We start from the raw sequence: 230,686 nt of genomic DNA, 5'->3' as shown, positions 1-230,686 counted from the left end.
ATCGAGGTCCTTGACGGTATCGAAAAGATTACCGGTATACGTCCTCAATTCGAACATGTGGATCTTACGGACTATGAAGCAACGGAAAAGGTATTCCAGAAGTATCCTAAGATTGAAGGTATCATTCATTTCGCTGCGTCGAAAGCTGTAGGAGAGAGTGTAGAGAAACCATTGATGTACTATCGAAATAATGTTATTTCCTTGGTTAACTTGCTGGAACTGATGCCGAAATACAATGTCAAAGGTATTATCTTCTCCTCCAGTTGTACCGTCTACGGACAACCGTCTGCCGAAAATTTACCCGTATCAGAATCAGCACCTATCCAGAAGGCTTTATCTCCTTATGGAAATACCAAACAGATAAACGAAGAGATTATCCAGGACTATATTCACAGTGGAGCAGCTGTTAAGAGTATTATCTTACGCTATTTCAACCCAATCGGCGCGCATCCGTCTGCCTTGATTGGCGAGCTGCCTAATGGAACGCCCAACAACTTGATTCCTTTTGTAACACAAACTGCTATCGGAGTCAGAAAGGAAATTACCATCTTTGGAAATGATTATTCTACACCCGATGGAACATGTATCCGTGATTACATCTATGTGGTAGATTTGGCAAAAGCTCACGTAAAGGCAATGGAACGTGTGCTGGAAAAAGAAACAGAGCCATTGGAATACTTCAATGTCGGAACTGGCAAAGGTGAGTCTACCTTGGAAATCGTACAAGGATTTGAAAAAGCCACAGGTGTCAAACTGAATTGGAAGTTCGGACCACGCCGCGAAGGAGATATTGAAAAAGTATGGGGAGATGTCCGTAAAGCCAATGAAGTTCTAGGTTGGAAGGCCGACACTCCACTGGAAGACGTACTGGCAAGTGCGTGGAAATGGCAACAAAAGCTACGTGAAGACGGAATAATGTAAAGGGTTTGAGATAACGCACGTGTGTTAATAATAATTAACACCGCATTTCTATTCGGTGCAAAGTAGTTTTTAGAACAGAAAAAGAATTATCTTTGCACCGCTATTACGAGTTGATAGCATAAAATTCAAACCTTATAATAAACAAATTAAATGTCAACAAAAATCAGATTACAGCGCGGCGGTCGTAAAGGTTATGCTTTCTACGGTATTGTTATCGCTGACGCTCGTGCACCACGTGATGGTAAATTTACTGAAAAGATTGGTACTTACAATCCTAACACCAATCCTGCTACTGTAGATTTGAATTTCGAACGTGCCCTCTATTGGGTAGAAACAGGTGCTCAACCAACAGACACCGTACGTACTATTTTGAAGAATGAGGGCGTGTACCTCATGAAGCACCTTCGTGGTGGCGTGAAGAAAGGCGCTTTCGATGAAGCTGCTGCTCAGCAGAAGTTTGAAGCTTGGAAGAACGAAAAGGTTCAAGGTACAGACGCTGCACGTGCTAAGGTTGCAGAAGCTAAGAAGAGTTCAGCAGCTGCTGCATTAGAAGCAGAGAAGAAAGCTAATGAAGCTATCGCAAAGAAAGTCGCTGAAAAGAAAGCTGCTTTGGCAGCAGAGGCACAAGCTGCTGAAGCTACAGCTGAAGAAGCAACAGAGACTGCTGCTGAAGAAGCTGCTCCTGCTGAAGCTTAATTACTGGTTTAGAAGTAATATCAAAAAGAGGGTAGAAGGATATTCTTTCTACTCTCTTTCTTTTTTGTATGTCTTTTCTTATTTTAATAGAGGCAAAATCCTTTTTATACTTTTTTAGTCTCTCTCTTTCGCCACTCTTCTATTATTGTTGTAATTTTGCGTAACATAATATATCAAAATAACACTATGGCAGAATCTATTGATATTCGGGAATTAAACATAAGAATTGAGCAACAAAGCGGGTTTATAACAAACCTAGTACATGGTATGGACCGAGTGATAGTGGGGCAGAAACATCTGGTAGACTGTCTCCTTATCTCCTTACTCAGCGATGGACACATTTTGCTGGAAGGTGTACCGGGACTAGCCAAGACATTGGCCATCAAAACTCTTTCCCAATTAATTGATGCAGATTTCAGCAGAATACAGTTTACTCCAGACTTGCTTCCCGCAGATGTCATCGGAACGATGATCTACTCCCAAAAAGAAGAGAAATTCCAGGTGAAGAAAGGTCCTGTCTTTGCTAACTTTATCCTTGCAGACGAAATTAACCGCGCACCGGCTAAAGTGCAAAGTGCTTTACTGGAAGCCATGCAGGAGCATCAGGTGACCATCGGTGACAACACTTTTAAACTGCCAAATCCATTCTTAGTAATGGCTACGCAGAACCCTATTGAACAAGAAGGTACTTATCAATTGCCGGAAGCACAGGTTGATAGATTTATGCTGAAAGTGGTTATCAACTATCCTACTATAGAAGAAGAGAAGTTAATTATTCGTGACAACCTGTCATCAGAATGGGGAACCGTGTCACCGGTAACTTCACTGGAAGACATTATAAGGGCACGCGCCATCGTCAATCAAGTCTACATCGACGATAAAATCACCCAATATATTGCAGACATTGTATTTGCAACCAGATTTCCAGAAAGATATCAGCTGTCGGAATTGAAAGACTTAATCACATTCGGTGGTAGCCCCAGAGCTAGTATCAACTTGGCAAAGGCTGCACGCGCCTACGCTTTTATCAAGCATCGCGGATATGTCGTTCCAGAAGATGTAAGAGCTGTTGTACATGATGTCATGAGGCATCGCATCGGGCTCAGCTACGAAGCCGAAGCCAACAACATTTCTACAGAGGAAATCGTATCTAAGATTATTAATAAGGTGGAAGTTCCATAAATGAACTTCACCATTATAATCTGGGAGATTTATCAATAATAGAACTCATTTTGGAAACTCGCGATATTCTTAAAAAAGTTAGACGGATTGAGATAAAGACCAAAGGTCTGAGTCAAAACATCTTTGCCGGACAATATCATTCCGCCTTTAAAGGCAGGGGCATGGCATTCTCTGAGGTCAGGGAATACCAGTTCGGAGATGATGTCCGTGACATTGATTGGAACGTCACGGCACGCTTTCATCATCCATATATCAAAGTGTTCGAAGAAGAACGGGAGATGACAGCCATGCTACTAATTGATGTATCCGGCAGTTTGGAGTTTGGAACACAGGTTCAGATGAAGCGAGATTTGGCTACAGAAATTGCTGCGACATTGGCATTTAGCGCTATTCAAAACAATGACAAGATTGGAGCAATATTTTTCTCTGATAAAATAGAAAAATACATTCCGCCCCAAAAAGGCAGGAAACACATTTTATTTATTATCAGAGAAATGTTAGACTTCCATCCACAAAGTCGCAGGACAGATATATCATTTGCGCTTTCCAACTTCTCACGGATGATGAAACATAGAACCACAGCCTTCATGATAAGTGATTTCTATGATAGAAAATCATTTGAGAAAGAATTGCTCATAGCAAGTAGGAGGCATGATGTCGTAGCTATTCAAGTTTATGACCAACGTGCAAAAGTCTTACCCAATATAGGTTTGATAAATGTTGTTGATGCTGAAACAGGACATGAAATGTTGATAGACACCAACTCCAAACTTGTAAGAAATGCTCATACACAATATTGGAATCAAAGACAAGATGGGTTAAAACAACTTTTCGCAAAAGGAAAGGTAGATTGGATTTCTGTAGCAACGGATGAAGATTACGTAAAATCTCTTATGTACCTGTTTAAGCAAAGAAATTGATTATGTACGCTTGGATGAAAAATATCATATTGAGTATAATTTGCATTGTACTTCTCCCGATTTCGGTGTTTGGACAAATACAAGTTGTCCAGAAGATTGACTCCATATCTATCTTAATCGGGGAACAAGCACATTTAACTGTGGACATTACAGCTCCAAAAGGAAGTAAAGTCAACTTTCCAAAGCTTATGTCTGCAAAGCAAATCGTTCCTGGTTTGGAGATAATAGATTCACAGCCGACGATACTCTCTGATATGGATAACAATCAATGCAAGTATTCAAAGACAATAACACTGACAGCCTTTTCAGAAAAGTTGTATGCCATTCCTGCATTGAAGGTTCAAGTAAATGGAAAGAACTTTCAAGGCAATCCGCTTGCACTTAAGGTATTGACTGTTGACGTAGATACCCTTCATCCAAACAAGTTTTATCCACCGAAAGATGTACAGAGCAATCCTTTCATGTGGAGCGAATGGTCTCCTCTGTTTTTCTTGAGCATATTATTGGTATTACTATGTATATCAACTATATACCTATATGTAAGACTCAAGCAGAACAAACCGATTATCACGGAGATAAAGATAATCAAACATATACCTCCACATCAAAAAGCTCTCCATGAAATAGAGAAGATAAAGTCTGACAAGATGGATATCTCAGAAAATGTGAAAGAATATTATACCAAATTGACAGATACTTTGAGATTGTATATCCAAGAACGCTTTGGATTCAATGCAATGGAAATGACGAGCACAGAAATTATTTCCCAACTACGCAATACTGGAGATCAGGTAATGTTGGACGAACTCCACAGCTTGTTCGAAACAGCCGACTTAGTAAAATTCGCTAAATACTCGACACTCATTAATGAGAACGACTTGAACTTAGTCAATGCTGTGAACTTTATAGATAGTACCAAGCAGAATATTGAACCGAAAGAGGAGCGTATTGTACCTCAATTAACGGAAAACGAACTGGAATCTAAGAAACAACGCATCATTATCAAAACAACTATCGGTGTTGTGTCAGGATTTGCCGTGATTCTCTTCGGGTATATTATTTATGCAATTTATCAATTAATAGGCTGATATGGAATTTGCAAGTAAGGAATATTTTGTATTACTGATACTGCTGATACCATATATTTTATGGTATTTCTTATACAGGAAGAATTCTGAACCGACCTTACGAATGAGCGAGACATTCGCTTATCAATATATTCGCAAGAGTTGGAGAATGCGGCTTATACATGCTCCTATGATATTAAGGTGTATAACTTTCACACTAATTGTCTTTGCAATGGCAAGACCACAAACCCATAATTCTTGGAACAACAAATCTGTAGAAGGAATTGATATCATGATGGCCATGGACGTATCAACCTCTATGCTCGCAGAAGACTTGAAGCCCAATCGTATAGAAGCTGCCAAGAATGTCGCTGCAGAATTCATAGCTGACCGTCCCAACGACAATATAGGTTTGACCATCTTTGCAGGAGAAGCATTTACACAATGCCCAATGACTACAGACCATGCTTCTTTAGCCAATCTCTTACATAATGTTAGGACCGATATAGCTGCCAGAGGACTTATTTCCGATGGAACAGCAGTAGGCATGGGCTTGGCAAATGCTGTTTCTCGACTCAAAGATTCAAAAGCTAAAAGCAAGGTGGTTATTTTGTTAACAGACGGTAGTAACAATATGGGTGATTTATCACCTATGACTTCAGCTCAAATTGCAAAAAGTTTGGGAATAAGAGTATATACAATCGGAGTGGGTACAAATAAAGTAGCACCTTATCCCATGAATGTTGCCGGTAGAGTGCAATATGTCAATGTGCCTGTAGAAATTGATACCAAGACTTTGCGGGATATTGCAATGACAACAGACGGCAATTTCTACAGAGCTACCAATAATAACGAGCTAAAGCAAATTTATAAAGATATTGATAAACTGGAAAAGACAAAGATGGATGTCAAACAATTCTCAAAAAGGTATGAGGCATTCCAACCTTTCGTCCTATTTGCATTCATATTCCTATTATTGGAAATGACAACTCGCTATCTGATATTAAGGAAACTTCCTTAAGAATGCTAACTTAAACAGGCTGAATCCAAATGATTAGATTTGAAGACCCTACATATTTATGGCTTTTACTCATAATTCCCGTTTTGCTTTTATGGCAAATCGTTATATGGAAGCAACGTAAAGCCAAGATGAAAAATTTTGGTGACCTAGCACTTATCAAGCAGTTATCGCCAAATTACTCCAAGCTACGCCCACGTGTAAAATTCTGGATATTATGTACATCATTATGTATATTAGTATTGATGTTGGCTCGCCCACTGATGGGTACGAAAATAAGTCACGAAAAGCGCCAGGGAATAGAAACTATCATTGCATTGGATATTAGTAATTCGATGACTGCAGAAGATGTAGCACCTTCACGCTTAGCCAAGAGTAAGTTACTTATAGAGAATTTGGTTGACCATTTCACTAATGACAAAATAGGCTTAGTTGTTTTTGCAGGAGACGCATTTGTACAATTACCCGTTACAAGTGATTATGTTTCTGCCAAGATGTTTCTACAGAACATAGATCCATCACTCATCTCAACACAGGGTACCAATATTGCCGAAGCTATTAAAATAGCTACAAATAGTTTCTCACAACAATCACATGCAGGAAAGGCTATTATAGTGATTACAGATGGCGAGGACCATGAGGGAGGAGCAACAGAGGCTGCAAAAGGTGCTCGGCAAAAAGGTATAAACGTCTTTATTCTTGGCATTGGCGACCCAAAGGGTGCACCTATTCCATTAAAAGACGGTGGTTATCTAAAGGATAATACCGGAAATACAGTCATGACTGCTTTAAATGAAGACATGTGTCGACAGATTGCCGAGGCTGGGAGTGGAACATATATACATGTGGACAATACAAGTGATGCTCAAGAGAAACTCAATTCAGAACTAACTAAGTTGCAGACAGGTGAAACCGACTCTATTATATACAGCCAATATGCCGAACAATTTCAAGCCTTTGGTATCATCCTACTTATCCTGTTAATAGTAGAAGTTTGTATATTCAATGCCAGGAATCGACATATAAGGTCGTTCCATCTGTTTAAAAGAGAACGTAAATGAAAATAAAGAAATTAGCTTTATGCTGCTTGCTATGTATCATCGGAAATAGTTACGTACATGCACAGGCAGATAGAAAAAATATTCGTAAAGGAAATAAGGAATTTCATGCAGAACAATATGTTCAGGCTGAAGTTTCATATAGGAAAGCTATATCTCAAAATCCACGTAATGCACAAGCGATATACAATTTAGGAAATACATTACTAGCACAGCAAAAAGATTCTGCTGCCATCGTGCAATTTGAGAATGCAGGGAAATTAGAGACAAATAAGCTTCGCAAATCTAAATCATATCATAATATCGGTATCATTTGCCAAAAACGTCAAATGTACGCCGAGGCCATTGAAGCATATAAGGAAAGCCTGCGAAATAATCCCTCAGACAATGAAACTAGATATAATTTAGCTCTTTGCCAAAGATTATTAAAAAATCAACCTCCCAAAAATAACCAACAGAATCAAAATAAAAAGAATAGGGACAAAGACAAACAAAATAACAACAATAAACAAGATAAAGATAAACAGGACAAATCTAAAAAAGATAGCCCAAACAATCAGAGTATGAGTAAAAGTAATGCAGAGCAACTTCTAAACGCAGCAATGCAACAAGAAGAAAATACTCAACAACGTTTAAAGAAAGCTATGCAACAACCAAAATCTAAACAATTACAGAAGAATTGGTAAAAGATTTAGCCTTATAAATATATAATAAAGATACTTAATGAGTAAGAGATTTTCTTTTTTTATAAGCTTATTCTACATCATATTGTGGAACACACAAAGTGTTGCACAAACAATTTCTGTTTCAGTTCCACATCAGGTGGCTGTCGGAGAGAATTTCAGACTTTCCTATACTATCCCTACACAAGATGTAGATGACTTTAGAGCAGGCAATATACCGTCTGCACTCGAAGTATTAGCAGGCCCATACACATCTTCTCAATCTAGTTATCAGATTAGTAGCAATGGACGAGCTAGCAGTTCCTCATCCACAACATATACATACACTTTGTATGCTGCTAAAAACGGAACATATACAATCCCCCCAGCAATAGCCATCATCAATGGGAAGAAATATGTTTCACGTGCTGCAAAGGTGGAGGTTTCAGGACATACTAGAAACACAACAACTCCCCAGATGCACGAAGATAACAATTCTCAAATGCGTAGTTCAGGATCTCGTATATCGGGTAATGACCTGTTTATTAAGGTAAGTGCAAATAAGAGAGTGGTCCATGAGCAAGAACCGATATTGCTGACTTACAAGGTATATACCTTACTTGACTTGACACAGTTGGAGGGAAAAATGCCTGACTTGACCGGATTTCATACGCAAGAGATTAAACTACCACAGCAGAAAAACTTTCATGTAGAAAATGTAAACGGTAAAAATTATAGATGCGTTACATGGAGTCAATATGTCATGTATCCCCAGATAACAGGAAAATTAACGATTCCTAGCATTACTTTCAAAGGGATTGTTGTGCAGCAGAACAGAAATGTTGACCCTCTGGAAGCCTTCTTTAATGGTGGTTCTGGATATGTAGAAGTCAAAAGAAATATAGTTGCTCCAAGTATTGGCGTACAAGTGTTGCCACTACCGGCACGCCCTGCAAATTTTTCCGGTGGGGTGGGAACTTTCAAAATTTCGGCCCAACTGAATAAAAACCAAATCAAAACAGGAGAACCTATTCAACTACGTATATCCATTAGCGGAGTGGGCAATTTGAAATTGATTAAGCAACCAGAAATCAAGCTACCAAAAGACTTTGACAAGTATGCTCCGAAGGTTACAGATAAGACCCAACTCACTGCTCAGGGAGTGGAGGGTAGTATGATTTATGATTATATCATCGTACCAAGAAATGTCGGACAATATGATATTCCACCAGTAGAATTTGTTTATTACGACACTCCTTCAAATTCATATAGAACAATTTCAACTCAACCCTTCAAGTTAAATGTAACAAAAGGCAATGGAGCAACTAATACTGTATCCAACTTTAGTGCAAAAGAAAATGACATCAGAGAGATTAAACGTGGAAATGTTGACTCCTACGACATTCATCAATCATTCTTTGAATCTACGACCTATTGGCTATTGATTATATTACCGATTGGAACATTCGGCATATTACTCTTTGCCTTTAGAAAAAGAGCAAAAGAAAATGCAGATGTTATCGGCGCAAAAGGTAAGAAAGCGAACAAGGTTGCTAACAAGAGACTAAAGAAGGCAAAAGGCCTAATGGAGTTGGGCAATCATCACGAATTTTATGATGAGGTCCTGAAAGCCCTTTGGGGGTATGTCGGAGATAAGATGAACATTCCTGTTGAAGAATTGTCTCGCGAGAACATTTCAGAAAAATTGCAAACCTATCATGTCGACCATGCGACAATATCAATGTTCATTTCTGCCATAGATGAATGTGAATATGAACGTTATGCTCCTGGAGACGTAGCAGGCAATATGAATAAAACATTTGATGCAGCCATGACAGCCATCATGGATATTGAAAACGTAATGAATAAAAAGCAGAAACATTATACACCTTTTATTGTATGGGCTATTTTTCTTGGCTCATTGCTACCGACTATGGCAATAGCTGCAAACAAGAATATAGCAGACAAAGCATATCTAGCAGGCGATTACCAGTCAGCTATCAAAGAATACACCCAATTAATAAAGACCCATAAAAATGCAATACTCTATTATAATCTTGGAAATGCCTACTATCGTACCAACGATATTACACACGCCGTATTATTCTATGAGCGAGCCTTGCAATTAGAACCAGGTAATAAGGATATACGCTTTAACCTACAATTTGCACGAAGCAAGACTATTGATAAAATTGGAGATGATAATGAAATGTTCTTTATTACTTGGTACAAGTCCTGTGTCAATTTCACAAGTGTAGACAATTGGGCATATATTTCAATTGTAATGCTAATCTGTTTTTTGACATTCTTCTTATTGTATCTATTCTCAGAAAGAATGATTCTCCGAAAGAGTGGATTCTATGCTTCCCTCTGCTGCTTATGTATCTGTATCATAAGTATTGTTTTTTCTTACCAACAGAAATATAATCTACAGCATTCAACGGGTGCTATAGTAATGACTTCTTCAGCAGCAGTATATAAAACACCTACACAAAATAATGCAGCCCAATTTACCATTCATGAAGGAACCAAAGTTGATTTGCTAGATCAAGGCATGAAGGGATGGGCTAATATCAAATTAGCCGATGGACGTGAGGGTTGGATACTCGCAACGACTATAGAAAAGATATAATACGCCTAGCTCATGGATTTCAGTGCTATCAATCATATTGATATAAATATATTGCATTGCTTAAATGGCAGTGACAATCTATTATTAGATCATTTCATGCAATATTCAACACTAGGCTATACTTGGATTCCATTATACCTAGCCATATTCTTTCTTGTTGTTAAAAACAATGAGACCATGTTGCAAATCGGTATAACAGTATTGGGCATTCTTTTTGGAGTTCTTTTAACCAGCGGAACTGACAACTTACTAGTCAAACCCCTCATAGAACGTATACGCCCTATCAATGATCCTTATGTCAAATATACACTAGACATTTTGAAAGGAGTAAGCGAGAAAGATTATAGCTTTTTCTCTGCACATGCAGCTAACACTTTTGCTATAGCCACCTTTATTTGTTGCTTAACCCGAAGTCTGTCTCTCAGTATCATCATGTTTTCGTGGGCTATTTTGAATTCTATAACGCGTCTATATCTCGGAGTACATTATCCAAGTGATGTTTGCACAGGCATATTGTGGGGAATCCTTGCAGGATTTCTCAGTTATCGCGCATATCACTATATATACTATAAATATTCACCAAAGATTAATTATATATCGTCACAATACACATCTACAGGATACGGTCATGAAGATATTGATGCTGTCATATCAGTTTTCACCATGTCACTAGTCATCCTATTAATCTTATCCGTTATATAAGACTATGCAGACAAAGAATATTCAAATCAGTGATTATACATACAATTTGCCAGATGAGAAAATTGCAAAATTTCCCATCACTCCACGTGACCATAGCAAGTTGCTAGTATATAACCATGGTACTATAAAACAAGACCATTTCTACAATATTTCCCATTGGCTACCCCAAAAAGCTTTGATGGTATACAACAACACTAAAGTGATTCAAGCTCGAATACACTTTCGCAAATCCACTGGAGCATTAATAGAAGTCTTCCTATTAGAACCTGCAAAACCAGCTGACTATGAACAGATGTTTCAGTCTGTAGGTAGATGTTCATGGATTTGCATGGTAGGCAATCTGAAGAAATGGAAAACCGGAACTCTGGAGCGTGAATTTGAAATCCGTGGATGTAAGTTCACTTTGAAGGCTACCCGAAGAGAATTTGATGCAGAACATACCTTACATTCTTCCTTCAAAACTCCTAGTGCAGGCTATTGGATAGATTTCGAGTGGGATAACACTGAAGGTATTAGCTTTTCTGAAATACTACAGGTGGTAGGAGAATTACCGATCCCCCCATATCTGAATCGTGAAACGGAAGAAAGCGACAAAACAACGTATCAGACAGTATATAGCAAGATTATGGGAAGTGTGGCTGCTCCAACAGCAGGTTTACACTTTACGGATCGTGTATTAGAATCTATCAATAAACTTGGAGTTGAGACCGAAGAATTGACATTGCATGTAGGTGCTGGGACGTTTAAACCAGTAAAACAGGCGGAGATTAAAGAACACGAAATGCACACAGAATTTATATGTGTACATAAACAGACACTTGCCAAACTACTAGAACATGACTGCAAAACCATTGCTGTTGGCACGACAAGTGTCAGGACATTGGAAAGTCTCTACTATATGGGAGTCAAACTTGAGAACAACAAAGACTTAACAGAGGAGCAACTACATGTATTTCAATGGGAACCCTATGAGCATGGAGCAGAAGGTGGACTCATCAATCAAATTACCCCTCAAAAAGCCCTTCAAAATATTCTTGACTACCTAGAAGAGAATGAACTGAATGCTCTCCACAGCAGTACACAAATAATCATAGCCCCTGGTTATGAATATAAATATGTCAAAATGCTCATTACCAATTTCCATCAACCACAAAGCACATTGCTTTTACTTGTAAGTGCCTTTGTAAAGGGAGATTGGAAGCCAATCTATGACTATGCTTTATCACATGATTTTCGCTTTTTAAGTTATGGTGATAGCAGTTTATTAATTCCGTAATTCACATAGAATACATCATTTATGAAAATAGGAGATAAAGTTAGATTTCTGAACGATATTAGCGGTGGAACCATTGCCGGATTTCAGGGACATGATATTGTCTTAGTCGAAGACGAAGATGGTTTCCAAATACCAGTATCGAAAGCCGATATCGTGGTCACAAACATGGATGACTACAGTACTGCTAAAGCCATCAAACTAAAAACAAAAGCTTTAGAAAAAAAACAAAAGCAAGAACAGGAGGGCGAGTATGAATATCATAGTATCAAAGCCTTACTTCACGACGAAGAAGATGTTGATACTACTGATGATGACGACTTGGCAGAAGAAAGAGAAATTACCTTTAAGCAACCTATTGAAGAACGGGAAGGTGGGGACTTGCTCAATTTATATTTGGCATTCGTACCCAAAGATAAATTGAGTATAACACAAACCTCTTTCAAAGTCTATTTAGTCAACGATTGTAACTATTATGTACAATGTGCTTATGCTTCCTGCCAAGAGAATAATTACAATCTACGATTTCAAGGCGAAATAGCGCCCAACACCCAAATACTGATTGAAGAGTTAGAACGTGAGACCATCAATGATATATCTCGCATATCACTCCAAGCATTCTTTTTCAAAAGAGATAAAACATATATTGGCAAGCCATCCTTCGACATTCGGCAGAAGATAGATCCTGTTAAATTCTACAAGAGCCATACTTTTATTGAAAATGATTTCTTTGATTCGCCTGCATTATTATATCACTTGATCCATGATGATGAGCCACTTACTATGCCTACGGTAAAGACAACAAACAGCCCGGAAGTTGTAGGAAACAAGGACTCCCATGATACTGCAAGGCAAAACAAACGATTTATCAGTAAGAAAGATGCTGATATTGTTGTCGTAGATTTACATGCCCATGAATTATTAGATACAACGGCAGGAATGAAACCAGAAGATATACGAAATTATCAGATGGAGAAATTCAATGAAATCATGAATCACTACAAGAATCGCCAAGGCCAAAAGATTGTATTCATACATGGGAAGGGAAATGGCGTGTTAAGACAATCAATCCTTCATGAATTAAATTATAAATATAAGAAAGTACAATACCAAGACGCGTCGTTTCTGGAATACGGCTATGGGGCAACGCAAGTTATAATCAAATGAATAGTATCATATCATGAATTACGGTTTTATCAAAGTGGCCACAGCAATACCAAGTGTTCTGGTGGGCGACACAAAATATAATACAGAGCATCTCATCTCAACCATTTTTCAGGCAGAGAACGAAGGTGTTGAAATCATTGTCTTTCCAGAATTGTCGGTAACTGGATATAGCTGCCAAGATTTATTCCGTCAGCAATTATTGCTTGATATGGCAGAAGAAAACATTTCTCAATTACTCTATGCAACAAGCAAGCTCGATATTATCAGCATTATCGGAGCTCCTGTTTGTGTCGGAGACTTGTTACTTAACTGTGCCATTGTGATTCAACAAGGGTATATACTAGGTATCATCCCTAAGACATATCTACCTAATTATAATGAGTTTTATGAGAAACGATGGTTTGCATCTTCACAAGACTTACATGATACAACTATTCAATATGCAGGACAAAGTATACTGGTAACATCGACCCCTCAACTATTTCAAACTACAGACGGCGTAAAATTTGGTGTTGAAATATGTGAAGACGTATGGGCTCCCATCCCGCCTAGTAATCAATTAGCAGTATTTGGAGCCGACGTAATATTCAACCTATCTGCTAGCAACGATCTGCTAGGCAAACATCAATATTTAATGGCGTTACTAAGGCAACAGAGTGCAAGAACTATTTCCGGCTATATATATAGCAGTTGTGGCTATGGTGAAAGTACACAAGACCTAGTGTACGGTGGAAATGCTATCATCTTTGAGAATGGAACTCTATTGACAGAGGCTGACAGATTTTCATTATCTTCCCAGATGATGACCGCGCAGATAGATGTAGAACGTCTACGTGCAGAGCGACGTAATAATTCCACTTTTATAAATGCACAACGACCGGTTATGCACGAAAGTGCACCAATCAAGAGAATCATCCATTGTAGAGAGATTACTCCACAGCCATTCACTTTGACCAGAAAGATAGATCCACAGCCGTTTATTCCACACGAAGAGAATTTAGAAGCTGCTTGCGAAGAAATCCTAAACATACAAGTCATGGGACTAGCCAAGCGCCTACAGCATACCCATAGCCAACGTGTCGTTATCGGTATCAGTGGTGGCCTTGACTCTACGTTAGCACTTCTTGTATGTATCAAGACCTTTGATAAGTTAGGACTAGACAGAAAAGGCATCCTTGGTGTCACCATGCCTGGATTTGGTACAACAGACCGTACCTATAATAATGCACTACATCTGATGCAAGAACTTGGAATTGAAATCCGAGAAATCAATATTGCCAATGCCGTTATACAACATTTCAAAGATATAGGGCATCATATAGAAATACACGACATCACATACGAAAATGCCCAAGCTCGCGAGCGCACTCAAATCCTCATGGATTTAAGTAATCAAGTTGGGGGACTGGTCATTGGTACGGGTGACTTGTCTGAATTGGCATTAGGATGGGCAACCTATAACGGAGACCATATGAGTATGTATGGAGTGAATGCCAGTGTCCCTAAGACAATGATTAAATCTCTGGTAAAATATGTTGCAACAACATTAGAGCAAACTACCCATGACACTCTGTTGGATATCATCAATACGCCCATTAGTCCAGAACTTACACCAGCAGATGAATCCGGTAATATCAAGCAAAAGACTGAAGACTTAGTTGGACCGTATGAGTTACACGATTTCTTTCTGTACTATTTCCTAAGATTCGGATTCTCTCCCAAAAAGATTTATCTATTGGCATGTCAAGCATTCAAGCCGGAACAATACTCTCCTGATACAATAAAACATTGGCTAAGAGTATTCCATCACAGGTTCTTCACACAGCAATTTAAGCGTAGTTGTCTGCCTGACGGTCCGAAAGTTGGAAGTGTGAGTCTCAGTCCAAGAGGAGATTGGCGTATGCCCAGTGATGCCGTAAACAGGCTGTGGTTACAGGAATGTGAAGAATTGTAACTTTAAAGATGATGAGTGCCGATAGACACTCTACATATCTGTTGTATGCGGACGAAACATATCGCGTCCACATACAACAGATATATGTTCAGACAGTTGAACCCTTAAATATTGAATAAGAGGAATTCTTGTATGAAAACACTATCTGGAAAACTTTTGCTTCAACCTTTTCCATCCTTCAACGCCCAATATCGTTAGTCCGCCATATTGGAAAGTCTTTGCCAAACCGAAAAAGATAACCCAAAGTATTCCTTTTAACGAAGCAGAAATAGGAAGAGCCATTTGTGCAAAAGATATAATGTAGCATGGTATGCACATCAGCAATACACATACCCCCGTCTTAAAAGATAACTTCTGAAGCCACAATTTAATACGAATCAGTATAGATTTCATAGACAATATAAAAATAGGAGACAAATGTTATATGTGTTTATCTCCTATATGAATATTATTTTAAATTTAAGCTGTATACAACCATCCGACAAATGCAACGATGATAAGTGCAAGTATCACTAAACATGCAAAAAGCACATTAGCCAACATCTTTCTTCTCATCTTTGCCCTAGTTTCTTCTGTTATTCCATGATGATGACGATGGCTGCCACTATGGTGATGGTGATGGTGTGAATTACTCTTCTGTTCCGAATCTTTATATCTATTTTCCATAATTCTTTAAATCGTTTTATTTCTTTCGTTACTAAAATCTGAAACTAACCTGCACATCTATCATATCATAACCATGCTTTGCTAGCGTTCTATCATTTACCCTGGCATATTCAGCCATAATTTCCAAGTTCTTGGTGAACTCATAATCCGCACCGATTTCATAAAGACTCTTTGCTGATGCCCATTCCCCTGTCTTACGATAAAGATCATAACGAGCCTTTACATGCATCTGCTTTTTGATGATAGGAGCAATAGCAAGAACATAGAAACCATCAGCTTTGTTTCCATTATTACTCAAGTTGCAATCAGTTGCAGTCTTTGAATCCTGATATGCTTTTGTAAAGGCATAGCCCGTTGAATGAATGTACTCAGAACGGAATGTCCAATCGTTAACTACATACTCTCCACTGATAGCATAACGATGCTGGGGAAGGGTTCTTACTGTACCTTTATGTTCTACAGAATTTCCTGCGGCATCTTTTTCTGTCCAATCACCTTTTCTGGCATACGAACCCTCCCAGCCGAATACTCCTAATCTCATCCCGGCTACAGGCATAAACCATATACCGCCAATAATATCCTTGCGCTGATCTACATCTTTCACATTGATGCCTTGGCCATTAAAAACTCCAACTTGATAATGCACAAGATTACGACCATTTCCATCTTTCAAGAAATCGCCTTGCAACTGAAGACCTATATCTCGTCCATTCGAGCTATGTGTTCCGACACGATCATTGAAGCCCGCCAAACTTGTAACACTCTGAGCATATCCCATAAATCCCTGATCGACCGGATGAATAGGGTTTTCAAAAGTGAATGGACGCTTAAATTGACCTAACTTCACTTTAAAATAACCATACTTCTGCCATTCTGCAAACAGGTCAACAATGCGAGGACTACTACCAAGCAAAACAGTATTACCATTCAACTGAACTTGTGTCTTCCATGCAACATCTTTCAGCACACGACCTTCTAGTGAAACCCTGACCAAGCGGATATTAAAGGAGTTTGCCTTCGCACCACTCTGCCCGCTATACTGATATTGCGTAATACCATACCCCGACAACTTGATGCTGTTGAACCATGCTGCTTTGCTTTCTTGTGCAGAGGCACCATAAGATGCGAGTGCAAGTAATGATACTAGAATTTCCTTTTTCATAAGTATATTATTAACGTTTTTCTATTTTCGTTTTAGTCAATTATGCAAAAGTAGCCATATTTTTTAAAAATTGGCTACTTTTTCCAAGGAAATCCTCATTAATTTACACTCCTGAAAAAACTTTCAGCTGCAAAACCTCTTATAATCCCAAGAAAGTTCCTACCTGATATGTCAGAGCAGAAACCACCCACGCCAATCCCGTAGTATAGACAGCCGTAAAGATAGCCCACTTCCAACTTCCAGTCTCACCCTTGATGGCAGCTATCGTTGCAATACATGGGAAATAGAGTAATACAAACAGTAAAAAGCAATAAGCAGATAGGGGTGTAATACCATCAGAAATCATTTGCCTCCTCAGGTGGGTATATTTTATCGTGTCTGAATTATAAGAAGTATCGTCGGCAAAACTGCTATCATCGCTGTAAAGCACCCCCATAGTACTGGCAACAATCTCCTTCGCACCGACACCAGCCAATAAGCCCACATCTAATTTCCAGTCAAATCCCTGAGGACGGAATACAGGTTCGATTGTTTTACCAATGCGGCCGATATAACTCTGTTCCTGTTGCTGACTGGGAGTTAATGCATCATTATGTGGGAAATAGCCTAAGGCCCATACGATAATACTTGCCACCAAGATAATGCCACCCATCTTTTTGAGATATTGCTTGCACTTTTCCCAAGTATGTCGACCTATAGCTTTCCAAGTTGGGAAGCGGTAGGGGGGAAGTTCCATCACAAACGGTGTATCTTCTCCCTTCACAAGCACCTTAGAATACAGTCTACTGATGATAACGGCCATCAGAATACCTATAAAATACAAGGAAATCATCACTGTAGAACGATATTCTGCTGCGAAGAATGTACCAATAATCATGATATAGATAGGCAGTCGGGCCGAACAACTCATCATCGGCAGAACTAGCATTGTTATCAGTCTGGAGCGTCTGCTTTCAATAGTTCTCGTTGCCATGACCGCAGGCACATTACATCCAAATCCCATAATCAGAGGAATAAACGACTTGCCGTGCAACCCCATCTTGTGCATGAGCTTATCCATGATGAATGCTGCTCTGGCCATATAGCCGGAATCTTCCATGTACGAGATAAAGAAATAGAGTATCAATATCTGTGGAAGAAATACGATAACAGCACCTACACCACCGATAATACCATCTGAAATCATTGCCTTTAACGGGCCATCCGGCAGTATTTCGCTGACTGCCCGACCTAGCCAAGCTACGCCGTACTCAATCCAGTCCATCGGGTATTGTCCCAAAGTAAATGTAGCTTCAAACATCAGCCACAAGAACAAGATAAAAATAGGAAAACCTAAATACCGATTCGTTATAATACGATCAAGCAAGTGTGTCGTCTGATAAGTATCCTTCTTATTCCCGGTAGAATAGAGAGCCTCCTTCAAAGCACCGTGAATAAAGCCATATTTGGCATCCATGATAGCAGTCTCGCTGTCCACTCCTGTCTCTTCTCTCACTCTATCTTCCGCCTTCTTCCGCTCTGCAAAAATCTCCTTACTCTCATCCAGAGTTTCAACATAAGATTCTACATCGTTATCATGCTCCAATAGTTTTATAGCTAAATAGCGGGTAGAATATTTCTGACGAAGATCAGTATTGTCTTTCAGATACCGCTGGATATGCGATATACCCGATTCTATCTCATGCCCATGATTAATATGGATATGGCGAAAATGAGGATTATCCCCTTCATTCCCTTCATACATGTCGACGACAGCATCCAAAAGTTCATTGACTCCACGCCCACTTGTAAATGAAGTCGGTATCATCGGAACACCAAAAAGCGTGCCGAGCCTATCTGCATCAACGTGGTCTCCGCGTTTTTCCACTTCATCATACATATTGAGTGCACAAACCATTCGCAGGTGCATGTCTATCAACTGTGTCGTAAGATAGAGATTGCGCTCGAAATTACTGGTGTCAATGACATTGATAATCACGTCGGGGGTCTCTTCTATTATCTGCTTTCTTACGTACAACTCTTCCGGACTATAGGCAGAGAGACTATACGTTCCCGGTAAATCAACAAGATTAAAATAATATCCCCGATGTTCTGTGTGGCCCACTTTGGCATCTACAGTCACCCCACTATAATTGCCGACACGCTCATGCGCCCCCGATGCGAAATTAAACAGGGAAGTCTTACCACAATTCGGGTTACCCACCAAAGCCACATTGATGACCCGTCTTCTAGCTATTGCAGCCAATTTCAATTCATCATCAGAGACATGTAATTCCATTTCTGAGAAGATAGAAGTTGTAGCATCCTTGTCAAGGCTTGCTGATTTGGCTTCTCTCTCGCTCATCACTTCAATCATCGAAGCTTCACTTCTGCGTAATGAAACTTCATATCCCATGACCTTATATTTTACTGGGTCTTGTAAAGGGGCATTAAGCAGTACCTCCACTTTCTTTCCTTTGATAAACCCCATCTCTACAATGCGCTTTCGGAAACCGCCGTGCCCTGTCACCTTTACAATCATTCCATATTCGCCCGTCTTCAGATCTGATAGTTTCATATTCCTATATCTATGACATGCAAAAGTAGTCAATAAACTTTATTTTTGTTTTTCTATCATTTTATTTTTAGCAAAAATACCTATTTATAGGTATAGTTATTTAGCCTTTAATTTGTATGTTTATATGATTGCGCCCTTTATATCGTTTAGGTTTTATGGTATCTTTTACAATCATGGTATCAAAAAAAATGTAAAAGCTATCTGCAATGCAAAATATTTCCATAACTTTGGCTATCATACTCATAGCAATTATTATTTGTAATTCTTTGTATTTGGGCATTATAAGGATGCTGTGATTTTTATTTAAGACGATAATAGTTATCAAACTCATATTAATATAAACAAAAAGCAGCAATATTCGGAAAGAAAAAGTCCTATTTTTCAGACTTCATCCGATATGTCTGCCACATTAAATTTATCAGACTTATGAAAAAAGAAATTTTTAAAATCGCATTATTGCTTACTTGTGCAATATTCTCAAGTTGCACGGCAAAGGGGCTGAATAAAGAAAAAGAAACAAAAGTCATGAAAGGAAAAGCAGAATTATATCTAGCAGGAGGATGTTTTTGGGGTACGGAACACTTCTTGAAACAGATAAACGGAGTTATAGAAACAGAAGCGGGATATGCCAACGGAAACACCAAGAACCCGATATACAAGGATGTATGTACTGACCAAACAGGCTTTGCAGAGGCTGTAAAAGTTGTATATGATCCTTCAGTATTACCTTTGTCAATGTTGTTACAGTTGTATTTTAAGACTATCGACCCAACTTCGATAAATCGTCAGGGCAACGATGTCGGTTCGCAATATCGTACAGGTATATATTATACTGATGGAGCTAATCTGCCTGTGATAACAGCCGAAATAGCAAAATTACGCCAACTATATTCCGAACATATTGCTGTAGAAGTGAAACCTCTGAAGAACTTTTACAATGCTGAAGACTATCATCAAGACTATTTGGACAAAAATCCTAATGGATATTGTCATATACCGAAGTCTATGTTCGATGTTGCGAGAGAGGCGAACAAGCACGATGGGGAAAAGAAAGAATACACAAGACCAGACGATAACGCGCTGAAAAGTAAACTGACGAGACTCCAATATGAGGTAACACAGAATGCAGCGACCGAAGCCCCTTATCAAAACGAATTTTACAATGAATTCAGAGAAGGAATATATGTCGACATAACGACGGGCGAACCGCTATTTCTTTCTACTGATAAATTCGACTCTGGATGTGGATGGCCTGCATTTTCAAAACCTATCGACCAACATCTTATAAGTGAAAAGCATGACTCTTCGCACGGAATGGAACGTACAGAAGTGCGTAGTAAAAATGGAAATGCTCATTTGGGACATGTATTCAATGATGGCCCAAAGGAAAGAGGAGGACTGCGATACTGCATCAACAGCGCATCGCTCAGATTCATTCCGAAAGCCGATATGGAAAAAGAAGGATATGGAAAGTGCATACAACTGATAGTACCGGCAAAGAATATCCATCGTTAAGCCTGTTTTATGAGATATGAAACAACACATATTTTCTTTCATATACAACACATTTAAGTCCAAGCATCTTATCAACCGAAGATGGTATCATCTAATATTCTCTACATTTGCAATAGTATGTCCCACAAAGAATTACGCCAACGACAGCATACCATTCAAGCATTACGGACACATATACCTACCATCTGTCATCAATGATTCCATACCCTGTCAACTGGTCTTCGATACAGGTGGAAGTAATCTTTGCTGTATAGACTCTGTATTTTTCTCACAATCTAAATGGCATCCTGCAAATATGCAAAAAGCCAAGACGGGTGGAGGGGCTGGAAACATAATAGTACCACTCATCTACGATAAAACTTCTATCAATCTGGGCACACACAAGACACAATACCCCTATGCCCCTGTCATCAAGCTAAGAGATATCCTTGACAGGCATGCAGACGGCCTACTAGGCATAAAGGACTTAGACTCCCGTCCGTATAAACTGGACTTCGAACACAACCAACTTATTCTGCTGGATTCATTGCCACACGATTTGTCATCATGGCAATCTGTTCCTATCAGATATGAGAATAGCCGGCTGTATATCAAATTATCAGTCGTTATTGACAATCAGAATATTACAGGATGGTATTTGATAGACACCGGGAGTAGCGGAACTATCGATTTCACGGCGCACACCAGCTCTCTCTATCGCTTGGACTCAATTCCCAGGAAGAAAAGAATTACCGATATTACCAACTTCGGAGTTGGAAATAAAGAGCAGGAATATGTTGTCGATATGAAGTCCGACCAAATAATCCTTGTCCGTGACACCTTACACAATATCACAATCGGCTATATTCCTGAAGGGGTAGGAGCTTTCGGTAAAAGAGAATGGCTAGGTGTCATCGGCAATGGTATCTGGTCTAATTACAATATCATCATAGATACACCACACAAAAACCTTTACCTTAAACGGTTTCAATCTCTAGAAAAAAGTGAAGCCAGTGGATATGATTATGGCTTCAGAAACCGCACCGACATCTGCGACGGATGGATAGTCTCTTCACTAGTAAGAGACGGAGATGCCCTCAAAGCCGGTATCGAGATAGGAGATACCATCATGGCCATCAATCATAAGCCCGTCAAAGACTTCACATGGGACGAAGAGTGGGCAGCAGACGATATGCCTACACAAGAAATAGAACTGAGAGGGAAGAGTGGGCAACTTAAACACATATTCTTGGAAGCCAAAACATATTGGCAAGAAAGAAACACAAAACCGGCCACCTACACAGAAATCAAAATTAAAGAAAATCCACAGCAATCATTTTCCAAGTCTATCCCCGCAGGAGACTATAGCGGAATCAGCTACCTAGGCGACAACAAATATGTCGTCGTCGACGACAAAGCAAGCCCCGACGGCTTCAGTATTTTCTACATAGAGATAGATTCTATCTCGGGAATCATCAGAGAGGTTGAGTTAAAAACCGTCAAAAATAGCGGGCAGCCCAACAGAGATGGGGAGGGGATTACCTATTGTCCAAGCCGCAATACTATCTTTATTTCAGGAGAGAAAGACAACGCTATAAAAGAATACACACTAGATGGTCAACTCACTGGTAACATCGTTTTTATACCAGATTCTATCAATCAAAACTTAAATAGCAATAAAGGACTGGAATCCTTGTCATGGAATGAGCATACACAACGGTTATGGACAGCCACGGAAGATGAAGATTGCAGGCTCTTGGAGTATGACAGCAATCTCAAACTTGTCAATGTGTGGAAGTACAAAGTAGACCCAGCCACATCAAAACAAGACTATGTCAATGGCGTAAGCGAGATATGTGCCTTAGCTGACGGTCGCATACTGGTTTTGGAACGCGAGGTTATGATACCCAAAAAGAAAATCGGAGCATGGGCAGAATGCAAACTTTACGTAGCAAAACCGATAAATGGGCAAATGGAAAAGCAACTACTTACTAAATGGAAAACCAAAATGAATATGACAAACCACTCATTCGCCAACTATGAGGGCATGTGTCTTGGTCCGAAACTATACGGCGGAAGACAAGTCCTTATACTGCTGGCAGACTCCCAACATCGCTACAAAGGAATACTCAAAGATTGGTTCAAAACCTTCATCTTGGATATGTGATATTACTGCAAAGGCTTCGCAATATTGCTGCCGAGCCTCAACAGCATCGCTGCAAAGGCTTAGCAGCATTGCTGTAAATACCTTGCAATAAATCATATAAAAAGCGACAAAATTCAGAATGTTGCAAACTCATGGATCAAGAGCAGGGAACAAGAAACGAATTGCATAATTTTACACATGCGTATGGAATCCGCCCACAATACTAATTTCGTTAATTCTAATTAAAATTCACATGATACAGAAGCAATAGCGAGTTTTCCCGATTTTATTGATTTACTTTGCAACAAAATACCCCTCGATTATCAAAAATAATAGTAAACGTTTTTAATTATTACATATATGAGAAAACCAAACAGGTTAGTAAGAGAGATAGCCAGGCCCCTTTATAGGCCACCATCCATCAAAATATATGTGGTTGAGAATGGAAATCTTCTTAGTGACAGTGAGAATGATATTAATTCGACAGTTAGGCCGGACGATTGGAATCCAGATGTGACAGTTACACCTAATAATGGTGAAGGAGAACTTGACCTCGGAGATTAGCTTTTATAAAAATATTAGATAGATGAAATATATACATATTAGCGCAGTAAAGGGGAGATTTACCCTTATGTTTATGTCATTAGTATTCGTGGCATGTAACAGCGATGAAATACAGAATACACAACCAAAACCCAGCATCGGCAGCATTACTATCACCCAACCGGGTTATACTGATGTCATGCTCCGCACTACCCAATTAAGCAAAGACACCGTCATTACTTTAGGAGATGACTTAGAGGCTGAAGTGCATATCGAACGCGTAAGAGATGTTACAACACGTGCCGGTGAGACACCAACTTCTTCAACCTATACCCTTGCTGCTTATCAAAATGGACAGTTGGTGAAAAAGACAACAGGTACTGTCAACGGAGCTACATTTACACCAGACAATGAATTCAAGCTAGGACCTGGTACATACGATTTTGTTGCCTATAACAATGGTATCACAGCTTCTACCGACGGTTCAGAACTTATTGCCAAGCATGAAAATGCCGCAACAGCTCGTCTGGCTGTTACAAAAAATCAGACGATAATAGCCGGTTCACCTTTCAATTTATCTCTCGATGCGAAACATGTCGGTTCTCGCATTGTTGTGCAATTGAAAGCTTTAATGAATTTCACTCTAACTGACGCGAAACTGAGTAATACTGAAGAAATCCCGATGATTGGCACATATCGTGTAGCCGATAATACCTGGAATTATACAAAAGGAAACCTGCCTACGGAAATTGCACAACATTTCCCGGCAACATCAAAAGGGGACCCTCTTACAGGAAAAGATAATACTGAAGGTACTGGCAGCCTAACCTATACAGATGAAGCTACAGTCTCTAACGCAAGAGACTATCAATATTTTCTACCATCTACTAACGCCAATAGTCTTACCCTGACTTTCAAAAGTGGCGAGATGTATAAGAAATCATTAGCAAATAAAAGCATCAAACTCATTACTCAGGATTTGGCCGCAAATGGTTCATATATTATACAGCTGAAGTTAAATCGGTTATTCAAATATCTTTTCCAAGATGGTACAACCGATTATTTGAAAAACAAAGGAAGCCGTACACCTATTGCATTGGTGATAGATCCTGTTCAGAAAATAGCTGTAGCTCTAGAAGAAGAACCTGTTAATATGAAATGGGCAACCTCAGGCCCTGGAACAGATGCAAAAACTGTTTATGCCAATATTCAAGATGTTGTAGGTGTCTATAATGGTTTTGACGAAACATGGAGTGCTGACAATAGCGCTTCAGGTCAAGTTCGTGGTAATAATACTGCATTCAAAGCAATGTACTCTGCTGCAACATGGTGGGCAAACCAACTACAAGCGAAGGGAATTACTTTAACCAATGGTATGGGCGAAGGGTCTCACCGTTGGTATTTGCCAAGTCTTGGTGAAATAGTTTTATTCTATAATAATATTGGATATTCCAACATAACAGCAGATAATATCACTCAAGCGTATGATCAGGGGCATATACTTCCATGGTATGGCCAAGGATTGCAGCGAGAAGCATTTATCCAAGCAGGGGGAACAGTGCCAACTCAAAGATGGTACTCCTCTACTGCAACAAGCCTAAAAGGAGATAACCACGTATTCCATACATGGACACAATGGAGTACAGCCGTGAATAATGGCACAACGTATAGGAATCAAATAAACTTTAATTCTACGCTATATACTCAGAGTCCTGGAAATCCTTGTACCGCCCGCGCTTTCATCAGATACAAATAGCATGCGCGATTCTATAGAATAACCAGAAGCAATTCATTAAAAGAGGGTATGTCATCATAGAGATATATCCTCTTTTGATTGTACACCATTGTAAATATCCTGCATCTTCCATTTACAGCACTCCCATTAAACTCTATAACAGATATGGCAAAAAGAGATTATATACTAGCCAACAAGAATTGGTTGGCAGCAAAAGCCGAAGAGGCTGACGTAAAGGCATTGCCCAAAGGCATATATTATAAGATATTAACCGAGGGAAATCAGGACAGCCCCAAACCTACAATCAGGAGCATCATTACGGCTCACTATACTGGTTGGACTATTAATGGCAAGAAGTTTGACAGCAGCCGTGGCGGTGCGCCATTGGCTTGTAGGCTCTGCGACCTCATCGAAGGTTGGATAGTCGCCATACAACAGATGCATATCGGCGATAAATGGGAAATCTATATCCCTGCCGAAATGGGATATGGCAAGTTCTCGCAACCTGGAATCCCAGGAGGTTCGACACTCGTTTTTGAAATTGAATTATTAAATATAGCATAATAGATGTAACGCAATCCAATTTATATTTATATTTCTGATATGAACTCAGCAGAGATTATCGGCTACATGGAGTCGCTTGCAGACATGAAGCAACGCCAGATATTGATGCGATTCTTTAAGACTGGTAAAGAGGAATATGGTGAAGGGGACGAGTTCCTTGGTCTGAGAGTTCCGCAGACACGCAGAATAGCCAAAGAGGTAAAAGATTTGCCACTGCATGAAGTGCAGACACTGCTGTGTTGCAAATGGCATGAAGTCAGGCTTTGCGGCTTCCTCATTCTGGTATCAAAGTTTGAAAAGTTTTCGAAAAAGAAGCTGCTATATGACGCCAAAGCTATAGAAGAACGTGACCTGATTGTAAACTTCTATCTTGAACATGCCCATCAAGCTAATAACTGGGATCTTGTCGATTTATCCGCTCCGAAGATTCTGGGCTATTGGCTGCTTCTGCCTACATTACTTGGAAGTACTGATAGAACTGCGGGGCTGAATACAGACTACAAGCTGAGAATACTTGACCAATTGGCAGACAGCAAATGTCTCTGGCTTCAGCGCATCAACATAGTCTGTACATGGATGACCAACCGCCATGGAGAGCCCTCGTATTGCCTTCGATATGCAGAGAGAAACCTACACCACCCACACGACTTAATGCACAAAGCCATAGGCTGGATGCTTCGTGAAATGGGAAAGAACAACAATATAGAATTATTGCGATCGTTTCTGGAACAACACGTACATGAGATGCCACGCACGATGTTGCGCTACGCCATAGAGAAATTACCGGAAACCGAACGCCAAATGTGGCTGAGAAGATAAGATAGCACACAGCAATCTCATATTATCACCTTATCTAGGTCGTCGATTCCCTTTGGTCTTCCAAACTGGCGGCGTATTGCTTCGTTTATAATCATCTGAAGGACGAAAGGATTTGTGCTTCCTACCGGAAGATTTATCGACGGCATGGTTTTCATACCCACTACCAACCGGGCGGTCACTATATCTCACATCCTTTTTAAAAGAGTTCTTTGAAACTGCACTTCCATTGGGATAAAGCCGTTTAATCAATTCCGGACGTCCGATACGCAGCAATTCCTTTTCTATATTTCTCCGCTCTTCAGGTTTATACCAAAAGAAGAACTGGCGTTGCGCCAATTTCTCTTTCGGAGTCTTGGCACTGAAAATAGGTTCGAGCGTATATGGGTCATATCCCGTATACCAAGTTTCAGTAGAAATCGTCATAGGGGTAGGGGTGAAGTCTTGCACTTGCTCTAGATGAAAGTCCAAGTCCTTCGTCTTGATGGCGAGGTCTGCCATATCCTCTTCTTTACATCCCGGATGGCTACTAATAAAATATGGTATAATCTGTTGCCTTAAATTTTCCTCTCGGTTTATGCGGTCAAAGATTCTCTTGAACTCATAGAATTGGGCAAAAGAAGGTTTACGCATTAAGTGAAGTACATTGTCACTCGTATGTTCAGGAGCTACTTTCAATCGACCACTGACATGCTTGGTTATCAGTTCATGTGTATATTCCTTTGTCGTCTCATTGACATGTTCGTCTTTGCTACGATGCAGCAGAAGGTCGTAACGCACACCACTGCCAATAAAACTTTTCTTAATGCCGGGTAACGCATCCACAGCATGATAGATTTCAAGCAACTGACTATGGTCGGTATTCAAATTAGGGCATACCTGAGGATGGATACACGAAGGGCGGACACAATGCTCACAGGCCTTTCTGTTGCGTCCTTTCATTCCGTACATATTGGCCGAAGGCCCTCCTAAATCAGATAAATATCCTTTGAAGTCGGGCATTTGGGTGATATGCTTCACCTCATTGAGAATACTCTCCTTGGACCGGCATACCACGAATTTCCCTTGATGGGCCGATATGGTACAAAAAGAGCAACCACCAAAACACCCCTGGTGCATATTTACCGAAAACTTAATCATCTCATACGCAGGAATCTTCTTGCCTCTGTATTTGGGATGTGGAAGTCGGGTATAGGGCAAATCAAAGGTAGCATCCAGCTCCTCTGTCGTCAATGTAGGATAGGGGGGATTTACAACAACATACTGATGGTCAACCTCTTGCAGCAGCCGTTTGGCATAAATACGATTAGATTCTTCCTCTATGTGTCTGTAATTCTCCGCTTCAGCCTTCTTGTTGCTCAAACACTCTTCATGTGAATGCAATATGATGTCCTCGTCGGTAATACCTTCAGGAATATCTTTTTCCTTGCTTAAATATGCAGTCTGAGGTATCGAATGAATCTGCCGGATAGACAATCCGTTATTCAAGTCGTCGCAAAGCTGTAGAATAGACTTTACACCGGCACCATATAATAATAAGTCTGCACCACTATCACAGAGAATACACTTACGCAATCGGTCCTGCCAGTAATCATAATGGGTCAATCGGCGCATGGATGCTTCGATGCCTCCCAATACGACCGGCACATCAGGATATAGTTGTTTCAATATCTGGGAATAGACTATCGTGGGATATTCCGGTCGGCAATCATGCCGACCATCAGGACTATACTCATCAACAGACCGTAGACGCCTGTTAGCAGTATACTTATTGACCATAGAATCCATACATCCCGGAGAAACTCCAAAGAAAAGCCTTGGACGCCCAAGTTTCTTAAAATCCCGAAAGTCTCCATGCCAATCCGGTTGGGGAACAATTGCTACACGATAGCCGGCAGCCTCTAAAGTGCGACCTATAACTGCTACGCCAAATGAGGGATGGTCTACATAAGCATCGCCGGAAAACAGGATGATGTCCAATTCATCCCATCCTCGCAGAAGACATTCCTTCTTCGTAGTGGGTAGAAAATCCGTTAATTCAGGCATCGTATAGCCTTGTTTGTTATGTATAGTACTCTTTTCAGCCAATTTTTTTCGATTAATCTGTTACGGTCAAGGAATCTATATTGGTTTTAGTCTCACTTTTCTTGTCTTTCCAATCTACATATAATAAGACCAGATTGTGCAGACCAACAGCCTTCATATTGCTATTATAGATAACATCAAGGCACAAGTCGAGCAACTCCTTATCTTGGCCGGTTTCCGTCTCTAAAATAGCTCTCACATTAAATTTAAGTTTATCTAGCACGGTTTCGTCTATAATACCGTTGCTATCTACTAAATTACGAAGAAGCTGATACTTATCGAGCGTAGCCAAATGAGTCTCGCTAATCTCAATACTCCGTGTACCAGATTGGTTTGCTTGGATTTTATACATACTTATTCATTTTAGGTTTTTATCAACAAATTGTAGGAGTCCTTGCATGATAAGTCCCTGTTGTGTTTTAGACTTAATACATTCAAATGGAAATCCCAACGTAATACAATGATAGTCTGGTCCCTTGTATGCAACACTCGCACTCGTCCCATCTCCATATAACATAGCTGAGAATGAAGAGCCTGGTGCAGGCAGCAGTACATCTGTGGACGTAGCCGCATAATGTATCGGATTCATAGTTCTATAAATCTCCATTCGATTATTCAGCCCTGATACAACAGAGTCGCCAGACTCCGTATTGGAACGCTCATACTGAAGTTTTAAAACGCGTGACAAAAACAGACTATCCGTCATCGAACGGCTATCGCTACCAATATAACTACCGCTCACTATCAAGCCTACATGTGGTTTTTGGGTAAATGCAGTTAGTAATTGTTGCCACTTAGGTGAGAATATCTTATAATCTTTCAGAGCATGGGATGTATGTTTCTGAAGTCCATTTACAAGATCGACTATATCATAATCTGAGAGATTTACCATTCCAGATTCTACTGCTGAGGCTGTAGTACTCACGATATTATACCGATGGGCCATTGCTATAGACGCAGCATGGGCAACTACATGATTAAAGTTATTGCCGGCAACGAAATGGCCTGCCAATTCATTACCACCATACCCTAAGCCTCCAGGGCCTTCCTTTCCCATCATTGAGCGGTCAAAATCATGCTGCAATCCATTCCAACCTGCATATAATCCTCTTTGCACACCAGGATCATCTTTTAAGTCGAATCCCTGGCGAATACCATCATCTATCACTGATGGAGCAGACAACCGATCAAAATGATCGACAACCAATATAGTCTTCTTATCCGGACCTGCAATCAATCCGGACAATACAGGAGTGGAGAAGCTCTCACCTCCACTATTAACGGCTGTTACCTTGAAATTATATTGTACACCAGGTACAACCTCTATTACACAAGAATTTGTTTTGACGCTCGTTCCATTGTCAAACCCATGCCCCTCGACAGCTTGATAAACATTAAAGGAGGTTGGGGCAGCAGTAGGCTCTAATGAATCGGTTGCAGGCGACCACGATAAACGGACATGTGTAGCATCCAATATCCGAATATTAAAATGCTGCGGAGCTAATGGCTGTACAATACTCGGACACCCATGATTATCGTTGATAAATCTCAGTATGGTCTTATAGACAGAACGAGCCAATGCGAATTTAAACAGAGGGTCTTGGCCCAATATCATATCAGGAAAACTCTGATGGGACAACATTTCCAATATGGCAGAAGGGACTTCCGGATTTCGTGTTTCCGAATAATTGCGATCCCATAAATATCGGATAGCCCACCGATTGCCAATAGCAGCAGAGAGATCTCTACTCAGTCCATCGAGCAGAGACTTTGCAAAATCCTTGGAAAGGAGTCGACTTACACCTGACGAAAGTTTCCCATCATTAAAATTTGTCGTGCAGATTGCAAGAGAACCGGTAAGAGATTTACCATCGGGTTCGAAGCCTGCATCACTATGTACAGCCAAACTCAACTCAATTGGAACATTCAAGCCTTCTTTCGTAGGAACATAACAAGAGCCTCCTGCCAACCAGTTCGTCATATAGGAACGCACATTAATATCGTCGCTATAATCGTCTTGGCCATTCTTACTACTGTAAATAGAGTAGGGAACACCTGCCCACTGCGCATAATACCTAGCTCCCTCCAAAGCTCTAGGAAGCCCACTTACAGAACTACCTCGGCGTATATTTCCCATACCACCACCGAATCGAACAGCATCGGATGTTACAACACCACGCTTTTCAGACTGATTGGTGAGGACAACCCGATTTTCTTCTGTGCATCCTGCATCAAAATCAAAAGTTCCCAAATACACCCATGTTCCACCTCCCATTGTCTGGTTGACATGAAACACGGTTTTTCTACCCTGATGATACACTGTATATTGAGCATCGGGAATACTATTCGGCAACGTCTTGTAAGATACATATACAGCATACTTACCCGACTCTTGAATATGTGGCTGATATGACAATAGTGAAAAGTGCTTTTTACTCTTAGTTGCCTTGGCCATTTTTGCAGTCCCGGCCACAAATGGATTCTCACCATCGGCATAAAAACCGGTACGCGATGCAAAACCTTTATCTGGAGCAGTCTCCCAATCATGCTTGACATTCACCTCCAGATAGCGAATGCCGGGATTTACATCATCATTATCAACAATGTATTCTCTTGTCTGCCAATCGCGCTCTCTGGGAGTAAACACCACCGCACCGGCATTTTGCAACATAGGAATGAGATAGGGGACCACTATCGTCTGAGTAAATAAATCCTCTGTAGTACCAAATAAATTGGGACGTTGCCATTCCCACTGCTGTTTTTCGTTATTAAAATACCTGCCATGACTGGCCCAAACAGAAATATGTCTGTTATAAAGTCCATGATAGGGTTCACTGGGTTTTGTGACATCTAATACCCACGGAGTACCATCATACGTGATATGTCCCCACATATTTCTAGAATCTTTATCAGAAACTTTACTGCCCTTAGGCAAATACTCTATGGGCATATTGTTGACAAGAATTCTAAGAGTATAATCTTTTAATGTCCGTGGAAGCTCTTTCTTGATGAGTTTATATGTTTTATCTACCTGTTTGGGCGTTACATCCAATTGGGCATATACATTCCTTAGAGTAACTATAAGTGATTTGGTTTGATAATCCACAGATATTGTCGACACATAATTCTTATTATTGTCATAACTGGCAATATCTCCAAAATATCCATATAGCCTATTATTGATAGACATGTTCAATTGGGTTGTTTCTTGGGAATATCCGCTAAAAAACAACATGCAACAAGCTATCAACAAAACTATTTTCTTATTCATCAATAACCAAACTTCTGTGGATATTTTCCAACGAAAGAAGAGAAATACTGTTTAATCTCTATAATATCCTTTTCAAAATCTCCTGTAGGAATAAAGAGCTTAGTACACTCTATTAGTTTCTTCTGGTAATCTACTCCATAAAGCAAGATAGGAATACCAGCTTTCAACGCAATAAAATAGAATCCTTTCTTCCAATCAGGATTATAAGAGCGCGTACCTTCAGGAGTTATACACAATTTAAATTGATCGGAGTCGATAGCAGTCTTTGCTAAATTATCCGTCATACTAGAATGCTTATCACGCCATACCGGGATTCCTCCAAGACTTTTAAACAATCTCCCTAAAGGCCAGAAAAACCATTCTTTTTTCATTAAGAAATTGATTTTAAGACCCTCTGCACGAGAATAAATTTGCCCTAAGAAGAAATCCCAATTACTGGTATGAGGGGCTAAACAGAGAATATACTTGTCTGGATGTTCAACAGTTATATTCTTCTTCCACCCCAAATATGAGTATAGATACCAATTACAAATTTTTCTAAACATTTGGAATATCGTAGAGTAATTTAACCGAGATTATTAATTTGGTCGATTACTTCATCTATTTGCTTATTGAAATCTCTAATCAGAGACTTGAAGTAGGCTTTACTTTTCATTCCAGGCTCTACATGAGAGATTCTTCGAATATAGTCGCTATGAATAACTATAATCGATGACAGCAAAGCATCTAAATTGTCACGATTGACATGATGTCCATTATACAAAGATGCAGCTATGCACTCTGAGAATAAATCACTGCAGATGTAGTTGATTGTACGTTTAAGAACTCGTTTGTTTGCCATAATTTTTCTTGTTAGAAATACGTATCATGTGTTGTTATATGCCAAAGGTAGAAAAAAAAATGGAAACGTCAAGTTATATGGAGCACAAAATGTTTTAATTGCATCATTTGTCGATAAAATCCTTTATCATCTCAATTAAAAGCGTTATTTTTGCAGTGATAAACGATATTCAATATCACTTAAATAAATATTTATTGTTAACTATGGAAATTAGTGCATTGCAGAAAGAAAGAGCTGCGTATCAGCCCAAGTTGCCTAAAGCTCTTCAAGGTGCAGTTAAGATTAAAGAAGGAGAACCTACCCAAAGTGTAGACAATCAGGAAGAAATCAAGAAGTTGTTCCCCAACACCTACGGAATGCCTCTCGTAGAATTTGTTCCCGGTGACGAGAAAAACGCATTAGAAATGAATGTAGGTATCATTCTCAGTGGTGGACAAGCTCCTGGCGGTCACAATGTCATTAGCGGTTTGTTTGACGCTGTAAAGAATCTGAATCCAAATAATCGCCTATACGGTTTCCTCATGGGACCTGGAGGCTTGGTTGACCACAACTATATAGAAATCACTCCTGAGTTCCTTGATGGGTATAGAAACACAGGTGGTTTTGACATGATTGGTTCAGGCCGTACAAAGCTAGAGAAGGAAGAACAATTCGAAAAGGGACTAGAGGTTATTCGCGAATTGAATATTAAGGCAATTGTTATCATTGGCGGTGACGACTCTAATACTAACGCTTGCGTTCTTGCAGAATACTATGCTGCAAAGAAGTATGGTGTTCAGGTAATCGGTTGTCCTAAGACTATCGACGGCGATCTGAAGAATGAACAGATTGAAACTTCATTTGGATTTGACACTGCAACAAAGACTTATAGCGAGCTTATTGGTAACATTGAACGTGACTGCAACTCAGCCCGTAAATACTGGCATTTCATTAAATTGATGGGACGTTCAGCATCTCATATAGCTCTTGAATGTGCTTTGCAGACACAACCTAATATTTGCTTAATTTCAGAAGAAGTTGAAGCAAAAGACCAAACTCTGAACGATATTGTTGAGCAAATAGCCTCAGCAGTAGCTTCCAGAGCTGCTCAAGGCCAGAACTTCGGCGTCGTTCTGATTCCAGAAGGACTGATTGAGTTCATCCCTGCTATTGGCCGTCTGATTCAAGAACTCAACGATCTCTTGGCCGCTCACGGTGATGATTACAAAGACTTGGATAAGGCTGCCCAGAGAGAATATATCCTTTCTCATTTGAGCGATGCTAATAGGGCTACATTCGAAACTCTGCCCGAAGGTGTTGCAAGACAATTAAGCCTGGATCGTGACCCTCATGGAAATGTTCAAGTATCATTGATAGAAACCGAGAAACTTGTTTCTGAGATGGTTAGCGACAAATTGAATCAGTGGAAGAAAGAAGGCAAATACGAGGGTAAATTCTCTCCATTACACCACTTCTTTGGCTACGAGGGTCGTTGTGCTGCTCCTTCCAACTTCGATGCAGACTATTGCTATGCACTCGGTACAAGTGCAGCTTTGCTTATCGCAAATGGCAAGACTGGTTATATGGCAATCGTAAAGAATACTACAGACAAGACAGACAACTGGAAAGCTGGTGGTGTGCCAATTACCATGATGATGAACATGGAAAGACGCAATGGTGAGATGAAGCCTGTAATTCGTAAAGCATTGGTAGAACTGGAAAGTAAACCCTTCAAATTCTTTGCAGCAAAACGCGACGAATGGGCAAAAGAAACTTGCTACATCTATCCAGGACCAATTCAGTATTGGGGACCATCTGAAGTATGTGATCAAACAACTAAGACACTTGTTTTAGAACAAAAATAAAAAATGTATATAAAAATCATTGGGTAGGGAAGTGCGTCTCTACCCAATCTTTTTATGAATAAAAGAACATCTACACAAAGAAAGCCATCTACATACCCGAATCGCAGACAAAATAGGGGGGTAAAACGAAGAAAACAACATTCTTTTTCATTTCTTCGTATATTGCCCAAACGTGCTTATTGGTTTGGGGGAATAGGTATTGTCTTTATATATGTATGGATTTTCTATTATTTTTTTGTAGGACCTACGGGCTTCAGATGGAGAGCTTTATATGGTGACACCCGTTATCCTTCTGGATATGAAATTCATGGGATAGACATATCACACTATCAAGGTAAAATTAATTGGGACAAGCTACAAAATGCAATGATTGAAGGCTGTCCACTCCGATTTATCATAATAAAGTCGACAGAAGGAGCTTCAGAAATTGACGAAAACTTCGAAGAGAACTTCAATCATGCACGTGAATATGGATTTCTGCGAGGGGCATATCATTTCTGGAGCGTCAAATCAACAGCTCGTGAACAAGCTAATTTCTTTCTCAAGAAGGTTAATCTATTAGATGGCGATTTACCACCTGTGCTAGATGTTGAAAAGAAGCCTAAAAATCAGAGCATTGAAGACTTCCAACAAGATATCTTAACTTGGCTGCATATTGTTGAAGACAGATATCATGTGAAACCAATCATATATACATATTATAAGTTCAAGGAAGCTTATCTCAATGCACCCGTATTTGAAGATTATCCATATTGGATTGCTCATTATTATGTAGACAAAGTAGAATATAAAGGTGCATGGAAATTCTGGCAGCATACAGATGCCGGTAGACTCCCCGGAATAAAGGGTTACGTAGACTTCAATATATACAATGGCTCATTCTATGACCTTAAAAAGCTAACTATCGGCAATGATGAGTGGTAGAGTGTAATAGCAATAAGTTTATTTATCATAATGCCGATTATGTTAAAAATTGGCTTTATCAATAAAGGCATAGCATGTTCTATATTAAAATGATAATCACAAATGAATATCTTTATCGTCGCTCAAGCAGCACAACATTCTCTACATGAGGAGTATGCGGAAACATGTCAACAGGCTGAATAGCCTTAACACGATAGTCTATATCCAGTAGAGAAAGATCACGAGCTTGCGTTGCTGGATTACAACTTACATAAACTATCCGTTTAGGTGCAGTATCCAGAATAACCTTAACCACATCCTCGTGCATACCTGCTCTGGGCGGATCAGTGATAATTACATCTGGTTTACCATTTTCATTTACAAAATCTTCCGTCAAGAGATTCTTCATATCCCCTGCATAAAAAACAGTATTATCAATCTGATTAATATTACTATTGTTCTTGGCATCTTCAATAGCCTCAGGAACATATTCGATACCAACAACTTTTTTTGCCTTTCTTGCAACAAAATTAGCTATCGTTCCTGTTCCTGTATACAAATCGTATACAAGTTCATTGCCTGTCAATCCTGCAAAATCACGTGCAACTGAATACAAATGAAACGCTTGCTCCGTATTCGTCTGATAGAAACTCTTAGGTCCTACTTTAAACTTCAGATTTTCCATTTGTTCATAGATATAATCTCTACCACTATACAATGTCAAATCTAAGTCACCAAAAGTATCATTACCTTTCTGGTTATCTACATACAATAAGGAAGTTATTTCAGGAAAACGCTGCTTGATAAATTCCATTAATCCTAATGCTACAGCTTCATCCCCCTCATTGCTGAAGTGGAATTGCACCAGTATCATCCATTCTTGAAGATTAGAATTTCTAATCATAATATCACGTAAGAGCCCTGTTTGCGCCTTGATATCATAAAATGAGATGTGATGTGCTATACTATAAGAATAAATTTCATTCCTTATCGTATTGTGAAAGTCATCCATCAATACGCATTTCTCTATAGGATAAATCTTATCAAAAGCACCATTTACATGAAACCCAATTGCATTCATATTGTCATATACAGTACCGCTGCCAATTTCTTCGCTGGTCAAATAACGCTTATTAGAACAACCGAATTCCAACTTATTGCGATACTCAAAAATTTCAACCGAACCTAATATCTGATTAAATTCAGGCAATTCAACTTTGCCTATACGTGATAATTGATCATACACTTGCTGCTGTTTTGCCTCAAGCTGCTTTTCGTATGGCAGTATTTGCCATTTGCATCCTCCACAAATACCAAAATGAGGACATTTAGGTGAAGTTCTAACCTTACTCAATTCCACGAAACGCTCTACCCTACCTTCGCAGTAATGATGCTTTTTCTTAACAATCTGTATATCCACAATATCACCTGGTACACAGAAAGGAACAAATATAACCAAGTCATCTACGTGAGCTATACATTTTCCTTCTGCTGCAACAGACTCTATTCTTACATTCTCAAACTTAGGAAAGGGTTTTGATTTTCTACTCATAATGATTTTTTGGATAGTTGCAAAGGTACAAAGAAATAGGTAAATTACACGTAAAGAACGCAGTAATTACTCAGTAGCCTGCAAAAAAATAGAGGTTGTCAACTTTCATGACAACCTCCATATATCAACATAGAATTCTATCTAATTATTTCTTAAAGAAGTCTTTAACAGCCTCATTAGGAACCATACGCTCATCAAACATGTAAGCGCCAGTCTTCGGGCTTCTTACCATCTTGATAACTTTTGAATATGCACGACCATCCGTAGAACCTTCGTGGAGGGTAGCGACCGCTTTCTTTGCCATATTATCTTAGCTAATTAATTGTTACTTAATTTCCTTATGAAGAGTAACCTTCTTCATGATAGGATTATACTTCATCAATTCAAGACGCTCTGGGGTGTTCTTGCGATTCTTTGTGGTTACATAACGGCTAGTTCCTGGAAGACCGCTATTTTTCATTTCAGTGCATTCAAGAACGACCTGAACTCTATTGCCTTTAGCTTTCTTTGCCATGATAATTATTCTCCTATAACTTTAATGTCCTTCCAGTCGCAGTATCCTTTAGATACAGCCATTTTCAAAGCAGAGTCCAAACCTACTTTATTAATGAGGCGAAGACCTGCAGCACTGATTTTAAGACTAATCCAACAATCCTCTTCTACATAGTAGAATTTTTTGCTGAAAAGGTTAACGTCAAAGCTTCTCTTTGTACGATGCTTTGAGTGAGACACATTACAACCTAACTGTGCCTTCTTTCCTGTAATCTGACAAATCTTAGACATTGCTATCTTTTAATTTTTGATTTCGTTTTTGATACTTATTCCAAACAGGGTGCAAAATTACAAATATTTTGCGAATATCCAAAGTATTCGAGTAAAGAATCTATCCATTTAAGCTTTTTTATTTAATTTAGCTTTATTGTCATAGTTTCTCAACTCTATTCCCATGTTTTCTTAACCCCTCGCAGACTCTTTTTCAATATGCTCCTTACAATAATCTAAGAAAAGATGCAATGCCTTATTAGTTGCAATGGCCAAATTGATATCCCTACCAAAATCTTCTTCCAGCTTAAAAGTACGTACATCGTCCTTAGCACCATAACCAATCCAAATAGTGCCTACCGGAATCTCCGCTGTACCACCACCTGGTCCGGCAACGCCTGTAGCCGAGATGGCATAATCGCAACTCAAAGCCTCACATGCCCCTTTGACCATCTGAACAGCAACCTCTTCACAAACAGCTGTTTTTTCTTCCAGTATCTGAGCATCTACATGAAGCAAATTGATTTTGACTTCATTGGTATAACTGATAATCCCACCTTTAAAATAATTACTTGCTCCAGGCACAGCAATGATTGCTTCTGCAATCCGACCGCCCGTACAACTCTCTGCCGTACAAAGGGTTTTACCGTTATCATATAAATATTGCTGTATCTCTCTACTCAGCACTTTACTTTCTAATTCCATGAATAAAATTGGATTTAATCTTTGTTTATTTAAATGTGACTTTAGAGAATGCAGGCTTATCAATAGAGCAAAATTCCTTATCCAGATATTTGTAATATCCGGTAATACCTATCATGGCCGCATTATCTGTGGTATAACTGAATTTAGGAATATAAATGGTCCATCCATATTTCTCAGCATGCTCGTGGAATGCGTTCCTCAATCCATTGTTTGCACTCACACCACCTGCAACAGCAACATGGGTAATATGAGTCTCCTTCACAGCCTTTCTGAGTTTCTTCATCAGAATATCCACAATGGTATACTCCAGACTGGCTGCAATATCTTCTTTGTGATTCTCTACAAAGTCCGGTTCTTCTTCTATCCACTTTCTCAGATTATACAAGAACGAGGTTTTCAATCCCGAAAAACTGTAATCCATTCCAGGGATATTTGGTTCTGCAAAATGGTAGGCATGCGGATTTCCCTGCCTAGCCAATCTGTCAATAATCGGACCACCGGGATAACCGAGCCCCATTACCTTAGAACATTTATCTATTGCCTCACCGGCAGCATCATCAATCGTCTGCCCCAATACCTCCATGTCATTATAGCCATTCACCTTCACAATCTGTGAATTTCCACCAGATACCAACAAGCATAGATATGGGAAAGGAGGCTGATGAAAATCATTCTCGTCTTCACGAATAAAATGAGCCAACACATGACCTTGCAAGTGATTCACGTCTACCAACGGAATGTTGAGGGAACGAGCAAATCCCTTTGCAAAACTAACTCCAACGAGCAACGAGCCCATCAGGCCAGGACCTCTGGTAAATGCTATCGCACTGAGCTGCTCCTTTGTGATACCCGCACGCTCTATAGCTTGCTGTATCACAGGCACCACATTTTGCAAATGCGCCCTGGAAGCCAATTCCGGCACTACTCCCCCATACGCCTTATGCACCTCCTGCGATGCCGTCACATTGCTGAGTAGGACATCATTTCGCAAGACCGCGGCCGATGTATCGTCGCAGCTGCTCTCTATACCTAATATATATATATCCTTATCTGTATCCATCTCTTTTACCTTTAGTAAGTTAAGATCTCAACACCATGCTCCGTCATTACAAATGTATGTTCCCATTGTGCCGACGGCAGTTCATCTCCTGTGATGACTTCCCATCCATATTCATCTTCAGCATCAATAAACACTTTCCATGTTCCCATGTTTATCATTGGCTCTATGGTAAACACCATACCGGGTACAAGCAACATTCCAGTCCCCTTATGGCCATAATGTACCACGTCTGGCTGCTCGTGAAACTCCAGCCCTACCCCATGCCCGCAGAGGTCTTTCACCACCCCATAATGATATTTCTCAGCATGTTTTTGGATAGCATGGCCTATATCTCCCACAAAACTATATGGCTTGGCAGCTTCTGCTCCTATTTCCAGACATTCCTTAGCAACTCTTACCAACTGCTCCTTTTCTGGTGTCGTCTTGCCTATGATAAACATTCTGGATGCGTCTGCATAATATCCATCTACGATTGTAGTCATGTCCACATTGATGATGTCGCCTTCTTGCAACACATCAGTTGTCTTTGGTATCCCGTGACACACCACCTCGTTGATACTTGTACACACACTCTTAGGATAGCCTTCATAATTCAGGCATGCAGGAATGGCATTATGCTCCTTACAATATGCCATACATATATCATCAATTTCCTGAGTATTCATTCCGGCATGAATCTGTCTTGCAACTTCATCCAATACCCCAGTGTTGACAACACCGCTCTTGCGAATACCCTCTATCTGTTCCGGAGTCTTTATCAACTCACGAGTTGGCACTTCCTTCCCCTTGTTCTCCCAATACATCACCTGCTTATCCAGTTCTGTAATAGGTTCACCGGGTATGCAATGCCATCTCTTTTTCCTCTTAAGCATCATTACTTCTATAATTAAATCAAAGACAAAGGTAATAAAAAACTGCCAATACCCTTTGATTAGTCTCATTTATTTATTTCATTCGCGGAACTATTGTATCGGTATTATCCCTTTACAATCTCACGTATCTCCATCCTAAAAGCGCTTGATGGCCCTATCCATTTCGCGACGGTCTTCCTTCTCTTTCAAAGTCTGTCGCTTATCAAACTCCTTCTTACCTTTGGCTAAAGCGATATTGACTTTCGCCCTGCCATGCTCATCTATAAACATCAACGTCGGAACAATGGTATATCCTACCTGCTTCGTAGCTTCCGTCAATTTATAAATCTCTCGCTTGTTGAGCAGCAGCTTTCGATCGCGCTTAGCCTCATGATTACTATACGAGCCATAGAAGTAAGTACTGATATTCATCCCTTTTACCCAGATTTCTCCATCATGAATATAGCAGAAAGCATCTACAAGCGATGCCTTTCCCAATCGTATTGACTTTATCTCAGTTCCAGTCAGTACAATACCTGCCGTATAGGTTTCCATGAAGAAATATTCAAAGGAAGCCTTCTTGTTTCGTATTTGTACGGAATTCTTTTTTTTAGAATCCTTATTATCGTTTCCCATCCGTTCTCCTTATTCCTGCACTATTGTGGCAAAATTAGTTATATGGTCATCAATATAGGCTGCCACCATTGCCGTAAACTGTTCCTCGTTTTCTACAAACGCATCGTCGAACTGATCAAATTCATCAAACCGTTCAAACAATGCCATGAATTCATCGTCTGTACAATCCGCCTCTATCTCCTCATGGTGTTTCTGGTAAACTTTATGGCTCTTGTTCAATATCCTGTACAAGTCTACCATTCCCCATTCACGAAAGGCCCTTGCCGTAGGATTATGATACATAAAACTACCATACCCGTTATGAATCAATTGCACAAAGCCGCCATCCATTACCTCATTGTGTAAATAGTGATAGGCCAGCAGTGTTATCTGATCGCTATTCAGCTCACCTATGTTATTTGCAGTCAACTCGCCTCCAATAGCTTCCATAATTGCATTGACAAAAACAGACACAAACGCATCCATTCCTTTTTCGGCAGCTTCACGCAGCTGGCTGTCTTGTATAGTGACCTCTTTCATTTCTATCTAATTGTATGATTTATTTGCAAAGTTAAATAAAACTTCTGGTTTAGCATCCTCAATACGCCTAGATTTTCACAAATAGCAACCTGCATCAATCTTAGTGACATCAATATCAGCCAACTTTTGTTTGTAGATTTCCTTGATTTTCTCTGCTGATAACGAATGCTTCTTGGTGATGAAACGAAATATACTCCGTTTCTACCCACCCTCCATTTTTATTGCGTAATATATAAAATTTAGGAGGATGAGATACTCCACATCAACCATTTTTTTCTCCCGCGGACGCGGCATGCCACGTCCTTACAATGTTGATTGGAATATCTTACAAGTAAGCGTATAGTGGGCAGATGATACATCCCCCTATCGTGACCTACGACAAAATCGGGTAACAGTTTAGTAACAGAACTTCTGCTCACATCCGCACATTCATGCCTTTTACGAACAAAGCTGTTTTTATGCAGATTATCTCATTTTTTGTTCGTTATCAATTAAGTTTGCTCAAACTTCGATTTTTCTTCATTTTCAGGGATTCTTTGCCTGTCCGTTCACTTTCTTTTGAACAGCAGGAAGCCATTTGTCTTGTCCTGCCTGATTACCCTGTATCTGCTGTCAAGGATGTCCTTGATGGCGCATGTTGCATAGTCATACACCAGAATCCACTCCACATCGCCTTCCCTGAAAGTACTACGGACTTTGGGCAACAACGTCTTTCCACAGCTAATAGCCCAATCCTGTACTACGAAGAAACGGTAATAGGGGTGGATACCCAACCACATATAGACATCAGGCTTACAGTTATACCCAACGAATGACACCTTATATGATGGTGGCAGACCAGAAAGAATCTGCATGAAAGGAGCCTTACGATGCAGGACATACCCTCTGTACACTAATGTGTATTTGATAAAACCAATACAGGGAACGATCATTATGGTCAAGAGGCTGACTTTCGTAAATCTATTTATGGAGAACACCCTGCTTGCCCCTACCATGGAAAGGCATGTCAGTGGAATCTCTATTAGTCCGTATTGTGGGAAGCTGTAGCCCTTGTAGAGTATGAATAACGTCCCCGCAGAGATGATAATCAGGGAAATGCTTTGCTTGCGATGAGAGTGAGTGAATAACAGATTCAGCAGTGAGACGCCGAGCAGCAGCCATACTGGGGCATAATGGAACAGGCTGTTGATGAATACTTTGAGGTCAGTAAAGTGTTCGAAGAACGTTCCAGACGCATATTCCAGGTTGTAGGTAAACATGGCATACCACATCTCACCGAAAGCTCCATGGTAGGCAAAGTAAAGTGAGAACGGGACGAAGAGTACGGCAAAGCCTAAAATGAAGCCCAAAGTATTGAGGCCGAGGTTTCTCCAGCGTGCCTGCCTAACCAGCATAACAGCAACAATCAGCATTGCAAGACAGAGCCATACGGCATTGGAGAGGCGTGACAACAGACTTGCCGAAAAGAACAGTCCATAGATGGCAGCATAGTGCCACGGATGGCTCGCATCGTCTGTTTTCTCCCATTCCTCCGTCCAATGATAAAATACAAGGGCTGAAAGTGTGCAGAGGAGCAGCGAGTAATCAGACACCTGGTTGCCGCCTTCGCTCGCCACAACATAGGTGAACAGGGACAGGAAAATTCCCGCTATGGTCCATGCGGCCGATAGTCTTCGACGTAGAAAGACATAGAAACAGGTGAGGCATAGGAACAGGTTGATAACATTTATCCAGAACAAGACACTTTTCCCGCCCATCTTGTAGCCTAGCATATTGAAGAAAAAGATAATTGGTCCCTTGCTGTCCCAAGTGTCAAGATAGGGGATGTAGCCGTTGGCCCATTCCCGTCCTATGGCCTCAAAGAACCCTTGGTCGCAGTCGTAGATAGGTGGAAAGAGACTTGATATGCAGAAGCCATAGACGTATTGTGTCTGTAGGGCAAGCAAGGCAAGTAGTGGGAGAATTTTCAGATTGATATTTGACTTCATTTTTATTCCAATATCTGTTCAATATTGTAGTGCGGCTCACCCTTCACCTCAATGTACATCTTCCTGGTGTACTCGCCGATGAACCAGAGTAACAGGATGATGGAGATCCAGCCTGACTGTACGTACCCGAAGAAACAAGCATGGATGGCGTGTATGTCATCATCCGTTTTTGCGGGGTGAAGACAGTGACGGGAATCATCCCTACCTCATTGTAACATGGTATCACAATGGCAAGGGCCAATGAAATAGTGTTCACATGTGGCTTTATTTTTCGACAAAGATAATACTTTCTTTCTGAAAAGCAAGGGATTTGGCTCCAGCCTTTCTTGTTCATATTATGGAAAGGGCTTGTCTCTAAATAAAGAAAATGTAATTACGGTAATGACCATTACGAAAATGATTGCTTGTGAGGTTTTGATGATATATTTTGCTGCCATCATGATACAGGAACGGAAACACTGGATTGACCTGCTTAGAGCTGCATACTTGGGGAAAAATTAATATAGCGAGAACAACTCATAAACTCAAAAACTTATAAACTTATAAACTCATAAACTCAAAAAACTGCAAAGGCTCAACAGCATCACTGCAAGAGCCAGACAGCATTGCTGCAAAGGCTAGGCAGTATCACTGCCAAGGCCCTGCAGAAAATCAACGTCTGATTTTTGGCATAACATTTGTAATCATAACATAGACAGGATGAGCAGACACTGTACGGAGATGCTTGTCCACAATGATTTCAAAATATAGACTTTAAGGTAAAAGGAGACAATAATATGACTAGTCAGTTTACACCCAGGGTGTCAGAAATACTGGCATTTAGCAGAGAAGAAGCTTCGCGCCTGGCCAGCAGGTCGGTTGGTCCGGAGCATCTATTACTAGGCATGTTGCGCGAGAAGGATAGCCCACTCACCCATATATTCCAACGATTGCAAATCAACACCCAATCTATCAAGACAGATTTGGAGCAGAGAGTGCGTGAAGAAGAGATAGGAACACCTATCGTCACGAGCGAGCTGGTGTTGAATGAAAAGGCCAGCAATATTCTCAAGTTGGCAGTATTAGAGGCACGGCTGCAACATACCCAAAATGTAGACGTACAGCATCTGCTGCTGGCCATCCTACATGACCAGATAAACAACGGCGCCAAAGAGGTACTGGAGTTTTACAATATGAACTATACTGACACACTGACCCTGCTTCAGGCACAAAAGACAGAAACGCCTAACGTAAGGAACGGAATAGGGCTTTCGAGCGACGAAGAGGAAGAAGAGAGCGAACGTATCTTGTCGTCTTCTAGAAAGCAGAACACGTCTACCATGCAACAGAAAGCGCCCGGTACAAAGACTCCTGTCTTGGATAATTTCTCTACCGACCTTACACTAGCCGCAGCCGAAGGAAAGCTAGATCCGGTAGTAGGAAGAGAGACTGAAATACAGCGTGTTACAGAGATTCTGTGCCGTCGAAAAAAGAACAATCCCATCCTCATCGGAGAACCCGGTGTGGGTAAGAGTGCCATTGTAGAGGGGTTGGCCCAGCTCATTACAAATCGGCGTACGAGTCCGATGCTATTTAACCGCCGAGTTGTCAGTCTGGATATGACAGCCATCGTGGCAGGCACAAAATACAGAGGACAATTTGAAGAGCGTATACGTGCATTGCTCAAAGAATTGGAACAGAATCCTGACATCATCGTGTTTATCGATGAGATTCATACCCTCATAGGGGCAGGCAGCACGCCCGGAAGCATGGATGCCGCCAACATCATGAAGCCGGCATTGGCCCGTGGTGTCATTCAGTGTATCGGCGCAACGACGCTGGACGAGTATCGTAACAGCATAGAGAAAGACGGCGCCCTGGAAAGGCGTTTTCAGAAGGTACTGGTAGAACCTACAAATCAGGAGCAGACGTTGCAAATCTTGCAGAACATCAAAGACAGATATGAGCAGCATCACCAGGTAAATTACACGGAAGATGCACTGAAAGCATGTGTCAAATTGACAGAGCGATATATCACAGACAGATTCTTCCCCGACAAAGCCATTGACGCACTTGATGAAGCTGGGGCACGTATCCATTTGCAGCACGCCGTAGTACCTCCGGAGATTACAGCAAAAGAAAAAGAAATTGCACTTGTCAAACAGAAGAAGCAAAATGCTGTCAAGAATCAGAATTTCGAACTGGCAGCCAGTTATCGTGACAAGCAAACAGAACTGGAGGCCGAACTTGACAGACTGAACAACCAATGGGCCAGCGGAGAGAATGCCGACAGGCAGACTGTTACAGAAACAGAGATAGCCGACGTGGTATCGCTGATGACCGGAATACCAGTTCAAAAGATGGCTGAGGCTGAGGGTATCAGGCTCAAAAACATGGCAGAAGAACTGAGAACGGCCGTCGTAGCGCAAGATTCGGCCATAGATAAGATGGTGAAAGCGATTCAGCGAAACCGCGTCGGACTCAAAGAGCCTAACCATCCTATCGGCGTCTTCATGTTCCTAGGACCTACCGGAGTGGGCAAAACTTATCTTGCCAAGAAGTTGGCTGAATATATGTTCGGTTCTACCGATGCACTCATCCGCATCGACATGAGCGAATTTACGGAGAGTTTCAATGTTTCCAGACTCGTGGGTGCACCTCCGGGATACGTAGGATATGAAGAGGGTGGCCAGTTGACAGAACAGGTGCGCCGTCATCCCTACTCCATCGTACTGCTCGACGAGATAGAGAAGGCTCACGGCAATGTGTTCAATCTGTTACTCCAAGTATTAGACGAAGGAAGATTGACCGATGGAAACGGCCGACTGGTAGATTTCCGCAACACGGTCATCATCATGACATCCAATGCAGGAACAAGACAGCTAAAGGAATTTGGACGTGGTGTGGGATTCAATGCGACGGGTACTGGCAACCTGAGCGTAGACGAAAAAGATAAAGAGTATGCACGCTCTATCATCCAAAAGAGTCTGAGCAAGCAGTTCGCACCGGAATTCCTGAACCGGCTGGATGAAATTATCACCTTCGATCAATTAGACCTGGAGGCTATCAAGCAGATTATCAACATCGAACTGAAAGGCTTGTTCGGCAGAATAGAAGCGTTAGGTTATCATCTGCAAATCACCGACAAGGCAAAGGAATTTGTCGCAACAAAAGGTTATGATGTGCAGTTTGGCGCCAGACCTTTGAAGAGGGCAATACAAAACTACATCGAAGATGGTGTATGCGAACGCATACTGAGTGGAGAATTGCAACTGGGCGACACTATCAACGTAGGGAAAAACCCGAACAGGGAGGAACTTACGTTTAAGTAGGTTTTATGAGTTTATGAGTTGACAAGTCGTAGGGGCGAATTACATTCGCCCCTACGACCCATAAGCTAAATATATAGATTTATAGGTTTTCATATTCCTACAAGGATTACACTAAAGGATTTGTAATACTGTAGCCCAGCGAAGGATTTACAACTTACAACACCTTATACTTGGCAAATTTTAATAGCAGTTGCTTCGTACCTGTATTCACGAATTCAACCGTAGCCTTGGTATTTTCACCTTCACCCTCTATCTTCTGAACAACACCGATACCAAATCGCTGATGCTCTATTCTACTTCCCACCCGTAAATCGTATGTTACTGACTGGGTAGGCTCTACAGGCTGTTGCACCACACGGACAGGACGGAAAGAGGGTGTATAAGCAGGGCGCGGCTTCTCTATCGGTTCTATTTGTTTCCGCGGAACTGCCCGGCAAGCTGTCTCGGAACCCCTTCCCCTACCTTCATCTACGACAATAAAGCGCGAATCAATATCATACAGGAATCGGCTGGGAACATACGTTTCCAACTTGCCGTAACGCCATCGGTTCTTGGCACAAGTGAGAATACAACGCTTCTCTGCACGGGTAATGGCCACATACAGCAATCGACGCTCTTCCTCTAATTCCCTCAGACTATTGATCGACATCGGGCTAGGAAAGATATTCTCTTCTAATCCGACAATAAAAACGGTAGGGAACTCCAATCCCTTGGCAGCATGTACCGTCATAAGATTGACTTTACTCTCGTCCTCGGTTTCCTTATCCTGATACAACGCCACTGTTTGCAGGAAGTCAGGCAGATATACTCGTTCTTCAAGTCCCTCTTCCCTATTACCTTCTACAAATTCCTGAAGCCCGTTGAAGAACTCTGTCAGATTCTCTTGCTTGGATAGGTTTTCAGCATCTTTGCTGGCATAAATATCAGCACTGATACCACTCTGCTTGACTATCTCCTCGCCAAGCAACATAGCATCGACCGTAGTCAACTGACAAGTAAACTGTTCTATCATCTGGGCAAAAGCCTCCAACTTCGCGAATACAGAACGGCTCAGTTCCAACCCACACATCGTAGGCTGTGTAATGGCAGTCCACAAACTGACACCTGATTGCTGTGAAGCAGCTACAACTTTCTGCAATGTCGTATTGCCGATACCTCTGGCAGGATAATTGATAATACGCTTAAAGGCCTCTTCGTCATCATGATTGACAATCAACCTGAAATAGGCAATGATATCCTTAATCTCCTTACGCTGATAGAAACTCATACCACCATAGATGCGATACGGGATATTATACTTCAGCAACTCTTCTTCGAAACTACGACTTTGCGAGTTGGTGCGATAAAGGATGGCAAAGTCACTATACGTCCCCCCATCTTGCCGACGAATACGCATTATGTCCTTGCAGACTACAGCAGCCTCTTCTTTATCGCTATACAGCGACTTTAACACCAATTTCTCGCCTGTATCGTTTTCGCTGAATACATCCTTAGGTATCTGACGCTCATTGTGTTTGATTAAGCTATTGGCTGCCTGAACTATCCGTTGCGTCGAACGATAATTCTGTTCCAACTTAAAAAGTTGAGAGTCTGGATATATCTTACTGTATTCCAATATATTATCTATGTTTGCTCCACGAAATCCATAGATGCTTTGGGCATCGTCTCCAACCACACACACTCGCCTGTTGACTTGGGTTAACTGGAAGACGATACACTGCTGGACATAATTGGTATCTTGATACTCATCGACCAAGACATACTGGAAACGTGTTGCATACTTGGTACAGATATCCGGATGTTCGGCAAACAGTTTGTAAGTAACGACCAACAAATCATCGAAATCCATCGCATTAGCCTGTAGACACCGCTGCTCGTAGATACTGAATATACGCCCAATCTCCGGCATGCGTGCATCACGATCACGCTCCATCATTGTTGGATTTGAAGCATATTGCTGTGCCAATATCAATTTGTTTTTTGCCATGCTGATTCTTGCATGTACAGAGTTAGGCTTATATACCTTATCATCTAGTCCTAATTCCTTGATAATGGTTTTTAATAAAGACCGTGAGTCGGTTTCATCATAGATTGTAAAATTGGAATGATAACCGATAACATCTGACTCTACACGCAAGATGCGGGAGAAAACACTATGGAAAGTACCCATATTGAGACGAAAAGCCTGTTCCTTTCCTACGATTCGAGCTATACGATCCTTCATCTCATCGGCCGCCTTATTAGTAAAGGTGAGTGCCAAAATGCTCCAAGGGTGGTAACCTTGGCTGAGCAAGTAGGCTATTTTATAAGTCAATACACGTGTCTTTCCAGACCCTGCACCAGCAATAACAAGTTCAGGACCATCACAATATTCCACAGCAACACGCTGTGAAGGATTCAATGCCGTCAGGAATTCATTTTCTATCATCATATCATCGGGAATACACACCACCAACTACGGTGCGGGGATTATAATCTTTGCCTTCTGAAGGAAACGCCGGAATAAAACGCATGTTAGCTTCTATTTGCCTTTGGCGCTTCTTCATATATGCACTGGGCGACTTACTGCTAAACTTACGGGGATTAGGTAATGTAGCTGCAACCAACGCACATTCTCCTCTACTGAGTTCCAAAGCTGTTTTCCCAAAATGGTATTCGGCCACTGCATCAGCTCCATAAATGCCATTTCCCATCTCAATAGAATTTAAGTATGCCTCCATAATTCGTTGCTTGCTCCACATCAGCTCAATAAGAGCCGTGAAATAGACCTCGAATCCTTTACGAACCCAAGAACGTCCAGGCCACAGGAAAACATTTTTGGCAGTCTGCTGACTAATCGTACTCGCCCCCAACTTACGCTTTCCCCCTTGAAGATTGCGCTTGGCAGCTTTTTCGATTGCATCATAGTCGAAGCCGTGATGCAACAAAAAACGCTGATCTTCACTGGCCATCACAGCAACAGGGAGATGGGGAGAAATCTTATCTAACGAAACCCAATGATGATGTAACTCTATAGATTGCCCACTGTCAATCTGTTGAAAACAACGGATGAACATGAGAGGGGTAAAATATATCGGCAGAAAGCGATAGATAACAACAGCCAATATAGTCGAAGCAAGGAAACCAGCAACTACCCAACGGATGATTTTCCAAATAAAGCTCATTACAAATAGATATTCTAGAACAGATAATTATGCGTTGTCAGCATACGAAAAAGGTTACCACAAATATACATAAGTGGCAACCTTCTCTTTTTATTTTATAATATTTTCTCTTGTCTCAACTCTATCTTAATGTGACAATGTTCCATTATTTGCAGACTGAACCATAGCTTGAGAAGCATACATATAAACTTCTACACGACGATTCTGCTGACGTCCACTTGCAGTAGAGTTATCGGCTACAGGCTCTGAACTACCCTTACCTGTTACATTCTGGAACTGATTGCCAGAGACACCGCAATTCGTCAGATAGGTAACAACACTCTTAGCACGATCGTTACTCAATGGAATGTTAATGCCATCACTACCTGTAGAATCTGTATGACCATAGATGTCAACATAGCAATCGGCATTGTTCTTCAGTACATTAGAGAATTTTGCCAATTCGTTCTTAGACTTTTGATTCAAAACGGCTTTACCAGTAGCAAACAAGATACCACTATCAAATGTTACCTTAACAGCCTTCAAACCATTGGCATCTGTAACTTCTTCGACCTTTGCATTCTCAACTTGAGCTCTTGCCTCAGCTGCCACCTTATCCATATGACGACCGATGATAGCACCAGCACCAGTACCTACTGCACCACCGATGGCTGCACCTACAGCTGTATTACCAGCAATCTTGCCAATAATAGCACCTAACACAGCACCACCACCAGCTCCAATCAGTGAACCTGTTCCTTGTTTTGTTGCACAACTAAATACTGTCAAAAGACACAAGCTAAGTGTCATAACCTTCATTTTCTTCATAATCTCTTATTTTGTAAGTTATTTATATTCTATTTATCACAGTGCAAAGATAGTAGTTTTTCGCACAACCTCATTGTGTTAACCAACTTTTTTCGTACTTTTGCGCTACAAATATAATTAGATATTTACATCAGAAAACAAGGGAAACGCCTATTTGGCCATATAGTTTTCCCTAAAACACTATAAAATAAAGAAACGATGGCGACAGAACTAAAAGATTTAACCAAACGTGCCGACAATTATAGTCAATGGTACAACGACTTGGTAATCAAAGCAGATTTGGCAGAGCAAGCTCCCGTACGTGGTTGCATGATTATCAAACCATACGGATTTGCAATCTGGGAAAAGATGAAAGAGCAACTCGACAAGATGTTTAAAGAAACCGGTGCACAAAACGCTTATTTCCCACTGCTTATCCCCAAATCATTTCTCTCAAAAGAGGCCGAGCATGTAAAAGGCTTTGCCAAGGAATGTGCGGTCGTCACTCATTACCGTTTAAAATCCAGTGAAGACGGCAGCAGTGTCGAAGTAGACCCTTCGGCCAGACTGGATGAAGAATTAATTATTCGTCCTACATCAGAAACAATTATCTGGAATACATACAGGAACTGGATTCACTCTTATCGCGACCTACCATTGATGTGTAACCAGTGGTGCAATGTGATGCGTTGGGAAATGAGAACCCGTCCGTTCCTCCGTACCAGTGAATTCCTCTGGCAAGAAGGACATACCGCTCATGCCACGAAAGAAGAGGCCGAAGAGGAAGCTAAAAAGATGTTGCATGTATATGCTGATTTTGCAGAAAATTGGATGGCAGTTCCTGTCATTCAGGGTGTAAAAAGCGAAACTGAAAGATTTGCCGGAGCATTAGACACATACACTATCGAGGCAATGATGCAAGACGGCAAAGCACTTCAGAGCGGAACAAGCCACTTCCTTGGCCAGAATTTCGCCAAGAGTTTTGATGTCACCTTCTTGAACAAAGAAAACAAACCGGAATATGTATGGGCTACCTCATGGGGAGTTTCAACCCGCTTGATGGGTGCACTCATCATGGTACACTCTGATGACAATGGTCTTGTATTACCTCCAAAGCTAGCTCCTATCCAGGTAGTCATCATTCCTATCTCTAAAAACCAAGAGCAATTGGATGCTATCACAGAGAAATTAAGTCCTGTCATTAGCCAACTCAAAGCCCTGGGTGTTACCGTTAAATTTGACGATGCGGACAACAAGCGTCCTGGATTTAAATTTGCCGATTACGAATTAAAGGGTGTTCCGGTAAGATTAGTCATGGGAGGAAGAGACCTTGAGAACAATACTATTGAGATTATGAGAAGAGATACACTAAAAAAAGAGAATGTATCCTTTGATGGAATTGTTGAACGAGTTACAAACTTACTTGCTGACATTCAGTCTAACCTGCTAAAAAAGGCAAAAAGCTATCGCGATAGTAGAATCACGGAATGTGATGACTATGAAGTCTTCAAAGAAAAAATTAAAGATGGTGGGTTCTTCTTATGCCATTGGGATGGAACTGAAGAGACCGAGGCCAAAATCAAAGAAGAGACACAGGCTACCATACGATGTGTCCCCTTTGCATTTGAACAGACTCCAGGAACCGATATGGTCAGCGGCAAGCCGGCTAAATATCGCGTCATTATCGCTAGAAGTTACTAAACAAAAAGGGGATGTCAAGCTGACATCCCTTTTGCTTTTTATTGTTTTATACACTTACTTAGTTTTGTAACTTTCCCACTCTAGATAGCCACCTCTTAGGTTAACAACCTTAAAACCATCTTTTGCCAGAAGATCGGCAGCCATCAAACTACGCCTACCACTTCTACAATACACATAGCATGTCTTGCTTTTATCTAGTTGTATCTTGGCCTTCTCTGTAAAATCAGACTGAGTTACATCTATATTCAGAGCTTTCCCAATATGCCCATTAGCAAATTCTTCTGAAGTTCTGGCATCTACTATCTGCGCATTTACATCAGATAAAGCCTTCTCAAAGCTGGCAGCATCTACCGAGACAATTGTATTTGCCGGAACATTTTTCTGCACACAAGCGACTCCTGTCAATCCTAGAAGAGCCGTCAACATCTTTATTAATCTACATTTCATATCACTTTTTCTTTTTGATAATGCAAATATAAGAAATAAATATGATACGCACCTTTACATATCACGAATTCTAAAGAGATAATGGAACTATCAGCTTTACACCAAAATTACGTCCCATGTTGAATACCCCTCTTCTTCCAGTCATATTGTTGACAGCAGCATATTTCAAACGGTTCAAATGATTCTGATAAGCACGATCAAACACATTATTCAGTGTGAAGATTAAAGATATAACCTTTTTACCTCTCACTTTAAAATCTGTACCGGCTGACAAATTTACCAAGGTGTACGAAGAAGTTGCCGTCTCCGTATCATCTGCCGCATAAAAATGATTCTGCCGTAGATTGCATTCCATCGTTACTGCTGCGTAAGTATTATCCCACACTTTACCATCATTGACAAAAGTATAACTCAATTCCGAAGTCCATCGGGGAGCAGGTGTATAAGGTAAATACTTCGACTCTTTCGGCTGATGAGCCTGAATGGCATTGACATACGAGAACGTATTCTCAAAATGCAACTTCCTTATAGGATGAAAATCAATACTAATCTCTCCACCTAACAGTCGCGCATTGCCTTGCGTATACTGATAAGTATCGTATCCTTCTGTCTTGACACCATTCAATTTATGATTGAAAATAAAATTATCAATGAAGTTTGCAAACAGACTCAACTGAGTAGATACAATCTTTGATGTATAATCAAACCCTACATCAATCTGCCAACTATATTCCGGCTTGAGTTCTTTGTTTCCAATAACATACTGAATTGTACCTTCGTGAACACCATTCGAAGCAAGTTCACCAACAGTAGGAGTACGGAAACCGCGTGCTATATTCAATTTGACATCAATATCACCTAACGAATAAGTAGCTCCTACACTTCCTGTCAAACCGGAGAAATTACGAGAGATTTTCTCAAAGACATGATCAAGTCCAAAGCTATGCAGATGACGATTATCATATCTTAATCCCGCACTGATATTCCAATGATTAATCTTAAGACCACCTGTTGCAAAAACGCCTATATCAAAAAGCGTATAAGCAGGAATCAGGAATTCCTCACCTTTGTTCAATGAACGCTGATACATTCCATTTGTACCAAAGTTCCAACGCCACCCACCTAAGTGTGGCACTTCATAATGTATATCGTAATTGATGGTATGAAGCATGAAATCAAGTCCTGGATCGGTAGGAGATTCCTCGAACTCTTGCCTCCTGTTGTGCTGGTATCCTAATATAGACTTCAGAGAACCCTGACCGATATATACGGTATTATCAATGACTGCTTTATAATGCTTCACATGCTGGAACGGCGTCTCATCTTCAAATTCTCCGGTAACTTCATCTCGTTCGCCCTCCACAATACTTGGCTTCAGGTAATAATAGTCCAGATTCAAATGTGAATATCCCCAACTACGATTCAATCCCAACATAGCATTTACACCTTTTTCTGTGTATTGAGAGTTCTTCACCTTACCATCATACCTGTTCTTATATTCCCCTGCATACTTATCAGAGAAGCGGAAATTCCAGACAAAATCATTTTGATTACCAGCTATATCGAGCGAATAATTGCGCAAGGAATTGTTTGATTGATATTCACCAGACACATTGGCCTTCATCTCACCTTTTGCCAATGCAGGTGTATCATGAAAGATAAGCACTCCTGCCATCGCATCAGAACCATACATCAAACTAGCAGGACCTTTCAATATCTCCACAGAAGATACCGTCTGTGGGTCTACTTCCACACCATGTTCATCCCCCCACTGTTGTCCTTCTTGTCTGACACCATCATTAACCACCACCACACGATTGAAACCAAGTCCACGAATCACGGGTTTAGATATACCATTTCCAGTCGTAATCTCTGAAATACCGGGATGATGTGCCAAGGCATTGATAATATTAGTAGATTGAGCCATCTGCAATTCACGCTGACTAACCAGTGTAACCGGTGTAGGCATATCTTTTAATAAAGCTTTCCCAGTGATACCCGTTACAACAACCTCATTAATCATTGCATTCGTTTCTTCCATTGAAAAGTTTCTCACACGGGTTGTTGCAAGATTAATCTCCTCAACTATAACCCTATGCCCGATGTAGGTTACTTGCACGGTTAACTTGCGTTGGGGTAGATTATCAAACAGATAATACCCCTTTTCATCAGTCGTTGCGCCTATGTTTAATTCGGGAACTGTTACAACAACACCTATCAACGGACTACCATCAATAGCATCCGTCACTTGACCTGAGAGGGTTGCTTTCCCTACTACAGGTGATGCTACCGTCATCATATACATACAAGACAACAGTAACAATAAAAATATTTTCTTCATAATGTCTTTTTCCTTCTATTTGTAAAACTATGATTTTCGTAGATTACAAGTAGCAGGAGGAGCACGTTTCAAAAAGAAATTGGAATAATTGATAAACCATCTCCTGCATTGTCCACACCGCTTTACCACATAGGCTCTTGTATTGAAGCAACAGAATAAAACGACCGCAGGCGTAAATAAGAAACCATGAAATTGACAAAGTACACAAAAATCCAAGTCTCCTGTTGCAGAATCCAAATGGCTTGCATGCGTTACATGATGAAGACAAGCAACACATACACCGTTCGTAGTCGAATCAGAAGAATGCACATGCAAAGAAGACATGACAAATATTGGTACAAATATCACCAATAACAGCCATGCTTCCAGTATATGTCTTTGCGCCTTATATTTCATCGGACACAAAGATAGAGAAATAATGCTATCTAACAAAAGTTATTCTACACAAAACCAACTCCTAGCCTCGAATCATTGTCAGCAGCATCTTAAATTTCCTGACTGCATAAACTGCATGCCTTGCACCGGATGGAATTATAAACGACTCTCCTTCTCTAACAACAGACCGAACGCCTTCAACCGCCAACTCCATCTCACCTTCCATCACCTGGATAAACGCATCATAGGGGGCAATGTGTTCAGACAATCCTTGTCCTTCGTCAATAGAGAACAGCGTAATACTACCAACATCATTATGAATTAACTCCTTCGAAACAACACCACCCTCTACATATTCCACAAGACTAGTTACAGTGAAAACCTTTCCTTTTTCTATTTTTACCATCATGCTATGATTTAATTTATATTTATAGACATTACTTACAATATCTATACCATGAAGCAAAATTAGAAAAAGTAGTAACAATTGTTACCACAGACACAGACAGACATAAAAAAAGCAGCCGATAAAGCTGCTTAGTAGTCGGTACGAGAATCGAACTCGTATGCCAAGATTGAGAATCTTGTATCCTAACCGTTAGATGAACCGACCAGTTGGCATCAAGAACTTCGCTTGCGGAAGGAGGGGGATTCGAACCCCCGGTACGGTAACCCGTACGTCAGTTTAGCAAACTGGTGGTTTCAGCCACTCACCCATCCTTCCAAGATTGGTCTAAACCGAACTTACCAAGCATTGTTCTTAAATGCGGTGCAAAGGTAATGCAAATATTCAATATTACCAAAATTATTCTATAGTTTTTATCAACTATTTTATTTCATCCCTATCAGTGTACCTACATGTGGGAATAAATACAAACATAATGAGCTCGGTGAATCACCGAGCTCATCATTGTACATATATGATACGATACCTCTATTAGTCAAGCCACTTCACATAGCAGAAGTCCTGACGATGTGGCAGTTGTTCATGCTTAGGATACATGCGGACACAAGTACGGAACGCACCTGCATCACTCGGCTCAACAGTAGCCTCGAAGGTATAAAGATTACCTTCATGGCCAACCATCTTAAACTCATGAACACCATAAATCTCTTGCTCGTCACTATTCTGACTATTCTTCAAGATAACGAGTTCCAATCCTACGGCATCATTAAGTCCCTGCTCGTCGATAACATACTTAATGGTAGTCTCAACTCCAGTCTCTCCACCATTCTCTATAAATTGAGTGTCTTTAGATACAACATGGATTGAATCCCAACGCTCTGCCACTGTTTCTTTCCACGCTGCAATCTCTTTGGCTAGCTGATAACCATTAGCTTGCAACTTTTTTGAGCGGGCAGCTTCTTTCTGATAGAACTTCTCATAATAATCGTCCAGCTGACGTTTCATTGTATAGTGAGGAGCTATCGTTGCAATAGAATTCTTCACGACCTTCAGCCAAACATCGCTATATCCCTTCTTGTTCTTATTATAGTAGAGAGGAATAATCTCATTTTCCAACAGACTGTAGATTGTAGCAGCATCCAATTGGTCCTGATACCCCTGATTCTCATAGGTACGCTTCTGTGGCAAAGCCCATCCTGCACCTTCACGATAGCCTTCAACCCACCAACCATCAAGCACTGACAGGTTTACAACACCATTCATTTCGGCCTTTTCACCAGAAGTTCCCGATGCTTCAAGAGGACGTGTTGGCGTATTCATCCAAATATCAACACCCGAAACTAGGCGACGAGCCAACTGCATATCGTAATCTTCCAAGAAGATAATCTTGCCGAGGAATTCTGGACGCTGGCTAATTTCAAAGATTTTCTTGATTAATCCCTGACCGGCACCATCTGCCGGGTGAGCCTTCCCAGAGAAGAAGAATAACACAGGATGCTCAGGATCGTTTACAATCTTAGCCAGACGGTCTAAATCGGTGAACAACAAGTGAGCACGTTTATAGGTAGCAAAGCGACGACAGAAACCAATCATCAAGGCATTAGGATTAATGCGTTCCAACAGCGATACCACTCTTGAAGGATCACCCTGATTCTTGAGCCAAGATTCTGTAAACTTTTCACGAATATAGTCTACCAGCTTCTTCTTCAAAGTCATGCGGGTGTTCCAAATTTCATCATTAGGAACATCGTTGATAGCGTGCCAGATGCTTTCGTTGCTCTGGTCGCTCATGAATGAAGCATCAAAGTATTTGTCATACACCTCACGCCACTCTGTTGCTGTCCAAGTAGGGAAATGCACACCATTTGTCACATATCCAACGTGATTTTCTTCCGGGAAATAGCCATTCCAGATTGGAGCAAACATCTTCTGACTTACCCATCCATGCAACTTACTTACACCATTAACTTCCTGGCAAGTATTGCATGCAAAGATAGACATACAGAAACGCTCTTCATGATTCTCCGGATTCTCACGCCCCATACCGATGAACTCATCCCAAGAAATACCCAAACGAGCAGGATAACCACCCATATATTTTCCGAAAAGAGTCTCATCGAAGTAATCATGACCAGCAGGTACAGGAGTATGGACGGTATATAGCGAAGAGGCACGAACCAATTCCATAGCCTGATTAAAGCTGAGTCCTTCGTCTACATAGTCACACAAACGCTGCAAGTTGCACAAAGCAGCGTGTCCTTCGTTACAATGATATACATCCTTCTTGATACCAAGTTTCTTTAAGGTAAGTATACCACCGATACCCAAGAGAATTTCCTGTTTCAAACGATTTTCCCAATCACCACCATAAAGTGCATGAGTAATAGGTTTATCGAATTCTGAATTCATCTCGTTATCCGTATCCAAGAGATACAACTTGATACGCCCCACGTTCATACACCAAAGACTTGCGTGAACCTGATAATTCAAGTAAGGAACGTCAACTATCATCGGAGTGCCATCTTCGTTGTAAACACGCTCAATAGGAAGCGAGTTGAAGTTCTGTGCTTCGTACTTGGCAATCTGCTGACCATCCATGCTCAGAGACTGAGTAAAATAGCCATAGCGATACAAGAAGCCCACAGCACACATATCTACATTGCTGTCTGATGCTTCTTTCAGATAGTCACCGGCCAACATACCAAGACCTCCAGAATAGATCTTAACAACCTGGTTAATACCATATTCCATGCTAAAATAAGCTACAGAAGGACGCTTTGCATCCGGCTTTACATCCATGTAAGCACGGAACTTGGCATAGATGTCTTTCACATTCTTCATCGTAGCCTTATCATTCACAATCTGCTCCTTGCGATCATAGCTCAGGCGTTCCAACAGCAATACCGGATTATGCCCCACTTCTTCATAGAGTTTCTCATCAAGACTCTTAAAGAGGTCGCGTGCCTCGTAATTCCATGCCCACCACATGTTGTGAGCGAGTTCATTCAGACACTGTAGTTGTTCCGGAAGTCTTGACTTAATAGTCAGCTCTTTCCATTGTGGAGCATTCGTGTAATCAGCTCTAATTTTCATAAAATATTTATTTATATAAATTTTATACTATTTCTTATTGATTCTTTCGAGATACGGCTTTCGACAAAGCTATGTCATAGGCAACTTTGTAATAAGCAATAAACTTATCCCAAAGGGCCTGCTTGGACAACTTACTGGCATTATCCCGTGCCTTCTTCACGGCTGCATCGTCAAGTGAAGCATAGGCTACTATTGCATTTTTTATTTCATCGGCTACCTCAGAATAGTTATAGTCGGTTCGGTGAACCACCTCTACTCCATCTATCAACTTGCACGATTTTCCTTTTTCGGCATTTGCCCAAAGCCCAAAACCAGCTAAATCCGTCGTAATACAAGGCACTTTAAAGGCTATCGACTCCAATGGCGTATATCCCCAAGGTTCATAGTAAGACGGGAATACAGAGAGGTCATTGCCTGATACGACATCATAATAAGGCATATCGACAATACCATCATCACCATTTAAGTAGCAAGGTATAAATATCAACTTCACCTTGTCTTCTGCCCTATTCTGGAAATCCAGATATCGAGCCATGCCCAACACTCTATCCTCCAGAGGATTATGCAGCCAATGAGTCAGCATCGAATCAGGCAATGGCGTATCATATTTCTTGCCGGAAGCCAGTCGTTCTTGCAAATCCTGACGGGCATCTCCTACCCAACCGGGTACTTCTATGAAAGCAACGACATTCTTCTGAAGCTCCGCATCAAACCGAAGTCTGTTCATAGCTTCAATAAAGACATCTATTCCCTTATTCCTGAATTCATAACGACCGCTCGTAGCCACAATCAGCGTATCATCGCCCAAGTCTGTTCCCAACAAGGAATTGGCGATGTTCAACATCTTGATACGCACCTCTTTGCGCTTCTTTGTAAATGCAGCACCTTTAGGTACAAAGTTATCCTCAAATCCATTGGGCAACACACAATCTACCGGTTTATCCAACAACTCACGGCATTCGGCGGCAGTAATATCGCTCACGGTAGTAAAACAATCCACATTCAAGGCAGCTTGTTTCTCTACAGAGTGTTTGCTCTGCATATTTAATTCAGCAGCCATCTGGTCGCCATGATAAGCCGACAAATATTCGTACAAGGGTTTGTTATTCCCGGCTATACTGCGCCCTATGCTTGTAGCATGAGTTGTAAAGACAGTTCCAACTTGTGGCAAACACTTCTGTACATACAGCAAGCCCAGGCTGGTCATCCATTCATTGCCGTGGTAAATCACCTGTGATTGCTCATTCAGATAGAAGTGGTAGAAACTCTCTACGACTTTAGCCGCGGCATACGAGAACATAGAGGCTTCATCATAATCGCCATACGCATGGAGACTGTCAACCTGAAAATCTTCCCACATCTGGCTATATATCTCATCTTTCTGCTGATAAAATGGGGTAAAATCCACTAAAACGGCTACCGGACGTCCGGGAATATTCCAACGCCCTATACGCACGGAAAGTTTTTCACATTTCGTCTGTGCCAACCAGTCGGCATAGATTGTTTCATCTTCCTCAAAAAATGGACTTTCTGTATTTTTCCAACAATCCGGACCTATAAAGATAAGTTTATCACCAAGTAGCGCCTGTAGCGTTTTAGCACGCGTAGAAAGCACGGCGTATATACCGCCTATTTTGTTACATACCTCCCAACTAGATTCAAAAATATAGTCGGGAAATCTTTGTTCTTTGCTCATAATTAAATAAAATAGCGCTTCAAATTTAATATAAATTATCTAATTTGACAACTTTAAAACCTTATATTTGATTAAACCAGGCCTTTTCTTGATGTAAATAATTATCTTTGCAACAATCAATTAGTTACCCACGATGAAAAGGATATTATCTGCTTGTCTATGTTTCACTTTTTCACTACTGGTTTCAGCGCAAGAAAACAAGGCATTCAAAGGCTACCTATACAACCAAGAGTATCAGGTATATATATACATGAATTTCTACGAAAAAAATATAGTAGTCAAAGACCAGGAAATCCTGGGAGAGCTTCCCGGCTATCTCGGTGCGATAAGAGATACGCGGAAATGGTTGATTATCAGCGCAGATATAATTTCACAGAACAAAGCAAATCTGGAAATATCAAATGACTACGGAAGTGAAGATTTAACGGCCACTTTATCTAAAGAAAAAGACGGAATCTACCTCTTCACCCAAAAAGATGGCAGCAACATCAAGATTGTTGTCAATCGGAAGTGGGTCAAACTCCCTAAATCGCTCATGTTTGTGGTCAAGAAAGACCCACTTGCAGCTCACTAGGTAAACTTCTGTCTACTGCAAAGCCCAGGCAACTTTACTGCCTAGCCTCTTCAGTATAACTGCAAGGCCTTTTCAGCAATGCTGAAAAGGCCTTGCAGTTAATTACCTATCATTCTAAAAGAATCATCACTTACGTTTCTTCAGTTTCAATTCTGGTATTTTCAATTTGTCACCCGCCTGAACTTCCTTTATTCCATTGAGCACTTCTACATAGCACTCCATATCCGGTCCAAGATAAGTGCGACTGATTGACTTCAAAGTCTGGCCCTTCTTTGCTGTCACAACCTCTTTGACACCTATAATATGGTAAGCGCCTGTCCTCACCCGGACATCTTTTTGTTCCATCAAAGCAAACTCACTCTGGGGTTTTGCCGGTTCGGCTTGAGAGACTTGCTTCGTCACGACAGGCTCTACAGGCTTTTTGATAACAGAATCAGACACATCTTTCTTCTTCTGAGTTGTCAATACCTTGGTAGGTTGAGACTCTTGATGCTTCGTTTGCAGCTGGCTAGCCAATTTCTCAATCATTGCATCACGACGCCTCAGTTCCTGCATAAAGAAATAGCCACCAAAGCAACATAACAAGAAGAAGAGACCACTCAATACCGATAGCAAGATAACAGGGAGTTTAGAAGTCCTACCATCCGTACTTTCCTCTTGTTCTTCTTCTAATGCCGGTTGTTCCTCCAAACTGGCACTGTATATTCCTGTCTGTTCTGCAATACTAACAGGTTCTTGCTCTACAGCAACAATATCTTCAGCCTCTTCAATCGGAGCAGGAGCTTCCATCATAGGTTGTTCCGTTGGTTCTTCGCCCGGAATTTCAGTTTGTTCCTCGTGCAATGTAGGAGAAACTTTCACTTCTTCCGGCTCATCGGCATTCCCTTCAGTCTCGACATAAGATAATATTTCCGTATTTACACCATCATTTACTACAACGGTTTCAAATTGAGCGAATGGCCTGTTAACTAATTCTTTTACGCTAGATTCAGGCGAGAAAGACAGCTTATCTCGCCCTTCTATGAGAATACGCTCCCCTGTATTGACATCTACACTTTCGCGAGCACTCACATAGACTGTCTTGAAAGTACCGAGCCCCTTTACTTTTACTTGCTTATCATGACGTATGCCATCGCCCAGTACAATAAACATTTGCTCTACAAATGCCTGCGCCGTCTCCTTGTCAAGATTGAACTTCTGCTCCAGAGACTTACACATTTCAGAAAGAAATACATTGCTATTCATCTTCATTGCCTCCTTCTTTCAATATCTCTTTGATTTGTGCATTGGGCTTAAAATTAAGAACCAACTTGGGAGGAACAAGCATCTTCTGGCCCGTGGAAGGATTTACAACAACTCTTTCTAATCGCTTCTTCACCTCGAACGTACCGAATCCTGCAATAGAGACAGTCTCGTCTTCGACCAGAGTATCTAGCATCCTGTCGATGACTACCTTGACCATTTTCTGCGTATCAGCCTGTGTATAGCCAGTCTTCTGCGCCAATTCTGCAATGTATTCCTTATTATTCATCTATTTCTCCATATAAGTCAAACTCATCACTATCAGTAATGCGGACAAGATAGAAATTCCCTACTCGTAATTTCCGAGCGGCAACAGGAATTAATACTTCCGGGTCTACTTCGGGAGAACTGAATTCTGAACGTCCGATATAGTAGTCGCCTTCCTTACGGTCAATGATAACACGAAGCTTTTTCCCCACCTGCAGAGCTGTCAACTCAGTACTGATTTCTTCCTGTAATTTCATCAAACGGTCCAAACGGTTTTGCTTCACTTCTGCCGGAACATCATCTGTGTAATGAAGAGCACCATAAGTACCTTCTTCTTCTGAATACATGAATGCTCCTAAGCGCTCAAAACGAGCTTGTCTGACAAACTCCAACAATTCCTCAAAATCCTCTTCTGTTTCACCAGGAAAACCAACCAGCAAGGTTGTTCGCAAACAAATACCAGGGACACGCTCCCTAATCTGCCGCACCAATTCCATAGTTTCCTCTTTTGAAACATGGCGATGCATAGCATCAAGTACATGATTGGAAATATGTTGCAAAGCTATATCCAGGTAATTGCAAACATTGTCATATTTGCGAATCACATCCAGCAATTCCAAAGGAAATTGATTGGGATAGGCGTAATGAAGGCGTATCCACTTGACACCCGGTATCTCTGCAATAGCAGAAATCAGTTCTGCAATATGACGTTTGCCATCGACATCGACACCGTAGTAAGTAAGTTCCTGGGCAATAATTTGAAATTCCTTCACACCGGAAGCTACAAGTTCTCTCACTTCCAGAAGTATTTCATCCTGTGGTCGGCTTACGTGCTTGCCAGTCATCAGCGGAATGGCACAATAGGCACAATGCCTGTCACAGCCTTCCGATATTTTCACATAAGCATAGTGATGTGGTGTGGTAAGATGACGTAGACCATTGCAAGAAGGAATCTCAGCTTTACCTAAATCCTGAAGTAACGTTTTATAATTAAACTTTCCGTAGAATTTATCTACCTCTGGCAGTTCTTTCTCCAATTCATCTTTGTAACGCTGGCTCAAACATCCCATGACAAAGAGTTTATTGAGACGTCCCTCTTTCTTTGCCTCTATAAATCCTAAGATAGTGTTGATACTTTCTTCTTTGGCAGCTTCTATGAAACCGCAAGTGTTGATAACTGCTATTTCGCCCTGAGGCCGTTGACTATCGTGGACACAATGGTAACCATTGGCCTCGAACTGTTTCATGAGAAGTTCGCTATCGACGAGGTTTTTAGAACATCCTAGCGTGACTATATCTATCTGATTTTTCTTCATTACAATCTAAATATGAGAATCTACTGTCCTTCCCCAAACAAGGATTCGACAAATTCTGTACGATTAAAGAGTTGAAGATCCTCTATCTTCTCTCCCAAGCCAATATATTTAACAGGAACTTTTAATTGGTCGGAAATACCAATCACCACTCCTCCTTTGGCCGTACCATCTAACTTGGTGATGGCAAGACTCGTAATCTGGGTTACAGAAGAAAACTGCTTAGCTTGTTCAAAGGCATTCTGACCAGTACTTCCATCCAACACCAACAGAACTTCATCTGGTGCTTCGGGCAGGACTTTCTTCATGACTTCCTTGATTTTCTTCAATTCGTTCATGAGACCGACCTTATTATGGAGACGTCCGGCTGTATCTATCAAAACTACATCGGCATTGTTGGCCTTTGCGCTCTGGAGGGTATCAAATGCAACAGAGGCGGGGTCTGCCCCCATTTGCTGTTTAATCACAGGCACTCCTACCCTATCTCCCCATATTTGGATTTGCTCAACAGCAGCAGCTCTAAAGGTATCGGCAGCTCCCAGATAAACATTCTTTCCTGCTTGCTTGAATTGATGAGCCAACTTACCGATAGTTGTTGTTTTTCCAACTCCATTGACCCCAACAACCAAAATCACATAGGGCTTATGGGAAACCGGCAAATCCCAGTCATCACCATCTGTCGTATTATTCTCAGCCAACAAAGAGGCTATCTCACTTTTCAGAATGCCATTCAGTTCAGAGGTAGATACATATTTATCACGTGCCACCCTCTCTTCAATGCGCTCTATAATCTTCAACGTAGTGTCAACACCCACATCGGAGGTAATCAACACTTCTTCCAGATTATCCAAGACGTCATCATCAACCTTAGATTTCCCAGCAACAGCACGCGTCAGTTTGGAGAAAACACTCTGTTTTGTTTTCTCTAACCCCTGCTCTAGCGTATCTTTCTTTTTCTTATTGAATAGACCAAAGATTCCCATACTATATATTTTTCTGCAAAGATACGATTTTTGACTGAATAATAACGGACTAAAATCAAAAAAGGGAACATGCTTATACAGCATATCCCCTTATCTATATGATTGTTACAGAAACATCAGTTGTTCACAGAACCTCCAACAATGTCGAGCAACTCATTGGTAATAGCCTGTTGACGACTCTTGTTATACTGTAAATTCAAGGTTTTGAGCAATTCATCTGCATTATCTGTGGCCGTCTGCATAGCAACCATACGAGCTGCATGTTCACTAGCCAGACTATCCAACAATGCTGTATAAATCATCAGATTCAGCTGCTTGGGAATCAAGACACCCAATACGGTTGCCAAATCCGGCTCTACAATATAATCATCGTTCAACTTGGCTACATCTTCCTGCCTCTTCTTCTCTGTCTCTTTCTTCTTACGCAGATACTCTTGAGCTTTGGCTGTAACAACATTACTCGTCAAATCCCTATCGTTCTCTGCACCTATAGTCTCGGTCGACAAGTCTATCGGCAGGAATACCTTATGCGTGAGAATCTGAGAACCCGCACTCTTGAAATGATGGTAAATCATATCTACCTTATCTATTTCGCCTGCTTGGTAGAGATGAGCAAGGGTCGTAGCAATATCCGCACAACTGCTTGCCGAAGGCTTTTCTGCAAGTTCTGTAAAATCACCGGCAACTTGCAGACCTAGCTTTTGAGCTTTTTCTGCCACTTTGCGACCAATCGGATAAATGACAATATCCGTAATTCCCTGAGCCTTATAATCATTTACCACCTGCTGCATCATCTTAATGATATTGGCATTAAATCCACCACATAGAGAAGTATTGGAACTAAATACCACCAAAGCAACACGCTTGATATGGGCATGCACCTTGTCATATTCACTTTGAGCATCGGGTAAAGAAACCAAGAAAGTCTTCAGAATATGCTCCAGCATCGTTTCGTATGGCAACATATTCTGAATGGCAACCTGCGCATGATGAAGTTTGCTAGATGCAACCATCTTCATAGCACTCGTAATCTTACGGGTGTTATTGACAGAGGCTATTCTGGTTTTTATCTCTTTTAATGAAGGCATAGGCTATTATGCTTTATATTGTCCGGAGATGTCGGCCATTACACTTTCTATAACCGAGGTGTCTTCTTCAGTCAACTGCCCTTTGGCCAACGACTCAATAGTCGTACCATACTGTACACGCAGCTTATCCAAGAAAGCATCTTGGCATTCACGTATATTCTCTACTGGTACATCATGCATCAATCCGTGTACACCGCAATAAAGGATGGCTATCTGCTCTCCTACAGGCATTGGACTATATTGAGGTTGGATAAGAAGTTGGTTGTTCTTACGTCCTCTATCTAGTGTCATAGCCGTCACCGCATCCATATCCGAAGAGAATTTTGAGAAACTCTCCAATTCACGATACTGTGCCTGATCAATCTTCAAAGTACCGGCAACCTTTTTCATACTCTTGATTTGAGCACTACCACCTACACGAGATACCGAGATACCTACATTGATAGCAGGACGGAAACCCTGATTGAAAAGATTAGATTCCAAATAAATCTGACCATCGGTAATAGAGATAACATTCGTAGGAATATAAGCTGACACATCACCCGCCTGGGTCTCAATAATAGGCAAAGCAGTCAACGAGCCTCCACCTCTTACATGCCCCTTCATACTTTCAGGAAGGTCGTTCATCTGTTCAGCAATCTCTTGCTGGTCGTTAATACGGGCAGCACGCTCCAATAAACGCGAGTGCAAATAGAACACATCACCTGGATATGCTTCACGACCAGAGGGACGACGAAGAATCAATGACACCTCACGGTAAGCTACCGCCTGCTTTGACAAATCATCATAAACCACCAATGCTGAGTAGCCCCTATCTCGGAAATACTCACCAATAGCAGCACCTGCAAACGGTGCATAATATTGCATAGCAGCAGGATCTGCGGCCGTCGCACTGACAATGATAGAATAAGGTAAAGCACCATGTTCCTTCAACGTCTGTACCAAATTGGCAACTGTTGAAGCCTTTTGGCCAATAGCAACGTAGATACAATACACAGGATTACCCGCATCGTAAAAACTCTTCTGGTTAATAATTGTATCAACAGCAATAGCAGTCTTACCCGTTTGGCGGTCTCCAATGATAAGTTCACGCTGACCACGACCAATAGGAATCATAGAGTCTACAGCCTTCAATCCTGTTTGCAGAGGCTCTTTCACCGGTTGACGATAAATCACACCTGGAGCTTTACGGTCAAGAGGCATCTCGAAGGAGTCTGTTAAATCAATGTCACCATTGCCATCAATAGCTTCTCCCAATGGATTAATGACACGACCTAACATATTGTCATTCACCCGAATAGATGCAATACGATGTGTACGCTTAACAACCTGACCTTCTTTGATACCTGATGTTGGACCTAAAAGAATACAACCCACATTGTCTTCTTCCAAGTTCATCACAATAGCCATTGTTCCATTCTCAAATTCAAGGAGTTCGTTAGCCTCGGCATTGCGCAGACCATAGATACGGGCTACGCCGTCACTAACGGTAAGAACAGTTCCGACCTCATCAAATTGACCCGTGCTATTGATGTCTTGAAGCTGTTGCAAGAGGACAGCTGACACTTCGCTTGGTTTAATTTTATCTGACATTATTAATATCTTTAATTATAATCTAAGATCAAGCATTATCAAATCTAGATACTTGAATCCTATTGTTTCAACTGCGACAATATCGAACTGAGACGTGTTCTTACACTAGCATCCATACGATAAGTGTCATATTCAAGGATGAATCCTCCTATAATATTGGGATTCACCTCTGTATTGAATTCTACAGTGCCAAGGGTTCTGTTCTCTACCAACTGTCTCATCTTCTGCTCTACGGCAGGAGCTACAACTGTGGCAGTAGACAGTTTTCCATAAGTGATATTCTTTTGTTTCCTATATAAAGTAATATATGAAGCAGCCATGAATTGCAAGGCCTTCTCCCTACCTTCTTTTAAAACAAGCCGGATAAAAGACAGTGTTGCCTCTGATGCGTTCATACCACAGGCCGTTACAAGCAATTGCTCCTTCTTATCCTTAGAAAGCATAGGATTATCTATCGTTGAACGCAGCTCGGCCATCTCAAGATAACAATCATACAGCGACTGCATATCCTGGTAGACAAGAGTCTCAACAGACATATTCGTAGCATGTTTCAACAATGCACGAGCATATCTTACCGATATTACACCTAGTTCCATAAATGCTATTTTTTCTCTTTATTCTCAGAAATATCACCCATCAACTTATCAATCAGCTCCATCTGCTCATCGTCTGTAGCCAGCTTTTCACGTAGAATCTTCTCCGCAATCTTCACAGAGAGTTCTGCAACCTGTGAGCGTATCTCGCGGATTGCATTCTGCTTTTCTGCATCAATTTGCATTTTTGCATCATTCAACAGTCGAGCACTCTCTTCTCTAGCCTTTTCTTGTGCTTTCTCAACGATGGTATCGCGTGTGCTACTAGCTTCCTTTAAGATTACAGCTTGTTTCTCACGCGCTTCTTGCAGAATGGATTCACCTTCCTGCTTGATATTCAATAAGCGTTCCGAAGCTTCATGTGCTTTGCGCAAACTCTCGTCTATATATTCCTTACGGCCATTCACCATCTTAATAATAAGTGGGAAGGCTACAAGGGCCAGCACAATGAAAACTACCAGAAAGGCTAAGAACATCCAAAACAGGAGTCCTATATCAGGAGTTAATATTGATGGTAAATTATCCATTCTTTATTTATTACTTGATAAGGAATGCACAAGCTGCAATAGCAAACAGAGCACATCCCTCAACAAATGCAGCTGTCAAAATCATGCTGGAAGAAATCTTTCCGTTAGCTTCAGGCTGACGGGCAATAGCATCCATAGCACTACCACCAATCTTACCAATTCCCAAACCGGCACCAATTGTAGCAAGTCCTGCACCTAAAGCACAACCCATCTGTGCCAAACCTTCTGCAGCTAATAATGTTGTAATCATCATAATTTTATGTTTTAATTTAATGTTAATATATTCTATTCCAATAATTTCTATCTATTTATTCAGCAGTGTGATGTTCTGGATGAGCCAATCCGATAAACACTGCGCTCAACATTGTAAAGACATATGCCTGGATGAATGCTACTAACACTTCAAGAAGATTCATGAACAGCAGCATGATAGCACTAAAAATATTCAGACCTATGCCATAGCCGACACCCATAGACCATCCTAGGAAGATAACACAGGTGAAACTCAATATCACAGCATGGCCTGCCATCATATTCGCAAAGAGACGAATCATCAAGGCAAATGGCTTTGTAAAGACTCCAAACAGCTCTATCACTGGCATCAAAGGTATCGGTGCTTTGAGGAATATCGGCACATTAGGCCAGAAGATTTCCTTCCAATACTCTCTGTTACCAAACAGATTCACAACCAACATGGTGCAAAGCGCCAAAAAGAGCGTGATGTTTATATTACCAGTAATATTGACTCCACCAGGGAAAATCGGTAACAGACCTATAATATTGCATAAGAATATGAAAAAGAATACCGTCAGCAAATAAGGAGCATACTGTTTGCAATGTGCTTCACCAACTGCCGGCTTAATCACATCATCATGGATATACATCACCAACATCTCCATCAAGCCGATAAAACCTTTCGGAGCATCAGACTTTATATCCGTCTTTTTGTAGTATTGCATACAGGCAAGGAAGATACCCAACAAGAGAAATACTACTATCCAAATCTGAGCAACAACCTTGGTAATACTCAAATCGAGCGGACGTACCGTTTCTCCATTAGGTAACTTTTCATAGATTTTTCCATGATGTGCCTCATCAAAATAAAATGGCTTCGGCAAACTTTCTGCCGTACAGAAAGTCCATTGACCAGTAGCCGAACTTCTGACTATAATCGGCAGATGGAATCCTATATGTTTCCCCTTATATGTAACTATATGCCATTCATACGAATCAGACAAATGTTCCAGCACAATAGTTGGGATATCCAACTTCTCGCCTTTCTGCTCATTGGCAAGAACATTCATTGGCACCAGCATAATAGCCAACAACAAAAGGATACTGTTTATTTGTTTCATTTCTTGTTCCTTAATCTCAAATCTCTTAATGTCTAGTCCTGCATAATCTTTCTGAAGAAGATTGTATGATGTGCCATCAACATAAAATAATAAGCCATGAATACCAGTAGGAAGAGCAATATATTATCTGCATCCGACGTCATATAGTAGATAAATATGAACGCCAAAGCTGCTAACATCCTACAAACGGAGACCCCAAGCAAGAACGTAGGCAAACTATCGGGAGCGCGAAGAGCTACTCGACGCCATATCAAAGCATCAGCGACTTCAATAATAAATGCAAATACCACACTGTAGAGTATAGGGTGCAACAATCCATCTAACATAGACAACTGCATCACAAGCAATCCCAGCAAGGATAATCCTATTATTAGAAATACGCTCTGTCGGATATATTGGCGGCAAAGTCTTTCTACATCCATTACTTACATATTATTATATATGAGACACTTACAATTCTACACAAAGACTCACGATATTCTTTTGCACCTCAACAAATCCTCCACAAATAGAGAATTCTTGCTTTGTCCCATTTGGCAGACGATACATAACAGTACCTTCTTCCAACGATGAGATGATAGGAGCATGTGCCGTCAGTATCTCAAAAGAGCCGAGTGTCCCTGGAACAATGATACTTTCCACATCACCGTCGAACATTATCTTCTCTGGAGAAACTATCTTCAATTTCAACATACACTCTATCAATTTTAAGCCTGAGCAGCTGCCAACAGTTTCTTAGCCTTCTCCTTTGCGTCTTCTATAGTACCAACATTCAGGAATGCCTGCTCCGGCAGGTCATCGACCTCTCCATCAAGGATTGCATTGAATCCTTTTATCGTCTCCTCAATCGGCACCATGACACCTTTCAAACCTGTAAACTGCTCTGCGACAGCAAAAGGTTGAGAGAGGAAACGCTGTACTCTACGCGCACGGTTCACAGTCAACTTATCTTCATCCGACAGCTCATCCATACCCAAGATAGCAATGATATCTTGCAATTCATTGTACCTCTGCAAGAGCTGCTTGACACGTTGCGCACAATCATAATGCTCTTTTCCGACAATAAGAGGGTCCAGAATACGCGATGTACTCCCCAATGGATCTACTGCCGGATAAATACCCAATTCTGCAATCTTACGCGAAAGCTCAGTCGTTGCATCCAAGTGTGTAAACGTTGTAGCAGGAGCTGGGTCTGTCAAGTCATCTGCCGGTACATACACAGCCTGTACAGAAGTGATAGAACCACGTTTAGTAGACGTAATACGCTCCTGCATAGCACCCATCTCCGAAGCCAAGGTAGGCTGATAACCTACGGCCGAAGGCATACGCCCTAACAATGCAGACACTTCAGAGCCAGCCTGTGTGAATCGGAAGATATTATCAATAAAGAACATTATGTCGGCTGCCTCTCCGTCTTTACCACCATGATCGCGGAATTCTTCAGCAACCGTCAGACCAGACAAAGCGACGCTAGCGCGCGCTCCAGGAGGTTCGTTCATCTGCCCATAAACAAGAGTAGCTTGCGACTTGCTCAACTCATCCTTATCAACAAGCGACAAATCCCATTTGCCTTCATCCATTGCTTTCCGGAACTTCTCACCGTATCTGATAACGCCAGATTCCAACATATCGCGAATCAAGTCATTTCCTTCACGGGTACGCTCTCCAACTCCGGCAAACACAGAATATCCGTTATGCCCCTTGGCTATATTGTTGATTAACTCCATGATAAGCACGGTCTTACCAACACCGGCACCACCAAAGAGGCCAATCTTTCCACCCTTCATATAGGGTTCCAACAAGTCGATAACCTTGATACCGGTTGCGAGCATCTCTTTATGAGTAGACAACTCGTCAAAAGTCGGAGCTTCACGGTGAATAGGATAAGCACCTTCCATGTGGAGCTCTTCCATACCATCAATAGGTTTCCCTATCACATTCATCATACGCCCCTTGATTTGCTCGCCCGCAGGCATCACAATTGGTTGCCCGGTAGGCTCAACCACCAAGTCACGCTGCAAGCCATCGGTATTATCCATAGCTACACAGCGAACCGTATCTTCACCTATATGTTGTTGTACCTCAATAACGAGATCACTGCCGTCTGGGCGTTTAACTTTCAAAGCATCGTAAATCTTTGGCAGAACTTGTTCAGCATCCTGACCTTGCGTATCAAAATACACATCAATCACAGGACCGATAATCTGAGATATACGACCATTAATCTGTGGCATAAGTAATATCTTTTAATTTTAATTTTTCTATTTATGATTAGCACAAAAGTAATTAAAAACAGATAAAAACCGTAACATATCACTTAGTTTTAATCTTTTTTTAATACCTTTTAAACACCCTGGCCGATTCCAGGCTTTTTATATGGAAAGTTCATCCAAAACCTTAATCAGTTTTCTATCAAAAGGTTTGTCACTACGAATGGCCTCGCTCAGTGGTACATACACCACTTCATTATTTCTTACACCCACCATTATATTACGCTGCCCCTGCATGATGGCTTCTATCGCCCCCACACCGGTTCTGCTTGCAAGAATTCTATCGCGAGCCGTCGGACGACCACCACGCTGCAAATGCCCTAAGATGGAGACACGAACATCATACTCCGGGAATTCATTACGTACACGATCGGCATAATACAAAGCGCCACATTTAGGGCTTTCCGACACGATGACGATACAGCTCTTCTTGCTTTTACGAATACCGCGCTCCATGAACTGCGCCAACTGGTCAACATCCGTAGAGTCTTCCGGAATAATGGCAGCCTCTGCTCCGCTGGCAATGGCACTGTTCTGGGCCAGGAAGCCGGCATCACGCCCCATGACCTCTACAAAGAAAATACGCTCATGACTCTGTGCGGTGTCTCGTATACGATCCACACAGTCTACAATAGTGTTCATCGTCGTATCGTAACCTATCGTATTATCCGTTCCATACAGGTCGTTGTCTATCGTCCCTGGCAATCCGATACAACATACATCATAGTCTTTAGCAAAATTCATAGCACCTGTCAGAGAACCGTTTCCGCCGATAACAACCAAGGCATCTATTTCCTCTTTCACAAGATTATCATAGGCTTTTTGCCTACCTTCTTCGGTCATAAACTCCGTCGAACGCGCCGTTTTCAGGATTGTTCCGCCAGTACCTATAATTCCACTGACATTTTCTGTAGTAAAAGGCTTTATCAATCCATTAATCAGACCATCGTAACCACGATATATAGCCTTGATATTAAAGCCATTATAAATACCTGCTCTAGAGACTGCCCTTATCGCAGCATTCATTCCCGGAGCATCTCCTCCGGATGTCAAGATACCAATTGTCTTTATCTTTGCCATAATTATGTTTATTTTATCATCTTACATTTGAATCATCAGGACCAACAATCCAATCAGTCCACCCAACAATGCCTTCCATCCGACATGACGGAAGAACCATCCGCCGTGCATGCGTTCCATTTTAAGAAGCACCATTCCACTCATACTGGCTGTTGCCAAGATATTACCACCCGCCATGACTGCATACGCTACCACCTTATAGTATATATCATTGGTAACACCCTCAGGCTTCATGACAACAAAACTCATCGCCGTGGCAAAATTATCTAGCACAGAGCTTACTGCCATAACAAAGAAACCACACAGACTTGTACTTCCAATTACAACATCCAATCGCTCCCACAACCACACAAAAGCACCGGTTTCTTTCACCACACCTACTGCCAACATTATTCCAAGAACATATAGCATCATCTGAATGACACCATACCTCAATATATGCGGCAATCTCCGCTCTGCCATCATATTAGCACTGAAAAGTCGGCGATTGAACACTTCATTTACCACCCACAAGATAGATAAGACGCACAAAGCACCCAAAAACGGGCTTAGCTTTGTAATATTATGAAACGTAGGGATAAACCAAAGCCCACCAATACCGACAAACAGCATAATAAGTCGCTGCCATACTGTCAAGTTCGTATCATCACCCCGATATGGCATCACCACCCATTCTGTCTCAACCCGCTCCGGAAGAGTACGTCCGATAAGCCAAGTTGGGATGCCCCATGCCAACAGACAAGGAACAAAGAGAGACAGAGAGAAATCGGTAGCCGTCACTTTCCCCATATTCCACAAGACCAACCCTTCTGGGTTTCCTATAACTGTCAATGCACCACCGGTATTGGCCGACAACACAATGACACTGCCATAGAGCATACGCAATCGGCGACTTGGAAGCACCTTGTGCATGATGGTCAACATCATCACCGTCGTAGTAATATTATCCAGATTTGCAGAAATCAGGAATGTGACCACGCCCATCGTCCATAGCATACGACGACTGCTCCGCGTCTTGAGCAACTGCGAAACGAAATCAAAGCACCTGTTGTTATCAAGAATTTCGACAATAGTCATTGTCGCCAGCAAGAACAACACGATTTCAGCAGCCTCGCCTACATATTTCAGGAATATATTCTGGGCTATATACTGTTTTACGGCAACACTCGTAGCAACCGCTCCGTCCAGAAAGTTAGCATAGTCACCATGGTGCTGACTCATAACGAAGTCCGTTCCATAGCAGATATAGAGCACCCAGCCTAGAGTGCCTGCGAATATCGCAACGGCAGCCTTATTTACATTCGTAATTGCCTCTGTCGCTATCAATATAAAGCTGATTAACAGTATGCCAACAATAATCAGAGTCATAAAACAGAATTTGCAAGGCAAAGTTAACAATTATTTCTGCACATACAAGTTTTAATCTTGTTTTTTTATCATTTGTCCGTTAACTTGCCAAATTACAAACATCCTGCACCCACATACAAGTTACCAGCACAGCATTTTGAAGTCAAATTACTGCAAAGCCCATTCAGCAAAACTGACTCGGCTTTGCAGCAACACTGCCCCAGCCTTGCAGTAAAACTGCCTAAGCCCTGCAATCAAGCCAAACAAAATTCCATTAGCCAACATCTTTGTGTTAAAAAAAACTAATATCATTTTCTTTCAAATCCCATCCCGCATATTGTAATGATTTAATTATTACCTTTGCACACAATTTTAGTGAAAAGCTTGCAAAAGCTATTACACCATAATTATATTAATAACATAAAGTCCAACTTTATTAATTACAAACAATTATTTTTTATGTCAAACTTACAGAACGTACAACCATTGGACAACTTCAATTGGGAAGAATTTGAGAATGGTTCAAGCGTAAACGTCAACAAGCAAGACCTCGAAAAGGCTTATGACGAAACTCTTAACAAAATTGCAGAACACCAGGTCGTAGAAGGAACAGTTATTTCTGTCGACAAGAAGGAAGTTATCGTTAACATCGGCTACAAGAGCGATGGTATCATTCCTGCATCTGAATTCCGTTACAATCCCGAACTGAAGGTTGGTGATAAGGTTGAGGTTTACGTTGAAAATCAAGAAGACAAGAAAGGCCAGTTGGTTCTTTCTCACAAGAAGGCCCGCTTGAACAAGAGCTGGGATTTGATCAATGCAGCTCTCGAAAACGAAGAAATTATCCAGGGTTATATCAAGTGCCGCACTAAGGGTGGTATGATTGTTGATGTATTCGGTATCGAAGCATTCCTCCCCGGCAGCCAGATTGACGTTCATCCTATACGCGACTACGATGTATTCGTAGGCAAAACAATGGAATTCAAGGTTGTTAAGATCAATCAGGAGTTCCGCAATGTTGTTGTTTCTCACAAGGCTCTTATTGAGGCTGAGTTGGAAGCACAGAAGAAAGAAATTATTTCTAAGCTCGAAAAGGGTCAGGTACTCGAAGGTACTGTTAAGAACATCACCTCTTACGGTGTATTCGTTGACCTTGGCGGTGTAGACGGATTGATTCACATCACAGACCTTTCTTGGGGTCGCGTGAGTGATCCACACGAAGTTGTTACTCTCGACCAGAAGATTAACGTTGTTATCATCGACTTCGATGAAGACAAGAAGCGTATCGCACTTGGTTTGAAGCAGCTCACTCCTCACCCATGGGATGCGTTGGATGCAGACTTGAAGGTTGGCGACCACGTGAAGGGTAAGGTTGTCGTTATCGCAGACTACGGTGCATTTGTTGAAATAGCTCCCGGAGTTGAAGGACTTATCCACGTTAGCGAGATGTCATGGAGCCAGCACTTGCGCTCTGCACAGGAATTCATGCACGTAGGTGATGAAATCGAAGCCGTTATCCTGACTCTTGACCGCGAAGAGCGTAAGATGAGCCTTGGTATCAAGCAACTCAAGGAAGACCCATGGGAAACTATCGAAGTGAAGTATCCTGTAGGTTCTAAGCACAATGCAAAGGTTCGCAATTTCACTAACTTCGGTATCTTCGTTGAACTCGAAGAAGGTGTTGACGGTTTGATTCATATCAGCGACCTTTCATGGACTAAGAAAGTTAAGCATCCTTCAGAGTTCACATCTCAAGGCTCAGACATCGATGTAGTTGTTCTTGAAATTGACAAGGAGAACCGTCGCCTGTCTTTGGGTCACAAGCAGTTGGAAGACAATCCTTGGGATACTTACGAAACTGTATACACTCCTGGTTCTGTTCACGAAGGTAAGATTACCGAAATGATGGACAAGGGTGCTGTCATTACATTGAACGAAGGTGGCGAAGGCTTCGCAACTCCTAAGCATCTTGTAAAAGAAGACGGTACACAAGCTCAGTTGGGCGAAGAACTGTCATTCAAGGTTATCGAGTTTGTGAAAGAGACAAAGCGCATCATCCTTTCACACAGCCGTACTTTCGAAGAGGGCAAGGAAGAAACCAAGCCTGCTTTCAAGCACAATGGTGGCAACGCTAGCCACGCAAACAAGTCAGAGGCAGCTACTATCAACAATGTAAAGGCTGGAACTTCACTGGGTGACCTCGACGTTCTTGCTGACTTGAAGGCTAAAATGGAAAAGGGAGAATAAGTTTACAGTTGGACAACTTGTAAAAATATTCTTTGAAGAATAAGGAAGCTCGCTTGATAAAAGCGAGCTTTTTTTTTGTCGATTCAAGATATTTGTTTACCTTTGCATAGAATTTTAATACGACACACGTTTCATTTTTAGAAACGGTTTCATTTCAATCAAATATTTTCATATACATATATGTATAGTAAAGATGAACTATTGTCTAAAAGCATGAATGAGCTTGAAGACATTGCAAAGGAGGTAGGAGCAGAATATTCCAACCAAGCCGATGCGGAAGACATCATATATGCCATTTTAGACAAGCAAGCAGTCGTAGAGGGCAATAAGAACCCTTTAGGTGCAACAAAGCGTCGTCGCACACGCATTGCTAAAAAGGACACAGACCATGTTTATACCGTCAGTGGAAAAGATGGTGAGAATCTCGATGTCAAGAAAAACAAATCAGCAGCAGAACCACAGCCACTTTTCAAAGAGGAACCGATTGAGAATTCCTCTGTAGAAGAGACGTCCCCTGCTCCGACAGAGACTGCCCCGAAGCGTAAACGCAAGACCAAGAAAGAAAAGGAAGCAGAAGAAGCTGCCAATCAAGCTCAGCTACAATTAGAAGATCCTGAAAACAATGTTGCAACGGGTGAAGAAGAAGTGTCTGCCAACTCCGAAAGTGGCACGCAGGATACCAAAGAAGAGCTGATGCAAGCCCCAACTCCTACTGCCGAGACTGTGGAAAACGAGACCAGTGGAGAGAGTGATTTCGTACCAGAAGCTCAATTTGCTTCAGGCGATACCCAGCAGGAGGAAGAAGGCGATAACAATCTTCTTGCTCAACTCCAGGCAAAAATCAATGACCATAATAAAGAGAATGAAGCAAGTCTCAATCCTATGGCAGATGCCGTATGGGAGGGTGATCCGGCGGATGGAACAGATTTTATTATCAAGATAGATTTGCCGATAGAAGACCAAGGAGCAGTTCCAAACTATGACATGTTTGACAATCCCACCACTCCTATCTTACCAGCTATGCCAGCCTATCAAGCTCCGGTGCCAAGTAATGCACCAGCCTATGACTTCTCAGACATCATCACTGCCAACGGAGTATTAGAGGTAATGCCTGACGGCTATGGATTCCTACGCTCAAGCGATTACAACTATTTGTCATCACCTGACGATGTATACATTGCTACCAATCAGGTAAAACGTTACGGTTTGAAGACCGGAGACGTCATTCAGTGCCGTGTCCGACCACCACACGACGGAGAGAAATATTTCCCGCTCACAAGCATAGATAAAATCAATGGTCGCAATCCTGCTGAAATCAGAGATAGAATTCCATTCGAACATCTTACCCCACTCTTTCCCGAAGAGAAGTTTACACTTTGTGGCGACCCTCAGACAACCAATCTCTCTACACGTGTAGTAGATTTGTTCTCTCCTATCGGAAAAGGACAGCGTGCACTAATTGTTGCGCAACCAAAAACAGGTAAGACCATCCTGATGAAGGATATAGCCAATGCTATTGCCGCAAATCATCCGGAAGCATATCTGATGATGCTTCTCATAGACGAACGCCCAGAGGAAGTAACAGACATGGCACGAACCGTAAATGCAGAAGTTATCGCTTCAACATTCGACGAACCCGCAGAGCGTCACGTCAAAATAGCTGGTATTGTCTTGGAAAAAGCAAAGAGAATGGTAGAATGTGGACACGATGTTGTAATTTTCTTGGATTCTATTACCCGACTTGCCCGTGCTTATAATACAGTAAGTCCTGCATCGGGTAAGGTTCTAACCGGTGGTGTGGATGCCAATGCCTTGCAAAAGCCCAAGCGTTTCTTCGGAGCTGCGCGTAATATTGAGGGTGGAGGTTCGCTCACGATTATCGCCACAGCACTCATAGATACCGGTAGCAAGATGGATGAAGTCATCTTTGAAGAGTTCAAAGGTACAGGTAATATGGAATTACAGCTCGACCGCTCACTGTCTAACAAGCGAATCTTCCCTGCTGTTAATCTGGTTGCTTCGAGTACACGCCGTGACGATTTACTACAAGATAAGACTACCCTCGATCGCATGTGGATTCTTCGTAAGTATATTAGCGACATGAATCCTATAGAGGCAATGAATACGATACATACCAGTATGACGCGTACTCGCAGCAATGAAGAGTTTTTGTTGAGTATGAATTCATAATGGCATGATTCTGCATAAATAAAAATACCGACTATTCTTTTTGAATAGTCGGTATTTTTATTTTCTGCCAATCACGTAAATTGGTATATCTGAATACAGCTATTTATTCATTGGTCAAATCACACATAATCTTCTCATCAATGTCCGTTATATGATTAGCTTCCAAAAGAAGATGGTCGCTTGCAAACGCATCTGATAACGACTGGAACGACTTTGATTTATCCATAAATGCCTTCAGGAGTATCACGGCTTCACTTACTTTGTTCAAAAACCACTTGCAATACCCCCCATTCAAATAATCAGCAGGACCTACACCGGCAGAAAGCAGCAACTCATCGTAAATTTTCTCAGCCTTCTCTACCTTTGTATCGGCCATTAATCCCCATGCCAACGCACGAGATATGTTATGGTCCAAAGGATAGTTATAGTTTAATTTATACAATATATTCAGCCCTTCTTCTATCTTACCTTGATTCATCATGGCAATAGCCTGATTCAACTGATAACGCTTATTATCGGGATGAAGCACACTTAACTTTTCATACAGCGACTCCGCTTCTTCAAAATTTTCATTATGAAAATAGGCTTGTGCCAATCCTCTCATAGCATTTTCATCATCCGAATCCTGCGACAAGATATTCTCGTACAGGCTTTCAGCCATATAGTAATTCTTGAAATACATGGCTACAGCAGCTCTTATACGCAGATAAGCCACATCGTCTATTTCGGGATAACGCTTAAACAGCTCTTGCAAGTAATCATAATGCTTACGCTGTAACAAGAAATGGCAAAGCTCTATCAGCTCAGAAGTAAATAACGCTTGTGGTAATTGACCGTACGCACAAAAGAATCCGGAATGATCAAGTTGGTGATTAGAAAAACTGAAAATATTGAAAAAACCACCCCGTACATCGTTTAAACGGAAGAAACGATAGAGATCTTGCAGATACATGCGACGGATATAAGCTGCACTTTGGCGTTCTTCAGCACTTAATACAGGTCCTACGGACTCATTATGATTGAGCATCTCCCTCATATTGCTTGGAATTGTATCAATAACAGAGGATATTGCCAGTGCAAAAGAATATTTATCAGAATCACAAAAAGGTCCATTAGCAAATAGTACCGATAAGAAATTATTATCTTCCAGTTTTGTTCTTATCGAAGCAAGTGCCGGGTGTGCCTCCGTAAACGGCACAAACCAATTACTCAATGTATGGAAAAATGGAAAACGTTTCATCTGCGAGAATCCGCCAAAATAAATGTCAGAACCAGCTTTCTGCATCTCCAACATACGCTTAAAGCTATTCTCCATTTCTTCCATAGCCTTATCCTGGGCATCAGGATGCAATATATCCTGCATAGGTTCCTCGTCTTTCTCAGAGATTCCAAAACGCGTGATATTAAGGTTGTTGTTTTTAACAAGATTAGGAATTATATCTCTTTGAAGTTCTTCGGTATCTCTTTCTGCATCTTTACAAAAAACCATTTGCTTCTGCAATGAGACTAATTCTTCCCTTACTTGAGAATCAGCAAATAGCCTTGTCAGTATTTCTTCTTGCTCAGGAAAGAGTCCATTAAGTTTTAAATTCATCGACAGCCCCCACCCTACAAATGCCCGTTGCCGCAAACGCTCATCTGCAACTATAGAATAAACGGCCACCAAAGTAGACAATTTATTGACATCGTATATCGTCACACACGACAACATGATTGCACTGACCAGTACTAACGCATCATGAACATCTATTGTCGGACTGGTCAACAAACTTGTCCAAAACTCTGAGTCCTGCTTTGTCCATTGGTCAGAAACTAACACGTACTCAAAAAGTACACTTATATAATGCTGATGCTCTGCCTGTACTGCACGTTCATGCTCTCGCTGCATATCGCCGGATTCCAATGACAACAGGGCTAAATCTTGCACATAAGCTTCTAACTTACCCTGTATACTAGAGCTATCATTATCTAACTGCAAACTATGACTCTTGAAGATACCGTAAATTCCTCCAATAGACATACGATATTCCAGGTCCACACTGCACGTCAACCGAAATAATCTTCGCAATAACGACTGATACACCTCTCCCCGCTTTGCGTCCTGATAACCTCGAAGCATGAATTCCTTCATCAGGCGATAGCTTTCGCAAATCTCATCAAGTGCGGATTCATTGCGAGTAAGATGTGCATTGCGCATAAAGTCAGCCAAATGTCGTGATGCTAGGTATAAATCACCTTTTACAGCAATATCATTGTATGTAAGTTCTAATAAATCTCGTTGAGGAATCATAGTCTAGTATTTATTTACTAATTTACTTGCTACTACAACAGGAGCAATCTTCGTATAAACCAATCGTGGCAAGGCTTTGATGGTTCGGTCATCGGTATCACAATACTTCTTAATTGTAGTAGAATAATGCTGTAGACCATATTTATTAATAGAATCGCACGCCATGTTATAAGCCTTCACAAACGACGTAAGCTGTTTTTTCCGTCGTGAATCCTTATTGACAGAGCCTGCAACCACTATGACACCAAACTTATCCCCACTGCTACGGCTATCTGCCAACAGCTGATTCTTGTTGATACGAGCTGTTGTTGCCTGAGGCTCTGGAAGCCACAAAGCATCCATCTCATTGTTGAGCAACATTTTTAATCGCAGATTTACATGATTTATCTGTATACGGAACACCTGTGCTTTTGTCTTTACTGTGTCAAGAAAGGCATCTGTCAGATAATCGGTCACGGAATAACGAGACATGGCCACCATCTTGTCCCCTAGCTGATTCAACCGCTTAATACGCACGGTGCGATTAGAATATAATTGCCAATACGCGTTGGTCTCTGTCAGATATTGCAATGGAGTTCCTAAGCGAATCATTCGGGAAGCTCTAAGCTTATCTGTGAAAGATAATTCTACTCGCTTACGAATCATAGCTGTATCACAATCCATTTGGGATGAATACAGCTTCAGATGTACATCTACATCTTGGTCTTTAAACAACTCTTCTTCATAAGCAACATAAAGCGGAAGGCAATCTAATGTCGGCATGACAGCAACTTTCAAAGCCAAAGAGTCTAAGCGCAGCTGCTCTCTACGCTCTGCGACACTCTGCCGATTTTGCGATTCACGTGCCTTGCTGCAACTAGCCAGTGCAAGGACAATTAGAAATATAGTGACACACTTGAATATTCTCATAAAACGTTTGTTATAATACTGCCAACAGCGGTATATAGGGGCTTGCAAAATTAACAAAAAGTTTTGTACCACCGAAAAAACTTACTACTTTTGTCTATCACTAACAAAGCGCTTCATGGCAAAAAACAAAATAGCATACGTATGCAGTAATTGCGGACAAGAATCTGCTAAATGGATTGGGAAATGTCCTAACTGTGGGCAATGGAATACTTTCAAGGAAATTAGGATTGCCAACGAAACAGGTAGCTCAGCTGCCAAATCAGCAGCGATGGGAATCAGAAGGGACACAGAAAGCAGTAACCACCCACTCTATCTTCATCAGATTACAGCAAAAGACGAACCACGTATCAATATGCATGACAACGAACTGAATCGCGTATTGGGAGGTGGGCTTGTACCTGGTAGCATGGTATTGTTGGGTGGCGAGCCGGGAATCGGTAAAAGTACATTGACACTACAAACGATTCTTCACATGCCTGAATGCAAAATCTTGTATGTCAGTGGAGAAGAAAGTGCTCATCAATTAAAGATGCGTGCAGAGCGATTAACCAATGCTCAAACCGAGAATGTACTCATATTGTGCGAGACATCACTTGAAAATATCTTTCAGCATATTCAAACTACCATGCCAGAGCTTATCATTATCGACTCTATACAAACCATATCTACAGAAGATGTTGATAGTTCTCCCGGCAGTGTCAGTCAGGTCCGAGAATGCGCCGCAGCACTATTGCGATTTGCAAAAACCAGCAATATTCCCATCATTCTAATAGGACATATCAACAAGGAAGGGACACTTGCCGGTCCGAAAATCCTAGAACATATAGTAGATACTGTCATACAATTCGAAGGAGATCAACACTATATGTATCGCATCTTACGAAGTATCAAAAACAGATTCGGGAGTACATCGGAATTAGGAATATACGAGATGCAGCAAAATGGTCTACGCGAAGTATCGAATCCCTCCGAATTGCTATTGTCGCAAGAGCATGAAGGACTATCTGGTATTGCAATCTCATCTGCCATAGAAGGTGTTCGGCCATTCCTGGTTGAGACCCAGGCATTGGTTTCATCGGCAGCTTATGGTACTCCGCAACGCATCGCTACCGGCTTTGACCAGCGTCGTCTAAATATGCTTCTAGCAGTATTGGAAAAACGAGTCGGTTTTAAACTCATGCAAAAAGACGTCTTCTTGAATATAGCCGGTGGACTTCGTGTCACAGATTTAGCAATGGATTTAAGTGTCATTGCAGCAGTTCTATCCAGCAATGTAGACACAGCCATCGAAACAGGATGGTGCATGGCTGGAGAAGTGGGATTAAGTGGAGAAGTACGTCCCGTAAATCGAATAGAGCAACGAGTTGCAGAAGCCGAGAAATTAGGATTCTCGCATATTATTATTCCGCAATTCAATTTGAAAGGTTTCAATCATTCTAAATACAACATAGAGTTACATCCTGTCAAAAAGGTAGAAGAAGCATTACGCAACCTTTTTGGTTAAACGATTCTAAGATAACGGTTTATGAAAGATTCTGTAATTATTGTCAGCGGTGGTATGGATTCCATCACGCTATTATATGATAAAAAGAACGAGATTGCACTCGGTATCTCATTCGATTATGGAAGCAACCATAATGCGAAGGAAATACCATTTGCAAAGATGCACTGTCAACGTTTGGGCATCAAGCATATTACCATTAAACTTGATTTCATGCACCAATACTTCAAAAGCTCGCTTCTAGAGGGTAGCAATGCTATCCCCGAAGGACATTATGCTGATGACAACATGAAATCAACCGTCGTTCCATTTAGAAATGGAATTATGCTATCTATTGCTATCGGTATTGCCGAAAGTCATCATTTGACTAAAGTATTGATGGCCAATCACGGCGGCGATCATACTATATACCCTGATTGTCGTCCTGAATTCATAGACTCAATCAACTCAGCTGCCAACACCGGAACTTTCATTAATGTGAGTGTTATAGCTCCCTATACAAATATAACAAAAGGTGACATTGCCAATATTGGAAAACAGCTGGGACTTGATTATTCCGAAACGTGGAGTTGCTATAAAGGCGGAGAAACGCACTGTGGCAAATGTGGAACATGTATTGAGCGCCAAGAAGCATTGCGCGAAGCCAACATCACAGATACTACGATATACGAAAATAGATAATACAAGACCCACCATATCCTAATTCTATTATGGTAAAAACACTGCTGTTTTTCATTCTCAATATTCATAATGTGGTGAGAATTAAGGAGTTTCAGAACTAAAAACCAAGTAGAAGAGACAAAAAAGTAGTAATAAATTTCCATATCAACCAAAAAACTAGTATATTTGCAACTCAAAATAAAAGGGTCGTAGAATATTATAACATTTTTCAAATACAAAAAATGACTAAAGCAGATATTATTAACGAAATTGTCATCCAAACTGGAATCGCAAAAAAAGACGTATCAACTGTTGTTGAGAGTTTTATGAGTACGATTAAAAATAGCTTGCTAGATAATAAGGAAAACGTATATTTGCGTGGCTTTGGCAGTTTTGTAATTAAGCATAGAGCAGCTAAGACAGCACGTAATATTTTGAAGAATACAACTATTACGATTGATGCTCACGATTTACCAAGCTTCAAACCTGCTAAAAGTTTCATAGAAAAGATGAAGAGTGAGTAACATTGTTGCGCACCTATTTATTATAAATTGATAATTACATACAATTAAAATATTAAATTTTTGAATTATGCCAAACGGAAAGAAAAAGAAGGGCCACAAAATGGCAACACACAAACGTAAAAAGAGATTACGTAAGAATAGACATAAGAGCAAGTAAGCTTAGGGGCTTACCTACTTAAGTCTTTTGTAAAGAAGGGACATGTCAATGTTTATCAAAAGATACTTAGACATGTCCCTAACTTTTGAATATCCAAGTTAAAAGATTAAAGAAAATGACCAGCGAAGTTGTAATTGACGCACAAGAGAAAGCGATCTCGATTGCCCTGCTGGAAGATAAGAGTCTAGTAGAATATCAGAACGAATCTAGAGAGGCTTCTTTCTCTGTCGGAAACATTTACGTTGCGAAGGTAAAAAAACTCATGCCGGGATTAAACGCATGTTTTGTTGATGTCGGCTATGAGCGGGATGCCTTTCTTCATTACCTTGACTTAGGAAGCCAGTTCAATTCTTATGCCAAATATCTCAAACTGGTACAAAGCGATAGAAAGAAATTATATCCACACGCAAAAGCCCAAAGATTACCCGATTTAAAAAAGGATGGTAGTGTACAGCAAATCCTTACTGTAGGACAAGAAGTTCTCGTACAGATTGTCAAAGAACCTATATCTACCAAAGGACCCCGTCTTACAGGTGAATTATCTTTTGCAGGACGTTTTATCGTATTGATACCTTTTGGAGATAAGGTTTCTGTCTCTTCAAAAATTAAAAGCGGTGAAGAGCGTGCACGCTTAAAACAGCTTATTCAAAGTATCAAACCCAAAAACTGTGGAGTAATCGTTCGCACAGTTGCTGAAGGCAAACGTGTCGCCGAGCTTGATACAGAAATGAAAGTACTTACCAAGCGATGGGAGGATGCTTTGGTGAAAGTACAAAAGACTCAAAAGCGTCCGCAGCTTGTGTATGAGGAAGAAGGTAGAGCTATCGCATTGCTAAGAGATTTATTCAACCCCGACTTCGAGAATATCTATATCAATGATGAGCAGATATTCGAGGAGGTCAAAAACTACATTACGCTGATTGCTCCAGAGAAAAGCAGCATCGTAAAAAAGTATACTGGCAAACTTCCTATCTTCGATAATTTCAATATTACCAAGCAGATTAAATCAGGCTTTGGCAAGACCATCAACTACAAGCATGGTGCCTACTTGATTATTGAACACACCGAAGCACTCCATGTGGTTGATGTAAATAGTGGAAACAGGTCGAGAAATGGTAATGGACAAGAAGAGAATGCACTGGATGTCAATCTTGGAGCAGCCGATGAGTTAGCACGTCAGTTGAGATTACGCGATATGGGAGGCATCATTGTGGTTGACTTCATAGATATGAAGCTGGCCGAAGACCGCCAGATGCTCTATGAGCGCATGTGCAAGAATATGCAGAAAGATAGAGCCAGACACAATATTCTTCCGCTTAGCAAGTTCGGACTGATGCAGATAACCAGGCAGCGTGTACGTCCCGCAATGGACGTTAATGTAGAAGAAAATTGTCCAACGTGTAACGGTACTGGCAAGATTAAGTCTAGTATATTGTTCACTGACCAGCTGGAAGGAAAGATAGACAAACTAGTCAACAAGATTGGTATCAAGAAATTCTACTTACACGTACATCCTTATGTTGCAGCTTTTATCAATCAGGGTGCAGTATCGCTAAAATTAAAGTGGAGAATGAAGTATGGCTTTGGAGTCCACATCATCCCTTCACAGAAACTAGCTTTCCTACAATATGAATTCTATGACAACCAGAAGCAATTCATAGATATGAAAGAAGAAATTGAAATTAAGTAATGATAAAAAGAGCCGGATAGCAAAAACTCATCCGGCTCTTTTTATTTTATTGCACTACCTTGAATCTGATTCGGAACGAATGTTCCATCTCATCCCAATTCGTACCTAGCAATTCGAATCTCCCTATTTGCGATGTAGAACGTACATGTTTGCCTACACACGGACAAACATCAAAATCTCCAATGCGGACAAGCCGAACAACATTGCCTGCCGAATCTGGTAATCTCTCGAGCATCATATCATCCAAGATGTCCCGACGGTCTACCAATTCATAAGTAACTGGCAAATTTTCCGCTATCAATCTGTTCATTTCGCGTTCAATCTCTTTTTCGTCCTGTCGACTGGGCTTCTGCTCCAATTTAAAGGTCATCTTGCTCTTCTTTCGTTCTATATGTGCATTGATAGAACGACCACAATGAAATCTCCTCACCATCACCTGGTTCAGGAGGTGCTCCGCAGAATGAGCCGGCGGAAATTCATCCTTTCCATGCTCATTAAGAATATAATCTTTATCCATATTCACATTAAATTTAAAGACTTTTCCGCCGTATGGAGGCAATGTTACAGGAAACACACCATCACGCCTCAACTCTACATCGACGGTATCGCCAGACAACAAATCTACAGCTGATACCAGTTTCTCCGGCATAGTAAAGAAGTCAAAAGCATGATTAGGTATCACAACATTAGAAACAGCACTATTCTGGGAGAAATTGACTACTACAAGAGCAACTTCGTCATCAGCCTTTCTCAAAAACGCATATTGAGTTCTTGGATCAAAACAATCCGAGGCAGGATTAGCACTCATCAAATCATAGAAAAGACCACTATAGAAAATCTTCTCTCGATTGGCCATCGTAAGAATCTGTCGATAACACTGTGCCAACTCTTTCTCAGCCTGCTGACGAACAGGCAACTCACATTTCTCGACTAAAGAACGTGGTGACCAATAATCAAAGATAGTTGTCCGCCCATCAAGACCACTAAATCCTTCCTTATCCATACCGCACTCTCCAAATTCCTGTCCACTATATACCATGAACGGATTTCTCTGCAACAAGGCACATACAAGAAGGCCCGGAATAGCCTTATAACCATCTCCACAGAAGAAATCGCTTGCTACCCGCTGTTCATCATGATTCTCCAAGAAATAGAGCATATGGCTGAATATATCATCGTTACATTGCCACTGATAAGTAATAGAAGCCGCTGGCCGATGTCCGCATATCACATCTCTGACACAATCATACATCCCTACCTTGTCGTACAGATAGTCAAAGCCACTGCCGACATATTGCCGATATTGGTTCGTATCATACACTTCCCCTATAAAAATAAGATGCTGATATCGTTCTTTCACAATCTTGGTAGCATAAGACCAAAATGCGGAAGGTACCATTTCGGCCATATCACATCTGAAACCATCTACCCCTTTAGAAGCCCAGAACAACAATATATCCGTCATCTTCTGCCAAGTATTGGGTATTGGGTCAAAATGATAACTTCTACCTCCGGCATCACAGTAGTCGATACCGTAATTTAGTTTAATCGTCTCATACCAGTCGCTACTTCCCGGATGAGCATCAAAGCGGTCATTACCAGTTGCTTTGGCCGGATATTCATAATAAGCACACTCCTCCCCCGCCAATAAATCTATCGACGGTTCAAAAGACTGCCCCACACAATAATAGAAATTATTATGCACAGAGAACCCCATACCTGCATCATCGTCTTCTCCAAGGTCTCTTACTCCCTCTGGTTTGCAAACGGAATGATACTGCCTGGCTACATGATTTGGCACGAAGTCCATAATCACTTTCATACCGGCAGCGTGTGTACGGGCTATCAGATTCTCCCATTCATCCATACGGACATCCACATGCTCAGCCAAATCCGGATCTACATCATAATAATCTGTAATAGCATAGGGAGAACCGGCCTTACCCTTGACGATGGCCGGATGCTGCCTGGGAATTCCGTACGAACTATAGTCTGTAGTTGTAGCATGCCTGATGACTCCTGTATACCAAACATGTGTAAATCCCATTGCACGTATCTTGGCTAAAGTCATATCATCGAAAGAAGAGAACTTACCACAACCATTTTCGGCAATCGTGCCGTTCTCTTTACGAGTAACATTACGATTGCCGAATAATCTTGGTAATACTTGATAAATAAAAATCTTTTGATTCATTACTCAGCAATACCGTGCGCAGTCACATTCTTATCTATACGACCTATCATGCCTTGCAATGCCTTACCTGGCCCACATTCCGTAAAGTCTGTAGCTCCGTCCGCAATCATGTTTTGCACAGAAGTTGTCCATCTAACCGGACTAGTCAACTGAGCTATCAAGTTATTCTTAATATCTTCTGCAGATGTATAAGCTTTAGCATCAACATTCTGATATACAGGGCATTTAGGAGATGAGAATGAAGTTTTTTCTATAGCAAGCTGCAACTCTTCCTTGGCCGATTTCATCAGAGGAGAGTGGAAAGCTCCACCCACTTTCAGTGGGAGTGCACGCTTAGCTCCGGCAGCTTTCAATGCTTCGCAGGCACGATCTATTGCGCCCTGATTTCCAGAAATAACGAGCTGCCCCGGACAATTGTAATTCGCAGGAATTACAATATCACCATCCGTACTGACTTCCTTGCAGATTTCTTCTACCTTCCCATCGGCAAGACCGATAATAGCTGCCATAGTACCTGGATTAGCTTCACAAGCTTTTTGCATAGCCAACGCACGTGTATGTACCAAACGCAGACCATCTTCAAAACTCAAAGCACCAGATGCTACCAATGCCGAAAATTCACCGAGCGAATGGCCGGCAACCATTTCCGGCTTAAAATCATCGCCCATGCACAAAGCAGAAATGACACTGTGCAAGAAAACAGCAGGCTGCGTCACCTTGGTTTCCTTCAACTGGTCGTCAGTACCGGCGAACATAATCTCTGTAATCTTGAATCCTAAGATTTCATCTGCTTTATCAAATAATTCCTTAGCTAGAGGGTTGGTATCGTATAGGTCTTTGCCCATACCGACGAACTGGGAACCTTGTCCAGGAAATACGAATGCTTTCATTATCAATTGTTTTTTGTGATACAAATTTTATTTACGCAAAGATACAAAAAAAATCCCAATTGCCTATGACCGACAAAAGGGATTTTATTTAGATTTGCTTTACAGTGCAATCATTCGCGAATCAAAATTATTCTGCGGTTTCTGCTTCAGGAGCTTTAGCTTCCTCCTCTACAGGAGCAGTAGCTTCTTCTACCTGAGGAGCCGGAGCATTTTCTGCTACAACCTTAACAGGAACCTTTACTTCTACTTCCTTATGGAAGTGAACCGTAGCCTCGAAATCGCCAACCTTCTTGATATCGTGCATTGTGATAATCTTACGATCAACCTCAATGCCCTGCTTAGCGAGTTCTTCTGCCACAATAGCTGCATTGACAGAACCATAAGTTACACCAGTAGCAGACACCTTAGCCGAAATAACCAAGACAACATCTTTCAATGCTTCAGCCTTTTTCTCAGCCTCTGCCTTCAAGGCAGCCAATTTGTGAGCCTGCTGCTTCAGGTTTTCAGCAAGAACCTTCTTTGCCGATTCTGAAGCTACAACACCTTTTCCCTGCGGAATCAGATAGTTGCGACCATAACCACTTTTTACATTTACAATATCGTTCTTGTATCCAAGTCCGATAATATCTTCTTTCAGTATAATCTCCATAATTGTATTCCTCCTTAAATTACTTCATCAAATCGGTTACATAAGGAAGTAGTGCAATCTGGCGAGCACGCTTAACAGCTTGAGCTACACGACGCTGATACTTCAATGATGTTCCTGTGATACGGCGAGGAAGAATCTTACCTTGCTCGTTGAGGAACTTCTTGAGGAATTCAGGATCTTTGTAGTCAATATACTTAATACCGCTCTTCTTGAAACGGCAATACTTCTTCTTCTTGGTGTCGATAGAAGGAGCTGTCAAATAACGGATTTCTGATTTCTGTTCTGCCATGATTAAGCCTCCACTTTTTTAGCGTATTTCTGTTTTCTCTTCTCAGCATACTCTGCAGCATACTTGTCGAGCTTAACTGTGATGAAACGGATAACCTTCTCGTCACGGCGATAGCCTGTCTCGAGAGTGTCGATAAGAGTTGGCTCTGCATTGAACTCAAGCAGGCAATAGAAGCCTGTAGATTTCTTTTCAATAGCATAAGCCATCTTCTTCAATCCCCAAGCCTCTTCATTCAGAATCTCTGCACCATTATCGGTAAGAAGTTTCTTGAACTTAGCGACCGTTTCCTTCATCTGTTCATCAGACAAAACGGGAGTCAAAATGAAAACGGTTTCGTATCGATTCATAATACTTTTAATTAATAATTATTTATTATTTTGCAAAATGCGGTGCAAAGATAGTCTTTTTTTTTGACCAAACCAAATATTATTTCTATTTTTGCCTACAAAACTATATATATGACAAAGAATCTGATGGGCAAGGCTGCATTACCGCTGATTTATATCGGTGTCATATTACTTGCAATCCTATTTATTTTCAATTTGACCAGGTATTCGCTGTTGTTATTCGCTGCTTTGGCAATCGAATTGCTCGGTACGGGATGCTATATCTACGGTCTGAAGAAAACCTGCAAGTATTAACCAGCTTATTTTTTCGCTATACTTTTACATACTTTGCATGAAGCAGCCCTTCTCTCAGACGCTTGTCGGCTTTAAACACGATTCTTTTTACTCTTACAGTCGACGGAGTGACATCACTGGCTGAATCTACCGGACTACTGGAACATGATACTGACAAGCGTCCTAACCCATCCATAGAGACTGCATACCCACGTTCCAAGGCTTCTTGAATGGCTGCAACCATACAATTCCACCCATACAATATGTCCGCCCTACGAGTTGTACTGACACCCAATCTGTCCAACAACTGCGCCACATGCAATGTTTCCGGCTCATAAGACATCGCATAATACTTTTTCTTCAAAACTCCATTTTCCTTAAACACTTGCTCTTTCACACGGTACATCCGGTTTCCTACATACTTATCCATCATTCTTTCCACATTCTATTTTTTATATATCTTCATACTACAACATGTTTATCAAGCTCTAACAAAGGCTCTTTCGGCCTATAAGACAAGTCATTTTCAGAGACCAAAACGGCCCTATTTCCTCTCTTACTCCCCGATGTAGCATACAAATAAACCCGAGTCTGAAATATATCCAGACCCGGGTTTCAACGTTATGTTATCCTAAGTGTAGTCATAAGGTGGCTTTGCAGCAATTCAACACTGCAAAATTAGCCATCTAATCCTACACCGACAAGAATGAATGCGATACATTATGCGATACACGCATGAACATTATTCTTCTTCAGGAGTAATCAGCTTATATCCTTTACCGTGAATATTGATGATTTCAATTTGGTCATCATCCTTCAGATGCTTTCTCAGTTTCGTGATGTACACATCCATAGAGCGTGCATTGAAATAGTTGTCATCAATCCAGATTGTCTTGAGAGCAAAGTCTCTCTGCAAGATTTCATTGGCATGAGAACAGAGCAATGCCAACAGTTCATTTTCCTTCGTGGTCAGCTTGGTCTGCTTATCGCCGATAACAAGAAGCTGCTTCTGGGTATCGAATGTAAAGCGACCGATATGGTACAGCGTACTCTCTTTATTTTTCTTGCCACGGACACGGCGCAAGATTGCTTCTACACGGAACACCAACTCTTCCATAGAGAAAGGCTTCGTAATATAATCATCTGCACCAATCTTGAAACCTTCCAAGATGTCATCCTTCAATGTCTTAGCCGTCAAGAAGATTATTGGGATTTCGGCATTTGCCTGACGAATCTCCTGGGCCAACGTAAAGCCATCTTTCTTCGGCATCATGACATCCAGTACACAAATATCAAATTTATTCTTCAGGAATTCCTTATAGCCGGCATCTCCGTCCGGACACAATGTTGCGGCATAACCCTTAGCCTGAAGATATTCACGAAGCAACATTCCTAAATTCTCATCGTCTTCGCAAAGCAGAATTTTCAATTTCTCGTCCATAATCCTATTCTTTTATTGGTTTAATAATATTTATTTCTAATCTTTTATGACAGGTAGTTTGATTGTAAAGGTTGTCCCCACCCCATACTCGCTGTCGACATGGATATCTCCCTTGTGCAAGTCGACTATCTTCTTCACATAGGCAAGCCCTAAGCCAAACCCCTTGACATCGTGGACGTTCCCCGTGTGGACACGATAGAACTTCTCAAAGATTTTCTTCATATTCTCTTTCTTTATACCTAAGCCGGTATCTCTCACCGACAGATACAAATTCTGATCGTCATTCCATGTTTTCAGATACACATTGAGTGGCTGCTCCGGCTTACAATACTTCACTGCATTATCCAGCAGATTGAAGATGACATTCTGAAAGTGCATTTCATCCACATAGATGCTGGAATCTACAGCCTCGATATCGGTATATACTTTTCCTCCGGTATGTTCTACACGCAAGGAGAATGAATTGGCTATATTCTCAACCATCTCATTCAAATCCAACTTTCTCTTCTTGAAGACTGCTTTCTTACGGTCGAACATCGACATCTGAAGTACCTTCTCCACCAAGAATCGTAAGCGTTTGGACTCGTCGTTGACAACGCCTCCCAAATGTTCCATCATTGCCGGACTCTTCGTTACCGACTTATCATTCAGCATCTGTGCCGCAAGGGAAATACTCGCAATGGGCGTCTTGAGTTCATGCGTCATATTGTTGATAAAGTCATTTTTAATTTCCGTATATCGCTTCTGACGGAAAATGATGACTATCGTGAATATAAACGTAATTAGCAATACTAACGTGAAGATGATACTAGGAATCACAAACCGTATTCCGGAAAAGATATAATCGTTCATTTCCGGGAAATGAATCCTCACAACTCCCATCTTCGATTGTGGGTCGTTGCGGAACAAGACCTGCGAGTATGAATATTCCTCCCCTTCTTCCGTAAAGTCCGGACACCGATAAACCTCACGCCCATCTTGGGTTGAAACTGTAAAATGATAGGGTATGTTTATACCATTATTCATCAGTTCAGCCTTCAAATCCTGATCAAGCTGCTTGAAGTTGATACGCTCGTTCAGTGGTTTCTCTGATGCCGAATATAATATAGAATATACAACTTCGTCCAGCAAAGCCTTCTGATACACATATCGATTGCGAATAATCTCCTGAAAGCTCTTAGAAACTTCGGATATAGAATTCTTATCGTTCTTGAGTATCATCGCCTTAGGCATCTTGGCAGGCTGAGTTTCCAAGGTCTTCATAGTGAATGAGGAATAGACCTTGCCATCCTTTCCCGTAACAGAGAATTGTCGGGAATGCTGTATAGTCCCATCGGGATTACCGGAACGTGTTCCCACTGAATCCCGTCTAAACGCATTACGCTCGGTCTCATTGACATCTTTTTCAAGATACCTCTGCGTCTCGTTCAGCTCCAGATTACGCGATGCCTGATACAAAGCTCGATTGACAGACTCGTCAAACTGCTCCTTCTTCATATTAGCCATCTGCTGTATATAGCCCAATTGCAAGAAGAGTAATCCTAAAAAGGAGAACCCCATGATTATTGCAATTGTCCAAATTGTTCTTTTCTTCATGGTAGCAAAGATAAACCTTATATTCTCTTTTAACACCAAATTGTTAATAAAAGGAGCTTATTTTAACAATATTAACCAACATACAGGTATCTACTTAATAATATGCAGATATAAAACAAAAGAAGAAGCATACAAAATATGCTTCCTCTCCATATTAAAAGACTCAATTTAATTAGTCGTTAGCATCAGCAGACACCTCGGCTTCATGCTCTTTAATCAGGTTCTGTTGTATCTCGTTCGGCACTAGTTCGTAACTAGCAAACTTCGTTGTAAACGAGGCACGGCCACCAGTCAACGAGCTTAGCGAAATACTGTAGTTCGCTAATTCCTTCTGTGGTATCTTAGCTTGCAACTTCTGGTATCCGGCTTCGCTGTCCATACCCATAATCATGGCACGCCTTCCTTGCAAGTCACTCATCACATCACCAAGGAAATCAGCCGGTACAAACACCTCTAAGTCGCATATAGGCTCAAGAATCTTAGGGCCGGCAATCTTAAATGCGTCTGAGAAGGCATGGCGTGCAGCCAGCATAAATGAGAGTTCATTAGAGTCAACCGGGTGCATCTTACCGTCAAAGACTACCACACGTACATCTCGCGCATAGCTTCCTGTCAGAGGACCATGCTCCATACAATCCATAATGCCTTTCAAGATGGCAGGCATAAAGCGTGCATCAATAGCACCACCCACAACAGAATTGATGAATACCAACTTGCCACCCCACTCCAAGTCGACTTCTTCCTTGGCTTTAATATTCATCTTGAATTCCTGACCATTAAACTTATAAGTTGTCGGATCGGGCATTCCTTCTGCATAAGGCTCTACGATAAGGTGGACTTCTCCAAACTGTCCAGCACCACCACTCTGCTTCTTATGGCGGTATTCGGCCTTAGCAGACTTGGTAATTGTTTCGCGATAAGGAATCCTAGGCTCACCAAACTGCACCTGAAGCTTCTCATTATTCTCTAATCTCCACTTCAGTGTGCGAAGATGGAACTCACCCTGTCCATGTACAATAGTCTGTCTCAGCTCTTTACTTTGTTCGAGTACCCAGGTAGGATCTTCCTGGTGCATCTTCAAAATTGCAGCCATCAGCTTTTCGGTATCTTGCGCGTTGACTGCCTTTACAGCCCTTGAATACTTAGAGTTAGGATATTTAATAAAGTCATATCTCCATTCGCAATCCTTTCCATTCAACGCATTACCGGTCTTAACGTCCTTCAACTTCACGGTGCATCCTATATCTCCGGCATACATCTGATCTACAGCAATACGGTTTGCCCCTGCACACGCATAGAGTTGTCCTATACGTTCGCGACTACCTCTGTCGGCATTGACCAAGTCATCACCAGCCTTTACAGAACCGCTCATCACCTTGAAATAGCTAACTTCACCAATATGGGGTTCTACACCGGTCTTGAAGAAATACAAACTTGTCGGTCCATTGCTTTCCGGAGCCACTTCTTCACCTCGTGTATTGTGCAGTTTCGGCATTTCATTAACGAAAGGAACTACATTTGCCAAGAACTCCATCAGACGGCGAACGCCCATATCCTTTCCGGCACACACACAGAATACAGGGAACAAACTGCGAGTTACCAATCCTTTGCGAATACCTTCTCTGAGTTCATCTTCAGAGAGTGTCTCCGATTCAAAGAACTTCTCCATCAGGTTTTCATCATTCTCAGCAGCCGCCTCAACTAAGGCTTTATGAAGTTCCATCGCCTTATCCATCTCTTCGGCAGGAATTTCTTCTATCGTAGGCTGACCTCCATCAGGTGCCCACGTATATTTCTTCATCAGAAGGACATCTATCAAGGAGTTAAACCCTGATCCCGTTTGCAAAGGATACTGAATCTGTACACACTTAGAGCCATAGATATCCTTCATAGAAGTCAGAATGGCATCAAAGTCGCATTTATCCGAATCAAGTTGATTAACCAAGAAAATAACTGGTTTCTTCAACTTATCTGTATAGCGGAAGACATTTTGTGTACCTACCTCCGGACCATATTGACCATTAATAAGCATCAAGGCCAAGTCGGTAACATGGAGAGAAGTAATTGCTCCTCCAACAAAGTCATCACTGCCCGGACAGTCTATAATATTCAATTTCTTGTTGTTCCACTCTGTATGAAATACTGTTGGGAACACCGAATAACCGTATTCCAACTCTACAGGGAAATAATCACTGACGGTATTTTTTGCAGCAACACTTCCGCGACGTTTGATAATACCGGCTTCAAATAACATACTTTCGGCAAGAGTTGTCTTGCCACTACCCGCACTGCCAAGCAATGCGATGTTCTTAATTTCGTTTGTCTGATAAACTCTCATATCAAAAGATTTAAAGTGTTAGTAATAATCTATTCCATGGTAGAGGTGACAATTATTTAGTATGTCGACCCTGACTTGGCCCTAAAGTTAGAAATATTTATCCTAACAAACAAAACAAAGAGACTAAAAGGATGCAAGTTTTAAAACATATTAGTATTTTTGCATGGTTTTATGGCAGGACTCTATATACATATTCCCTTTTGTGCAAGTAGATGTATCTATTGTGGTTTCTTCAGTACGACCAACAGCAAGATGATGAACAGATACATCCTTGCAGTTATGGAAGAGATGAAACTGCGCAAATATGAGGGTATTATAGATACTATATATATAGGAGGCGGTACTCCCAGTCAACTACCCACCCAAGACCTAATCCGTCTTTTCCAAGCTATATACAATACTTATAATATAAGAAAAGATGCAGAAGTCACGCTGGAATGCAATCCAGACGATATCACAACAGACTTTGCTGCATCACTGCTCAAACTACCAATCAATAGAATCAGCATGGGAGTACAAAGTTTTTCTGACGACAGACTGGCCTTCCTGCATCGCAGACATACATCCACACAAACTATCGAGGCTGTCAACATACTTAGAAATCATGGCATACAGAATATCAGTATAGACTTGATGTTCGGATTTCCTGAAGAGTCTATCTACGATTGGGAATTTGATATAGACTCAACCTTGTCTCTACATGTAGAGCATATTTCAGCCTATAGCCTGATGTACGAAGAGGGTACACAGCTCTACCAACTCCTAAAACAGGGAACAGTCCATGAAATTAACGAAGAAACAAGCTTGTCCATGTATAACCTATTAATAGACAAGTTAGAAAAATCGGGATATGAACAATACGAAATCAGCAACTTTGCACGAGCTGGTTTCCGAAGTAAACATAACAGCAGCTACTGGCATGAAGTTCCTTATATTGGCCTAGGTGCTTCGGCCCACTCCTACGATGGGACACACAGAATGTGGAATCCTAGCAATCTTACCTCGTATATGCAGACTATTGAAAACGGGAAACTAGCCTACGAGCAAGAAACTTTAGATTTGCAAACACAGTACAACGATTTAATTACCACCGCCCTACGCACAAAAGAGGGTATTAATCTTGTAGACATGAAGCGCAAATACGGCCTTTCTTTGTATCAATATATGATGGATAACGCTAAACAACACCTCCAGAACAAGAACATGCACCTTATCAATGAGCATTTAAGTCTGACTCGAAAAGGACTTTACATCAGTGATGATATTATGAGCGACTTAATCCATATATAATCTAAGGTAGCCGGCCTGTTTCCTGATATTTCTTGAAATAAAACTCCTTAGCATCTTTTTCTATATCCCCGATAGAACGTTTCCCTGTGACATAAGGTTTTATAAACTCGCTTACCACGAGCGCAATCCCACACAAGACACCACCAAGTACGTAGTTCAAGAGTTCATGCTTAATCAAGCCGGAGGACACGAAAGCTACGAATACAATTACAGGAAAAGCCATCAACAACCAATCTCCGGCCGTAGACATCCGCTTGCTTTCATTCCATTCTTCATGAAATGGAGATGCACCCATAAGCCTCTTCTTATGGGTACTCCAATGTATATCAAACTCTTTATTCATCAGCAGTTTCTGTATTTCCCTCTTTTTTATCATTAGGGAGAACCAAATTAAGTATCACACCGACTAATGCCGACAATCCGATACCGCTAATCGCAAAGTTGCCCCACGACAATATAGCACCGCCAATACCCATAGTCAACGTTACAGAGATAATAATAATATTGCGCGTTTTATCCAAATCAACCTTATGTTGAATCAGATTCTGAACACCGACACTGGCAATCGTTCCAAACAGGAGCAACATGATTCCACCCAATACAGCCGCCGGTATACTACGCAAGAGTGCAGCCAGTTTCCCAATCACAGAAAAAACAATAGCCGTAGCTGCCGCTATTCGGATTACTTGCGGACTGGTCACCTTAGTGATACTCATTGCGCCGGTCACTTCGCTATATGTTGTTACAGGAGGACCTCCAAAGAATGCTGCTGCCAAACATGCCAAACCATCACCCAACATCGTACGATGCAATCCCGGATCTACGACAAAGTCCTTACGCGCTACAGCCCCAACAACATAGACATCTCCAATATGTTCGATGACAGGAGCGATTGCAACCGGTATCATAAACAAGAACGGTTCCCATGCAAACTGCGGCATATGGAAATGCGCAATCGAAGGTGGAAGGGCAAACCAAGGGGCTGCAATCACTTCAGAGAAATCTACCACCCCCATCAAGACAGAGACGATATATCCCACTATGATACCACAAACTACAGGAACTAACTTGATCAATCCTCGGCCTAACGACAATACGAGAATAGCAGTAACAAGGGAGACAAAAGCCAATAACCAATTTTCCTTGGCCATATTCACAGCAGAACTAGATAAAGAAAGTCCAATCAGAATGATAACAGGACCAATCACGACCGGCGGAAACAGCCGGTCCAGTAATTTCTTACCTTGCCACTTAATCAATGCACTCATCAGAAAATAGACCAATGACACTCCCGCCAAACCCGCAAGAGTTCCAGCCATTCCCCATTGTTTACTTGCTGCGATGATAGGAGCAATAAAAGCAAAACTACTCCCCAGGAATACCGGCACTTTCCCTTTGGTCACAAAGTGAAAAATGAATGTACCTATTCCGGCTGTCATTAACGCTGTGGATGGGTCTAGCCCGACTAATAAAGGAACTAAGACAGTCGCTCCAAAAGCGACAAAAAGAAATTGTACTCCGACAATGGTTTTTCTCAATGGAGAAAGTTGGTTATTATCCATTCGATTCTATGTATTAAATTATGTGCAAAAATAATACATTTTACTGGGTTACACAGCTTTTATCCCAAGAAAATCGTAATTTTGTACTTCAATTTTTCGATATGCAGAATCAATTCTTACGAACTCAACTCTTATTTGGCAAACCTGCTGTTGACACCCTGTGTGGTTGTCGTGTCGCCGTTTTCGGTATAGGCGGCGTCGGCAGTTATGTTGTTGAGGTGCTGGCACGCAGTGGAGTTGGAGAGCTAGATATTTTCGATAACGACACCGTGTCCATCACGAATGTGAACCGTCAATTATATGCTCTGTTATCAACGGTTGGAAAGCCCAAAGTTGATATAGCCGAAGCCCGTATCCACGACATCAACGAAGAGTGTATCGTACATAAGCATCAGATGTTTTATCTACCTCAAAATGCAGATGAGATAGATTTATCCCAATACGATTATGTCGTTGACTGTATAGACACCGTCGTCGCCAAACTAGAGCTTATCAAACGATGCCATGCGCTGCAAATTCCTCTGATTTCAAGCATGGGAGCTGCCAACAAACTAGATGCAACGGCTTTTAAGGCAGCAGATATCAGCCAAACGAAGATGGATCCACTGGCCAAAGTCATCCGAAAAAAACTGCGCAAGCTGAATATATCTCGTCTAAAAGTGGTCTACAGCGAAGAAGAACCACTGAAGATAATTGAAGACAGCACCATCAACCTCTGCGAAGAAAGTCCAAATGCCCCCACAAAACGCACGATACCAGCCAGCAACGCATTTGTACCGGCATCGGCAGGACTCATCATCGGGGGCGAAGTAATCAAAGACCTTATCCATCAAGCCTGCACGATGAGGATTACACCGGATGCGGCTAAACACAACATACATGCACAAATTGCTGCCGAGAGAGCTGCTGCACATCAACAGAAATACAGAGACACCACTCTCAGGAAATAGGATAATATATGGTGCATCAAACATATCAAAACACCATTGATATTCTAACCTCAATATAAAGGGACACAAATTATTATGGATAAATTCATAGAAGTAAAAGGAGCTAGAGTCAACAATCTCAAAAACATATCATTGAAAATTCCACGTAACAAGTTTATTGTTGTTACCGGAGTTTCCGGTTCGGGCAAATCATCACTAGCTTTTGATACCCTATATGCCGAAGGACAGCGCAGATATGTGGAAAGTCTTTCTGCTTATGCACGTCAATTTCTGGGAAGAATGAACAAACCGGAATGCGATTTCATCAAAGGCATTCCTCCTGCTATTGCCATCGAACAGAAAGTAATAGCCCGCAACCCACGCTCTACAGTCGGTACATCAACCGAAATCTACGAATATTTGCGCCTACTCTTTGCTAGAATCGGGCATACATACTCTCCCATCAGTGGCGCAGAAGTGAAAAGACATTCGGCAGAAGATATCATTCAATGCGTCAAACAATACTCGGAGGGAACTAAATTCATGATTCTTGCCCCACTCCATTTAGTCGAAGGCAGAACGCTGACCAAACAATTGGAAATGAGTGTCCTGGAAGGTTATACACGCCTCTTCATCAATGGCAGCATAGAAAGAATCGACGATATACTCGGCAGGCTCAATCAAGAATCCGACTTAGAGGACAAGCTAGACGTTGCAAAAATAAATCTGGTGATAGACAGGCTCAGTGTTTCGACAGAGAAAGATTCTATCTCCAGACTTATCGACTCCGTAGAAACAGCTTTTTATGAAGGAGACGGCAAATGCAAGTTGGTCTTCCTCCCCTCAAACATTGTCCATGAGTTCTCTACCAAGTTCGAAGCAGACGGCATACGATTCGAAGAACCCAACGACAACATGTTCTCTTTCAATTCTCCCTTAGGTGCATGTCCTACATGCGAAGGGTTTGGAAAGGTCATTGGTATCGACGAGAAATTGGTTATTCCTAATTCTTCCCTTAGCGTCTATGAAGACTGTGTACAATGTTGGCACGGCGACAAGATGAGTGTCTGGAAACAAGAATTTTGCAAACGTGCCCAAAAAGACAATTTCCCCATCTTTGAACCTTATTACAGTCTATCGCAAAAACAGAAGGACATGCTATGGCACGGTCTACCTTCCGAGGCATCACTACCGCTGAACGACCGGGTGTGCATTGACTCTTTCTTCCAAATGGTCAAAGAGAATCAATACAAGATACAATACCGTGTCATGATGAGCAGATACCGCGGAAAGACAACATGTCCAGATTGTCACGGTACAAAATTGAAAAAAGAGGCCACATGGGTCAAAATCTCAGGCATGAGTATTACCGACCTTGTGGAAATGCCTGTCAAGAACCTGAAGTCGTGGTTTGATAATCTCGAACTAGACACTCACGATGCTGAAATAGCAAAACGTCTCCTGACAGAAATCAAAAACAGACTCACGTTCCTGGTAGAAGTCGGCTTAGGCTATCTTACCCTCAATCGTACATCCAACACTTTAAGTGGCGGTGAGAGCCAACGTATCAACTTAACCACCTCGTTAGGAAGCTCTCTGGTCGGTTCGCTCTACATCTTAGACGAGCCAAGTATCGGTCTGCATAGCAGAGACACGGACAGATTGATTCACGTACTGCAAGAGTTACAGTCCCTGAACAATACCGTCATGGTGGTCGAGCATGATGAAGAGATGATGAGGGCCGCCAACTACCTCATAGATATCGGTCCTGACGCCGGTACCAATGGCGGACGCGTGGTATTCGAGGGAGACAGCAGCATTCTCGAAACCGATTCGCACCAACTACTAGAGAAGTATCCAGAATCATACACCATCAAATATCTGACCGGAACAGAGCAAATATCCACACCCGCATCCAGACGCCATTGGAACAGAGCTATAGAAATCAAGGGGGCCAGAATGAATAATCTGAAAGGGCTTGATGTAAAGATTCCATTGAACATCCTGACAGTTGTAACAGGTGTTTCGGGGTCGGGCAAGTCTTCTCTCATCAAGGGAATCCTTTACCCAGCCCTCAAGCGTCATCTAGACGAAGTGGCCGAACTGCCTGGCGAATACACCTCGCTAGAAGGCGACTGGAAGGCTATCAAGCATGTAGAATTCGTTGACCAGAATCCCATCGGCAAAAGTACTCGCAGCAATCCGGCCACCTATGTCAAGGCCTACGATGCCGTCAGACAGCTATTTGCCGACCAACCCTTGTCCAAGCAACTAGGCTTTACACCTCAATATTTCTCTTTCAACACGGATGGAGGAAGATGTGAAGAGTGCAAGGGAGCAGGTGTCATAACCGTAGAGATGCAGTTCATGGCCGATTTGGTACTCGAATGCGAATCTTGTCATGGCCACCGATTCAAGCACGACATACTCGATGTACGCTATCAGGGCAAGAACATTGATGACGTTCTCAACATGACGGTGTCTGAAGCTATTGAATTCTTCGGCAAATACGGACAGACACAAATCGTCAACAAACTTATTCCGCTGGAATCTGTCGGACTGGGTTATATCAAGATGGGCCAAAATTCAAGCACACTATCGGGTGGTGAAAACCAACGTGTCAAGTTAGCTTTCTTCATTGGACAGGAAAAGCAAGACCCAACTTTGTTTATATTTGATGAGCCTACTACCGGTTTACACTTCCACGACATCAACAAATTGCTCAAGTCGTTTAACTCCCTGATAGAACGTGGACACAGCATTGTCGTCATTGAACACAATATGGACGTCATCAAATGTGCCGACCATATCATCGATTTAGGACCAGATGGCGGTGACCATGGAGGCCAACTAGTCTGTGCTGGAACACCCGAAGAGATAGTAAAATGTCAAGATAGTTGGACCGGTAAATTCCTTTCACTGAAACTTTAAATAGAACTGGATTTACTGCAAAGGCCAAACAGCATTCCTGTCTAGGCTTCGCAACAAAACTGCAAGGTACGAACAGTAAAACTGCCCGTACCTTGCAGTAGAATCAAGAAATCTATACTGGTTTTGAATCCCTTTGAGAGCAACTCTCAGGCATGGAGCTTTGAGTCGATAATCATAAGTCCTTTATCGGTGCAAAGCCCCCTGATGAACAAGAGTAGTGCGTTTCTGAAGACACGCCGGGGAGTATATTTCTGATAGAGTTTCTCCTCCATAATACCTTGCACTGCATAATTGGCTATCTCACTGATAATCCCATAATCAGCATCGGCACGGAAATAACCTTCTTTTACACCTTTTTCAAAAAAGCTATCCGACTTGGAATCGCGCTCTCTGCGCTTAGAATCAAGATAACTGATGATTCTAGTGTATTTATGAAGTTCCGAGAAAAACAACGGATTGATTTCAGACAGCTTAGCCATCTGTATGCGGTAGAATTCTATAATCACCTCCATCACACCGTTTTCAGGCGAGCTGCTAAATTCTACCATGTGCTCATCATAGGCTTCTTCTATCTTCTTCAAGCCCTCATATAGCAGTTCTTCTTTATTAGCATAAAGCTCATAAAGCGTGCGTTTCGATATTAAAAGCTTGTTGGCAATATCATCCATCTTAACAGCCTTGATGCCATTCTTCTGGAATTCCTGCATAGATACCTTTAATATCTTCTCTTTCAGTTCTACCCGATATTGAGTTGTGATGTTATTTTTCTGCATAAATACGCACAATTAACCTAAAAACAAATTAATACATTGCAAAGATACAAAAAACAAGAAAAACCGATATACATTTAAACGTTTTTTCGTAACTTTGCTTCCTAGAGAAAGTTACAAAATATTTATAATATACATAGTTATGGTTAAAGTTACGAAGGAGGATGCGCTCCTTTATCACAGCAACATTAGACCGGGTAAGATAGAAGTCAAACCCACAAAACCCTACCATACCCAGACCGACTTAAGTTTAGCCTATTCGCCAGGTGTGGCTTATCCATGTTTGGAAATCCAAAAGAATCCGGACGATGTCTATAAATACACGGACAAAGGTAATCTAGTAGCTGTCATCAGTAACGGCACTGCCGTACTAGGCCTTGGAGACATTGGAGCTATGAGTGGCAAGCCTGTCATGGAGGGAAAAGGACTGTTGTTCAAGATTTACGGTGGCATAGATGTATTCGATATTGAGGTGGACGAAAAGGACCCTGAGAAATTCTGTGACGCCATAGAGAAAATTGCACCTTCGTTTGGTGGTATCAATCTGGAAGACATCAAGGCACCGGAATGTTTCTATATTGAGGAGAGACTGAAAAAGACGCTAGACATTCCTGTAATGCACGACGATCAGCACGGTACAGCCATCATCTCGGCAGCAGGTCTGAAGAATGCTTTGGAAGTAGCTGGCAAGAATATAGGTGACGTTAAAATCGTTGTCAACGGAGCCGGGGCTGCCGCTATCAGCTGTACGAAGCTGTATGTTGCACTAGGTGCAAAGATAGAGAATATCCTCATGCTGGATTCTAAGGGCGTCATTACCGACGACAGAGAGAGACTGACTCCGCAGAAAGCGATGTTTGCTACGAGCAGAAGAGACGTGCATACACTGGAGGAAGCCATCAAGGGTGCAGATGTTTTCGTAGGCTTGTCGAAGGGCAACATCTTGTCTCAGGACATGATTCGCTCTATGGCAGACAAGCCAATCGTGTTTGCTCTGGCCAATCCTGTACCAGAAATCAGCTATGAGGATGCCGTTGCCAGTCGTCCCGATGTACTGATGTCAACAGGTCGCAGCGACTATCCCAACCAGATTAATAATGTCATCGGATTCCCTTATATATTCCGTGGTGCGCTGGATGTACACGCCAAAGCCATCAACGAAGAGATGAAGTTGGCAGCCGTGGAAGCCATTGCCGACTTGGCAAAGCAGGCTGTTCCCGACGTCGTCAACCAAGTATACCACGTAACAGACCTATCATTCGGTCCTAAATACTTCATACCAAAGCCTGTAGACCCACGCTTGATTACTGAAGTAAGTGCTGCCGTTGCCAAGGCTGCCATTGAGAGTGGCGTGGCTCGTAAGACCATCACAGATTGGGATTCTTACAAACAGGGACTGCTACAGTTATTAGGGCAGGAGACGGCCTTGACCAGAAAGCTGCACGAGACAGCCAGGATGCACCCACAAAAGGTAGTATTTGCCGAAGGCGGACACCCGACAATGATGAAAGCAGCCGTACAAGCAAAGCAGGAAGGAATCTGTTTCCCCATCCTATTGGGTAATCCTGATCGCCTCAACCGCTTGGCTCAACGTCTGAAATTAAATCTCGACGGTATCGAAATCATTGATATGCGCGCAGATCAGGAGCAAGGGCGCCGCGCTACGTTTGCAAAACATCTAGCCGAGAAGCGTGCCCGTAATGGATATACCTTTGAAGAAGCCTATGATAAGATGTATGAGCGCAACTACTTTGGTATGTCTCTGGTGGAAGACGGCATTGCCGATGCTTTCATCACAGGCCTGTACACCAAGTATAGCAATACAATCAAAGTGGCAAAAGAGGTGATTGGCATTCGTGAAGGATACAAGACCTTTGGCACGATGCACATTCTTAACACAAAGAAAGGAATATTCTATATCGCCGATACTTTAATTAACCGTCACCCGGACGAGAACGTATTGGCGGACATCGCCAAACTATCTGCCCACACAGTAGAGTTCTTCAACGAAACTCCCGTTATGGCCATGTTAAGCTATTCTAACTTTGGTACAGACGAAGTTGGTAGCCCTGTCAAGGTTCACCTTGCAGTGGAACAGATGCAGAAAGAGTTCCCCGATTTGGCAATAGACGGCGAAATGCAAGTAAACTTTGCACTCAACAAAGATTTAAGAGACGACAAGTTCCCCTTCTCACGCCTGAAAGGTAAGGATGTCAACACATTGGTATTCCCCAATATGAGCAGTGCGAATTGCAGCTACAAGTTGCTACAGGCACTCGATGCCGATACCGAAATCATCGGCCCAATCCAAATGGGACTCAACAAACCTATTCATTTTACCGATTTTGAAAGTTCTGTTAACGACGTTGTCAACATTACTGCTGTCGCTGTAATCGACGCTTACGTGGAGAAACTCAAAAAGAGTAATACTAAGTAAATACAAATCCGGGTATGCACCTTCCGTTAAGGAATGGTGCATACCTCTTATACTTAATAATTTATGACCGACAAATTATTCATAGAGAAATTATCTGGTACGGACATACCTGTAACATCTATCCCCAAACTATTCGAGGAAAATGGTATCAAATACGAACGTTTAACACATTCTAATTGGTTTGAACAATTTCCTTACGAGCCGAAAGTTGAATTCGCTATTGCCCATAGCAGTCAATACATCTTCATCCATTACAAGGTGAAAGAAGAATCTATAAGAGCGCAAGCCCTTACCGACAATGGCCATGTATGGGAAGACTCATGCTGCGAGTTCTTTATTTCGCCAGACGGACAAACCTACTACAATTTTGAATGTAACTGTATAGGCACTCTGTTAATAGGATTCGGACCAGGACGTGAAGCTCGCACCTTGGCCAGTGAAGATATTACAAGTACGGTAGAACGCTGGAGTTCACTGGAACATAACGCGATTGACAACACTGAAATCGGTACATACACATGGGAATTGGCCCTAAAGATACCGACGACTGCACTCTTCAAGCATGACATCAAGTCGTTTGACGGGCTTACAATGCAAGGAAATGTATATAAATGTGGAGACAAATTGCCACATCCACACTTTGTATCATTATTCCCTATCGCACTTCCCAAGCCAGACTTCCATTGCCCAGCATTCTTTAAAGAGATTCAATGCAGAGACAACGCATTGTGATAAGTCTACGACATCTCATATTGTACTTCAGTTGTCTGATATTTCATTTCGCCCATGCACAAAGGAATGAGATTTACTCAGACAACATTGCTTCATTGCAAATCAGTGGAGTAAACGAACTATTACCTATTTATTATATGGATAGTTCTACTCCACTGACCATTGCATTTGATGAACTGTCTCACGATTATCATCATTACGCATACAAGATTGAACATTGTGAATATGATTGGGCGGTTTCTAAAGACTTGTTTGAAAACGATTATATTGATGGATTTGCAGAAGATAATGTCATTCATAATTCCCAGCAATCCATCAATACCAATATTTTATACACCCACTATTCTTTCGAACTGCCCAACAAAGACTGTAAATTCAAGATAGGAGGAAACTACAAGATAACGGTTTATGACCAGAACAACAAGACACAACCGGAGTTTGTGGTTTACATCATGGTATCGGAACAAACCATGGGAATAAACCTGAATGTTATAACCAATACAGACATAGACATTAATCACAGCCACCAACAGGTAGAGATGAAAGTGAATTATGGCAATACAACTGTCATAAATCCACATCAACAAATTAAAACTGTAGTCTTACAAAACGGACGGTGGGAGCAGAAACGTATGAATCCGACACCGGCTTACATAACATCTAGCGGGCTACAATGGAGTCATAATAAAGACTTAATATTCGACGGAGGAAATGAATACCGCAAATTTGAAATATTAGACAACAACCATCCTACAATGGGGATAGAATCTATCAAATGGGACGGAAGTCTATTTCATGCGTATATTCATCTAGACGAACCACGGACAAGTTACGTATATGATGAATCAGCCAATGGAGCTTTCTTCGTTCGCAATAGTGACAACATTGACAATGATATACTATCAGACTATCTACAAGTACATTTTAGACTAAAATCACCTCGATTAGCCAATCCCATCTATATCAACGGAATATGGACAAACGGCATGTCCAACGAGAAAACCATGTTATCGTACAACGAAGAAGAACAATTGTACGAAGCAACCATGCTGCTAAAGCAAGGTTACTACTCTTATCAATATCTGCAATACCATCCTAATCATGGTGCGACATTTGTTCCCAGCGAAGGAAATTTCTTCCAAACAAGAAACAAATATCAAGCACTCATCTATTACAGAGGTTCTGGAGACAGAACGGATAGGCTTCTTGGCATCGGACTATCCAATTTCCAATAACCTATCTTCCTTTATTCCATGTGTGAGCATTCTGTACAAATGCCTTTGTAATAAAGCTGTACATCATCCACTAAATGCCCATGAATAGTCCTTGGCATTTTGAAAGTAGGTACATCTTCATCCATCATATCAACAATTTTTCCACATTTCTTGCAAAAGAAATGTACATGAGGTGTCGTGTTACCATCATAACACACCTGCCGATCATCAATCGTTATCATTTGCGCTGCATTCCTTTCTGAAAGGAGATGCAGCGTATTATAAACGGTAGTTCTACTTAAAGTGGGAATCTGTTCATGCAATCCTTGATAAACATCTTCCACCGTGGGATGGGTAAAATGCGTCATCAAATAATCCATAATGGCCAATCTCTGAGCCGAAGGACGAATGCCGCATTCTACAAGTTTGTTATAAGCACTCTTATTCATGATTACCTGACTGAATGATAGTCTCTATCATTTCTGACTGTGTTACCAATGTTTGCTCACCGGTAGCCATATTCTTGAGAGTAACTTTATTCACAGACAGCTCATTCTCGCCCACAATAGCAACATAAGCTACATTCTTAGCATTGGCATAATTCATCTGTTTCTTCATCTTGACTCCGTCTGGATAAATCTCAGTGCGAACTCCAGCTTCACGTGCAGCCTTTGCCAATTGGAGACTATAAGCAGCCTCTGCCTCTCCCAAATTCAAGAAAAGAAGTTGTGTGCTATTGCTCGTTTCCTTCGGGTACAAATCCAACGTATTGAGGACATCATAAATACGATCTGCCCCAAAACTGATACCCACTCCACTGATACCAGGCAATCCGAAGATACCGGTAAGGTTATCATATCGTCCACCACCCGTAATACTACCGATAGGTGTATCCAATGCCTTCACTTCAAAGATAGCACCAGTATAGTAATTCAATCCACGAGCAAGCGACAGGTCTAGCTCTATCGTATTCTTCAGCTCTGCCTTTTTAAGAGAATCCAGTATAAATTGAATTTCCTCAATACCCTTCAAGCCGATTTCTGAACCTTGCAGAAACTCTCTCATCGTGTTCAGTTTATCATCATTAGAACCGGATAGAGATATAACAGGCTGCAACTTGGCAATGGCTTCCTCGCTAATACCATCATTGCACAATTCTTCATTGACGTTCTCAATGCCAATCTTATCGAGCTTATCTATCGCTACCGTAATATCAACAATCTTATCCGCTTCTCCAATTATCTCGGCTATGCCGGATAATATCTTACGATTATTGATTTTGATTGCAACGCGAATGCCAAATTTAGAAAAGACGGTATCAACTATTTGCATCAACTCTACCTCATTGAACAACGAGTCAGAGCCTACAATATCAGCATCACACTGATAAAATTCACGATAACGCCCCTTTTGAGGTCTATCTGCTCTCCAAACGGGCTGAATCTGATAACGCTTGAACGGTAACTGCAATTCGTCTCTATGCATCGCAACGTATCTTGCAAAAGGAACTGTCAAATCATATCTCAATCCCTTTTCACAAAGTTTACTTGCCAGTTTTACAGAGTTTCTCTCTTCCAGTTCCTGATTATCTATCTTTGCCAAATAGTCACCGGAATTCAACACTTTGAAGAGCAACTTATCTCCTTCTTCTCCGTATTTACCCATAAGACTTTGCAAAGTCTCCAGTGCCGGTGTTTCTATTTGTTGGAAACCATAGAGCGAATAGACTTCTTTTATTGTAGAGAAGATGTAATTTCGCTTGGCCATTTCTATTGGGCCGAAGTCTCTTGTACCCTTAGGTATACTTGGTTTATTTGCCATTATTTATTTTCTAACAATAGTTTGGGCGCGATCAGGCCCTATTGATATAATCTTGATTGGAGTCTTTAACTGAGCTTCCAAAAACTCTACATATTGATTAAACTCCTTAGGAAATTGCGATTCAGAAGTCAGCTGAGTCATATCCGTCTTCCATCCCGGAAGTTCTTCGTATATGGGTTCAACCTCATCTATATCATAAGGGAAATCAGAAGTGACTTCTCCATTCTTCAGCTTATAAGCAGTACATGCCTTAATCGTTTCAAAACCATCGAGGACATCGCTCTTCATCATAATCAATTCAGTAACACCATTCACCATAATAGAATAACGCAACTGTACAAGATCTATCCATCCACAACGACGCTCACGACCAGTCACAGCTCCATACTCATGGCCTATATCCCTGAGTTTCTGCCCCGTTTCATCGAACAATTCTGTCGGGAACGGACCAGCCCCCACTCTTGTACAATATGCTTTCATGATACCAAAAACGTTTCCGACCTTGTTCGGCCCAATACCCAAACCGATACAAGCTCCTGCACAAATCGTATTAGAAGATGTCACAAAAGGATATGAGCCGAAGTCTACGTCCAGCATCGTACCCTGAGCACCCTCACACAATATGCTGGAACCATTCTGTAAATACTGATTTATCTCATGCTCGCTGTCTACGAAATGGAATTGACGCAGGTATTCAACACCTTCCATCCACTTCTTTTCAACTTCCGTAATGTCAAAGTCCGTATAATTCAGGGCTTTCAGCATTTCTATATGGCGTGCCTTATGGGCTGCATACTTTTCCTCAAAATTATCTAGGATATCGCCCACTCTCAATCCAGCCCTGCTCACCTTGTCCGTATAGGTAGGTCCGATACCTTTACCAGTAGTACCAACCTTGTTCTTACCTTTAGCCAACTCTTGCGCAGCATCCAGCAACCTGTGTGTAGGCATAATCAGATGAGCCTTCTTCGAGATATGCAATCTCTCCTTCAAAGGGTGTCCACTCTTCTCCAAATCCTTTGCTTCATCCATGAATAAATCCGGAGCAAGAACAACTCCATTGCCTATGATATTAATCTTTCCGCCTTGGAATATACCTGAGGGGATAGACCTTAAAACATATTTCTGGCCTTCAAATTCCAAAGTATGTCCGGCGTTTGGCCCTCCTTGGAAACGAGCCACAACATCATATTGAGGTGTCAGCACATCGACAACCTTTCCTTTACCCTCATCGCCCCACTGCAATCCGAGCAGGACATCTACTTTACCAGTTGTGTTCATTATTCTATAGATAAATTCGTTTATTTCTATTCTACCTGATTCAACTTGTCACGATTAAACTTTGTCTGACATTTACTGCAAAGTCCATAGACATACAACGAAAAACCATCCTTATAAAACCGTTTATACCTTGCATCGTCAATAGCTTTGGCAATTTCCGGATAATACACCTCCGTCACCTTACCACACATTGTACAAATCTGATGACAATGGTTCTTATTTGCATAACTTATTTCATACTTAGTTCCGTCTAACAATTTATGCCGTACGATAAGGCGTAATTTGAGAAACAGCCGCATCGTATTATACAATGTAGCACGACTAACTCTGAAATTCAGTTGCTCTAGCTTTTTACTTAATTGTTCTAATGAAAAATGTCCTTCAATCTGATAGGCTGTTTCCAAAATAGCATGCCGTTCCGGAGTCTTGCGCCTATTATTGTTTTCCAAATAGCGATCAAGAACGTCACGAGCTGTCTTCAACGCTTCTTCATTCATATTTCACCTGTCATATTGTCCCACAAAGTTATCAAAAAACTTCTAGATATAAAAACATTGTTAGATAAAATCTAAAATATTCCATCCAAGCCTTGTAAAACAGTATCAACTTTCTCTCTGTATGCTTCTCCCAAATCCATCATTCGGTAGAGGCTGTTCGTGGCTGCATGCCTTACTCCAAGATGCTTACACTTCAGGGCGCCGGTTGCATGGACCAAATAATCCTGCAACTCCACTTCTTCCAGCTTGAGACCGTTTGCAAACAGCCTTGCCAGCAATTGATAGGCCACAATCTGCTGCATCTCATTACCAGACTTCATCCATCTACATGCCAACTGGGGAGCATTTGTCCAATATTGCAACAAGTTAAAAGCCAGCAATTCGGCCATCTCTTGCGAATTTATTTGCTCCCCCCATGTTTCCATCAATTCATCGGTAAGCGATTCTACAGGCATCATCAGGCTTGCCAGAATCTTACACTCCCTGATATTCTCCTGCCATAAGGCCAATGCCAAAGAATCATCTTTACCATATTCCGCAGCCATTTTCTTCAAATCAGGCAGAGATACTCCCCAATTTATTTTATAGCTGATACCCTTCTGTCCCATAGATTGGGCTGTAGGACCACTCATATACAGTCTGAACGACCGCTTGATTTCCTTCAGTCTCTCATGCGTTATTTCATCCATTTTATCCTATTTTTCATATTAAAGTTGCATACTCGGTCGAATATCTCATCATCTGCTGCTCATAGTTTTCAGTATAATCCACTACTACATCAGCAACAGCACTCCCATCCGCAGTATATTCCAGTTTCAACCATGGATTCAGGAAACCCTTATAAGGAGCAATATTCAACTTCTTATATCTCTCCAATACTTCATGATGCAAATTTGGATTTATCTTCACTCCATAAGTCTCAACCAATTGGCGAGCAGCTTCCAAATCGCCTTCGCTCTTGATGCGCTGCACTTCTTTCAGTAGAATTCCAAACTCATTTCTAAGTTTTTGATAATCATCGATATACAAGCAAGTCTTCTCGTTAAGCTTTATCAATTTCACATTACCTTTCGAATGTTCCAGAATCCAATTTCCTATCAATGCCCTGTTTCTCATATGGGCTTCTTCCAACTGCTGCCCTTCCTTTATCCTCACATTCTGAGTCAACAGTCCATTCAGCAGATAGGTATAATATTGACTCTTATAAGCCTCCGCAGAGTCCAGCAATCCCAACTCCACCAACTTCGAATCGGCTACATAATAAAGTCCAAACAAGTCTGCCCTCGCTTCTTCTATTGTATTGGCATAAGCTTTCAAAGATTCTGTAGAAATCCCAGGCAACACGCGCCCGCTGCCATGACCAAGACATTCGTGCAAGTCTGTATGAAGATTATCACACCTATCACCATACGTAGCTATCAACTGTCTGATAGCATCATCGCCCACGAATTCCTCCAAAAACCCATTGCCTTTAGCTACTTGGTTATAGGCAGAGGTCAGATTTCCTATCGTCACACTCTTACTACCATATTCCGTTCTGATCCAATCGGCATTAGGCAGATTGATACCTATGGCACTAGCTGGATATTCGTCTCCTCCCAACATCGCTGCATTAATCACATTGGCAGTCACACCTTTGACCACAGGCTTTTTAAAACGGGCATCTACCGGAGAGTTATCTTCAAACCACTGGGCATTAGCACAAATGGTCTGCGTACGTCGGGTAGCCTCCAAATCTTTATATTCAACCAGCCCCTCCCATGTTCCTTTCCGTCCAAGTGGATCGCCATACACTTCTATGAAACCATTGATAAAATCAACTTGCCCGTCGAATTCTTGCAACCACTCTATTGAATAATTATCAAAAACATGTAAATCTCCTGTCTTATAATAAGTTATCAACAGACCTATAATTCTTATTTGCTTTTCATTTTCAGTATATCCTTTCGCCTTCTCCAACCAAAAGACAATAGCCCGCAAGGCATCATCATACATACCATCTACCTTCCAAACCTGCTCTGAAATAGTATCATCGTTCTTCACCAATTTTGAATTAAGTCCCCATGAAACTTTATCTTCCGGATATTTTTGGCGCAACGCTTCATAATACGCCTCCACTTCTCTTTGCGACATCCCCTCATAGAAGTTGCAGGCAGACGTCACCACCAAGTCTTCTCCATCAGTCTGATTGACCCGACGGGCACATACGTCAGGAGTAAAGATTACCTTACACAGTTCGTCCAGCAAATCCTCTACATGCTCACCAGCACTCAGTGGCAAGACAGATTGATTCAGCTGCTCCACTTGGTGGCGGAAATATGCCTCCGAAAAATCAGGTACAAACTTCTCACAACCGTAATGATGATGGATTCCACTAGAAAACCACACTCGCTTTAGATACACGACGAGTGCATCCCAGTTATCCACGTCGCCATGATTTGGGCTATATTTATAAACCGCTTCCAGCACACGCCTAATACGTAAGTTGTACCTGCCGTTTTGATCAAACGTAATATCACGGCCTGCCAGCGTGGCCTGTGACAGGTAATATATATATAGCTTCTGCCGAAGAGACAACTCTTCAAACCCTTCCAATTTGTATCGCAGCATCTGTATATCTGCAAATCGCTCTCCTGAATACTTAAAATTATCTTGCATTTCCTTTTTTATATTTTACATTTACTCACTACCGTTCTGCTTTACTTTCGAAGTTGTCAGCCCCTTGATATACCCTCCATGCGCGAGCCTGTAATCACGCGGAGTACATTGATTGAACTTGTAAAAAGCAGCATAAAAACTCTGCCTGTTGGCAAATCCTACCATATCGGAAATTTCTTCCATATTCAGTTTGCCAAATCGCTTGTCAGATAAAATTCCCATTGCTTCTTCTACACGATACTTATTTACCAGCGAAGTATAGTTCATGTGCAACTTCACGTTCAGCGCTGCAGAGACATATCGAGTGTTTGTACCTAAATCTTCAGCCAGTCTTTTTGCAGAGTAATCTTTATCCTTATAGCGCTTATGCTTAAACAGTATCTCATGAATCTTCACTTTCAGTTCATCCATCAAGTGTGGATTGACCAATGAGCAATACACGGCCTTCTTCTCTTTCTTCTCTGTAATACAATACTTACTCATAGCAAAACACTTTTAACTAGGCAAATATATAGAAAAACAATAACAATACAGGACTTTTATATAAGTTTTTTATATCAGTCATCACCCCCACACGCCACACCTACCGACTACAGGTATTTACCTCTATTTACTGCAAAGGCCTGACAGTGTTGCTGCATAGCCCATTCAGCAACGCTGCAAACACCAAACAGCATTACTGCTAGGCCTTTGCAGTAAAACAAGGTATTTCATGCTCTAATCCATTCGCGATTTATAGTCCTCATAATCATATTCACGGAGGATTGTCAGATTGCCGTGAGCATCAGCCATTCCCAATGCCGGATGAGAGATGCCATTAAAGGTATTGGTTTTGACGGTGGTATAGTGTATCATGTCTTCAAAGATAATATTCTCTCCTATTTGCAGTGGATGGTCGAACTGCCAACTACCCATGAAATCGCCAGACAGACAACTGTTACCTCCTAATCTATATATATACACCTCCTTATTGACATCATTTGCAGCCTCTAAGGGTAAAGTCTTTGCATTTCGCACTGTCGGCTGATACGGCATCTCCAGGCAATCCGGCATGTGACAAGTGAAGCTGACATTCAAGACGGCTGTCTGTATGCCGTGGTCTTCTACGATGTCTACAACCTGCGAAACCAACGGACCGGTCTGCCAGGCAAAAGCACTTCCCGGCTCAAGAATCACATGTAGATGAGGGTATCTTTCATGAAAATCTCGCAAAAGGCTGATGAGCAGCTCTACATCATAATCAGCTCGGGTCATCAGATGGCCACCACCAAAATTTATCCACTTCAGTTGAGAAAACCAAGGAGAGAACTTTTCTTCGATATGCCTAAGCGTACGTTGAAAGACATCAGCCCCACTTTCACAATGACAGTGACAATGAAAACCCTCAATATCAGCAGGAAGCGTAGCTGGCAGTTTGTCTGCTGTAACACCAAACCGCATGCCGGGAGCGCAAGGATTATATAAGTCCGTACCCACTTCGGAATATTCTGGATTCACACGCAATCCTATACTCAAATGAGCATCATTGGCTTTCACTCTTTGGGAGAATCTAGTGTACTGCGAAAGCGAATTGAAAGTAAGGTGACTGGAACATCTTGCTATTTCATCTATCTCATAATCGGTATACGCCGGAGAGAAAGTATGCGCCTTACTGCCAAACTCACAGAGCGCCAGTTTAGCCTCATTTAGAGAGCTGGCCGTCGTTGCCCCAATATATTCTCTAAAAATCGGGAAAGTTTTCCACAGCGCAAACGCTTTAAATGCCAATATGATTTCCACATCAGCAGTTTCGGCCACATGCTTAATCAATTCCAAGTTGCGTCTCAACCTGGTTTCCTCCAAGATATAAATCGGGCGTTGAATCCCGGCAAATGTAGTCAAGTCGACAGTCATTCCTTATAAAGATTAGTGTTTTATAGTGCAAAGATAGTTTTTAATCAGTAATAAATTGGGAGTTTATAAGAAAATTCATAATTTTGCATCTGTAAATATTTACAGACGGATGAAGCTAGTAATAATGACAAAATCTTCTTTCTTTGTCGAAGAAGATAAAATCCTTGTCACACTCTTTGACGAAGGGCTAGACAACCTGCACCTCTACAAGCCGGATTCATCCCCTCTATACGCAGAGCGACTCTTGTCTTTAATCCCAGAGCAGCATTACAAGCGAATAACCATACATGAGCATTTCTACCTTAAAAAGGAATATAACCTGGCAGGCATACATTTAGACTCACCTTCCATAGAATTGCCCAATGGCTACAAAGGGAAAATCAGTCGCACATGCACAGACATCGCCCAACTCAAGGAGATGAAGAAGAAATCCAACTATGTCTTCTTGAAAAATGTATTCGATTGTATAGAGTTCAAAGATGAGAGGTCCAATTTCAGTATGACAGAACTGGAGAATGCCGCTGCCAAAGGACTCATAGATAAAAAGGTCTATGCACTAGGTGGTATGGGACTCGACAACATTGCACTCGCCAAAGAACTGGGATTTGGCGGAGTAGTGATATGTGGCGATATGTGGAAACGCTTCGACATTCATAACCAAGTCGACTTCAAGGATTTGGTAGTTCACTTCGAACAATTAAGAAAAGCTGTTGATAAATAAACTTAAATCAAAATAAAACGCTAATGGAAATGAGTGAAAACAACTCTTTTTTGGTTTTCTCGGGAACAAGCACGAGATACCTTGCAGAAAAAATTTGTGCCAGTCTCGGTTGCCCCCTTGGCAACTTGGTAGTAACAAAATTCTCTGACGGTGAATTTGCAGTGTCTTACGAGGAATCCATTCGCGGCCGTGATGTCTTTCTCGTACAGAGTACCTTCCCAAATTCAGACAATTTAATGGAACTCCTGCTGATGATTGACGCTGCCAAGCGTGCTTCTGCACGTAACGTCATTGCCGTAATTCCCTATTTCGGATGGGCACGCCAGGACCGCAAAGACAAACCTAGAGTTAGTATTGGAGCCAAGTTGGTAGCCGATCTTCTCAGTGTTGCCGGCATCGACAGATTAATTACGATGGATTTACACGCCGACCAAATTCAAGGATTCTTCGATGTTCCTGTAGACCACTTGTACGCATCAGGCGTCATACTGCCCTACTTGCAGAGCCTTCACTTGAAAGATTTAGTCATCGCTTCGCCCGACGTCGGCGGTTCAAAGCGTGCCAATACTTACGCTAAATATCTCGGCTGTCCACTCGTTCTTTGCAACAAGACACGCGCACGCGCCAATGTTGTTGACAGTATGCAGATTATCGGTGATGTTGCCGGTAAGAATGTAGTTATCGTTGATGACATGGTAGACACGGCAGGAACTATTACCAAGGCAGCCGACATTATGAAGGAAGCAGGAGCACTGAGCGTGCGTGCATGCGCATCACACTGTGTCATGAGCGGTCCGGCATCTGAGCGTGTACAAGACTCAGCCTTGGAAGAGATTGTCTTCACCGACTCTATCCCCTATTCTCATCGTTGTGCAAAGGTTAAGCAGCTCTCTGTTGCCGATATGATTGCAGAAACAATCAGACGTGTCGTTCAGAATGAGAGCATATCTTCACAATATTTGGTATAAGCAATATCTCGCTAAGACATATAAAAAACTCGGTTACCAGATTGATAACCGAGTTTTTTATGTCACTAAATATCATTCCAAGATTTCTATACAAAGACAAGTAGTCGTAGATGGCGATACCCTAAACCGGTTATCAGTCCTCTCTCCTACCAACCACACGACTCTCCCTTTGGCATCTTCTACTACTAATTGAGCTTCCTTTTGGAAACGTGTGCGCTTCTTATCAGTCAAGTAGTCACTCACAAGTTTGGTCCCTGTCATGCCAAAAGGTATAAACCGGTCGCCTGTTTTTGTATATCTAATTGTCAACGGGTAATCTATTTGAGCTAGGTCCAGAGTAGCCTTATTGTATTCTCGACTGATGACGAAGTTTTCGTTATACCTACATTCCGTAAATCTGAACTTCTTTTTTTCGTCCCACACATATACTCCACTTTCCGGGACTTTCATGTTGCACCGCAAAGAGGGGGGCATGACAGCGGAGATAATAAGATGCTCGCGGTCTATCAGTAATTCCCAACCACGGGAATTCCATTTCTTACCCACTCCGCTAGATAGGGAACGAGAGATTTCTTCTATCTGAATCGGCGAAAAGAAATATTCTGTCAATAGCTGAAATAAGACAAACTCACTATAGAACAAATCTTGAAGCTTAGCCTTACTGATAAGAACTTCCCTATCATTCCTTGATACAAGTACATTACCGACAGCTTGCCTGACCGTATCATCCAAGATTTTCTCCGCACCATATAAATAGTGCAGACTACGTCCCATGTTCTTCCGAAATGCAGGATTGATATTTTCCATGAGCGGAAGTACCTGATGTCTGATTTTATTTCTCACATACTCACTCTCCAAATTGGAACTGTCAACGACATAAGGCTGACCAATCTCTGTGAGAAAATCTATGATTTCTGCACGCGAGACACATAGCATGGGGCGTAGCACATGACCATTTCGAGGGGCAATACCCGTCAGACCATGAAGCCCAGTACCCCTTAGCAGGTTGATAAAGAATGTTTCTATACTATCGTCCTGATGATGTGCCACGCATATACCCTGACCATCCAAATCTCTCAGTAACTGTTCAAAATAGTTATAGCGTAACTGGCGGGCAGCCATTTCTATACTAATCTTGTATTTCTTGGCATACTCATGGGTATCAAAATGAATGGTATGGAACTCCACTGCAAGTTCCCGACAAAGCTCCAAACAGAAATTCTCATCGCGCATCGACTCTTCTCCACGCAAATGGAAGTTGCAATGAACAGCTTCTACATGGTAACCAAGTTCGCATAGGACACGTAATAAAGCAACACTATCCGGCCCACCGCTTAATCCGACAAGATAAGTTCCATCATGATTCAACAATTGCTCATGCCGGATAAAGTCTCTGATTTTATTAACAAAGAAACCTGATGCTTTACTCATTACTCTACATACAATACCAATCCTTTCAAGTATTCACCTTCAGGATGATAGATATTGATAGGATGGTCGGCCGGCTGGTGGAGTTGGTGAAGAATTCTCACATGACGACCTGCCTGTGCTGCCGCAGTAAAGACAGCATTACGGAAGTTGTCCTTAGTAATAACCTGCGAACAACTAAACGTAAACAATATTCCGCCACGTCTTATTTTTTGCAATCCTTTGACATTCAAACGAGTGTAACCCTTCAATGCGTTGTGTACAGCTGCACGATGTTTAGCAAACGCAGGCGGGTCTAATACCATCAAATCATACGTATCGTCATGCTGATCGAGATACTTGAAAGCATCCTCACAGATAGCTTCATGTCGTGAATCATCCGGGAAATTGAGGTTGATGTTTCTATTTGTCAATTCTATAGCCTTAGCACTGCTATCTACAGAATGAACTAATTTAGCTCCACCTCGCATGGCATAGACAGAGAAACCTCCTGTATAGCAAAACATATTCAACACAGATTTTCCAGAAGCATACTGCTCTAAGAGCATTCTATTCTCCCGCTGGTCGACGAAAAAGCCTGTTTTCTGTCCCCGCAGCCAGTCCACATGGAATTTCAGTCCATTCTCAATGGTCACGTCGTCATCCGTACATCCGTGAATAAATCCGTTTTCTTGTCCCAAATCCGCCTTGAAAGGAAGGGTTGTTTCGCTCTTATAATAGACCGCATCCAGCTGCCCGCCCATCACTTCTAACAGGGCTTCACATATCTGGTAACGACATAAATGGATGCCGACGCTATGTGCCTGCATCACAGCCGTTCTTCCATAGCAATCTATAATAAGTCCCGGCATCAAGTCACCTTCCCCATGTACCAGGCGATAAGTCATGTTCTTACTCCCAACCACACCGATTCTTGTCCTCATTGTCAGCGCATCCGACAATCTTGAAGCCCAGAAAGCATGATTGATTTCGATGTCTCTAAAGGATAAAACCCGCACTGCTATCGAACCGATTTGGAAATGGCCAACAGCTATAAAAGCTTTATCAAAGGTATAGACCCGAACTATTTCACCTTCTTCTATACCTTCATCGGCATGATGAATAGCCCCTGAAAAAATCCAAGGATGAAAGCGTTTGAGCGATTCTTCTTTACCCTTCTTTAAATATATTGACTTATATGACATAACTATGATTTAGTACTTAATTCTGATTGTTTTCTGCCAGCATCCGTTTTCTCTTCCTCTGCTTCTACCAAGTCATACTCCTTGGTCTTCATAAGGCGAGAAATTTCTTCATAAAGATTGACACATGCCCATGCGTCAATGCTCGCATACAACTGCTGCTTGTCATTTAAGACATCAGCATCCCAATTGGTCAGACGCTGACGTTTGCTGATTTTCTCATGAAATATATTTGCATACAGCTTCTGTAAACTCAAATCTTTAATACCTATAAGGCCGACAATATCTTGCAAATCAATGAAAAAACCTGGTACAAAGGCAGTACGCCGATGCAGAGCCAACAAGTCATCATGCCAAGACAGGCCGATTTTGGGGACGGTCGTATCTTCCAATAATCTGATTATCGGCGGACACATCCCTATCCTATTCAACCGAAACAAGAAACATGTATCATGGTTTGCCACCTGCAACAGAGAAACTTTATGCGTCTCTCCCTTATGAAAGGCAGGCCGTGTCTCTGTATCGACTCCTAAAATCTTACTTGTCAGCAGATAGTCTACAGCTTTTTCAGCCTCCTGCTCCGACAAGACTGTGATAATCCGTCCCGAAAATGAGACCGGTGGCAATAGGCTAATGGCTTTCTTATCAAATTTGCTATATATGGTTTTTCTCATAAAGGGAAGTCTAATAGGTTGCAAAATTAGAAAAAAGATATGAATTTATAGGCGGTTATCACTTTTTTACACTATTTTTGCAATTAAATTTTTAAATACGCAAAAAGAGAGAATGGCAAGAAAAAAATCTGAACATAAGCCTAAAAATATAAGCGAAGCAATCGGTTTTAAAAATAATATTGGTAGCGAAAAATCAGACTTTCTATTAGGTATAGTCCTCGTTATAGTGGCAGTATATGTCATTATTGCCATGACATCCTATTTCTCCACCGGACAAGCGGACCAAAGCTTGCTGGAAGATTTAAGACCGGGAGAATGGCTCAATAGCAATCATGAGTTTTCAAATTACTGTGGTTCACTCGGTGCAATCATTGCATACGAGCTGATTACTGTCAACTTCGGTCTCACAGCCTTTTTCATTCCTGCTTTCATTATTTTGGCCGGATTACGTCTGATGCGTGCTTACAGGGTCAATCTATGGAAGTGGTTTCTGTGCATGATGATTATCATGATTTGGGGCTCTGTCACACTTGCCAAGTTCCTCACTCCTTTTATGGGAAGCCAAGTCTTCAATCCCGGTGGGAATCATGGTCTATTCTGCGTTCAACAACTGGAAAATGTAGTTGGCCCTCCAGGACTTACGGCCATCTTGGTGCTTGTAGCATTGGCTTTCCTCACCTACCTAAGTGCCGAAACTATCGAAGTTATCAGAAAGGCGCTCAATCCTGTGAAGTATCTTACTAATAAGGTGAAGTTCAGTGTAACTAACTTCTCACACCACGAAGAGAATACTATCGAACCGGAATCCATAGCCAATACAGCCCCTGCTGAAGCAGAGGAAGAGGACGATACGGAGGAAACGGTTGCTGTCATCCCTCAAGAAGAAAAGGTTTCACCGGTAGTAGACCTGACTAATTTTGCTCCTTTGCAAAAACCGGAAAAGACAGATACCAAAGTTCCTACTGCTCCTATACTCGGTGAAACCGGCGATAATACGCTCAAAGTCGAGATTGCCAAACAAGAAGAAGCTGCCAATGGCAAGAATCTAAACATTGAAGAGATTCTGAAAACTCCCATCAATCCGTTGGAACCGTATACAAAATACAAGTTCCCCACACTGGACTTGCTCAAAAAGTACGATGACAACGGTAGTCCACAAGTGGATATGGAGGAAATCAAAGCCAATAATGCACGCATTGTAGAAGTACTCAATAGCTTCCGTGTCAGCATCAAAGAGATTAAGGCAACGGTAGGCCCGACCATCACCCTATACGAAATCACACCGGCGGAAGGTGTCAGAATCAGCAAAATCAGGAATCTGGAAGATGATATTGCACTTAGCCTTTCGGCCCTAGGTATTCGTATCATCGCTCCCATTCCTGGCAAGGGGACTATCGGTATAGAAGTGCCGAACAAGCATCCGCAGATAGTCTCAATGGAAAGCATCCTCAATTCCAAGAGATTCCAAGAGACCAAGATGGAACTGCCATTGGCAATCGGCAAAACCATTACCAATGAAGTATTCATGGTAGACTTGGCTAAATTGCCCCACTTACTTGTAGCTGGTGCTACGGGACAAGGTAAATCCGTAGGTCTCAATGCCATTATCACCTCCCTCCTCTATAAGAAACATCCGAATGAATTGAAGTTTGTGCTGGTCGACCCCAAGAAAGTCGAGTTCAGCATCTACCATAAAATTGCCTCTCACATGATGGCTTGTCTTCCCGAAAACGATGACGAACCCATCATTACAGACGTTACCAAGGTTGTCAAGACGCTGAAAAGTCTGTGTGCACTCATGGACCATCGCTATGATTTACTAAAGATTGCAGGGGCTAAGAATATCAAAGAATATAATAAGAAATATGTCAATCACGAACTGAACCTGACTAAGGGACATGAATACATGCCCTACATCGTGGTTATTATCGACGAGTTCGGCGATTTGATTATGACAGCCGGCAAGGAAATTGAGTTGCCAATAGCACGTATTGCCCAGTTGGCACGTGCCGTAGGTATCCACATGGTCATTGCTACTCAACGCCCGACGACACATATCATCACCGGTAATATCAAGGCCAACTTCCCTGGCAGAATGGCATTCAGAGTGAGTTCGCAGATTGACTCCAGAACTATCCTCGACCGTTCGGGAGCTAACCAATTGGTAGGCCGCGGCGACTTACTGTTCTTAAACGGCAACGAACCGGTACGTGTACAATGTGCTTTCGTCGACACTCCGGAAATAGAGAATGTCAATCATTACATCTGCAACCAACCTGGACCTGTTGAACCCATGGAATTACCAGAGCCTCCATCCGACGAAGGTGGTAACATTGGAAACGGAGGCAGTGCCGACATACAGAATCTTGACCCCTTCTTCGAAGAAGCTGCACACGCCATCGTCATTTCACAACAAGGCTCTACCAGCATGATTCAGCGACGATTCTCTATCGGCTACAACAGAGCTGGTCGCCTAATGGACCAATTGGAACAAGTAGGTATCGTGGGTGCAGCACAAGGTTCCAAGCCACGCGACGTATTAATCCAAGACGAAAACCAGCTGAACATGCTGCTCGCACAACTTCATGGAGCCTGATATATAGTCGCATTAGGACTGAAAGACAAATTCAAGAGTTCTTAAAGTTAGATAAATACACTAAAAGTCTCATTCATTCACAGTGTATTTATCTAACTTTGCTCATATAAAACCAAACGAAATATGAACAAGAAAATCTTCACATTATTATTTCTGATACTCGTTATCCTCGGCAGTCTGCAAGCCCAGACCTCTGCCCAGACCATGCAAATACTCAACAAGACCGCAGCAACATTGAATGCCAAAGGAGGAGCTAGTGCCAATTTTGCTATCTCAGGGGGAAATATAGGAAAATCAAGCGGCACGATAACTATCAAAAAGAACAAATTTGTAGCTCAATCAGCACAGGCTACTATATGGTATAATGGTAAGACCCAGTGGACTTACATGAAAAGTTCCAACGAAGTCAACGTCACTACTCCCAACGAAGCCAAGCAAGCTGTAATGAATCCCTATGCGTTTGTAAACATCTATAAAACTGGTTACAACATGTCGTCTACCACGCAAGGAAACAGTTATAAGATTCATTTGACAGCACAAAATGCCAAACGACCACTCAAAGAGCTTTATCTACTTATCAACAAGCAGACCTACGTTCCAAGCCAAGTAAAGGTATTACAAGGGAAAAATTGGCTCACCATCAATATCACCAATTTCCAAAAGAAGAAGGTATCAGACAGTACTTTCTCCTTTAACTCCAAGGAATATCCCTCAGCAGAAGTGATTGATTTGCGGTAGGTAGTATCCTTTCCAACCACTACGAGACGGAGATTAATCATCCAGCTATCAACCTCATATTACTGCTACGGCTTTGCATAAATTCTGCAAAGCCGTAGCAGTTTTTCTGTTAAGCCCTTGCAGCAACACTGTTCGGGCCTTGCAGTAATTCCACTGAAAAATATAACTTTCTTTAACCTGTTCAAGTAACATTTGTTACCAATACACCATCCCCCTCCTTCTTACCTTTGCATTATCAATAACCAATTATTATATATAAATATTATGATGGAAAATAAGATGTTCTGTTACCAATGTCAAGAGACTGCAAAGGGAATAGGATGTACTTTGAGAGGTGTATGTGGCAAATTACCCCAGACCAGCAGATACATGGATTTGCTCCTTAGTATCAGCCGTGGTATCGGTACGATTGACCACGAGTTGTACAAAGCAGGCATCAATACAGGCATAGAAGTCGATGACTTTATCGTAGATGCACTATTTACAACCATTACCAACGCCAACTTTGATGATGAAGCATTGCTACAACGTATTGACACTGGAATAGAACTCAAGAAACGACTCATTGCGCAAGCTGTTCAAAACAATATCGCCCTACCCGACTATCAAGAGGTAATCTGGAATGGCGACAGAAACGAATATGATGCCGAAGGTGACAGGCAGGGCATTCTCCGTAATGCCAACGAAGACCTACGCTCGCTCAAAGAACTCACCATCCTAGGTCTAAAGGGAATTGCAGCCTATTATGAACACGCTGCACGCCTTGGTTACCGCGACGAAACCATCACCGACTTCATGAGTACGGCGCTCGCCGGCATTACTAATCCCGATGCAGAAATGAACACACTGCTCAATTTAGTATTGGAAACAGGAAAGCTGGGTGTGGCTGTCATGGCATTGCTCGACAAAGCCAATACCACATCATACGGCAATCCTGAAATCACCAAGGTAAACATCGGCGTCGGCAAGAGACCGGGTATCTTGATTTCCGGACACGACTTGCACGACATCGAAGATCTGCTGAAACAGACAGAGGGTACAGGAATCGATGTATATACACACGGCGAAATGCTTCCTGCACACTATTATCCCCAATTAAAGAAATACAAACATCTTGTAGGAAACTATGGTAATGCGTGGTGGAAACAGAAAGAAGAATTCTCTACATTCAACGGCCCCATTGTATTTACTACCAACTGTATCGTTCCGCCACTGCCAAATGCGAACTACAAAGACCGTGTATTCACCATGAACGCCACCGGCTTTCCCGGCTGGAAGCATATAAAAGCACAACCCAACGGTCATAAAGACTTCTCCGAGGTAATAGCAGTGGCCAAGACATGTGAAGCTCCAACTGAAATAGAACGGGGAGAAATTATCGGTGGATTTGCCCATAACCAAGTCTTTGCCCTTGCCGATAAGATTGTCGAGGCTGTCAAAAGCGGTGCGATTCGTAAATTCGTTGTCATGGGAGGATGCGACGGAAGGTTCAAAGACCGCAACTATTATACAGAGTTTGCACAAAAGTTGCCAAATGACGTCGTCATTCTTACATCAGGATGTGCCAAATATAAATACAACAAACTGAATCTTGGCGACATCAACGGCATACCCCGTGTACTGGATGCAGGTCAATGTAATGACTCTTATACATGGGCAGTTGTTGCTCTGAAGCTAAAGGAAATATTCGGCACAGCCGACATCAACGACCTACCGATAGCATTCAATATTGCATGGTACGAGCAGAAGGCTGTCATTGTGCTATTGGCACTGCTGAGCTTAGGAATCAAGAACATACATATAGGCCCGACATTACCGGCCTTTGTCTCGCCAAACGTACTCAAAGTCCTCATAGACAACTTCGGTCTAGGCGGGATTACGACTGTAGAAGAGGATTTGAAATTGATGATTGGGTAACAGACATTCCCTACCCCATTTGCATTTGCAACGGTTCTTCCTTAACCATTAGGTTGAGAAAGAACCGTTGTTCTTGTATGGTAAGTTTTTTTTTAGTACCTTTGCACCTAATTATTATAATAAGGTATATACAGAAAAATGATAACAGTTTCGAATCTTGCCATCCAGTTTGGAAAAAGAGTTCTTTATAAAGATGTGAATTTGAAGTTCACCCATGGAAACATCTATGGAGTGATTGGAGCTAACGGTGCAGGTAAATCAACCCTGCTGAAAGCAATCAGCGGAGAGCTTGAACCCAACAAGGGGACAGTAGAACTGGGTCCGGGCGAACGTCTCTCTGTGCTGGAACAGGACCACTTCAAGTATGACACCTTCAAGGTTTTGGACACAGTTCTTATGGGGCATCAACCTCTATGGGCTAACATGAAAGAGCGCGAAGCCCTCTATTCCAAACCGGAAATGACAGAAGAAGATGGTAACAAGGCTGCCGAACTTGAAGAGAAATTCGCAGAGATGAATGGTTGGGAAGCCGAGAGCGAGGCTGCACAACTACTCCAAAACCTAGGAATCAAGGAAGACAGGCACGATAAACTGACAGGCGAACTTTCTAATAATGAGAAAGTACGTGTCATGCTGGCCAAGGCTCTCTTCGGTCACCCGGATAACCTGTTGCTCGATGAGCCTACCAACGACCTGGACCTTGACACTGTAGAATGGCTGGAAGAGTATCTAGGCAATGTTGAGCAGACAGTACTGGTTGTCAGCCACGACCGTCACTTTTTGGATGCCGTAAGTACTCAGACGGTAGACATAGACTTCGGCAAGGTGACAGTATTCTCCGGAAACTATAGTTTCTGGTATGAGAGTTCACAGTTGGCACTCCGCCAGGCACAGAATCAGCGCATGAAAGCCGATGAGAAGCGTAAGCAGTTGGAAGAGTTTATCCGTCGTTTCTCTGCCAATGTGGCAAAGAGCCGCCAGACTACCAGCCGCAAGAAAATGCTGGAGAGACTGAATGTTGAAGAGATTCGCCCCAGTAGCCGCAAATATCCCGGTATTATTTTCCAAATGGAGCGTGAAGCAGGAAATCAAATTCTTGAAGTAGAAGGATTAAAAGCTGTCGATACAGACGGAACAATACTTTTCGACAATGTGAACTTCAATATTGAAAAAGGCCAGAAGGTTGTATTCCTAAGCCATAATCCCAAAGCCATGACTGCCCTGTTTGAAATCATCAATGGCAACAGGGAAGCTACGGCCGGAACTTATAAGTGGGGTATTACCATTACAACCGCTTATCTCCCTCTGGACAATACAGAATTCTTCAATAGCGAGATGAACCTTGTCGACTGGCTCGGACAATACGGAACTGGAAACGAAGTCATGATGAAGGGCTATCTCGGCAGGATGTTGTTCAGTGGCGAAGAAGTAGAAAAAAAGGTCAACGTACTTTCCGGTGGAGAAAAAATGCGTTGTATGATTGCACGAATGCAGCTGCAAAATGCAAACTGCTTGATTCTGGACACTCCGACTAACCACTTGGACTTGGAGAGTATTCAAGCTTTTAACAACAATTTGGTTAACTTCAAGGGTAACGTATTGTTCTCTAGCCACGACCACGAATTTATCGAAACCGTAGCCAATCGTATCATCGAATTGACTCCATCCGGAACCATAGATAAGCTGATGAGCTATGACGAATATATTTACGACGAGCAACTAAAGGCTCAGAGAGCAACTATGTATTAAGAAAGTGTCATCTTTTCGAGGAATATAAAGATGGCATAGCATTTGCTTACTAGTCTATAAATTGTATATATGATGTCAGAAGAGAATATAAAAGAAACAGAGCAGAATACTGAGAATACTCAGCAGTCTGAAGAATCTACCGAGAATTCACAAGCCAAGGTGGAAACTCAGGAAACCGAAGCTAGTGTCGAAGAAGCAAAAGAATTAAATCCTTTAACAGATGTACAGCAGAAGTTAGACAGTCTGACCGATCAATATCTTCGCACAGTGGCAGAATTTGAAAACTACAAGAAGCGCACTCGGAAAGAGAAAGCCGAATTGATAGAGAATGGTGGAGAGCGTTCTATTTCCGCTATTCTTCCTATTATCGACGATTTCGAACGCGCACTAGACGATAAGACAGAAGACCCAAAAGCCATCAAAGAAGGCATGGAACTCATATTTAAAAAGTTCATGAAATCTTTGGAAGGACTTGGAGTGAAGAAAATTGAAACAGAAGATGCCGACTTCAATACCGATTTCCACGAAGCTATAGCCATGGTTCCCGGTATGGGAGATGACAAAAAGGGCAAGATTATCGACTGTGTTCTTACAGGATACACACTCAACAACAAGGTGATTCGTCATGCCAAGGTGGCAGTAGGACAATAATATGGCACAGAAAAGAGACTACTATGAAGTGCTGGGGTTGGACAAAAACGCCTCAGAAGACGATATAAAGAAAGCTTATCGAAAGCTGGCTATCAAGTATCATCCGGATAAAAATCCCGGTAACAAGGAAGCTGAGGAGAAATTTAAGGAAGCCGCAGAAGCTTACGATACTCTCCATGATCCACAGAAACGGCAGCAATACGACCAATTCGGATTCAATGCACCTGGTGGAGGATTTGGTGGCGGATTCAGCGGTGGGATGGACATGGACGATATTTTCTCTATGTTTGGAGATATATTCGGTGGCCACTCCGGTTTTAGTGGATTTGGCGGATTCGGCGGTGGCGGTCAACAACAGAAACCGCAATATCGTGGAGCAGACTTAAGACTGAAGGTAAGACTATCTTTGAAAGAAGTGGCAACAGGAGTTGTCAAGAAGTTCAAAGTCAGAAAAGATGTTGAATGCGAACACTGTCATGGTTCTGGTGCAGAAGCAGGAAGCAGCTCTGAAACTTGCCCTACCTGTGGCGGAAGAGGTTTTGTCGTAAAGACAGTCCGTACAATGCTCGGTATGATGCAAACTCAAACGGAATGCCCTACGTGTCATGGAGAAGGAAGCGTCATCAAAAACAAATGCCATGAATGCCATGGCAGCGGTGTTAAGAAAGGCGAGGAAGTTGTAGAAATCAAGATTCCGGCAGGTGTTGCCCAAGGTATGGTTGTCAATGTTCCCGGTAAAGGAAATGCCGGCCAGCATAATGGCATCCCCGGTGACATTCAAGTCTATATTGAGGAAGAAGAAAACGACACCTTCGTAAGAGACGGGCAAGATTTGATTTACAACTTATTGCTGGATTTCCCTACAGCCACTCTGGGTGGTGAAGTTGAGATTCCAACGCTTCAAGATACCAAAGTAAAAATCAAAGTCGAACCTGGAACACAGCCCGGAAAAACCCTCAGACTACGCGGAAAGGGACTTCCTGCTGTCAGTGGGTATGGAAGTGGCATCGGAGACATGGTCGTAAACATCAGTGTATATATTCCCAAGACATTGACAGCCGATGAGAAAAACGTTCTGAAAGAGTGGATGTCGCATGATAACTTCAAGGGAGACAGTGCCACAAAGCGAACGATATTCCAGAAATTTAAAAACTACTTTTCTTGAGAATGAACTATAAAGAAACTGTAGAATACCTATTCAATAGCACCCCTGTTTTCGAACATGTGGGTGCTACTGCATATAAAGAGGGGTTGTCAAATACGCATATACTTGATAAACACTTTGGTTCTCCACATCAAGGATACAAAACGATTCACATAGCAGGAACCAACGGTAAGGGTTCTTGCTCGCATACCCTAGCTTCCATCCTACAGGCAAGCGGGTACAAAGTTGGCTTATATACAAGTCCGCATCTCATCGATTTCAGAGAACGAATCAGGGTAAACGGAGAAAGTATCAGCGAAGAATATGTCGTAGACTTCGTTGCGAAAGAAAAAGAATTCTTTCATCCTCTCCATCCTAGTTTCTTTGAATTAACCACAGCCTTGGCCTTTAAATATTTCAAAGATGCACAGGTAGACATTGCCGTCATTGAAGTGGGACTCGGCGGGCGTCTTGACTGTACAAACATTATTACTCCACTACTTTCTATCATTACGAATATCAGTTTCGACCATACACAATTTCTTGGAAATACAATTACTAAAATTTCCACAGAGAAAGCCGGTATTATCAAGCCTTTCACTCCTGTCGTTATAGGGGAATATACAGAAGAAAGCAAGCCCGTATTCCTACAGAAAGCTACCGAATGTTCCTCTCCTATTATATTTGCAGAAGACTGTAAAGACATTATTGAGGCAAAGGTCTGCCCACAAGGAGGAATAGACTATCAATCCAAACAATTCGGACATATTCACGGAGAGCTTAGCGGGACTTATCAAATCAAAAATACAAATACTGTCTTAGCAGCTATTTCACTTCTCCAACAGAGTTTGCACATCTCTCAAGAAGATATTCGAACAGGTTTTGCCGATGTATGCAAAACTACGGGATTAATGGGAAGATGGATGACTATTCGCGAGGTTCCAAAGGTAATTTGCGATACGGGACATAATGTAGGTGGATGGAAATATATAGCCTCACAACTCAGGAATCAACAATATAAGACTTTACACATGGTCTTTGGAATGGTGGATGATAAAGACATCATGTCTGTAATGGAAATGCTGCCACCTGATGCTACATTCTATTGGACAAGAGCTTACAGCAAACGTGCCATACCAGCAGAGCGGATTCAAACTATAGGAGATTCGCTAGGATACAAAGGCCAACACTTTCCAACCGTAGAAGAAGCATATCTGGAAGCCTTGAAGTATGCCGCCAAAGAAGACCTTATTTTCGTAGGCGGATCTAGCTATATAGTGGCAGATTTGCTCACCTTTTTACGCTCTGCCACCAACCATTAAAGGATGATTCTAAAAAAATGTAGCAGCCTATTTTTTTTCAGTTTTTAATTTGGGTTATTCATTTTTTTTCAGTTACTTTGCAATAGAGAAAAGTAACTAAAAACTTTACGATATTATGAGCACAACAGAAACTGAAAACATTTGTGGTCTGAAGAGAGAGGATTTTCAGACCACTATTGGAGGCAAAGAAACAGACCTCTACATCCTGAAGAATGCAAGCGGAAACGAAGTTGCTATTACAAATTATGGTGGTGCCCTTGTTGCCATTATGGTTCCTGATAAAAACGGCAAGATTGCCAATGTGATTCAGGGACACGATAACATCCAAGACGTTATTAATTCTCCAGAACCTTATCTGTCAACTCTTATCGGACGATACGGTAATAGGATTGCCAAAGGTAAATTCCAACTGAATAGCAAGAAATATGAATTATTCGTTAACAATGGACCAAACAGTCTACATGGCGGAAAAGAAGGTTGGAATGCAAAGGTTTGGGATGCAGTCTTGATGAACCGTCAGGAACTTTCATTGACTTATGTATCGCCCTATGGTGAGGAAGGATATACCGGAGAGGTGAAAGTTCATGTTACATACACATGGACAGATGAAGACGAACTTGTCATTAACTATTTGGCAGAAACCAATAAAAAAACGATTATTAATCTTACAAACCACGGTTTCTTTGCCTTGGCTGGAATTGCCAATCCTACTCCAACCATTGATAATCTGATTTGCGAGATTAATGCAGATTACTATTTGCCCATAGATGAGACATCTGTTCCTACTGGTGAAATCCTCAAGGTTGCAGGCACTCCATTCGATTTCCGTAGTCCTAAGCCCGTTGGACAAGACATAGATGCTGATGACGAGCAAATCAAGAATGGTGCAGGATATGATCATTGCTATGTCCTCAACAAAAAAGAAGAAGGAGAAATGTCATTTGCAGCAAAGATTACAGAGCCTAATAGCGGAAGAACTATGGAGGTGTATACTACCGAACCCGGTGTCCAGCTTTACACTCATAACTGGGCTACAGGCTATCCCGGACAGCATGGTGCAACTTTCGGACGTCGTTCTGCGATTTGTTTTGAATGTCAACACTTCCCTGACACCCCTAACCATCCTTATTTCCCAAGCGTACAACTCTGCCCGGATAGAAAATACAAACAGAAGACTATCTATAAGTTCGGCATAGAAAAATAATACCTTTTTCAATTAGGAAATAAATCATAAATTTTAAATTAATACAATGAGTCAACAAAAAAAACAATGGAGTGCCATTATCATGATGATTGCGCTCTTTGCAATGATTGCATTCGTTACCAACCTCTGCAATCCTATGGCAACAATTCTCAAAAACCAATTTGCGGTTTCCAATGTTCTTGCACAGGTAGGAAACTATGGAAACTATATGGCATACCTATTAATGGGTATCCCTTCTGGTATGCTCATCAGAAAGATTGGCTACAAGAAAACTGCTATGGCAGCCCTCATCATTGGTATCATAGGTCTTCTGTTCCAGTGGTACAGCGGTATGGCTTCTAGCAACAACTTCCTTATTTACTTGATTGGTGCATTTGTTGCCGGCTGTACCATGTGTATGCTCAACACAGTTGTTAATCCTATGCTGAACCTTCTTGGCGGAGGTGGTAACAATGGAAACCAATTGATTCAGATTGGTGGTACATTCAACTCTGCAGCAGCCGTAGCCTGCTATATCGTAATGGGTGCTCTTGTAGGTGATGCAGCAAAAGCTAAAATATCTGATGCTACCCCAGCCCTGATGTTGGCTATCGCAATCTTTGCCGTTGCACTGATTGTTATTGCTTTCACAAAAATCGAAGAGCCCAAGAGCGAGCCTGTGCAGAAGGCCGTTAGCACAGAGAAAGATCCTCACAGTGCATTCTCTTTCCGCCACTTTAACTTAGGTATCCTTGCTATCTTTATGTATATGGGAGTAGAAATCGGTGTACCTAACTATGTCAACCAATATCTGACAACTGCACCCAACGCTGCTACACCAGGTTTGGGAATGGACACACAGATTGCCGGTCTTATCGTTGCTGTATACTTCTTGTTTATGATGATTGGCCGCTTTACCGGTGGTGTCATTGGCTCTAAGGTTTCTGCCAAGATGATGTTGACCATTACATCGGGAGTATCAATTATTCTGACTCTCTTCGGTATGGCTATTTTCCAGGGTCTCCAAGCATTCGTTGCTGACTTTACCGGTTCATTCCTCACCTCTTATTGGGTAGTTGTATTATGTGCAGCTTACATCCTGTTCTATGCCCTCATCGGTTATAAGAATGTCAACACAGATATTCCAGTAGAATAACTTATAATGATTGCTAACACCTAACTAATTTATATTATGAATATCGAACATGTAAGAAGTAGATTCATCAAACACTTTGATGGTCAAACAGGTAATATATATACATCGCCCGGCCGTATCAATCTCATCGGCGAGCATACTGACTATAACGGTGGATTTGTATTCCCTGGCGCTGTAGACAAAGGTATCATGGCAGAAATCAGACCTAACGGAACTGATACTGTCATGTGCTACTCTATCGACTTAAAGGACAGAGTTGAATTTAAGGTAAATGATCCAGAAGGTCCACGTGCAACATGGGCACGCTATATCTATGGTGTCATCCAAGAAATGAAGAAACTCGGTGTAGAGGTCAAAGGATTTAATACAGCTTTCGCCGGTGACGTTCCACTTGGCGCAGGTATGAGTTCCAGTGCTGCATTAGAAAGTTGCTTCGCATACGCTTTGAACGACTTATTCGGTGACAACAAAGTATCTAAGTGGGACTTGGCACTAGCTGGGCAAGCTACAGAGCACAATTATATCGGTGTAAACTGTGGTATCATGGATCAATTTGCGAGTGTATTTGGTCAAGAAGGGAAACTGATGAGACTTGATTGCCGCAGCCGTGAGTTTGAATATTTCCCATTCAATCCCAAAGGATATAAGCTGGTTTTGGTTGATTCCAAAGTAAAACATGAGCTAAAAGGCTCTCCTTACAATGACCGTAGAAACAGTTGCGAGAACGTTGTAAAGCATATTGCAGCAAAATACCCTAACCAGCATTTTGAAACTTTGCGCGACTGCATATGGGAACAACTGGAAGCTGTGCGTGCAGAAGTTGGTGAGGAAGATTACACCCGTGCACATTTCGTTCTTGGGGAGAAAGATCGTGTTCTCGCAGTATGCGATGCCTTGGAAAAAGGAGATTACGAAACTGTCGGTCAAAAGATGTTTGAAACACACTATGGCCTAAGCAAGGAATACGAAGTAAGCTGCGAAGAGCTAGATTTCCTGAACGATCTTGCAAAAGAGTGTGGCGTAACAGGAAGCCGAATCATGGGAGGTGGCTTTGGAGGATGTACCATCAATCTTGTAAAGGACGAGCTTTATGATAGCTTCATCGCTACAGCCAGACAAAAATACACAGAGAAATTCGGTCACGAACCAGGAGTTTACGATGTGATTATCAGTGACGGTAGTAGAAAAGTTTGCTAATACCCACTATCTGAAATAGAGAATCCCCACAAACAGGTTACCATGTTGTGGGGATTTTTATTTCTGTATTCTAGAATCTATCCATTACATTCAGTCAATCCACTAGGAGTATAACCATCGAAAACAAAAGAAATAAGGGTAAGGAATATATGCAATCCCCTACCCTCATCCACAAATATTTACTATACTTATTTTTGTTCTACACGCTCCGTATCACCTGGTAAATGGAACTGATATCTTTGGTCGAACACCTTATTGACTGTGTTAATCTCCAAGAAGGTTGTACCTCCGCCTTCGCCGAAACTACCACTTAAGTAGGCAATCTTATCTTCCAGATTGATATATCCCTTCTGTCTCAACATTCTCAATGCTGCAAAGAACATGTATTGTGAAGAGACATGCTCCTTCTGATAAATAGGAATCACACCATAACTCAAATTCAACCAACGCTGCGTCTTGTCTTTATAGCAGATGGCAAGCACAGGCACCGGACCTCTAAAGGCTGCTAGATTACGAGCAGTCTGACCAGTCTCACTGTCCGTAATAATACCTTGTACACCTAATTGAACAGTAGATTCAATTGCAGCATGAGCCAAGAACTCACGCTGATCACAACCAGTATTAATAGGAATCTCAATATCATTCTCGCGCTGCTTATCTCGCTCTGCTTCTTCTGCAATCCTTGCCATAGTCTGAACGGCCTCGATGGGATATTTTCCGCTAGCAGTCTCACCACTCAACATCAGTGCATCTGTACGATAATAAATAGCATTTGCAATATCCGTCACTTCCGCTCTAGTTGGGCGAGGATTGTTAATCATCGTATGAAGCATTTGGGTTGCAACTATCACAGGTCTCTTCCTTAGAATACACTTTCGGATAATTTGGCGTTGAATACCAGGAATACGCTCAATAGGAACTTCTATTCCTAAATCGCCTCGAGCAACCATAATACCATAAGAAGCATCAATAATCTCGTCGATATTATCAACTCCTTCTTGATTCTCTATCTTTGATATGATTTTAATATCGCTCTTATGTGCATCTAGGATAGATTGTACGGCCTTAATATCTGCGGCATTACGCACAAAAGAGTGAGCGATAAAATCAATATCCAGTTCTATTGCCAAAAGAATATTCTGCTCATCTTTCTCTGTAATGGCAGGCAAGTCAATATGTTCACCAGGCACATTAACGCTCTTTCTTGCGCCAAGCATTCCATCATTCTGCACCTGACCGATTAGCATTGGGCCTACATTCTCTATAATCTTCACATCCAATTCACCATCGTCAAACAGCAAATGATCATTGACTTTTACATCCTTGCAGATGTCAGCATAACTCAGGTTGATAATATCATGAGAAGTATCCATTCCCGGACGGCCAAATATCTTCACTACATCTCCTGTCTTATATGATATAGGAGTCTCTACCGAGGTCGTTCTGATTTCTGGTCCTTTAGTATCAATCATGATACCTATATGTGGAGATACAGCACGGATATTCTTTACAATCGTGCGAATACCATCAGGAGTTGCATGAGCCGTATTAATACGTGCTACATTCATTCCTGCAAAAAAAAGCTTTCTAATAAAATCCTGATCACACCTGCGATCGCTGATTGAAGCTACTATCTTAGTTTGTTTCATGTTGTTAGCGATTTATTATATATTGCAAAGTTACGGAATTCAAAATGAAAATACGAATAGAGAAAATACAAAAATAGTAATTTAGTCAAAATATATCGTCGAATCATACTGAAACGAACAATATCAGTCATGGAAAACAAGAATCCCCACTGTCACCTCATTCGAAGCAACAGTGGGGATTCTAGTATCTTGCACAAACTTTAGAATGGCAAATCACTGTCCTGTTCATCTTCCATGACAGGAGCTGACGGGCCTACGGGTTGCGCAGAAACAGGCGTATTACCAAATGTTCCAACCGGAGCTGCACCAGGAACCATACCAATAGAAGCCGGATCAACAGGTCTTACATCGAAAGCACGAATGTTGTTAAACCAACGTCCATTATACTCATGTGCATCAATATCGAAAGACACTGAAATCTCTTGCCCCACTTGAATGTTAAATCTTTGTAGGCGCTCAGCACCAAATACATCAAAAACCATTTTATGCGGATAAGCCTCATGCGTTTCAATCACAAAACTTTGAGATTTCCATTCACCACGGGCAGAGACACCACTGCGCTCAGGAAGTACTGCTATAACTTTTCCTTGTAACTCCATTATATTTTTATTTAATACTATTGATAACTTTGTAGTTTGCGAAATTACTAAAATAGTTCTAAAAAGAAAACATTTCATACATTTTTTTTGTCGGTGACAATGGTTTTTCGTATTTTTGTGCAACAGAAAATCAGATTAATAATTTTAAACAACATACTAATGAGATTTACGATTTCTAGCAGCTTACTCAGCAACAGACTGCAGTCATTGGCAAAGGTAATCAATAATAAGAACACATTGCCTATCCTAGATAGTTTCCTGTTCGAGGTATCTGGCAACGAATTATTCATCACCGCATCAGATAGTGAGAATGTTATTAAGTCTACGCTCACACTGGATGAATCCGATCAAAATGGAATTTTCGCAATACCGAGTAAAACTTTGTTAGATGCCGTGAAAGAATTGCCTGAGCAACCTCTAACCTTCGAAATAGATACAAATTCATACACTGTGCAGATTATATACCAGAATGGTGTCTACAATTTCACTGCACAGAATGCCAACGAGTACCCCAAAAACAATTCTATCACAGATGACATAACAGTTATCACCATCCCTGCATCTGTATTATTAGAAAATGTATCTCGCTCTATCTTTGCCACCGGCCAAGACGAGCTAAGACCCGTAATGAGTGGTATATATTTTGATTTGACAAGTGGGAATCTGGCCATTGTAGCCAGTGACGGGCACAAGCTTGTGCGCAATCAAATTCTAAATATCAGGAATTCTACTCCTGCATCTTTTATTCTTCCCAAGAAGCCTGCAATGCTATTGAAAGGCATCTTGGCCAAAGATGACACAGAAGTAATTATCAAGTTCAATACAAGAACTGCCGAATTTACAACCAACAATACTGTCCTTACCTGTAGACTGATTGAAGGGAAATACCCAAATTACAATTCTGTTATTCCACAGAACAATCCTAACAAGCTCACCATCGACAGAAAAATTCTGATTGGTGCCCTCCGTCGTGTGCTTCCTTTTGCCAGCGAAAGCAGCCAATTGGTTCGTTTCCATTTGACAAGTGGCAAACTGCAATTGAGTTCAGAGGATGTAGACTTCGCTACCAGTGCTAAGGAAGAAATTATATGCGACTATGATTCTTCTATCATCAGCATCGGCTTCAAGGGTAGTTCTATGCAGGAAATCCTCAACAATATGGAGAGCGAAGAAGTAGATATCTTGTTGGCAGACCCAAGCCGTGCCGGTATCGTTATCCCTACCCAGCAGCCAGAGAACCAAAATATTCTCATGCTGATTATGCCAATGCTTCTGAACGATTAATTTTTTCAAATGAAACTCAACCTAAAAAAGCCCTTGGTAGTCTTCGACTTGGAGTCTACCGGGCTTGATCTCGTTAAAGACCGCATCATTCAAATATCATACATCAAAGTTTTACCTGACGGAAGTGAAATTCGTGGAGACTACAAGGTAAATCCCTGTCAGCCTATTCCACAGGAAGTATCTGCCTTAACGGGTATTACAGACGAGAGTGTAGCAGATGCTCCTTCTTTTAAGGAACTGTCTTCTAAACTCTATGAAGAATTCAAAGGCTGTGACTTCGCAGGTTTCAATTCCAATCGCTTTGATGTTCCCATGCTCTCCGAAGAGTTTCTACGTGCAGGAATCGACTTCGATTTCTCTAAATCCCGTCTCATTGACATACAGACTATCTTTCACAAGATGGAGCGCAGAAATCTTGCAGCAGCCTATGAATTCTATTGCGGCAGGAAGATGGAAGACGATTTCGAAGCCCACCGTGCAGATCAAGATACGGAAGCTACCTATCGGGTTTTACTTGGTGAGCTAGACATGTACTCACCCGACAAGCAGTCCGATCCAGAAAGAATATTACCCAACGATATGGATACATTGGCAGAATTCTCCAAGATGAACGCCAATGTAGACTTTGCAGGGCGTATTATATGGAAACCGATCTTAAATAAGGAAGGTGTTCCGGTAACCGACAAGGATGGCAAAGAGCAACTTATCGAAGTTTTCAATTTTGGTAAATATAAGGGAATACCAGTTGCCGATGTCCTGAAACGTGATCCGGGATATTATAGCTGGATGCTTGCAGGAGACTTTACAAATAACACCAAACAAGTCCTTACACGTATCAGACTAAAAGAGTTCAACAACAGATAGTAGCCGAATCTTTAATTAGTGAATTCCAATGTTAAAAGGCAAACACATTGTTCTGGGCATTACAGGGAGTATCGCAGCCTATAAGGCTTGCACTCTTATCCGCCTGCTTATAAAAGCCGGCGCAGAAGTTCAAGTCGTAATCACCCCTGCCGGCAAGGAGTTTGTTACTCCCCTTACCCTCTCTACTTTAACAAGAAAGCCAACCATCAGCGAATTCTTCTCTCAAAGAGATGGTACATGGAATTCTCATGTCGATCTTGGTTTATGGGCCGACTGTATGCTCATTGCTCCCTGCACAGCCTCTACCATTGGGAAAATGGCTCACGGGGTTGCCGATAACATGCTCATTACTACTTATCTGAGCATGAAGGCAAAAGTTTTTGTGGCTCCGGCTATGGACTTAGACATGTTTGCACATCCTTCTACACAACAAAACCTATCCACCCTTCAAAGCTATGGAAATACCATCATAGAACCTCAATCAGGTTTCCTTGCAAGCGGACTTGAAGGAAAAGGGCGTATGGCTGAGCCTGAAACCATCGTAGACACCATTGAGCAGTATTTCCAGCACCAATCTTCTCTGAAAAAAAGGGTACTCATAACCGCCGGCCCTACATTCGAGAAAATTGACCCGGTCAGATTTATGGGTAACTATTCTTCTGGCAAAATGGGATTTGCCATAGCTGCAGAGTGTGCTGCCAGAGGAGCAGACGTTACTCTCATTGCAGGCCCTGTACATCTCCCTACCCCTCAAAATGTCCATAGAATAGACGTAGAGAGTGCCGAACAAATGTATGAGCAAGCCACCAAGTATTTCCCTGAATCAGATATTACAATATTAAGTGCGGCGGTTGCTGATTTCACCTTTGAACAGAAAAGTGATTCCAAGCTAAAGCGTACACACGATAATCTGGAATTATCTCTCATTCCGACAAAAGACATTGCAGCCTCTCTTGGCAAAAACAAGAAAGCCAATCAAGTCTTAGTTGCATTTGCCCTAGAGACAGATCACGAGCTAGAAAATGCAACAAATAAACTCATAAGGAAGAATGCAGATTTCATTGTGATGAATTCTACACAGATTCCCGGCACGACATTTCAAAGCGACGATAATCAAATCACAATTATCTACCGTAACGGAGAATGCAAAGCTTTCGAGAAAAAAAGCAAGAAAGACGTTGCAAAAGACATTGTCAACGCATTAGAAGACTATAAATAATTTTGTGGTGATGAGGATTTATGCAAAACTCATATTCTTTCTTCTATATCTCATGTTACAGCCTTCTACTGCACATGGGCAGGAGCTATTAGCAAAAGTCACCATCAATCATTCCCAAGTACAAGGTACTGATGAGACTGTATTCAACAGTCTACAGAAGTCGATTGAGCAATTTCTCAATGACAGACAGTGGACATCACTTGTTTTCCAGAAAAACGAAAGAATCAACTGTTCTTTCAATATCACCATTACCAAATACGACAAAGACAATAACCAACTGACCGCAAGAGCTCTCATCCAAGCCAACAGACCTGTATATAATTCTGCCTATACATCTACTATATACAACAACATTGATAACAATTTCAATTTTGATTTTTCTCAATTCGATCAATTAAATTTTACTGAAACCACGATAGATAATCAATTGACAGCCTTACTGGCCTATTACGCTCTACTCATTATCGGAACTAACCAAGATACGTTTGCTCCCATGGGTGGAGAAGAGATTTTGCAACGCTGCTATACATTGGTAAATAACGCACAGAGCCTAAGTTTCACTGGTTGGAAAAGCTTTGAAGATTCCAGAAACAGGTTTGCCATCATCAATGATTATTTAGACGAGGGAATGAAACCTTTCCGCCAACTGCAATACAATTACTATCGTACAGGGCTTGACGAGATGCAGACAAATGCAGCCAGAGGCAGGACTAATATCTCCAAATCACTAGAAAACGACTTGCAGCAGGCGCATACCAACAAACCGCTTAGTATGCTTCCGCAGATATGGACCGATTTCAAGAAAGACGAATTAGTCAACATTTATCATACTCAAGGGACTCAAAAAGAGAAACAAGCCATATATGACTTACTCACCCGAATCAATGCAAGCCAGAATACCGCGTGGGAGAAAATCTTAAAATAAAAGTCTTACAAACATTATGCTGAAACAATTACATATAAAAAACTTCACCATAATCAAGGAATTAAATATTGATTTCTTTCCCGGATTTTCCGTCATAACTGGTGAAACCGGAGCTGGAAAAAGTATCATCCTTGGAGCTATCGGCCTGCTATTAGGTCAGAGGGCAGATAGCAAATCTGTGAAACCCGGTTCAACCAAATGTGTCATCGAAGCCCACTTCGATTTATCTGGCTATTCGCTAGAATCGTTCTTTCAAAAAAACGACATAGACTACGAACCTCAAGACAGTATCATCCGACGAGAGATTAGTGCCACTGGGAAAAGCCGTGCCTTTATCAATGATACTCCAGTTTCTCTCTCTGTTATCAAAGAATTAGGAGAAAATCTGCTTGACATACACAGTCAACATCAGAATCTGCTATTGCAAAAGGAAGATTTCCAGTTGCAGGTAATAGATATTCTGGCAAACAATGCAAAGGAATTAGCTGATTATCAACATTGTTACAAACAGCTAAAAACATTGCAAAACCAACTGAAAGAGCTGGCTGAGAACATTCAGAAGAATAAGGAGAATCAAGACTATCTGCAATTCAGACTTCAAGAGCTTACAGATGCCAACCTCAACGACAGCTCCGAACAAGAGATATTGGAGCAAGAGGTTGCAGCAATAGAACATGCCGAAAGCATCAAAGCTGCTTACTACGAAACTGACAATCTACTGTCTGGAGACGATTATGGAGTTATCCAACATATCAGGAATGCTTCAGAAAGCCTCCATTCCATCGAGAACTATCATGCTGGAGCGAAAGTTTTGGCAGAAAGATTAGACCAATTACATATCGAAGTCAAGGATATTGCACAAGAAGTATCAGGAAATGTCGATTCCATCGAGTATGACCCTCAACTGCAAGACAGACTTAACCAACGTCTAGATGTCATCTATTCGTTACAGCAGAAGTTTCACGTCGAATCTATTCAGGACTTGATGCGTGAACGGGATGTCCTTGCTGCACAGCTCAATGAAATTGGAAACTACGATGACAAATTAGCCGAACTCACCCAAGAGATTACCTTCCTTGAGAAACAATGTAATGACAAAGCCATAAGTCTTTCTAAATCAAGAATTAAAGCATCAAGACTGACCGAGGAAGAAATGCACCGACGGCTTGTTCCAATGGGCATCCCCAATGTTAAATTCGAAGTATCCATCAAACCCAAAGACTTGTCTCCCGACGGTTGCGATAAGGTCTCGTTTCTTTTCAGTGCAAATAAGAATTCCCCCCTCCAGCCCATCAGTCAAGTGGCATCAGGTGGTGAAATAGCCAGAGTGATGTTCTCACTGAAAGCCATGATTAGCGGAGCTATCAAATTACCGACGATTATTTTCGACGAAGTAGATACAGGAATCAGCGGCCGAGTTGCTGAGCAAATGGCCAAAATCATGAATGAAATGGGCATGAACGGCCGACAAGTCATCAGCATCACCCATCTTCCGCAGATTGCCGCATTGGGTACACACCATTACAAGGTGTCAAAAAGCGACACAGAGGAAGGTACAGAGAGCCAGATGCTCTTGCTCTCTACCGAAGACAGAGTGCAAGAGATTGCACAAATGCTTAGTGGAAGCAGTGTGACCAAAGAAGCCATCAACAATGCGAGGGCACTGCTCGACTACGAAACAACCAAATAGAAAACATTAACAATTATGACAAACATACGCTATCACATCACACTATTTGCATTACTATTATTGAGCATGGTTCAGGGATATGCCCAATCAAGCAACGTGAAGAATATTGCGAAATCAGTATTTACCCTGACAACCTTTAACAAAGACGGTTCGATACATGCTTCCTGCAAAGGTTTCTTCGTTGGAAACAAGGGAGAAGCCGTAAGCCTGTTAACTCCATTCAAAGGTGCTGCGAGTGCCGTCGTTGTCGATGGAAACGGCAATAAACACCCTGTCACCGGCATTTGGGGAGCTAATGAACTTTATGACATTTGTAAATTCCATGCCGGCAACATTTCGACTCCAGCTCCACTTGCACAGAATCCTGCCACCGTAGGTTCCAAGACTTTCCTTGTAGACTACTCCATGAAATCGAGTGTCACCACTCCGTTGTCCGTCACAAAGGTTGAGAAGTTCAATCAGACCTTCAATTATTACGTCTTCGACAAGACTATTGCCGAGTCGGCTACCGGTACACCCATCAGCAATGCCAACGGACAAATCGTCGGTATAGCCCAATTATCAGGTGACGGCGGAACGGTACACGCTACGGATGTACGCCTGGTAAATGATTTCAAGACGACAGGATTATCCCTCAGCGACCCTATTCTCAGAACCACCGATATACGTGCTATGCTCCCTGCCGACGAGCAACAAGCACTCCTGATGGTGATGATGTCTGCCCAGCAATGCGACTCACTTACCCATGCCCAATACGTAGATGACTATATCCAAGCCTTTCCCAAATCATCCGAAGGCTATTCCACCAAAGCCCTGTTGCTCGTTGAAGCCAAGAAATACGAGCAAGCAGACAAACTGATGATGCAATCTATCGCCAACAGTACCAAAAAAGATGAAGCCCATTCCAATTATGCAAAGGTGATACTCCGAAAAGAGATATACCATAGTCAGGACGCCTATCCGGCATGGAACATGGACAAAGCACTAGCCGAGGCACAGGAAGCCTACAAAATTACCCCTGCCCCTATCTATCAGCACCAGATTGCACAAATCATCTATGCAAAGGGGCAGTACGAAGAGGCCTACAAGCAATTCATGGATTTGACCAAAACACCGCTCAGAAACGGTGAACTCTTCTACGAGGCTGCGCAATGCAAGCAACAGTTAAAAGCTCCACAAACGGAAATCATGGCATTACTGGATAGTGCTATAGCAGCCTGCCCACGGCCACTCACAAGCGTGGCTGCCCCCTATATCCTGGCCAAGGCATACGCCTATGACGAGAATAAGGAATGGCGTAAGGCGCTTGCCAATTACAATCAATACGACACACTGATGCTCGGACGCGTAGACCATTTCTTCTATTATACCCGCTATAAATGCGAACTGCAAGTCAGACAATATCAGCAGGCACTCACAGACATAGCCAGAGCCTTGATTCTGAATCCTCAAGAACCGACATACTATGCCGAGATGGCTTCATTGCAATTACGTGTCAGACGATTTGACGACGCATACGAAACTTCCAGACGATGTACGATGCTCGCACCGGAATATGCCGACGGCTGGCTGTTGCTCGGATTGGCACAGATGGAACGCAACCAGAAAGAAGAGGCCAAGAAAGCATTAGAGAAGGCCAAGGAGTTGGGAGACACGCGGGCTGACCAATACCTGAAGAAACTATAATAACCATATCATACAGACGAAGAGCCAAGACCGGCTCGGCAGTTCACTACCATCATATCACTGCAAGGGCTTTTCACAGTTTGTGCAAAGCCCTTGCAGTTTTACTGAAAAGCCACAACAGCATCGCTGCCAAGCCCCTGCACTAAAATAATAGTGATAATCACAAGGCGCAAAGACATCCATTCGAAGAAATTTACTATCTTTGCAACAACTTTGAATATCGCAATATGAAGAAAGATTTAAAAAGTAAATACGTCGTTCCGGCCATCGGATGTCTCGTTGTTATCGTAGGTCTCGCCTACTACTATTTCTTCTCATCCTTCTCAACCGGCAATGAGATAAGGTATGTATATATCGATACCGACGATAATATCGACTCCGTATACACGAAACTGTCTCCCATTGCCTCCGAACATGGTATGACCGGATTCCGTACATTGGTCAGACACAGTTCTTACACTGAGCATATCAAAACCGGCCAATATGCTATCAGACCGGGAGAAGGTGCTTTCAAGGTATTCCGCCATATCAAAAACGGACTCCAGACACCGGTAAGCCTGACTATACCTAGCGTGAGAACACTCGGCAGACTATCCGCCGAGATTGGCAAGAAACTCATGCTAGACAGCACTGCTATCATGAATGCGCTGACAGACGAATCGGTATGCCGGAAATATGGATACGATACAGCCACCATTGCCGGAATGTTCATCCCTAACACTTATGATGTGTATTGGGATACCAACATAGACAAATTCCTGTCAAAGATGCAGAAAGAGAGTCAGAGATTCTGGAACAGCGAACGCCAGCAGAAAGCTACTGCCATGAAGCTGTCTGAAAACGAGGTGATAACTTTGGCCAGCATCATAGATGAGGAGACGGCCAATGACGCAGAAAAACCGATGATAGCAGGAATGTATTATAACCGCCTGATGTTCAGGGATGCGGAATATCCACAAGGAATGCCGCTGCAAGCAGACCCAACCATCAAGTTTGCATGGAAGAAATTTGATCTGCACCGCATCTATAACAACCTGCTGCATATCCATAGCCCCTATAATACGTATACAAATACCGGCCTGCCGCCCGGCCCTATCAGAATTCCAAGTATCGCCGGAATCGACGCCGTACTCAACTATGTGCATCATAGATATTTATATATGTGCGCAAAAGAAGATTTCAGCGGTACTCACAACTTTGCCGTGACTTATCAAGAACATTTGCAAAATGCTGCAAAATATACCAAAGCATTGAACGAACGAGGAATTAAATAGGAAGATGGATAAAAAAGATTTACGCATTGTATTCATGGGAACTCCAGAGTTTGCAGTAGAGTCTTTACAGCAACTCGTCGAAGGAGGATACAACGTTGTGGCCGTAGTAACACAGCCCGACAAACCTGTAGGAAGACATCAGGACCAACTGCAAGCTTCGCAAGTGAAGCAATACGCTATAGCGCACAATCTACCTGTATTGCAACCGGAAAAGATGAAAGATTCCGATTTCGTAGAACAGTTGCGCTCTTACCGGGCAGACCTACAAGTGGTAGTAGCCTTCCGCATGCTCCCCGAAGTGGTATGGGATATGCCGCGGTTCGGAACTTTCAATGTGCATGCAGCCCTACTACCTCAATATAGGGGTGCAGCTCCCATTAATTGGGCTGTCATCAATGGCGAAACACAGACAGGTGTAACCACTTTTTTCCTCGACAAGGACATTGACACGGGACGTATCATCATGCAAAAAGAATTTGCAATTCCCGACGATGCCGACGTAGAGTATGTATACGACGGCTTAATGCACTTGGGAGCAGAAGCTGCTATCGAAACCATCAATCTTATATTGGAGTCTGATGGCAAGCTGACCACAACCGACCAAGACAGTTTCGCAGAAAGAGCAGGCATCAAAGAACTCAAATCTGCCCCGAAGATATTTAAGGAGACGTGCGAAATCAACTGGAATCGACCCGCCAAGAATGTGTACGACTTCATCAGAGGACTTAGTCCATACCCTGGCACATGGACAGAGATAGACCTGCCGGGAAAAGGCAAGAGCACACTCAAGGTTTTTAAAAGCCGGAAAACCGGTTTGAATACAGAGGCAACTCCCGGCGAATTATGGGCAGCAGACAGCAAGCATCTCTATATTGCTTGCCAAGGTGAATGGCTCGAAATCCTAGAGCTGCAACTAGCAGGAAAAAAACGTATGAAATCATCCGACTTTATCAATGGGATGAGATTATAGCGGTTTTACAGAAAACTTCTTGGATTTTTCTCAATTTTATACTATCTTCGCAATTCAATAAATTTAAATGTAGATGTACACAGGCATCTAGATATAAAACGAACATGACACAAGCAGAAGACATCAAAAATGCTATCGAATGCCTCAAGGCAGGCGGAGTCATCCTATATCCTACTGATACCGTATGGGGAATCGGCTGCGATGCCACCAATGCCGAGGCTGTAGCTAGGGTATATCAAATCAAGCAACGCGACGATTCCAAGGCTCTCATCTGTCTGGTTGACTCCGATGCAAGATTACAGAGATACGTAAGAAATGTGCCAAACGTGGCTTGGGATTTGCTCGATTTAGCTACTAAGCCCACCACTGTAATCCTGGACGACGCCGTGAACCTCGCTCCCAACCTGATTGCAGAGGACGGCAGTATCGCACTGCGCATTACCAAAGAACCCTTTTCGCGCGAACTATGCTTCAGATTCCAGAAGCCGTTAGTAAGCACCAGTGCCAATATCAGTGGTGAACCTGCGGCTGCTAATTACGGTGACATCAGCCAGGAACTCTTGGATGCCGTAGATTATGTATGCTCAACAAGAAGACAAGAACACAAACCGCATACTCCCAGTTCTATTATCAAGCTCACCAAAGACGGTGAAGTGACTATCATCAGGAAATAGGATGTAACATGGAAGCGGCTCAAGACACTCAACAGAACACATTGATTGACAGACTTACCAACTGGCGGTTATCTCATATAGACAACCGCAAGATGGTGCTTATCCTGTCTTTCGCCATAGGTTTCTTCGCTTCTGTGGCAGGCTACATTCTCCACTTTATCATCAGACAGATTCAGCAGTTGCTGACATCGGGCTTTGCCCAAAACACTTACAACTGGCTCTATCTGTTATTTCCTGTCATCGGTATTTACTTTACCTCCTTATTTGTCCGCCATATCGTAAAAGACAACATATCTCACGGTATTACCCGTGTGCTTTATGCCATCTCTACCAAACGTTCCCGACTGCGCAGCCATAACTGTTGGTCGTCGGTCATCGCCTCCGGTATCACCATCGGATTCGGAGGTTCGGTCGGAGCAGAAGCACCTATCGTTCTCACGGGGTCGGCCATAGGGTCCAATCTGGGCAAATTGTTCAGGATGGACAACCGCACTCTCATGCTATTGGTAGGATGCGGTGCAGCCGGAGCTATTGCCGGTATCTACAAAGCCCCTATTGCCGGACTCGTATTCACGCTCGAAGTGCTCATGGTAGACCTTACCATGGCTTCCCTACTCCCGATATTGATTAGTTGCGTCACAGCCACATGCTTCTCTTATATATTCGTAGGAAGCAAGAGCCTGTTCGACTTCCAACTCGATAATTCATGGGTGATTGAACGTGTCCCAGAATGTATTCTGCTAGGATTGTTCTGTGGTGTCGTCGGGTTATATTTCATGCGAACGATGACTGCCTGCGAGAATGTATTTGCAAAGATGAGTAAACGCCCATATCTGAAACTCATCATGGGTGGTCTGATACTTAGTTCGCTCATCTTCCTATTCCCTTCTCTCTATGGTGAAGGATGGGAAGCCATCAACTATCTTCTGGACGGGCGCACCCAGGCAGACTGGGATCAAGTGATGAACGGTTCGCTCTTCGCCGGACACAGTAATCTGCTCATCGTCTATATTGGACTAGTCTTGCTGACAAAGGTACTTGCCACCTCGGCTACCAATGGTGCCGGGGGATGCGGAGGAACGTTCGCCCCATCCCTGTTTATCGGCGGCTTTGCCGGATTCTTCTTTGCCCGCGTATGGAACTTGTATAATATTGGTATCTACGTACCAGAGAAGAACTTTGCATTAATGGGTATGGCGGGCGTCATGGCAGGCATCATGCAAGCTCCACTTACCGGAATGTTTCTGATTGCAGAGATTACCGGAGGATACAAACTGCTCATGCCACTGATGATTGTGTGTATCAGTGCCTATCTCACCATCAACATCTTTGAACAGCACAGCATCTACGGTATGCGTTTGGCACGTGAAGGTAAACTTATCACCCACCATACAGACAGGGCCGTATTGACCTTAATGAGTTTGGACAGCATCGTTGACAGACAGTTTACATCTGTAGATCCCGACATTCCATTAGGCAAGCTCATCAACTCCATCAGTAAAAGCCATACCAGTTTTCTACCAGTACTCGACAGCGCTGGTACACTCTTAGGAGAGGTCGATATTACCAAGATACGCCATATCATGTTCCGAACAGAACTTTACAACAGATTCACCGTCGGCCAGATTATGACACCCGTACCAATGACTTTAAGCACAGGTGATAAGATGGTAGACGTCATGCAGAAGTTTGAAAAGACCAACAGCAACTTCCTGGCTGTGGTCGACATTTCCGGCAGATTGATAGGTTATGTATCGCGTACACGAATGTACAGTATGTACCGCAAAATGGTTTCCGACTTATCTTCCGAATAGTAATTTGCTAAAATTCACAAAGAAAGTTTGTTTTATTGCATTATTTTAATACCTTTGCTAAAAGAAAAGCTACTAAAAGCATTTATTGAAACCACACCTAAGGTTCAATCTAAAAACGGAATCAACGTAAATACTAACTTTAAATAACAAACAAATGGAATCTCAAGAATTAAAGCCTTATGTTATTGGGCTAGACCTAGGCGGAACTAACTCTGTCTTTGGAATCGTAGACAGCCGTGGTGAAATCAAGGCTACAACTGCTATCAAGACCCAGGGCTATGATAATGTGTATGATTATGTAGACGCATCTGTTGAAGCAGTGCATATCATCATCGAACAGGTGGGCGGCATTGACAAGATAAAGGCTATGGGTATCGGCGCTCCTAATGGAAATTTCTATAAGGGAACTATCGAATTTGCACCAAACCTCTCATGGGGAAAAAGTGGTATAGTACCTCTTGCAGAACTGTTCAGCAAGAAACTGGGCATCCCAGTGGCACTGACCAATGATGCCAATGCAGCTGCCATTGGCGAAATGACTTACGGTGTTGCTCGTGGAATGAAAAACTTCATCGTCATCACACTGGGTACAGGAGTTGGTTCCGGTATCGTAGTCAATGGCCAGTTGGTATATGGTAGCGATGGTTTTGCCGGCGAGTTAGGACACGTTGTAGTCCGTCCTAGCGACGGTCGTTCATGTGGCTGTGGCCGCAATGGCTGCTTAGAGGCTTACTGTTCTGCCACCGGAGTTGCACGTACAGCACGTGAGTTTTTGGTAAACAGCGATGAACCCTCTTTGCTCCGTAATATGAAGCCAGAAGACATTACCAGTCTTGATGTTAGTATTGCCGCGGGCAAAGGCGACAAACTGGCTCTTGATATTTACGAATTCACCGGTAAACTCTTAGGAGAAGCATGTGCAAACTTTACAGCATTCTCTTCACCAGAGGCATTTATCTTCTTCGGTGGTTTGACAAAGGCAGGCGATTTGCTGATGGACCCGCTGGTTAAGAGTTACAACGAACACGTGCTGAAAATCTACAAAGACAAAGCTAAATTCTTGATCAGTGGTCTTGAGGGTAGTTCAGCAGCCGTATTAGGAGCTAGCGCTGTAGGCTGGGATATTACGGATACGAATAAATAAATTGGTTGGAAGAGGTCAGGACACCACGTGTCAGGCTTCTCTCCGACAAAGAATCTAAGGGAGAACTGTTTGTCAGGCAGTTCTCCCTTATCATTTAAGCAGCTTCACACGAGCAAAATAAATCAGGAATTATTTTGCATTTCATCCGATTTACACTAACTTTGCATCAATTATGCCATTTCCATTCCATATAGATATTATTGATTTGGTGCTTAAAGGAATCCTTATTGGAATCTTTGCCTCTGCCCCGATGGGGCCGGTTGGAATCCTATGTGTACAACGCACCTTGAACAAAGGGCGTTGGTATGGATTTGTAACGGGAATCGGTGCTGCTGTAAGCGATATGGTCTATGCCTTGTTTACAGGTCTCGGTATGAGTTTTGTCATGAATCTCATCACCAATCCGCATCATAAATATTGGTTACAGATATCCAGTAGTATCATGCTAATGATATTTGGAATATACTGTTTTCGCAGTAATCCCACTCGCAACATACATAACAGCAGCAAATCAAAAGGCTCATTATGGCATAATGGATTGACCGCATTTTTTGTTACCTTTTCCAATCCCATGATTATATTTATCTTCATGTTCCTGTATGCCTTGCTGACATTTGTCATACCCAACCATCCCTTTGAGATGTGCATAGGTTTCATTAGCATTATGGCAGGAGCTTTATTATGGTGGTTTGGACTCACATGGCTTATTGATAAGATTAGAAATAAGTTTGATAATAACGGCATATTGATTATCAACAAAGTAATAGGATGTGTAGTGATTGTGTTTTCCATTGTTTTCTTGGTGGGAACCATTTTCAATCTATACCATATACCGGGATTATAAATATGTATATAGCTAGAGATTTAAGAAAGAAATCCATTGCCGAATATCTATTGTACATGTGGCAGGTGGAAGACCTGATTCGTGCATATGGAAACAGTCTGAGCAAAATCAGACGCGAGTATATTGATAAGTTCCAATATACAGATGAGCAGAAAGAAGAGATGATTGATTGGTATGGAAACCTTATTCGGATGATGAACGAAGAGGGCAAACGTGAGAAAGGACACCTGAATATCAATTCCATCATACTGCAAGACATGGCCGATTTACATGCTATGCTACTCAAGAGTACCAAATTCCCTTTCTATACTTCAGAATATTATAAGGTACTTCCTTTCATCGTCGAGCTACGAAATAAGGGAGATAAGGAACTCAACGAAATAGAGACATGTATGGATGCACTCTATGGGGTGATGCTACTCAGACTTCAAAAGAAGTCTATCACACCGGAAACAGGCAATGCTATCAAGGAAATTACAACTTTTATAGGTATGCTGAGTGACTATTACATTAAAGACAGAACAGAAGGACTCAAATTTGAGGACGATTAAAAAGCATAAGAATATGAATATTTTGGTAACAGGAAGTAATGGGCAATTAGGAAATGAGATTCAATTGCTAGAATGTAACTATCCCCAACACAGGTTCTTTAACACCGATGTCACAGAACTTGATATTACAGACGCTGAAGCTATTTGTCATTTCGTAGAGACCAACCAGATAGATGGTATTATCAACTGTGCTGCCTATACAGCTGTAGACAAGGCGGAAAACAATGTTGAACCCTGCACATTGCTCAATGAAACCGCTCCCGGATATTTAGCTCAAGCCATAGAAAAACGTGGAGGATGGTTAGTACAAATATCTACCGACTACGTGTTCGATGGCACTCAACACACCCCCTATGTACCAGAAGACCCTACATGTCCGAACAGTATATATGGCCGCACGAAACTGGCGGGTGAGAAAGCTGCTCTCAAAGCATGCAGTAAAACCATGATTATCAGGACAGCATGGCTCTACTCTACTTTCGGTGATAACTTTGTAAAAACAATGATACGACTCGGTCAAGAGAAAACAGAGTTAGGGGTCATCTATGACCAAATCGGGACTCCAACCTATGCACACGATTTAGCTGTAGTCATCATGATTGCCATTGAACAAGGCATTATACCGGGTATCTATCACTTTTCGAATGAAGGAGTTATCAGTTGGTATGATTTTACAAAAGCAATTCAGCGTATTGCAGGTATCACAACATGCCATGTAAAACCATTGCATACGAGTGAATATCCTACACCGGCTAACAGACCACATTACTCTGTACTAGACAAGACAAAACTGAAGGAAACTTACCATATAGAAATTCCCTATTGGGAAGAGAGTCTGTCTGATTGTATTAAAAAGCTTAACGAAAATAAATGAACGAAATAGAAAGAAGACGCACTTTTGCCATTATATCGCACCCTGATGCCGGTAAAACAACACTTACAGAGAAGTTTTTGCTATTCGGTGGACAAATTCAAGTTGCCGGTGCTGTAAAAAGCAATAAGATTCGCAAGACTGCAACATCAGACTGGATGGATATTGAAAAACAACGTGGTATTTCAGTATCTACTTCTGTCATGGAGTTTGATTATAACGACTATAAGGTCAACATTCTTGATACACCTGGTCACCAAGACTTTGCCGAAGATACATTTCGTACTTTAACGGCTGTAGATTCAGCTATCATCGTTGTAGACTCTGCTAAAGGTGTAGAGACCCAAACACGTAAGTTAATGGAGGTTTGCCGTATGAGAAACACTCCGGTCATCGTCTTTATCAATAAGATGGACCGTGAAGGACGAGATACCTTCGACCTCTTAGACGAACTTGAGGAAGAATTACAAATCAAGGTTCGCCCACTTAGCTGGCCTATAGGACAAGGACTCCGTTTCAAAGGCGTCTATAATCTATATGAGCAACAATTAAATCTCTTTACTCCAAACAAGCAACGCGTCACTGAGAAAGTTACGGTTGACGTCAATAGCCAAGAGCTGGACGAACATGTGGGAGAAAGAGAAGCTACACAACTGCGCGAAGACATGGAACTGGTTGATGGTGTTTACCCGGAATTCAATGTCGATGATTACCGCAGTGCAAAAGTAGCACCTGTATTCTTCGGATCGGCCCTAAACAATTTCGGTGTGCAGGAATTATTGGATTGCTTCGTAGAAATAGCCCCAAGTCCTCAACCTACTATGGCAGAGGAACGCGAAGTAAGGCCTGAGGAGAATAAATTCTCTGGTTTTATCTTCAAAATTACAGCCAACATTGACCCAAATCATCGTAGTTGTATAGCATTCTGTAAAGTTTGTAGCGGTAAGTTTGTAAGAAATCAACCCTACCAACATATCCGTTTGGGTAAGACTGTGAGGTTCTCCTCTCCTACCCAATTTATGGCTCAACGCAAGAGTACTATTGACGAAGCTTATCCAGGTGATATTGTCGGACTTCCCGATAACGGAATCTTCAAGATTGGGGACACACTGACTGAAGGTGAACTAATTCATTTTCGTGGTCTGCCCAGCTTCTCTCCAGAGATGTTCAAATATATAGAGAATGCCGACCCAATGAAGAGCAAACAACTCCAGAAAGGTATTGAGCAATTGATGGATGAAGGTGTCGCCCAACTTTTCGTCAATCAGTTTAATAACAGAAAAATCATAGGCACTGTGGGACAACTCCAATTTGAAGTTATCCAATACCGTCTAGAGAATGAGTATAATGCCAAATGTCGTTGGGAACCGGTCCATCTATATAAGGCTTGCTGGATAGAAAGTGATAATGAAGCAGAATTAGAGAACTTCAAAAAGCGCAAATATCAGTATATGGCAAAAGACCGTGAAGGACGCGATGTATTTCTTGCAGACAGCGGATATGTATTGAGTATGGCCCAACAAGACTTCGAACATATCAAATTCCACTTCACTAGTGAGTTTTAAGGAATGTATTAGTTGATGTATCTATCAAAAACAGATACATCAACTAAATCTCAGAACTTGCACAACACCATCTGGATATTTTCAACATGATAGCCATTCCCGGCACTTCCTTCAACAAATAATATTTCTTACTACTACGTACCAACCGACCAGTAAGCCCTTTCATCGGACCATATTTCACAATCACACGTGAGCCAGCTTTTAGGTGTGCCTCTTCCTCACTTATGAATTTACGCATCGTGATTTTTGGATTGCACATCACACGAAATTCGAACATTTGCTTAGCCGGGATTTCATAATATGCTCTATCTGCACGCCCTTTTGTTAATACAGAAAGTTTATAATGGCAGTTGGCTATAATCTCACGCATCACCTTTTCATCCTTAGACTTTTTAAGAAACAGCAGATTTCTGACTACCGGTCGCAGTATATGTTTTATCTTATGATCGTCGGTTTCCACATCAACATATTCTTGCGGAATAAAGGTCTCTAATTCGTGTTGAGCAAAATAATCTGCAATCTCTTGCTGCCTCATGGTATAAAGCTTGATACCATACCAAGGAAAATCATCTTGAATGATTTCACAATTTTCTTGTTCTGGTAACAATTTTTCCTCTAATTGAGTCGTTTGAGTATCTGATAGCATGTGAAGATAAATCTAATTGTAATATACAAAAGTAATATTTTTATTAGAGTTTTCAGATTATAAAGCAAAAAACTTGTTTTATAAAAGCACATTTCGTAACTTTGCTTACATTACTTGATACCATGAAATTAATTATGAGAACATTTATTTCTGTCTTACTCTGCCTCTTTGCTTCACTATCTGTTTTTTCACAAAGCGAAGTAAACTTAACTCCTGTAGCAGAAGGTGAAGGACTTGTCGATGGCGGTCTCTATTTTATGACCTATAAAGATGCGAAAGGATATTGGGCTTCAACAACTTTTCCCTATAAGGATGGTTTTCTCTATTCAGGAAGAGAGAAAGTTAATGGAAGCACCAAAAATCTTTCTTATACATCAGTTTCCAAAGCTTTCCCAAAATCACATATACTACAATTTGTGGAAAAAAGTGGCCGATTGTACTTGAAAGACTTTACAATGAAGAAGTTTGTAAGCCTAAAACAGATTGGTACAGATGTCATATGTCAATATACAGATACAATAAACCCCAACACATATATTCAAGAAACTAAAGACAAATGCTTTTTCCAATTGAATTGGACACAAAGCTCTGATTCCCAAACACTGACATTCAAATTTAATGAGACCTATCATGAGTTTATTCTTTCCACTTCAAAGACAAGAGGAGCACTTCTTTATAAAGTAGAGAACTCTTCATACACTATAGACTCCGACAAACCAGCAGAGCCAATCAATGCAACTGTCAATGTTACATTTAAACGCCAGTTTGGTAATGACAAATACAACACTTTAATGCTACCATTCGATATTGCTGATTACAAAAACATATTTGGAACTAGCACCACAGTATTCAAGGTGGCAAATGCGAATAATAATCAAATTCAATTTATAAGCCTTGAGGATAATGAAGCCATGCACGCCTATCAACCCTATATCATCAAAGGAAACTTTGATAACCAACAACTTTTCACTATTAATGGAGTTACAATAAATGTTACCGGCGAGAAAGAACATACAGAGCCTATCGGCGACTTTGTCTTTCATGGCGTACTTACAACACAAAACATTGGTAAACAGAATGCTCACATCCTTAAGGATGGAGAATTCCTAAATTGCTCAAATACAAATACGATTACAATAAATCCATATCGATGGTATATTACTCACACCGAAGAGAATGCCGCAAGTAAAGCTATGAAAATCACTATATCTGGATTAGACACAGCAACCAATATCAATCATTCACAAATAACCAATGGAGGAAAAGAGCAAATATATAACTTACAAGGTATAAAAATAAATACCCAATGGCAACAACTACCAAAGGGTATCTATATTATAAATGGTAAAACACGAATTAAGTATTGAGCCAATTCTGCATAATTACACAGCCTTGCGGAGTAAGTACAGACTCTGGATGGAATTGAATGCCACGAATGTCATAGTTCGTATGGTGTAATCCCATGATGAGCCCATCATCACTCACAGCAGTAATCTCCAAACAAGCAGGAAGAGTTTCCTTATCAACAACCCAACTATGGTAGCGCCCCATCATGATTCTACTGGGTAATGTAGCAAAAATGGGATCATTACCTAGCTGTGTACCTTCAGTAGAAACTCCATGATATACATTCTGAAGATTAATTAAATTTCCTCCAAATACTTCTCCTATGGCCTGATGCCCTAAACAGACACCTAAAATAGGTTTATGCCCAGCCAAAGTTTTAATAACATCTATCAATAATCCTGCTTCACTTGGAATTCCTGGCCCAGGACTTAATATAATTTTGTCAAAAGGTTCTAATTGTTTCAGAACGAATTGATCATTACGAAAAACAGAGACTTCAGCTCCTAGTTCTTTTACTAAATGAGCTAGATTATAAGTAAAAGAGTCGTAGTTATCTATGATTGCGATTTTCATACTCTACACCTTAAATATTCTCAGCGAACTTAATTGCTTGGACTAAAGCTCTCAACTTATTATTACACTCTTCTAATTCATAGTCATCATCACTCTTAGAGACAACTCCACTGCCAGCTTGAAACCACAATTCACCATTCCTACTGATAAATGTCCTAATGACAATAGCCTGGTTCAAATCACCATGAAGCCCGATAAAACCAATACATCCCCCATATACTCCACGGCTATGTGGTTCTAATTCATTGATAATTTGCATGGCCCTCACTTTGGGTGCACCACTAAGAGTTCCGGCAGGGAAAGTATCTATAAATGCTTTTATATGGTCTGTCCCCTCGTATAAGACTCCGCTAACCCTACTGACAAGATGAATAACATGGCTATAGAATTGCATTTCTTTATAAAAATCTACCTGAACTTGATGACAGTTACGACTTAAATCATTACGAGCCAAATCTACCAGCATCACATGTTCTGCATTCTCTTTCGGATCATTAGCTAAAAATTCAGCATTCTTCTCATCTTGCTCTTGATTGCCAGTTCGTTTAGTTGTTCCTGCAATCGGATCAATAAAAGAGTGGTTATCGATTATCCGATTATGAGTTTCGGGCGAAGAACCGAATATCCTAAATCCGCCAAAATCCATATAAAACAGATAAGGACTAGGATTAATACTTCGCAATACACGGTAAAGCTTAAAGTCATCGCCCTCATATTTTTGCACGAATCGACGCGACACCACAATTTGAAAGACATCACCACGCAGACAGTGTTGTACACATTTCCTGATATTTGCTTTATGCTGTTCATCTGTCAGCGTACTCATCGTATCTCCAATGGGACGGAAATTATATGGCTTAACATTTGTACAGTCAATGGCTTTGACCAATCTATCCAACTCCAATTCACCTTTTTTCTTGCCAGAATCACTTAATACGACTAATTCCAACGTATTATTGAAGTGGTCAAAAACAATAATATCCTGATACAGGATATAGTAAATATCAGGCGCATCATTTTCCTTCACCACATCATCTTCTATCGGAATATTCTCAAAATAGCGAACTGCATTAAAGGCAGTATATCCATATAACCCACATAATTCCTTCCGTTCACCATCTACATGAAATCTCCGAAGAAAATGATTCAACGCATCTGCAACAGCCACTTTACAAGTATCACCTTGCCTTGAATGAGGAGTAGGTAATTGCTCTGTTTCAATGTTACCATCAGGAAAACTACAATTTACGACTCCATGTCCTATCGCAATACTAGCAATGGGATGTATCCCTATAAACGAACGGGAGTTGTCATGTCCATGATAATCAGAGCTTTCCATCAAAGCACTTTGAGGATATTTGTCACGCAACCTCATATAAACTCCCACCGGTGAATAAAGGTCTGCCAATATTTTACGTGTGACTGTAGTATAATTAAAAGTTCCCATACTCTTTTGCCATTACTTTATTTTCTAAATAGGTTTCTACATCTTTGTCACCACGACCTGAAACCGTAAGAACAACCACATCATCAGCTTTCCATTGCTTTTTCTTTAAAACTGCTATGGCATGAGCGCTTTCTATGGCAGGGATAATTCCTTCCATACGAGTCAACTCATATCCGGCATAAATAGCTTCATCATCATTGATGGCCAAGACTTCTTCGCGACCGATTTGAGAAAGGTGGGCATGCATCGGACCAATTCCCGGATAATCCAGTCCGGCACTAATAGTAAAAGCCTCTTCTATCTGACCATCTTCAGTCTGCATCACAAGTGTACGAGCACCATGAATAATCCCTTCCGTACCACGATGAATTGTAGCTGCGGTACAGTCAGTATCCACACCGTGCCCCCCGGCTTCAGCCAACACTATCTTCACCCGCTCGTCTTCAATATAATGAAAAATCGTACCAGCAGCATTAGAACCACCACCTAAACAGGCTACCAGATAATCAGGATAATCACGACCTATCTTTTCTTGCAGTTGCCATTTTATTTCTTTCGAGATGATACTCTGCATTTTAGCTACAATATCTGGATAAGGATGAGGCCCCATTGTAGATCCCACAATATAGAAAGTATCTCGTGGATGACAACACCAATCCCTAATCGCTTCAGAACAAGCATCACTCAATGTCATATTTCCTGTCGTAACAGGATGAACTGTCGCACCAAGCATACGCATACGTTCTACATTCGTATGTTGTCGCTCCACGTCTGTCTTACCCATGAAAATTTCGCATTCCATATCCATCAAAGCACATACCGTAGCCGTAGCCACTCCGTGCTGTCCTGCACCAGTCTCAGCTATAATTCGACTCTTACCCATTTTACGGGCTAACAAAATCTGTCCAATGGTATTATTAATTTTATGAGCACCTGTATGGTTCAGGTCTTCACGCTTCAAATATAGCTTGCACCCATACTTCTCACTCATACGACTTGCATAATACAAAGGCGAAGGACGACCAACATAGTCTCTCAATAACTGCTCATATTCATGTTCAAACTCCTCACTCTCTATAATGGGTTTATATGCTTCCTGTAGTTCATGTACACATCGATAAAGAATTTCTGGTACATAAGCTCCTCCAAAACGACCATAGAATCCCCTCTCATCAACCTTTAATTCATCCATTATTCTACTTCTTTAAATCCTCAAACAATTCATTAATAGCACTTTCTGCATCTTCCGTCTCATTCAATAATGATACGAATTTACTACCAATAATAACACCAGCGGCATTTTCCTGTGCACTCTCCAACGTTTGACGATTACTGATACCAAACCCTATCATACGTGGATTCTGCAAATTCATGTTCTTAATTCTCTCAAAATATTTTAAATTCGTATTCCCGAAATTATTTTGAGTCCCCGTGATACTTGCACTACTAACCATATAGATAAAACCATCCGTATGCTCATCTATCAAACGAATACGCTCTTCACTCGTTTCTGGTGTTATCATCATGATAATACGTAGGTTATAACTGTCAGCAATAGGCTTCATCACCTTCATATAATCACTTAAAGGAAGATCAGGAATAATAACACCCGAAACTCCGCTCTTCGCACACGACTGGCAAAATTTTTCCAATCCATAATTCAAAACGACATTAAGATACCCCATTAATACCAACGGTACCTCTACCTCTTCCTTTATTTCCTCTAACTGCTCGAACAGCTTTGAGAGCGTCATTCCATTCTTTAAGGAAACTGTGCTAGCCGATTGGATTACAGGTCCATCAGCCAATGGATCACTAAAAGGAATACCAACTTCTATCATATCAATTCCACGCCGCTGCAATGTCTTTATTACATTGCCTGTCCCTGCAAACGTAGGACAACCGGCACAGAAATATAGCGACAGGAGTTTTCTTCCGCCTCGTCCCTCAAATAGTTTCTTTATTTTATTCATTTTCTAACTGTTTGAATAAACTCTTGTAATAACTCAACATTTTTCAAACCCGGCTTAATCTCAAATCGGCTATTCAAATCTACTCCTACAAGACCAGGATGATTCAACTGCTTAATAATATCTGCATCTTCCGGTCCAATTCCTCCACTCAAAAGAAAAGGAGTAGTACCGGCATAAGCCTGTAATAAGTCCCAGTTAAAATGCTCTCCACTACCTCCCCCCATATCACAGGACGCATCAAACAGGAACATATCTACGACACCATCATACTCTTTACTTCTCTCAATATCCTCCACTATATTGATATTTAATGCCTTTATAAATTTTAGATTCGGCCTGATATCTGGGTCTATAGTCTTGCGTAGATTTTCTATCATTATTCCACTCTCTTGCCCATGCAGCTGCACATAGTCTAACTGATAATTGTAAACATGGGTAATTATCGTTTGGGGAATAGCATTTACAAAGACTCCCACACGCTTTGGCAAACAACCAGTAATTACAGAATCCGATGGATTCATACGCTCCCGAAACTGGACCTCAGTATAATTGGGTAGAAAACCAGCCAGACTGTCAACCATTGAAACAAAGCGAGGAGATTTCTCATAGAAAACAAATCCTATCATATCAACTCCTAATTTAGCAACAGCATCAATGTTAACGGCATCACGCATGCCACACACTTTCACCATTAATCTTTCTTTTTCCATATCGTTTTATAGTTCTTTTAATTCTCGAATAAATGCTGATAATGCAGCACCAGGTTCTTCACACTTCATAAACTTTTCCCCAACTAAGAAACCACTATAACCTATATTTCTTAATTGACTTACTATCAAAGGATTATTAATTCCACTTTCACTAATCTTGCATATATCACTCGGTAACATCTCTGCCAGTTTAAAACTACGATCTACGTCTGTCGAGAAACTGCCTAAGTTGCGATTATTAACACCTAGCATATCCGGAGCCAATTCTACATATCCCAACTCCCACTCACTATGTATTTCCAACAACACTTCCAAACCTAGCCTATGAGCCATATCTATCAATTGCCGACATACAGGTTTTGATATGGCTGCCGCTATCAACAATACTGCCGACGCTCCACAATATCGGGCTTGGAATAGTTGATACTCATCTATGATGAAATTTTTATAGAGTATTGGCAGTATGACTCCCGACATTCTTGCTTCGCTGATAAATTCATCATAACCACCAAAGTAAGGAGTATCTGTTAAGATGCTCAAAGCAGCTGCCCCATGCTGTTGATAAGACAGAGGTACAACACTCGCCCTACCTTTTTGATTAATCCACCCTCTACTAGGAGAACGACGCTTAAATTCAGCTATAATGCCTGTATCTGAATTTAACAAAGCCTCCCTCATGGAATCACCCAACATCTTCTGATTTTCCTCTATCATCTTCTGCTCCACTAAAGTGTAGAGTCTATCCGGTGATAGAAACTGCTTAAATATCTCTATATCTTCCCGCTTACGGGCGATAATATCTTCTAAAATATCTCTCATCATGAATTAAGGGCTACAAATTTATTGAATGTGGCTAATGCTCTACCACTATCTATACTCTCACGCGCTATCTCTACACACTCGTGAATATCCTTTTTCCCAGACTCCATTACTTGAATACCAAAGGCCGCATTAGCCAATACGATATTCTTTTGAGCCGGTAGGGCACGGTTTTCAAGTACAGCATCAAAGATTGCCGCAGCCTCTTCTTCCGTTGCTCCACCTACAACTTCCTCAGGTTTGGCTATTTCAAAACCTAAATCCGTCGGCTTAAATACTCTCTCATATTCATTGGTTGTCACTTTAAAATCACTCGTCAAACTGATTTCATCATAGCCATCTATAGAGTTTACAATACCAAAATCAATTCCTAATCTTTGGTTTACTTGGCTATACAGACGCATCTGATCAAGTGTTGCAACACCAAGCAACTGGCACGTAGGCTGAGAAGGATTGACTAGTGGCCCCAATAGATTAAACACTGTTGGAAATTGCAGTGCCGAACGAATTGGTCCTACAAATTTCATTGCTTTGGCAAAGAGTTGAGCATGGAGATATACAATACCAGCCTCATTAAGACTACGATTCAGCCTATCCATATCATCTGTAAACACGACACCATGCTGCCGAATCACATTAGAAGCTCCACTCACTGATGTAGCTGCATAATTACCATGTTTGGCAACCTTATATCCTGCTCCTGCAATTACAAAACAAGCTGTCGTTGAAATATTGAATGTATTTTTCCGATCACCGCCCGTACCGACAACATCTATATAACGATCGCTATTCAACAAGGCCGGAATCCCGGTTTCTAATATTCCATCACGAAATCCCAACAGTTCATCCACTGTTACACCACGCATTTGCAGACCAGTGAGTAACGCTGTGACTTGCTCTCGCGGATACTCATTTCTTGTAATACCAAGAATAACGTTCTTTGTTTCTTCACGACTTAAGACTTCGTGATTCAACAGTCTATTCAACACATCTTTCATTCCCATTTTACAATTCTCTCTTTAACAACTTATTCATTCAACGGATGATAAAAAAAGAGGCCTGTCGCAAGAACGACAGGCCTCTGTGATATATTCTGTTTATTTCATCTATCTACACGGCTTCGTAACTCACGACTTTTTAAATCTTGAGAAACGCCACCACCATGCTGTAGACATTGATATATTCATAAGATTGATTTTTTCTTTTTGTTGATTCGGTTGCAAATATACAATATTATCGAGAAACAATAAACAAATTAAAACTTTTTTCGCAAATTTTCATCCAAAAGCCCTCTTTTGTAGTTATACGATTCATTAAAACACTAAGATATATAAAAACGAACGCCCCCCTTTTCTCAAAGGGAGGCATCCAATCTCAATAGGTATTAGCTTTTTTAAGGTAAAAAGATTGTATTCAGGATAACTGACGCAAAGATAACGGTTTTTAATAAGTCACAAAAATATTTTTCTATGTTTATAAACATATTTTTGAAAGTCACATAAGTTGTCACAACAACCGACTGACCGTATTACAACTATCCTATAATAAGGTGTTTGAATAAAAATATTCATACTTGCTACAGTCTATCATCTTTTTATTAACTTTGTAACCAAAAATAAGAAAACAGACACTATGGTAACAAAAGAAGAAAATAATACCGAGATAAAAAAAGGTATTAGCTTTGTTGAACAACTTGTAGAAAAGGACTTAGCTGATGGTAAAAATGGAGGACGCATACAAACCCGTTTCCCTCCAGAACCAAATGGTTACCTGCATATAGGGCACGCAAAGGCCATTTGCATGGACTTTGGCGTTGCAGAAAAATATAATGGGGTATGCAATCTCCGCTTTGACGATACCAATCCCAGCAAAGAAAACAACGAATATGTAGAAAACATTCTACACGATATCAGTTGGCTTGGCTTCAAATGGGGCAACATTTATTATGCCTCCGACTATTTCGATAATTTATGGGAATTTGCCACATGGCTTATCAAGCAAGGCAAAGCCTATGTTGACGAACAGACTTCTGAGCAGATTGCTCAACAAAAAGGAACACCTACGACCCCTGGAATAGACAGTCCATATAGAAATCGACCTGTAGAAGAGAATCTTTCTCTCTTTATGCAGATGAACACCCCCGAAGCCATAGAAGGCAGCATGGTTCTGAGAGCAAAACTTGACATGGCAAACCCAAACATGCACTTCAGGGATCCTATCATCTATCGAATCATTCAGACTCCACATCATAGGACAGGTACTCATTGGCATTGCTACCCCATGTACGACTTTGCACATGGTCAGAGCGATTATTTCGAAGGTGTCACTCACTCCATCTGCACATTGGAATTCGTCCCCCACCGCCCTCTCTACGACTTATTTATTGACTTCCTGAAAGATAAAGACGGCTCAGCTGATGTCTTAAATGACAATCGTCCCAGACAGATTGAGTTCAACCGTCTGAATCTTACCTATACCGTCATGAGCAAGCGAAAGCTCCACACATTAGTCGACGAGAAGCTTGTACAAGGATGGGACGATCCGCGCATGCCTACCCTATGTGGTATGCGCAGAAGAGGATATTCACCGGAAAGCATCCGTATGTTTATAGATTCCATCGGATACACGAAATTCGATGCCCTAAACGACATGGCACTACTGGAAGCTTCCGTCAGAGAGGATTTGAACAAGAGAGCTTGCCGTGTGAGTGCCGTGTTAGACCCTGTGAAACTGGTCATCACCAACTATCCTGATGGACAGCAAGAAGAAATGGAAGCTATCAATAATCCAGAAAATGCAGAAAATGGCACACATACCATTACCTTTACCAAGAATCTATGGATTGAGCGTTCTGACTTCATGGAAGATGCTCCAAAGAAATTCTTCAGAATGACTCTCGGCAACGAAGTCCGCCTCAAAAATGCCTATATTGTCAAATGCACAGGATGCACTAAAGACGAAAATGGAAACATCGTGGAAATCCAAGCAGAGTACGACCCACTGAGCAAGAGCGGACTTGAAGGTGCGAATCGCAAAGTCAAAGGTACACTGCATTGGGTATCAGCCGACCATTGCACTAAGGCCACTATCAGAGAATACGACAGACTTTTCAACATAGAAAATCCCTCTGCAGACGAACGCGATTTCAGAGAATTGCTGAATCCAGAAAGTTTGCACGTCTATGAGAATTGCTACGTAGAAAATTACGCAGCTCAAAAGACCGCAGGCCAGTATCTCCAATTCCAAAGAATAGGATATTTTATGGCAGACATTGAGTCTACACCGGAAAAGCCAGTCTTCAATAAGACCGTCAGTCTGAAAGACACATGGGCTAAACTTAACAAGTAAACCAGAAACATGGCAGACAATTATTTCAATAGCAATGAGTTCAAAGATTTACTCCACAAATACGAAGAAAGCCTACAACAAGGGAAATATCCTTATTTGGAATCTGAGGAATTAACCGATATAGCCGAATATTACCATTCCAAAGGCTGTATCGAGCAGGCTATTGAAGTAATTGACTATGCCATTCAACTATTTCCGGGAGCCACTGCCCCACTCCTTTTCAAAGCTAGATTTGCACTCCTGAGAGAAGGAAATATAGACAAAGCAAAAAAATACGCATCACAAGTACAAGACAAATCAGACCTCGATTACTTCTATATCGAAGCCGAAATACTACTTGTACAGGATAAAATCGAAGATGCAGACAACTATCTACACGGATGTCTGCACAAGTTAGACGAAGAAGATATAGAAGATTTCTATATCGACGTCGCCTCTCTCTATGCCGATTACGACATCGTGAACAAAGCCCAAGAATGGCTGGAAATGGCAGAGGACAAAACTTCTGAAGACTACAAAGAGCTACAAGGCAGAATAGCTATGGGCAATGGACAATACGAGGAATGCGAACGCATCTTCAACGAATTAATCGACGAGAATCCATATTCAAGTCCCTATTGGAATCAATTGGCATCTTCGCAGTTGATGAGAAATGATTTCAAAGACAGTATCAGCAGTAGTGAATTTTCCATTGCCATCAATCCCAATGACGACGAAGCAATCTTGAATAAGGGCAATGGTCTGTTCGCATTAGGAAACTATGAAGAAGCGCTCAAGTATTACCAACGCTTTTCCAACTTATGCCCACACGAGGAACTCGGTGAGATGTTGCAAGGTATCACGCTTTTCAATATGGACCGAACGGATGAAGCTATCACACACTTGATCAAGGCATCCGAACTAGCTCCCCACATATCTCCAAATCTCTCCGAAATATATCAGGAATTGGCCTTTGCACTATCTAAGAAAGGTAACACAGACAAAGCTTTGGAATATGTCGACAGAGCTGCCATACTCCCTCATAGCAGTAAGGACGAGTTGGAGGTCTTACGCGGACATCTGGTCCTGGAACATGGGAATATTGATGATGCACAGAAGTATTTCCAGCGAGCTATCAAACTATCGAACTCCTCTCCACAGATTTTTTTGCGTATTGCCATATCTGTTTTCGACAACGGGTACATACAATTAGCCTATAAAATGTTCAAGGCACTGCTCCAGGCCGTAGACGACAAATGGCCTACAGGATGGGCCTATCTTGCTTACTGCTGTAAATATCTGGGCGACACGACTGGTTATCAACTTGCACTTGAGAAAGCATGCAAATTAAACCCCTACGAGACTAAGTTGATATTAGGACAAGATTTTCCCGAAGACTTAGAACCCGAACAATACATAGATTATATTAATAACAACCCAAATTAAAGAAACAAATTATGAGTTGGCTTTCATCCTTATTAGGAAATCTCAATTACGGAACGATACTATTCTTGATGATGCTCGAAAGTACCGTCATTCCTGTTCCTTCAGAATTAGTTGTAGCGCCTGCTGCATACCATGCCGCCGGTGGCAATCTGAATATCGCACTCGTCATCCTATTCGCTACTATTGGTGCCGATTTAGGTGCAACTATCAATTATATTGCCGGATACTACCTGGGACGTCCCCTCATTTATAAGTTTGCCAACAGCAAACTAGGACACTTATGCCTACTCAATCAGGCTAAAGTAGAACAAAGCGAAAAATATTTCTATAATCATGGCATGGTAGCAACCATCACCGGCCGTCTCCTACCCGGTATCCGCCATTTGATTTCAATACCAGCCGGACTTGCCAAAATGCACTATGGCAAATTCCTGCTCTACACAACTATTGGCGCCGGTGCATGGAATTGCATACTTGCAGGTTTAGGTTGGTATCTGCACAGCATCGTGCCTGTAGAACTTCTTGACGACAAAATCATGGAATATGGCGAATACATTAAGTTTGCCATCATCGGCTTGGTAGTCCTCGCCATCGTCTATTTCGTCATCAAGTACAACCTGAAACGCTTTAAGAAATAAGCAATTCCAGTCTAAGATACACACCATGCCGAATCTACTGTATCAGCATCTAAGAGAATACGCCGAGCTATACGAGACCGAAGCCTTTCTCCAGAATGATCCGGCATGGTTCATGCACCAAGTCGCTGGGGAAAGAAACCAAGAGACACTCGCATTTCTAGCATCATGCCTAAGCTATGGTTCACGCAAACAATTCTTTCCAAAGATTCAATCCTTCCTTGATTTCAGCCACGGACAACCTTTCCTTTGGGTCAAGGACAGACTCTTTGAGTCTGACATACCCGACAATGACGCGTGCTTCTATAGGCTATATAGTAACCACACGATTTACACCTTACTCAGCAAACTAAGCAATCTCATCAACGAGCAAGGCTCTATATATCATTTTATCTCTGCCAATGTAAAGAGCAAAAATGCTTTTCAGGCCATTGAGTTGATAGTCAATTACTTCAACAGAGAGACGGCAGCCATTCCCATGAGTTCAAAATCCAGCTGCAAACGAATATGTATGTACTTACGTTGGATGACTAGAGACCACTCACCCGTAGATTTAGGTATATGGAATCAGATAATTGACAAACGTACTTTAATCATGCCGCTCGACACCCACGTGATACAAGAAGCCAAGCGACTGGGACTCATGCAAATATCATCAACAACCATGAGTGCAGCCAAACAGCTGACAGGCATCATGCAAGAGGTATTCCCTGACGACCCTTTAAAAGGAGATTTTGCCCTGTATGGATACGACATCAATCATTGACATCAGATGATTCCATACGCAGCTTTCGCAACAACTGTTGAACATACGGCCTGTCCCAATCATCTTCATGAAATTTCTTCCCACCATACGACAGCACGTCTATATCCATAGAGATACGCCCCGAAGCCTTTGATTCGCCTGTCCGCCCGCAATCCCTCTCCACTTTCTTCAGCATACAATTCAGCTCTTCTAAAGACATTTCGGTCGTTCCAAGAACAAGACAATTCTGAAAATCAGGCGCATGAATGCCTATCGCCTTAGACCAGATACCATCAGTACACCGTATATCAGACAATACAGCGGACAATATTGTCTTCACTCGCATGATATTTTCCGTAGAATCGACATTAGAGCCTATTCCTAATAATACACGTCGTTGCTTCATACTTGTCACAAATTTACTAATAATTATTAAAGAAAGGCATTTCCTTTCATACATTTTTATTTTTCCGTACTTTTGTTCTATATAACTACAAGACTTATGTCAATATAAGTCGGACAAGCAAGAAACATAATGCGTTTAAGGAATACTCTTATATATATATTCTGTCTCATTTCATTGCAGTCATTTGCCCAGATGAGATGGAATTCTACGTATCAGACATACATCAACCAGTACAAGGACCTTGCCATAGAGCAGATGCTCAAATATAACATTCCGGCCAGCATAACGCTTGCACAGGGACTCTTGGAGAGCGGTGCCGGAACGAGCGAACTAACCTTAAAAGGCAACAACCATTTCGGTATCAAATGCCATAATTGGCAAGGCAGGACCATCTATCACAACGATGATGCAGAGAACGAATGCTTCCGCTCTTATGACAATGCCCTGCAAAGCTACGAAGACCACAGCAAGTTTCTGACCAGACACTCCAGATACAGCAGACTTTTTACCCTGGACAGAACCGACTATAGGGGATGGGCACACGGGCTGAAAGCATGTGGATATGCTACAAATCCAAGATATGCCACCAAACTGATAGAGATTATCCAATTGTATAAGCTCTACGTTTACGACAATGCACAGAGCTTTGACAAGTTCATGGCACGCCATAATGCAGTCGACAAACCTGTGAGTCCAGGCGGAAAACTGCATCCTATCTATCGCTACAACGACAACTACTACCTCAAAGCCCGTCCAGGAGACACCTTCAAGACCATTGGAGAAGAGGTCGGCATCTCATACCGCAAAATAGCCAAATATAACGAAAGAGACAAGAAAGACGCGCTCGTAGCCGGCGAAACCATCTATCTCAAAAAGAAAAAAACAAAGGCCGACAAGCAATATAAGAAGAGACCACATATCATCAAGAACGGTGAGAGCATGTATAGTATCGCCCAATTCTATGGTATCAGACTGAAGAGTCTGTACAAAAAGAATCGTCTCTCTCCCGACTACTCACCCAGAGTAGGTGACAGCCTGAAAGTATATTAAATACGATTATCATGAAGAAATTCGGCCTTATCCATCTATTACTGCTCTTTGCATGTATTTTCTCCAAAGTACATGCACAAGAATTCCGAGACTGTTTCCGAGACAGCACCTTGCGAATCGACTACGCTTTTGCCGGTAATGAGAGTACCCAAAGTATTTCCATCGACCAGCTCAACATGTCTCCCCGCTGGTACGGCAAGAGAAAAAGACTAGCAGAACTTCCTGTAGAAGGCAACGGGCAGATTACCGTCAAAGTTCATCGTACAGGGAAAATCATCTATAAAAACTCTTTTTCCTCCCTGTTTCAGGAGTGGTTAAGCTATGACGAGGCCAAGACCGTCAGCAAATCTTTTGAAAACGTACTACTGATTCCGATGCCGAAGGACACCGTTGACGTTACCATTGATTTACGGAATAACAGGCGACAAATCGTAGCAACACTGACCCACCGGATTGTTCCGTCCGACATTCTCATCAAGCATATCGGATTCAGAGACAAGACACCATACGAAACGCTGTCTGCACCTAAAGATACAAACTGTTGTATTCGTATAGCTTATATTGCCGAAGGGTATCAGGAAAGCGAGATGCCTGCATTTATTGAGGATGCAAAAAAGGCTATGGACATACTGTTCACCTACGAACCATTCAAATCGTACAAAGACCGCTTCCATGTCATTGCAGTAAAAGCTCCTTCACGGGAAAGCGGAACGAGCGAACCTGGAAAAGGAATTTGGAAAAACACAGCCCTCCACTCGCACTTCGACACGTTCTACAGCGACCGCTATCTCACGACACTGCACCTGAAAGAATTACATGATTGGTTAGCCGGTCTGCCCTACGAACATATCATTGTGTTGGTGAATACAGACAAATATGGCGGTGGTGGCATTCTCAATTCATACAACTTGACAGCCGCCCACCATCGGCTGACTCCCCAAGTCGTCGTCCACGAATTCGGACATAGCTTTGCCGGACTTGGCGATGAATATGGGTACGAATTTGAGCAAATACCAATGTATCCGCACGATGTTGAACCTTGGGAGCCTAACCTGACCACACTGGTCGACTTCCAGCACAAGTGGAAAGACATGCTGGGAAAAAACACCTCCATTCCTACCCCTGCAACAGAAAAGAACAAGGACAAGGTGGGTGTCTACGAAGGAGCAGGATATGCGCTCAAAGGTGTATACAGGCCGATGATGGACTGCCGTATGAGAACCAACGAATATCCATACTTCTGCCCTGTATGCGAGAGGGCATTGCGCAGACTCATCCAGTTCTATACCGAGTAGTGAGACTATTTTCCCACTACGATTCGTAACTGAGGAAATTGCAAAGGCTTTGCAGCAATGCTGCAAAGCCTTTGCAATTTTGCTGCCTCATCCCAACAGGAAAACTGCCGAGGCCCTGCACTAAATCACTGTCAAAAATGTGGGTTTATCAGTTGACTGTAATATGGAAACAACCCTGATGAACTTCATATTTAATATAGCATTTATTCGCCTTCCGAATATCATCCAAGACTTCACTCAAAATCCATTTCAGCGTGTCATTCTGCACTTTACGCCTCGCTTCACCCGGACGCTCTACCGTCTTGTACCTATTATAGCATATATCAAATGTCGTACCATACAAATGACAACTGTTCTGAGTGGCATTTCCATTATGGCTACGCAAGCGAGACACATCGTCTTTGCTGCGCATCACACTCGTAACGATAATCTTGTGCAAAGGAATACCTTTCACCTGGAGACTGTCAAAATACGTACGCCCGATATCCTGCAAGAGCACAGCAGCCTTGGGTACTAAATAAGGAATACTGCTGCGGAGACGGTCGACATAGAAATAGGGATTGCTCCCAACATATACCAATTCGGCCTTTCTATGCTCAGCCTCATCACGGTTGCGAACTGGCTGAACACCCCATTTCGTTGCAGCCTTCAACTGCACGTCGTTCATATCGGGGAATGCCTTGCCAAAGTGTGGGACACTATAAATACGATGCGGTTTTTCACCGTCCCTCAAATAGACTCCGCCTTTAGAAACATTCTCTGCCAAAGCCAAACGCCCCGCACCGAGGGTATCTACCCCGATACTATCGGCAACTGCCTGTGCCATATCCACATCGGCCTGTACGGTATCGGCAGCTACGCTTGGGAAAATGCAGCGAATAGCCCCCAACACGACGACGACGATTCCAAATCCCTGTAAATATCTGTTTTTACTGATTTTCATATATCGGAAAGTATGTTGTCATGAAGAGCCAATCTCATCTCAAAGCAGTACACAGACCACACAAATGATTTGAAACTCTTCAGAACGTATTGATGCAAAGTTAATAAAAAGAAAAGAGAGCAAAGAGAGGCCAAAAGTAATTTTTCATTATTTATCATTTCAAAATATATTTTCTTGTCACATTCATTGGAATTTCGTATTTTTGCATCCAAACAAAGTATCAATAACGTTGATAGAGAAGCATATTGTTTTAGAAGATATTGACCCTGTAGTATTATATGGGGTAAATAATAGTCATCTTCAGGTCATAAAATCGCTATTTCCCAAGTTAAGAATTGTCGCCAGAGACAACGTGATTAAAGTTTTGGGCGATGAGGAAGAAATGGCCGCCTTTGAAGAAGACATTGAGCGCATGCGTAAACACGTACTACGCTTCAACGCCATCAACGACGAAGACATCCTCGATATAATCAAAGGGAAACAAACCAAGGAAGAAGCTGTAAAAGGAGTCATCGTATACAGCATCTCCGGACGCCCTGTGAAAAGCCGTTCAGAGAACCAACAAAAACTGATTGATGCTTTCGAGAAAGATGATATGATTTTCGCCGTCGGTCCGGCAGGAACAGGTAAGACCTACCTGAGTATCGCATTGGCCGTCAAAGCCCTGAAAGAAAAATCGGCAAAAAGAATCATCCTGAGTCGGCCGGCAGTAGAGGCCGGCGAGAAACTAGGATTTCTTCCCGGAGACATGAAAGATAAGATAGACCCTTATCTGCAACCGCTATACGATGCACTGGAAGACATGATACCTCCTATCAAGCTGCAAGACATGCTGGAGAAACACATCATACAGATTGCACCTTTGGCCTTCATGAGAGGAAGAACACTGAGCGATGCCGTCGTCATCCTCGATGAAGCACAGAATACCACACCCCAACAAATTCGGATGTTCCTCACCCGCATGGGATGGAATACCAAGATGATTATTACCGGAGACATGACTCAGGTAGACTTACCTAGGGAACAAAAAAGCGGATTGAGGGAAGCACTGTCCATCCTTTCCAACACCGAGGGGATATCGGTTATCAAGATGGATGGGAAAGACATCGTCAGACACAAGCTCGTGACAAGAATTGTTGCAGCGTTTGACGCCTATGACAAGAGCAACAGCATGTCCGACAAGCGGATGAAGCATTCGGACAAGGAGCGAAACAACATTTCTACGGATACAGACAACGGAAATCCTATTAATTACAAAATAAAATGAAAGCATTAACAAAGACCGAGTTCCATTTCGATGGACAGAAGAGTGTTTACCATGGTAAAGTCCGCGATGTATATGACATCAACGACGACGTGATAGTAATGGTTGCTACCGACAGAATCTCTGCTTTTGATGTCGTTTTGCCAAAAGGTATTCCATTCAAGGGCCAAGTGTTAAATCAGATTGCAGCAAAGTTCCTCGATTCTACGCAGGACATCTGCCCCAACTGGAAACTGGCAACTCCCGACCCCATGGTTACTGTAGGTCTGAAATGCGAAGGATTCAGAGTAGAGATGATTATCCGCTCCATTCTTACGGGTAGTGCATGGAGAGCCTACAAAGAAGGATGCAGGGAACTGTGTGGCGTAAAGCTCCCGGAGGGTATGAAAGAAAACCAGAAGTTCCCGGAGCCGATTGTCACTCCGACCACAAAGGCCGACGAAGGACACGACATGAATATCTCTAAAGAAGAGATTATTGCGCAAGGAATCGTCAGTGCAGAAGACTATGCCGTGATAGAAGACTATACGAAGAAACTCTTTGCACGCGGACAAGAAATTGCAGCCAAGCAAGGACTGATACTCGTCGATACAAAATATGAATTCGGAAAGCGTGGTGGCAAAATCTATTTGATTGACGAAATCCACACACCCGACTCCAGCAGATACTTCTATGCAGACGGATACGAGGAGAAGTTTGCCAACGGAGAACCACAGAAGCAGCTCAGCAAGGAGTTCGTTCGCCAATGGCTGATAGAGCATGATTTCATGAATGAGCCTGGCCAGACCATGCCGGAGATTACCGATGAATATGCAGACAGCGTCAGCGAGCGCTACATCGAGCTATACGAACACATTACAGGCGAGACTTTCAACAAAGCAGCCGTAAGCGACGATATAGCTTCACGCATAGAAAAGAACGTGAAGGAGTATTTGGCTTCACGCCAATAAGTAAGCACCATTTAAATCATTCCACAGAGTGTATAAACAAGAAAAAATTATTCCATACAACGGAAACGGGCGTAAAGGCGAGCATGTAGAACAGATGTTTGACAACATTGCTCCTACGTATGACACGCTGAATCACCGGCTCTCATGGGATATTGATAAAGGATGGAGACGGAAAGCCATCAGCCATTTGGCAGCTTACCACCCCCAAACGATACTCGATATTGCCACCGGAACGGGAGATTTTGCCATTCTATCGGCCCAGATGTTGAAACCGGTTTCATTGATAGGAGCAGACATCTCTGAGGGAATGATGGAAATAGGCCGTCAAAAAGTAGAAAAAGCAGAATTGGGGAACATCATTACGTTTCAAAAAGAAGACTGCATGAACCTCAGTTTCCCCAACGATACTTTTGATGCCGTGACAGCAGCCTTTGGCATTCGTAACTTCGAAAATCTGGATCAGGGACTCAAGGAAATGTACAGAGTCCTGAAAACCGGTGGGCATCTGTGTATCATTGAACTGACAGAACCCGTCTCCTTTCCTATGAGAAACCTTTTCAGAATATATTCACACACCATACTTCCCCTCTACGGGAAAATCATCTCCAAAGATGATAGTGCATATAAATACTTGTCTGCAACGATAGAAGCATTTCCACAGGGAGAGACGATGATGAATATATTGAAACAAGCCGGATTTTCCAAGACGAGTTTCAAGAGACTGACATTCGGTATCTGCACACTATATACCGCAGAAAAATAAACAACTGGAGCTAAACACTGTATCTATGGATAAGTACGGACTAATAGGATACCCGCTTGGACATTCTTTTTCTATAGGTTTCTTCAACGAGAAATTTGAAAATGAAAACATCAATGCTGAGTACATCAACTTTGAGATTCCTGACATCGAGAACCTGCCGGAGATTATAACCTCCAATCCTGAACTGAAAGGACTCAACGTTACTATACCTTATAAACAAAAGGTTATGCGCTATCTTGACCATATGAGTCCGGAAGCCAGGGAAATCGGGGCTGTCAATGTCATAAGGGTCGAACACAAAGGCAAGAATACTATCTTAAAAGGATACAACAGCGACGTAATCGGCTTTACCAAGAGTATAGAGCCTCTATTGGAATCTTTTCATAAGAAAGCACTGATTCTCGGTACAGGCGGAGCTTCCAAAGCCATAGAATATGGCCTGAGGTCGCTCAATATAGAAACCCTACTTGTCAGTAGGACGAAGAGACCGGATGCCATACAATATGAGGATATTACACCGGACGTCATCCATGAATACAACGTGGTTGTCAATTGCACCCCATGCGGGATGTATCCCAAAGCAGACGAATGCCCTGACCTACCCTACGAAGCTATGAATACGAAAACCCTTTTATACGATTTGATATACAATCCGGACGAAACACTCTTTATGAAAAGAGGTCTTGAATATGGAGCTACTGTAAAAAACGGCCTAGAGATGTTGCTATTGCAGGCATTCGCAAGTTGGGATTTCTGGAATGAAAACGAATAATATTATGGACAATAGATACATGATGCGCGGTGTGAGTGCCGCCAAAGAAGATGTGCATAACGCCATCAAAAATATAGACAAGGGTATTTATCCCCAAGCTTTTTGCAAGATTATCCCTGATATTCTCGGTGGAGATGCAGAGTATTGTAATATCATGCACGCGGATGGAGCAGGCACAAAGTCCGCACTCGCCTATATGTATTGGAAAGAAACCGGCGATATCGATGTCTGGAAAGGTATTGCCCAAGACGCTATCGTCATGAATACCGACGACTTGCTCTGCGCAGGTGCAGTAGACAACATACTGGTTTCCAGCACCATCGGACGAAACAAGATGCTCATTCCCGGAGAGGTCATATCGGCCATTATCAATGGCACAGACGAACTACTGGCCGAAATGCGGGAGATGGGAATTGGAATCTGGCCGACCGGAGGTGAGACTGCCGATGTAGGCGACCTCGTCAGAACTATCATCGTAGACTCTACCGTTACCTGCCGTATGAAAAGAAGTGATGTCATCGACAATGCCAATATCCGGCCGGGAGATGTCATTGTAGGACTCAGCTCCACAGGACAGGCAACATACGAGAAGACATATAATGGCGGTATGGGAAGCAATGGCCTGACGAGTGCACGCCATGATGTATTTTCAAAGTATCTGGCCCAGAACTATCCTGAAAGCTATGACGCCGCAGTTCCGGAAGAATTAGTATATAGCGGTAAATATAAACTTACGGATGACGTAGAGGGAAGTCCGCTGAACGCAGGCAAGCTAGTGCTCTCTCCCACCCGTACTTACGCCCCAGTAATCAAGAAAATCCTGGACCAGCTACGTGCGGAAATACATGGAATGGTACATTGCACAGGCGGAGCACAGACAAAGGTACTCCATTTTATCAATGATAATTGCAAGGTTATCAAAGACAACATGTTCCCAATTCCCCCATTGTTCAAAGCCATCAAGGAATGTAGCGGCACGGATTGGAGAGAGATGTACCAGGTATTTAATATGGGACATCGCATGGAAATCTATGTAGCTCCTGACGTTGCGGAAAAGATTATCGAAATAAGTAAATCGTTTAATATTGATGCACAGGTTATCGGACGTATAGAAGAAGGCGAAAAATCGCTGACCATCCATTCTGAATACGGCATCTTCAACTATTAATACAACAATTATATTAATACAACAATTATAATAACATTTAAGCAAATACTATATGCCAGAATACAGCAGCTTGCTAGACAAACTAGATGGGCTTGAAAGCAGATATGAAGAGGTCTCAACACTCATTACCGACCCAAATGTCATTTCTGACCAATCCAGATATGTAAAACTGACAAAAGAATATAAGGACTTGGGCGATATCATGGATGCTCGGAAGAGATACATCAATTGCCTGAATGCCATCAAAGAGGCCAAAGACATCATGGCCAACGAGAGCGATCCCGACATGAAGGAAATGGCCAGAGAGGAACTGAATGCAAACGAGACGCTCCAACCGAAGCTGGAAGAAGAAATCAAGATAGCCTTAGTGCCTAAAGATCCGGAAGATACCAAGAATGTACAAATGGAAATAAGAGCCGGTGCAGGAGGTGATGAAGCTTCGCTATTTGCCGGAGACTTGTTCAACATGTACAAGAAGTATTGCGATTCAAAGGGATGGAACTTATCAATAACGGCTGTTTCAGAAGGAGCTGTAGGTGGCTTTAAGGAAATAGATTTTGCTGTCAGTGGCGACGGGGTATATGGTATCTTGAAATACGAAAGCGGTGTACACCGTGTACAGCGTGTTCCTGCAACAGAGACCCAAGGACGTATGCACACAAGTGCAGCAACGGTTGCCGTATTGCCTGAAGCCGACAAATTCGAAGTAAACATCAATGAAGGTGACATCAAATGGGACACCTTCAGAAGTTCCGGTGCAGGTGGTCAGAATGTAAATAAGGTTGAATCGGGCGTGCGTCTGAGGTATCCTTGGAAGAATCCGAATACGGGAGAAACCGAAGAAATACTCATCGAGTGTACTGAAACACGAGACCAGCCTAAGAATAAAGAACGCGCACTCTCCAGATTACGTACTTTTATTTACGACAGAGAACATCAGAAATATGTAGATGATATTGCCAGTCGTAGAAAAAGTCTGGTATCTACTGGAGACCGTTCGGCTAAAATTCGCACATACAACTTTCCACAAGGTCGCGTCACAGACCATAGAATCGGATATACCACACATGATCTACAAGGATTCCTAGGTGGAGATATACAAGCTATGATTGATGCTCTGACCGTAGCAGAGAATACCGAAAAGATGAAAGAAAACGAATTGTAAGAATATGGAACGCAAGCAACTGATAGAACAAATTATTACCAAGGGTTCGTTTCTATGTGTAGGTCTTGACACAGACATCAAGAAAATTCCTACTTGCCTTCTAGGCATGGAAGACCCTATCTTTGAATTCAATAAAGCTATTATCGATCATACAGCGCCTTACTGTGTTGCCTATAAGCCTAATTTGGCCTTCTATGAGAGTCTGGGCATCAAGGGAATGATTGCTTTTGAAAAGACAATAAATTATCTAAAAAGGAATTATCCAGAGCAGCTCATCATAGCCGATGCCAAAAGAGGCGATATTGGGAATACCAGTACTATGTATGCCCGTACATTCTTTGAAGAATATGATGTTGACGCACTAACAGTTGCGCCTTACATGGGGGAAGATAGTATTACTCCATTCTTAGCATACAAGAATAAATGGGTCGTTGTTCTGGCACTTACAAGCAACAAAGGCTCATATGATTTCCAATTGATGCAAGACTCGAACGGACAGCGATTGTTCGAACAAGTACTGAAGAAAACGCAGGAATGGGGTAATATAGACAACATGATGTATGTCGTCGGAGCAACCCAAGGCAGTTTGTTTGCAGATATTCGAAAGATTGTACCAGACCATTTCCTATTAGTTCCAGGGGTTGGAGCACAAGGTGGAAGCCTACAAGAAGTATGCAAATATGGCATCAATAAGGACTGTGGACTGCTCGTCAACTCTTCCAGAGGCATTATCTATGCTAGTTCTGAAGATGATTTCGCCGTTGTTGCCGGTGAGAAAGCCAAAGAATTACAAGAACAAATGAAAACTGAATTAGACAAGCTCTAAAGTGCTGGATGAACGATAGTAAAATTATCAACGATCCAGTCTTTGGGTTTATCAAGATACCAACGGGCCCACTGCTTGATATTGTGAACCATCCTCTTATGCAGAGGTTGACTCGTATCAAGCAATTAGGCTTGGCTTCGGTGGTATACCCAGGGGCTCAACATACTAGATTCCAGCATTCACTGGGTGCTTTTCATCTCATGAGTGAAGCCATCTCTTCATTGCAACAGAAGGGAGTATTCATCTTTGACAGTGAGGCTGAAGCCGTACAGGCTGCCATTCTCATGCACGATATTGGTCATGGTCCTTTCTCTCATGTGCTGGAAAACACCCTGATTCATGGTATTTCGCATGAAGAAATATCATTGATGATGATGGAACAAATCAATAAAGAAATGAATGGCGAACTAAATCTCGCTCTCCAAATCTTTAAAGATGAATATCCCAAACACTTTCTGCATCAACTGATAAGCAGTCAACTCGATATGGATAGACTTGACTACCTTAGGCGAGACAGCTTCTTCACAGGCGTAACAGAAGGAAATATTGGCAGTGCCAGAATCATTAAGATGCTCAACATGGTTAATGATGAGCTGGTCATAGAACAAAAGGGAATTTACTCCATAGAAAACTATCTTACATCAAGACGACTGATGTACTGGCAAGTGTATCTTCACAAGACTGCCGTTGCATACGAAAGAGTTTTAGTCAATCTCTTACTTCGGGTCAAGCATCTGGCTTCTCATGGGGAAGATATTTTTGCATCTCCTCAATTACGCTACTTCCTATATAATGATATAGACGCCTCTTCATTCAAAAAAGACGAGAAAGCACTTCGCTTTTATGAAATGCTGGACGATAATGATATTTGGAGCAGCATCAAAGTATGGACTCAACACTCTGACATTATCCTGTCTACCCTTGCTAATAATCTGATTAAAAGGAATATCTTTAAGGTAGAAATACACGATGAACCATTATCCCAGAAGGAAAAAGACAATTTCTTACATGAATTGGCACAAAAACTTAATATAGACAAGGAGGACGCACACTATCTTTTTAGTGAAGTGGAGATACAAAAAGACATGTACGAACTTGATGAAGACCATATTTCGATACTATACAAAGATAATTCTATCAAGGATATCAGTGAGGCCTCTGACATATTAAAAGTTTCACTACTTTCCCAAAAAAATCGCAAATATTATATTTGTTATCAGAGAATATAAATAATAATTGCTATATTTGCACTATTAATACAACCTGATTGATGAAGATGGAATTTACCGCACAACAAATTGCCCAAGTAGTACAGGGGCGTGTAGAAGGTGACAAAAACGCGACTGTTAACTCTTTTGCCAAAATAGAAGAAGGTACTCCTGGCGCAATTTCCTTTCTGTCAAATCCGAAATATACCCATTATATATATAGCACCGAATCAAGTGTTGTATTAGTAGACGAATCCGTCGTACTAGAAAAACCAGTAAAGGCGACACTGATTCGTGTCAAAAGTGCTTACGAATCTGTAGCAAAACTCCTGCAAGTATACGAAGCTTCAAAGCCCCAAAAGACCGGTATTGACAGTCTTTCTTTTATTTCACCGACAGCCAAAATTGGTAAAGACGTATACATCGGTGCATTTAGCTATATTGGAGAGAATACTTGTATCGGTGATGGATGCCAGATTTATCCGAATACGGTAGTTGGAGATAACGTTACCGTAGGCAATAAATGTCTCCTATACCCACATGTCACTATCTATCAAGGATGCAAGGTTGGTAATCGTGTTACCCTACATGCCGGTGCTGTCATTGGTTCAGACGGCTTCGGCTTCGCACCCAATGCCGACGGATACGACAAGATTCCTCAAATCGGTATCGTCATCATAGACGATGATGTTGAGATTGGAGCAAATACTTGTGTCGACAGATCGACAATGGGAGCTACCAGAATCAAGAAAGGAGTCAAATTAGACAATCTTGTACAAATAGCCCATAACACTGAGATTGGAGAAAACACTGTCATGTCTGCCCAGGTAGGTGTTGCCGGTTCTACAAAAATTGGAGACTGGTGCATGTTTGGAGGACAGGTAGGTATTGCCGGCCATGCTAAGATTGGCAACAAGGTTTTCCTTGGTGCTCAGAGTGGTGTTCCTGGCAATATCAAGGATGATTGTACACTCATCGGGACTCCCCCTATGGAGCCAAAAGCATATTTCAAATCCCAAGCTATCTTCCGTAAACTCCCGGAAATGTACAAGCAACTGAGTACATTACAAAAGGAAATAGAAGAACTAAAAGGAAAACTATAAAGATTAAGATACTATATGTCAAAACAAAGGACACTCAAAGGAAGCTTCTCACTTTATGGTAAAGGACTGCATACCGGCTTAAGCTTAACTGTCACATTTACACCGGCAGCAGAAAACACTGGCTATAGAATTCAAAGAATTGACCTAGACGGTCAGCCCGTTATAGATGCTATTGCAGAGAATGTCATAGATACACAGCGAGGAACGGTATTAGCTAAAGGCGATATCAGAGTCTCAACCGTCGAGCATGGAATGTCGGCCTTGTATGCTATGGGTATAGACAACTGTCTCATCCAAGTGAACGGCCCGGAATTTCCCATTCTTGACGGCTCAGGTGCCATGTATGTACAAAAGATTCTAGAAGTTGGAATCGAAGAACAGAATGCTGAAAAAGACTACTATATCATTCGTCACAAGATAGAAGTAAAAGATGAGAAAACCGGTTCGACCATCACTATACTTCCAGACGACCAGTTTAGCATCACAGCCATGTGTTCTTTCAATTCCAAATTTATCAATAGCCAGTTTGCAACACTTGATAATATTGATAAATTTGCTACAGAAATAGCTCCTGCCAGAACATTCGTTTTTGTCCGTGACATAGTTCCACTATTGGAAGCCAACTTGATTAAAGGTGGCGACTTGGACAATGCTATTGTCATCTACGAGAAAGAAGTATCACAAGAAAAGCTCGACCAACTTGCCGACGTATTGAATGTACCTCACATGGATGCTACTAAAATCGGCTATATCCAGCACAAACCATTGATGTGGGAAAACGAATGTACCCGGCATAAATTGCTCGATATTATCGGTGACATGGCCTTAATAGGCAAACCTATCAAAGGTAGAATCGTCGCAACACGTCCAGGACATACCATCAATAATAAGTTTGCCCGTCTCATGCGCAAAGAGATTCGTAAGCACGAGATTCAAGCACCGATATACGATCCCAATGAAGAACCTCTCATGGATAATATACGCATAAGGGAATTGCTACCCCACCGTTATCCCATGCAGTTGGTCGACAAGATTATATCCATGGGTTCTACCAGTATTGTCGGCGTCAAGAACGTCACAGCCAACGAACCTTTCTTCGTAGGACACTTTCCACAAGAACCTGTCATGCCAGGAGTTTTACAAATTGAAGGTATGGCACAATGTGGAGGAATACTCGTCTTGAGCCAGTTGGAAGAGCCGGAGAGATGGTCTACCTACTTCATGAAGATAGACAATGTCAAATTCAGACAGAAAGTAGTACCTGGAGACACCCTGCTCTTCAAAGTAGAATTACTACATCCTCTACGTCATGGCATCAGTTCCATGAAAGGATATATGTTTGTAGGCGACAAGGTTGTATCAGAAGCAACCTTCACTGCCCAGATTGTTAAGAATAAATAAACTAGCTCCACGAGATATATGAATCAAATAAGTCCATTGGCATTTGTTCATCCAGATGCAAAATTGGGAGACAATAATATTATTGGTCCTTTCTGTTATATAGATGCCAATACAGTGATTGGAGATAATAATAATCTCCAGAACAGTGTCACTATCAATGTCGGTGCACGCATTGGCAACAATAATGAGATTTTCCCAGGAGCCAGTATCAGCACCAAACCACAAGATTTAAAGTTCAAGGGTGAAGAGACTACTTGTGTTGTTGGTAATAACAACAGCATTCGTGAGAATGTAACCATATCTCGTGGAACAGCATCAAAAGGCGTCACTATTGTCGGCAACAATAACCTTTTGATGGAAAACATGCACGTAGCTCATGATTGTGTACTTGGAAACAACCTGATTATCGGCAATTCTACCAAGTTTGCGGGAGAAGTTACGGTCGATGATAACGCTATCATCAGTGCAACAGTGCTATGCCATCAATTCTGCAAGATAGGAAGTTACGTTATGATTCAAGGCGGAAGCAGATTCTCACAAGACATCCCACCATATATTATCGCAGGCAAAGAACCCATTCGCTATGCAGGAATCAACATTGTAGGACTTCGGAGACATGGATTTAACAATGAACTTATCGACCTTATCCATGAAGCTTATCGTTTACTGTATAGCAAAGGAGTTTTAGCAGAAGGAATCCAGGAAATCCAAAACAACTTGCAGATAACTCCGGAAATCCAATATATCATAGACTTTGTGAAAACCTCAAAGCGTGGTATTATTCGATAAATGGACAATACGTTAGTTGTCGTCTTAGGACCGACCGGAGTTGGGAAGACAGAACTTTGTATTGATTTGGCCAAGCATTTCTCTTCCCCCATCGTTAATGCAGATTCTCGCCAAATCTTTGCGGAAATGCCTATTGGCACCGCAGCCCCAACCCTAGAACAGCAGAACATCGTAAAGCACTATTTCGTCGGTAATCACAAGATTACCGACTACTATAGTGCTGCCATGTACGAACAAGATGTTCTGCAACTACTCCCCACCCTTTTTAATACTCATCATTCCAAAATCGTATTGACAGGCGGCAGTATGATGTATATAGATGCCGTGTGCAAAGGAATAGACGATATACCTACCGTCACGCCAGAGATACGAGAACGTGTCATGGAAATCTACCGACAGGAAGGCCTGGAGCATCTTGTCGATATGCTCCGACAGCTAGATCCGGAACATTGGGCTATCGTTGATAAGAAGAATCCCAGAAGAGTCATCCATGCCATCGAAATTTGTATGATGACAGGAAAGACTTACTCATCTTTCAGAACCAATACAAGCAAACAACGTCCTTTCAATATTGTCAAGATAGGATTGAACAGAGAGCGAGACATTCTTTATGAGAGAATCAATGAGCGTGTTCTCCAAATGATGGAGCTTGGACTTTTGGAGGAGGTCAATTCCCTACTTCCATACAAGGATTTAAATTCCTTAAACACAGTAGGATACAAAGAATTATTCAACTATATCGACGGGAATATTCCACTAGAAGAAGCTGTCAGGCAAATACAATCGAACACAAGAAGATACATGCGCAAGCAACTCACTTGGTTCAAAAGAGATTCAGACATAACCTGGTTTTCTCCCGACAACATTAAAGAAATTATAAATTATATCGAAAGCAAGTCATAGATTGTCTCTTAATTCGTACATTTGCAAAGAGTTCCACTACATTCACCATCACGAATAAGGGGCAATAGCTCAATAATCCTATTATGAACAAAATGAAAAGTATTATCAACCGATGTATTGATTACTGCAAAATGTTTTGGGCATGGTACAAGAACCAATACCAAGGACAACCCTGGTATCGAAAAACCATCACAGCATTTTGTTCCGCAATCATAGCTTTTATCCTATACTTAGGGTTAGTAGACATGAACTTCCTCTGGCTGTTTGGTAAAAGCCCTGGCTATTTTTCCGGCATTATGGATCCCCAAACCAGCCAGGCTTCAGAAATCTACAGTGCTGATGGTAAACTCATTGGTAAATACTTCAACGAAAATAGAACTCCGGTCAAATACGACGAAATCAATCCTAGCTTCTTCAAAGCCCTCATTGATACCGAAGACGAACGTTTCTACAAGCATTGGGGAATCGACCCCATCGGCCTTTTCGGTGCAGTCAAAGATGCTATTCTACGACACGATGCCCGCGGTGCATCTACCATCACCCAGCAATTGGCCAAAAACATGTTCAGAGTCAGGACTCAATATTCTACAGGGTTGCTGGGCAAGATACCTGGTATCAAGATGCTCATCATGAAGAGTAAAGAGTGGATTATAGCCCTCAAGCTCGAAACCGTCTACAGTAAAGAAGAGATTCTTACCATGTATGCCAATACGGTAGACTTCGGTTCAAACTCCTACGGAATCAAGACTGCAAGCAAGACCTACTTCAATACCACTCCTAGAGAGATGACTACCGAACAGGCAGCCGTATTAGTGGGTATGCTGAAGGCCACAACCTATTACAACCCCAGAAGCAATCCGAAGAACAGTCTAGCCCGACGAAATACCGTACTCAATAATATGGTGCGTCATGGCGATTTGTCCAGAAGTGTCTGTGATTCGCTAAGTGCCCTCCCTATCAAACTCGATTTCAGGGTAGAAGAAAACTACGACGGCCAAGCCAAATATTTCCGCGAAGCCATCTCTAACTATCTGAAGAGTTGGTGTGAGGAAAGTGGATACGACCTCTATAGCAGCGGTCTCAAAATCTACACGACTATTGATACCCGTATGCAGAAGTATGCTGAAGAAGCTGCTACCAAGCAAATGCGCCAAGTGCAGCAAAACTTCAATAACCATTGGGGCAAGAACGACCCGTGGGTAGACGAAAAAGGAAAGATTATCCCTCATTTCATTGAGGATATAGCACAGAGACAGCCTGTCTATAAATATCTGCTGTCGAAATATCCCAATAATCCTGACTCTATCAACTACTACCTAAACAAGCCCCACACAGTCAAGTTGTTTGATTATACGAAGGGTACGATAGAGAAAGAGATGTCTACCATGGACTCCATCCGCTATATGGTCCACTTCATGCACTGTGGCTTCGTGGCGATGGAACCACAGACCGGAGCTGTCAAAGCATGGGTCGGCGACATTGACTTCATGTCATGGAAATACGATAAGGTTACCGCCATGCGCCAACCGGGTTCTACTTTCAAGCTCTTTGTCTACACCGAAGCAATGAACCAGGGACTTACGCCATGCGACAAACGCCGAGACGAGTATATCTCCATGCAGGTATTCGACAAGAAACAGAATAAAGAAGTGACTTGGACTCCGTCCAACGCAAACGGTTCTTTCAGCGGCGATAGCATGCCCTTGAAGAGTGCTTTTGCCAGAAGTATCAATTCGGTAGCTGTCCGCTTAGGTCAAGAGATGGGTATACGCAGAATCATAGAGACTGCTCACAAGATGGGTATCAAGAGCCCCTTAGACGAAGCCCCCTCCCTGTCTTTAGGTTCCAGTGATGTCAACCTTTTGGAAATGGTCAATGCCTATTGCGTTGCCGCAGCCAATGGAGTGCACCATGAGCCAGTACTCGTTACCAGGATTCTAGACAAAGACGGCCACGAAGTCTATACCGGACCGACAACTTCCGAACAAGCAATCCCCTATCGAAGTGCTTTCCTCGTACAACAACTGCTACAGGCAGGTATGCGTGAACCAGGTGGAACAAGCCAGTCACTATGGGGCTACGTCGGAGATTACCGCGATACCGAGTTCGGCGGAAAGACCGGAACATCCAACAACCACTCCGATGCGTGGTTCATGGCTGTCAGCCCGAAGCTGGTCTGCGGTGCATGGGTAGGCGGTGAGTACCGCAGTATCCATTTCCGAACCGGAGCACTGGGCCAAGGTAGTCGAACTGCATTGCCTATATGCGGCTACTTCTTGAAGTCTGTCTTTGCCGACCCGGCATTCCAGGCCTATCATGGAAAGTTCGACAAGCCTAAGGATGATAATATTACAAGCGACATGTACAACTGTCAGAGCTATTATCAACCGGCTAAGCGAGACACTACCCAACAAGATTCCATTATGTCGACCGATGAAATTATACTCGACGAGAACGGTAATCCTGTTATCAAGACTACTACCGGAGACAAGGGGAAAGCAACTGAGCAACAACCTGAGAAGAAGGAGAAACCACATGAAGAAGAAGTAAACTTCGACAATCTCTAAACCACTTCTCCCCCAGCACTTTCATTCTCCATTTACTGCAGAGTCTTTTCAGCAATACTGTTGAGCCTCTGCAGTAATGCTGCAAAAGCCAAACAGCATCGCTGCTAATGCTTTGCAGTAAACGACCAGGAAACAGGCCCATTGACAAAGTACACCGGACGGGGACAGAACCCCCTCTCCCTTGCCCTGAATTAGATTATTTCAACCCATATAGCCATTTACACTCTGTAGCCCATGCCGGATAGTAAACAAAAGAACATCGATACTTCGCAGATAGATCTCAATAATCCAGAGTTCCAAAATGCGTTGCAGATTGTTCAATATACTCACCAATCGCTCTTTCTTACCGGAAAGGCGGGGACCGGCAAATCTACTTTCCTACGCTACCTGGCAGCCTCTACTCGCAAGAAACACGTCGTCCTTGCCCCCACAGGCATCGCTGCCATCAATGCCGGAGGCTCTACTCTCCACAGTTTCTTCAAACTTCCTTTCCACCCCCTGCTGCCCGACGACGTCAGGTATAATGCACGGAATATCAGGGACACTTTGAAATATAACAAGGAGAAAATCAAACTGATAAGAGAAGTAGAGCTCATCATTATCGACGAAATTTCAATGGTGCGTGCCGACATTATAGATTTCATTGACAAAGTATTGCGCATCTATAGCCGCAACATGCGCGAACCTTTCGGAGGAAAACAACTGCTCTTCGTCGGCGACATCTACCAGCTAGAACCAGTATTGAAGGAGGAAGAACGTCAACTTCTTCAACCTTACTACCCTTCCAAATACTTCTTTGATGCCCGCGTTTTCCGCGAGTTCCAACTGGTTTCCATCGAATTGCAGAAAGTATATCGGCAATCCGACCCTGCATTCATCAACATCCTAGACCACATCAGGACAGCCCAAGTGGGCAATGCTGACCTAAACCTGCTGAACACCAGATACAATCAAGAAGAAATATCTGAACAGTCCAAACTCATCATCACCCTATCCACCCATCGCGATACGGTAGACTACATTAATAAAGAACACTTGGATAAACTTGATGGCACACCATCCATATTCTATGGCATCATCGAAGGAGAGTTCCCCGAGAGCAGTCTTCCTACCCCGATGGAACTGGAACTGAAAGTCGGCGCACAGGTTCTGTTTATCAAGAACGACCGCGAGAAGCAATGGGTCAATGGTACACTGGGTACTGTCATAGGACTCGATGACGCACAAGAAGGACACATCTACATATTGACAGAAGACGGAAATGAGGTAGATGTAGAGCAGGAAATATGGAGTAATGTACGATATACCTTCAACGAGACTGAGAAGAAGATTGAAGAAAACGAAGTTGGAACTTATCGGCAGTTCCCTATCAAACTGGCTTGGGCCATCACAATCCATAAAAGTCAGGGACTCACGTTCTCGCAAGTCAAGATAGATTTATCCGACGGAGTGTTTGCCGGCGGACAAACCTATGTAGCTTTGTCGCGCTGTACATCGCTCAATGGGCTGTATCTCCAGCAACCCATCAAGCGCGAAGATATATTTGTGAGGAATGACGTTGTCAATTTTGCCCGTAATTATAATAACGCACGACAAATCAACAAAGTATTACAGCAGAGCAAAGCCGATAAGGAATATGCAGAAGCTGTGGACTGTTTCAACAAGGGAGATATGCAAGCTGCACTCGACAATTTTTTCCTGGCCATACACAGCAGATATGATATAGAGAAGCCTGCTCCCAGACGTCTCATCAGAAAGAAGCTCAACACCATCAATGTGCTGCAGTCCAAGATAGAAACCATAGAGTCGCGGTTAAAGGAACAGGAACAGATGCTAAAAAAATTAGCCGTAGAATATTTCGTGATGGGAAAAGAATGTGAACACGAACACATGACGGCCGCAGCTATCAAGAATTATGAAAAGGCACTGCAACTATGCCCTGACTACCCGGAAGTAAAAAGAAGGCTGAAGAAACTTCAGCCTAAAGACCAACCTAAGGTTTGATTGCTCCCGAATACGGCAAGCTAAAATCAAACTTTTCGCATAATACCTGATAGATTCTCTGCACCGGAAGCCCCATCACATTATAGTAACTTCCCGACAAAGCAGTCACTCCTATATACCCTATCCATTCCTGAATGCCATAGGCCCCAGCCTTATCCATGGGGTGATATTGCTCTACATAGTAATCTATTTCCTGAGAAGTGAAGGTCTTAAAAGTGACTTCGGAGACGACCTTAAAACTCTCGGAAAGCACCAAGGAGGTCAGAGACACGCCCGTCACCACCAGATGTTTCCTTCCGCTCAAATATCTCAACATCTCTTTGGCAGCTTTTGCATCATGCGGCTTGCCCAAAATTTGATTATCCAAGATGACAACCGTGTCGGCCGTCAGCAACAAATCGTCTGCCGCCAAGTCGCCTATATAGGCAGCAGCTTTCTTCCTTGACAGAAACAACGGTACTTCCTCGGCTGCAATATCCTGAGGATACGACTCGTCGATACCTGACTTGACCATGACTTGGAACGGGATATTCAATCCTGCCAACAACTCCTTACGACGAGGGGAATTACTCGCCAATATCAAATTATATTTCATCTTCTGTATCTATTTACCATCCAAAAGCCCTGTTGTCTTGCATCCATTTACCTTGTACACGCAAGACCTGTTCTATGACATCGCGTCCACATCCCTGTCCACCTGCATATTGGCTAATATAAATGCTGATGTCTTTAATATCCGCACACGCATCTTTCGGACAACAGGGACAGCCCACCCTCCTCATGATTTCGTAGTCGGGAATATCGTCTCCCATATAGAGAATATTCTCATCGGACAAGTTGTATTTCTGTAAAAACTCATCGTAGGTCTTGATTTTCACACTGCAACCCATGTAAACATCTTCCACGCCGAGCCGTTCATAGCGCAGTCTGACAGACTCGGTTGTCCCCCCTGTCAGAATAACTATCCTGAGACCGAGTCGCATAGCCAGCTGTATGGCATATCCATCTTTGATATTGACCGTACGCAGTGGCTCAGCATCAGAAGCCAACGTAATGGTCTGGGCAGATAAGACGCCATCTACATCAAAGACGATAGCCTTTATCTTTTCTAAATCGTAAGGTATCATAAACTTATTTTTCTTGAATATTCGATGACAACATAATACTATGAGACATCTTATCATAAATTTCTTGCATGAGTGTATTACTGCTTAACAAGCCACTCTGCATCTCAATCACTTTCTCATCGTGCCGAGCTGCCGGACCGGTCTGCGCTTCATGCGGCGCTATAGCGTGTACCTTCCTGACGGTCTCGTCTATCAATGGCAACATAACGCTGAAAGGTATACCGTATGGCTGGAGTATCTTGGCAGACAAGTCAAAACAGTGATTCACGAAGTTACAGGCAAAGACAGCTGCCAGATGCAAATACTTCCGGTCGGCAGACGACATGTCATACACATGAGCAGAGACACTCTCAGCAAGCCTTCTCAACACAACAAGCGAACCCGTATCGCTCGCCTCTATGAAACACGAGATGGTATGAAAATCCAAACTGGCATTCTTGGAGAATGTCTGCATGGGATATAACACCCCATATCGCTTGGCCTTGCCATCAAAAATATTCATAGGCAGACTTCCGGCTGTATGCACAAAGAGAGCTTCCTCACGCCCCCGGCACAATGAAGCTATGACATCAGCCACCACATCGTCTTTCAACGATACGATATAGACTTCTGCATCAGTGACAAGATTATCTATCTGATTAGTCGGGACTGATTCTATTCGCTCGGCCAAGAGACGGGCAGATTCGGCCGTACGGCTATATACCTGAACGATGTGATGGCCCGCAGCATACAAAGCACAGCCCAGATGAGTCGCCACATTACCAGCCCCTAACAGTACAATCCTCATCTATACGCTATTTTAGGTACTTTACCTGTTCCCACTTCAGCATCTCCTCGGACTGAGGTTTGCGTACATCCGCAGGATGACCGACAGCCAACACACACAATACATCCTGACTCTGATGCAAATGCAAAAGTCTCTGAATGACGGAGTTAGAACTCGTTCCGTCTTTCTGATGTCGGCCTCGAATCTGTATCCAGCAACTGCCTAGTCCTAAATCTTCTATCTGATATTGCATACTGATGGCAGCAATAGCCCCATCTTCTATCCAACAACTGTTTTGCTCAGCATCTCCTACAACCACAATAGCCATTGGAGCGTCCGCCAAGAAAGCGCTTCCAGCATCCTTAGCCATCGACATTTCCTGCAATACTGCGGCATCCGTAACCACAATAAATTGCCACGAACGCTGATTTTTCGAAGTAGGCGACATCAAGGCTGCTCTGAGAATCAGGCGTAAATCTTCTTCCGAGACATGCTCGTCAGTAAACCTACGATGGCTGCGCCTACAGGCTACTAAGTTTTTAAATTCATCCATCATTCCTAATATATATTTTACAAAGGTAACCAATCTTCATATAAATCGTATTCATAAGTTTGACTTTTACGAAATATTTGTTATTTTTGCGACATGGTCGGAGTAACTGTCAGAATCATATCGAAAAGCGTAGACTTACCGGACATTGAATATCGGAACTTCTTTCATAGCAAGGATTTTTTCAATATCGTGAAACTCTCTCCGGAACAGATACCTTACATGGCAGTGGCAGAAAGAGATGGTGTATGTATAGCCCACCTGCTTGCCACTGTCAGAAGAAGAGGTTCGTTGCTTCCCCCCTATCTATATTCACAAGGAAGAGTGTTTGGAGAAGGTGAATATAAAAATGAGAACGAGAAAGCCGAATTATTTGAATTGCTACTGAAGGCCATCACCAAGAAACTGAGGAGAAGGCTCTGCCTATATATAGAGTTCAGCGATATCAGCCAAAAGATGTTTGGCTACAAGGCTTTCCGACACAACCACTACTTCCCTGTCAGCTGGCAAGAAATCCATAACTCACTTCACAGCAAAACACCAGAGGAAAGACTAACCGCTAAACAATTAAAGAGGGTAAGCAGGATTTATCAATTAGGACTGGAGACTCGTGAGGTAGCAAACAGCAAAGAGTTGAGCCAACTGTATAGATTATTCAGAGGATATTACAGAACACGGCTCCATCGGTTTCTTCCATCAGAACAGCATTTCCACCAACTCTATCAAAGTCCACATGCTAAATGCTTTGTTACGACATATAAAGACAACATCATTGGTGGAGCAGTGTGCGTGTATTCCGACGGAAATGCCTATCTCTGGCATTTCGCTTCCAAAAAGAAGAGATACCCACGCCTTCATCCAAACTTCATGACTGTATGGAATACACTTAAATATGCTCACAGTCACAACTATGCCCACCTCTTCTTTATGGATGCAGGATTACCATTCAAGCGAAATCTCGTCAGAGAGTTTACCCTAAGTTTTGGTGGCAAGCCCGTAGCCAAGTACAGATGGTTCAGATGCTCCATACCGTGGATTAATTCATTTCTGGCATGGATATATAAAGAGTAATACTGATATTGACAATATATACATTATTAATTACTACACATGAACAAAACTTTAAGCATATCATTGCTTGCAGTCGTATTCGCGTATACGGCAGAAGCACAAGATGCAAAGATTACTATTCAAGCTAATCAAGGTACTAACAAAATCAAAAAAGAGATTTACGGACAATTTGCAGAACACCTAGGCTCTTGTATCTATGGTGGATTATGGGTCGGTAAAAATTCACCGATTCCAAATACAGACGGCTATCGCAATGACGTCTTACAGGCTTTGAAAGAGCTGCAAGTGCCTGTATTAAGATGGCCAGGAGGGTGTTTTGCCGATGAATATCATTGGCGAGACGGAATCGGACCAACTGAAGAACGCCCCAAATTACAAAATAATAATTGGGGTGGAACTATTGAAGACAACTCTTTTGGAACTCACGAGTTTCTGAATCTCTGCGAATTGATTGGAGCAGAACCATATATCAGTGGCAACGTGGGTAGCGGGAGTGTGCAGGAATTGGCACAATGGGTGGAATACATGACATCGGATGCCAATACACCAATGGCAAACCTGCGTCGTAAAAACGGGCGTGAAAAGGCTTGGAACGTAAAATATCTTGGTATCGGCAACGAGAGTTGGGGGTGCGGAGGTAATATGACACCGGAATACTACTCTGATTTGTATCGTAGGTATGCCATTTATTGCAGAAACTTCGGCAACAACCAATTATATAAAGTCGCATCCGGTGCCAGTGATTATGATTACACCTGGACAAAGGTCTTGATGAACAAGATAGGCAGCAGAATGAATGGAATCTCACTACACTATTACACCGTGAAGACTTGGGAAGGGAGCAAAGGGAGCGCAACCATCTTTAACGACGACGAATATTATCGGACTCTAGGAAAATGCTTGGAAATTGAAGATGTCATCAATAAACATTGTGCCATCATGGATGAGAAAGATCCTGATAAGAAAGTAGACCTTCTGGTGGACGAATGGGGTACTTGGTGGGACGAGGAACCTGGTACTATAAGGGGGCACTTATACCAACAGAATACGATGCGCGATGCTTTTGTGGCTGCACTCTCTCTAAACATATTCCAAAGGCATACAGATCGTATCAAGATGGCTAACATTGCACAAATCGTCAATGTGTTGCAAAGCATGATATTAACCGATACGAAAGGAAGCGGACACATGGTACTGACACCTACTTATCATATATTTAATATGTATAAACCATTCCAGGAATCTACATACTTACCATTGGAAACCCAGTGTGGCAATATGAAAATATCAGAAACTCTCACTATCCCGACTATCAGTACATCAGCAGCAAAAACTGCCGATGGACAGATTGTTGTGTCGATAGCCAACATCGACCTTCAAAAGCAACAGGAAATAGAAATCAAGACCGAAGGATATAAGGCGAAAAATGTAATTGCCCAGATTCTTACATCTAAGAATATTACGGATTACAATGACTTTTCACATCCGGAAACCATTAAACCTACCACATTTAAAAACATTTCTATACGTAATGGAAATATAAAAATGAAAATTCCGGCAAAATCAATTGTAGTTTTGAGAATTTCGTAGTATATTTGTAATATCAATCCAATCAATACAAAATGAACGACAAAACATTAATGAACCACGCAGCTGATAATATTCGTATTTTAGCGGCATCAATGGTTGAAAAAGCTAATTCCGGTCATCCCGGTGGTGCCATGGGTGGTGCAGATTTCATCAATGTACTTTTCTCAGAATTTTTAGTTTATGATCCGGAAGACCCAACATGGACTGGACGCGACCGCTTCTTCCTTGATCCGGGTCATATGTCACCCATGCTCTATTCCGCTTTGGCTCTCCAAGGGAAATTCACCATTGACGAACTGAAGCAATTCCGGCAGTGGGGTTCTCCTACTCCCGGCCATCCGGAACTTGATGTTAAACGTGGAATTGAAAACTCATCAGGTCCATTGGGACAAGGTCATGCACTTGCTGCGGGAGCTGCCGTAGCTGAGAAATTCCTAGAGGCTCGTCTCGGACATACGATGATGCAACATAAGATTTATGCTTATATATCTGACGGAGGTATAGAAGAAGAGATTAGTCAAGGTGTTGGTAGAATTGCCGGTACTCTGGGACTGAACAATCTCATCATGTTCTATGACGCCAACGAAATACAGCTTTCAACGGAATATGACGAGGTATCGAGCGAAGATACGGAAGCTAAGTATAAGGCATGGAATTGGAATGTCATCAAAATCAATGGAAATGATTCCGATGCTATTAGAGAGGCCTTGACTGCCGCCAATCAAGAAGCAGAAAGACCCACTCTCATTATCGGTAAGACTATCATGGGCAAAGGAGCTTTACAGAATGACGGCTCTAGCTATGAACACAATGTTAAAACCCACGGCGCACCTCTTGGTGGTGATGCTTATCGTAATACTATCCTTAATTTAGGTGGTAATCCAGACGATCCATTCATTGTTTTTGATGATGTTAAGGAGTTGTACGCCAAGCGTAATGAGCAGCTAAAAGAAATCGTAACAGCACGTAGGCAGGCAGAAACGAAATGGGCTGCTGCCAACCCTGACAAATCCGCCATGATGAAGGAGTGGTTTTCGGGCAAAGCTCCACAAGTAGATTGGAGCAAGGTAGAAGAGCCTAAAGCTGGAAGTGCCACACGTGTTGCCTCTGCTGCATGCTTGAAAGTATTGGCACAGCAAGTTCCAAATATGATTTGTGCTTCAGCCGACTTATCTAATTCGGATAAGACAGATGGCTTCTTAAAGGAAACCCACTCCATGAAGAACGGTGATTTCAGCGGAGCATTCTTCCAAGCCGGTGTATCAGAGTTGACAATGGCTGACATGTGTATCGGTATGATGCTCCACGGAGGTGTCATCACGGCAATGGGAACATTCTTTGTATTCTCCGATTATATGAAACCTGCCATTCGCTTGGCAGCTTTGATGGGTACGCCCGTCAAGTTTATATGGTCACACGACGCTTTCCGCGTAGGAGAAGACGGACCTACTCATGAACCAGTTGAGCAAGAAGCGCAGATTCGTTTGATGGAGAAACTGAAGAACCATAGAGGTCTTGACTCTGTCCGTGTATTCCGTCCAGCTGATTCCAAAGAGACAACCGTATGCTGGCAAATGGCCATGGAGAACATGTCTACCCCTACAGCTCTCATCTTCTCACGCCAAGGTGTGGCACAGCTTCCCGAAGGAACAGACTATGAAGCTGCACGTAAGGGAGCCTATATCGTTGCCAATAGCGATGAAGACTTCGACATCATCCTGCTTGCATCAGGTTCTGAAGTAGCTACCTTGGTAGAAGGTAGCAATAAATTAAAGCAAGACGGCATTAAGGTTCGTATTGTCAGTGTACCATCCGAAGGTCTCTTCAGAAATCAGTCTAAAGAATATCAAGAAAGCATCTTGCCTCTAAATGCCAAGAAGTTCGGTTTAACAGCAGGGCTTCCCGTCACATTAGAGGGTTTGGTTGGTGCAAATGGAAAAGTATTTGGATTGGAAAGTTTCGGATTTTCCGCTCCTTACAAGGTGTTAGACGAGAAACTTGGCTACACAGGTGAGAACGTGTACAATCAAGTAAAACAATTATTGGCTGAATAAATTCAGTCATACACATATTATTAACCAATATCAAGGAGAGCTTAAAAAGGCACTAGCTCTTGAGAGTTCTCCTTGAAATCTTAAAAATTCTAGCCTATGGAAGTAAAAAAGATTGGATTAGCTTGCGACCACGCAGGTTTTCCATTGAAGAAATTCATTCTTGGTTATCTTGAAGAAAAAGGGTATCCCGTTCAGGACTTTGGAACCTATAGTGATGAGAGTGTTGATTATCCAGACTTTGCTCATCCCTTGGCAGAAGCCATTGAAAGCGGTGAGGTATATCCTGGAATTGCTGTCTGTGGCAGCGGTGAAGGCATGGCCATCACTTTAAACAAGCACCAAGGAGTACGCGCCGGACTCGCATGGAATAAAGATATAGCTCAATTAATCAGGCAACACAATGACGCCAATGTGCTAGTTCTTCCGGGAAGATTCATCGACAACAAGACTGCTGGAACTATTCTTGACGAATTCTTCAAAGCTACCTTTGAGGGCGGAAGACACGAAAGACGAGTAAACAAAATTTCTTGTAAATAACATGATCTATCAAACTAGATCTTAAAGATACAGGGCAAGGGTCGTATGGCTCTTGCCTTTTGCGAATATAAGCATATAAAAGTATTCAACTTCAAATCAATATAGTATGAGAATTCTATCTCCCACTTACGAGATATGGAATCAGGAAGCTGGTCTAGACGGTCTCTACAAACAAATTGAACGTTGCGGACGTGTATGTTACAAAAGTGAAGGCAATCGAACTGAATCATCGGCCAAGCCTTTTGTCGAACGAATGATTAAGTCAGACCACACTGCAATGCTTGAGCATGGCACCGTATATATGACGATGAACAGCAAACAAGCAGAAAAATATATCCTGAATAAGTTTTCAAAATGCGTTTGCGAAAACGAACAAGCCTTCGTTACAACCAATCTGCGCGTACTGGCAGAGAATAAGTGGATGGACGACTTAACATACATGACCGAGCCTAGTGCCAAGCACGAGAAGAGAGTTACCGTTCATTTCACTACCCAGATTTCTATTACACGCGAATTTAACAGACACCGTGCCAACTCCATGGCCGAACAGTCCACTCGCTACTGCAATTATACAAAAGACAAATTTGGTAGCGAAATCACAGTAAACACGCCACACTGGATAGGACAACTACTTCCAGACAATACTGATACTGTAGTAGAAACCACAGATTTCAAACAGCTTTGCAGCCAGATAGCATCAGGAGAAGCATCTGAAAAATGGACACTTCTAGATAATTGGCTCTTTGCCAATCTAGCCTGTGAGTTTGCTTATATGAACCTCATCCGTTTGGGATGCAAACCGCAAGACGCCAGGGCTATACTACCACTAGATACCAATACAGAGCTTATCCATACTGCTTTCGTGTCCGACTGGAAGCACTTCTTCAATCTCAGAGCAATCGGTACGACCGGTGTACCGCATCCAGACGCACAGAAATTGGCAAAACCACTCTACGAAGAATTTACAAAACTAGGACTTATATAAACCTAATCATACAATAATGGGAAAATTAATTATCAACTCCTACGAGGAGTTTGCAGCTCATTTAGGTGAGCAATTAGGCGTTTCAGAGTGGTTGCAAGTAGACCAATCACGCATCAACATGTTTGCAGATGCTACCCTTGACCATCAATGGATACACGTCGACGAAGCCAAAGCACAGCAAGAGAGTCCTTACAAAAGCACTATCGCTCATGGCTATCTCACACTTTCACTGCTTCCATACCTGTGGGAACAAATCTGTGAGGTCCATAATCTAAAGATGATGGTAAACTACGGAATGGACAAAATGCGTTTTGGAGTTCCTGTAATCACGGGATCTAAAATCCGACTGGTTGCCGATTTGGACAGTATTGACAATCTGAGAGGTATCTGCAAAACCGGAATCAAATTCAAAATTGAAATCGAAGGGCAACGTAAACCTGCCATTGAAGGTATTGCAACCTTCCTATACTATTTCAAGTAGCCTACACCTAGGCTACTTTTTTTATTTCCTATCATTCCATATAAACGAAAAATGCCGCTGGACATCGTCCAACGGCAATCTCTCATTTTTCAATTCGAGCTAACGAATTACATAGCTGAGTCAGCAGCAGCTGTATCAGCAGCAGCAGTGTCAGCAGCAGCTGTATCAACCATTGCTGTGTCAGAATCTGCATTACCAGCAGGAGCTGCAGTCTTGTTACCACATGATGCGAAAGAGATAGCTGCGATAGCTACGAACATTAAAACTAATTTCTTCATTTTCTTTGCTTTTTAAATCTGTAAAACAATCATTTGTTTATTAAAACGATGCAAAGGTAAGTAATTTTTTGATACGCCATCCTCTTTTTCATATATTTTTTATATCCGTTTTGTAACTTTTCCATAACTCATTATATATCAACCGATTACAATTGGTAAAATTATGTTAAAGTTATGCTAACTCATTTCTCCGAGACTCTAACTGCTACATCATACTGGAAGAAGCCAGCAGAATCTTTCGCCCAATATGACTGGAAACAAGCCATCTGAAGGTGGTATATTTCTTCGTATATTTATTATCCGGCAACGGAAACAAGCCATGCCTTCTCAATCTTTCAATAGCTTCTTCCAAATGCCGACTGCTATGCGTAGACTTTATTATCTGATAGAGATAGTCCATTGTCAACTGTGCTACTCGCCTATTAAGGGCTATTCGTTCTGCAACAGGCAAGACAGCAGCCTTGGCCTGCAATTTATACAGTACAGTCTCAGCATCTTCCATCCTTTTAGCCACATGCCACTTATCCTTATTATTCGTAATCGACCCTTCTCTACGACGATAATAATACGCCTTGGCATTAGTCACAAACACCTTGGAACACCTCAACATCAGCAGTGGAGTAAATTCCTCATCTTCCTTCAATGAGCCTGGAGTAAAACGCAGGTCTCCCAAGATGTGCTTCCTAAAAAGATACCCCCACACAGGACTCTTCAGATTATTGTGAGCCATATATTCACTTCCCGACACAGGCCCTTCATAACTAAAAGGCACATCGGCATCTTCCATACGCCCACTCTCAAACAACACCATGTCAGGAGCATGATACCTTGCTATATCCAGACAATGCTCATAGGCTGTCCGCAGTATCTTGTCGTCTCCATCTACAAACTGTATATAGTCACCGGTTGCGATTCTCAGCCCCATATTCCGTGCCACAGACAATCCCCCATTCAACTGTCTCACATAGACAATAGAATCAAGATATTCTTCCAAACCATCCATTACAGGCACATCAGAACCGTCATCCACCACTATCACTTCCCTATCCTCACGGCTCAACGACAATGCCATGATACTCTCCACACATTCCTGCAACAAGGAAGAAGAAAGATTATATGCCGGGATAATGAAACTTACTAAAGGAGTCTTTTGTTCTTGTGTCATGTAATTCTGAGAAAATTGGTTGTTATGCAAAGGTACACAAAAAGATTAAAGTGGCTGAAGCTATTATCATTATATTTTTGTACATTTGCAACCTATGAAGGTCTATAAGCAACAACAGACAAACGATTATACTCATTATATCGTCAACCGGCAAGGCACTTTGTTGGAATGGCTCATCGAGAACATTCCGGGAGAAAGCCGGAACAAAATCAAAGCGACCCTGCAAGGAAGAGGTATCAAGGTCCAAGGAAAGATTGTTACGCAATACAACTATCCTCTCCAACCGGGAATGAAGGTATCCGTCAGCAAAACCAAGAAAAACATAACGTTCAAAAACCGTTATGTCAAAATTGTATATGAAGACAGATACATCATCGTGATTGAGAAAAACATCGGCATCCTGTCTATGGCTGCCGGCCACTCCTCACTCAATGTCAAGACCGTGCTAGACAATTATCTGCAACAGACCCGTCAACACTGTACGGCCCATGTAGTCCACCGGCTCGACAGAGACACCAGCGGACTCATGATTTATGCCAAAGATATACAGACCGAACGATTGCTTGAAGCCGATTGGCACCATATAGTCTACGACCGACGCTATGTCGCTGTAGTCTCCGGCGAGATGATAGACGACGAGGGAACTGTCGAGAGCTGGCTCAAGGACAACCGAGCCTACATCACCTACTCTTCTCCTGTAGACAATGGAGGCAAATACGCCGTAACCCATTATCATGTATTAGACCGGACAACGGCATACAGCCTAGTGGAGTACAAATTGGAAACCGGACGCAAGAATCAAATCAGAGTCCACAGTGCCGATATAGGTTTCCCCGTTTGCGGTGATATTAAATACGGCAATGGCGACAATCCCTGCCAACGCTTGTGCCTACATGCCTATATGCTATGTTTCTACCATCCCGTCACCCACGAGCGTATGGAGTTTGAAACTCCCATCCCTGCAACGTTCCGCCAACTATTCAAATAAATAAATCAGTATGACTTCTACTTTCACCTATTATATATATGTATTGGCAGCCATCATCATTGGCTTTTTCGTCATTAAGAAAATTACCGGCTGCCTCATCAAGGCCATCATCACCATTGCATTGATTGCCATTCTCGCCGCTATCTATTTCCTCTACTACACTTAAAAGTCAAATCGAGCTGTTACATTGATTTGTCGCCCCGTCAGGTAGTTCGGAACGGCATATTGCTGCTGGGTAACGTCTGTTATCCAATAGTAACTGTTTACGTTATTGATTCCCAACACATTCAGGCATTCCACTCCGAGCCAGACATCCTTCAAAAAACTCGAACGCTCTGCTTTCACCCTGTCCCACAGACAGTAGTTCAGCCCTATGTCAGCCCTTCTGTATGCAGACGCCCTGAAAGCATAATGATCCAGCTCCTGGTGCGGAGCAAAGAACGGAAGTCCGTCGGCAAAAGCCAGTCGCAAGCTCATCTTCCACCTGTCACTGCCTGGAAAATAATCGGTAAAAAAGAGGTTTACTGCATAACGGCAATCCGACGGAAGCGGAATACTTTTTCCATTCAGCTTCATACTCGTATTCATCAACGAAACGTTCAACCACGAATCCGTACCCGGAACAAACTCCCCATATACGCCGACATCCAGTCCTGCACTATGTCCGGAAGCCACATTATCGCCGTAGTAGACTACCTTCATGTTGTCTACCGAATACGGTATCAGATGACTTAAAGCCTTGTAATAAGCCTCAGCTGTCAATTTATATCTTCTACTTTTAATCTTGAAGCGATAGTCATAGCCTAGAATGACATGAATGGACCGCTGACTCTTGATGTTCCGATTAAGTGTTGCATAAGTAGTTCCATCTACCGTGTTCGTATCTCTCAGTTCTTTATAGAAGGGGGCTTGATAGTAGATGCCCGCTGCAAACCTCAAGGTGGTGTTCTCACTATATGCCGGGACTATGCCCAGAGACACACGCGGACTCACGATGGTCTCGCGGTTAAAGTTCCAATGACTCATTCGGACGCCATAATTCAGCGTGAACCGAGTATGCTCCCCCGCACTGGTAAACTTGTAAGTATCCTGAAGATACGCCTCTATACGGTTGGCATCCAATACATTATCAGCCTTCAGCGAGTATATCATCCTCAAGTCCTTACCGGTATGGGGCATACTGTAACCTGCCGAGTCTCTCATTTCATATTCGGTAGACAGTTCTTCTATATGTTCCTGCTTCAGTTGCAACCCTGCTTCGAAAGCATGCTTCCGGGTCTTATGAGCCACTTTCAGCAACAGGCTCTTTACATTTGCTTTCAGATAATTTCGCGAATGCTCGAAATAAGTGCCAACGGCCAGATTCTCACTCGTCTCCGTCTGATTCAGCCAGTATTGCCCCTGAATGTCATACTTTTCCTGTTCGTGCGTATAATAGGCCGAACCCAGCAAAGTGACCTTCGTTTTCGCACCAAACATTCTTGAGATACCGACACTACCGAAATAAGTTGTAAACCGGTCTTTCTCCTTACCATCGAAATACACCTTAAACTTCTTCACATTATCAAGCGTGCCGAATGCCGTTTCTCGGTCCTCTGGTTCAAAATTATAATGATTATCTGATATATTGCCAAGGATATTTATTTCCCATGCCTTAGATGGCCGATAGCTCAGATACGTCTGATAGTCCAGATAGCTAGGCCGATACTCTCCTTCGGTTTCCAACGAACCCAAGAGATAACGCGAAGTCTTGTACCGTACACTATTCAGCCACGATATTTTCTTCGTGGCAACCCCCAGATAGGCACTTCCCCCCAGCATACTTGCCGAAACAGTACCCTCCAGCGTACCAGGCGACAACCTCTTATAATTAATATCCAGTACCGATGACATCTTATCTCCATACTTAGCGGTAAATCCGCCGGCCGAAAAGGCTATCTTATCCACCATATACGGATTGATGACCGACAGTCCTTCCTGCTGTCCGCTGCGCACCAGGAAAGGTCGGAATATCTCTATACCTTCTATATAGACACTATTCTCATTGAAGTTCCCACCTCTTACATTATATTGCGAAGAGAGTTCGTCGTGAGACGTAACACCCGCCTGAGTCTGAACCAGATTCTCCACCGCATTGCCACTTGCCGATGGTAGCGTATTCAAATCTTTCGCTTTCAGGTCGCGCACCTGTCCCGTCTCTATCTTCTGACCTTGCACCTGCACTTCGGCCAATGTGTTATCCGAGAACAGAGCCACCTGCAACGTCTGCCTACCTCTAGGGCATCGAAGCACGCGCGTCTTCGTCTTATACCCGACCGAAGAAAACTTGACGACGACAGAATCTTCAGACACCAGGCTCAACTGGAATTCTCCCTGTATGGATGTCATCGTTATTTTCCCTTGTTTCGGCACAGAGACAGTGGCAAAGGGCAATGCTTTCATCTCCCCATCAGTCACTTTCCCTTTCAATATGAAACCTTGGCCCATGCCATAGATAGCATGAAATAGCAGTATAGTCAAAAAGATTACTTTCCGTATCATGTTCTTATAACGCATTTTTAAAACTAATATTACATCAACCCCATCAAACTCATTTTACTGCAAAGGCTTTGCAGCAAAACCGCCTAGGCCAAACAGCAGTGCTGCCAAGCCCGGACAGCAACACTGCCGAGCCTTTGCAGTAAAGCCATGTACGGCAGATACTTTCAGGCTATACAAACTCCAGTAATCAATATTACATACTGATTCCCCTATTACATCCACCCTTTTACTATCAAGCCTGCCAGAAAGAAGTGTTCAGAGTGCTAAATCTATCGTATAGGTTACAAATCAGACAATATAAGTAAGACAAAGGAAAGTTTATGTTAACCTTATTTAATATAATGTTTAAATTTAAATGAGACTTTTTCAAAGAGTATACATTTGTAATGTTTTCAAGAATTGATTTCAAATATTAAACATTATAACTCATTTAAGGACATGACTAAGAAACAGTATCAGACACCCCTTATCAAAGTGTTCTCCATACGGACAGAAACACTACTAACGAATACTTCGCCGTTGGGAGGAGAAATAGGACAATTTGGTGACGCCGACTTAGATGAAGAAAAACCATAACATCTATTTCTATTCACAAAAGAAGAAATTAAACGCAAGAAAGACTTCGCTAAATACTGGAAATATAGCGGACAAATTATATTTGTAATATTATAAACAACATTTCATGAAACAAATAAGAAATATTTACCTACTGCTGTTCCTTGGTATTGCAGCATTGGTCACATCATGCGGCGCTGACACACCGATGGTAGATGGTAAAGAGACAACCGACACTGAGTCGTCGATGATTACAGTGCATGTAGACCTGAATGGAGGATATGCCGAAGACAAGAATACCGGCAATGCCAAACAATCTGCACCGATAAGCAGAACCATCTCTATGTCTATTCTGTCAGAGGCAGAAAACTTCAGACCACAATTCGAGCTATACAACGAAGACGCTACCACCGAAGAAGGCAAGAAAACGGATGCCAAGGTGAAGGCGCTCTGCGTATTCAAACGCGCCGATCCCAGCACCGGTAAACTACAGAACAATACAGAGCTTTACGGCGAAATCACATTCAAGCAGAAAAGCAAAGGCAGCTACGACTTTAGCTACAAAGGAAAATTGGAGCTGGAAAATCCGCATGGTGTTACGATGAATCCCGGCGACCAATGGTATGTCATGGGTATCATCGGCGGTAGATACAACAAAGACAAGCACACTTTTGAGGTCGAGGGCTATAAAGGATTCATGAGAGAGAACGGATTTGTCAGTACAGTTGTCAATCCAGACCGAGGCACCACCATCCCATTCCTGTCAAAATGGACCAAACTGACTAAAGTAGGCACTGACAATGTGGTTGCAACGACCGACAACATGACTTTCAACCCACAAGGAATATTACTGCGCATTCGTTACAACAATAAGACCAAATACAATCTGCTGGAAAAATACATCGGCATCAAGTCGAACGTATTGGCAGACAACATAGCCTACGACCTCACTTCGACCGGCCTGCCTGATATCGAGGGAGCTGAAAAAGACTTTGCCTGGAACTATACCGGAGAACTGGAGAATAAGAAATGGGTCAATATCGACGTAACGCTGGCAACCGAATATGCTGATGCTGCAAGTCAAACGCCCAAATTCACACGCACACTGGCACCAGGTGCTACCAAACTGGTACGTACAGACTCCAACACTAAAGACGAAAACGAAACAGTGCTGATTTGGACGAACGTATTCAGCAAACCTGTAGACCCGGAAAAGCCACGCGTAGGGTTCTTCACTTCTTCAGCGCTTATCGACGAAATCAACGAAAACGGAAGTCTCAATCCGCAGGGGCAGAACCTGTATGTTCGCACCTCCAGCAACTTCTTTGACGACTTCATGAATCAAGATCAGTATTACGCCAAAGTGAACAACTACCGTAACAGCCCAGCCAACTACAAAGCCGGTATCAAAGCCGCACCAGGATTCGATTGGGTGTTGACACGCGTATTGGATCAGGACATGGCCCAATATCTTGGCAAAAGTGTAAAGCTGACACTGTCTATACCCGACCGCGAGCCGCTGCCTATAGAAGAAATGGCCCAGAACAATCTGTATCAGACTTATTATGGTATGCCTTATTTCGAGCCATTCCCATATGATCTCACGCTACCAAGTTGGAAAGAAAGTCATTATGCAGCCAAAGATCCCAGTGTATTGCAAAATTGGTTAAACGAACGCGATAAAGGTATAGACTGTAGTGTAGAAGGCCAAAAGTGGATAGTTCCCGATGCAGACCAATGGGCAAGTATGGTATTCTTTGCTTTCAACCCTTCTAAGAACAAGAGCTTTAACCTTGACAAAGAATCAGAGGCTTGGCAAGAAGGATACAAGGGATACGCAGATCCATGCAAAGAGGTAATAAAATATGGAGACGGCCGAACCAAGACCTATTACTCTATCTATCGCCGCTTGCCGCAGACCTATCCCAACAATAACTACATATACGGTTTGCGATTCTTCAACGATGCCAACAAGGACAATGCTTCCGACGACCTGTGCTTGGTGCGCTATGAATGGACCAATACCAATACTTGGGGTGGAAAAGCTGCACCCATGTTCCATATTCAAGCCATTCATCTGGGTAAACTGTACACCAAACTCTATGGCAATGGACAGGACATTCTTGACCAAATAGCCTTGGCAGATGATGATAAGAACGGTAAGGGTATGTTCTTCAAGAAAGGAAAAGATATTATCAACCGCTGGCTCAACATCACTGCCCCTTCTCAGACTTACGCTTATGATCATCCTTCTAAAAATCAGGATATGGGTGCAGGCTATGTAATCAGCGATAACGGAGCTTTGCATAATTACAATGGTACATCGTTTGTAACAACAGGTGCAGCAAATCAATACAAGGCATTCGTATTTAGAAATAATTATGTAATGACAGACGACACTCAGCCAGGAGGTCATTTAAATTGGTACTATCCGCGAAGTGGTGCGCCCAAAATGTATATACGATTGATGCGCAAGGCACTGAAGTTCGAGAAATAAGAATCAGCAATACAACTACTGGACAATCGGCCGGAGGCATTTGAGCGAAAGCGAAAATTGTCTCCGGCTAAACTTTGGTAACTCTCGGATGGAGAGAGTTAATCGGGAACACTTCCCTTTTTCATTGAAATATTTGGAGGAAAATAAAAAAGATGCTATCTTTGCATAAGACAAAGCTGCACTCGGCTATCTGAAAACAAGTTTTCATTGCACTCGTTGGGGCTGTCTTTGCATATAAGATAAGAAGGAGAACGAATTGGGGGTTGTGTCGATTCGATCGGGATACTCATCAAATAATATCGAAAACCGAGGATGTTCCTTTTGTTGATGGCGGGCCACATAAACTCGTAAGAGGTAAGTCGCAAGACCGGTGGATTACAAAGGCGGAGGACTCTCAATCATTGATGTCTCGGAGTTTCATCACATCATCGGGCAACCCCTTTTCTATTAAAATCAGATGGATATTATATCCTATGTGTAGAGACGATGCGTGCATCGTCTCCTTTTGATTAAGGGGACTCGTCGTCAGACGGAATGCACGCCGCCTTTACGCCAAAACAAATATTTAAGACATGTTTAGTGGTATTGTAGAAGAAATGGCTACACTTGTAGCTATCAATAAAGAACAAGGGAATATAGACTTCACCTTGAAATGTTCGTTCGTAGACGAATTGAAGATAGATCAAAGTATTGCCCACAATGGCGTTTGCCTGACGGTTGTGAGCATCTCTGAAGGGACTTACACGGTTACGGCCATGAAAGAAACGTTGGACAGGTCAAATCTGGGACTGCTCAAAGTCGGGGATAAAGTCAACGTAGAACGCTCCATGGTAATGAATGGCCGACTTGACGGCCACATTGTACAAGGACATGTAGACGAGACTGCCACTTGCGTTAATATGCGAGATGCTGATGGTTCGACCTACTTTACATTCAAGTATGAACAGGATGCTGAGATGACTAAAAGAGGATACTTCACGGTAGACAAGGGAAGCGTCACGGTGAATGGTGTATCGCTGACGGTATGCGAACCAACCGAAGACAGTTTTACGGTAGCAATCATCCCCTATACCAGGGAGTTTACCAACTTCTGTGATATAACGACAGGAACTACCGTCAACATTGAGTTTGACATATTAGGAAAATACATTGCCAGGCTGCAATCATTATCTTGATTGCAGCCTTTTGGCTATGGAAAAGACAAGCAGCATAAGTTGTGTCATTATCAACCTTCAACATGATTTATTGAAAAAGAATGTTAATCTTATAGCAGCAGTGTAAACTTTTCCTCTCGCTCTTACATCTAATGGATAGACTAATATTCACAGATGCTGTAATAAGAATCATCAACCTATTATAAACATGAATAATAAGATTTCCACAAAACTGCTGAGCCTAGCTTTACTCACCATGCCTATTACAAGCGTGGCCAGGGAATGGTCGTTGCAAGACTGCATAAACTATGCTCTACAGAATAATATTTCACTGCGGAAGCAGCAACTGGCCAAACTAGTTGCAAAAGAAGATGTATTGCAATCAAAGGCAGCATTGCTCCCTTCACTGAGTGCGTCTACAAGCCAAAGCGTCGGTTATACTCCCTGGGTGACAAGTGGTATCAGTGGTGACGGATATTCAAAAATGGCTGTAGATAAGACTTATTACAATGGCAGCTATGGAATCAGTGGCAACTGGACGCTATGGAATGGAAACCAGAACAGAAACAATATCAAGCTCAATAAGCTGATAGAAGATAAAGCCGTCATCGACTCGGCAGTCACAGCACATACCATCCAAGAGCAGATAGCTCAGTTATATGTCCAGATATTATATACCACAGAGGCTATCAAAGTGAATAAAGAAAGTCTGGAAACAAGCACAAAGAATGAAGCAAGAGGACAAGAAATGGTAAAGGTCGGGAAAATGAGCAAAGCCGATCTTGCCCAGCTTACTTCCCAACGTGCTCAAGACGAGTACAATGTAGTATCGGCAGAAAGCCAAGTAAAGAATTACAAAAGACAACTAAAAGAATTGCTGCAAATCACAGATGAAGAGGCGTTCGACATCGTAATTCCGGCAACTGCCGACGAACAGGCACTACAGGCTATCCCAGCTATGAATACAATCTACATGGCTGCGTTGGATAACCGACCGGAAATCAAGAGTTATCAAAACACCATTGCCCAAAGCGATTTACAAATAACCATTGCCAAAGCTCAAAAAATGCCGACCATCAGTGCGAATGCCGGTATAAGTACGAGTACCACATCTATGAACAGCAACACATGGGGGAGGCAACTTAAAAACAATGTCATGGCTGGTGCAGGCTTTACAGTAAGTGTGCCTATATTTGATAACAGAGCATCCAAGACGGCTATCAACAAAGCCAAACTCATGAGAGAAAGTAGTATGCTTGACTTAAAAGACAAGCAGACAACCCTCTACTCCACTATCGAAAACTACTGGTTGCAAGCTACTACAAACCAGAATCAATTCAAGGCCGCAAGAATCAGTACAGAGAGTGCACAGGCGAGTTATGAACTCCTGAGTGAGCAATTCCGCTTAGGATTGAAGAATATCGTCGAGTTGATGACGGGCAAAGACAAACTGCTCACTGCACAACAAAACGAATTGCAAAGTAAATACATGTCGATATTATATATTAACATGCTCAAATTCTATCAGGATGGAACGCTGAAACAATAGGAATGCAACTGCATCATCAAGATAATTCCATCAAGATAAAGCGTGCCAAACGTTATAAAAAGGAAATACAAATAATGTATTTCCTTTTTTATTTCACAACAGAATCCTTTAATTCCAGTTGGTCTTGCAGTCGTATTAATTCATCACGATACTGTGTTGCCTGTATGAAATCCAAATTCTTAGCTGCTTGCTGCATCAATTTCTTCGTATGCTCGATACTCTTTTCTAATTCAGGTCGGGTCATGCGCTTGACAATCGGGTCGGCCACAAATCCCATTTCAGCAGGTTCTACATATTCCTGATACCTACCCTTTGCCACATTTCTGTCTTCACCGGAATCTGGTCCAATCGGGAATGTCTTAATATCTTTGACTATCTGCATAGGAGTGATTCCATGCTCTTCATTATATTTAAGCTGCTTGCTACGCCGTCTGGCCGTCTCGTCAATGGTGGCCTGCATACTCTCGGTGATGATATCGGCATACATGATAACTTTTCCATTGACATTTCTAGCTGCCCTACCGGCAGTCTGAGTCAAACTTCGTTTACTGCGAAGGAATCCTTCTTTATCGGCATCAAGAATTGCTACCAAAGAAACTTCGGGAAGGTCAAGTCCCTCCCTTAAAAGATTAACACCTACAAGAACATCATACGCACCGATACGGAGATCGTTCATAATCTTAACACGATCAAGCGTGGCAACATCACTATGGATATAGTTTGCCTTTATATCATGATTCAGTAGATATTCCGTCAGTTCCTCAGCCATACGCTTGGTCAGGGTCGTTACCAGTACACGCTCATGCCTGTGTATTCGCGTCAGAATTTCATCCATCAGATCATCTATCTGATTTTCACTGGGACGAACTTCTATCTCCGGGTCTAGCAGACCTGTTGGACGAATTATCTGCTCGACAACGACGCCTTCTGATTCGCGTAACTCATAATCCGCCGGTGTTGCACTGACATAGATAACTTGATGAATTAACTCGTGGAACTCTTCAAACTTCAAAGGACGATTATCAAAAGCTGCCGGAAGCCTGAAACCATATTCTACCAAATTCTGCTTTCGCGCCCTATCGCCACCATACATCGCATTGATTTGTGGCACACTGACATGGCTCTCATCGATAACAAGCAAGAAATCTTTTGGAAAAAAATCTAAAAGACAATATGGACGTTCACCTGGTTGACGGCCGTCAAAATAACGTGAATAATTCTCTATACCACTACAATGCCCCAACTCTTTAATCATCTCCATATCATACTCAACACGTTCCTTAATTCGCTGAGCCTTAATATTATCCCCTATCTCGTGAAAGTATTCCGTCTGTTTAAGCAAATCGTCTTGAATCATGCGGATAGCAAGTTCTGTCTGCTCCTTGGAAGTGACAAAAAGATTAGCTGGATATATTTGATAATCTTCAAACTCAGCCAAGCGTTGAAACGTCAAGGCATCAACTTCTTGTATGCTGTCTATTTCATCATCCCACCATGTTACTCGCAAAACATGATCACTGTAAGCCATAAAAACATCAACGGTATCCCCTTTCACCCGAAAAGTCCCTCGCTTTAGTTCTATATCATTCCGCACATACAACGCATTCACCAATCGACGTAAAAACTCATTCCTATCTAACCGTTGCCCCCGCGTTATCGAAATAATACTTTCTTGCATGGCAACCGGTCCCCCCATACCATAAATACAGGAAACGGAAGAGACCACAATGACATCTTTTCGTCCTGATAAGAGGGCCGATACTGCTCCGAGTCTCAGCTTGTCGATTTCATCATTGATAGCCAGGTCTTTCTCTATGTAAGTATCTGATGATGGCAGATAAGCTTCCGGCTGATAATAATCATAGTAGGAAACATAATACTCTACTGCATTATCAGGGAAAAAGTCTCTCATCTCCTGATAAAGCTGAGCTGCCAGTGTCTTGTTATGACTAAGGATTAAGGTCGGTTTATTTGCGTTAGCAATCACATTAGCTACCGTAAATGTCTTTCCCGAACCAGTTACTCCAAGTAATACCTGTGCTCCATCTCCATTTTGTATACCTTCGGTCAATTCAGAGATAGCTTGCGGTTGATCACCTGTGGGTTTGTATTTTGATGTCAATTTAAAATTCATCTCTACAAAATTACAAAACCCCTTCGAAATAGCGTTATAAAGATTAATAAAATGCGAAAAAAGATTTCGTTTACTTTGCCAATCATAGAAATATCAGTAACTTTGTGACCTCAAAGCGACGATATGAAAAAAGTATTTCTAATAACAATAAGTACCGTTTTGCTCTTCTCCAGTTGTGCCCAAGAGTTCAACAAAGTATACAAGAGCAATAATTACCCTTATAAATACGAATTCGCTAAAGAATGTTTTGCCAATGGCAAATATACTAAAGCCATCACCCTACTGACCGATCTCATAGCTGTTGAAAAAGGAACAGACAATGCAGAAGAAAGTCTGTACATGCTAGGAATGGCTTCATATTGTAGCAAGGATTATGAAGGCGCTGCACAAACTTTCAAAAGATATTACCAGTCGTACCCTCGTGGACAATTTGCAGAAATGGCACACTACTATGAAGGCCAATCAATCTATGAAAGTACGCCGGAGCCTCGTTTGGACCAATCAATGACGATTACAGCCATCTCTGCTCTCCAAAATTTCCTGGATCTTTACCCAGATTCAAAATTAAAGAAGCCGGCGCAACAACGTCTTTTCGACCTGCAAGATAAATTGGTCACAAAGGAATATGCTTCAGCTAAATTATACTATGATTTAGGATCATATTTCGGCAATTGTACAAGTGGTGGCAATAATTATCAAGCTTGTATCATCACGGCACAAAATGCACTGAAGGATTACCCTTACAGTAATAAGCGCGAAGACTTCTCATTGCTTATCATGAAAAGCAAATTTGAGTTAGCGCAACAGAGTGTCGAAGAGAAGAAGTTTGAACGTTATCAAGATGCAGAAGATGAATGCTATGGCTTTCTCAACGAATATCCAGATTCTAAAGAAAAGGAAACAGCAGAGAAATACATAGAAAAATGTAAGAAATACACGAAAGAGTCAAATATGGTTGAACAACCTGAGACTCCTGTTTCAGAAAAAGAAAACAATTAATTATACATCAATAATAATGGATTATAAAAAGTCTAAAGCTCCCGTTAATACTGTCACTCGTAACATCATGGATCTATGCGATGAGACAGGAAACATCTATGAAAGTGTAGCTATTATTGCAAAGCGTGCAAATCAGATTTCAGTAGAAATCAAGCAAGATTTGAATAAGAAACTGGCAGAATTTGCTTCATACAATGATTCATTAGAAGAAGTGTTTGAAAATCGTGAGCAAATTGAAATATCTCGCTATTATGAAAAGTTGCCCAAACCCACATTGCTGGCAACAGAAGAATTCACAGAGGGCAATGTCTATTGGCGTGACCCTGCAACAGACAGTGACAATCTCAGTCTAGACTAAAGCGGAATATTGAATGTTACAGCGTAAACAAACATTATTCTTACTTGCAACTATAGCAATTGTCTGCTTCTGTCTCTATCTGCCAATAGCACATTATACACCTACAGGCATCGGCGAAGGAGCTGTCCTCTATAACTTGGCCATATATAATCATCTGGAATCCAAGGTGAATTTTGCCAGTTGTCCATTGTTTATTGTACAAACGTTCTCTGGCATTATGGCAATAATAACAATATTCTTATACAAGAATCGGCGACAACAAGTCAGATTCTGCAATGGAGCTATTGTTCTGCAACTTGCATGGTATGCACTGTACGGTTTTTATTTGTACAGTAATAAAGAGCTATTGGGAGTCCCACAGATTAACTTTGCAGCATGTTTACCCCTCATAGCCATCATACTCTTATACCTAGCTAGACATGGTATCATAGCTGACGAGAAATTAGTTAAGAGCATGGATAGAATTAGATGAAAAGAGAAGAAGGTGTGTCACTTTGAAGTGACACCTTCTTCTCTTTTCATCCATAATAAGCAAAATTTAATGAATCGATTGACATTGCGAGTCGTAGCAATCAAGCCCGCCATCGTGCTGATGGCGTAGCTTTCCCCTACCAAATCACATTTTCGGTGATAGTACATGGATTCAACAATAGAAATCAGTTACTCTGGGCCTCTATTACCTGGTTTATTCTCTTGTCCAATTCATATAAGTCAATGAACTGTGATGCGCGATACATCTCTTTACCTTCCATTAATAGTAGGACGGTCGGACCTGAATAAACAAGAAACCGTCCGGCTATCAGTGGAATCTCGGTAATATCCGTGAAGAAAGAAAATACTTCAGGCTTGGTATCTACCAATGCAGAGACTTTATCCAGCATCACATTACAGACTCCACAATCGGGAGTCTTGATATAGAAAAGGCATAGACGATTTTCTGTCAGTGCCTGCTCAATGTCCTGTATAGTTGTCAGATGTTTCATTTTATTCCACATACAATACAAACTTTGTACCATCTTTTCTGTCAATATCATTGTCGGTCAAAAAGGCAAACCGACAATACCGATTCTCGACAAATCCTTCTTATTTTTTCTCATAATTCCCCTTCCTAAAACTCTTTGAAAGATCTTATTCCGGATAAATCATTTTCCGTGTCACACCGCCATCAATCGTGATTGTCTGTCCATTGATAAAGTTATTCTGCTCTTCACAGAGAAACAAGCAAGCACGGGCAATATCTTCTGCTTCACCCACCCTTCCCGATGGATGAAACTCATGATCAAGAGGGCGCAATTCTTCATCCTCCCTGACATGAATCCAACCTGGAGCGATGGCATTCACCGTAATATGATAAGGAGCGAGTGAAATGGCGAGTGCATGAGTTAGACTGTAGATACCTCCCTTTGAAGCCGAATATGCCTCTGTACCAGATTCACTCATCAAGTAGCGTGATGAACTGAGATTAACAATGCGTCCATATGCCGTATTTCCATTAGTCGTGCGATGGCGAGCCAACAAACGGGAAGTAATAAAGGCAGAACGCAGATTGGTGGCTATCACGCTATCGAACTCCTCTACCTCAACTTCTGTAATATCCTTAAAGATGCCGATACCTACATTGTTGACAATTACATCCAAATCACCCCAAGCCTTGAAAAGTGCTACCATACAATCTTCCAATGCGTCCTTATCGGTAACGTCCACTTGAAAAAACTTTGCACCGGTTTCAACGGCAACTTCTTTACCAAGTTCTGTGCCAATATCACAAAAGGCAACCTTGTCACTTGTGTGACAGAAAGCTTCTACCAGAGCCCTCCCTATTCCATGAGCACCACCAGTTATAAATATCCTGCGATTCTCCATTTTACATTAGTCTTATTTAAATTCCATATATTTTTCTGTGCATATTAACAACTCTTTAAGAATCCACTTTACAATACAAACTACATCCTTCATTTTCATTATAAAATCGACTAAGAATGATACTAAGTTCTTTAGGGTATTTTCGTCTAACTCTTACTAAAGTTTCTCTTTCCGTTATCCCCAATGCTCTTAAATCATAATAATCATTTTTAAGCTTGTCACTAAAATATCGCTCAACAATAAGTAATTTATCCCCTTTTCCGATATCACTAGTTTTTTCGATCTCATTGATTTTATATTCTCCTACAACAGGAACATGCGTTTTGATTTCCAAAATTCTTTTAATAAGCCCTGCATCTTGTCTCCAAGCCTTCCCCATAAGAAGATTAATAGTTGTATTGAGGACCTCGGATGCTAGTTTGTACTCATGAAATAAAGTTTTTAAGAATTTTAACACATCAATTTGTCCAAACTTTCCTTTCACCAAATCCCACTCATAGAGTACCGGTTTAACACTACTAAAATCAATATCCCGACAAAGAACTTGTGCTATCATAGGATATGAAGAAGGAATACAAGCAACGATATTATCACTATTACATACTACCATTATTAGGCGTATGCCATCAACATATATTAAAACATCACCTACACCTAATTTTTTATAATTCACATTATTCCAAAGCTTTTCAACAGAGAGATGGTTATAGTGTTCAGGGATAAAATACAAATTCATATCAATCTATAAAGTGTAATAATCTATCTTCTGATGCTCCTAAGAAATACTCTTCTATAAAATTCCATCGTTGATCATTGTTCATATCCGTATTAAAAAAATAGCTGAATATTTTTTCAGAGAACTTATATTTTGCGTAAATATCCATAAGCATACCATTTTTATAATTTCCACTATCTATCAAGTCATGCAAATAAGTAGGGTTATTAATACGTACAAAAACCTGAGGATCAGAACCACCAATACGAACAAATGTTGCTAAACCTAGACAGTTGAGTATTTCAACCATTTTTACCTCAGGAGCAGATGGACGGCAATAGAATACACTCTTGTTATCGTGGATTCTTTGCTCAAAACAAGACATCATCTGGCTACCAATAGCTTCATAGCCATGTGATAAAAGACTTATTTGATTCTCATCCTCATTATCTTTTACTTTCACTTGACAATATGCAGCAATTCCTTCAAGTGGCATTGCATATGTAAGTACAAAAGCATGAAGAAAATCTTCACGCTCTATTGAGCTATAACCAACAAGTAATTTTTTCAACTCACGATATTTGATGTGTCTTGGCTGTCCTGGTAATGCGTTGGCCAGTTTTTCCAATATTCGATGGGAGTCCATAAAGAAATTATACAATTTTTCCTTAGTTATGTTAACAGTCTCATTGTTCAATGTTACCTCTATTTGATTAATCAATATAACGTGATAACCTCTAAACACCTGATTTGACGCTAATTTACTTTTAAACTGTGCAAAACTGATCGAACTCATATGAGCATTCCAATACTTTTCTCCATGCAACAGGAATCGTCCATTTGAACTGTCAATAGTTATAAGATAAGCAGCAAATTTCAAATAAAAGTTCTTTGCTTCTACTAGGGGAACTTCCACATATATATCAACAAACAGATTCTTCGGTCTCACAATTAGAGCAGGGAATGAAAGATGTCTCATCAAATCATGGGATATAAGAAGCAAACAACTCTTAAACTTCTGATCTACATCTTCTGAATTTGGAAAGATATATTCAAAATCAGATGATGAGATCATCATATTACGCTTCTCCCCTCTAACTCTATATATCTCAAGAAGTTTTTTTAATACCAGCTCTAATTGATAAGGCTTTATCGTTGACAAGCCATGAAGTTGCCTTGTATATTTAAAATCCTGCTCATTAAAATCAATCTTAGCAACACCTATCAGACGCTCATCTCTCGCTAAACGACCTATTTCCTGAATATAATCAGAAAGATTTCCTGTAGGAGCATGGTGATATACCTCAGTAATATCAGAAACATCTACCCCCATGCCATAAGCTTTTGATGCACAAATAATAGGACAGTCACCTTTTTTAAAATTTTCAGCATTAGTAGTTTTTTCTACAGATGTAAGTCTAGAATGAAACTCTGTTATTTTAAGACGATAAGACTGTAAATCAGGATAATTTAATATATTTGTGATAGTTCTAACATAAGGAAAATAGACTATCGTCTTTCTTCCTTTATTTAATGCTTCAATAATACTATCCGAAGTTCTGTGAAGTCTTTGTTTCTCATAATCTCTTACCAAAGGCGGGCGACCTATTTCAAACACAATATTATCTCTTCGTACAACTCCAATAAACTTAATACAAGGATCCATATTAAGTGAATTTATTGTTTCAAAAACCATATCATTCTTGTGCGAAGGATCTCTTACTGCAGTAGCCGTTAAGGCTAATATGGGAAATGAATATGATAAATATCTCTTTGAAGAACGGATATAATCACCTAAAAACCAATAATCTACCCGAAAATCTCTTCCCCAAGTTGTAACGGTATGAGCTTCATCTATAACTAAAAGTCCAAGTTGTCTTTCCCCAATTAAAGACTGAAGTGAATATGAAAGAAGCAATTCTGGCGCCACATAAAGAATATTAATAATTCCATTAAGGACTTGTTGTCTTATTTCAGCACTCTCTGCCGCACTTTTATTTCCATTTAATGTAGCTACAGCATTATATTTGGGCTTGAGATTTGACACCTGATCTTCCATAAGAACCACTAAAGGTGATACAACTATTGTCAAAGAATTGTGCTTCTGAGCTAAATAAATAGCAGAAAGTTGGAAAAGCAAAGATTTTCCAGCTCCTGTCGGTGAAGTCAAAATTATATTTCTAAAAGGTTTATTATTAAGCGCTTTCTCAGACTCTCCAATAATAGTTTCGATAATTTCTCCCTGAGAAACATCTGTAATATCTCTATTGAAATCAAGATCTTTATACATTCTCAAAAACCTAAAAGAGTCATATCCCCAAATACTCTTCAATACAGCCTGTAATTCTGGCCTAACAATAACAAACTGCTTAGGATTGGTCAGCCAATAAAACCTTGTTTCAATTCCAAATAGTTTTATCGCAGCGAGAAGTATCCCCTGTAGTTCTGAATATCTCGAATTCTTGGGTAAAGCATATGCACGTCCCAAAGCATAATTACCATAGAATATTTGTTCTAGTATCTTCTGTAACGAGTCATTATCACCAGCCAATACAGGAATGTCCAGTCCCTCTGGTAACTCTTTCATACCACCAACTTTACTGGGGGCAAGAAGTTGAATTCTGGTAACACAACTGTCACCCAATATATTTGGCTCTATATAGTTTACAAACTGTTCTTCCCCATTATGTTCACAATAGGCATAATAAAGGGAATAAATTTGATTTTCAGTTGATTTTTGGAAGTCAAGACTTTCGAAATCAGGTATATTACAATTACTTGGATTCTTATATTTTGTAAGGAAATTATTATCAAGAATCACAAATTTTCTGTTAAAAGCATCTAATGATCTTACCATTGACGTAAGCGATATTATAGATTCCATCATCAGAAAAGATGGTGATTCCGGCGCTTGCATTATCTTTTGAAAAACCTGCATAGCATTAATTTTTGCAAGTTCAATTTTGCCATCGCTGTTAATATACTCCCTATCCATCAAATCAATGCCCAAACTACATAGCAATTCATTGGGGAAACCACGCAAAATATAAATTCTATTTTCAGAACAGCACTCACGAATAAGTTGTAATATCTTCAGAGTATCCATACGCTATCAAACAAAATATTCTGAAATGGAATTATAATCACAGAACACACCACGTTTTTTCATCTCAGCATACGTTCCCTCCGTCTTGCTACAAGAGAGGACTGATTTTTGTAGACCTTCTGCTATAGAATTTAACGTATCCATAATTGTACGTGATAATTTAATTATACATTCAGACAAAACGCCATCTACACTTTGACGATCCCATATCTTTAGAAGATTGAACAATCTTGGACTGCCATTAAGAAGATGCGATAATGTATAAGCAGTTACAGGAGCTCTACAATTACCAACTTTCTTTACTTCTGGAATATTATAGATATAGTTCCAAAGTATTATCAATGCCACCGACTTTTTAAAATATTCTTCATCAGGTATAATACCATTTTCTGTTACATATCTGTTAAATATATCGTAATTAGTCCCTTCACCCTTTACAACATCAAATGGGGTATTTAGCATACATTTCCAAACTTTTGCCAATAATTCTTTTTTGAACAATCGTTCTTTCTTGTCGTACATGCTTTTAAAGAGCTGTTGGTCCTCTGCTTTCCTCTGCTGCTTTAAATCCTGTTCAAACTGCCCTCTTAAGCGTTCATAATACCACTTTTTACCATCATTGGTACGAATATCTCGGGAAAGTTCTTCCATACGAGAATTGAAAGGATTACTAACAGAAAAATCAGCATATTTAACAGGACTTTGAGTATTTGAAGATTTTGTAATATTGGCTGAAACTTCTTTCTTGTCATCTGTATTACTGAGAACTATTATTTTCACTGGAACAAATACACCTTTCAATGATATTGGCGATGATGATTTCTGTTCTTTTGCATAAAAAAGAGAAGCTGTTGTCTGCCCACCATTGACAATCTGAAAATCTTTTATCGCCCTAATAATTCCAGTAGTAACAACTTCATTGGCACTTTCTTCCGGATCCATATCACTACTACCCTCATTACTCTTTATTTCAAGTGATTCTGCCAAGGCTACAATACCATTATTATAGGCAAGGAACATTTGCTTCTGCGAACGTAATGTCTCTTGAATACCAACATTGGCATTTCTCTTAGCACTGCCTTTAAATCCTAGAAAATAGCGTACATTACCTAATAAGAGATCTGTATTATATTGTTCATAAAGTTTCTGTAATAATTTCCCCGGGAATATAGTCATGAAGCATTTATATCCAGTTTGAGGAACTTCCATTTCTATATACGGAAGTTTATAATTATATTCCGAACCAAATTCTATATCTATAACACGATGATCAACATCTGAACCAAAAAGTTGATACAGACGAGATACATCGTAGACTTCGGGTATGAGATTACGTCCCTTTATTCTCTTCTTTTTTATTTCATCATTCCTTATAAAGGAGTTGGAAAAAACCAGAAAGCGCACTGTTACTATTGCATGTGTGGGTGTAGGTGTTAAAGATGGTCTACCTCTTTTTTTCTCAGGACCTTTCTCATGCAAAAGATCTGCTAAAGGATACAAAGGATCATCTTGCTTTAAGATAGAAGACACAGTACCAGAGCAACAATTTTGATAAAAACCTTGCATTCTATTTATGGCAGTCTGATAATCTGCATCATGCAGAGTCTTTATTTCATTTTGAGCATCATCGTTATACAATGAATATATCAAGGTCAAAACCTCGCCATTAGAACTAAGAGCATATCCAAAGATTTCACCCCTCACATTACCGCCCATATCTTTTACTGCGCCATATCCTATCGTATAATTATCCATAGATAAACGCTCTTTCAATGATTCTATGAGACTATGAGCAAAAGCTAAAGGACGTGAGTTGTTATTTTCATCAAAATAAAACATAGATTCTTCATCTATCTCACGAACGAAATTCTTTAAATCAGCCATTTTCTAATCAATATTTATATGTGTTTTTATTTAAAATCAAGGATATTTATGTTTAACTACCTCCTGTATCTGTCCCTCAATAATATCAGCTTAGATAACATTTGGGAGTCTCAAACAATGTTTCTATTACAAAGATATATCTTTTTCTGACAGCCAACAAACTTTTACGAAAACTTATAATTATTACTTTATTCCATAAGTTCCATTAAGAAGTGCAAATAGTCTCTTGTCTTAAAAACCGACTATGAAAAACACTCGGGGAACGCCGTCGGCAAGGGGCTGAATGCCCCGACGAGACAAAAGATTTCAGTAGCAATACAAAAAAAACAGAAAAGGGAGACCGAAATCTCCCCGAGATTAATCAACTTTGCATTGTCATATGAAATATCATCAATTAACCTCGGCACAAAGATACACAATCTTTGTTTTGCTGCAAAAGAAAATGTCGGTAAAGGGCATTGCAGATATGATAAACGTGCACTACAGCACCGTTTACCGCGAGTTGAAACGCAACAAAGGGCGATACCATTATCATTACGGCGTTGCCCGGAAGCAGTGTGACGAACGCAGACGACGGATGCGAAAGCACCGTAAGTTCAGTATTGAGATGCGAAAGGAAATCATTGCGCTCATGGTCAACGAACAGTGGTCACCCGAACAAATCAGGGGTTGGATGCTGCGCAAGGGAAAGACGTGCGTATGTGTAGAAACCATCTACAACTATATCCGCTTCGACCGGCTCTGCGGAGGTGAGCTTTACAAGAGTTGCCGGCACAGGATGAAGCATATCAGAAGAAGCTGCCCTGCTGCCTACACGGCCATCAAGGACAGAGTCATGATAGACGAGCGGGACCCGCAGGCCAACGGAACACGGTTCGGAGACTGGGAAATGGACACCATCATCGGGAAAGACGGCCGGGGAGCCATCGTAACACTCGTAGAAAGAAGCAAGGACTATATGCTGATGAGGAAACTGCCACGGGGAAAGAATGCAAAAGCCCTTGCCAAGACCGTCGTGGCCATGCTGACACCATTCATCGGAAACATCAGGAGCATCACAACGGACAACGGAAGCGAGTTTGCATGCCACAGGATCATAGCACAATGCCTCAAAACAAAGATCTACTTCGCACACCCCTATTCCTCATGGGAGAAAGGAAACATTGAGAACACAAACAAGCTCATCAGGCAATACATTCCAAAAGGAACGACTTTTGAAAGGATTGACGACCGGCAGATAAAACAAATACAGATGAAAATAAATGCAAGACCAAGGAAAAAACTTAATTTCTCAACACCAAAAAAAGAGGTTTACAATCTAATCGTATAAATTTGCACTTGATACTGGAATCTACATTCAGACAAATACTTGGTGGTACTAAATTTACCATCTAAACTGAATTAAAAAGAATATTCAATCAAGACTAGATTCTGCCTTAGCTATATTTTGCAAAGGGATTTTCATTATCCAGCAGTTATTGTTTTGGGGAACTGATAATTTATTTAATAGTGGCATCAAGTATCCTTATAGGGCTATTGATGATTATACACGACCTCTCCCAGCAGCCACTCTCCTATTTTCCTAACACGACATTAGGCTGAGAGAAATAATCGTCCCACCATTCTTTCTTGGGGAAGAACTCACCACACCAGGGCATGATGAAAGTCCAGCGCATGCCGGCCTTCACCATCTCGCTCACCTTGAACTGGCTATTCGTTTCTGTCAAGGCAATAATCTTGGACGAGTAGTGCTGTTTGAGATAATCGTAACAAGCCTTAAGCCGACCAATCTCTTTGAGGTCATAATTCTCTGTGCCTACAATGTCTACGTACTCATCGCCGGGATACCACGACGCATCATCATATGTAGCTCCGTTCTGATAGATGTTGCTGTTCCACGCCCATACGATGTTATGCAACTGCTTCACATCGCAAAAATAGTGAAACAGCGTTTGATAGAGTTGCTTGTAGACGGCCGCCCCACCATTTCCCCACCAGAACCATACTGTCCCGCTGGCATTTCCAGCCCCTTCGTGGAACGGGCGAAAGATAATAGGAATACGCGCATCCTGCAACTTCTTAATGATGTTGGCCACGCTATCCATCGACGCATAGAATTCCCGATGTTCCCTAGTTCCCGGCTTCAAACAGTTGGCTGCCTTAAATTCTCCTTTGTTATAGAAGGCGTAACGATGCACCCCTTCACTCAAAGGTACATTCCAATGCCACATCATAGCTGCTATCTTGCCGTTTTCTGTCCATTCGGTCACCGGCCGAATCGTGCGATACAGCTCTTTCTTGCCCTCAATATTAAAGTGCATGAAGTCAAAACAGTTGATAGCAGGATACTTACCGGTGAGCATCTTCACCGTATCAGAATGCAAATGATTCCAATCGTATTTGGCCATCATCGCGGGCAGACTCCCACCCTTCCGCTGTACTTTTTCCAGCAACTTCAATAATGCTTTGGCATCACGATTGGCCTTTTTATCCGCATTCCGAGCAGACATACCAAAACACAGCAGCAATACAAGTAATGTTACAAAAATCTTTTTCATCGTTTTAAATGAGTAGTTTGTTTATATGTAAATCTTCATGACATGGCGTCGAGCCTCACTTGGCGTAACTGGAATACCATGCACAAAAACGCTGATAAAGGTAATAGCTTTGCCAGATATATACAAATATTTCTACATAAAATCTACATCAAATGACTGCAAAGCCTCTGCAGCAAAACTGCAAGGGCCAAACAGCATTGCTGCAAAGCCCGAACAGCAATGCTGCCGAGGCCTTGCAGTAACTTGAGTATATCTCAGCTATAAAGCAACAATATTAATATTGATTAGTTTTGGAGGGTTCATTATTTTGTTGTAATTTTGCGCATTGAACATTTTATTTAAACCAAACATCGTGGCTGAAACAAAATACATCTTCGTAACCGGCGGAGTGGTATCATCTCTAGGCAAAGGTATCATCTCTGCATCTATTGGCAAACTTCTACAAGCCAGGGGATATAACATCACTATTCAGAAATTCGACCCATACATCAACATTGATCCGGGAACACTGAATCCCTACGAGCATGGCGAATGCTATGTAACCGTGGATGGTATGGAGACCGACTTGGACTTAGGACATTACGAACGTTATACCGGTATCCAAACCACTAAGGCCAATTCTCTTACAACAGGTAGAATCTACAAGGCGGTCATCGACAAAGAGCGTCGTGGAGATTATTTGGGCAAGACCATTCAGGTTGTACCTCATATCACCGACGAAATCAAGCGCAATGTGAAAATGCTTGGGCAGAAATACCATTATGATTTCGTCATCACAGAGATTGGCGGCACTATCGGCGACATCGAGAGTGCTCCATACATGGAGGCCATCAGACAGCTGAAATGGGAACTTGGCAAGAATGCCATCAACGTGCATCTGACGTATGTCCCCTACCTGAAGGCAGCAGGAGAGTTGAAGACCAAGCCCACCCAGCACTCTGTGAAAGAGCTGCAGAGCATTGGTATTCAGCCGGACGTATTGGTTTTGCGAACCGAGAGACACCTCGGAGAAGGTGTATTAAAGAAGGTGGCCAGCTTCTGCAATGTTGATTTCGACTGCGTTATCCAGAGCGAAGACTTGCCAAGCATCTACGAAGTTCCTGTAAACATGCAGAACCAAGGTCTTGACGTGGCCATTCTCCGCAAGATAGGTGAGCCTGTCGGCGAGAAACCTACACTTGGCCCATGGAAAGAATTCCTGGAAAGAAGAAACAAGGCTACCGAAGAAGTACACATCGGACTCATCGGTAAGTACGACTTGCAAGATGCCTATAAGAGCATTCGCGAGAGTCTTTCGCAGGCAGGTACATACAACGACCGCAAGACGGTGCTTACTTTTATCAACTCGGAAAAGATAACCGAAGAGAATATCGGCGAACTACTGGAAGGCCAAGACGGCATCATGATATGTCCGGGATTCGGCCAGCGCGGTACTGAGGGTAAGATTATTGCTGCCCACTACGCACGTATCCACGACATTCCGACGTTCGGTATCTGCCTTGGTATGCAGATGATGGTGATTGAGTTTGGCCGCAACGTATTGGGATATAGCGACGCCAACAGTCGCGAGATGGATGAGAAGACTGAACACAACGTTATCGACATCATGGAAGAGCAGAAGAATATCACCAATATGGGTGGTACGATGCGTCTCGGTGCATACGACTGCAAGCTGAGACAGAACTCGCGCGTCTTCGACATTTACAAACAAGAGCATATCCAGGAGCGCCATCGCCACCGCTATGAATTCAACAACGACTATCTGACCGAGTATGAAAAGGCCGGTATGATGTGTGTCGGAAAGAATCCGGAAAGCGACTTGGTGGAAATTGTAGAGATTCCAGGATTGAAGTGGTACATCGGTACGCAGTTCCATCCAGAATATCAATCGACCGTTTTAAAGCCCCATCCTCTCTTCGTAGACTTCATTAAAACGGCTAGCGAAAGCAAGAAACATTAAACATCTCACACGATAGCCAAGTCCCCATGTTATACAACGAGGCTTGGCTATCATTATCTAACAAACAATAATGGATCGCAACAACGTAATTGGGCTTGTATTAATAGGCCTCGTATTGGTTGGTTTCAGTTGGTGGAGCCAGCCTTCCAAGGGGGAGCAGAGAGCTGCATTTGTACAAGACTCCATCGCAAAAGCAAAACAGGCAGAAGCCAAGAAGGCTGCCGACTTCAAGACTACGGCAAAGAAAAACACTGAAAAGCAGGCATCACTGACTGATACTACAGCACTTTTCCACGAGTCGTTGGCAGGCAGTGCACAGACGATTGTCCTTAAAAACAAGAAACTAGAACTCTCGTTCAGCACCAAGGGAGCTACTGTAACCAAGGCTGTCATCAAGAATTTCTCTGATCGCAATGGTCATCAAGACGTGACTATCTTCGACGGCAAAGACCAAAGTCTGAACTACACTTTCGTTGCCAAGCAGGCCAATATCTCTACACAAGACCTGTATTTCCAGCCAAGTCAGGTAACAGACTCTACGGTTGCATTTACCGCCAACACCAATGGTGGAAAGGCTATTACCATCAATTACGTACTAGGCAAAGACTACCTGCTGCGCATGCAGATGCGTGTGAGTGGCATGGCAGGCCTGTTCGACCCTCACACTTCTACAATGGATGTGACATGGGAAGACATGGCCCGTCAGCAAGAACGAGGGTTCACATTTGAGAATCGCTATGCTACCCTTACCTATCACAAAGTGGATGGCGGCACAGACTACCTGAATGAGACACAGGAAAAGATTGATGAAGCCATTGAGGACAAAATAGACTGGGTGGCATTCAAGAATCAATTCTTCTCGGCAGTGATGATTTCGAAGAACGATTTTGCAGCCAATTCACTGATGACCAGTATCCCTCTGGAGAAAGAGAGCGGATATCTGAAGCAGTACAAGGCCAAGATGAAGACATTCTTCGATCCCAAAGGCAACACACCATCGGAGTTTGAATTCTATTACGGACCTAATGATTTCAGACTGTTGCAGAAGATTGAGAAGGAAAGTAGCTTTGGCAAAGACCTCCAGCTACAGCGTCTGGTCTACTTAGGCTGGCCTCTCTTCCGCATCATCAACCGTTGGTTCACCCTCTATGTATTCGACTTCCTCACCGGACTCAATATCAATATGGGTATCGTGCTGATACTGATAACCCTCTTACTCAAGGTTATCACTTATCCGATGGTCAAGAAGAGCTACATGAGTTCAGCCAAAATGCGCGTATTAAAGCCGAAGTTGGACGAGGCTACCAAGCAATACGACAAACCGGAAGACCAGATGCAGAAGCAGCAAGCCATGATGGCCGAGTATTCAAAGTACGGAGTCAGTCCGCTGTCCGGTTGTCTTCCCATGCTGATACAGATGCCTATCTGGATTGCAATGTTCAACTTTGTACCCAACGCCATCCAACTACGAGGTGAAAGTTTCTTATGGATTAAAGACCTAAGTACCTACGACCCCATTCTGGAATGGAACAACAACCTCTGGATGATAGGCGACCACCTGAGTCTTACCTGTATCCTCTTCTGCGTAGCCAACGTCCTTTACTCATGGATGACGATGCGCCAACAGCGCGACCAGATGGTAGGTCAGCAGGCAGAACAGATGAAGATGATGCAATACATGATGTATCTGATGCCCCTCTTCTTCTTCTTCATGTTCAATGACTACAGTTCCGGCCTGAACTTCTACTACTTCATCAGCCTCTTCTTCAGTGCTGCTATCATGTGGGCATTGAGAAAGACGACCAACGACGAGAAACTCCTTCAACTGCTGGAAGCACGCTATAAGGAGAATCAAGCAAATCCCCAGAAGAAGATGGGAGGTCTCGCTGCCAGACTCCAAGCTCTGCAAGAGATGCAGCAGAAGCAACAGGAAGAGACTAGACGCAAACAAGAAGAGCTCAATAGAAAGAAAAAAGAATTGTAAATAACACTGGAGCCACTAACTTGATTTCTACGAATGAATAAGGTTAGTGGCTCTTTTTAGCATTATAGTAATAAATATGAATAGAATAGTGGGATTAGCAATGGCAACAATGCTCACTGCGTCAACGCAGAGCCAGGCCCAGACACAGCATATCATAGGGCCTCAACATGTTACACTACAATCAGACTTGATGACTCCTGAAGCCCTTTGGGCTATGGGTAGAATCGGCAGTTCGCAGGCTTCTCCTAATGGGAAACAGATTGTATATCAGGTATCTTATTACAGTGTCAAGGAGAATAAAAGTCACACGATACTCTATGTAGCAGACGCAAACGGCCAGAACAAAAAGCAACTTACGCTCGACAACAAGAGCGAGAGCGATGCTGCATGGATAGAAAACGGCCAGAGAATCGCTTTCATACGCGATGGTCAGATATGGAGTAGCAAGGCAGATGGTAGCGACCGGAAGCAATTATCACACTCCGAGATAGATATTGAGGGATTTCGCTTCAGCCCCGATGGCAAGAAGATAGTACTCATCAAGTCGCTTCCCTATTACGGAACTATCAAGAAGAATCCCGAAGATTTGCCTAAGGCCACAGGCAGATTGGTAACCGATATGAACTATCGTCACTGGGATCACTATGTAGAAAGTATCGCCCATCCATTCCTTGCAGAGGTTTCTGAAGCCGGAATCAGCAATGGGACAGACATCATGGAGGGCGAACCCTATGAGAGTCCGGTCGCTCCTTTCGGCGGAATAGAACAGATAGCATGGAGTCCCGACTCCAAGACTATAGCCTATACCTCTCGTAAGAAAGAGGGAATACAGTATGCCATCTCTACCGATACCGACATCTTCCTTTACAATATTGACACAAAGGAAACCAAGAACATCTGTAAACCAGCCGGCTATGTAGAGCCTAAGACTGATGCTACCAAAACGATGAAAAACCAAACGGTGAATCATCAAGGAGCAGATATGAACGTAGGATACGACGTGAATCCTAAATTCTCGCCCAACGGAAAGTATATTGCCTGGCAAAGCATGGAACACGATGGCTACGAGAGCGACCGCAACCGCCTGTGTGTATACGACTTGACAAGCGGGAAGAAGAAATATGTTACCGAGAGTTTCGACTCAAACGTAGACGACTACTGCTGGAACAACGATTCCAAGACGCTTTATTTCCTCGGTATCTGGCACGCTACGGAAATGATATACCAGACCAATCTGGACGGAAAGGTCATACAACTCACTGACGGCTGGTTCGACTATGGAAGCATCCAATTAGCCAATAACGGCAATATGCTCTTGGCCAGCAGACACTCCCATCAGAGTGGCGACGAACTGTTCATGGTGAAACCAGACAAAGAGAAGAAAGCTGTAGTCAGCCAAATCACCTTTGAAAACAAGAACATCTACGACCAGTTAGCACTTGGCAAGACCGAACAGCGATGGGTGAAGACCACCGACGGCAAAGATATGCTCGTCTGGGTGATACTTCCCCCCCACTTCGATGCAACGAAGAAGTACCCCACACTGCTATTCTGCGAAGGCGGTCCACAAAGTCCCGTAAGCCAGTTCTGGAGCTATCGCTGGAATTTCCAAATCATGGCAGCCAGCGGCTACGTCGTTATTGCCCCCAACAGACGCGGACTTCCCGGCTTCGGAAGCAAATGGAACGAAGATATCAGTGGCGACTGGACTGGTCAATGTATGGACGATTACCTGAGTGCAATCGACGATGCAACGACAAATTTGCCTTACGTAGACAAAGACAGATTGGGATGTGTAGGAGCCAGCTTCGGCGGTTTCTCCGTGTTCTATCTGGCCGGACATCACGACAAACGATTCAAAGCCTTCATCGCCCACGACGGTGCTTTCAATCTGGAAAGTATGTATACTGATACCGAGGAGGCATGGTTCTCTAACTGGGAATACGAGAGTGCCCCCTGGAACAAGGATATTACCGCAAACGGCAAGAGGACATACGACAACAGTCCTCACAAGTTTGTCGACAAATGGGATACTCCTATCCTCGTCATCCACGGAGAAAAAGATTACAGAATCAATGCCAATCAGGGCATGGGAGCATTCAACGCTGCCCGTATGCGAGGCATCCCCGCAGAATTACTCATCTTCCCCGACGAGAATCACTGGGTACTGAAACCACAAAACGGTATTCTGTGGCAGCGCACTTTCTTCAGTTGGTTGGATAAATGGTTGAAAAAATAACAATACATATCAATAAAAATGGTCGAAAAAATTCAAAAGAAATTAAGTGACAGTGCTAGTGCCAGATGGACAGCCTTGTTCATTGTAGCCTTCACGATGATGATGGGCTACTTCATCACCGACGTCATGTCACCGCTAGAGGTACTACTTACCAAATCGGCATCGGCCGGTGGACTTGGTTGGAGTTCGGATGATTACGGCTTCTTTGCCGGCTCCTACGGACTTATCAACGTCTTCCTGCTCATGCTGTTCTTCGGAGGTATCATCCTCGACAAAATGGGAATCAGATTTGCCGGAACGTTATCTTGCGTACTGATGGTTGCAGGTGTCTGCATCAAGTACTATGGTATCACGGGAGATTTCGGCGATGCAAGGTTTACACTTGACTTTGCCAACTTCTCACTACCTATGTCAGCCGCTATCGCTTCGCTCGGTTTTGCCATCTTCGGAGTGGGCTGCGAGATTTGCGGTATCACCGTTTCCAAGATTATGACAAAGTGGTTTGCCGGACACGAGTTGGCATTAGCCATGGGACTACAGGTAGCCTTGGCCCGTCTGGGTACTGCTGCTGCCATGATGGGAAGCCTGCCTATAGCCAAGGCATTCGGCAACTCTATCGGCGCGCCTATTCTTCTGGGAGCCGCACTCCTAATCATCGGATTGCTAGCATTCCTGGTTTACAACGTCATGGACAAGAAGCTGGATGCTTCGACAGCTGCCTATAACGCCGAGAATGCAGAAGAAAGCGAAGATGAATCATTCCATTTCAGCGACTTGAAGCTTATCTTTACCAACCCTGGC

At 41.9% G+C, this 230,686-nt stretch carries 196 protein-coding genes, 2 tRNA genes and 1 pseudogene (2 of these 199 running past the window's edge); 104 read left to right on the top strand and 95 right to left on the bottom strand.

Annotation, left to right across the window (positions count from 1 at the left end):
- From galE to ACZ42L_RS02935, 13 genes are all read left to right on the top strand, one after another.
- Window positions 1-921 carry the 3' portion of a UDP-glucose 4-epimerase GalE gene (gene galE / locus ACZ42L_RS02995; RefSeq protein ID WP_464706630.1) on the top strand. The gene continues 117 nt to the left of window position 1, outside the view, so only the last 921 of its 1,038 coding nucleotides appear in the window; the start codon falls outside the window, past its left edge; it ends in the stop codon at window positions 919-921.
- 150 nt (window positions 922-1,071) lie between these two features.
- The gene (locus ACZ42L_RS02990) at window positions 1,072-1,617 is read left to right on the top strand and encodes a 30S ribosomal protein S16 (RefSeq protein ID WP_464716570.1); all 546 of its coding nucleotides are present in this window, start codon (window positions 1,072-1,074) and stop codon (window positions 1,615-1,617) included.
- Between the two features lie 186 nt (window positions 1,618-1,803).
- A complete protein-coding gene (locus ACZ42L_RS02985) occupies window positions 1,804-2,799 on the top strand; it encodes an AAA family ATPase (RefSeq protein ID WP_464700628.1) in 996 nt (331 codons plus the stop codon).
- 50 nt (window positions 2,800-2,849) lie between these two features.
- Window positions 2,850-3,719 carry a DUF58 domain-containing protein gene (locus ACZ42L_RS02980; protein WP_464700626.1) on the top strand — a complete coding sequence of 290 codons (870 nt, stop codon included), beginning with the start codon at window positions 2,850-2,852 and terminating at the stop codon, window positions 3,717-3,719.
- A gap of 14 nt (window positions 3,720-3,733) precedes the next feature.
- Window positions 3,734-4,807, top strand: coding sequence for a BatD family protein (locus ACZ42L_RS02975; RefSeq protein ID WP_464716569.1), 1,074 nt, complete (start codon window positions 3,734-3,736; stop codon window positions 4,805-4,807).
- Between the two features lies 1 nt (window position 4,808).
- Window positions 4,809-5,807, top strand: coding sequence for a vWA domain-containing protein (locus ACZ42L_RS02970; RefSeq protein WP_464716568.1), 999 nt, complete (start codon window positions 4,809-4,811; stop codon window positions 5,805-5,807).
- A 29-nt stretch (window positions 5,808-5,836) separates the two neighbouring features.
- On the top strand, window positions 5,837-6,865 hold the full coding sequence (locus ACZ42L_RS02965) for a VWA domain-containing protein (protein ID WP_464700620.1): 1,029 nt from the start codon (window positions 5,837-5,839) through the stop codon (window positions 6,863-6,865).
- Complete coding sequence (locus ACZ42L_RS02960; RefSeq protein ID WP_464700618.1) at window positions 6,862-7,548, top strand: tetratricopeptide repeat protein; 687 nt, start codon at window positions 6,862-6,864, stop codon at window positions 7,546-7,548. Before ACZ42L_RS02965 ends, ACZ42L_RS02960 begins: the two co-directional genes overlap by 4 nt.
- A gap of 37 nt (window positions 7,549-7,585) precedes the next feature.
- Complete coding sequence (locus ACZ42L_RS02955; RefSeq protein WP_464716567.1) at window positions 7,586-10,156, top strand: BatD family protein; 2,571 nt, start codon at window positions 7,586-7,588, stop codon at window positions 10,154-10,156.
- A gap of 12 nt (window positions 10,157-10,168) precedes the next feature.
- Window positions 10,169-10,858 carry a phosphatase PAP2 family protein gene (locus ACZ42L_RS02950; RefSeq protein ID WP_464703489.1) on the top strand — a complete coding sequence of 230 codons (690 nt, stop codon included), beginning with the start codon at window positions 10,169-10,171 and terminating at the stop codon, window positions 10,856-10,858.
- 4 nt (window positions 10,859-10,862) lie between these two features.
- Window positions 10,863-12,134, top strand: a complete 1,272-nt coding sequence (locus ACZ42L_RS02945) for an S-adenosylmethionine:tRNA ribosyltransferase-isomerase (protein WP_464716566.1) — start codon at window positions 10,863-10,865, stop codon at window positions 12,132-12,134.
- Window positions 12,135-12,155: 21 nt separating this feature from the next.
- Window positions 12,156-13,298, top strand: a complete 1,143-nt coding sequence (locus ACZ42L_RS02940) for a DUF2027 domain-containing protein (RefSeq protein ID WP_464716565.1) — start codon at window positions 12,156-12,158, stop codon at window positions 13,296-13,298.
- A 13-nt stretch (window positions 13,299-13,311) separates the two neighbouring features.
- Window positions 13,312-15,252 (top strand): NAD(+) synthase, encoded by a 1,941-nt coding sequence (locus ACZ42L_RS02935; RefSeq protein ID WP_464716564.1) that lies wholly within the window; start codon window positions 13,312-13,314, stop codon window positions 15,250-15,252.
- A 141-nt stretch (window positions 15,253-15,393) separates the two neighbouring features.
- On the opposite strand, the gene ACZ42L_RS02930 is transcribed toward ACZ42L_RS02935, so the two are convergent.
- The 4 genes from ACZ42L_RS02930 to feoB all read right to left on the bottom strand — a co-directional run bounded on the left by ACZ42L_RS02930 (window position 15,394) and on the right by feoB (window position 19,637).
- On the bottom strand, window positions 15,394-15,645 hold the full coding sequence (locus ACZ42L_RS02930; RefSeq protein WP_464716563.1) for a hypothetical protein: 252 nt from the start codon (window positions 15,643-15,645) through the stop codon (window positions 15,394-15,396).
- Between the two features lie 66 nt (window positions 15,646-15,711).
- Window positions 15,712-15,918 (bottom strand): hypothetical protein, encoded by a 207-nt coding sequence (locus tag ACZ42L_RS02925; RefSeq protein WP_464716562.1) that lies wholly within the window; start codon window positions 15,916-15,918, stop codon window positions 15,712-15,714.
- Between the two features lie 31 nt (window positions 15,919-15,949).
- Complete coding sequence (locus ACZ42L_RS02920; RefSeq protein ID WP_464716561.1) at window positions 15,950-17,080, bottom strand: porin; 1,131 nt, start codon at window positions 17,078-17,080, stop codon at window positions 15,950-15,952.
- A gap of 139 nt (window positions 17,081-17,219) precedes the next feature.
- Entirely contained in the window at window positions 17,220-19,637 is a 2,418-nt protein-coding gene (gene feoB / locus ACZ42L_RS02915) for a ferrous iron transport protein B (protein ID WP_464716560.1), read from the bottom strand.
- Between the two features lie 426 nt (window positions 19,638-20,063).
- On the opposite strand from feoB, the gene msrB reads away from it, so the two are divergent.
- The 6 genes from msrB to ACZ42L_RS02885 all read left to right on the top strand — a co-directional run bounded on the left by msrB (window position 20,064) and on the right by ACZ42L_RS02885 (window position 26,938).
- Entirely contained in the window at window positions 20,064-21,152 is a 1,089-nt protein-coding gene (msrB, locus tag ACZ42L_RS02910) for a peptide-methionine (R)-S-oxide reductase MsrB (protein WP_464716559.1), read from the top strand.
- Between the two features lie 16 nt (window positions 21,153-21,168).
- Entirely contained in the window at window positions 21,169-23,298 is a 2,130-nt protein-coding gene (locus ACZ42L_RS02905; RefSeq protein ID WP_464716558.1) for an esterase-like activity of phytase family protein, read from the top strand.
- Window positions 23,299-23,637: 339 nt separating this feature from the next.
- Window positions 23,638-23,841 (top strand): hypothetical protein, encoded by a 204-nt coding sequence (locus ACZ42L_RS02900; protein WP_464716557.1) that lies wholly within the window; start codon window positions 23,638-23,640, stop codon window positions 23,839-23,841.
- 22 nt (window positions 23,842-23,863) lie between these two features.
- A complete protein-coding gene (locus ACZ42L_RS02895; protein WP_464700596.1) occupies window positions 23,864-25,576 on the top strand; it encodes a hypothetical protein in 1,713 nt (570 codons plus the stop codon).
- 144 nt (window positions 25,577-25,720) lie between these two features.
- A complete protein-coding gene (locus ACZ42L_RS02890) occupies window positions 25,721-26,119 on the top strand; it encodes an FKBP-type peptidyl-prolyl cis-trans isomerase (protein WP_464716556.1) in 399 nt (132 codons plus the stop codon).
- A gap of 39 nt (window positions 26,120-26,158) precedes the next feature.
- Window positions 26,159-26,938: a DNA alkylation repair protein gene (locus ACZ42L_RS02885; protein ID WP_464700592.1), complete on the top strand. Its 780-nt coding sequence runs from the start codon at window positions 26,159-26,161 to the stop codon at window positions 26,936-26,938.
- A gap of 30 nt (window positions 26,939-26,968) precedes the next feature.
- On the opposite strand, the gene ACZ42L_RS02880 is transcribed toward ACZ42L_RS02885, so the two are convergent.
- The 5 genes from ACZ42L_RS02880 to ACZ42L_RS02860 are packed head-to-tail and all read right to left on the bottom strand — an operon-like array spanning window position 26,969 to window position 33,132.
- Entirely contained in the window at window positions 26,969-28,981 is a 2,013-nt protein-coding gene (locus ACZ42L_RS02880; RefSeq protein ID WP_464700591.1) for a YgiQ family radical SAM protein, read from the bottom strand.
- A gap of 52 nt (window positions 28,982-29,033) precedes the next feature.
- Complete coding sequence (locus tag ACZ42L_RS02875) at window positions 29,034-29,372, bottom strand: hypothetical protein (protein ID WP_464700589.1); 339 nt, start codon at window positions 29,370-29,372, stop codon at window positions 29,034-29,036.
- A gap of 6 nt (window positions 29,373-29,378) precedes the next feature.
- On the bottom strand, window positions 29,379-32,291 hold the full coding sequence (locus tag ACZ42L_RS02870; protein WP_464716555.1) for a golvesin C-terminal-like domain-containing protein: 2,913 nt from the start codon (window positions 32,289-32,291) through the stop codon (window positions 29,379-29,381).
- Complete coding sequence (locus ACZ42L_RS02865) at window positions 32,291-32,836, bottom strand: 1-acyl-sn-glycerol-3-phosphate acyltransferase (RefSeq protein ID WP_464716554.1); 546 nt, start codon at window positions 32,834-32,836, stop codon at window positions 32,291-32,293. Before ACZ42L_RS02865 ends, ACZ42L_RS02870 begins: the two co-directional genes overlap by 1 nt.
- Before the next feature lie 20 nt (window positions 32,837-32,856).
- The gene (locus ACZ42L_RS02860; protein ID WP_464716553.1) at window positions 32,857-33,132 is read right to left on the bottom strand and encodes a hypothetical protein; all 276 of its coding nucleotides are present in this window, start codon (window positions 33,130-33,132) and stop codon (window positions 32,857-32,859) included.
- A gap of 203 nt (window positions 33,133-33,335) precedes the next feature.
- On the opposite strand from ACZ42L_RS02860, the gene ACZ42L_RS02855 reads away from it, so the two are divergent.
- Complete coding sequence (locus ACZ42L_RS02855) at window positions 33,336-34,976, top strand: diphosphate--fructose-6-phosphate 1-phosphotransferase (RefSeq protein WP_464716552.1); 1,641 nt, start codon at window positions 33,336-33,338, stop codon at window positions 34,974-34,976.
- Window positions 34,977-35,030: 54 nt separating this feature from the next.
- A complete protein-coding gene (locus ACZ42L_RS02850) occupies window positions 35,031-35,900 on the top strand; it encodes a glycoside hydrolase family 25 protein (RefSeq protein ID WP_464716551.1) in 870 nt (289 codons plus the stop codon).
- Window positions 35,901-36,012: 112 nt separating this feature from the next.
- Here ACZ42L_RS02850 and rlmD read toward each other — a convergent pair whose 3' ends face one another.
- From rlmD to ACZ42L_RS02800, 10 genes are all read right to left on the bottom strand, one after another.
- Entirely contained in the window at window positions 36,013-37,431 is a 1,419-nt protein-coding gene (gene rlmD, locus ACZ42L_RS02845; protein ID WP_464716550.1) for a 23S rRNA (uracil(1939)-C(5))-methyltransferase RlmD, read from the bottom strand.
- A 145-nt stretch (window positions 37,432-37,576) separates the two neighbouring features.
- Window positions 37,577-37,735 (bottom strand): DUF4295 domain-containing protein, encoded by a 159-nt coding sequence (locus ACZ42L_RS02840; protein ID WP_082721645.1) that lies wholly within the window; start codon window positions 37,733-37,735, stop codon window positions 37,577-37,579.
- 21 nt (window positions 37,736-37,756) lie between these two features.
- Window positions 37,757-37,945 (bottom strand): 50S ribosomal protein L33, encoded by a 189-nt coding sequence (gene rpmG / locus ACZ42L_RS02835; protein ID WP_464700576.1) that lies wholly within the window; start codon window positions 37,943-37,945, stop codon window positions 37,757-37,759.
- 5 nt (window positions 37,946-37,950) lie between these two features.
- A complete protein-coding gene (gene rpmB, locus ACZ42L_RS02830; protein ID WP_036897551.1) occupies window positions 37,951-38,214 on the bottom strand; it encodes a 50S ribosomal protein L28 in 264 nt (87 codons plus the stop codon).
- A 171-nt stretch (window positions 38,215-38,385) separates the two neighbouring features.
- On the bottom strand, window positions 38,386-38,898 hold the full coding sequence (locus tag ACZ42L_RS02825) for a CinA family protein (protein ID WP_464716549.1): 513 nt from the start codon (window positions 38,896-38,898) through the stop codon (window positions 38,386-38,388).
- Between the two features lie 25 nt (window positions 38,899-38,923).
- Entirely contained in the window at window positions 38,924-39,958 is a 1,035-nt protein-coding gene (gene tsaD, locus ACZ42L_RS02820; protein ID WP_464700572.1) for a tRNA (adenosine(37)-N6)-threonylcarbamoyltransferase complex transferase subunit TsaD, read from the bottom strand.
- An 11-nt stretch (window positions 39,959-39,969) separates the two neighbouring features.
- Window positions 39,970-40,833, bottom strand: a complete 864-nt coding sequence (gene map / locus ACZ42L_RS02815; RefSeq protein ID WP_464700571.1) for a type I methionyl aminopeptidase — start codon at window positions 40,831-40,833, stop codon at window positions 39,970-39,972.
- Between the two features lie 132 nt (window positions 40,834-40,965).
- Window positions 40,966-41,445 (bottom strand): SsrA-binding protein SmpB, encoded by a 480-nt coding sequence (gene smpB / locus ACZ42L_RS02810; protein WP_464700569.1) that lies wholly within the window; start codon window positions 41,443-41,445, stop codon window positions 40,966-40,968.
- A 9-nt stretch (window positions 41,446-41,454) separates the two neighbouring features.
- Window positions 41,455-41,964: a DMP19 family protein gene (locus ACZ42L_RS02805; RefSeq protein ID WP_464700567.1), complete on the bottom strand. Its 510-nt coding sequence runs from the start codon at window positions 41,962-41,964 to the stop codon at window positions 41,455-41,457.
- Between the two features lie 548 nt (window positions 41,965-42,512).
- Entirely contained in the window at window positions 42,513-43,952 is a 1,440-nt protein-coding gene (locus tag ACZ42L_RS02800; protein WP_464716548.1) for a hypothetical protein, read from the bottom strand.
- Window positions 43,953-44,728: 776 nt separating this feature from the next.
- Between ACZ42L_RS02800 and ACZ42L_RS02795 the strand changes: the two genes are divergently transcribed.
- Window positions 44,729-47,263, top strand: a complete 2,535-nt coding sequence (locus ACZ42L_RS02795) for an ATP-dependent Clp protease ATP-binding subunit (protein ID WP_464716547.1) — start codon at window positions 44,729-44,731, stop codon at window positions 47,261-47,263.
- Window positions 47,264-47,417: 154 nt separating this feature from the next.
- On the opposite strand, the gene ACZ42L_RS02790 is transcribed toward ACZ42L_RS02795, so the two are convergent.
- The 3 genes from ACZ42L_RS02790 to ACZ42L_RS02780 all read right to left on the bottom strand — a co-directional run bounded on the left by ACZ42L_RS02790 (window position 47,418) and on the right by ACZ42L_RS02780 (window position 51,234).
- Entirely contained in the window at window positions 47,418-49,691 is a 2,274-nt protein-coding gene (locus ACZ42L_RS02790) for an ATP-dependent helicase (protein WP_464716970.1), read from the bottom strand.
- 4 nt (window positions 49,692-49,695) lie between these two features.
- Complete coding sequence (gene mtgA / locus ACZ42L_RS02785) at window positions 49,696-50,427, bottom strand: monofunctional biosynthetic peptidoglycan transglycosylase (protein WP_464706606.1); 732 nt, start codon at window positions 50,425-50,427, stop codon at window positions 49,696-49,698.
- A 126-nt stretch (window positions 50,428-50,553) separates the two neighbouring features.
- On the bottom strand, window positions 50,554-51,234 hold the full coding sequence (locus ACZ42L_RS02780; RefSeq protein ID WP_464700557.1) for a YiaD family glycine zipper/OmpA-like lipoprotein: 681 nt from the start codon (window positions 51,232-51,234) through the stop codon (window positions 50,554-50,556).
- Between the two features lie 198 nt (window positions 51,235-51,432).
- On the opposite strand from ACZ42L_RS02780, the gene proS reads away from it, so the two are divergent.
- The gene (gene proS / locus ACZ42L_RS02775) at window positions 51,433-52,914 is read left to right on the top strand and encodes a proline--tRNA ligase (protein ID WP_464716546.1); all 1,482 of its coding nucleotides are present in this window, start codon (window positions 51,433-51,435) and stop codon (window positions 52,912-52,914) included.
- 54 nt (window positions 52,915-52,968) lie between these two features.
- Here the strand turns inward: proS and ACZ42L_RS02770 are convergent, their stop codons facing one another.
- The 7 genes from ACZ42L_RS02770 to ACZ42L_RS02740 form a co-directional block, all read right to left on the bottom strand.
- Window positions 52,969-53,361: a rhodanese-like domain-containing protein gene (locus ACZ42L_RS02770; RefSeq protein ID WP_464716545.1), complete on the bottom strand. Its 393-nt coding sequence runs from the start codon at window positions 53,359-53,361 to the stop codon at window positions 52,969-52,971.
- A gap of 70 nt (window positions 53,362-53,431) precedes the next feature.
- Window positions 53,432-55,702: a TonB-dependent receptor gene (locus ACZ42L_RS02765; RefSeq protein WP_464716544.1), complete on the bottom strand. Its 2,271-nt coding sequence runs from the start codon at window positions 55,700-55,702 to the stop codon at window positions 53,432-53,434.
- Window positions 55,703-56,159: 457 nt separating this feature from the next.
- On the bottom strand, window positions 56,160-56,483 hold the full coding sequence (locus tag ACZ42L_RS02760) for a cupin domain-containing protein (RefSeq protein WP_464701639.1): 324 nt from the start codon (window positions 56,481-56,483) through the stop codon (window positions 56,160-56,162).
- Window positions 56,484-56,618: 135 nt separating this feature from the next.
- Window positions 56,619-56,690 (bottom strand) — tRNA-Glu (locus ACZ42L_RS02755).
- Between the two features lie 24 nt (window positions 56,691-56,714).
- Window positions 56,715-56,801 (bottom strand) — tRNA-Ser (locus tag ACZ42L_RS02750).
- A gap of 213 nt (window positions 56,802-57,014) precedes the next feature.
- Window positions 57,015-59,576 carry an alpha-glucan family phosphorylase gene (gene glgP / locus ACZ42L_RS02745; RefSeq protein WP_464700549.1) on the bottom strand — a complete coding sequence of 854 codons (2,562 nt, stop codon included), beginning with the start codon at window positions 59,574-59,576 and terminating at the stop codon, window positions 57,015-57,017.
- 34 nt (window positions 59,577-59,610) lie between these two features.
- Window positions 59,611-61,272 (bottom strand): glycosyltransferase, encoded by a 1,662-nt coding sequence (locus tag ACZ42L_RS02740; RefSeq protein WP_464716543.1) that lies wholly within the window; start codon window positions 61,270-61,272, stop codon window positions 59,611-59,613.
- Between the two features lie 133 nt (window positions 61,273-61,405).
- Between ACZ42L_RS02740 and ACZ42L_RS02735 the strand changes: the two genes are divergently transcribed.
- Complete coding sequence (locus tag ACZ42L_RS02735) at window positions 61,406-61,846, top strand: hypothetical protein (protein ID WP_464716542.1); 441 nt, start codon at window positions 61,406-61,408, stop codon at window positions 61,844-61,846.
- Between the two features lie 126 nt (window positions 61,847-61,972).
- Here the strand turns inward: ACZ42L_RS02735 and ACZ42L_RS02730 are convergent, their stop codons facing one another.
- From ACZ42L_RS02730 to ACZ42L_RS02660, 15 genes are all read right to left on the bottom strand, one after another.
- Entirely contained in the window at window positions 61,973-63,097 is a 1,125-nt protein-coding gene (locus tag ACZ42L_RS02730; RefSeq protein ID WP_464716541.1) for an HU family DNA-binding protein, read from the bottom strand.
- Window positions 63,084-63,377 (bottom strand): HU family DNA-binding protein, encoded by a 294-nt coding sequence (locus ACZ42L_RS02725; protein WP_464700542.1) that lies wholly within the window; start codon window positions 63,375-63,377, stop codon window positions 63,084-63,086. The genes ACZ42L_RS02730 and ACZ42L_RS02725 overlap by 14 nt, the downstream gene beginning before the upstream one ends.
- Window positions 63,370-64,671, bottom strand: a complete 1,302-nt coding sequence (gene rimO / locus ACZ42L_RS02720; RefSeq protein ID WP_464700540.1) for a 30S ribosomal protein S12 methylthiotransferase RimO — start codon at window positions 64,669-64,671, stop codon at window positions 63,370-63,372. The genes ACZ42L_RS02725 and rimO overlap by 8 nt, the downstream gene beginning before the upstream one ends.
- A gap of 20 nt (window positions 64,672-64,691) precedes the next feature.
- Window positions 64,692-65,651, bottom strand: a complete 960-nt coding sequence (gene ftsY / locus ACZ42L_RS02715; protein ID WP_464700539.1) for a signal recognition particle-docking protein FtsY — start codon at window positions 65,649-65,651, stop codon at window positions 64,692-64,694.
- 116 nt (window positions 65,652-65,767) lie between these two features.
- Window positions 65,768-66,739: a F0F1 ATP synthase subunit gamma gene (locus ACZ42L_RS02710; RefSeq protein WP_464700537.1), complete on the bottom strand. Its 972-nt coding sequence runs from the start codon at window positions 66,737-66,739 to the stop codon at window positions 65,768-65,770.
- 6 nt (window positions 66,740-66,745) lie between these two features.
- Window positions 66,746-68,332 carry a F0F1 ATP synthase subunit alpha gene (gene atpA, locus ACZ42L_RS02705; RefSeq protein WP_464700535.1) on the bottom strand — a complete coding sequence of 529 codons (1,587 nt, stop codon included), beginning with the start codon at window positions 68,330-68,332 and terminating at the stop codon, window positions 66,746-66,748.
- A 59-nt stretch (window positions 68,333-68,391) separates the two neighbouring features.
- Window positions 68,392-68,928: a F0F1 ATP synthase subunit delta gene (locus tag ACZ42L_RS02700; RefSeq protein ID WP_464716540.1), complete on the bottom strand. Its 537-nt coding sequence runs from the start codon at window positions 68,926-68,928 to the stop codon at window positions 68,392-68,394.
- A 5-nt stretch (window positions 68,929-68,933) separates the two neighbouring features.
- Window positions 68,934-69,452 (bottom strand): F0F1 ATP synthase subunit B, encoded by a 519-nt coding sequence (gene atpF, locus ACZ42L_RS02695; RefSeq protein ID WP_464700531.1) that lies wholly within the window; start codon window positions 69,450-69,452, stop codon window positions 68,934-68,936.
- 10 nt (window positions 69,453-69,462) lie between these two features.
- Window positions 69,463-69,705 carry an ATP synthase F0 subunit C gene (atpE, locus tag ACZ42L_RS02690; RefSeq protein WP_464700529.1) on the bottom strand — a complete coding sequence of 81 codons (243 nt, stop codon included), beginning with the start codon at window positions 69,703-69,705 and terminating at the stop codon, window positions 69,463-69,465.
- Between the two features lie 55 nt (window positions 69,706-69,760).
- Window positions 69,761-70,807, bottom strand: a complete 1,047-nt coding sequence (gene atpB, locus ACZ42L_RS02685; protein WP_464716539.1) for a F0F1 ATP synthase subunit A — start codon at window positions 70,805-70,807, stop codon at window positions 69,761-69,763.
- A gap of 32 nt (window positions 70,808-70,839) precedes the next feature.
- Window positions 70,840-71,229 (bottom strand): hypothetical protein, encoded by a 390-nt coding sequence (locus ACZ42L_RS02680; RefSeq protein WP_464700525.1) that lies wholly within the window; start codon window positions 71,227-71,229, stop codon window positions 70,840-70,842.
- Between the two features lie 28 nt (window positions 71,230-71,257).
- Window positions 71,258-71,500, bottom strand: coding sequence for an ATP synthase F1 subunit epsilon (atpC, locus tag ACZ42L_RS02675; protein WP_464700524.1), 243 nt, complete (start codon window positions 71,498-71,500; stop codon window positions 71,258-71,260).
- A gap of 14 nt (window positions 71,501-71,514) precedes the next feature.
- Complete coding sequence (atpD, locus tag ACZ42L_RS02670; protein WP_464700522.1) at window positions 71,515-73,041, bottom strand: F0F1 ATP synthase subunit beta; 1,527 nt, start codon at window positions 73,039-73,041, stop codon at window positions 71,515-71,517.
- A gap of 138 nt (window positions 73,042-73,179) precedes the next feature.
- Window positions 73,180-74,157, bottom strand: a complete 978-nt coding sequence (pfkA, locus tag ACZ42L_RS02665) for a 6-phosphofructokinase (RefSeq protein WP_464700520.1) — start codon at window positions 74,155-74,157, stop codon at window positions 73,180-73,182.
- A gap of 21 nt (window positions 74,158-74,178) precedes the next feature.
- Window positions 74,179-75,525: an SLC13 family permease gene (locus ACZ42L_RS02660; protein WP_464716538.1), complete on the bottom strand. Its 1,347-nt coding sequence runs from the start codon at window positions 75,523-75,525 to the stop codon at window positions 74,179-74,181.
- 438 nt (window positions 75,526-75,963) lie between these two features.
- Here ACZ42L_RS02660 and rpsA point away from each other — a divergent pair, with 438 nt between their 5' ends.
- The gene (gene rpsA / locus ACZ42L_RS02655) at window positions 75,964-77,751 is read left to right on the top strand and encodes a 30S ribosomal protein S1 (RefSeq protein WP_464700516.1); all 1,788 of its coding nucleotides are present in this window, start codon (window positions 75,964-75,966) and stop codon (window positions 77,749-77,751) included.
- A 180-nt stretch (window positions 77,752-77,931) separates the two neighbouring features.
- Window positions 77,932-79,941, top strand: coding sequence for a transcription termination factor Rho (gene rho, locus ACZ42L_RS02650; RefSeq protein WP_464716537.1), 2,010 nt, complete (start codon window positions 77,932-77,934; stop codon window positions 79,939-79,941).
- Window positions 79,942-80,044: 103 nt separating this feature from the next.
- Here the strand turns inward: rho and ACZ42L_RS02645 are convergent, their stop codons facing one another.
- Window positions 80,045-82,231 carry a tetratricopeptide repeat protein gene (locus tag ACZ42L_RS02645; protein WP_464716536.1) on the bottom strand — a complete coding sequence of 729 codons (2,187 nt, stop codon included), beginning with the start codon at window positions 82,229-82,231 and terminating at the stop codon, window positions 80,045-80,047.
- 3 nt (window positions 82,232-82,234) lie between these two features.
- On the bottom strand, window positions 82,235-83,140 hold the full coding sequence (locus ACZ42L_RS02640; protein ID WP_464716535.1) for an ABC transporter substrate-binding protein: 906 nt from the start codon (window positions 83,138-83,140) through the stop codon (window positions 82,235-82,237).
- A 115-nt stretch (window positions 83,141-83,255) separates the two neighbouring features.
- Between ACZ42L_RS02640 and radA the strand changes: the two genes are divergently transcribed.
- From radA to ACZ42L_RS02620, 4 genes are all read left to right on the top strand, one after another.
- Complete coding sequence (radA, locus tag ACZ42L_RS02635) at window positions 83,256-84,644, top strand: DNA repair protein RadA (protein WP_464700508.1); 1,389 nt, start codon at window positions 83,256-83,258, stop codon at window positions 84,642-84,644.
- Window positions 84,645-84,665: 21 nt separating this feature from the next.
- The gene (queC, locus tag ACZ42L_RS02630; protein ID WP_464700507.1) at window positions 84,666-85,322 is read left to right on the top strand and encodes a 7-cyano-7-deazaguanine synthase QueC; all 657 of its coding nucleotides are present in this window, start codon (window positions 84,666-84,668) and stop codon (window positions 85,320-85,322) included.
- A 131-nt stretch (window positions 85,323-85,453) separates the two neighbouring features.
- Complete coding sequence (locus ACZ42L_RS02625; protein ID WP_464701638.1) at window positions 85,454-85,825, top strand: HU family DNA-binding protein; 372 nt, start codon at window positions 85,454-85,456, stop codon at window positions 85,823-85,825.
- Window positions 85,826-86,097: 272 nt separating this feature from the next.
- Complete coding sequence (locus ACZ42L_RS02620) at window positions 86,098-87,672, top strand: Rne/Rng family ribonuclease (RefSeq protein WP_464700505.1); 1,575 nt, start codon at window positions 86,098-86,100, stop codon at window positions 87,670-87,672.
- A gap of 46 nt (window positions 87,673-87,718) precedes the next feature.
- On the opposite strand, the gene ACZ42L_RS02615 is transcribed toward ACZ42L_RS02620, so the two are convergent.
- From ACZ42L_RS02615 to rpsF, 5 genes are all read right to left on the bottom strand, one after another.
- A complete protein-coding gene (locus ACZ42L_RS02615) occupies window positions 87,719-89,866 on the bottom strand; it encodes an alpha-amylase family glycosyl hydrolase (protein WP_464716534.1) in 2,148 nt (715 codons plus the stop codon).
- The gene (gene fabD / locus ACZ42L_RS02610) at window positions 89,866-90,756 is read right to left on the bottom strand and encodes an ACP S-malonyltransferase (RefSeq protein ID WP_464716533.1); all 891 of its coding nucleotides are present in this window, start codon (window positions 90,754-90,756) and stop codon (window positions 89,866-89,868) included. The genes ACZ42L_RS02615 and fabD overlap by 1 nt, the downstream gene beginning before the upstream one ends.
- 127 nt (window positions 90,757-90,883) lie before the next feature.
- The gene (gene rplI / locus ACZ42L_RS02605; protein WP_464716532.1) at window positions 90,884-91,405 is read right to left on the bottom strand and encodes a 50S ribosomal protein L9; all 522 of its coding nucleotides are present in this window, start codon (window positions 91,403-91,405) and stop codon (window positions 90,884-90,886) included.
- A gap of 19 nt (window positions 91,406-91,424) precedes the next feature.
- Window positions 91,425-91,694 (bottom strand): 30S ribosomal protein S18, encoded by a 270-nt coding sequence (gene rpsR / locus ACZ42L_RS02600; RefSeq protein WP_464700497.1) that lies wholly within the window; start codon window positions 91,692-91,694, stop codon window positions 91,425-91,427.
- Window positions 91,695-91,696: 2 nt separating this feature from the next.
- A complete protein-coding gene (rpsF, locus tag ACZ42L_RS02595; RefSeq protein WP_464703451.1) occupies window positions 91,697-92,041 on the bottom strand; it encodes a 30S ribosomal protein S6 in 345 nt (114 codons plus the stop codon).
- A gap of 111 nt (window positions 92,042-92,152) precedes the next feature.
- On the opposite strand from rpsF, the gene ACZ42L_RS02590 reads away from it, so the two are divergent.
- Window positions 92,153-92,335, top strand: coding sequence for a hypothetical protein (locus tag ACZ42L_RS02590; RefSeq protein ID WP_464716531.1), 183 nt, complete (start codon window positions 92,153-92,155; stop codon window positions 92,333-92,335).
- A gap of 16 nt (window positions 92,336-92,351) precedes the next feature.
- Here ACZ42L_RS02590 and ACZ42L_RS02585 read toward each other — a convergent pair whose 3' ends face one another.
- The 4 genes from ACZ42L_RS02585 to ACZ42L_RS02570 all read right to left on the bottom strand — a co-directional run bounded on the left by ACZ42L_RS02585 (window position 92,352) and on the right by ACZ42L_RS02570 (window position 97,689).
- On the bottom strand, window positions 92,352-92,747 hold the full coding sequence (locus tag ACZ42L_RS02585; protein ID WP_464703928.1) for an HU family DNA-binding protein: 396 nt from the start codon (window positions 92,745-92,747) through the stop codon (window positions 92,352-92,354).
- Window positions 92,748-93,056: 309 nt separating this feature from the next.
- Window positions 93,057-93,755 carry a response regulator transcription factor RprY gene (rprY, locus tag ACZ42L_RS02580; RefSeq protein WP_036900095.1) on the bottom strand — a complete coding sequence of 233 codons (699 nt, stop codon included), beginning with the start codon at window positions 93,753-93,755 and terminating at the stop codon, window positions 93,057-93,059.
- A gap of 36 nt (window positions 93,756-93,791) precedes the next feature.
- Window positions 93,792-95,351: a sensor histidine kinase gene (locus ACZ42L_RS02575; protein ID WP_464700491.1), complete on the bottom strand. Its 1,560-nt coding sequence runs from the start codon at window positions 95,349-95,351 to the stop codon at window positions 93,792-93,794.
- Window positions 95,352-95,523: 172 nt separating this feature from the next.
- Window positions 95,524-97,689, bottom strand: a complete 2,166-nt coding sequence (locus tag ACZ42L_RS02570; RefSeq protein ID WP_464703449.1) for an elongation factor G — start codon at window positions 97,687-97,689, stop codon at window positions 95,524-95,526.
- A 171-nt stretch (window positions 97,690-97,860) separates the two neighbouring features.
- On the opposite strand from ACZ42L_RS02570, the gene hemW reads away from it, so the two are divergent.
- The gene (gene hemW, locus ACZ42L_RS02565; protein WP_464716530.1) at window positions 97,861-98,979 is read left to right on the top strand and encodes a radical SAM family heme chaperone HemW; all 1,119 of its coding nucleotides are present in this window, start codon (window positions 97,861-97,863) and stop codon (window positions 98,977-98,979) included.
- A gap of 1 nt (window position 98,980) precedes the next feature.
- Here the strand turns inward: hemW and ACZ42L_RS02560 are convergent, their stop codons facing one another.
- Both ACZ42L_RS02560 and ACZ42L_RS02555 read right to left on the bottom strand, forming a co-directional pair.
- Complete coding sequence (locus ACZ42L_RS02560; protein ID WP_464700487.1) at window positions 98,981-99,322, bottom strand: hypothetical protein; 342 nt, start codon at window positions 99,320-99,322, stop codon at window positions 98,981-98,983.
- Entirely contained in the window at window positions 99,315-100,541 is a 1,227-nt protein-coding gene (locus ACZ42L_RS02555) for a uracil-xanthine permease family protein (RefSeq protein WP_464703447.1), read from the bottom strand. Before ACZ42L_RS02555 ends, ACZ42L_RS02560 begins: the two co-directional genes overlap by 8 nt.
- A gap of 101 nt (window positions 100,542-100,642) precedes the next feature.
- Here ACZ42L_RS02555 and ACZ42L_RS02550 point away from each other — a divergent pair, with 101 nt between their 5' ends.
- Window positions 100,643-101,491, top strand: a complete 849-nt coding sequence (locus tag ACZ42L_RS02550) for a tRNA threonylcarbamoyladenosine dehydratase (RefSeq protein ID WP_464716529.1) — start codon at window positions 100,643-100,645, stop codon at window positions 101,489-101,491.
- A gap of 75 nt (window positions 101,492-101,566) precedes the next feature.
- Window positions 101,567-104,401, top strand: a complete 2,835-nt coding sequence (uvrA, locus tag ACZ42L_RS02545; RefSeq protein ID WP_464716528.1) for an excinuclease ABC subunit UvrA — start codon at window positions 101,567-101,569, stop codon at window positions 104,399-104,401.
- Window positions 104,402-104,547: 146 nt separating this feature from the next.
- Here the strand turns inward: uvrA and ACZ42L_RS02540 are convergent, their stop codons facing one another.
- The gene (locus ACZ42L_RS02540; RefSeq protein WP_464700479.1) at window positions 104,548-105,174 is read right to left on the bottom strand and encodes a TetR/AcrR family transcriptional regulator; all 627 of its coding nucleotides are present in this window, start codon (window positions 105,172-105,174) and stop codon (window positions 104,548-104,550) included.
- Window positions 105,175-105,313: 139 nt separating this feature from the next.
- Here ACZ42L_RS02540 and ACZ42L_RS02535 point away from each other — a divergent pair, with 139 nt between their 5' ends.
- From ACZ42L_RS02535 to ACZ42L_RS02525, 3 genes are all read left to right on the top strand, one after another.
- On the top strand, window positions 105,314-107,608 hold the full coding sequence (locus ACZ42L_RS02535) for an NADP-dependent malic enzyme (protein WP_464700477.1): 2,295 nt from the start codon (window positions 105,314-105,316) through the stop codon (window positions 107,606-107,608).
- Between the two features lie 63 nt (window positions 107,609-107,671).
- Complete coding sequence (locus ACZ42L_RS02530) at window positions 107,672-108,340, top strand: carbohydrate-binding family 9-like protein (RefSeq protein ID WP_464716527.1); 669 nt, start codon at window positions 107,672-107,674, stop codon at window positions 108,338-108,340.
- On the top strand, window positions 108,319-109,575 hold the full coding sequence (locus tag ACZ42L_RS02525; protein ID WP_464716526.1) for a type IX secretion system plug protein: 1,257 nt from the start codon (window positions 108,319-108,321) through the stop codon (window positions 109,573-109,575). Before ACZ42L_RS02530 ends, ACZ42L_RS02525 begins: the two co-directional genes overlap by 22 nt.
- Before the next feature lie 11 nt (window positions 109,576-109,586).
- Here the strand turns inward: ACZ42L_RS02525 and ACZ42L_RS02520 are convergent, their stop codons facing one another.
- The 8 genes from ACZ42L_RS02520 to nspC all read right to left on the bottom strand — a co-directional run bounded on the left by ACZ42L_RS02520 (window position 109,587) and on the right by nspC (window position 117,704).
- Window positions 109,587-110,003 carry a Fur family transcriptional regulator gene (locus ACZ42L_RS02520; RefSeq protein WP_464700471.1) on the bottom strand — a complete coding sequence of 139 codons (417 nt, stop codon included), beginning with the start codon at window positions 110,001-110,003 and terminating at the stop codon, window positions 109,587-109,589.
- On the bottom strand, window positions 109,996-111,375 hold the full coding sequence (hisS, locus tag ACZ42L_RS02515; protein WP_464716525.1) for a histidine--tRNA ligase: 1,380 nt from the start codon (window positions 111,373-111,375) through the stop codon (window positions 109,996-109,998). The genes ACZ42L_RS02520 and hisS overlap by 8 nt, the downstream gene beginning before the upstream one ends.
- A gap of 3 nt (window positions 111,376-111,378) precedes the next feature.
- Window positions 111,379-112,656 (bottom strand): adenylosuccinate synthase, encoded by a 1,278-nt coding sequence (locus ACZ42L_RS02510; protein ID WP_464716524.1) that lies wholly within the window; start codon window positions 112,654-112,656, stop codon window positions 111,379-111,381.
- Between the two features lie 26 nt (window positions 112,657-112,682).
- On the bottom strand, window positions 112,683-113,153 hold the full coding sequence (locus ACZ42L_RS02505) for a Fur family transcriptional regulator (RefSeq protein ID WP_464716523.1): 471 nt from the start codon (window positions 113,151-113,153) through the stop codon (window positions 112,683-112,685).
- 71 nt (window positions 113,154-113,224) lie between these two features.
- A complete protein-coding gene (locus tag ACZ42L_RS02500) occupies window positions 113,225-113,842 on the bottom strand; it encodes a DNA alkylation repair protein (RefSeq protein WP_464703440.1) in 618 nt (205 codons plus the stop codon).
- Between the two features lie 13 nt (window positions 113,843-113,855).
- Window positions 113,856-115,811: a dipeptidyl-peptidase 3 family protein gene (locus ACZ42L_RS02495; protein ID WP_464716522.1), complete on the bottom strand. Its 1,956-nt coding sequence runs from the start codon at window positions 115,809-115,811 to the stop codon at window positions 113,856-113,858.
- A 21-nt stretch (window positions 115,812-115,832) separates the two neighbouring features.
- Window positions 115,833-116,294, bottom strand: coding sequence for a helix-turn-helix domain-containing protein (locus ACZ42L_RS02490; RefSeq protein ID WP_464703438.1), 462 nt, complete (start codon window positions 116,292-116,294; stop codon window positions 115,833-115,835).
- A 234-nt stretch (window positions 116,295-116,528) separates the two neighbouring features.
- Window positions 116,529-117,704: a carboxynorspermidine decarboxylase gene (gene nspC, locus ACZ42L_RS02485; RefSeq protein WP_464716521.1), complete on the bottom strand. Its 1,176-nt coding sequence runs from the start codon at window positions 117,702-117,704 to the stop codon at window positions 116,529-116,531.
- 109 nt (window positions 117,705-117,813) lie between these two features.
- Between nspC and ACZ42L_RS02480 the strand changes: the two genes are divergently transcribed.
- Both ACZ42L_RS02480 and ACZ42L_RS02475 read left to right on the top strand, forming a co-directional pair.
- Window positions 117,814-118,425 (top strand): beta/alpha barrel domain-containing protein, encoded by a 612-nt coding sequence (locus ACZ42L_RS02480; RefSeq protein ID WP_464700456.1) that lies wholly within the window; start codon window positions 117,814-117,816, stop codon window positions 118,423-118,425.
- Window positions 118,426-118,454: 29 nt separating this feature from the next.
- Window positions 118,455-119,393: a ribose-phosphate pyrophosphokinase gene (locus ACZ42L_RS02475; protein WP_464701637.1), complete on the top strand. Its 939-nt coding sequence runs from the start codon at window positions 118,455-118,457 to the stop codon at window positions 119,391-119,393.
- Window positions 119,394-119,465: 72 nt separating this feature from the next.
- Here ACZ42L_RS02475 and tilS read toward each other — a convergent pair whose 3' ends face one another.
- From tilS to ACZ42L_RS02460, 3 genes are read right to left on the bottom strand one after another with little or no spacing between them, the layout of a single operon-like run.
- On the bottom strand, window positions 119,466-120,824 hold the full coding sequence (tilS, locus tag ACZ42L_RS02470) for a tRNA lysidine(34) synthetase TilS (RefSeq protein WP_464716520.1): 1,359 nt from the start codon (window positions 120,822-120,824) through the stop codon (window positions 119,466-119,468).
- A complete protein-coding gene (locus ACZ42L_RS02465; protein WP_464703435.1) occupies window positions 120,824-122,005 on the bottom strand; it encodes a class I SAM-dependent rRNA methyltransferase in 1,182 nt (393 codons plus the stop codon). The genes tilS and ACZ42L_RS02465 overlap by 1 nt, the downstream gene beginning before the upstream one ends.
- 2 nt (window positions 122,006-122,007) lie before the next feature.
- The gene (locus ACZ42L_RS02460) at window positions 122,008-122,676 is read right to left on the bottom strand and encodes a 3'-5' exonuclease (RefSeq protein WP_464716519.1); all 669 of its coding nucleotides are present in this window, start codon (window positions 122,674-122,676) and stop codon (window positions 122,008-122,010) included.
- A 112-nt stretch (window positions 122,677-122,788) separates the two neighbouring features.
- Between ACZ42L_RS02460 and ACZ42L_RS02455 the strand changes: the two genes are divergently transcribed.
- The 10 genes from ACZ42L_RS02455 (at window position 122,789) to galK (ending at window position 136,329) form a co-directional block, all read left to right on the top strand.
- A complete protein-coding gene (locus tag ACZ42L_RS02455; protein WP_464716518.1) occupies window positions 122,789-125,272 on the top strand; it encodes an FtsK/SpoIIIE family DNA translocase in 2,484 nt (827 codons plus the stop codon).
- Between the two features lie 123 nt (window positions 125,273-125,395).
- On the top strand, window positions 125,396-126,010 hold the full coding sequence (lolA1, locus tag ACZ42L_RS02450) for an outer membrane lipoprotein periplasmic chaperone LolA1 (protein ID WP_464716517.1): 615 nt from the start codon (window positions 125,396-125,398) through the stop codon (window positions 126,008-126,010).
- A gap of 264 nt (window positions 126,011-126,274) precedes the next feature.
- Window positions 126,275-127,927 (top strand): hydroxylamine reductase, encoded by a 1,653-nt coding sequence (gene hcp / locus ACZ42L_RS02445; protein ID WP_464700445.1) that lies wholly within the window; start codon window positions 126,275-126,277, stop codon window positions 127,925-127,927.
- Between the two features lie 138 nt (window positions 127,928-128,065).
- Window positions 128,066-129,676: an ABC-F family ATP-binding cassette domain-containing protein gene (locus ACZ42L_RS02440; protein WP_464716516.1), complete on the top strand. Its 1,611-nt coding sequence runs from the start codon at window positions 128,066-128,068 to the stop codon at window positions 129,674-129,676.
- A gap of 69 nt (window positions 129,677-129,745) precedes the next feature.
- Window positions 129,746-130,327 (top strand): nucleotide exchange factor GrpE, encoded by a 582-nt coding sequence (locus ACZ42L_RS02435; RefSeq protein ID WP_464716515.1) that lies wholly within the window; start codon window positions 129,746-129,748, stop codon window positions 130,325-130,327.
- 1 nt (window position 130,328) lies between these two features.
- Window positions 130,329-131,492, top strand: a complete 1,164-nt coding sequence (gene dnaJ / locus ACZ42L_RS02430; RefSeq protein WP_464700440.1) for a molecular chaperone DnaJ — start codon at window positions 130,329-130,331, stop codon at window positions 131,490-131,492.
- Window positions 131,493-131,494: 2 nt separating this feature from the next.
- Window positions 131,495-132,793, top strand: a complete 1,299-nt coding sequence (locus tag ACZ42L_RS02425) for a bifunctional folylpolyglutamate synthase/dihydrofolate synthase (RefSeq protein WP_464716514.1) — start codon at window positions 131,495-131,497, stop codon at window positions 132,791-132,793.
- 112 nt (window positions 132,794-132,905) lie between these two features.
- The gene (locus ACZ42L_RS02420; protein ID WP_464716969.1) at window positions 132,906-133,997 is read left to right on the top strand and encodes an aldose epimerase family protein; all 1,092 of its coding nucleotides are present in this window, start codon (window positions 132,906-132,908) and stop codon (window positions 133,995-133,997) included.
- Window positions 133,998-134,043: 46 nt separating this feature from the next.
- Window positions 134,044-135,132, top strand: coding sequence for an MFS transporter (locus ACZ42L_RS02415; RefSeq protein ID WP_464716513.1), 1,089 nt, complete (start codon window positions 134,044-134,046; stop codon window positions 135,130-135,132).
- Window positions 135,133-135,168: 36 nt separating this feature from the next.
- Window positions 135,169-136,329 carry a galactokinase gene (gene galK / locus ACZ42L_RS02410; RefSeq protein ID WP_464716512.1) on the top strand — a complete coding sequence of 387 codons (1,161 nt, stop codon included), beginning with the start codon at window positions 135,169-135,171 and terminating at the stop codon, window positions 136,327-136,329.
- Window positions 136,330-136,517: 188 nt separating this feature from the next.
- Here galK and pyk read toward each other — a convergent pair whose 3' ends face one another.
- Both pyk and ACZ42L_RS02400 read right to left on the bottom strand, forming a co-directional pair.
- Window positions 136,518-137,978, bottom strand: a complete 1,461-nt coding sequence (pyk, locus tag ACZ42L_RS02405; RefSeq protein ID WP_464716511.1) for a pyruvate kinase — start codon at window positions 137,976-137,978, stop codon at window positions 136,518-136,520.
- 200 nt (window positions 137,979-138,178) lie between these two features.
- Window positions 138,179-138,577 (bottom strand): DUF3127 domain-containing protein, encoded by a 399-nt coding sequence (locus tag ACZ42L_RS02400; protein ID WP_464716968.1) that lies wholly within the window; start codon window positions 138,575-138,577, stop codon window positions 138,179-138,181.
- 159 nt (window positions 138,578-138,736) lie between these two features.
- On the opposite strand from ACZ42L_RS02400, the gene dnaN reads away from it, so the two are divergent.
- The 15 genes from dnaN (at window position 138,737) to ACZ42L_RS02325 (ending at window position 155,952) form a co-directional block, all read left to right on the top strand.
- Window positions 138,737-139,861, top strand: a complete 1,125-nt coding sequence (gene dnaN, locus ACZ42L_RS02395; protein WP_464716510.1) for a DNA polymerase III subunit beta — start codon at window positions 138,737-138,739, stop codon at window positions 139,859-139,861.
- Window positions 139,862-139,870: 9 nt separating this feature from the next.
- Window positions 139,871-140,725 (top strand): exonuclease domain-containing protein, encoded by an 855-nt coding sequence (locus ACZ42L_RS02390; RefSeq protein ID WP_464706563.1) that lies wholly within the window; start codon window positions 139,871-139,873, stop codon window positions 140,723-140,725.
- 28 nt (window positions 140,726-140,753) lie between these two features.
- Complete coding sequence (coaBC, locus tag ACZ42L_RS02385; protein WP_464706562.1) at window positions 140,754-141,944, top strand: bifunctional phosphopantothenoylcysteine decarboxylase/phosphopantothenate--cysteine ligase CoaBC; 1,191 nt, start codon at window positions 140,754-140,756, stop codon at window positions 141,942-141,944.
- A 10-nt stretch (window positions 141,945-141,954) separates the two neighbouring features.
- A complete protein-coding gene (gene porD / locus ACZ42L_RS02380) occupies window positions 141,955-142,869 on the top strand; it encodes a type IX secretion system protein PorD (protein ID WP_464716509.1) in 915 nt (304 codons plus the stop codon).
- Window positions 142,870-142,885: 16 nt separating this feature from the next.
- The gene (gene recN, locus ACZ42L_RS02375; RefSeq protein ID WP_464716508.1) at window positions 142,886-144,559 is read left to right on the top strand and encodes a DNA repair protein RecN; all 1,674 of its coding nucleotides are present in this window, start codon (window positions 142,886-142,888) and stop codon (window positions 144,557-144,559) included.
- Between the two features lie 15 nt (window positions 144,560-144,574).
- A complete protein-coding gene (locus ACZ42L_RS02370) occupies window positions 144,575-146,245 on the top strand; it encodes a tetratricopeptide repeat protein (protein ID WP_464716507.1) in 1,671 nt (556 codons plus the stop codon).
- Between the two features lie 227 nt (window positions 146,246-146,472).
- Entirely contained in the window at window positions 146,473-147,519 is a 1,047-nt protein-coding gene (gene mltG / locus ACZ42L_RS02365) for an endolytic transglycosylase MltG (RefSeq protein WP_464700419.1), read from the top strand.
- A 4-nt stretch (window positions 147,520-147,523) separates the two neighbouring features.
- A complete protein-coding gene (gene fmt, locus ACZ42L_RS02360) occupies window positions 147,524-148,489 on the top strand; it encodes a methionyl-tRNA formyltransferase (RefSeq protein WP_464716506.1) in 966 nt (321 codons plus the stop codon).
- 104 nt (window positions 148,490-148,593) lie between these two features.
- Complete coding sequence (locus ACZ42L_RS02355) at window positions 148,594-149,163, top strand: L-threonylcarbamoyladenylate synthase (RefSeq protein ID WP_464700415.1); 570 nt, start codon at window positions 148,594-148,596, stop codon at window positions 149,161-149,163.
- 92 nt (window positions 149,164-149,255) lie between these two features.
- The gene (locus ACZ42L_RS02350) at window positions 149,256-150,977 is read left to right on the top strand and encodes a chloride channel protein (RefSeq protein ID WP_464716967.1); all 1,722 of its coding nucleotides are present in this window, start codon (window positions 149,256-149,258) and stop codon (window positions 150,975-150,977) included.
- A 154-nt stretch (window positions 150,978-151,131) separates the two neighbouring features.
- Window positions 151,132-152,121 (top strand): ROK family protein, encoded by a 990-nt coding sequence (locus tag ACZ42L_RS02345; protein WP_464700413.1) that lies wholly within the window; start codon window positions 151,132-151,134, stop codon window positions 152,119-152,121.
- A gap of 172 nt (window positions 152,122-152,293) precedes the next feature.
- Entirely contained in the window at window positions 152,294-152,965 is a 672-nt protein-coding gene (locus ACZ42L_RS02340) for a LysE family translocator (RefSeq protein ID WP_464700412.1), read from the top strand.
- 2 nt (window positions 152,966-152,967) lie between these two features.
- Window positions 152,968-153,516: a DUF4924 family protein gene (locus tag ACZ42L_RS02335; RefSeq protein ID WP_464700410.1), complete on the top strand. Its 549-nt coding sequence runs from the start codon at window positions 152,968-152,970 to the stop codon at window positions 153,514-153,516.
- A gap of 13 nt (window positions 153,517-153,529) precedes the next feature.
- Entirely contained in the window at window positions 153,530-154,390 is an 861-nt protein-coding gene (gene rfbD, locus ACZ42L_RS02330) for a dTDP-4-dehydrorhamnose reductase (RefSeq protein WP_464716505.1), read from the top strand.
- Entirely contained in the window at window positions 154,387-155,952 is a 1,566-nt protein-coding gene (locus ACZ42L_RS02325; protein WP_464716504.1) for a peptide chain release factor 3, read from the top strand. Before rfbD ends, ACZ42L_RS02325 begins: the two co-directional genes overlap by 4 nt.
- A gap of 43 nt (window positions 155,953-155,995) precedes the next feature.
- Here ACZ42L_RS02325 and ACZ42L_RS02320 read toward each other — a convergent pair whose 3' ends face one another.
- Window positions 155,996-156,598 carry a UpxY family transcription antiterminator gene (locus tag ACZ42L_RS02320; RefSeq protein ID WP_464716503.1) on the bottom strand — a complete coding sequence of 201 codons (603 nt, stop codon included), beginning with the start codon at window positions 156,596-156,598 and terminating at the stop codon, window positions 155,996-155,998.
- A 134-nt stretch (window positions 156,599-156,732) separates the two neighbouring features.
- On the opposite strand from ACZ42L_RS02320, the gene ACZ42L_RS02315 reads away from it, so the two are divergent.
- Window positions 156,733-157,965: a hypothetical protein gene (locus ACZ42L_RS02315; RefSeq protein ID WP_464716502.1), complete on the top strand. Its 1,233-nt coding sequence runs from the start codon at window positions 156,733-156,735 to the stop codon at window positions 157,963-157,965.
- On the opposite strand, the gene ACZ42L_RS02310 is transcribed toward ACZ42L_RS02315, so the two are convergent.
- From ACZ42L_RS02310 to trpD, 7 genes are read right to left on the bottom strand one after another with little or no spacing between them, the layout of a single operon-like run.
- Entirely contained in the window at window positions 157,955-158,518 is a 564-nt protein-coding gene (locus ACZ42L_RS02310) for an anthranilate synthase component II (protein ID WP_464716501.1), read from the bottom strand. The genes ACZ42L_RS02315 and ACZ42L_RS02310 overlap by 11 nt on opposite strands.
- Before the next feature lie 10 nt (window positions 158,519-158,528).
- Window positions 158,529-159,965 (bottom strand): anthranilate synthase component I family protein, encoded by a 1,437-nt coding sequence (locus tag ACZ42L_RS02305; RefSeq protein WP_464716500.1) that lies wholly within the window; start codon window positions 159,963-159,965, stop codon window positions 158,529-158,531.
- Window positions 159,952-161,157, bottom strand: a complete 1,206-nt coding sequence (gene trpB, locus ACZ42L_RS02300; protein ID WP_464716499.1) for a tryptophan synthase subunit beta — start codon at window positions 161,155-161,157, stop codon at window positions 159,952-159,954. Before trpB ends, ACZ42L_RS02305 begins: the two co-directional genes overlap by 14 nt.
- Before the next feature lie 4 nt (window positions 161,158-161,161).
- Window positions 161,162-161,938: a tryptophan synthase subunit alpha gene (trpA, locus tag ACZ42L_RS02295; RefSeq protein ID WP_464716498.1), complete on the bottom strand. Its 777-nt coding sequence runs from the start codon at window positions 161,936-161,938 to the stop codon at window positions 161,162-161,164.
- Window positions 161,935-162,648 carry a phosphoribosylanthranilate isomerase gene (locus tag ACZ42L_RS02290; protein ID WP_464700393.1) on the bottom strand — a complete coding sequence of 238 codons (714 nt, stop codon included), beginning with the start codon at window positions 162,646-162,648 and terminating at the stop codon, window positions 161,935-161,937. Before ACZ42L_RS02290 ends, trpA begins: the two co-directional genes overlap by 4 nt.
- Before the next feature lie 6 nt (window positions 162,649-162,654).
- Complete coding sequence (locus ACZ42L_RS02285; protein WP_464701633.1) at window positions 162,655-163,467, bottom strand: indole-3-glycerol phosphate synthase TrpC; 813 nt, start codon at window positions 163,465-163,467, stop codon at window positions 162,655-162,657.
- The gene (trpD, locus tag ACZ42L_RS02280) at window positions 163,467-164,471 is read right to left on the bottom strand and encodes an anthranilate phosphoribosyltransferase (protein WP_464700391.1); all 1,005 of its coding nucleotides are present in this window, start codon (window positions 164,469-164,471) and stop codon (window positions 163,467-163,469) included. Before trpD ends, ACZ42L_RS02285 begins: the two co-directional genes overlap by 1 nt.
- A gap of 628 nt (window positions 164,472-165,099) precedes the next feature.
- On the opposite strand from trpD, the gene ACZ42L_RS02275 reads away from it, so the two are divergent.
- Genes ACZ42L_RS02275 through ACZ42L_RS02260 form a run of 4 tightly spaced genes read left to right on the top strand, consistent with a single transcriptional unit; the run spans window position 165,100 to window position 169,641 of the window.
- The gene (locus ACZ42L_RS02275) at window positions 165,100-166,815 is read left to right on the top strand and encodes a glutamine--tRNA ligase/YqeY domain fusion protein (protein ID WP_464716497.1); all 1,716 of its coding nucleotides are present in this window, start codon (window positions 165,100-165,102) and stop codon (window positions 166,813-166,815) included.
- Between the two features lie 9 nt (window positions 166,816-166,824).
- Window positions 166,825-168,240, top strand: coding sequence for a tetratricopeptide repeat protein (locus tag ACZ42L_RS02270; protein WP_464706543.1), 1,416 nt, complete (start codon window positions 166,825-166,827; stop codon window positions 168,238-168,240).
- A gap of 11 nt (window positions 168,241-168,251) precedes the next feature.
- Window positions 168,252-168,878, top strand: coding sequence for a DedA family protein (locus tag ACZ42L_RS02265; protein WP_464700385.1), 627 nt, complete (start codon window positions 168,252-168,254; stop codon window positions 168,876-168,878).
- A 25-nt stretch (window positions 168,879-168,903) separates the two neighbouring features.
- Window positions 168,904-169,641 (top strand): TIGR02757 family protein, encoded by a 738-nt coding sequence (locus tag ACZ42L_RS02260; RefSeq protein WP_464716496.1) that lies wholly within the window; start codon window positions 168,904-168,906, stop codon window positions 169,639-169,641.
- Here the strand turns inward: ACZ42L_RS02260 and ACZ42L_RS02255 are convergent.
- The gene (locus ACZ42L_RS02255; RefSeq protein WP_464716495.1) at window positions 169,631-170,026 is read right to left on the bottom strand and encodes a 2-amino-4-hydroxy-6-hydroxymethyldihydropteridine diphosphokinase; all 396 of its coding nucleotides are present in this window, start codon (window positions 170,024-170,026) and stop codon (window positions 169,631-169,633) included. The two genes, ACZ42L_RS02260 and ACZ42L_RS02255, sit on opposite strands and share 11 nt — an antisense overlap.
- Window positions 170,027-170,155: 129 nt before the next feature.
- Here ACZ42L_RS02255 and ACZ42L_RS02250 point away from each other — a divergent pair, with 129 nt between their 5' ends.
- Complete coding sequence (locus ACZ42L_RS02250; protein ID WP_464700380.1) at window positions 170,156-171,076, top strand: glucosaminidase domain-containing protein; 921 nt, start codon at window positions 170,156-170,158, stop codon at window positions 171,074-171,076.
- Window positions 171,077-171,087: 11 nt separating this feature from the next.
- On the top strand, window positions 171,088-172,371 hold the full coding sequence (locus ACZ42L_RS02245; protein ID WP_464716494.1) for a M64 family metallopeptidase: 1,284 nt from the start codon (window positions 171,088-171,090) through the stop codon (window positions 172,369-172,371).
- A 148-nt stretch (window positions 172,372-172,519) separates the two neighbouring features.
- On the opposite strand, the gene ACZ42L_RS02240 is transcribed toward ACZ42L_RS02245, so the two are convergent.
- On the bottom strand, window positions 172,520-173,314 hold the full coding sequence (locus ACZ42L_RS02240; RefSeq protein ID WP_464706539.1) for a DUF5715 family protein: 795 nt from the start codon (window positions 173,312-173,314) through the stop codon (window positions 172,520-172,522).
- Window positions 173,315-173,543: 229 nt separating this feature from the next.
- Here ACZ42L_RS02240 and ACZ42L_RS02235 point away from each other — a divergent pair, with 229 nt between their 5' ends.
- From ACZ42L_RS02235 to ACZ42L_RS02170, 14 genes are all read left to right on the top strand, one after another.
- A complete protein-coding gene (locus ACZ42L_RS02235; protein ID WP_464716493.1) occupies window positions 173,544-174,581 on the top strand; it encodes a PhoH family protein in 1,038 nt (345 codons plus the stop codon).
- A complete protein-coding gene (locus ACZ42L_RS02230; protein WP_464716492.1) occupies window positions 174,578-175,528 on the top strand; it encodes a phosphoribosylaminoimidazolesuccinocarboxamide synthase in 951 nt (316 codons plus the stop codon). Before ACZ42L_RS02235 ends, ACZ42L_RS02230 begins: the two co-directional genes overlap by 4 nt.
- 28 nt (window positions 175,529-175,556) lie before the next feature.
- Entirely contained in the window at window positions 175,557-176,291 is a 735-nt protein-coding gene (gene ubiE, locus ACZ42L_RS02225) for a bifunctional demethylmenaquinone methyltransferase/2-methoxy-6-polyprenyl-1,4-benzoquinol methylase UbiE (protein WP_464716491.1), read from the top strand.
- Window positions 176,292-176,316: 25 nt separating this feature from the next.
- Window positions 176,317-177,063 carry a shikimate dehydrogenase family protein gene (locus ACZ42L_RS02220; protein WP_464716490.1) on the top strand — a complete coding sequence of 249 codons (747 nt, stop codon included), beginning with the start codon at window positions 176,317-176,319 and terminating at the stop codon, window positions 177,061-177,063.
- A 4-nt stretch (window positions 177,064-177,067) separates the two neighbouring features.
- On the top strand, window positions 177,068-178,231 hold the full coding sequence (locus ACZ42L_RS02215) for an AIR synthase-related protein (RefSeq protein ID WP_464700368.1): 1,164 nt from the start codon (window positions 177,068-177,070) through the stop codon (window positions 178,229-178,231).
- Between the two features lie 52 nt (window positions 178,232-178,283).
- Window positions 178,284-179,396, top strand: a complete 1,113-nt coding sequence (gene prfA / locus ACZ42L_RS02210; protein ID WP_464706534.1) for a peptide chain release factor 1 — start codon at window positions 178,284-178,286, stop codon at window positions 179,394-179,396.
- A gap of 4 nt (window positions 179,397-179,400) precedes the next feature.
- Window positions 179,401-180,222: an orotidine-5'-phosphate decarboxylase gene (pyrF, locus tag ACZ42L_RS02205; RefSeq protein ID WP_464716489.1), complete on the top strand. Its 822-nt coding sequence runs from the start codon at window positions 179,401-179,403 to the stop codon at window positions 180,220-180,222.
- Window positions 180,223-180,230: 8 nt separating this feature from the next.
- Entirely contained in the window at window positions 180,231-181,451 is a 1,221-nt protein-coding gene (locus ACZ42L_RS02200) for an HD domain-containing protein (RefSeq protein ID WP_464716488.1), read from the top strand.
- A 47-nt stretch (window positions 181,452-181,498) separates the two neighbouring features.
- Window positions 181,499-182,533 carry a UDP-3-O-(3-hydroxymyristoyl)glucosamine N-acyltransferase gene (gene lpxD / locus ACZ42L_RS02195; RefSeq protein ID WP_464703921.1) on the top strand — a complete coding sequence of 345 codons (1,035 nt, stop codon included), beginning with the start codon at window positions 181,499-181,501 and terminating at the stop codon, window positions 182,531-182,533.
- Between the two features lie 15 nt (window positions 182,534-182,548).
- Window positions 182,549-183,934, top strand: a complete 1,386-nt coding sequence (locus tag ACZ42L_RS02190; protein WP_464700362.1) for a bifunctional UDP-3-O-[3-hydroxymyristoyl] N-acetylglucosamine deacetylase/3-hydroxyacyl-ACP dehydratase — start codon at window positions 182,549-182,551, stop codon at window positions 183,932-183,934.
- A gap of 18 nt (window positions 183,935-183,952) precedes the next feature.
- Window positions 183,953-184,723 (top strand): acyl-ACP--UDP-N-acetylglucosamine O-acyltransferase, encoded by a 771-nt coding sequence (gene lpxA, locus ACZ42L_RS02185; protein ID WP_464700360.1) that lies wholly within the window; start codon window positions 183,953-183,955, stop codon window positions 184,721-184,723.
- Window positions 184,724-185,626, top strand: coding sequence for a tRNA (adenosine(37)-N6)-dimethylallyltransferase MiaA (gene miaA / locus ACZ42L_RS02180; RefSeq protein WP_464700359.1), 903 nt, complete (start codon window positions 184,724-184,726; stop codon window positions 185,624-185,626).
- Between the two features lie 83 nt (window positions 185,627-185,709).
- Complete coding sequence (locus ACZ42L_RS02175; RefSeq protein ID WP_464703399.1) at window positions 185,710-188,193, top strand: transglycosylase domain-containing protein; 2,484 nt, start codon at window positions 185,710-185,712, stop codon at window positions 188,191-188,193.
- Window positions 188,194-188,427: 234 nt separating this feature from the next.
- Window positions 188,428-190,197, top strand: coding sequence for an ATP-dependent DNA helicase (locus tag ACZ42L_RS02170; RefSeq protein ID WP_464700355.1), 1,770 nt, complete (start codon window positions 188,428-188,430; stop codon window positions 190,195-190,197).
- On the opposite strand, the gene ACZ42L_RS02165 is transcribed toward ACZ42L_RS02170, so the two are convergent.
- From ACZ42L_RS02165 to ACZ42L_RS02150, 4 genes are read right to left on the bottom strand one after another with little or no spacing between them, the layout of a single operon-like run.
- Window positions 190,187-190,792 (bottom strand): Maf family nucleotide pyrophosphatase, encoded by a 606-nt coding sequence (locus ACZ42L_RS02165; protein WP_464700353.1) that lies wholly within the window; start codon window positions 190,790-190,792, stop codon window positions 190,187-190,189. The genes ACZ42L_RS02170 and ACZ42L_RS02165 overlap by 11 nt on opposite strands.
- A 13-nt stretch (window positions 190,793-190,805) precedes the next feature.
- Window positions 190,806-191,324 (bottom strand): KdsC family phosphatase, encoded by a 519-nt coding sequence (locus ACZ42L_RS02160; RefSeq protein ID WP_464700352.1) that lies wholly within the window; start codon window positions 191,322-191,324, stop codon window positions 190,806-190,808.
- A 4-nt stretch (window positions 191,325-191,328) separates the two neighbouring features.
- Window positions 191,329-192,111 (bottom strand): Rossmann-like and DUF2520 domain-containing protein, encoded by a 783-nt coding sequence (locus ACZ42L_RS02155; RefSeq protein ID WP_464703397.1) that lies wholly within the window; start codon window positions 192,109-192,111, stop codon window positions 191,329-191,331.
- A gap of 7 nt (window positions 192,112-192,118) precedes the next feature.
- Window positions 192,119-192,646: a nitroreductase family protein gene (locus ACZ42L_RS02150; RefSeq protein WP_464700348.1), complete on the bottom strand. Its 528-nt coding sequence runs from the start codon at window positions 192,644-192,646 to the stop codon at window positions 192,119-192,121.
- Window positions 192,647-192,736: 90 nt separating this feature from the next.
- On the opposite strand from ACZ42L_RS02150, the gene ACZ42L_RS02145 reads away from it, so the two are divergent.
- From ACZ42L_RS02145 to ACZ42L_RS02120, 6 genes are all read left to right on the top strand, one after another.
- Window positions 192,737-193,711, top strand: coding sequence for a GNAT family N-acetyltransferase (locus ACZ42L_RS02145; protein ID WP_464706524.1), 975 nt, complete (start codon window positions 192,737-192,739; stop codon window positions 193,709-193,711).
- A gap of 39 nt (window positions 193,712-193,750) precedes the next feature.
- The gene (locus ACZ42L_RS02140) at window positions 193,751-195,301 is read left to right on the top strand and encodes an alpha-N-arabinofuranosidase (RefSeq protein ID WP_464716487.1); all 1,551 of its coding nucleotides are present in this window, start codon (window positions 193,751-193,753) and stop codon (window positions 195,299-195,301) included.
- A gap of 32 nt (window positions 195,302-195,333) precedes the next feature.
- Entirely contained in the window at window positions 195,334-197,355 is a 2,022-nt protein-coding gene (locus ACZ42L_RS02135; protein WP_464716486.1) for a transketolase family protein, read from the top strand.
- A gap of 96 nt (window positions 197,356-197,451) precedes the next feature.
- Window positions 197,452-197,892 (top strand): ribose 5-phosphate isomerase B, encoded by a 441-nt coding sequence (gene rpiB / locus ACZ42L_RS02130; protein ID WP_464706521.1) that lies wholly within the window; start codon window positions 197,452-197,454, stop codon window positions 197,890-197,892.
- Window positions 197,893-197,998: 106 nt separating this feature from the next.
- Complete coding sequence (locus ACZ42L_RS02125; protein WP_464716485.1) at window positions 197,999-198,877, top strand: FAD-dependent thymidylate synthase; 879 nt, start codon at window positions 197,999-198,001, stop codon at window positions 198,875-198,877.
- 16 nt (window positions 198,878-198,893) lie between these two features.
- Window positions 198,894-199,358 carry a MaoC family dehydratase gene (locus tag ACZ42L_RS02120; protein ID WP_464700336.1) on the top strand — a complete coding sequence of 155 codons (465 nt, stop codon included), beginning with the start codon at window positions 198,894-198,896 and terminating at the stop codon, window positions 199,356-199,358.
- Window positions 199,359-199,465: 107 nt separating this feature from the next.
- Here ACZ42L_RS02120 and ACZ42L_RS02115 read toward each other — a convergent pair whose 3' ends face one another.
- Together ACZ42L_RS02115 and ACZ42L_RS02110 are read right to left on the bottom strand one after the other, a co-directional pair.
- Window positions 199,466-199,636 carry a PG1828 family lipoprotein gene (locus tag ACZ42L_RS02115; RefSeq protein ID WP_464700335.1) on the bottom strand — a complete coding sequence of 57 codons (171 nt, stop codon included), beginning with the start codon at window positions 199,634-199,636 and terminating at the stop codon, window positions 199,466-199,468.
- A gap of 205 nt (window positions 199,637-199,841) precedes the next feature.
- Entirely contained in the window at window positions 199,842-200,801 is a 960-nt protein-coding gene (locus ACZ42L_RS02110) for a glycosyltransferase family 2 protein (protein WP_464700333.1), read from the bottom strand.
- Between the two features lie 94 nt (window positions 200,802-200,895).
- Here ACZ42L_RS02110 and ACZ42L_RS02105 point away from each other — a divergent pair, with 94 nt between their 5' ends.
- Complete coding sequence (locus ACZ42L_RS02105) at window positions 200,896-201,789, top strand: RluA family pseudouridine synthase (RefSeq protein ID WP_464700331.1); 894 nt, start codon at window positions 200,896-200,898, stop codon at window positions 201,787-201,789.
- Window positions 201,790-201,799: 10 nt separating this feature from the next.
- A complete protein-coding gene (locus ACZ42L_RS02100; protein ID WP_464700329.1) occupies window positions 201,800-201,955 on the top strand; it encodes a sulfate transporter in 156 nt (51 codons plus the stop codon).
- Here the strand turns inward: ACZ42L_RS02100 and ACZ42L_RS02095 are convergent.
- Window positions 201,952-204,330 carry a TonB-dependent receptor gene (locus tag ACZ42L_RS02095; RefSeq protein WP_464716484.1) on the bottom strand — a complete coding sequence of 793 codons (2,379 nt, stop codon included), beginning with the start codon at window positions 204,328-204,330 and terminating at the stop codon, window positions 201,952-201,954. The two genes, ACZ42L_RS02100 and ACZ42L_RS02095, sit on opposite strands and share 4 nt — an antisense overlap.
- 682 nt (window positions 204,331-205,012) lie before the next feature.
- Between ACZ42L_RS02095 and ACZ42L_RS02090 the strand changes: the two genes are divergently transcribed.
- The 3 genes from ACZ42L_RS02090 to ACZ42L_RS02080 all read left to right on the top strand — a co-directional run bounded on the left by ACZ42L_RS02090 (window position 205,013) and on the right by ACZ42L_RS02080 (window position 210,085).
- Window positions 205,013-207,382 carry a hypothetical protein gene (locus ACZ42L_RS02090; protein ID WP_464716483.1) on the top strand — a complete coding sequence of 790 codons (2,370 nt, stop codon included), beginning with the start codon at window positions 205,013-205,015 and terminating at the stop codon, window positions 207,380-207,382.
- A 572-nt stretch (window positions 207,383-207,954) separates the two neighbouring features.
- Window positions 207,955-208,557, top strand: coding sequence for a riboflavin synthase (locus ACZ42L_RS02085; RefSeq protein WP_464700323.1), 603 nt, complete (start codon window positions 207,955-207,957; stop codon window positions 208,555-208,557).
- A gap of 187 nt (window positions 208,558-208,744) precedes the next feature.
- A complete protein-coding gene (locus ACZ42L_RS02080; protein ID WP_464700321.1) occupies window positions 208,745-210,085 on the top strand; it encodes a TolC family protein in 1,341 nt (446 codons plus the stop codon).
- Between the two features lie 88 nt (window positions 210,086-210,173).
- Here the strand turns inward: ACZ42L_RS02080 and uvrB are convergent, their stop codons facing one another.
- Window positions 210,174-212,219: an excinuclease ABC subunit UvrB gene (gene uvrB, locus ACZ42L_RS02075; RefSeq protein WP_464700320.1), complete on the bottom strand. Its 2,046-nt coding sequence runs from the start codon at window positions 212,217-212,219 to the stop codon at window positions 210,174-210,176.
- Between the two features lie 123 nt (window positions 212,220-212,342).
- Here uvrB and ACZ42L_RS02070 point away from each other — a divergent pair, with 123 nt between their 5' ends.
- Genes ACZ42L_RS02070 through ACZ42L_RS02060 form a run of 3 tightly spaced genes read left to right on the top strand, consistent with a single transcriptional unit; the run spans window position 212,343 to window position 214,048 of the window.
- Window positions 212,343-213,218 carry an outer membrane protein assembly factor BamD gene (locus ACZ42L_RS02070; protein WP_464716482.1) on the top strand — a complete coding sequence of 292 codons (876 nt, stop codon included), beginning with the start codon at window positions 212,343-212,345 and terminating at the stop codon, window positions 213,216-213,218.
- 16 nt (window positions 213,219-213,234) lie between these two features.
- On the top strand, window positions 213,235-213,576 hold the full coding sequence (locus ACZ42L_RS02065) for a DNA-directed RNA polymerase subunit omega (protein WP_464700317.1): 342 nt from the start codon (window positions 213,235-213,237) through the stop codon (window positions 213,574-213,576).
- 13 nt (window positions 213,577-213,589) lie between these two features.
- Complete coding sequence (locus tag ACZ42L_RS02060; RefSeq protein ID WP_464716481.1) at window positions 213,590-214,048, top strand: DUF4293 domain-containing protein; 459 nt, start codon at window positions 213,590-213,592, stop codon at window positions 214,046-214,048.
- A 184-nt stretch (window positions 214,049-214,232) separates the two neighbouring features.
- Here the strand turns inward: ACZ42L_RS02060 and ACZ42L_RS02055 are convergent, their stop codons facing one another.
- The 5 genes and pseudogenes from ACZ42L_RS02055 to ACZ42L_RS02035 all read right to left on the bottom strand — a co-directional run bounded on the left by ACZ42L_RS02055 (window position 214,233) and on the right by ACZ42L_RS02035 (window position 221,144).
- Window positions 214,233-214,559: a thioredoxin family protein gene (locus ACZ42L_RS02055; RefSeq protein ID WP_464716480.1), complete on the bottom strand. Its 327-nt coding sequence runs from the start codon at window positions 214,557-214,559 to the stop codon at window positions 214,233-214,235.
- A 145-nt stretch (window positions 214,560-214,704) separates the two neighbouring features.
- A pseudogene (locus tag ACZ42L_RS02050) lies at window positions 214,705-215,430 on the bottom strand (SDR family NAD(P)-dependent oxidoreductase); the annotation flags it as partial.
- A 64-nt stretch (window positions 215,431-215,494) separates the two neighbouring features.
- On the bottom strand, window positions 215,495-216,175 hold the full coding sequence (locus tag ACZ42L_RS02045) for a hypothetical protein (protein WP_464700312.1): 681 nt from the start codon (window positions 216,173-216,175) through the stop codon (window positions 215,495-215,497).
- Between the two features lies 1 nt (window position 216,176).
- Entirely contained in the window at window positions 216,177-219,260 is a 3,084-nt protein-coding gene (locus ACZ42L_RS02040; protein WP_464716479.1) for a DEAD/DEAH box helicase, read from the bottom strand.
- 6 nt (window positions 219,261-219,266) lie between these two features.
- Window positions 219,267-221,144, bottom strand: a complete 1,878-nt coding sequence (locus ACZ42L_RS02035) for an AIPR family protein (RefSeq protein WP_464703380.1) — start codon at window positions 221,142-221,144, stop codon at window positions 219,267-219,269.
- 379 nt (window positions 221,145-221,523) lie between these two features.
- Here ACZ42L_RS02035 and ACZ42L_RS02030 point away from each other — a divergent pair, with 379 nt between their 5' ends.
- Window positions 221,524-222,474, top strand: coding sequence for an IS30 family transposase (locus ACZ42L_RS02030; RefSeq protein ID WP_464716478.1), 951 nt, complete (start codon window positions 221,524-221,526; stop codon window positions 222,472-222,474).
- Window positions 222,475-222,718: 244 nt separating this feature from the next.
- Here the strand turns inward: ACZ42L_RS02030 and ACZ42L_RS02025 are convergent, their stop codons facing one another.
- Window positions 222,719-223,702, bottom strand: coding sequence for a glycosyl hydrolase (locus tag ACZ42L_RS02025; RefSeq protein WP_464716477.1), 984 nt, complete (start codon window positions 223,700-223,702; stop codon window positions 222,719-222,721).
- A gap of 352 nt (window positions 223,703-224,054) precedes the next feature.
- Here ACZ42L_RS02025 and ACZ42L_RS02020 point away from each other — a divergent pair, with 352 nt between their 5' ends.
- The 4 genes from ACZ42L_RS02020 to ACZ42L_RS02005 form a co-directional block, all read left to right on the top strand.
- Window positions 224,055-225,662: a CTP synthase gene (locus ACZ42L_RS02020; protein ID WP_464700305.1), complete on the top strand. Its 1,608-nt coding sequence runs from the start codon at window positions 224,055-224,057 to the stop codon at window positions 225,660-225,662.
- A 70-nt stretch (window positions 225,663-225,732) separates the two neighbouring features.
- Entirely contained in the window at window positions 225,733-227,646 is a 1,914-nt protein-coding gene (gene yidC / locus ACZ42L_RS02015; protein ID WP_464716476.1) for a membrane protein insertase YidC, read from the top strand.
- Window positions 227,647-227,722: 76 nt separating this feature from the next.
- Complete coding sequence (gene dpp5, locus ACZ42L_RS02010; RefSeq protein ID WP_464716475.1) at window positions 227,723-229,885, top strand: dipeptidyl-peptidase Dpp5; 2,163 nt, start codon at window positions 227,723-227,725, stop codon at window positions 229,883-229,885.
- A gap of 18 nt (window positions 229,886-229,903) precedes the next feature.
- Window positions 229,904-230,686 carry the 5' portion of an MFS transporter gene (locus ACZ42L_RS02005; protein ID WP_464700299.1) on the top strand. Its footprint extends 591 nt past the window's final position, so only the first 783 of its 1,374 coding nucleotides appear in the window; its start codon is at window positions 229,904-229,906; its stop codon lies off the right edge, out of view.

The organism is Prevotella mikamonis (assembly GCF_055381405.1).
This window is presented reverse-complemented; position numbering and strand designations above follow the sequence as displayed.

Excerpts from the sequence above, each read along its gene's own strand:
- glgP (WP_464700549.1), bottom strand. The coding sequence starts at position 59,576 with ATGAAAATTAGAGCTGATTACACGAATGCTCCACAATGGAAAGAGCTG.
- ACZ42L_RS02805 (WP_464700567.1), bottom strand. The coding sequence starts at position 41,964 with ATGAAAGAGGTCACTATACAAGACAGCCAGCTGCGTGAAGCTGCCGAA.
- ACZ42L_RS02970 (WP_464716568.1), top strand. The coding sequence starts at position 4,809 with ATGGAATTTGCAAGTAAGGAATATTTTGTATTACTGATACTGCTGATA.
- atpE (WP_464700529.1), bottom strand. The coding sequence starts at position 69,705 with ATGATGATTACAACATTATTAGCTGCAGAAGGTTTGGCACAGATGGGT.
- galK (WP_464716512.1), top strand. The coding sequence starts at position 135,169 with ATGAATATCGAACATGTAAGAAGTAGATTCATCAAACACTTTGATGGT.
- atpF (WP_464700531.1), bottom strand. The coding sequence starts at position 69,452 with ATGGATAATTTACCATCAATATTAACTCCTGATATAGGACTCCTGTTT.
- ACZ42L_RS02890 (WP_464716556.1), top strand. The coding sequence starts at position 25,721 with ATGGCAAAAAGAGATTATATACTAGCCAACAAGAATTGGTTGGCAGCA.
- ACZ42L_RS02740 (WP_464716543.1), bottom strand. The coding sequence starts at position 61,272 with ATGAGCAAAGAACAAAGATTTCCCGACTATATTTTTGAATCTAGTTGG.
- uvrB (WP_464700320.1), bottom strand. The coding sequence starts at position 212,219 with ATGAATTTTAAATTGACATCAAAATACAAACCCACAGGTGATCAACCG.
- ACZ42L_RS02885 (WP_464700592.1), top strand. The coding sequence starts at position 26,159 with ATGAACTCAGCAGAGATTATCGGCTACATGGAGTCGCTTGCAGACATG.
- ACZ42L_RS02370 (WP_464716507.1), top strand. The coding sequence starts at position 144,575 with ATGACAAACATACGCTATCACATCACACTATTTGCATTACTATTATTG.
- lpxD (WP_464703921.1), top strand. The coding sequence starts at position 181,499 with ATGGAATTTACCGCACAACAAATTGCCCAAGTAGTACAGGGGCGTGTA.
- ACZ42L_RS02525 (WP_464716526.1), top strand. The coding sequence starts at position 108,319 with ATGCAGAGACAACGCATTGTGATAAGTCTACGACATCTCATATTGTAC.
- ACZ42L_RS02765 (WP_464716544.1), bottom strand. The coding sequence starts at position 55,702 with ATGAAGAAAATATTTTTATTGTTACTGTTGTCTTGTATGTATATGATG.
- dnaJ (WP_464700440.1), top strand. The coding sequence starts at position 130,329 with ATGGCACAGAAAAGAGACTACTATGAAGTGCTGGGGTTGGACAAAAAC.
- ACZ42L_RS02555 (WP_464703447.1), bottom strand. The coding sequence starts at position 100,541 with ATGGATAATAACCAACTTTCTCCATTGAGAAAAACCATTGTCGGAGTA.
- rpsF (WP_464703451.1), bottom strand. The coding sequence starts at position 92,041 with ATGAATCGATACGAAACCGTTTTCATTTTGACTCCCGTTTTGTCTGAT.
- ACZ42L_RS02530 (WP_464716527.1), top strand. The coding sequence starts at position 107,672 with ATGACCGACAAATTATTCATAGAGAAATTATCTGGTACGGACATACCT.
- ACZ42L_RS02095 (WP_464716484.1), bottom strand. The coding sequence starts at position 204,330 with ATGATACGGAAAGTAATCTTTTTGACTATACTGCTATTTCATGCTATC.
- ACZ42L_RS02270 (WP_464706543.1), top strand. The coding sequence starts at position 166,825 with ATGGCAGACAATTATTTCAATAGCAATGAGTTCAAAGATTTACTCCAC.
- hcp (WP_464700445.1), top strand. The coding sequence starts at position 126,275 with ATGATGGAAAATAAGATGTTCTGTTACCAATGTCAAGAGACTGCAAAG.
- ACZ42L_RS02285 (WP_464701633.1), bottom strand. The coding sequence starts at position 163,467 with ATGAGAGATATTTTAGAAGATATTATCGCCCGTAAGCGGGAAGATATA.
- ACZ42L_RS02425 (WP_464716514.1), top strand. The coding sequence starts at position 131,495 with ATGAACTATAAAGAAACTGTAGAATACCTATTCAATAGCACCCCTGTT.
- ACZ42L_RS02340 (WP_464700412.1), top strand. The coding sequence starts at position 152,294 with ATGCCATTTCCATTCCATATAGATATTATTGATTTGGTGCTTAAAGGA.
- ACZ42L_RS02245 (WP_464716494.1), top strand. The coding sequence starts at position 171,088 with ATGAAGAAATTCGGCCTTATCCATCTATTACTGCTCTTTGCATGTATT.
- ACZ42L_RS02250 (WP_464700380.1), top strand. The coding sequence starts at position 170,156 with ATGCGTTTAAGGAATACTCTTATATATATATTCTGTCTCATTTCATTG.
- ACZ42L_RS02575 (WP_464700491.1), bottom strand. The coding sequence starts at position 95,351 with ATGAAGAAAAGAACAATTTGGACAATTGCAATAATCATGGGGTTCTCC.
- ACZ42L_RS02025 (WP_464716477.1), bottom strand. The coding sequence starts at position 223,702 with ATGAAAAAGATTTTTGTAACATTACTTGTATTGCTGCTGTGTTTTGGT.
- ACZ42L_RS02175 (WP_464703399.1), top strand. The coding sequence starts at position 185,710 with ATGAACAAAATGAAAAGTATTATCAACCGATGTATTGATTACTGCAAA.
- ACZ42L_RS02550 (WP_464716529.1), top strand. The coding sequence starts at position 100,643 with ATGCAGAATCAATTCTTACGAACTCAACTCTTATTTGGCAAACCTGCT.
- ACZ42L_RS02480 (WP_464700456.1), top strand. The coding sequence starts at position 117,814 with ATGAAGCTAGTAATAATGACAAAATCTTCTTTCTTTGTCGAAGAAGAT.
- lpxA (WP_464700360.1), top strand. The coding sequence starts at position 183,953 with ATGAATCAAATAAGTCCATTGGCATTTGTTCATCCAGATGCAAAATTG.
- ACZ42L_RS02880 (WP_464700591.1), bottom strand. The coding sequence starts at position 28,981 with ATGCCTGAATTAACGGATTTTCTACCCACTACGAAGAAGGAATGTCTT.
- ACZ42L_RS02950 (WP_464703489.1), top strand. The coding sequence starts at position 10,169 with ATGGATTTCAGTGCTATCAATCATATTGATATAAATATATTGCATTGC.
- ACZ42L_RS02490 (WP_464703438.1), bottom strand. The coding sequence starts at position 116,294 with ATGAGTAAGTATTGTATTACAGAGAAGAAAGAGAAGAAGGCCGTGTAT.
- ACZ42L_RS02265 (WP_464700385.1), top strand. The coding sequence starts at position 168,252 with ATGAGTTGGCTTTCATCCTTATTAGGAAATCTCAATTACGGAACGATA.
- prfA (WP_464706534.1), top strand. The coding sequence starts at position 178,284 with ATGCCAGAATACAGCAGCTTGCTAGACAAACTAGATGGGCTTGAAAGC.
- rplI (WP_464716532.1), bottom strand. The coding sequence starts at position 91,405 with ATGGAGATTATACTGAAAGAAGATATTATCGGACTTGGATACAAGAAC.
- fabD (WP_464716533.1), bottom strand. The coding sequence starts at position 90,756 with ATGAAAGCATTCGTATTTCCTGGACAAGGTTCCCAGTTCGTCGGTATG.
- dpp5 (WP_464716475.1), top strand. The coding sequence starts at position 227,723 with ATGAATAGAATAGTGGGATTAGCAATGGCAACAATGCTCACTGCGTCA.
- rfbD (WP_464716505.1), top strand. The coding sequence starts at position 153,530 with ATGAATATTTTGGTAACAGGAAGTAATGGGCAATTAGGAAATGAGATT.
- ACZ42L_RS02140 (WP_464716487.1), top strand. The coding sequence starts at position 193,751 with ATGAACAAAACTTTAAGCATATCATTGCTTGCAGTCGTATTCGCGTAT.
- ACZ42L_RS02045 (WP_464700312.1), bottom strand. The coding sequence starts at position 216,175 with ATGAATTTGTATTTTATCCCTGAACACTATAACCATCTCTCTGTTGAA.
- ACZ42L_RS02560 (WP_464700487.1), bottom strand. The coding sequence starts at position 99,322 with ATGAATAAAGAGTTTGATATACATTGGAGTACCCATAAGAAGAGGCTT.
- ACZ42L_RS02390 (WP_464706563.1), top strand. The coding sequence starts at position 139,871 with ATGAAACTCAACCTAAAAAAGCCCTTGGTAGTCTTCGACTTGGAGTCT.
- ACZ42L_RS02660 (WP_464716538.1), bottom strand. The coding sequence starts at position 75,525 with ATGACTCTGATTATTGTTGGCATACTGTTAATCAGCTTTATATTGATA.
- ACZ42L_RS02735 (WP_464716542.1), top strand. The coding sequence starts at position 61,406 with ATGAAAAGGATATTATCTGCTTGTCTATGTTTCACTTTTTCACTACTG.
- ACZ42L_RS02840 (WP_082721645.1), bottom strand. The coding sequence starts at position 37,735 with ATGGCAAAGAAAGCGGTCGCTACCCTCCACGAAGGTTCTACGGATGGT.
- ACZ42L_RS02350 (WP_464716967.1), top strand. The coding sequence starts at position 149,256 with ATGGTGCTTATCCTGTCTTTCGCCATAGGTTTCTTCGCTTCTGTGGCA.
- mltG (WP_464700419.1), top strand. The coding sequence starts at position 146,473 with ATGAAGAAAGATTTAAAAAGTAAATACGTCGTTCCGGCCATCGGATGT.
- rpsR (WP_464700497.1), bottom strand. The coding sequence starts at position 91,694 with ATGGCAGAACAGAAATCAGAAATCCGTTATTTGACAGCTCCTTCTATC.
- atpA (WP_464700535.1), bottom strand. The coding sequence starts at position 68,332 with ATGTCAGATAAAATTAAACCAAGCGAAGTGTCAGCTGTCCTCTTGCAA.
- queC (WP_464700507.1), top strand. The coding sequence starts at position 84,666 with ATGAAAGATTCTGTAATTATTGTCAGCGGTGGTATGGATTCCATCACG.
- ACZ42L_RS02495 (WP_464716522.1), bottom strand. The coding sequence starts at position 115,811 with ATGCAAGATAATTTTAAGTATTCAGGAGAGCGATTTGCAGATATACAG.
- ACZ42L_RS02090 (WP_464716483.1), top strand. The coding sequence starts at position 205,013 with ATGAAACAAATAAGAAATATTTACCTACTGCTGTTCCTTGGTATTGCA.
- ACZ42L_RS02955 (WP_464716567.1), top strand. The coding sequence starts at position 7,586 with ATGAGTAAGAGATTTTCTTTTTTTATAAGCTTATTCTACATCATATTG.
- ACZ42L_RS02865 (WP_464716554.1), bottom strand. The coding sequence starts at position 32,836 with ATGTTTAGAAAAATTTGTAATTGGTATCTATACTCATATTTGGGGTGG.
- ACZ42L_RS02400 (WP_464716968.1), bottom strand. The coding sequence starts at position 138,577 with ATGGAGTTACAAGGAAAAGTTATAGCAGTACTTCCTGAGCGCAGTGGT.
- ACZ42L_RS02030 (WP_464716478.1), top strand. The coding sequence starts at position 221,524 with ATGAAATATCATCAATTAACCTCGGCACAAAGATACACAATCTTTGTT.
- ACZ42L_RS02055 (WP_464716480.1), bottom strand. The coding sequence starts at position 214,559 with ATGAAACATCTGACAACTATACAGGACATTGAGCAGGCACTGACAGAA.
- trpA (WP_464716498.1), bottom strand. The coding sequence starts at position 161,938 with ATGAATAAAATAAAGAAACTATTTGAGGGACGAGGCGGAAGAAAACTC.
- ACZ42L_RS02645 (WP_464716536.1), bottom strand. The coding sequence starts at position 82,231 with ATGATTCCTCAACGAGATTTATTAGAACTTACATACAATGATATTGCT.
- rho (WP_464716537.1), top strand. The coding sequence starts at position 77,932 with ATGTATAGTAAAGATGAACTATTGTCTAAAAGCATGAATGAGCTTGAA.
- ACZ42L_RS02115 (WP_464700335.1), bottom strand. The coding sequence starts at position 199,636 with ATGAAGAAATTAGTTTTAATGTTCGTAGCTATCGCAGCTATCTCTTTC.
- ACZ42L_RS02215 (WP_464700368.1), top strand. The coding sequence starts at position 177,068 with ATGGACAATAGATACATGATGCGCGGTGTGAGTGCCGCCAAAGAAGAT.
- ACZ42L_RS02275 (WP_464716497.1), top strand. The coding sequence starts at position 165,100 with ATGGTAACAAAAGAAGAAAATAATACCGAGATAAAAAAAGGTATTAGC.
- proS (WP_464716546.1), top strand. The coding sequence starts at position 51,433 with ATGGCGACAGAACTAAAAGATTTAACCAAACGTGCCGACAATTATAGT.
- ACZ42L_RS02680 (WP_464700525.1), bottom strand. The coding sequence starts at position 71,229 with ATGGATGTAGAAAGACTTTGCCGCCAATATATCCGACAGAGCGTATTT.
- ACZ42L_RS02795 (WP_464716547.1), top strand. The coding sequence starts at position 44,729 with ATGACTAGTCAGTTTACACCCAGGGTGTCAGAAATACTGGCATTTAGC.
- ACZ42L_RS02825 (WP_464716549.1), bottom strand. The coding sequence starts at position 38,898 with ATGGAATTAGAAAGTAAAGTGCTGAGTAGAGAGATACAGCAATATTTA.
- rpmB (WP_036897551.1), bottom strand. The coding sequence starts at position 38,214 with ATGTCTAAGATTTGTCAGATTACAGGAAAGAAGGCACAGTTAGGTTGT.
- ACZ42L_RS02100 (WP_464700329.1), top strand. The coding sequence starts at position 201,800 with ATGACTTCTACTTTCACCTATTATATATATGTATTGGCAGCCATCATC.
- ACZ42L_RS02780 (WP_464700557.1), bottom strand. The coding sequence starts at position 51,234 with ATGAAGAAAATGAAGGTTATGACACTTAGCTTGTGTCTTTTGACAGTA.
- ACZ42L_RS02290 (WP_464700393.1), bottom strand. The coding sequence starts at position 162,648 with ATGGAAAAAGAAAGATTAATGGTGAAAGTGTGTGGCATGCGTGATGCC.
- ACZ42L_RS02310 (WP_464716501.1), bottom strand. The coding sequence starts at position 158,518 with ATGAAAATCGCAATCATAGATAACTACGACTCTTTTACTTATAATCTA.
- miaA (WP_464700359.1), top strand. The coding sequence starts at position 184,724 with ATGGACAATACGTTAGTTGTCGTCTTAGGACCGACCGGAGTTGGGAAG.
- ACZ42L_RS02770 (WP_464716545.1), bottom strand. The coding sequence starts at position 53,361 with ATGAAATGTAGATTAATAAAGATGTTGACGGCTCTTCTAGGATTGACA.
- ACZ42L_RS02325 (WP_464716504.1), top strand. The coding sequence starts at position 154,387 with ATGAACGAAATAGAAAGAAGACGCACTTTTGCCATTATATCGCACCCT.
- ACZ42L_RS02155 (WP_464703397.1), bottom strand. The coding sequence starts at position 192,111 with ATGAGGATTGTACTGTTAGGGGCTGGTAATGTGGCGACTCATCTGGGC.
- ACZ42L_RS02080 (WP_464700321.1), top strand. The coding sequence starts at position 208,745 with ATGAATAATAAGATTTCCACAAAACTGCTGAGCCTAGCTTTACTCACC.
- ACZ42L_RS02460 (WP_464716519.1), bottom strand. The coding sequence starts at position 122,676 with ATGAGAAAAACCATATATAGCAAATTTGATAAGAAAGCCATTAGCCTA.
- lolA1 (WP_464716517.1), top strand. The coding sequence starts at position 125,396 with ATGAACAAGAAAATCTTCACATTATTATTTCTGATACTCGTTATCCTC.
- ACZ42L_RS02165 (WP_464700353.1), bottom strand. The coding sequence starts at position 190,792 with ATGAAATATAATTTGATATTGGCGAGTAATTCCCCTCGTCGTAAGGAG.
- ACZ42L_RS02920 (WP_464716561.1), bottom strand. The coding sequence starts at position 17,080 with ATGAAAAAGGAAATTCTAGTATCATTACTTGCACTCGCATCTTATGGT.
- ACZ42L_RS02150 (WP_464700348.1), bottom strand. The coding sequence starts at position 192,646 with ATGATGGATGAATTTAAAAACTTAGTAGCCTGTAGGCGCAGCCATCGT.
- ACZ42L_RS02965 (WP_464700620.1), top strand. The coding sequence starts at position 5,837 with ATGATTAGATTTGAAGACCCTACATATTTATGGCTTTTACTCATAATT.
- ACZ42L_RS02190 (WP_464700362.1), top strand. The coding sequence starts at position 182,549 with ATGTCAAAACAAAGGACACTCAAAGGAAGCTTCTCACTTTATGGTAAA.
- ACZ42L_RS02855 (WP_464716552.1), top strand. The coding sequence starts at position 33,336 with ATGGAAATTAGTGCATTGCAGAAAGAAAGAGCTGCGTATCAGCCCAAG.
- ACZ42L_RS02220 (WP_464716490.1), top strand. The coding sequence starts at position 176,317 with ATGGATAAGTACGGACTAATAGGATACCCGCTTGGACATTCTTTTTCT.
- pfkA (WP_464700520.1), bottom strand. The coding sequence starts at position 74,157 with ATGGCAAAGATAAAGACAATTGGTATCTTGACATCCGGAGGAGATGCT.
- msrB (WP_464716559.1), top strand. The coding sequence starts at position 20,064 with ATGAAAAAAGAAATTTTTAAAATCGCATTATTGCTTACTTGTGCAATA.
- ACZ42L_RS02615 (WP_464716534.1), bottom strand. The coding sequence starts at position 89,866 with ATGAATCAAAAGATTTTTATTTATCAAGTATTACCAAGATTATTCGGC.
- fmt (WP_464716506.1), top strand. The coding sequence starts at position 147,524 with ATGGATAAAAAAGATTTACGCATTGTATTCATGGGAACTCCAGAGTTT.
- ACZ42L_RS02145 (WP_464706524.1), top strand. The coding sequence starts at position 192,737 with ATGGTCGGAGTAACTGTCAGAATCATATCGAAAAGCGTAGACTTACCG.
- ACZ42L_RS02500 (WP_464703440.1), bottom strand. The coding sequence starts at position 113,842 with ATGGATGAAATAACGCATGAGAGACTGAAGGAAATCAAGCGGTCGTTC.
- ACZ42L_RS02240 (WP_464706539.1), bottom strand. The coding sequence starts at position 173,314 with ATGAAAATCAGTAAAAACAGATATTTACAGGGATTTGGAATCGTCGTC.
- ACZ42L_RS02085 (WP_464700323.1), top strand. The coding sequence starts at position 207,955 with ATGTTTAGTGGTATTGTAGAAGAAATGGCTACACTTGTAGCTATCAAT.
- ACZ42L_RS02870 (WP_464716555.1), bottom strand. The coding sequence starts at position 32,291 with ATGAATAAGAAAATAGTTTTGTTGATAGCTTGTTGCATGTTGTTTTTT.
- ACZ42L_RS02930 (WP_464716563.1), bottom strand. The coding sequence starts at position 15,645 with ATGAAATCTATACTGATTCGTATTAAATTGTGGCTTCAGAAGTTATCT.
- feoB (WP_464716560.1), bottom strand. The coding sequence starts at position 19,637 with ATGAAACTATCAGATCTGAAGACGGGCGAATATGGAATGATTGTAAAG.
- ACZ42L_RS02800 (WP_464716548.1), bottom strand. The coding sequence starts at position 43,952 with ATGAAGTCAAATATCAATCTGAAAATTCTCCCACTACTTGCCTTGCTT.
- ACZ42L_RS02110 (WP_464700333.1), bottom strand. The coding sequence starts at position 200,801 with ATGACACAAGAACAAAAGACTCCTTTAGTAAGTTTCATTATCCCGGCA.
- ACZ42L_RS02200 (WP_464716488.1), top strand. The coding sequence starts at position 180,231 with ATGAACGATAGTAAAATTATCAACGATCCAGTCTTTGGGTTTATCAAG.
- trpB (WP_464716499.1), bottom strand. The coding sequence starts at position 161,157 with ATGGATGAATTAAAGGTTGATGAGAGGGGATTCTATGGTCGTTTTGGA.
- ACZ42L_RS02985 (WP_464700628.1), top strand. The coding sequence starts at position 1,804 with ATGGCAGAATCTATTGATATTCGGGAATTAAACATAAGAATTGAGCAA.
- ACZ42L_RS02975 (WP_464716569.1), top strand. The coding sequence starts at position 3,734 with ATGAAAAATATCATATTGAGTATAATTTGCATTGTACTTCTCCCGATT.
- rimO (WP_464700540.1), bottom strand. The coding sequence starts at position 64,671 with ATGAAGAAAAATCAGATAGATATAGTCACGCTAGGATGTTCTAAAAAC.
- ACZ42L_RS02990 (WP_464716570.1), top strand. The coding sequence starts at position 1,072 with ATGTCAACAAAAATCAGATTACAGCGCGGCGGTCGTAAAGGTTATGCT.
- ACZ42L_RS02710 (WP_464700537.1), bottom strand. The coding sequence starts at position 66,739 with ATGCCTTCATTAAAAGAGATAAAAACCAGAATAGCCTCTGTCAATAAC.
- tilS (WP_464716520.1), bottom strand. The coding sequence starts at position 120,824 with ATGAGTAAAGCATCAGGTTTCTTTGTTAATAAAATCAGAGACTTTATC.
- ACZ42L_RS02135 (WP_464716486.1), top strand. The coding sequence starts at position 195,334 with ATGAACGACAAAACATTAATGAACCACGCAGCTGATAATATTCGTATT.
- ACZ42L_RS02345 (WP_464700413.1), top strand. The coding sequence starts at position 151,132 with ATGGAATCTCAAGAATTAAAGCCTTATGTTATTGGGCTAGACCTAGGC.
- ACZ42L_RS02945 (WP_464716566.1), top strand. The coding sequence starts at position 10,863 with ATGCAGACAAAGAATATTCAAATCAGTGATTATACATACAATTTGCCA.
- ACZ42L_RS02465 (WP_464703435.1), bottom strand. The coding sequence starts at position 122,005 with ATGTCATATAAGTCAATATATTTAAAGAAGGGTAAAGAAGAATCGCTC.
- ACZ42L_RS02790 (WP_464716970.1), bottom strand. The coding sequence starts at position 49,691 with ATGATAGAAAATGAATTCCTGACGGCATTGAATCCTTCACAGCGTGTT.
- ACZ42L_RS02590 (WP_464716531.1), top strand. The coding sequence starts at position 92,153 with ATGACAAAGAATCTGATGGGCAAGGCTGCATTACCGCTGATTTATATC.
- ACZ42L_RS02960 (WP_464700618.1), top strand. The coding sequence starts at position 6,862 with ATGAAAATAAAGAAATTAGCTTTATGCTGCTTGCTATGTATCATCGGA.
- ACZ42L_RS02520 (WP_464700471.1), bottom strand. The coding sequence starts at position 110,003 with ATGAATAAGAGTGCTTATAACAAACTTGTAGAATGCGGCATTCGTCCT.
- radA (WP_464700508.1), top strand. The coding sequence starts at position 83,256 with ATGGCAAAAAACAAAATAGCATACGTATGCAGTAATTGCGGACAAGAA.
- rprY (WP_036900095.1), bottom strand. The coding sequence starts at position 93,755 with ATGGACGAGAAATTGAAAATTCTGCTTTGCGAAGACGATGAGAATTTA.
- ACZ42L_RS02900 (WP_464716557.1), top strand. The coding sequence starts at position 23,638 with ATGAGAAAACCAAACAGGTTAGTAAGAGAGATAGCCAGGCCCCTTTAT.
- ftsY (WP_464700539.1), bottom strand. The coding sequence starts at position 65,651 with ATGGGAATCTTTGGTCTATTCAATAAGAAAAAGAAAGATACGCTAGAG.
- ACZ42L_RS02040 (WP_464716479.1), bottom strand. The coding sequence starts at position 219,260 with ATGGATACTCTGAAGATATTACAACTTATTCGTGAGTGCTGTTCTGAA.
- rpsA (WP_464700516.1), top strand. The coding sequence starts at position 75,964 with ATGTCAAACTTACAGAACGTACAACCATTGGACAACTTCAATTGGGAA.
- ACZ42L_RS02505 (WP_464716523.1), bottom strand. The coding sequence starts at position 113,153 with ATGAATGAAGAAGCGTTGAAGACAGCTCGTGACGTTCTTGATCGCTAT.
- map (WP_464700571.1), bottom strand. The coding sequence starts at position 40,833 with ATGATGCTTAAGAGGAAAAAGAGATGGCATTGCATACCCGGTGAACCT.
- ACZ42L_RS02935 (WP_464716564.1), top strand. The coding sequence starts at position 13,312 with ATGAATTACGGTTTTATCAAAGTGGCCACAGCAATACCAAGTGTTCTG.
- ACZ42L_RS02940 (WP_464716565.1), top strand. The coding sequence starts at position 12,156 with ATGAAAATAGGAGATAAAGTTAGATTTCTGAACGATATTAGCGGTGGA.
- ACZ42L_RS02620 (WP_464700505.1), top strand. The coding sequence starts at position 86,098 with ATGACCAGCGAAGTTGTAATTGACGCACAAGAGAAAGCGATCTCGATT.
- ACZ42L_RS02440 (WP_464716516.1), top strand. The coding sequence starts at position 128,066 with ATGATAACAGTTTCGAATCTTGCCATCCAGTTTGGAAAAAGAGTTCTT.
- ACZ42L_RS02170 (WP_464700355.1), top strand. The coding sequence starts at position 188,428 with ATGCCGGATAGTAAACAAAAGAACATCGATACTTCGCAGATAGATCTC.
- pyrF (WP_464716489.1), top strand. The coding sequence starts at position 179,401 with ATGGAACGCAAGCAACTGATAGAACAAATTATTACCAAGGGTTCGTTT.
- dnaN (WP_464716510.1), top strand. The coding sequence starts at position 138,737 with ATGAGATTTACGATTTCTAGCAGCTTACTCAGCAACAGACTGCAGTCA.
- ACZ42L_RS02570 (WP_464703449.1), bottom strand. The coding sequence starts at position 97,689 with ATGAGAGTTTATCAGACAAACGAAATTAAGAACATCGCATTGCTTGGC.
- ACZ42L_RS02905 (WP_464716558.1), top strand. The coding sequence starts at position 21,169 with ATGAAACAACACATATTTTCTTTCATATACAACACATTTAAGTCCAAG.
- ACZ42L_RS02160 (WP_464700352.1), bottom strand. The coding sequence starts at position 191,324 with ATGATACCTTACGATTTAGAAAAGATAAAGGCTATCGTCTTTGATGTA.
- ACZ42L_RS02060 (WP_464716481.1), top strand. The coding sequence starts at position 213,590 with ATGTTACAGCGTAAACAAACATTATTCTTACTTGCAACTATAGCAATT.
- ACZ42L_RS02725 (WP_464700542.1), bottom strand. The coding sequence starts at position 63,377 with ATGAATAATAAGGAATACATTGCAGAATTGGCGCAGAAGACTGGCTAT.
- hemW (WP_464716530.1), top strand. The coding sequence starts at position 97,861 with ATGGCAGGACTCTATATACATATTCCCTTTTGTGCAAGTAGATGTATC.
- ACZ42L_RS02925 (WP_464716562.1), bottom strand. The coding sequence starts at position 15,918 with ATGGAAAATAGATATAAAGATTCGGAACAGAAGAGTAATTCACACCAT.
- ACZ42L_RS02260 (WP_464716496.1), top strand. The coding sequence starts at position 168,904 with ATGCCGAATCTACTGTATCAGCATCTAAGAGAATACGCCGAGCTATAC.
- ACZ42L_RS02850 (WP_464716551.1), top strand. The coding sequence starts at position 35,031 with ATGAATAAAAGAACATCTACACAAAGAAAGCCATCTACATACCCGAAT.
- ACZ42L_RS02860 (WP_464716553.1), bottom strand. The coding sequence starts at position 33,132 with ATGGCAAACAAACGAGTTCTTAAACGTACAATCAACTACATCTGCAGT.
- uvrA (WP_464716528.1), top strand. The coding sequence starts at position 101,567 with ATGGATAAATTCATAGAAGTAAAAGGAGCTAGAGTCAACAATCTCAAA.
- nspC (WP_464716521.1), bottom strand. The coding sequence starts at position 117,704 with ATGACTGTCGACTTGACTACATTTGCCGGGATTCAACGCCCGATTTAT.
- ACZ42L_RS02065 (WP_464700317.1), top strand. The coding sequence starts at position 213,235 with ATGGATTATAAAAAGTCTAAAGCTCCCGTTAATACTGTCACTCGTAAC.
- ACZ42L_RS02895 (WP_464700596.1), top strand. The coding sequence starts at position 23,864 with ATGAAATATATACATATTAGCGCAGTAAAGGGGAGATTTACCCTTATG.
- rlmD (WP_464716550.1), bottom strand. The coding sequence starts at position 37,431 with ATGAGTAGAAAATCAAAACCCTTTCCTAAGTTTGAGAATGTAAGAATA.
- ACZ42L_RS02070 (WP_464716482.1), top strand. The coding sequence starts at position 212,343 with ATGAAAAAAGTATTTCTAATAACAATAAGTACCGTTTTGCTCTTCTCC.
- ACZ42L_RS02035 (WP_464703380.1), bottom strand. The coding sequence starts at position 221,144 with ATGGCTGATTTAAAGAATTTCGTTCGTGAGATAGATGAAGAATCTATG.
- ACZ42L_RS02105 (WP_464700331.1), top strand. The coding sequence starts at position 200,896 with ATGAAGGTCTATAAGCAACAACAGACAAACGATTATACTCATTATATC.
- tsaD (WP_464700572.1), bottom strand. The coding sequence starts at position 39,958 with ATGGATACAGATAAGGATATATATATATTAGGTATAGAGAGCAGCTGC.
- ACZ42L_RS02315 (WP_464716502.1), top strand. The coding sequence starts at position 156,733 with ATGAGAACATTTATTTCTGTCTTACTCTGCCTCTTTGCTTCACTATCT.
- ACZ42L_RS02875 (WP_464700589.1), bottom strand. The coding sequence starts at position 29,372 with ATGTATAAAATCCAAGCAAACCAATCTGGTACACGGAGTATTGAGATT.
- atpC (WP_464700524.1), bottom strand. The coding sequence starts at position 71,500 with ATGTTGAAATTGAAGATAGTTTCTCCAGAGAAGATAATGTTCGACGGT.
- ACZ42L_RS02540 (WP_464700479.1), bottom strand. The coding sequence starts at position 105,174 with ATGCAGAAAAATAACATCACAACTCAATATCGGGTAGAACTGAAAGAG.
- ACZ42L_RS02305 (WP_464716500.1), bottom strand. The coding sequence starts at position 159,965 with ATGGGAACTTTTAATTATACTACAGTCACACGTAAAATATTGGCAGAC.
- yidC (WP_464716476.1), top strand. The coding sequence starts at position 225,733 with ATGGATCGCAACAACGTAATTGGGCTTGTATTAATAGGCCTCGTATTG.
- ACZ42L_RS02120 (WP_464700336.1), top strand. The coding sequence starts at position 198,894 with ATGGGAAAATTAATTATCAACTCCTACGAGGAGTTTGCAGCTCATTTA.
- rpiB (WP_464706521.1), top strand. The coding sequence starts at position 197,452 with ATGGAAGTAAAAAAGATTGGATTAGCTTGCGACCACGCAGGTTTTCCA.
- atpD (WP_464700522.1), bottom strand. The coding sequence starts at position 73,041 with ATGCCACAGATTAATGGTCGTATATCTCAGATTATCGGTCCTGTGATT.
- ACZ42L_RS02640 (WP_464716535.1), bottom strand. The coding sequence starts at position 83,140 with ATGAGAATATTCAAGTGTGTCACTATATTTCTAATTGTCCTTGCACTG.
- smpB (WP_464700569.1), bottom strand. The coding sequence starts at position 41,445 with ATGGGAAACGATAATAAGGATTCTAAAAAAAAGAATTCCGTACAAATA.
- ACZ42L_RS02125 (WP_464716485.1), top strand. The coding sequence starts at position 197,999 with ATGAGAATTCTATCTCCCACTTACGAGATATGGAATCAGGAAGCTGGT.
- ACZ42L_RS02535 (WP_464700477.1), top strand. The coding sequence starts at position 105,314 with ATGGTTAAAGTTACGAAGGAGGATGCGCTCCTTTATCACAGCAACATT.
- trpD (WP_464700391.1), bottom strand. The coding sequence starts at position 164,471 with ATGGGAATGAAAGATGTGTTGAATAGACTGTTGAATCACGAAGTCTTA.
- ACZ42L_RS02475 (WP_464701637.1), top strand. The coding sequence starts at position 118,455 with ATGAGTGAAAACAACTCTTTTTTGGTTTTCTCGGGAACAAGCACGAGA.
- ACZ42L_RS02255 (WP_464716495.1), bottom strand. The coding sequence starts at position 170,026 with ATGAAGCAACGACGTGTATTATTAGGAATAGGCTCTAATGTCGATTCT.
- ACZ42L_RS02415 (WP_464716513.1), top strand. The coding sequence starts at position 134,044 with ATGAGTCAACAAAAAAAACAATGGAGTGCCATTATCATGATGATTGCG.
- ACZ42L_RS02760 (WP_464701639.1), bottom strand. The coding sequence starts at position 56,483 with ATGGTAAAAATAGAAAAAGGAAAGGTTTTCACTGTAACTAGTCTTGTG.
- atpB (WP_464716539.1), bottom strand. The coding sequence starts at position 70,807 with ATGAAACAAATAAACAGTATCCTTTTGTTGTTGGCTATTATGCTGGTG.
- ACZ42L_RS02510 (WP_464716524.1), bottom strand. The coding sequence starts at position 112,656 with ATGAACACAACTGGTAAAGTAGATGTCCTGCTCGGATTGCAGTGGGGC.
- ACZ42L_RS02700 (WP_464716540.1), bottom strand. The coding sequence starts at position 68,928 with ATGGAACTAGGTGTAATATCGGTAAGATATGCTCGTGCATTGTTGAAA.
- ACZ42L_RS02335 (WP_464700410.1), top strand. The coding sequence starts at position 152,968 with ATGTATATAGCTAGAGATTTAAGAAAGAAATCCATTGCCGAATATCTA.
- ACZ42L_RS02355 (WP_464700415.1), top strand. The coding sequence starts at position 148,594 with ATGACACAAGCAGAAGACATCAAAAATGCTATCGAATGCCTCAAGGCA.
- ACZ42L_RS02230 (WP_464716492.1), top strand. The coding sequence starts at position 174,578 with ATGAAAGCATTAACAAAGACCGAGTTCCATTTCGATGGACAGAAGAGT.
- ACZ42L_RS02455 (WP_464716518.1), top strand. The coding sequence starts at position 122,789 with ATGGCAAGAAAAAAATCTGAACATAAGCCTAAAAATATAAGCGAAGCA.
- porD (WP_464716509.1), top strand. The coding sequence starts at position 141,955 with ATGAGGATTTATGCAAAACTCATATTCTTTCTTCTATATCTCATGTTA.
- hisS (WP_464716525.1), bottom strand. The coding sequence starts at position 111,375 with ATGGCAAATAAACCAAGTATACCTAAGGGTACAAGAGACTTCGGCCCA.
- mtgA (WP_464706606.1), bottom strand. The coding sequence starts at position 50,427 with ATGAGCTTTATTTGGAAAATCATCCGTTGGGTAGTTGCTGGTTTCCTT.
- ACZ42L_RS02320 (WP_464716503.1), bottom strand. The coding sequence starts at position 156,598 with ATGCTATCAGATACTCAAACGACTCAATTAGAGGAAAAATTGTTACCA.
- pyk (WP_464716511.1), bottom strand. The coding sequence starts at position 137,978 with ATGAAACAAACTAAGATAGTAGCTTCAATCAGCGATCGCAGGTGTGAT.
- ACZ42L_RS02435 (WP_464716515.1), top strand. The coding sequence starts at position 129,746 with ATGATGTCAGAAGAGAATATAAAAGAAACAGAGCAGAATACTGAGAAT.
- coaBC (WP_464706562.1), top strand. The coding sequence starts at position 140,754 with ATGTTAAAAGGCAAACACATTGTTCTGGGCATTACAGGGAGTATCGCA.
- recN (WP_464716508.1), top strand. The coding sequence starts at position 142,886 with ATGCTGAAACAATTACATATAAAAAACTTCACCATAATCAAGGAATTA.
- ACZ42L_RS02730 (WP_464716541.1), bottom strand. The coding sequence starts at position 63,097 with ATGAAGATGAATAGCAATGTATTTCTTTCTGAAATGTGTAAGTCTCTG.
- rpmG (WP_464700576.1), bottom strand. The coding sequence starts at position 37,945 with ATGGCAAAGAAAGCTAAAGGCAATAGAGTTCAGGTCGTTCTTGAATGC.
- ACZ42L_RS02585 (WP_464703928.1), bottom strand. The coding sequence starts at position 92,747 with ATGATGGATAAGTATGTAGGAAACCGGATGTACCGTGTGAAAGAGCAA.